The organism is Micromonospora chokoriensis (assembly GCF_000718555.1).
GTDB lineage: Bacteria > Actinomycetota > Actinomycetes > Mycobacteriales > Micromonosporaceae > Micromonospora > Micromonospora chokoriensis_B.
Genome location: NZ_JOAN01000002.1, coordinates 1 through 230,686 on the forward strand (window position 1 = coordinate 1; position 230,686 = coordinate 230,686).

Below are 230,686 nucleotides of genomic sequence, written 5' to 3' on the forward strand. Positions count from 1 at the left end.
CCGCACAACCGAAAGCTCGTCAGGGGTCACCGCAACATCGAACTACTCAGACCGCCCCGATGACCCCACGACACGCCGACCTAACAAAGCGCTACTAGGCCGTGTCTTAGAACCTTGCCAGCGTGCGGAACTCATTACGGGCGCATGTGAGGATGCCCAAATGGACCAGACACTGAGTCGGCGGGCGGCCTCGGACGCGATCAGCGACCAGGGATGGCGGTACCTGCTAGGCGCGTTGCGCACGTCGGTCCCCGTCGGCTCACTGGTCCAGGCAACCGAGGTGGCGGCGCGCGTGGTGGCGGTGTGCGGTAGCGACGCCGATGGGCACCTACGCGCTGATATCCGGCCGGACCGGGTTGTCTTGACCCTGCAGTCGTGGGAAAAGGCGGCGCTCACCGCTTGCGATATCGACCTTGCGCATCGGCTATCCGCCGCGATGCGGGACGTCGGGCTACGGACGGAGCCTGAGATTGGTACGGGAGCGCCGCGGTCGGTCCAGCTCGTGGAGATGGCTATCGACGCGCTCGACATCGCAGCGGTCCGGCCGTTCTGGAAGGCCGTGCTGGGCTACACAGACGAGGCGGGAGCCGACGGTCCCAAGGATCCGATCGTCGACCCGGTCGGGCAGGGTCCGGCGATGTGGTTTCAGCAAATGGATCAGCCACGCCCGGACCGGAATCGCATCCACCTCGACATCTGTGTCCCGCACGACGAGGCACCACGGCGGATCGAAGCCGCGCTGACGGCCGGTGGCCGACTTGTATCCGCGTCCCATGCTCCCGCCTTCTGGGTTCTCGCCGATATCGAGGGTAACGAGGCTTGCGTGACGACCTGGCAGGGCCGAGACGACTCGTCGTGATCACTTGATGAGGAGTAGTTGTCAGGGAGCCACCGGAGCTACTGAGCATCAAGTGATCGAGGCGAGTCCGCCCCCACCGTCTCATCGAGAGGTGGGGGCGGACTCAGGTGGTGGTTCAGCTGCTGTACGCCTCCAACTCCCAGAGTGAGTGGCCGTATCCGGTGCCCCGGGCGGTGCCATAGATCCGCAGGTAGCGGCCGTTGGCACCGAGCGCGGTGTGCTCGTCCACGCCACCGTCGGCACCGGTCACCGTCTTCACGGTGGTCCAGGTGGTGCCGTCGTTAGAGGTCTGGATCTGGTACGCGCTGCTGTACGCCGCTTCCCAGCTCAGCTTGACCCGGCCGATCGCGGTGGCGCTGCCGAGGTCGACCCGGATCCACTGCGGGTCGGCGAACGTGCTCGACCAGCGGGTGGTGAGGCTGCCGTCGACCGCCTGGGCGCCGGTCACGTCGGCCCCCTCGTTGCTGGAGGTCGACGTCGGCTTGTTGAGCAGCAGGTTGCCGCCGGTCGGGGTACCGGTGCCGCCATACACCTCGAACTCGAACAGCGAGTAGCCCCAGGCGGTCCCCCTCGTGGTGCCGAGAAGCCGGATGTAGCGACCGGACCCGCTGAGCCCGGTCAGGTCGTCCACCCCGCCGTCACCGCCGGTCACCGTACGGATCGTGGTGAAGTTGACGCCGTCCGGCGAGGTTTGGATCTGGTACCCGCTGCCGTACGCCGCCTCCCAGGTCAGCTTGACCCGGTTGATGGCGTACGTGGCGCCGAGGTCCACGTCGATCCACTGCGGGTCACTGAACGCGCTGCTCCAACGGGTGCCGAGCGCACCGTCGAACGCATTGGACGCGACAAATGCACCCTCGAGACTGGAAGCTCGGGCGGGCTTGCCCTGGGCCAGGTTCCCGGTGGGCGGGTCTGGATCGGGGCCGGGGCCGCCGGGGCTGGCGGAGAGGGTGAACTCGTCGATGTCGAACCACGGGCCAGCGCCCTTGAAGACCAGGAACAGCGTCCGGGTACCGGTCAGGGCGGTGACCCCGCCGGTGACCGTGGCGAAATTGGCGTACCCGCCGGTGGGCACCACGGTGGCCGAGCCGACCAGCGGCCCGGTGGGCGAGTCGACCCGCAACTCCACCGTGCCGCCGCCCCCGGCCGGTGCGCCGACCCGGGCGCTGAACGACTGGACGCCGGTCAGGTTGTAGGGGCGGAACGAGATCCAGTCGTTGTTGTCGATGTAACCTACCGCCGCGCCGCCGTGCCCCGCCGCCCCGGCGACGATCTGGACACCTGACGAGTCACCGAAGTGCTCGGCCTGGCGTACGCGTGGTTGCAGCACCGCCTGGGTGTGCGTGGTCAGCGCCGGCTGACCGCCCCCACCGAGGTCGGTGTACTCGGCGTCGATGATGCCGAAGATGTTCGCCGCCGTGTCGTGCTCGCCGTCGGCCGAGGTCTGGATGACCCCGGTGCAGCCCTGCACACTGCCGAGCTGGTGGCCGTGCGAGTCGTGGCCGAGGACGTAGTTCACCTTGACCCGGGCGCAGTTGATCGCGCCGTCCTGGGCATCGGTGACGGTGACGGAGAACGGAATCGCGTCCCCGAAGTTGAAGGTCTGCCCGTTCAACGGGGTGTTCACGGTGACCACCGGGGCACTGTTGCCGACCGTGACGACCACGCTCGCGGTGGACGTCTTGCCGGTGGTGTCCCGGACCGTCAGCGTCGGGCTGCGGGTTCCGTTTGTGGTGTACGTGAAGCTCGGGTTCGCGGCGGTCGAGTCGGTGCTGCCGTTGTTGTCGAAGTCCCAGGCGTAGGTGAACGGGTCGCCGTCCGGGTCGAGGGTCCCGGCCGAGGAGAAGGCCACGGTCAGCGGCGCGGTGCCACTGGTCGGGGTGGCGGAGACCTTCGCGACGGGTGCGCGGCCCTCACGGGCGTACTCGATGCGGTAGAGCGCCGAGTTGGCGTCGCCGTTGAACCAGCCGGTGCCGTAGTCGAGCACGTAGAGCGCGCCGTCCGGCCCGAACTCCATGTCCATGACCTGGGTGCCGGTCCACGGGAACGGGTTGATCTTCAGTGGTTGGCCGGCCGAGTCGAGCTTGATGTTCTTGATCCAGCGGCGACCGAACTCACCGGCGAAGTAGGTCCCGTCGTAGTACTGGGGGAACGCCACCGGCGAGGTGTTGTTCGGGTCGTACCGGTAGACCGGCCCGCCCATCGGCGACAGGCCACCGCCGGTGAACTCCGGCGGCGAGCCGGAGCCGCCGTACGGCAACCAGGCCGGAATGGCCGGCGGCAGCTGGGTGATGCCGGTGTTGTTGGGCGAGTTGTTCACCGGCCCACCGGCGCAGTTGAACTTCGCTCCGGACGGCCCGGACGGGAATGTGTAGTCGTTGTAGGCGTCGTTGCGGGCGGTGCAGTACGGCCAGCCGTAGAAGCCGGGCCGGTCGATCCGGGCGAACTCGACGTTGCCCGCCGGCCCCCGGTTCGGGTCGGCGGTGCCCGCGTCGGGGCCGTAGTCGCCGAGGTAGACCACGCCGGTGGCCTTGTCCACGCTCATCCGGAACGGGTTGCGGAAGCCCATCGCGTAGACCTCCGGGCGGGTCCGCGCGGTGCCCGGGGCGAACATGTTGCCGGCCGGGATGGTGTAGCCGCCGGCCGCGCTCGGCTTGATCCGGAGGACCTTGCCGCGCAGGTCGTTGCTGTTCGCCGAGGTGCGCTGCGCGTCGAAGGCGGGGTTGCGCCCGGCCCGCTCGTCGATCGGGGTGAAGCCGGCCGAGTCGAACGGGTTGGTGTCGTCACCGGTGGACAGGTAGAGGTTGCCGGCCGCGTCGAAGTCCATGTCACCGCCGACGTGGCAGCACATGCCCCGGCTGGTCGGCACGTTCAGGATCAGCGTCTCGCTGGCCAGGTTGATGGTGTTGTCCGCGTTCACGGTGAACCGGGCCAACCGGTTGACGCCGTCCCAGACAGCGAACTGGGCCGGGGTGCCCTCGGCGGGCGCACCACCGCCGGGAGTGCTCAGTGGTGGCGCGAAGTACGCGTACACCCAGCGGTTGGTGGCGAAGTTCGGGTCGGCCTTGATGCCCTGCAGGCCCTCCTCGTCACCGGTGTAGACCGGCAGGGTGGCGGCGATCTTGGTGTTGCCGGCGGCGTCGGTGTGCCGGATCACGCCGTTGCGGGAGGTGTGCAGCACGCCGCGGTCCGGCAGGACGGTGAGGCTCATCGGTTCGCCGGTCTCGGCCGCACCCTTGGCCAGCTCCACCTGCTGGAAGCTGCTGGTCACGGTCGGGCCGCAGTCGGCGGTGACCTCGCCGGCGGCGGTCCGGATGCCACCGAGCAGGTGCTGACGGAAGTTCGCCTCCGTGTACGACGCGTCGGTGTGCCCGAGGCCGGTGTACCAGGCTCGACCGCCGGAGTAGTTCTGGCACCAGGAGATCGGGTGGTCGGCGCCCATGCTCCCGCCGGTGTAGGTGCTCTCGTCCAGGGTGGCCAGCACGTGCACGTTGCCCCGAGGGTTGGTGCGGTAGTTGTACAACTCGTCGAACCGGCTCCACCGTTGCGGCAGCGTCGCGGTGGACGGGTGCACCTGGTCGGCGACCTTGACGGTGACGGTCTGCTCGGCCGGGTGCGAGGCGAAGTACGCCCCGACCAGTCCGCCGTACCAGGGCCAGTCGTACTCGGTGTCGGAGGCGGAGTGCACGCCCACGTACCCGCCGCCGCCGGTGATGTAGCGCTCGAACGCGGCCTGCTGGGCGGCGTTGAGCACGTCGCCGGTGGTGGACAGCCAGATCACCGCGGCGAACCGGTCCAGGTTGGCGTCGGTGAACTGGGCGGCGTCCTCGGTGGCCTCGACGGTGAAGCCATTGGCAGCGCCGAGCTGCTGGATGGCCGCGATGCCCGGGGTGATGGATCCGTGCCGGAATCCGGCGGTCTTGCTGAAGACCAGCACGGTGAACGGTGCGGCGCTGGCCGTGGGTGGCGCGGCGACGATGCCGCCGGCCACGAGGATCGCGCTCAGCGTGACGCCGAGCCACGATCTCAGGGATCTGCGCACTGTAGGTCCTTTCGAGTACGAGGACGGCGTGCGCCGATCACGCCTGGCGGTGGGGAACGGTGCGAGGAATGTAAATGCATCGTTGCGTTTGGATCACGGGCGCGTCAAGCCCTTCCCGGACATCCGTGAGAGCGTTATCTCCGCAGGTCAGGGGCGACCGTACGGAGCAAGATCGAATAACGGTTTTCGGGCCACCATCCACAGCCAGAAAGGCCCTGACGCACGACGAAGATCGACGCCGTCGTGGCGGTTAGGGAAGGCTGGCCTACCCAAAATATCCCGTAAAGGAGAGGCTGATAGGGAGTTGTCCCGTCGAGGCCGGGTATGAGAATCGCCCGGCACCACCGACGGAAGAGAGATCGTCATGACTGACATGCTGGAGATGCCGCGGGTGCACGAGTGCACGGTCACCGACTGCGGCTACAACCACGACGGATGCCACGCGTTCGCCATCACCATCGGGCAGCAGAACGCCAACTGCGCCACGTTCATCGACACCTCGGCGAAGGGCGGGCTGGACCGCGTCATCGCCCAGGTCGGGGCCTGCAAACGCGCCGACTGCCAGCACAACGCCGAGCTGGAGTGCCACGCACCGTCCATCCGGGTGGGTCCGGGTCAGGACATCGCCGACTGCCAGACGTACCAGCCGAGCTGAGCCCGACGCGAACGCGGGTGGGGGACGGCCGTGACGGCGTTCCCCACGGCCTGCGGGGTCGGCAACGCTCAGCGGCCGCCCGCGACCAGCTCGGCGATCATCCCCTCGCAACTGCGGACCACGACCTGAGCCCCGCGCCGCTGCGCCAGCGGGAGCAGCGGATCCTCCGCCCGGTCCCGCCACCGCCACTGCGCCTCGGCGGCGACCTCCCAGAGCCGCCGCACATCGGCCTCATGCTCGACACCGAGCCGGGCCGCAAGGCCCACCCCGTCGCCACCGACCAGCCGCTGCGCCTCGGCGGCCAGCTCCGCGTCGAACCCCAGCCGGGTGTTGCGCAGCGCCACCAGCAGGCGCAGCTCCCGGAACTCGTGTGCACCGGCGAGGATCTGCTCCACCGCGCCGACCAGCTCGGCGGACCCCCGGGTGGGCTCGGCCCGCAGCAGCGCCTCGACCGCGGCCAGCGCGGAGCGGGCCTTGAGCGCGTCGCGGCGATCGATGAAACAACGCGTCACCGACTCACGCAGCTCGGTGAGACCGCTGCGCCGAATCAGCTCGGCGGAGAGCTTCACCCGACTGTCGAACCCGCTGCGCACCAGCGTGGCCGCCAGCCGCACACCGAAGACCCCGAACCGACCCAGCAGCGCGGCGCGCACCCCGGTCTCCAGCCGGACCGGCAGCTCGTCACGGAGGAAGCGGTCGGCGGAGATGAGGTGGGCGTCCAGCTCCGCCCGGGGCACCTGGGCCAGGGTCGCGAGCGCGGCGAAGTCCGACTCACCGAGCATCCGACCGGCCAGGCCGATCATTCCACTGCACGCCACGACGTTCACGCTGAGCGCGTTCACCCTCGGGTCGCGGTAGTGCCGCCGCGCGAGCTGGCGGGCCGTGAGCAGGCCGTCGATCCGGCCCCCGCCGGTCTCGTCGGCCCGGGACAGCACCATGATCACGTTGACCGGGGCGGACTGCCCCACGGCGCTGTCCCTTCCGGACTCCAGCACCCGAAGATCGCTGTCGCGGCCATCGCGGGTCAGGTACAACACCGCGTCCGAGTCCCGCAGGACCCGCTCCAACACCGGCACCCGACCCGGCTCGACGCTCCCGCCGACCGCCGGGGTGTCGATCAACGTGATCTGCCGCAGCGCCCGCGTCGGCCACCGCACCACGATGTCCCGCACGTCCCCCGCACCCCAGCCCAGATCCACCCGCAGCCCGGTCGCCGACTTCACCACCGCCAACTCCTGCGGCGGCTGACCGACCGGGTAGGCGGTGGCGTGCGGCGCGGCCCCGTCCTCGTACCAGGTGAAGGCACCGTCGGCCCGCTCGACCGGCGCGACCTCCTCGCCCATCAACGCGTTGAGCACCGTCGACTTACCCGATCGCCACGGGCCGGCGATGGCGATCCGCAACGGCTGCTCCAACCGGGCCACCTGATGCCGCAGCTCTGCGACGGCCCGGGGATTGTCCTGGTACAGCTCGATGGCCTGGTGCAGCAACCCCCAGGCCGCCTCATCCAGGCGCAGCCCCACCGTCATGCCTGCGGCTCCAGCAGCAGCGGGGCGGCGCGGGCGCCGGTCAACTGTTGAGCCTGCTCGTAGACCGCAGCCAACCGGGTCATCTTCAGCCTGATCTCGCGCTGCCGCTGCTCACGCACTGAGGCATCGGTGTCGGCCTCCTGCTTCGCGCTGCGGAACGACTGCACGATGGCCTCCTGAAGCTCCTCGGTCAGCCCGGTGAAGTGGTCGCGCAGCATCCGCTGCACCTGCCGGGTGGCGTCGCGGCAGTCGCGGATGATCCGGACGAAGACGTCGTCGACGTGCCGCTGGATGGCCGTCTTGACGGTCGCCTGGCGGCGACGGAGCAACTGCTTGCTCTCGTCGCGGATGCTCTTGCCGCCGAAGAGCGCCCCGATGCCGACCGAGACCGGGTTGATCATCGGCATCCCGGCCAGGGTGGTCGCCAGACCGAACATCAGCATGCCGCCGTAGGAGCCCTTCATGCCGGTGAACAGCTTCTGGCCGGTGGTGAACGGGTCGATCGTCGGCCGTTGCAGCTCCGGCAACCGCTCGCCGATGTCGTCCGGCATCGTCATCGACCAAGGCGGCAGCACGTCGTAGCCGTACCTGTCGAAGTGGGCGGCCACCCTCCGCGCGATCCAGTCGCAGCGCTGGATCAGCCACTCGTGGTTCGCCTCCGCCGCCTCCACCAGGCTGCGCTCCAGCCAGTCCTGGAAGGTGTCCCAGGCGACCAACGGATCGGCGGTGTCGAACGCCTCGTCCACCGTGCGCAGGATCTGTCGGGTCCGGTCGCGAAGGTCGTACTCGATGTCGGAGAGCAGGTCGGCGATCTCGTCGGTAAGCGTGTTCTGCCACCGGGTGGAGCACCGGCGCAGCTCGTCGACCTCGCGCTGCGCCGCGTGCAGCCGCGAGATCGGCCCGGACTGCTCCTCGGCCTCCTGGGTCGCCAACTCGGCGCGCAGCGGCGCGGCCAACTGCTCCACCACCGTCCGGGCCACCGTCTGCACCGCAGCCCTGGCCAGGTGGTCGGCCTTGCCGGCCAGGTCGCGTTGCAGCCGGGCGATCAGCGCGGGGAAACCGGACTCGGCGTTGAGGCCACGGTCGTCGGCCGCGGCGGCGCGCAGCCGCAGCGTCGCCGAGACCGGGATCAGGGTCGCCGGCACGCCGGCCTCGGCCAGGTGCTGCCGGTTGCGCTCAGCGACGGCACGCCAGTCGGCAACCAGATCGGTCTTGCTCTGCACCACGACCACGTTCGGGTGTGACCGCATGACGTGCAGCAGCATGTTCAGCTCGGCGACCGAGAGTTCGCGGGTGGAGTCCGAGACCAGCAGCACGGTGTCCGCGCGGGCGGGCGAGGCGATCGCGGCGGCGGCGCCGATACCGGCGACCTCGTCGGTGCCGGGAGTGTCCACCAGCACCAGTCCGGCACCGAGCAGGGCGCGCGGCAGTCCGATCTCGACGTACGCCGCGCCGCCCCCCGGCCGACGCCCGACCAGGCCGGCCACGCCCGCCGCGACCTGGTTGAGCGCCACCGGAGTCCGCTCGACGGTCACCGTGGTGGCGGTGCCGGCGGGGTGGCCCGGGGCCTGAGCCACCGCCGCGGTGGGGGCCTCGGCGTGCTGCACCACGGTCGGTAGGACGGTGGTGCGGCCATCGCCGACCGGGCAGGCCGGAGCGTTGATGATCGCGTTGATCAGCTGACTCTTGCCCTGGTTTGGCTCACCGATGACCAGGACACGCAACGTCGGGTCCAACAGTTGCGCGCGCTTCTGCCGCACCGTCTGGAGAAGGTCACCTCGACCGTGTGCAGTGCACGTGCGCGCGATCTCGTCCAGCACGTCCAACCAGATCCCGGCCATCACCGCACCAAGTGTGCGGATTTCGGCTCAATTATCAAGAGGGACCGGAAGTGGAACCGGGAAGGGCCGGATCGCCCGAGACGATCCGGCCCTCCGCTCCGACCGGAGATCCGGATCAGAGCAGGCCGCCGGTGATGCCCAGCAGCCCGTGATCGGACGAGGCGTGTGAGTCGCCGCCGAGCACACCATCGGTGACCCCGCCGGTCACGTCGCCGACCGTGTCGGTGACACCGGGGAGGAGGCTGTCCACCTGGTGCGTCACGCCGCCCACCGCCGACGGCACGTCGAGCGGCGGGACCACGCCGCCGACGACGCCGTCGCCGTGCCCGAGGCCCAGCCCGCCGAGGGTGTCGTCGACACCGAGGGAGCTGACGACCCCGCCGAGCTGACCGTGGGTGCCGGAGAGGACACCACCGGTCAGGTCGCCGCCGATCAAATTCGAGTCGGTGACGCCGAGCAGACCACTCGGGTCGCCGACCGTGCCGGTGACGTCCCCGAGCACCGGGTCCGCGATTGCGTCCACCGGCTGCACCACGTCGGCGTCGAGGGTGTGCGCCACGTCGGCGACACCGGCCAGGTCGCTGTCGAGGCCGTACGGGCCGACGCCCAGACCGACGCCCGGCAGCACGGTGACCCCGGCGGCGGCGGCCGACGGGTCGACCGCGATGGCGCCGAGCACGCCGGCCTTGACGTCCACGCCACCCGACGAGCTGGTGACGCTGATCTGCTGCGCCACGCTCTGCAACTGACCCACCACGTCGGTGGTGTCGGTGAGCAGCGGGTCCAGCCCGAGCTGCCCGACCGGCGAGGCCAGCGGCGCGAGGCCCGCCCCCGGCGCGTAGTCGACGACCAGCGGTACGACGTCCTGCACGTCGGCCGCGGTGATGTCGGTGAGCCCTGCGCCCCGCAGCGCACCCTCGGGGTCGAGGTCGAAGGCCGACCGCGCGTCCGGGTTCGTCAGTAGGTCGAGCACGAAGTCGTGGAGCGTCTGGTGCGAGTCCATGTGCCGGTTCTCCTCGGATGTGGCATCGGCGGGTGTCGTAGGTCGACAGTGACGCTATTGCCGGGGCTCGCCCGGGGCATCGGGGCTGAGCCCGCATCCGGGCCGGTTGAACTAGGGGCTGCGCCACCTCGTACGTTAGGGGGACAGGGGGAAACCGTCCCGGCGAGATTAGGGTCCCGACCAGGGACTGATCTCTGGTACGAACGTAGGAGCCCGCGGGGTTCGCCGGGGGTGGGTCGTCGGGCAGCCGACGCCATCGCCACCGACCGGCCGACTCACGGGGAGAGACAGAGACGATGCCGTACGTCCTGGGGATAGACATCGGAAGCAGCAACACCGCCGCCGCCGTCGCACGGCGACGCGGCACGACCTGGACCCGTCCCGAGGCCGTCGGGCTGGGCGTCGGCTCACCGCTCGTGCCCTCGGTGCTGTGCCTCGCGGAGGACGGCTCGCTGCACGTCGGCGAGCCCGCCACCGACGACGGCAGCCGCACCACCCGGGACTTCGTCCACCGCATCGGCGACGACGTGCCGGTGCTGCTCGGCGGCGAGCCGTGCGCGCCGCAGACACTGACCGCCGAGCTGGCGGCGTGGGTGGTGGAGCGGGTCCACGCCCTGGAGGGCGGGGCGGCCGAGGCGATCGTGCTCAGCCACCCGGCGGGATGGCGTCCCTACCGGCGGGAGGTGCTGCACCGGGCGTTGTCAGACCTCGGCCTACGGCACGTGACGTTGCTGCCCCGCACGGTCACGGTGGCCGAGAGCCACGCCGCTCGCGGGTTCGCGGGCAGCACGGCCGTGGTCTACGCCCTGGGGGGCAACAGCTTCGAGGCGGCTCTGGTGCGTCGCACCCCGCGCGGCACGTACGAGACGTTCGGCACCCCGCAGGGTCTCGACTCGATCGGTGGCGCCGACTTCGACGAGGCACTGGCCGAGCATTCTCGTACGGTGCTGGCCCGGGAGTTGGCCGCGACCGCACGTCGCGGCGCCCAGGCCGCGCTGCGCGGACTGCGCGCGGAGTGTGACCGGGTCAAGCGGGTGCTGACCGTCGACCTCGCGGCCGACGTGGTGCTGACCCTGCCCAGCGGCCCGGCACGGATACCGGTGACCCGGGCGCAGTTCGAGGCGATGATCCGCCCGACGGTGCAGGCCACGGTGGACCTCCTGCTCCGGGTCGTACGCAGCGCCGACCTGTCTGGAGCGCAGCTCGACGGCGTCCTACTGGCCGGCGGCTCCACCCGCGTCCCGCTGGTGACCGAGCTGATCAGCGCGGCCCTTCCGGTGCCCGTCGAGGTGGAGCCGGACGCACAGTTGACCGCCGCCACCGGCGCGGCGATGGCCGCCTGTCAGGTGGTGTCGCCACGCCCTCGCCAGCCGGCGGCGGCGCGCGTTCCGGCCCCGGTCAGCGGCGCCGGGCGGGCCACCATCCCGGCGCCGCGCCGCCCACAGCAGCACACCACCGTCCCGGGCGATCCGCCACCGCGGCCGCCGGTCCGGATCCTCCCACTGGAACTGCCGAAGCCGTCCCGCCTGGCGCTGGCCCGCGCCCGGGGACGCGAAGGACGACCTTAATGATCATGAATGACCTCGCCGCACCGGGGCTGACCCTGGACAAGGGGTTGCAGGCCCTGCTGGACACGGTCGCGCAGAACCCGGCCGGCCCACTCGCCGTCGGCATCGCCGGCCCGGGCGGTCACGGAAAGACCGCACTACTCGCGGAGTTGGAGCGGGTCTACCAGCGGGCCGGGATCGTCGTACGCACGGCCGCCCCGGAGCCGGGTGAACTGGTCGACCCCGACACGGTGCTGCTGATCGACGACGCGCACCTGCTCGACGACGCGCGGGTCGGGGCGCTGCTGGCTCTGGTCGCCACCCGTCGACACCGGTTGGTGGTCGCCCACCGACCGTGGCCACGGTCCGCGTCGTGCAGCGAGTTGGTCGACGCCCTGCGCCGTGAGGGCCAGGCCGTGCTGCTCACGCCGTTCACCCGGGAGCAGACCGCCGCCTACACGCAGCACCTGGGTCGCCCTGCCGACCTGGTCGACTTCGTCCACACGCAGACCGCTGGCGTACCCCGGGATGTGGAGCGGCTGGCCCGCGGCCTGGCCGGCGCGCAGACCCGGTCCGGCGCGATCGTCGACCCGCCCCGATCGGTCATCCTCGAGTTCGGGCCGGACCTGGACGTTGCGCCCACCGCCGTACGACGACTGTTGCTCGCCGTCGCGGCGGGCGGGGCGCTGCCGGTGAGCATGCTCGGCGCGCTGCTGGGCCGGGACCCGGCCGGGGTCGACGAGCTGATCGCCACGACCCGGGCGGCCGGGCTGCTCGGCGCCGACGGTCGGCTCGCGCCGATCGTCCGGCGGGCCGTCGTGACGCTCAGCCCCACCACCGACCGGACGGCGGTCTGGCGGCGGCTCACCGAGTTGCAGCTCGCTCGGGGCGGCGCGGTGTTGCCGCTGGTCCGCTCCCTGCTCGCGGTCGGCGCGCTCGGCGACTGCCCGGCCGCGACCCTGGCCGCCGCGGCGGACGAGGCGCTGGCCGACGAGCCGGCGTTCGCCGCCGAGCTGTTCGCGGCGGCCACGGCGGCCGGACGGCCACCCAACGCCCAGCAGGCGCTCGCCGCCGCGCTCGCCGGTGACCTCGACGACGCCCTTCGGCTTGCGGACCGGCTGCTGGCCACGGCCGCTCCACCAGAGCGCTCCGAGGCGGCAGTGGTCGCAGCTACCGCCCTGGCCCACCGTGGTCACGGCGGTCGCAGCGTCGAGCTGTTCCGGTGGTCGGGCACCGCCTCGGCGGCGGCGTTCGCCACCGTCGGTGGGCTCGCCACCGGCGACCTGGCCGCCACCGCCGAGTCACCAGCGGGTGGCCCGGCGGGCGAACCGCCCACCCTGCACGCCAGCGCTGCCCGACTGATGGCCAATGGGGTACGCGAGAGCGTGACCGGCCCGCCGACCGGCGCGCTCTCCGCGCTCGTGCAGGCCGCCGCGCTGCTGGAGCCGGACGGCCGAGCGGCGCTCCTACCGGACAGCCCGGCGGCCCTCGCCGCGTTGACGGCGGTGCACTGCGGTGAGCTGGAGATCGCCGAGCGGGTGCTGCACCGCGCCCTGGGCGCCGGTGTCGGCGGCCCGCTGATGGCTCGCCGCCACCGACTGTTGCAGGCGTGGATCCTGATGGTCCGTGGCGAGGTCCACGACGCGGCCGAGCGCCTCGCCACGGTGACACTCGACGGGCGGCAGTTGGAGTCACGCGACCAGCTCTTCGCTGCCGCGATCCGGATGGGCATCGGCCGGCGCAACAGTGACCTCGGGGCGCTCAAGCGTGGTTGGGGGCAGGCGCTGGAGGCCGTGGTGCGGCATCCCGTCGACCTGTTCACCCTGTTGCCGCTGGGTGAGCTGGCCATCGCCGGCGCGCGGCTGGGTGACCTGGCCCGGCTGGAGCCGTACCTGCAGCAGGGGCGTTCGCTGCTCGACCGGCTCGGCAACCCGCCACTGTGGAGTGTGCCGCTGCACTGGAGTGGACTGCACGCCGCCATCCTGACCGGCGAGCCGGCGGTCGCCGACGAACACGTCGCGGCGCTGCTCGCCGCAGCGGGCCACAGCCGGTACGCGGCCGTGGTCGCCGCCGCCGCCGAGAGCTGGGTGGAGGTGCTCCGGGGGGTCGTCGATCCGGCCCGGGTGGAGGCCGCCGCCCGAGGGCTGCACGACACCGGGTTGTGCTGGGACGGCGCACGCCTCGCCGGGCAGGCCGCCATCCGCACCGCGGACCGGCGGGCGATGACCAGCCTGCTGGAGTGCGCCCGAGCGTTGCAGGGACGGCCGCCCGGCGGGCAGACACCAACGACCGGTGCGAGCACGACACGGGTCACCGGCCCCACCCAGCCGGGGCTCAGTGATCGCGAGTACGAGGTCGCCGAGCTGGTGCTGGCCGGGTTGACCTACCGGGAGATCGGTGATCGGCTGTTCATCTCGGCCAAGACCGTCGAACACCACGTGGCCCGGATGCGCAACCGGCTGAACTGCGCCAACCGTACCGAGTTGCTGGCGCTACTGCGCACCCTCGTCGCTGACCGGGCCAGCGACACCGCCGGGCAACCGTGGCCGCAGCGGGCACGCCGATGACGCGTGACGACGTTCGGCTGATCCGGACCAGGCTGGCCGTGCTGGCCGCCGTGCTGATCACGCTCTGGTCGTACGCGGCCTACGTGTCCAGCCAGGATGCCGTCGACCTGCTGCGCGTACGGGCACTGGCGGACACGCTGGGACAGCCCATCGACCGCCTGATCCTGGGCCTACAGACCGAACGCCGGATCACCGCAGAGACGATCGCCGGGGCGGGGCAGCCGACGTCCGCCCTGGTCGGGGCACGGGACAGCACGGACCGGGCCGCCGCCGAGATCCGCGAGTTCGCGAAGGGCCGCGACCTTCGGCTGCTCAGCGCCGGCACGGTTCGCGATCGGGCCGGCGAGTTGGTCCGACGGCTCGACGGCCTGGGCACGACCCGCTCCCAGGTGGACACCGGGCGGCTCGACCAGGCCGCGGCGATCGACGGGTACGACGAGGTCATCGACGTCGCCTTCGGGGTGTACGGCCCCGAGTGGGGAGCGTACGAGAGCGGGTTGGCCGCCGACACCCGCGCGGTCATCGCGCTGGCCCGGGCCCGGGAGCTGCTGGCCCGGGAGGACACCCTCGTCAGCGCGGCCCTGACCGGTGCACGGCTCGGCGTCGACGAGCGGCGCAAGCTGACCACGCTCGTCAGCAACCAGCGGTACGCGCGCACCGAGGCGGCGGCGGGGCTTCCGGTCGACGGCCAGCGTGAGTACCAACGACTCGCGGCCGGCCCCGAGTTCGCGGGTCTGCTCGCGCTGGAGGACCGGCTCTTGCTCCAGGCGGACACCGCCAACGCCCTGGCCGGTGTCACCGTCGAGGGCTGGCGGGCCGTCGCGGACGCCACCCTCGGCGCGTTGCAGACACTTGTGACGAGCACCGCCCGCAGCAGCGTCGAGCGGGCCACGCCGGGTGCCGCGGTGCTCGTCGCGCGCACCGGGGCCGTGGTGGGGCTCGGCCTGATCGTCGTGCTCGTGCTCCTGTTGAGCTGGGCGGGCACCATCCGACGCCTGACCGACGAGCTGACCAGGCCGAGAGCTGAACCCCTGGCACAGATGCAGGACCCCCCGAACCCGGCACACAACACCGAGCGGGAGCTGTTCCTGCGGCTGACCCGACGCAACCAGGTCCTGCTGCGCGATCAACTCAGCCTGTTGGACGGGATGCAACGCCGGGAGCGGTCCGCCGAGGAGACCAGCGAGCTGTTCCAGCTCGACCACCTCGCCACCCGGATCCGACGCAACGTGGAGAAACTGATCACCCTGGCCGGTGCGACACCGGCCCGCCGCTGGCGACGCCCGGTGCCACTGCTCGACGTGGCACGTGGTGCGGTCGCCGAGGTGCCGGATTATCACCGGGTCCTGATCGCGCCGCACTGGCCCTGGTCGCTCGCGGGGCCGGCCGTCACCGACGTCATCCACCTGCTGGCGGAGCTGATCGAGAACGCCCTGGCCTGCTCCGGGGCGGACACCACCGTCCGGGTCAGCGGCGAGCAGCGACCGCAGGGATGCGCCGTCCTGGTCGTCGACGACGGGCCCGGCCTGGACGCCGCCGCGCTGACCGAGGCGAACCACCTGCTCAGCAACCCGCCACCGGACGCCCCGCCCACGGATGAGGCAGGTTGGTGGGCCGCCGCCGTCCTGGCTGGCCGGTGTGGCGCCCACGTCTCGCTGCGTCCCAGCCAGCGCGGTGGGACGGCCGCCATCGTGCTCCTCCCGGCCCGGCTGGTCGCAGCCAGCGACACCGGCCGCGCGCCGGCCAGCGCACCACCCGACACCCCGTACCCACCGGCCCGCACCGACGCCGACCTGCCCGACCCGAACGGCGGCGGCGCGCTGCCGACTCGGGTTCGCCACTCCGGGCCGACCGGCCCGGAACACGGTAGGACCAGCCTCGACACGGTCGAGTTGCCAATCGCGAGAACAGCAAGGAGACATAAATGACGTCTGCAGTGGCCACCGAGGACGGCCTGACCGACGCCCTGAACAGCCTGGTGGACCGGGTGCACGGCGCGGAGTTCGCCGTGGTGCTCTCCCCGGACGGGTTGCCGCTGGGCGGCTCCCGGCGAGTGGGGGCCAAGCTGGCCGAGCAGATCTCCGGTGTGGTCGCCGGTCTGATCGCGTTGGGGCTGGCCGCCACCCGGACCTGCGACGGGGGTGGTCTGCGTCAGGTCGTGGTGCAGATGTCGCGAGCGTTCCTGTTCATCGCCACCATTCCGAACGGAACCATCCTCACCGTGCGGATCGCCGGTGACGACGTAGAGGTCGGCGACATGGCGTACGAGGTGGCGCTCTTCGTGGGGCAGGCCGAGCGGCACCTGCCGATCACTCTGGGACCGGCCTCCTCGGTGACGATCGGGGACACGGGTGTACTCCAGCGGCGCCGCTGACGAGGCGTGGTACGACGACGACGCGGGCCCGGTCGCCCGGCCGTACACGATGACCGGGGGGCGCACCGCGCCCGCACGCGGCCAGTTCGACCTGATCTCACTGGTCGTCGCCCGGCGGGGGGTCACGCCCCCGGCACCGCTCTTCCCTGAACAGGCGCGGATCGTCGAGCTGTGTCACGATCCAGTGTCGGTGGCTGAGGTCGGCGCCGAGTTGGACCTTCCGTTGGGGACGGTCCGGGTGCTGCTCGGCGACCTGCTCACAGCCGGTCTGATCGAGACGCACGAACCGCCGATGCTGTCGGAGCTGCCGACCGAGGACCTGCTTGAGGCGATCCTCGTCGGGCTTCGCGCTCTGTGACCGGGCAGGTGCCATCCGCGACCCGGACGGATCGCGGGCACGCGCCCGGCGACGACTTGAAGGAGAGACAGGCAGTGCCGGCAACACCACCCCAGCCACGCCGAACCGTGGCGATCATCCTGCTGGATCGGGTCGTGGCCCTCGTCACGACCGCCCGGCGGGTGCTCACCGGCCAGGAGGACGTCTCGCGGGCCACCTGGGTGGCCGTCATCGCGGCGCTCGGGGTGCTGGCCGCGACGGCCATCTCCGTCGTCGGGCTGCTGCGTACGCCGGAGAAGCTGACACCGGTGGCCCTCGACCCGCCGCCGCCGGTGCAGCAGGTGACTTCGCCGCCCGGCACGCCCCGGGCGCAGGCCCAACCGGCTCTCACCAGTCCGGCGGTGCCCGCTCCCCCGCCCGCCTCGGCCTCCTCGGTGCCACCGGCCGTCACGGCGTCGACCCGGCCCACGCCGACCGGTGCGACCGCCGTACCCACCCCGGCGGCCCTGACCGCCGACTTCGCCATCACGGACAACGCCCTGCTCAGCTACGGCGCGAGCGTGACGATCGGCAACCCGGGGCCGGTGCCGGTGCCGCGCTGGACGCTTGTCGTCACCCTGCCCCGGGAGTCGCTGGGGGTCAGCGGGGTCGAGGGCGCCCAGGCCAGTCGGGACGGTGCGGTGTGGACGTTCGTGCCGGACGGGGACGCCGGTCAGGTGGCCGGCAACGCCTCGGTCCGGGTGACGTTCCGAGTCAATGGTTCGTTGACGGGTTCCGCCCCGAAGGCGTGCACCATCGACGGGGTCGCCTGCGCCGGCCTAACGAACTGACCACCCAGCGTTCCGGCGGCAGCCATGCGTGCTTGATGATCAGTTCGGGTGTGCTTCGTACCGTTCCGAGCATGACTGTCCTACCCGCATCAGGCACCCTGCGTACTCGGGCCGCCGCCTCCGTCGCCGCCCTCGCCGTCACCGGCGCTGCCGTCGCGGTCGCCGTCGCGACCTCGTCGCCCGCCACCGCCGAGCCGGGCCACGTCGTCGTCTCGGAGAACTTCTCGGCCGGGTCGCTGCCCGCCGGCTGGAACGCGGTCGACGGTGCCTGGAAGGTCGAGAACGGCCGGCTGTACGGAACCTCCGCCAGCTCCAGCGAGAACAACAAGATCACTTTCGGTCGGCACCTGAACGATTTCCGCCTTGAGGCGACCATGCGCTTCGAGTCGGTCTCGGCGGCCACCCGCTGGGCCTCGCTCGGCATCGACGTCCCCGCCAACGGCGCCACCCCCTGGTGGATCGCCACCATGCGCAGCGGCACCACCGCCGCCAACGGTCTCGAGTTCGCCCAGCGGACCACCGCCAACGCCTGGGTCGTGACGAACACCGCCTCCGCCCCGTCCGCCGCCGGCACCGGTCGGGACGTCCGCGTCGCCGTCGAGGTGCACGGCAACCAGGCTCGCTGGATCTTCGACGGGCGGGAGGCGATGCGCACGAGCAGCCTCCAGCGCTCCGCCGATGGCGTCCAGGGCCTCTTCGTCAACGGCGCGACCGTCTCGTACGACGACGTCACCGTCACCGAGCTGGCGCCGAACGGCTACCTGCGCCCCGAGGGCAGCCCATTCACCGTGATCGCCCACCGGGGCGCGTCCGCCGCCGCGCCGGAGAACACCCTCGTCGCCCAGGAGATCGCCCGCAAGGGGGGCGCCGACTGGATCGAGAACGACGTCCAGCCGAGCAAGGACGGCATCCCGTTCATCCTGCACGACGGCACCGTCGACCGGACCACCGACGGCACCGGCAACATCCGGGACCTGACCGCCGCACAGATCAAGGCCCTCGACGCCGGCTCCTGGTTCGGCCCGCAGTACGTCGGCGAGCGGGTGCCCACCCTCGCCGAGCAGCTCGCCGACCTGCGGACCCGGGGCGGCAACCTGCTCGTGGAGATCAAGGGCAAGCACACCCGGGAGGAGGTCGCCACGATCATCCAGGTGATCCGGGACGAGCAGATGATGGGCCGGGTCTTCATCCAGAGCTTCGAGGTCGACGCTCTGAAGTACACCTACGAGATCGCCCCCGAGCTGCCGCTCGGCCTGCTGCGCAGCACCCTCGACGCCGACCCGGTGGCGATCGCGAAGGAGCTGCACCTGACCGCGTACAACCCGGATGGCAATGCGCTGCTGGCCAAGCCGGAGGTTGTCGCCCCACTGCACGCCGCCGGGGTCGCCGTGATGGCCTGGACGATGGACTCCGCCGGCCTGTGGCAGCGCCTGGAGCGGATCGGCACCGACGCGATCATCACCAACCGCGCGGCCGAGCTGGTCGGCTGGAACTCGGCGTTCGTCCAGCGGGCCTCCGCCGAGCCGACCGTGGAGATCACCTCGCCGGCCAACGGGGCTCGACTGGACCGGGCGCAGTCCCCGGTGATCGCCATCGCCGCGACCAACGCGGACACCGTCACCGTCACGCTGGACGGTAAGAAGTCGGCCGCCGGACGCAAGCTGGACCTGGCCAAGCTGGCCGCCGGCAAGCACACCATCGCCACCGAGGCGACCGGGCCCGAGGGCACCGCCACCGCGAGCAGCACCTTCACCGTGACGGTGAGCCAGGCCGGTCTCGGCTACCTGATCCTCACGTCCGCCGCCGACCCGGCCGCCGTCACCGCGATGACCACCAAGCTGGCCCACGCCCAGTACGCCGAGCTGGCCAGCTACGCCGACCGGCAGGCCGGCAAGCTGGTGCCGGCCGAGGTCGCCAGCGTCATCGCCGCCGACGCCCGTACCCTCGCCCTGAAGTAGACGTCGCGCGCCGGTCCCCGCCGTCGCCCTGGCGTCGGGGACCAGCGCAACTCAGTGGACGGTGACGGGCGGCTCGACCCGCTCACCCTGCTGCCGCAGGGCCGGCAGCGCCGGGGCGAGTGCCACAAGCATGCACAGGCCGCCGATCGGGAGCAGATCGAGGGTGACCACCGGCAAGACGATGCCGGCGAAGAGCAGCGGCACGCTCCACCAGGGCAGCCGCCGCTTGGCGGCGAGCATGCCGGCGAGGACGACCAGGCCGAGGAAGAAGAACTGGGGTACGACGTCGTAGAAGGCCACCTGCACGCCGGGGATGTCCTTGAAGTCCGCGCCGAGCCTGGACATCTCCGCCCGGTCCGCGGCCAGGAGCCCCTCCACGATGTCGGCGACGAACTGCACCATCGTCGCGGCGAGCCCGATCAACGTGAAGGCCACCGTGCCGGTGCGCCAACGACTGCGGGGCAGCAGGCGGGACAGCGCGAGGACTCCCGGAACGAAGAACACCATGCCGGCGAGGGCGACCAGGTGCGCGGCCTGCCAGTCGAGGCCGGGGCCGTACACCCCGTCAGATCTTGCCCAGAGACGGACGAGGCCGTAGGCCGTGATGCCGACCGGACCGGCCAGCACGTAGAGCGCAGCGCGTTTCATGCCCGCCATCATCTGGTCGCGGGCGCCCACCCGGCCTCCGGGAACTCCCCTCCCCCGGCCCCGGCTTCCGTCTCAGGTCTTCCACCGAGCGACCCTTAGTCGTCGGTGGTGAGGGCCGCCGGGGCGTCGAGGACCAGCCTCACGAGGCGCTCGGCGAGGTCCTCGTCGAGCGGCGTTCCGATCATCAGTCGGCGGTACACGACGGCGCCCGCCCACAGGTCCTGGACCAGGTCGGTGTCGAGGTTGGCGGGCAGGTCGCCGCGCTGGATGCCGCGCCGCAGCGCGACGGCGATGTTCTCCCGCTTGCGATGCAGGAAGGCCCCCCGGAAGCGTTCCATCAACTGGGGGTTGGGCAGGAGGCTGGCGGCGAGCGCGGGGAGCGCGGCGGCGAACTCCTCGTTGGCGTAGTTGTCGATCGTCATGTCGACGGCGCGGCGCAGCTCGGCGCGGGTGTCGCCGAGGTCGGGGATCTCGTCGCTGCGGAAGATGTCGGCGAGCGCGTCGGCGAGCAGCATCTCCTTGCTCGTCCACCAGCGGTAGATGGTCGACTTGCCCACCCCGGCCTCGGCGGCGACCGCCTCGATGGTGAGGGCCCCGTAGCCGAGTCGGGCCAGGACGTCCCGCGCCGCGCTGAGGATCTTGCCGGCCGAGCGCGGGGCCGCCGCCGGATCCGAACTGAAAGCCAATGCCATGAACGAGACGATACGTTTCGTTGCAGTGCTCGGTCAAGGCGTGCTAGCGTTCCCTCAGCGAAACGATACGTTGCGTATCGCTTGATGGAAGGAGCTTCGGCATGCAGGGATACACCTACCCCCTCTCCCCCCGTGGCGTGGCCAACCTGGCACCCGCCCCGCCCTGGCACTACGCCGGCACCGCCATCGGCGTCGAGTTCTTCACCGACCCCGCCGCAGCCCAGGCGACCCTCCCCGAAGGGCTCACCCTCGACCCGGAGAGCCCCGGACGCGGCCTCGCGATGTTCGTAGACTGGCAGTACACCGCCAGCGGGCAGGAATACCTCGACCCGGCCCGCAGCCAGTACCGCGAGTTCTTCGTCACCCTCGACGCCCGCTGGAACGACACCCCGGTCGCGTGGTGCCCCTACATCTACGTCGACAACGACGCCGCCCTGGCGCGTGGCTGGGTGCAGGGCTTCCCCAAGAAGCTCGGCACCGTCCACCAGACCCGCGCGTACCCCATCGGCGGACCCGCCACCCCGGTCGTCGGGCCGAGCGGCCAGTTCGGCGCCACCGCCTCGGCGGTCGGGCAGCGCATTGCGGAAGCCCAGGTCACCCTGCGGCAGCAGCTGAAGGACCCCACCGCGCTGCTCCGCCGTCCGGTGGTCAACCTGCGCCACTTTCCCCGGCTGGCCGCCGGAGAGCACAACCAGCCCGCCGTGCACGAACTGGTGATGGCGGTCCTCGACGACGTCCAGGTGGCCGACGTCTGGATCGGCACCGGCACGCTGGCATTCCCTCCGGCCCGTGGCGAGGAGTTGGCCGACCTGCCCGTCATCCGCACCGGCATGGGTTTCCGACTCTCACTCGGTTACACGGTCCGGGACCTGAAGACCCTCACCGACTACACCCGCTGAGCCGAAAAGGCGCAGCGCCGGCTGGCGCTGCGCCTTGACCGAGAACGGCCCCGGAGCGCGTTTCCGCAGCTCACAGGGCCGTTCTCGCGCCAGACGGCGGGAATTGGATCAGTGCTGGTGGCGGGGCTTCAGGCTCTTCGGCAGGTTCATGCCGCGCTGGGCCATCAGGTCGCGCACCTTGTTCGGGTAGTTGGTGATGATGCCGTCGACGCCCATGTCCATGAGCGCCGCCACGGTCGCCGGGTCGTCACAGGTCCACGGGATGACCTTCAGGCCGCGCTTGTGCGCCTCGGCGACCATCTTCTTGTCCGGGTAGAAGCGGAAGGCCGGGTCGCTGATCGTGCCGTTCTGCGGGAAACCGTAGTTCGGCGAGAGGGCCGTGACGCCCTTGATCGAGGCGGCCGCCTTGACGAAGTCACCGCCGAAGTCGTCCGCGTCGATGCCACCCAGCCACGGGGAAGCGCCGGGCATGCCGACCTGGAGGAAGTCGTAGTTCGTCAGGGCGACGAGCGGCCACTTCGGGGCGAGCTTGTGCATCTCCTTGAGCGCACCCCAGTCGAAGGACTGGATGGTGACCTGCTTCTCGATGCCGGAGCGGTGGATCTCCTCGTAGACCCGGCGGACGAACAGCTCGCGCGGCGCGGTCTGCTCCGGCGCGCCCGCCTCGACCTTGGTCTCGATGTTGAGCTTGAGGTCCTTGGCGTGGTAGCTCTTGACCAGGCCGAGGACGTCCTTCAGCTCGACCATCCGGAAGCCCTTGATCTGCTCCTGCTCCGGGAAGCCCGGAAGCTGCTGGAAGCCGCAGTTCATGGTCTTGATCTGGGCGAGCGTCAGATCCTTGATGTACTTGCCGACGTACGGGTACATCGGGTCACCGACGGTGACCGGCGCGGTGTCCGCGCACTTCTGCTTGCTGATCTGCCGGTCGTGGTTGACCACGACCTTCTGGTCCTTCGTGATCTGGGTGTCGAGCTCCAGAGTGGTGACCCCGAGGCGCATGGCCTTCGCGAAGCCCTCCAGCGACTCCTCGGTGGTCATACCGATGCCACCGCGGTGCGCTTGCAGGTCGAAGTGGGTCTTGTGGGGGCGCAGCGCGTCAGCACTGTCGGCGGGCGCGGCATGCGCGGCCACCGGTGCGGCCAGCGCGGGCACGACAGCGAGGCCCACCAGGAGGTGGCGCATCGACAGACGGAGGGACATTAGTGGGAAACCTTAGCTCTCGGGTGCATTTGCCCTGGTGAGGCTAGGCAGGCCGCGGTCCCGGGCGGTGTCCTCTCCACAAGCGGACGGTGAACGTTCGCCAAACCCGCGTAACCTCCCGTCCCAGCTCAGGGCCATTGGAGCGGGGATGCGCCGGCTGGGTGGCGAGCATGTCTCATGCTTGAGTGGTGATTCGATTCGTACTTAATGTGCTGTGGCTCGTCTTCGGCGGTGGCATCGTGCTGGCGATCGGCTACGGCATCGCCGCGCTGATCTGCTTCGTCCTGGTCATCACCATCCCGTTCGGCGTCGCGTCGCTGCGCCTCGCCGTCTACTCACTCTGGCCCTTCGGACGCACCCTGGTGCCCAAGCCGGGCGCCGGCGTCGGCTCCGGCCTGGCGAACATCCTCTGGGTGGTGCTGGCGGGTTGGTGGCTCGCGCTCTCCCACATCGTCGCGGGCATCGCCCTCTGCGTGACGATCATCGGAATCCCGTTCGGCATCGCCAACTTCAAGCTCGTACCGGCCGCGTTCTGGCCGCTCGGCCGTGAGGTCGTCGACGCGCCCTGACCCATCCCGACCCCTTGATCAGGTGCTGGCGCCATGGGAAGGGGGAACAACGCACCCCTTCCACTCCTAACATATAGCGCATTGGGGGGCTTGCGGCAAGACCCCGGTTATGCCGCAAAATCGTCGGCCGAGACCAGATTCGGCCGAAATGGAAGTCATGAATTGAATTCCTTGCCTACCTCCGTGTTCGAACTCCCCGATCACCTCTCGCCCAAGGCCGACCCGGCGCTCATCGCCTACGACGAGCGGCACTTCGCGGCCATGGCGGCGAGCCTCGCGCAGCTGACCGGCGAGCTGTCCGACCGCCTCGACACCGCGCGCCGGGCGCCCGGCGGCAAGGGTCGGCAGGCCGTCGACCGGGACGAGGAGGTCCGCCGACTGACCGCCCGGCTGCGCTCACTGAGCCGCTACGGGCTGGACCTGTGCCTCGGCCACGTGGTCGAGGCGGACAACCCCGAGCCCGTGTACATCGGGCGCCGCGGCCTCACCGACAGCGCGGGTCGGCGGCTCCTGCTCGACTGGCGCTCGCCGGCCGCCGAGCCGTTCTTCGGCGCGACCCACGCCAACCCGATGGGCCTGGCCAGCCGTCGCCGGTACCGCTGGACCCGAGGCCGGATCAGCGACTACTGGGACGAGGTGTTCACCCCGGACGGGTTCGTGGGGCACGCCGTCGCGCTCGACGACCAGTCCGCGTTCATCGCGAGCCTCGGCAGCGCCCGATCGAGCCGGATGCGCGACGTGCTCAGCACGATCCAGGCCGACCAGGACGCGATCATCCGGGCGGGCTCGGCCGGCGCCCTCGTCGTCGACGGCGGTCCCGGCACCGGAAAGACCGTCGTCGCCCTGCACCGCACCGCCTACCTGCTCTACTCGGACCCGCGCCTCGGTCAGCGCCGGGGTGGGGTGCTCTTCGTAGGGCCGCACCAGCCCTACCTGGCCTACGTCGCCGACGTCCTGCCCAGTCTCGGAGAGGAGGACGTGCAGACCTGCACCCTGCGCGACCTCGTCGGAGAGGGGGCCGCGGCATCAGTCGACACCGACCCGGAGGTGGCCCGGCTGAAATCCTCGGCCGGGTTGGTCCGGGCGATCGACGCGGCCGTCCGGTTCTACGAGGATCCGCCGGTCACGCCAATGACGATCGCGGTCGGCGACTCCGACGTCCGCCTGAGCGCCGACGACTGGGCCGACGCGTTCCAGGCGCCCGGGCCGGGCACCCCACACAACGAGGCGCGTGAGGATATCTGGGAGGAGCTGCTCACGATCCTCATCGACAGGTACGACGGGGACGAGCCGGACGACGTGCTCCGCGACTCGCTGCTGCGCAACCGGGAGCTGCGGGCATCGGTCAACCGCGCCTGGCCGTTGCTCGACGCGGCCGATGTCGTCGGTGACCTGTGGTCGGTGCCCGCGTACCTGCGCAAATGTGCTCCCTGGCTCAGCCCCGAGGAGGTCCGGGTGCTGCAGCGCGACGACGCGAAGGCGTGGACCGTGGACGACCTGCCGCTGCTGGACGCGGCACGGCAGCGGCTCGGCGACGCGGAGAGGTCGGGGCGTACCCGCCGACGTGACCCGGCCGCAGCGGTCGAACGTGAGCACATGGCCCGGGTCGTCGACGAACTACTCGCGGCCGACACCTACGACGACGGCGAGGGCCTGCTGGCGATGCTGCGCCAACCGGACCTGCGCGACGTCCTGGCCGAGGGATCCGCACCGCCGGACGCCGACCCGGACCTGCTGGCCGGCCCGTTCGCGCACATCGTCGTTGACGAGGCACAGGAGCTGACCGACGCCCAGTGGCAGATGCTGCTGACCCGCTGCCCGTCGCGCAGCTTCACCATCGTGGGCGACCGCGCCCAGGCCCGGCACGGGTTCACCGAGTCGTGGCAGGAACGCCTCGAGCGGGTCGGGCTCGACCGGGTGACGCTGGCCTCGCTGAGCATCAACTACCGCACGCCCGCCGAGGTCATGGCGGAGGCCGAGCCCGTCATCCGGGCCGCGCTCCCCGACGCCAACGTGCCGACCTCCATCCGCGGCAACGGGCTGCCCGTCGTCCACGGATCGGTCGCCGATTTGGGGTCGATCCTGGACACGTGGCTCGCGGCGCACGCCGACGGGACCGCCTGCGTGATCGGCGACCCGACGTTCCCGCCGACGTCCCGGGTCCGGTCACTGAGCCCGGAGCAGGCCAAGGGGCTGGAGTTCGACCTGGTCGTCCTCATCAACCCGGACGCCTTCGGCACCGGTATCGAAGGGGCTGTCGACCGTTACGTGGCGATGACCCGGGCCACCCAGCAACTTGTGCTCCTGACGAACTGCTGATCGGCGCTCAGCTTCGCCGGGCGCATTTTCGGTGCACACGCTTCTCCTCCTCAGGTCGTAGGCGCATTGCCGTCCTGCGCCAGATGGATCGGCGCGGTCGCTCGAACAGGCTTGTCCCAGGGCATCGGGTGACGCCGTACGGACCTACTCCGGACACCCGTTCGCCTGGGAAGGCACTGGCAGCCAATGCGCCCTCTATCTCTTCTTCCATCCCGCCCACCCCGGCCCGTCGTCCGACTCGGCGCGGTGCTGGCGAGCGCGGTCGTCATCGCCGTGAGCGCCGCCGGTTGCGGTGCGGCGCAGCGCACTCCCGCGCCGCACATCGACGCTCCGGCGGCACCCGCTGCCGCGGGCGGGGCAGGTTCCGCCCTGACCGACACCGACGTCAACGCCTGGCTCGACGGCCTGCTGCCGGCCGCGCTGCACCGCACCGGCATCGCGGGAGCCACGGTCGCCGTCGTGAACAAGGGCAAGATCATCACAACCCGGGGGTACGGGTACGCCGACACCGGCATCGGCGGCGACGGGGCCGTCCCGGTCGACCCGGATCGGCACCTCTTCCGAACGGGATCGGTGTCGAAGCTCGTCACCGCCACCGCGGCGCTGCAACTCGTGCAGAGCGGGAAACTCGACCTCGACGCCGACGTCGAGACGTACCTCGACTTCGATCTGCCGCGCCGCTACGAACGAGCCGTGACCCTGCGGCACCTGCTGACCCACACCGCCGGCTTCGAGGAGCGGATCGCCGGCCTCATCGGCACCGACGGCAGCGACGTCAACCTGCGCAAGGCCCTGGTGACCGACCCACCGGAGCAGATCTACGAGCCGGGCACCGTGCCCGCCTACTCCAACTACAGCAACGCTCTCGCGGGCTACCTCGTCGAACGCGTCAGCGGGACGCGCTTCGAGGAGTACGTCCAGCGCAACGTCCTGGACCGCGCGGGCATGTCGTCGTCGACCTTCGAGCAACCGCTGCCGGCGGCGCTGCGCGACCGGATGTCCAAGGGGTACGACAATTCGGCATCGCCCGCCGCGCCGTTCGAGATCGTCGGCACGCCCCCGGCAGGCGCGCTGAGCGCCCCGGCGACGGACATGGCGCGATTCATGCTCGCTCAGCTCGGCGAGCCGGCGGGCTTCGCGCCACTGCTGGATCAGCCGACCCGTGAGCTGATGCAGCGTCCGGCGCTCGACGCGACGTCGCTGGGCGCGCTGGCCGACGGGCCCCGGATGGCCCTCGGCTTCTTCGCGGAGGACCGCAACGGCCACCGGATCCTCGGCCACGGCGGCGACACCGAGTACTTCCACTCCCACCTGCAGATCTACCCGGACGACCGGGCCGGGATCTTCCTATCGCTCAACAGCAACGGCTCCGGCGCTCTGGCCAGCCACGAACTTCGTGAGTCGGTCGTGAACGGCTTCGCCGACCGCTACTTCCCCGCCCCCGACGACCAGCCGTCCGCCGGCGTGGACCCGGCGACCACCGCCAAGCACGCCGCGTTGGCCGCCGGCACCTATGAGTCCTCGCGGACGGTGCGAAGCAATTTCCTGACGCTGATCGGCCTGGTCGGTCAAACCACGGTCAGCGTCGCCGACGGCGGCCGGCTGCTGTTCGAGCCAGGCCCACTGTCGGACTCCCCCGCCCTCTACGAGGAGGTGGCGCCCTGGGTGTGGCGGGAGGTCGGCGGACAGCGCACGATCGCCATGCGGGCCACCGACGACCGGGTCGAGGCGATCGGTTTCGACTCCGCGTTCGCGTTGCTGCCCGTCGAGCCGGCCCGTACCTCCACAGTGGCCATTCCGGTGCTCGCCCTGTCGACCGTCGTGCTGCTGCTCACCGCCCTGTCCTGGCCGGTCGGCGCGATCGTCCGCCGCCGGCTCGGCCGCGCTCCCCGCGATCGGGCGGGACGCACCGCGCGGATCCTGAGCCGTCTCGCCGTCGCCGGTACGCTCCTCGCGCTCGCTGGTTGGGTGCTCAGCCTCAGCACCATCATGAGCCTGCAGGACGTTCCCGGTGCGATGCTGCGCAGCATTCAGGTGCTGCAACTGGTCGGGCTGCTCGGAGTGCTGCCCGCCGCCGTCCGGCTGGTCGACGACGTGCGTCGCCACGTCGGCTGGCGACGGGTCACCGGCAGCGCCGCGATCCTCGTCGCGCTCGCCAGTGCGGGCTGGTTCGCCGTGGAGTTCCACCTACTCGCGCCTAGCATCTCCTACTGACCCGCCCGACCCGGGACGATCCGGAGCAAGGATGCGCATCGCATGAGGGACCACACCGGCACCGAGCCCGACACACCGCGACTGACGAAGTGGCTCGACGGACGGCTCACCCGGCTCGGGGTGACGGGAGTGTTCGCACGAGACTGCCTACTGGCGGCGGTGCTGACCGTCCTGACGTTCGTGCTGCTGACTGTGCTGTTCTGGATCGTGGCACCGGAGGAAGGGGTGTCACTCGACCCGACGCGGGCCTGGCTGCTCGTCGTCATCTGCTGCGCGCAGGCGATGCTGCTGTGTCTGCGTCGGGTCCGGCCCTTGCTCTGCCTCGCGCTCGTCGTCGGCCTGCAACTGCCCATCATCGGCCTCTCCCTGCCCGAGGTGAGCGTCCGAGGCATCGCCGGGTTCGTCGTGGCGTACACCGTCGGGTCGTTGCTGCCGGTTCGGCGCGCGCTGCTGGCCGTCGGCGCGGTAGTGGTGGCGGAGTCGATCGGGGCGGCCGTCCTGGTGACCCCCGATCTGCTGACGGCCGTGGCGTACATCTCGTCGAGCGCCCTGACCTACGCCAGCGCGACAGTCGTCGGCGGCTACGTGGCCACCTACCGGCGCTACGTCGAGTTGGTCCGGGTGCGGGCGGACGAGGCGATCCGGGAGCAGCGGACGAAGGTCCAGGCGGCGATCGGCGCGGAGCGCTCCCGGATGGCCCGGGAGCTGCACGACGTGGCGGCCCACCACCTCTCCGGGATGGTCGTGCAGGCGGCGGCGGTCGAGCGGCTCATCGACCGCGACCCGGCCGCCGCGAAGGCCGGGGTGGCGTGGATCCGCAGCCAGGGCAAGGAGACCCTGGACAACCTGCGGCTGGTCGTCGGTGTGCTGCGCGGGAGGCCGGGGCACGAGGGCGGCGATGGTGCCGCCCCGGTGCCGGGGCTGGGCATGCTCGACGACCTCGTCCGCACCGCCGGCAACCTCGCCGGCCCGGTGGAGTTCGTCCGGGAGGGCGAGCACCGCGAGGTGTCGCCGATCGCCGACGTCGCGCTCTACCGGATCGCGCAGGAGTCGCTCAGCAACGCCCGCCAGCACGCGCCGGGCGCTCCGGCACGGGTGGTGCTCCGCTTCGAGCCCCGCTCGGTGTCGCTGGAGGTGGTGAACGAGCCCGCCGCGCCGCGAGGCGTACCGGCGGCACGGACCGGCGGTGTCGGCCTGGTGGGCATGCGCGAGCGCGCTCAGCTGATCGGGGCAACCTTCACCGCCGGCCCGACGGTGGCCGGTGGTTGGTCGGTCACCGCGACGCTACCGACGAACGGTCCCGCCGCGTCGCGGCCGAGGGAAGAGGCCCCAGCATGATCAGAGTGATGCTCGTCGACGACCAGGCGGTCGTCCGCGCCGGCTTCCGCGTCATCCTGGAACAGGCCGGCGAGATCGAGGTCGTGGCGGAGGCGTCGAGCGGGTCCGCCGCGATCGAGCTGGCCCGCCGGCTGCAACCGGACGTGATCTGCATGGACGTCCGGATGCCGCACGGCGACGGGCTCACCGCGACCCGGCAGATCGTCGCGGAGGCGACCGGGACGCCGCCGGCGGTGCTGGTCGTGACGACCTTCGACCTCGACGAGTACGTCTTCGGGGCGTTGGAATCCGGCGCCAGCGGGTTCATCCTCAAGGACTGTGAGCCCGAGGAGCTGATCGAGGCGATCCGTCGCCTCGCGAGCGGGTACGGGCTCGTCGACCAGGCCGTCACCCGTCGGGTGATCTCGGAGTTCGCCCGACGCACACCCGCTCCCCGCTCCGACGCGGCGGCGGCGCACCAGCTGACCGCGCGGGAGACCGAGATCGTGCAGCTGCTCGCGCAGGGCCTGTCGAATGTCGAGATCGCCGAGCAGCTCTTCATCGAGACCAGCACGGTCAAGTCGCACCTCGGGCGGGCCATGGCCAAGATCGGCGCACGGGATCGGCTACAGACCGTCGTCTGGGCCTACCAGAACGGGGTGGTCCAACGGTGACCGCGACCCCGAACATCCCTCGCGACGCGCACCGGCCGGGGCCTGGCTGGCCAGGCGGCAAGTCCTATTGATTCAATAGGACTTGCCAACAACGAGTCGCAGGGAGGATCGGGTGACTCTTTCCCTTCCGTCCCGCACGGACGCGACGATCGCCAAGCCGCTGCCCCCACGACTGCTCACCCCGCGCGACGGCAACGCCGAGATGCGGTGGGAGGCCATGGCGGGGCAGGGCTTCACGGTCCCCACCGACCGGTTCTTCGTCCGCAACCACACCCGTAGCCCGCTGCTGGACGTGGACACGTGGCGTCTGCGCCTGTTCGGCACCGGCCTGCGCGGCTCGCCGACCCGCGACGACGCAGTCGAGTTCGACTACGGCGACCTGCGGGCCATGCCCGCCGAGGAGATCGCGGCCCTGCTGGAGTGCGCGGGCAACGGTCGCCGCTTCTTCGCCTCCCAGCAGGCCCACCCGGCACCGGGGGTGTCGTGGGGCCTCGGCGCGGTGGGGGTGGCGCGCTGGCGGGGCGTACGGCTGTCGACCGTCCTGCGGCACGCCGGCCTGACCGACGAGGCGGTGGACGTGCAGCCCGAGGGCCTGGACCCGGACTTCGAGACCGGCGGGGCGAATCTCGGCCGGGTGCGCCGCCCGATACCGATCGCCAAGGCCCTCGACGACGTGCTGCTGGCGTACGAGATGAACGGGGAGACGCTGCCGGTCGACCACGGTTTCCCGGTGCGTGTGGTGGTGCCGGGCTGGATCGGCATCTCCTCGATCAAGTGGGTCGGCCCGATCGAGGTCTCCGCGACACCCCTCTCCTCCCCGTGGAACACCCAGTTCTACCGGATGTTCGGGCCCGGCCATCCGGTCGACGGCCGGCTCGTGACGACCCCGGTGGTCAAGAGCGCCTTCGAGCTGCCGTGGGACGTCCGCGTCCCGAGCGGCGAGCAACTGCTCATCTCCGGCCGATCCTGGTCCGGCAACGGCCCGATCCGCACTGTCGACATCAGCACCGACGACGGGGCGAGCTGGCAACCCGCCGACCTCGACCCCGCCGACGAGGGCGGCGTCTGGCAGCGCTGGACGATGCTCTGGCGTCCACCGCGTCCCGGCCGGTGGACCTTGCTGGCTCGGGCCACCGACGTCACCGGGGCCGGCCAACCGGACCAGGCCCGCCCCAACGCGCTCGGATATCTCTTCGACGGTGTGGTCCGGCACCCGGTGACGGTCGACTGACGACAGATCAGTTGCTCCACTCCTTGGCCAGCAGCTCGTAGGAGCTGACCCGGTCGGCGTGGGCGTGGGTGATCGTGGTGACGAGCAGCTCGTCGGCGGCGGTGACGTCCCGCAGAGTACGCAGCCGCTCGGCCACCGTCGCGGGCGATCCGACGAACTGGGTGTCCACCCGGTCGGCGACGAGTTCGCGGTCGTCGTCGGTCCAGGGCAGCGCGGCAGCCTGCTCCGGGCTCGGGAACGGGATCGCTCCGTCGCCACTGCGGATGCTGCGCACCCACGGCGCGTACGGTGCGGCCAGCCGGCGTGCGGCGTCGTCGGTCTCGCCGACGACCACGTCGGCGGAGACCACCACGTACGGCTCGGTGAGCCCGGTCGTGGGTCGGAACGCGGCCCGGTAGGCGGCCACCGCGTCGAGCACCGAGGAGGGGCTGACGTGGTAGTTGGCGGCGAAGGGCAGGCCGAGCGCGCCAGCTAGTTGGGCGCTCTCCCCGCCGCTGCTGCCCAACAACCACACCTGGAGATCGGCGCCCTCCCCCGGCACGGCGTGCGCGTCCAGACCGTCGGCGTCGGTGTAGTCGCCGCGAAGCAGGGCCAGCACGTCGGCCACCTGCTCGGCGAAGGGCGGCGGCTGAGCGCCCGGCTGGTGCAGCAGTGCGCTGCTCAGGGCGAAGCGCGGTGAGGCGAGCACCTGGGCGTAGGAGAACGGCGGAGGAATGAGCAGTCCGTCGACCACCCGGGCCTCGACCGGCGCCGGGGTGGGTGCGGTGATCTCCCGGGCGGCTTCGACGCGCCGCTGACCGGATCGGCCGAGCCCGAGGTCGATGCGGCCGGGGTACAGCGTGGCAAGGGTGCCGAACTCCTCGACGACCGGCAGGGCGGTGCGGTGACCGACCTGGACGGCGCCGGAGCCGACGCGGATCGCGCTGGTGGCCGCGGCGACCTGCCCGACGAGCACGGCCGGCGCGGAGCTGGCGACACCGGCGGCGAGGTGGTGCTCGGCGAGCCAGTAGCGGTGGTAGCCGGACTGTTCGGCCCGCCGGGCCAGGTCGACGGTGTTGCGTAGGGCGTCGGTGACGGTGCCACCGGCGGGCACCGGCGAGAGGTCGAGGATGGACAGGGGCGTGGAGGGCATGGTTGTCCCCGTTTCTAATCAGGCCGTGGCGACTGCGGTCACCGGTGGAAGGAAGGGACGGCTGGGAATCTCCCGGCGCAGCACCGGCGCCACCTCGGCTTGGAACAACTCCAGGCTCTCCCGGTGCTGCTTGTCGGTCAGCCCGTCGTGGTCGGCTTGGAGGTGGATGACCTCGTGGCCGAACTGTTCGTGGTAGCGCAGCACCTTGTCGACGAGCTGTTGTGGGCTGCCGACCAGGATCGAGCTGCGCTCCAGGGCGTCCTCGAGGGTGCCGAAGACCGGTGGCACGCCGAGCCGCCGGAACGCGGCCACCCGGGCCTCGAAGATCGGCCGGTACCGCTCGACCGCCTCCTGTGAGGTGCGGGCCACGTAGAAGCCGGCGGTGCCGGCACCGACGAGGGCGTCGGCCGGGTCGTGCCCGTAGTGCGCCCACCGTTCCCGGTAGTGGCGGATGAGTTCGGCGTACGGCTCGATGGGGTTGGTGACGTTGGCAGAGAAGATCGGGTCGCCGTACCGGGCAGCGAGATCGACGGACTCTCGGCTGGTGGCACTGCCGTGCCAGACCCGGATGGGCTGCTGCAGCGGGCGCGGCCAGGTCTCGGCCTCGGTCAGCGACGGCCGGTACGCCCCGGACCAGGTGACCTTCTCCTCCCGCCAGAGCCGGCGGAACAGCTCGTAGCCCTCCCGGTTGCGATCCCACTGGTCCTCGGCGGTGACGTGGAACAGTTGCGCCTGCGCGGCGCCGTTGCCCTTACCGATGATCAGTTCGAGTCGGCCGCCGGAGAGGTGGTCCAGGGTGGCGTAGTCCTCGTAGGCGCGGACGGGGTCGAGCAGGCTGAGCGTGGTGACCGCGGTGAACAGCCGGATGGTGGAGGTACGGGCCGCGATGTGGCTCAGCACCACCGGCGGCGACGAGGAGATGAACGGGCGCTCGTGCCGTTCACCGACCCCGTACCCGTCGAACCCCAGCTCCTCCGCCAGGACGGCCGTGTCGACGACCTCCCGGAACCGCTCGGTGGTGCTCCTGCGCTGGCCGGTGACCGGGTCGGGCAGGTGGGTGATGAGCGTTATCAGCAGAACCTTCACGCCGGGACCGTCACTTTCGGCTGGAGGTCAGGCGGACGCCGCCGGGTCGCAGCAGGGCTGAGACCCAGGTGGTCGCGCAGGGTGGTGCCGGCGTACTCGGTGCGGAAGACGCCACGCTCCTGAAGCAGTGGCACGACCCGGTCGACGAAGTCGTCGAGCCCACCCGGGGTCAGGTGCGGCACCAGGATGAAGCCGTCGGCGGCGTCCGACTGCACGAAGTGGTTCATCCGCTCGGCGACCTGCCGTGGGGTGCCGACGAAGGACTGCCGGCCGGTGACCTCGATGATCAGGTCGCGGATGCCGAGCCCCTTCTCCTCGGCCAGGGCCCGCCAGTGCCGGGCGGTGCGGACCGGGTCGGGATACATACCGGCCCGGCCTCGGCTGATCGCGTCGCCGGAGACGTCCGGGTCCTCGGCGGGCAGCGGGCCGTCCGGGTCGTACCCGGACAGGTCCCGGTTCCAGAGCTGTTCCAGCAACAGGATCGCGGTCTGCGGGCTGACCTGCTGCCGGCGGATGTGGTGGGCGCGCTCCTGCGCCTCGGCGTCGGTGTCGCCGAGCACGAACGTGACGCCGGGAATGACCTTGAGGTCGTCGGGCTGGCGGCCGTGCCGGGCGAGCCGGGACTTCACGTCCCGGTAGAACTCCTGGCCGTCCTCCAGGGTGCCGTGTCGGGAGAAGATCGCGTCGGCGCTGGACGCGGCGAACTCGCGGCCGTCGGGAGAGTCGCCGGCCTGCAGGATCACCGGGTGCACCTGGGGGCTGCGGGGCACCGTGAAGTGCCCGGCGATGTCGAACTGGTCGCCGTGATGGGCGAAGGCGCCGGGGGCGGCCTCGGTGAGGTACCGGCCGCCGTCCCGGTCGCCCGTGATCGCATCGGCCGGCCACGACTCCCACAACTGCCGCGCGGTACGCACGAACTCGGCGGCCCGGTCGTAGCGCAGCGCGCGGTCGAGGTAGCCGCCCCGACGGAAGTTCTCTCCGGTAAACGCGTCGGAGGTGGTGACCACGTTCCAGGCGGCCCGCCCACCGGAGAGGTGGTCGAGGCTGGCCAACTGCCGGGCCAGCTCGTACGGCTCCCGGAAGGTGGTGTTGAGGGTGCCGGCCAGACCCAGGTGGGTGGTGACCGCTGCGAGGGCGGCGAGCACCGTCAACGTGTCCGGGCGTCCGACGACGTCCAGGTCGTGGATGCGGCCCCGCTGCTCACGCAGCCGCAGCCCTTCGGCGAGGAAGAAGAAGTCGAACTTGCCCCGCTCGGCGGTGCGGGCCAGGTGGACGAAGGAGGAGAAGTCGACCTGGCTGCCGGAGGCGGGGTCGCTCCACACGGTGGTGTTGTTCACGCCGGGGAAGTGCGCGGCCAGGATGATCTGCTTGGGCATGACGGTCTCCAGTGCTCAGGCGGTCGCCGCGACGGCGTAGCGGCTGACCGGTCGGGGCAGGCCGAGCAGGTCGCGCAGCATCCCGCCGGGGTAGCCGGCTCGGAACAGACCCCGGTCTCGCAGCGCGGGCACCAGGGCCCGGGTGATCGCGGTCAAGTCGTCGGGGAGCACCGCGGGCCGCAGCCGGAAACCATCCACCCCGGCGCGGTGCCACTCGGCGAGCAGGTCGGCCAGCTCCCCCGGGGTGCCGGTGACGATCGACGCGTCGGAGGTGAACTGCGCGCCGTGCAGCTCGTCGAGGCGGGTCCGGCGGTCCCGGGCCAGCGTCGACGTCTCGTCGAGCAGCACGACCAGGTCGGCGAGGACGCGCAGCGGTGCGCCCACCCGGCCGACGGTCTCCTCGGCCGCCCGCACCTCGGCCACGATCGCGGCGGCGTGTCCAGCGTCGATCGGGGTGACGAAGACGATGTCGGCGTGCCGGGCGGCGAACGCGTACGGCACCGACGAGTGGGCCAGCGCCGCGACGATCGGTTGCCCCTGCGGCGGCCGGGGCACGATGGAGGGGCCTTTGACGGAGAACCACCGGCCGGCGAAGTCGATGTAGTGCAACCGCTCCCGGTCGACGAACCGGCCGGTCGGCACATCCCGGATCACGGCGTCGTCCTGCCAGCTGTCCCAGAGCCGGCGGACCACCTCCACCGCGTCACCGGCTTCGGCGAAGAGGTCGCCGACGAGCCGTACCGTCTCCGGTTCGTCGAGCCGAGCCAGGTCCAGGGGCGGGATGTCACGGCGACCGAAGTGCCCGGCCTCGGCCCTGCGCGCGGAGACCCGAGGCCGCCAACCGGCCCGCCCACCGCTGATGTGGTCGAGCGTGGCTATCGCCGTGGAGAGGTGGAACGGCTCGGTGTGGGTGGTGCTGGTGGTCGGGATCAGCCCGATGTGCCGGGTCAGCGGGGCGAGCCGGGAGGCGATCTGCACCGCGTCGAGGCGTCCCCGGAGCTCGTCGACGCGGTCGTCGGTGCCGTCCGGCCACGACGTCTGGAGGTCGAGGCTGTCCTCGATGGTGAGCAGGTCCAGTGCGGCGTGTTCGGCCTCGCCGGCGAGGGCGTTCCAGTAGCGGGCGGTCAGCGGCGCGGTCGCGTCGGCGCGCGAGAGCCGCCAGGCGGCGGGGTGCCAGCCGAGGCCGTCGAGGGCCACGGCCAGGTGCAGGCTCTTCTCGGTCATGGATGCTTCTCCTCCGGTCGGCCGGCGGTGACCAGCGTGGGCAGCGCGTTCAGCAGGGACCGTGTGTAGTCGTGTCGGGGGTAGGTGAAGATGTCGCCGACCGGGCCCTGCTCGACCACCGCGCCGTCGTGCATGACCAGCACCCGGTCGCTGAGGTGGTGCACCACGCCCAGGTCGTGGGAGATGAAGAGCAGGGCGGTGCCGTCGGCGGCGCGCAGCTCGGCCAGCAGGTCGAGGACCTGTGCCTGCACGGAGACGTCGAGGGCGGAGACCGGTTCGTCGCAGATGATCAGACTGGGGCGGGGTGCGATGGCGCGGGCGATGGCGACGCGTTGCCGCTGCCCGCCGGAGAGCTGCCGGGGATGCCGATCGACCAGGTCCGCGCCGAGCCCGACGCGACGCAGCAGGTCGACGACGTGATCGCGGCGGTCCGCGCGGCCGACGTCCGGGTCGAGGTTCTCCGCGACGACCCGCCCGACCGTGTAGCGCGGGTCGAAGGAGCTCAGCGGGTCCTGCGAGATGATCTGCAACCTGCGCCGCAGCGGGCGGCGGGCCCGCTCCGGCACGCCGGCCCACGGCGTCTCCTCGAAGGTGACGGTGCCCGCGTCGGCGTCGAGCAGACCAGCGACGATCCGGGCGACGGTGCTCTTACCGGAGCCGGACTCCCCCACCAGGCCGAGCGTCTCGCCCCGCGCGACGGTGAAGGACACGTCCCGCACGACGGTGTGCTCGCCGTACCTCTTGGTCAGGCCGCCCGCGTCGAGCACGGTGTCGTCGGCGCGGACCTCGGGGCGGGCGGGCAGCGTCGCCCGTGCGTCCCCGACCCGCGCCGCCCCGGCGAGCCGGCGGCCCCGCGAGGTCGCGGAGGGCACCGCGGCCAGCAACTGCCGGGTGTACGGATGTGTGGGTTCCCGCAGCAGCCGGTCGGTGGGGCCGTGCTCGACGATCCGACCGTCGCGCAGCACCAGGACCCGGTCGGCGACCTGGGCGACGACCGCCAGGTCATGGCTGATCAGCAGCAGACTCACCCCGGCGGCCCGCCGTTCGGCGAGCAGCCGCAGGATCTGCGCCTGCACGGTGACGTCCAGCGCGGTGGTCGGTTCGTCGGCGATCAGCAGGGCCGGCTCCCCGGCGATCGCCGAGGCGATCAGCGCCCGCTGCCGCAGCCCACCGGAGAGCTGGTGCGGGTACTGCCGGGCCCGGCGCTCCGGCTCCGGCAGGTGGACCTCGTCGAGTAGGTGGGTGACCCGTCCGGCCCGTTCCCGCCGGCTGACGATCTCGTGGGTGGCGAGCACCTCACCGATCTCGGCGCCCACGGTGCGCAGCGGGTCGAGGGAGACCAGCGCGTCCTGCGACACCAGCCCGGCGAGGCGGCCTCGGACCCGCCGCCAGTCCCGTGGCCGGTGTGCCCGCACGTCGGTGTCGGCCAGTTCGAGCCGGGCGGCGCGGACCCGGGCGCCCGGACCGGCGAGACCGACCAGGGTACGAGCGGTCACGCTCTTGCCGGAGCCGGACTCCCCGACGACGGCCACGCACTCGCCACGCTCGACGGTGAAGCTGACCCCACGCACCGCGGCCACCCGGCCGGTCGGGGTGTCGAAGTCGACGTGCAGATCCTCGACCGTGACCAGGGGAGCCATCAGCGCCGCCGCCCGTCGAAGCGTGCCTGCCAGTGCCGGCCGACGACGGTCAGCGACACCACGGTGGCGGTGACCGCCAGTCCAGGCAGGATGCTGATCCACCAGGCCACCTGGAGGTAGTTGCGCCCCTCGGAGAGCATCGCGCCCCACTCCGGCGACGGCGGCTGTGGGCCCATGCCGAGGAAGCTGAGCCCGGCGGCGGCCAGGATCGCCTCACCGAGCCCGATCACCGCGAGCACCGGCACCGGGCCGACCACGTTGGGGAGCACGTGCCGCAGTACCAGCCGGGGCCGGGACTGGCCGAAGGTGACGGCCTGTTCGACAAAGCCCGCGCGGCGGACGACGAGTGTCTGACCACGGACCACGCGGGCGTAGTGCGGCAGGGTGGCGATGCCGATGGCGACGATCAGGCTGGCGGTGCCGGGGCCGGCGACGGCGATGAACAGCAGGGCCAGCAGCAGCATGGGAAATGCCGACAGCGCGTCGAACGTGCGGCTCAGCGCCTCGTCGGCGACCCGGTGGGTGAGGCCGGCGAGCAGGCCGAGCAGCACGCCACCGGCCACCGCGAGCACGGTGGCGGCGACACCGATGGTGAGCGAGTGACCGGCGCCGTGCACCACCCGCGTCCAGACGTCGCGGCCGAGGTGGTCGGTGCCGAGCCAGTGCGCCGCGTCGGGTGGGTTGAGCACGGCGAGCGGGTCGGCCGCGAGCGGATCGCCGGGGGCCAGCACGGCCGGCCAGGCCGCGGCGACGACCAGCAGGATCAGGTACGCCCCGGCGGCGAGCAGACCGGGTCGCGGCCGGAGCCGTCGGCGTACCGTCGGTGCGGTCGGGTCGGCGAGGAGCCGCGTGGGGGCGTCGGTGAGCGGTGGGCCCAGGGTGACAGTCATCGGGGTCAGCTCCTTCGCAGACGCGGGTCGACCAGCAGGTACGCCAGATCGGCCACGGTGTTGACCGCGACGTAGACGGCAGCCGAGAGGGTGACCACGGCCAGCACCACCGGCATGTCCCGGGTGGTGACCGCGGTGAGGGTGACCTGGCCGAGGCCGGGCCGCCCGAAGACCTGCTCGACGATCACGGCGCCGCCGAGCAGGATGCCGAAGAGCCAACCGGCCAGGGTGACGGCCGGCAGGAGGGCGTGCCGCAACGCGTGCCGCACCAACACCGTTCGTTCCCGTACGCCACGGGCGCGGGCGGTGAGCACGAAGGGCTCGTCGAGAGCTTTGTCGATGCCGTCACGCAGCACCTGGGCCAGCAGCCCGGCGATCGGTAGCGCGAGGGTGACGGCGGGGAGCACCAACGCGGCGATCCCCTGATCGCCGGAGACCGGGAAGAGGCCGCACCGGAACGACAGCACACTGAGCAGCAGGAGCCCGATCAAGAACGGCGGGGTGGAGACCAGCAGCAACTCGGCGCCGGAGCTGACCCTGCGCAGCCACGGTCGCCGGTCCCCGGCGGTGGCCACCGCGATGAGCAGGGCGAGCAGCACCCCGAGCCCGGCGGCGGCGACCGCGAGGGTGAGGGTGGGGGCGATTTGCTCGCCGATCACCTCGGCGACGGGACGTTGCAGCAGGTACGAGCGACCCAGGTCGCCGCCGCCGAGCCGCCGGAGGTAGTCGAGGTACTGCAGGATGACTGGCCGTTCCAGGCCCCACTCGGCGATGATCTCGGCGCGGATCTGCGGGGTGTCGGCACCGTCGGCGACGATGTTGTCCACGGTGTCGCCAGGGGCGGCCAGCAGCGCCAGGTAGGCGGCGGTGGCCGCGACCCAGAGGACGACCAGGCCGGCACCGAGCCGGCGGGCCACGGCACGTACGGGTGGGCGGCTCATGTCACTTTCCGATCCACAGGTCGTACGCGCTGGCGGGAACCCCGGCGGTGGGCTCGAAACGCACCCCGCCGACGCCGGTGCTGGCGGCGATCTGGTCGGCCGGCGCGTACAGCGGTAGCAGCAGGGCCTGCTCGGCAACGACCTGTTGTTGCAGGTCGGCGTAGATGCCGACCCGCTTGGTCGGGTCGGCGGCGGCCTGACCGGCCTCCAGAAGCTGGTCGATCCGCGGGTCGTTGACCTGCGTGCGGTTGATGCCGCCCTTCGAGTGCAGCAGCAGGTTGAGCGCGGCGCCGGCGTCGGTGTCGGCGCGCGAGTTGTCGAAGACCTCGTACTCGTTGCGCTGGAACGCGTCGGTGGCGGTGCCCTGGTCGACAAGGGTCACCTTCAGGTCGATGCCGGCGCTCTGCTTGACGGCGGCCTGAACGGCCTGGGCCAGGATGTCGCGGCGGTCCCGGACGTAGGGTGCGGACTGTACGAGCCGTGCGGTGAGCCGCTTGCCGTCCTTCACCCGGTAGCCGGCGGCGTCTCGGGCAGCCCAGCCGGCCTGGTCGAGCAGGGTGTTCGCCTTGACGGGGTCGCCGCTGTAGCCGCCTTCGAGGCGCTTGTCGTACAGCGGGCTGGACGGGCTGATCACGCTCCAGGCGCGGGTGGCGGTGTCTCGGTAGACGGACTTCAGGATGGTGTCGACGTCGACGGCCTCCCGGAACGCCTGGCGGACGCGCAGGTCGTCGAAGGGCGCGTGGGAGGTGTTGAAGTAGTACGAGTAGGCCGAGCCGGAGTTGAGTTCACGGCTCAGGCGCAGCGTCCGGTTGCCGGTGATCAGCGGTTGGTCCGTGGCGGGCACCCCCTCGATGATCTGCACCTGGCTCGACGTGAGGGCGCCAACGCGGACCGCCGACTCCTTGAGGAACCGGTAGGTGATTCCGTCGAGGTGGGCGGGGCCGGTGTGCGTCGCGGTGGGTGGCGCCCAGTCGTAGCTGGCGTTGCGCCGGTAGTGCAGCTCCTGACCGGGGACGTAGCGGTCCAGCACGAACGGCCCGGTGCCGACCACGTCGATGCCACCGGCCTTGAGGTTCTTCGCCTGGCGCAGCGAGGTCGGAGAGATCTGCGCACCCTGCGGGGAGGCGAGGAAGTCGAGGATGAGGACGTCCGGGGCGCTGAGGACGAGGCGTACGGTGCGCGGGTCGACTGTCTCGACGGCCTTGAGGTTGCGCAGTTGGACGGCGGCGAGAGCCGGGTTGTACCCAGGTTCGCGCAGCTTGTCGAAGTTGGCCTTGACGGCGGCGGAGTCGAAGGGCGTGCCGTCGGAGAAGGTGACCCGGTCGCGCAACGTCAGGGTGTAGGCCAGCCCGTCCGGTGCGACCTTCCAGCCGGTCGCCAACCAGGGCACCAACGTGCCCTGCTGGTCGTAGGTGAGCAGCGACTCGAAGGTGTTCCAGACCAGCAGGCGGGCCTTGGCCTGGGCGTACTGGTGCGGGTTGAGGGTGATCGGCTCGGTCTCCACGGCCCAGGTGAGGGTGCCGCCGGAGCGGGGTTGGCCGGCCGCCTCGGCGGCCGGGGCAGCGCCGGTGGAGCATCCGGCTACGACGGCCAGCAGTGCGGCGAGCGGGACGGCGGCCAGGGTTCGCAGACGGTTCGCGGGCATGGTGAGATCTCCTGTCCAGGCAGGCGGAAGCGGGGATGCCGGCACCCGGCCGCTACGCGTGGGGCGTGGGCCGGTACGGGTGTCGGTGCGGTGGCGGCGCGGCGGTGCGCCCCACCCCGGCGGGCCGATGCGGCGAGCCGGGCTACGGGCGAGAGTGCCGGGTCAGGCCAGACAGGAACTCGACCACACTCGACCGAAGTCGATGTGGCCGCGGATCGTCAGCCGCAGCTCGCTGGACATGAGCCGAGTCCACCTCCGAAGCGTGGTGGTGTCAACGGATCCGTCGCCGGATGTCGGCTATCGCACGGGAGGACGTCGATTCGTTGACGCATACCCTACCAAGGCTATAGGGTTTGCAGGGATTGCGCCTGACCCACAGGTCAGCATGGAGCGATAAGCCTCGATCCCGATCGTCGTTCCCCCCACGCAGCCGCGGGCGGCCGCTCAGGCGGCCGGGCGGCGGGCCACCCCGGGCTGGTCGCCGGCCAGCCCGGCGTAGCGCCCCCGGTGGTAGAGCAGGGGCGAGCCGACGTCGGCGTGCCGAAGCACCTCCGGTTCGGCCAGCACCACGGCGTGATCGCCGACGGTCACCCGGTCGACGACCCGGCAGAGGAGCCAGGCCAGGGTGTCGTCAAGGATCGGCACCCCCTCCGGGCCGGGCCGCCAGCGGGTGGGCGTCGCGAACCGGTCGATGCCGCTCGTCGCGAAGGTGCGGGCCAGATCCTGCTGATGATGGGCGAGCAGGTGCACCGCCACGTGCCGGGCACGGGCCACCGCGGGCCAGCTCGACGACCCGAGGTTCAGACAGAACGAGACGATCGGCGGGGCCAGTGACACCGAGGTGAACGAGGTGGCGGTAAAGCCGACCGCCGGCGAGCCGGGAGCGGTGACCACCGTGACGGTGCTGGCCTGGTGGCGCAGCAACGTCCGCAGCGCGTCGCTGTCGGCGTCGATCGGGGCGTCGGTGGACTGGGTCATAGCGATCCTCCCGAGGGTTGGTCGGCGGGGCCTACGAACGGTCGGCGGGAGCATCCGCCAGCCGCTCATCCGGGGTCTTCTCGCCGGCCTCGACGGCGATCGGCAGTCGGTTCTCCGCCGGAGGAAGCGGGCAGGTCGCGAAGTCGGTGTACGCGCACGGCAGGTTGGTGGCCCGGTTGAAGTCGAGCGTGACCTGGCCCTGCTCATCCGGTACGCCGACCTTCAGGGACCGGTTGGCGGGATAGGTGGTGACCCCGGACGTGGCATCGGTGAACAGCACCGACAGGCTCCCGGGTTTCCCGCCGTCGAACGCGGTCAGGCTCAGCGGCACCCCGTCGACGGTGAACTCGATCCGACCGGGCGCCTCGTAGACGTGCTCGAGCCCTTCCACCGCCGCGCCGACGGTGGTCGGCCGAGGACTGTCGAACGGAACGTATCGCCCATCCACGACCCATCGCGGGTCGGGCGGATATGTTGACGTGCCCCGGTAGTCGAGGCGCAGCGAGTGGTCCGGGCGTCGGGGACGGAGGATGTCATGCCCACCCCGGCGGGCCACCTCCAGCACGCCACCGTCGATGCCCACGGTGACGCCGGCGCGCTCGGCGATCGGCCCGAACTCGTGGCGACCCCGAACCCGCTCGCCGTCGACGACGATCTCGTCGTCACCTCCGAGAGCGACCACCGGCCCGCCAGCACCGGTGTGCCACTCCCCCGGCAGGTCGGGAAACCGTTGCGGCACCGGGGTGAGCCAGTGCAGGCCGGTGACGGCGAGGAAGCCGTGCGGGTCGGCCCGCGCCTCCTCGTGCCCTCGGTGCCACTCCTGCCAGTCCGCTATGAAGGCGCGCTGCGGATCCGCGACGGTGGGTGCGGCGGCGTCGATACTCATGGCAGGTCCTCTCGACGAGGTGCGTCCTCGCGCTGGCGGGACGCGGGGGAAGCCGGCCGCGACCACGCGGCGGCGACGGGAAGCCAGGCAGGCGATGGCTGAGACAGCCCGTTCAGGCCGCGACGGGCTCACCGGGACAGAGCTGCGCGGCGACCCGCATCAGGTCGACGACCCGGCGGGAGGTGAACAACCGTACGGGCAGCATGCGAACGATTTTCCTACTAACAAGGTAGGATTTCAAGTCCTTCGGATGAAGCATCCTGGGCAGGCCTGGAGGCAGACGGTGACCAGAGCGGGCGCAATCGAACAACCGAGGCCGCTGCGGAAGCTCGGGCTCGGGTCTCCCAGGGGCTCGTCGTCATCCCCACCGACAGCGCCACCGCATCCCAGCGTGCCCGCTACGAGGCGTACGCCCGCCAGCGGACGCCTCGTACAGCCTCACCGCAGGGACCGGCCGGGATGATGTTCGCCCCCGACCTCGTCGGCCCGTCGGAGCTGATCGCCGAGCAGCTACTCAAGCATGCCGCGTTCCGCGAGGTCGACGAGGTCGCCTTCGCCCTGCCCTTCACCTTCACGGCGGCCGACTACGCACAGATCCTCACCGATACGGCGACCCGGCTCGGTCCGGCGCTGGGGTGGCACCCCGCCCGCTGACCGTGCCCGCCAGCGGGCGACGGCCTCCCCGGAGAATTCCCTACTAATCCGGTCTGTGTTGTAGGTCTCTACTGCTGGATTTCCCGACCACAGCTGCCGGAGCATGTGCGTGCGGCCGGCGGAACCTCGCGGTGCGCCGTCGGCCCGCCAAGCAGTCGACATCCATCGGAACGTGAGTCGGAAGGGGCCAGCGTGGGCGGGAAGTGTTGCCGGGAGCGCTGAGCCCCCGTCCCTCACTCGTCAGCCTCGTAAGGAACCAACGTGTCCACCGATACCCCTCTCGCGCCACCGGCCCCGGCCCGGCCGCCGAGGCCGGCCCGCAGGCGCGGTGTTCGTCAACTCTGGCAACGGTTGGCCGCTGATCGCTGGGCGGTGGCCGGCGCCGGGGGCGTGGCCTTCTTCCTCGTCGTCGCGGCTGCCGCACCGCTGTTCAGCGCGCTCGGCGGTCATGACCCCTACTCGTACGACCTGGACGCCCTGACGGACTCCGGCGCGCCGAAGGGCTTCGGTGGCGGCATCAGCGGCGCGCACTGGTTCGGCGTGGAGCCGATGACCGGACGTGACCTGTTCGCGATCGTGGTCCACGGCGCGCGCACCTCCATCCTGGTCGGTGCCGGGGCAACCGCGGCCTCGATGCTGATCGGAGTCGTCGTCGGCCTCACCGCCGGCTTCTACGGCGGCTGGTACGACCGCGTGGTCACCCGCGTCGTCGACGTCCTGCTCGGCTTCCCGTACCTGATCTTCGTCATCGGGCTCGGCGCAATCGTGCCGACCAGCCTCCCGAAGCCGCTGCTGCTCGTCGGCGTCCTCGCGGTCTTCGGTTGGCCCGGTGTCGCCCGGGTGGTCCGTAGCCAGACGCTGGCGTTGAAGCAACGCACCTTCGTGGTCGCCTCCACCGCGCTCGGCGCCGGCGGATGGCACCTGCTCGTCCGGCAACTGCTCCCCAACCTCACCGCCACGATCATCGTCTACGCCACGATCAAGATCCCGGCGATGATCGGCGCGGAGGCCGCGCTCTCCTTCCTCGGTGTCGGGGTGCCGCCACCGACCCCGGCCTGGGGTCGCTCGATCGGCGAGGCCATCGCCTGGGTGCAGACCGACCCGATGTTCCTCGTCTTCCCCGGCGCGGCGCTCTTCCTCGCCACGCTCGCGTTCAACCTGCTCGGCGATGGTCTGCGCGACGCGTTCGACCCGAAGACAGCAGGGCTGCGGCGATGAGACTCCTCCGTTTGATCTCCGGACGCCTGCTCAGCATGGTCGGCACGCTGCTCGTGATCAGCCTGATCACGTACCTCGTCTTCGTGCTGCTCCCCGGCGACCCGGCGCAGCTGTCCTGCGGGCGGCCCTGCACCCCGCAGCGGCTCGCCGAAGCCCGGGCCTTCATGGGGTACGACCAGCCCTGGTGGCAGCAGTACCTGGCCTTCCTCGGCGGGCTCTTCGCCGGCCGCACCTTCGGCTCCGGAGCCGCCGCGGTGCACTGCGCCGCCCCCTGCTTCGGCTACTCGTTCCAACTGAACGAATCAGTCACCCAGCTCATCGTGAACCGCATCCCGGTCACCTTCTCGATCGCCATCGGCGCGGCCGTGCTCTGGCTGATCCTCGGCGTCGGCGCCGGCGTCGTCTCCGCCGTCCGGCGCGGCAGCGCGATGGACCGGGCTGCGATGACCTTCTCGACCGTCGGCGTCTCCGCGCCGAGCTACCTGCTCGGGCTGCTCGGCATCCTGCTCTTCGGCTTCACCCTCAACATGGTGCCGGTCAACGGGTACGTGGCACTGACCGAGGATCCGGTGGGGTGGCTGTGGCACCTCGTCCTGCCCTGGTGCGTGCTCGCCCTGATCCACGCGGCCATCTACGCCCGGCTGACCCGAGGCCAGATGCTCGAGGTGCTGGGCGAGGACTACATCCGCACGGCCCGCGCCAAGGGCCTGCGGGAACGCAAGGTCGTCGGCCGACACGCCCTGCGCAACGTCCTGATCCCGGTGATCACCGTGTTCGGGATCGACCTCGGGTCGCTACTCGGTGGCGCGGTCATCACCGAACGAGTGTTCAGCATGCCCGGGCTGGGCGCCCTGTTGCTGGACGCAGTCGGCAACGTCGACCTTCCGCTGATCGTCGGGGTCACCCTCTTCTCCGCGTTCCTCATCATCCTCGCAAATTTCCTCGTGGACCTGATCTACAACGTCGTGGACCCGAGGGTGGCGCGCTGATGCGCCACACAACGAAAGGTATGGCACCGATGAAAAGACGCAGCGCACTCGCGCTCGCAGCCCTCCTGGCCCTGGCCGGATGCAACGCGAACCCGGACGTGAAGCCGGACGCCGGCGGATCGACCGGGGCCACCGAGAAGGGCGGCACGCTGACGATCCTCAGCGCGGCCAGCGACGTCAACTTCGACCCGGCCAAGAGCCAGAACCTGGCGATCACCACGCTCGGCCTGGTGCTGCGTCGGCTCACCACCTGGGACGTCCAGCCGGGCAAGCCGGCGCAGGTCGTTCCGGACCTGGCCACGGACACCGGAAAGACCACCGACGGCGGCAAGACCTGGACCTACACCCTGAAGGACGGGCTGAAGTACGCCGACGGCGCGCCGATCACCGCCGCCGACATCAAGTACGGCATCGAGCGCTCCTTCGCCCCGGAACTCTCCGGCGGCCTCGGCTATCACAAGAGCCTGCTCGTGGGCGGGGCCGAGTACAAGGGCCCGTACGCCGGGGCGAACCTGGCCTCGGTCGAGACGCCGGACGCGAAGACCATCACCTTCCACCTCAAGACCGCGTACGGCGACTGGCCCTGGATCGTCTCCATGCCGGCGTTCACCCCGGTGCCGAAGGCGAAGGACGACCCGAAGAAGTACAACCAGAACCCGGTCGCGTCCGGCCCCTACCAGGTGGAGTCGTACCAGCAGGGCGTCGCGGTGAAGCTGTCCCGCAACCCGAACTGGGACGCCGCCACCGACCAGGTCCGCACCGCCGGGCCGGACACTGTCGTCTTCCAGCTCGGCCAGGACACCACGGTCCAGGCGCAGCGCCTCATCACCGACTCGGGCGACGACAGGTCCGCCTTCGGCGCCGGCTTCGTGCCACCCGCACAGCTCGTGCAGATCGCGCAGAACGCCAGCGCGAAGCAGCGGCTGGTCACCTCGGACGCCGGGGCGCTCTCCTACCTGGCGATCAACACCCAGCGAGGGCCGCTGAAGGACCTCAAGGTCCGCCAGGCCCTCCAGTACGCCGTGGACAAGCGGGCCTACCAGATCGCGAACGGCGGCGCCATCGGTGGCGACCTGGCCAGCACGCTGATCACCCCCGGCATCGCTGGTCGGGTCGACTACAACCTCTACCCCGCCGACCCCTCGGGGGACGTGGCCAAGGCCAAGCAGCTCCTCGCCGAAGCGGGCCAGACGAGCCTGAAGCTCACGCTGCTGTCCGAGAACGACCAGCCGAGTCTCGCCAAGGCCCAGGCCATCCAGCAGGGGCTCCAGCGGGTCGGCATCACGGTGACCATCAAGCCGGTGGACGACGACGCCTGGACCGCCGAGGTCAGCGGCGACAAGGGTGACTACGACCTGACGGTGGCCTCGTGGCAGCCGGACTTCCCGAGCGCGAACGGCAACATCCAGCCGCTCTTCGCGTCCAGTGAGATCGGTGGGGGCGGTTACAACAGCGCCCGCTACTCCTCGCCTGAGGTCGACAAGCTGATCGAGCAGGCCACGGCCGAGACCGACCCGGCGAAGGCCCAGGCGCTGTGGGCCCAGGCGGACAAGCTCATCCTCCAGGACGCGCCGGTCGTGCCGCTGACCTACACGAAGAACTCGTTCCTGCACGGCTCGAAGGTGCAGAACTTCTTCGTGCCCGCCTTCCCGGCCTATCCGAACTACCTGAAGGTATCGCTGAAGCAGGGATGACGGTTTCCTCCACGGAGCCACACCTCACGAAGGCCACCCGGTCACCGCTGCTCGCGGTGGCCGGGCTGGCCGTCTCGTTCGAGGTCGATGGCGAGACGCACCAAGCGGTCCACGACGCGTCCTTCGAGCTGCACCGCGGCCAGGTGCTCGCCCTGGTCGGCGAGTCCGGCTCGGGCAAGAGTGTCACGGCGATGGCCACCCTCGGCCTACTGCCGGCCACGGCCCGGGTCAGCGGCAGCATCACCCTGGCCGGCACCGAATTGATCGGCGCGGAGCCCCGCCTGCTGCGCGAGGTACGCGGCGGCCGGATCGGCACGATCTTCCAGGAGCCGATGACCGCGCTGAACCCGGTCTTCACCATCGGCGACCAGATCGCCGAGGCGATCCGGGCGCACCGTCCGGTCCGTCGAGCCGCCGCAGCCGCCCAGGTCCTGGAGTTGCTCGGCACCGTCGGCCTGGACGACCCCTCTCGAGTGGCCCGGTCGTACCCGCACGAACTCTCCGGCGGGCAGCTCCAGCGGGCGATGATCTCGATGGCCATCAGCTGCGACCCGGTCCTGCTGATCGCGGACGAGCCGACCACCGCACTGGACGTGACCGTCCAGGCCGGGATCCTCGATCTCCTCCGCGACCTGCGCAAACGGCTCGACATGGCCGTTCTCCTCATCACCCACGACATGGGTGTGGTGGCCGACGTCGCCGACACGGTCGTGGTGCTGCGCGACGGTCAGATCGTCGAACAGGCCACCGCGGCGCAGCTCTTCAGCGCGCCCCGGCACGAGTACACCCGGACGTTGCTGCACGCCGTACCCCGACTGCCGGAGCTGCGGCTCGCCGAACCGGGCACGCCGCAGCCGCCCGAGCCGCAACCACTCGACCCGACGCTGCCGCCACCCGTCGTGCAGCTGCGCAACGTCGTCGTCGAGTACCCGGGGCGGCGACGCGGCCACCCGGTCCGGGCGGTCGACGACGTCTGCCTGCACATCGACCAGGGCGAGATGGTCGCCCTGGTCGGCGAATCGGGATCCGGGAAGTCGACCATCGGCCGGGCGCTGGCCGGGCTCCTCCCGACGACGTCCGGCACGGTGACCGTCGCTGGAGTCGAGGTCGGGCGCGCCACCCGGCGTGAACTGCGAAACTTCCGCTCTCAGCTCGGCATCGTCTTCCAGGACCCGGCGTCGTCCCTGAACCCTCGCCGGACGGTTGGAGCCAGCATCGCCGAACCCTTGTCGCTGCACACCGACCTGAGCCCCGACGCGCAACGCCGCCGCGTCGACGAGTTGTTGGAGGCGGTCGAGCTACCGTCGCGCCTGCACGACCGCCACCCTCATGAGATGTCCGGCGGGCAGCGGCAACGGGTGGCCATCGCGCGGGCCATCGCATTGAATCCGGCCTTGTTGATCGCCGACGAGCCCACCAGCGCTCTGGACGTCTCGGTGCAGGCACGGATCCTGGATCTGCTCCTGGCACTTCAGCGCCAGATCGGCTTCTCCTGCCTGTTCATCAGCCATGACCTGGCGGTGGTTGAGCAACTCGCCGACCGGGTGGCGGTGCTGCATCGGGGTCGGGTCGTGGAGGAGGGCCCAGTGCAGACGGTGCTGCGGGCGCCCCGACACCCGTACACCGCACGGCTCCTGGCGGCGGCGCCGGTTGCCGACCCGACCCGGCAGGCACTGCGGCGCGAGGCGTGGCGTCAACTCACCCTCGCCTCGCCCTGAGGACGACGAACCTGCGTCCGTACGCGCCGCTGTGCCCACCGCCAGTCCCCTGTGGACATCGCCGGAGTACGATCCCGGTCGTACCGCTGTGGTGACCTCCAGCTGACGACCCCTCGATAGGAGCCTGGCATGGCCGGCCCGGACCCCGAACTCACCGCGAAGCTTCAGCCCGACGTGCCGCACGCGGCCCGAATCTGGAACTACTGGATGGGCGGCAAGGACAACTTCCAGTCCGACCGGGCGGCCGGCGATGCCGTCGCCGAGGTCTACCCGGAGATCGTCCTCATGGCGCAGCAGTCGCGCGTGTTCCTGGTGCGGGCCGTGCGCTACCTCGCGGCGCAGGCGGGCATCCGGCAGTTCCTGGACATCGGCACCGGCCTGCCCACCATGCAGAACACGCACGCGGTCGCCCAGGGCATCGCGCCGGACTCACGGATCGTCTACGTGGACAACGACCCGATGGTGCTGGTGCACGCACGGGCACTGCTGGCCAGCACGACGTCGGAGGGGGTCACCACCTACGTCCCCGCCGACTACCACGACCCGGAGAAGATCCTCGCCGAGGCGGCGCAGACGCTCGACTTCGACCAGCCCATCGCCGTCATGTACATGGGCGTGATGGGCTACGAGCCCGACCTGGCCGTGGTGCGCTCGATCGTCGGGCGCACGATGGACGCGATGCCGTCCGGCTCTCACCTGGTGCTCTGGGACGGCACCAACACCAGCCCGGCGGTGGTCTCCGGTGCCGACCGGCTGGCGCAGAGCGGCGGAGTTCCGTACATCCTGCGCAGTCCCGAGGAGCTGGAAAGTTGCTTCGACGGGCTGATGATGGTGGAGCCGGGCCTGGTGCCGATCCCCCTGTGGCGAGCGGACGAGCCCGACGCCGTCGGCATCGACGCCTACGGCGCGGTGGCCCGCAAGCCCTGAGCGATACGACGTCCGCCCCGCTTTCGCCATCGCCGGAAGCGGGGCGGACGTCTTTCACCGCTCGCACGCCAGGGTCAGGCCGTCGGGCACCGCGCTGGTCGCCACGAGCAGACCGAACGTCGTCACCCCGTCCAGCGCCAGGGTGCCGTTGTAGGAGGCGTTGCGGACCGTGACGTCGGCACCGGCCGTCTCGGCAACCCCGCCCCAGACCGTCTGGACACGCTCGTCACCGGCCCGCCGCCAGGAGACGCGCCACTGGTCCAACGGCAGGGTGCCGCTGTTGCGGACCGTGACCGTCACGACGAAGCCGCTGCCCCAGCGGGCGTCGATAGTCGCGGTCGCGCGACACGAGGTCAGCGAGGCGGTCCGGGCCGAGGCGATCACGTACGGATCCCGCCGGCCCTCGACGTCAGTGAACCGGTACCAGTACTCCGTGCCGGGCGTCAGCCCGTCGATGGTCACCGAGCCGTTGCGCTCCGGCCCGGAGACGGCCACGGCCACCGGCGCCCGCCACTGTTGGGCGTCCTCGCGGCTGGCGAAGAGACTGACGGTCATCGGCGGGTCGTAGCCACAGGGCGGGCGGAAGAAGATGGAGTACGAGATGGTCAGGCTCGTGGTGGTGGCCCCGGTCACGTTCGCGGTGATCGGCAACGCCGGTGGGCAGGTGATCGTGGGCGACGGTGTAGGCGTGGCCGACTGCGTCGGTGTTGGCGTGGCCGCCGGTGTCGCCTCAGCGGCGTTGGTCGTCCCGGTCCAGGCGGCCAGCGCCATGGTCGTGACAGCGAGGAACATGCGAAGCATCGGTACCTCCGTGGTTGCCGGACACCGATGACCACAGTGGTGGCCGGTGCCGCGCTCGGGTTTCCGGCCGCCGACGTGGGCTGCCCGGCACGGGCGGCATGGCCACCTCGTGCGCCCCGTGGGCCGGAGGGAGTGTGGTGCGCGCTGGCTCCCCGAGCACGACCGAACCACAGCATGGCAGCCAAGGGGCATCGATACAAGCTGATCCCGTTCTCGTCGAACATCGTCCGTTTTTTCTTCGCCGCAGGGACACCCATCGGGCGTCCGCGGCGAGAATGATCCATTGCGGTCTATTCATTCGGACACGGGAGCACACCATGCTCGACGCAAGCAGCACGACCCGGCGACCCCGGGTGGTGAGGGCACTGATCGCGGCAGGCGCCGCAGCAGCGCTGGCGACTGGGGCACTGGCCGCGCCGGCCCCCGCCGACGCCGCCGTCAGCCGGGCCGAACTGGCGCTGCGCTGGGCGCCCATCCACTACCAGGACGTCGATGCCACCGGCAGCCACGCCTTGGGCGGTCAGTCCGACTACCTCACCCGGGTCGACTTCGACGGTGACCTGGACGGGCGCAACAACTGGGACCGGGCTGGCCAGGCAGGTGCCACGCTCGCCGCGCACGCGTACTACTCGGTCGTGGAGACCAGCACCCACTGGTACATCACGTACTTCTTCTTCCACCCTCGCGACTGGACCGACCACCCGTTCTTCGAGACCGAGCACGAGAACGACGGCGAGGGCGCGCTGTTCGCGATCGAGCGCGACGGCTCCACGTACGGCGTCCTACGCTCGGCCGTCACCGTCGCGCACAGCGACTTCTTCTCCTACACGCCGAGCGGCAGCACCTGGACCAGCGGCGGGGAGAGCGTGGACGGCACCCTGCGGTTCCAGGCGTCACCGCACGACACGTTCCAGCACCCGGTGACGGCACAGGAGGCGCAGGGTCACGGCCTGAAGGCGCACCCGCAGTACGACATCAACGGTGACGGCCTGGTCTACTACCCGTCGACCGTGGCCGAGACGCCGAGCAACGGCAACGACCGCGACGTGCGGTATCAGCTGATCGACATCTTCGCCGCTGGCGGCCTGTGGGCGCAGCGCGCCAACGCGAGCCTCTTCGCCAGCCTGGGCACCTTCGCCGGCGACACCTCCGGCGACTGCGGCGCCGGCACCTGGAGCTGTTCGACCAACTCGGCCAACGCGCCCTGGGGCTGGGACGACGGCAACGACGTCCCCGCGCGTGGGGAGATCGCCAGCGACCCGGCAAAACTGGCGGCCGCGTACTTCACGGTGCCGACCGGTCTGGCCCGCACCTACAGCTACAACCCGTACGCCGGCGCGGCGGCGGCGCTCGCCGAGGCGGCGCGGACGGCACCACCGACCGTCGACTGATGTCGTCGTCTCCCCGGTGTCGGACCCGCCAGGCCCGTCACCGGGGAGACGGATCGACCCGTACCCGGTCGCTCTCGTTGTCGGAGAGGAAGGACGCCAGCGCCTGCCCCTGCTCGGTCACGGCGGCCCGGTCCGCGCGGGAGAGCCCGCGCAGCGGACTGACGGTCACCGTGCCCGACTCGACGCGCCAGGTCGCCGCGACCCGGCCGTCGACGAGCACCACGCGCTCGCCGGCCACCGAGAGGCCACGGTGGGCGTCGTCGATGATCCGGCTGCGGTCGTCGTAGCCGAGGATCGCGTTGTCGAACGCCGGCAGGAAGCGCACCGGGGCGGGTGTCTCCGGGTCGGGGCGAGGCGCGTCGGCAAGGTCGATCAGTTTCCGGCCGCGCTCGTCGCGAAAGGTCACCAACTCGTCGCGCAGCGCGGTCACCGCGGCCGGCAGCCCGGCGAGACCGCACCAGGCGCGCAGGTCGGCCGTGGCCGCCGGGCCGAACGCGGCCAGATATCGGCGTACGAGCAGCTGGCCGACCGGATCGACGCCCTCCGCGCTCGGCGGGGCAACCTGCCGGCCCAGCCACGCGGAGAGCAGGACGTAGCGTGCGCCCGCCTTCGCCCGCCACACCCCGCGCGGCGGCACCTGTGTCATCGCAAGCAGCGCGACCCCGATCTCGCCCAGCACCCGCGGCCCCGGCGTCGGCCAGCGCTCGCCGAGCGCCCGCCCGATCTCGGGCATCGAGCGGGGCTCACCGTCGGCCACCACCGCCCGCGCGGCAACGGCGAGATCGTCGAGGTCCACCCCGTCGAGCTCGCTGCGGTAGACCCCGAGCACGCGTTGGCGCAGCATGGCGTCGTGACGGGCTCGCCAGGCCACGACGTCATCGGCGCCGAGCAGGTGCACGGTACGGCGCATGAGGTGGGTACGCACCACGTGCCGCTCGGTCAGCAGGGCGGAGAGCACCGCCGGGTCGAACGCGCGAAGGCGCGACCAGAGCCCGATGAACGGCTCCTGCGGCTCCTGGGCCTGGAGACCGCCGAGGTGGGCGACGGCGTCGAGCGCCGGCAGGTCGGCACGGTCGAGCAGCAACTGCCGGGCGAGCGTCGCGCGGTTGAGCGCCCGGGTGTCGAGAACGGTCATCGGGTCCCTTCGGTCGGTCCCATTGTCTGACCGGGGGCGACAGTCTCGGGTACGCGGCTCGCTCTGGTGGCCGGATCCGAATTCGCCCCGTCCGGCGGCACCGGGCGGGGCGAATTCGAGCGGGGTGCACCGATCAGTGCTTGCCCACGAAGATCCCGATGCCGTTGGCGACCATTCGCTCCGTACCGTCGGACGGGCTGTTGCGGGCGGTGGCCGCCGCCTGGCCGGGCTCGCGGACGGCGACCGTGCTCGAACCGCCGCCGTCCAGGTTCACGGCGGCGTCCGCGCCGAGCGAGCGCATCAGGTCGGCCAGCTCGGCGATCGTGAACCCGGCGCTGGCCGGCGCGCGACCGGCCAGCGCGACCAGGTACACGGTCCGGCCGTCGGGGCTGACACCGGCCGCGCTGCGTACCGCGGCGGTCTTGGTGTCCAGGCCGACCAGCGGCGCACCGTCGCGCAGGATCGGCGCGCCACCCACCGCGAAGATCAACTTCGGGTTGCCGGCGGAGGAGAGCTTCTCGCGCACCTGCACCCGGTCGCCGACGACGAGGTCGTCGAGCGCGTCCGCGCCGCCCTCACGGCCGACCAGCACCTGAGTGTCGGCCGCGATCGCGCCCGCGCCGGGCGCCTGACCGACAGCGGTCACCACGCCGTCGCGGACGGTCACCTCGTAGGTGTGGGTGCTGCACGGGTCACTGCGGCTGGTGTCGGTGCCGCAGGTGGCCCGGACCCGGGAGGCGGTGCCCCAGTCGGCGGTGAACAGGCCGACGCCGTCGACCGGGAGCGCGTACTGGTTGAGGCCGCCCAGCGCGATCGTGCCCTTCTTGCTGCGCACCTCGCCGTCCAGGCTCAGGGTGTCGACGCGCGCCTTGCCGTTCACGCCGACACCGAACACGTCCCGGGTCGAGGTGCCGGGGGCCAGGCCGGGGCCGAAGCGCTGCGCGGTCGGCACCGCGAACTTCAGCTCCTCGCCGTCGGCGATCTCCGGACCGGACGACGAGTAGGTCGGGGTGACGCCGGCGTGGGTCTCACTGTTGTTGAAGAAGTCGCCGTTGACCCCGGCGACGGCACCCTGCTCGTTCGTCATCGCCGAGATGACCTTGCGCTGCGCGACCGTGTCGGGGTGCAGCAGGTCCAGGGAGACCTTGTTCTTCTTGAGGTCGGCCGTGAGCAGGTAACCGACGGTGACGCCCCGGGGCGTGGTCACCTGGAACGAGCCGTAGGTGACGCCGGGGGCGAGCTGCTCGGTCGAGGTGAAGGTGATCGGGGTGTCCGTCGCGGGTACCGTGGCGGTCGCGGCGTGGGCGATGCCGGCCGGCGTCACGAGCGTGGTCAGCCCCGCCGCGAGCAGCAGCGCCAGTTGTGGGCGTACGAGGTGCAGTGACCTCATTGCCGCTCCTTTCTTGGTGCGTTCCTGGCCTGGGCCGGGAGGGTCGAACCGGGCTGGCGGTTGACCGGCCGGCGATGATCTTCCTGGCCAGCCGATCACCCAGGGGTGAACGCGGGAGGCTGTGGACGTGAACCGCCCACACCTTCTTGATCAACTACCGGAGCGGGTCGGGCAGGTCGACCCGGGCCGGCGGAGGTCGACGCAGCCCTCGGGGGTGCCAAAAAGTTTTGTGCACTTCCTACAACTGAGGGACTGTTGGTTCGGTGGTTGCGCCATAGCGCTGGCAGCCGCCACGCGGAAAGGTGATCACTGCAGGGAGCCGTCGTCTCGCGGCCTGCAGGTCGAGGTCTAGCTAAGGGGTCTTTCGGGTGTTCAACCGTGTCGCCATCGTCAACCGTGGTGAAGCCGCCATGCGGCTCATCCACGCGGTCCGCGAGCTGGCCGCGGAGACCGGCAGCCAGCTCGAAACCGTAGCCCTCTACACCGATGTCGACCGCAACGCCACATTCGTCCGCGAAGCCGACATCGCCCACGACCTGGGCCCGGCGTCCGCCCGCCCGTACCTCAACCTGGCGCTGCTGGAGCGCGCCCTGACCGAGACCGGGGCCGACGCCGCCTGGGTCGGCTGGGGCTTCGTCGCCGAGGATCCGGCGTTCGCGGAGCTGTGCGAGAAGATCGGCGTCACGTTCATCGGACCGAGCGCGGACGCCATGCGCCAACTCGGCGACAAGATCGGCTCGAAGCTGATCGCCGAGAAGGTCGGCGTGCCGGTCGCGCCGTGGAGCCGCGGCGCCGTCGAGACCCTCGCCGCCGCCCAGGCCTCGGCAGCCGAGGTCGGCTACCCGCTGATGCTGAAGGCGACCGCCGGCGGCGGCGGACGCGGCATCCGCGTGATCAGGAACGAGGCCGAGCTGGTCGACGCGTACGAGCGCACCAGCCAGGAGGCGGCGCGGGCGTTCGGCAGCGGCATCGTGTTCCTGGAGCGCCTGGTCACCGGGGCCCGGCACGTCGAGGTCCAGGTGATCGCCGACGGGCAGGGCACCGCGTGGGCGCTCGGCGTCCGCGACTGCTCGGTGCAGCGACGCAACCAGAAGGTGATCGAGGAGTCGGCGTCACCGGTGCTCGAGCCGGCGCAGGCCGCCGAGTTGAAGGCGTCGGCCGAGCGGCTGGCCGTGGCGGTCGGTTACCGGGGCGCGGCCACCGTCGAGTTCCTCTACCACCCCGGCGACCGGCTGTTCGCGTTCCTGGAGGTCAACACCCGCCTGCAGGTCGAGCACCCGATCACCGAGCTGACATGCGGTTTCGACCTGGTCAAGGCCCAGCTGCACGTCGCCGCCGGTGGGCGACTCGAAGGCACGCCGCCGGCCGAGCGCGGGCACGCCATCGAGGCGCGGCTCAACGCCGAGGACCCTGACCGCGACTTCGCGCCATCGCCGGGCCGCATCGCCCGGCTGGACCTGCCCAGCGGCCCCGGCATCCGGGTGGACACCGGCGTCAGCGAGGGCGACACCATCCCGGCCGACTTCGACTCGATGATCGCGAAGATCATCGCGTACGGCCGCGACCGCGACGAGGCGCTCGGCAGGCTGCGCCGCGCGATGGCGAACACCACGGTGATCATCGAAGGCGGGGCGACCAACAAGAGCTTCGTGCTCGACCTGCTCGACCAGCCCGAGGTGATCGACGCCAGCGCGGACACCGGCTGGATCGACCGCGTCCGCGGCGAGGGCCGGCTCGTCACCCACCGCCACTCTGCGGTCGCCCTGGCCGCCGCCGCCATCGAGGCGTACGAGGAGGAGGAGCGCGTCGAGCGGCAGCGGCTGCTGTCGACGGCGGCCGGCGGTCGCCCGCAGGTGCAGCACGCCAGCGGTCGACCGTTGGACCTCAAGCTGCGCGGCGTCGGTTACCGCACCCGCGTGGCCCGCGTCGGCGCGCACCGGTTCCGGGTCGGTATCGAGTCCGGGCCCGTCGTGCGCACCGCCGACGTCGAGCTCGACCGCTTCGACCGGCACACCGGCCAGATCGTCGTCAACGGCATCCGCTACCGCCTGCTCACCGGCACGTACGGGCCGACCCACCTGGTCGAGGTGGACGGCGTGACGCACCGGGTCAGCCGGGACGAGGGTGGCGTCCTGCGCTCGCCGATGCCCGCGCTTGTCGTCGCCACGCCGCTGGAGGTCGGCGCCGAGGTCGAGGCGGGTGCCCCGGTGCTGGTGCTGGAAGCGATGAAGATGGAGACGGTGCTGCGGGCGCCGTTCAAGGCGCGGCTGAAGGAGTGCGCCGTCTCGGTGGGCAGCCAGGTGGAGTCGGGTGCGCCGCTGCTGCGCCTGGAGCCGCTCGCGGATGACGCCGACGAGGCCGCCGACGACCCGATCGCCGAGACCGTCGAACTGGACCTGCCCACCGCCGCCGCCGACATGCCGGCGGACGAGCGCAGCAGGCGCGGTCAGGAGGACCTGCGGGGTCTGCTGCTCGGCTTCGACGTCGACCCGCACGACGACCGCCGGGTGCTCGACGGCTACCTCACCGCGCGGCAGGTGGCCGCCGAGGCCGGTAAGCGGCCCCTGGCCGCCGAACTCGACCTCATCGAGGTGTTCGCCGACCTCGCCGAGCTGAGCCGCAACCGGCCGACGGGTGAGGACGGCGGCGCCGCGCACGTGCACAGCGCCCGGGAGTACTTCCACACCTACCTGCAGAGCCTCGACGTCGAGCGGGCCGGTCTGCCGGCCTCCTTCCAGACCAGGCTCGGCAAGGCGCTCGGCCGGTACGGCGTCACCGACCTGGAACGCTCCCCCGCCCTCGAAGCGGCCGTCTTCCGGATCTTCCTGGCCCAGCAGCGCGCGTCCGTGGACGCCACGGTCGTGGCGACGCTGCTGCGCGCCTGGCTGCGGGAGACCCCGCCGGACGAGACGCTGCGCGAGCCGGCCGGCCTCGCGCTGGAGCGACTGATCGCCGCGACGCAGGTCCGCTTCCCCGTGGTCGCCGACCTCGCCCGTGGCGTGGTGTTCGCCTGGTTCGCCCAGCCGCTGCTGCGCCGCAACCGCGCCCGCGTCTACGCGCAGGTCCGTGGGCACCTGCGGCACCTGGACGCGCACCCGGACGCGGCGGACCGCGCCGAGCGCATCGCCGAGATGGTCCGCAGCACCGAGCCGTTGGTCCGGCTGCTCGGCCAGCGGCTCGTGCGCGACCACCTCGACAACGCGGTCATGTTGGAGGTGCTGACCCGGCGCTACTACGGCAACCGCGCGCTCACCAGCGTGCGTACCCACGAGGTCGCGGGCTGCACGTTCGTGGTCGCCGAACGGGCCGACTCGAGCGTGGTCTCCGCCGCGGTGAGCTTCGACGCGCTGGGTGGCGCCCTGCGTGGGCTGGCCGAGCTGGCCACCGGCGAGGACGCCGTGGACGCCGACATCTACCTCGGCTGGGAGAACCAGCCGGAGGACTTCGACGCCATGGCGGCCGCGCTGGCCGAGGTCATCGCCGCGCACCCGCTGCCGTCGCAGGTCCGTCGGCTGACCACCACCGTCGCGGGTCGCGGCGGGGCGGTCATGCACCACCACTTCACCTTCCGCCCGTCGAACGACGCGATGACCGAGGACCGGTTGATCCGGGGTCTGCACCCGTACATCGCGCAGCGGATGCAGTTGGAGCGGCTGCACAAGTTCGACCTGACCCGGCTGCCGTCGTCGGACGAGGAGGTCTACCTCTTCCAGTGCGTGGCGCGGGAGAACCGGTCCGACGAGCGGCTCGTCGCGTTCGCGCAGGTGCGGGATCTGACCGAGCTTCGCGAGCAGGACGGCCGCCTGGTCGCGCTGCCGACCACCGAGGACGCCATCGCCGCCTGCCTCGACTCGATCCGCCGCGCCCAGTCGCTGCGGCCGTCGAAGACGCGCTTCAACACAAACCGGATCGTGGTCTACGTGTGGCCGCCGAGCGAGCTGACCCGCGAGGAGATGGAGATGATCGCCGGGCGGGTCCGCCCGACGACCGCGGGTGCCGGCCTGGAGGAGATCCTCTTCATCGCGCGGCAACGCGACCGCCACACCGGCGAGCTGACCAAGATCGCCGTACGGATCTCGTTCGACGCCGCGGGCGGCGCCGAGCTGGCCGTCGGGGAGCCGCCGGTCGAGCCGATCGAGCCGCTCGACGAGTACCGGCTCAAGGTGCTGCGTGCTAGCAGCCGCAACACCGTGTACCCGTACGAGCTGACCGGCCGGCTCGGTGACTTCGTCGAGCACGACCTCGACGACGCGCACGAGTTGGTGCCGGTGAGCCGGCCGAAGGGGCGCAACAGCGCCGCCATCGTCGCCGGGGTGGTCACGACGCCGACCGAGCGCTACCCGCAGGGTGTGACCCGGGTGGTGCTGCTCGGTGACCCGACCAAGTCGCTGGGCGCCCTGTCCGAGCCGGAGTGCCGGCGGGTGATCGCCGCACTGGACCTGGCCGAGCGGATGCAGGTTCCGCTGGAGTGGTGGGCGCTCTCCGCCGGTGCCCGGATCTCGATGACCTCCGGCACGGAGAACATGGACTGGGTGGCGGCCGCGCTCAAGCGGATCGTCGAGTTCACCCAGGCCGGCGGTGAGATCAACATCGTCGTCGCGGGCATCAACGTCGGCGCGCAGCCGTACTGGAACGCCGAGGCGACGATGCTCATGCACACCAAGGGCATCCTGGTGATGACGCCCGACTCGGCGATGGTGCTCACCGGCAAGCAGTCGCTCGACTTCTCCGGTGGGGTGTCCGCCGAGGACAACTTCGGCATCGGTGGCTACGACCGGGTGATGGGGCCGAACGGGCAGGCGCAGTACTGGGCACCGAACCTGACGGCCGCACGGGACGTGGTGATGGCGCACTACGACCACACGTACGTCGCGCCCGGCGAGGACGCGCCGCGGCGGGCGGTCACCACCGACCCGGCCGACCGCGACATCTCCGGCTTCCCGCACGACGTGGCGGGCAGCGCCTTCGCCACCGTCGGGGAGATCTTCTCCGTCGAGGCCAACCCGGACCGCAAGAAGCCCTTCGACATCCGTACGGTGATGCGGGCCCTCTCCGACCAGGACCACCCGGTGCTGGAGCGCTGGGCCGGCATGGCGGACGCGGACACCGCGGTCGTACAGGACATCCACCTCGGTGGCATCCCGGTCTGCCTGCTCGGCATCGAGTCCCGGTCGGTGCCGCGGCAGGGCTTCCCGCCCACCGACGGTCCGGACACCTACACGGCGGGCACGCTCTTCCCCCGCTCGTCGAAGAAGGCCGCGCGGGCGATCAACTCGGCCAGCGGCAACCGGCCGCTCGTCGTGCTGGCGAACCTGTCCGGCTTCGACGGCTCACCGGAGTCGATGCGCAAGCTGCAGTTGGAGTACGGCGCCGAGATCGGCCGGGCGATCGTGAACTTCCAGGGTCCGATCGTCTTCTGCGTGATCTCGCGCTACCACGGCGGTGCGTTCGTGGTGTTCTCGAAGGCGCTCAACCCGAACATGACGGTGCTGGCGCTGGAGGGCTCGTTCGCCTCGGTGCTCGGTGGCGCACCCGCCGCCGCCGTGGTGTTCTCCGCCGACGTCAACGCCCGTACGGCGGCCGACCCGCGGGTGCGGGACCTGGAGGCCCGCGTGGCCGCCTCGGCCGGCACCGAACGCGCCGCGCTCACCGCTGAACTCGACGAGCTGCGCTCGTCGGTGCGCGCGGAGAAGCTCGGCGAGGTGGCCGCGGAGTTCGACCGGGTGCACAACATCCACCGCGCGGTCGAGGTCGGCTCGGTGGATGCCGTCATCCGCGCCGCCGAGCTGCGTCCGCGCATCATCGAGGCGATTGAGAGCCGTCTGAGCTAGCAGGAACCGGCAGAGACGTCGGCCCGCCCCTTTCCGGGGCGGGCCGACGTCTGCGTTCCTGGTCATCCTCATCGGAACCGCGCTGACATCGGTGGGTTATTCCTCACCGCCGTACGCGAACCTCACCGACGAGCATCGCGACCAACAGTTCGTCAGTGAGCGTTCCACACCGACACCTCGCAGCCTCCGCACAGCGGCTACCCGAGCTTCATGCTGCCGCAACCCGCCATCAACGCCTTATTCACCCCGGTTTAATCCGTTTCGCACCGCGAGCGTTACATCCTCTTAATGCCACCCACGATCAACAACGTCGACTCAACCGCTAGATTCGCAGGGCGAGGCCAACTTCAAGACAGTGGTTGCAGAGAAGGCGGGGCCAATCCAGTGGTGTAGCCCCACCGTCTTAGGAGCGTGGACGCGGTGCCTGATTTTCAGGATTCGGATGATCTGGCGGAGTTCTTCAAGCTGTTTTATGGCGAGGAGCTTCCGGGATTGTGGCCGGAGAAGTTCGCTGCCCTGGGGCAGGCTTTGCATGAGGTCGCGGCTTCTCTGGATGACGCAGGGCTCGATTATCTCGATGCGATTAACACGATCCGATCTGGAGTGATGGGTCGGGCCGAGGAAGCGCTTGTCGAGTCGGCGGATGGTGTAGCGGACTCGTTGGAGAAGGCCCCGGAGTTCGTGGATCTGCTGGCCCGGATGATGACGCAGTTCGCGGCGATGTTTCAGTACGTGATTATCACGGTGTTGGCGATCACCGCGTTGTTGTTGTTCGAATTGATTCTCGCGTTGAAGTTGTTGTGGATCAATCCTGCGGCGTTGACGGAGTGGCTGGCCAAGGCGCCGACGTACCGGGCCGGTTTCCGTGCGCTGTTCACGCAGTTGGTGAAGCATGCGGGCATGACGGCGGCGTTCAATATTCTGTATGAGTTGTTGGTTGATGTGACGGCGCAGTTGGTGAACCGGGGTAAGGGGTATCAGCGGGGGTGGGATCACAAGAACACCGGTGACTCGGTGAAGTCGGGTGGGTTGGAGAGCCTGATCGGGCTTGGCTTCACTGGCGGGAAACGGCTTGGGAGTAAGTTGGGCCTCGGACCCAAGGGTGGCGCAAAGGGTACGCCGTCGCCGAGCAAGTCGCCGAGTACGGGTGTCAAGGCGCTGACCGCTGGTGGAGGGCTCGCGGGTAACGCGGGTGAGGAGCTCACGACCGAGGTGCTCGTCGGTCTGGCGATGACCGGCAACGTGGATAACGCGATCCTCATGCCGACGGTGGTGTCGTCGGCGTTGCAGGGCACGACGTTCGGTGCGATCGGCGCCGGCAGGGACGCCCTCGGCGGCAGCGGTCGTGGTGCCGGGCGGGGCAGCGAGGAAGGCCCGAGAACCTCGAGCACAGGCGACGACCGGGCACCCGACACGATCGCGGACACCGACCCGGTCCCGGCGTACGAACCGCCACCGACGTCCGGGCTTCCGCCGGCGAATGAGATGCCGCCGGAGCACACCGAGCATGACCCCCACCTCGGCGCGGGCCCTGGCCCAGCTGCTACCAGCACCGGAAGTGCTGGCACCGCCCTGCACGGCGCCACCACCTCAGGCGGATCGTCGGACACCCCGCCCACCCGCAATGCTGCCACCCCACCAGTCGCCGCCGCGGCCCCGACGTCACTCACCCCACAAGCGGGTGTGCCGGCCGGTACGCCTCCGACGTCGCTCAGCCCACAAGCGGGCATGGCGGCTGGTACGCCTCCGACGTCACTCACCCCACAAGCGGGCATGGCGGCCGGCACGCCTCCGACGTCACTCACCCCACAAGCGGGCACGCCTCCGACGTCACTCACCCCACAACCCGGCCTGACAACCGGAACCGCCCCAACCTCACTCACCCCACAACCCGGCCTCACAACCGGAACCGCCCCGACCCCACTGACCCCACAACCCGGCCTCACAACCGGAACCGCCCCAACCTCACTCACCCCACAACCCGGTGCGGTGACTGGTGGCTGGTCGAGCGCAAGGAAGTCTTCCTCGTCGCCGGTGCCGGCAGCTGTGGGCATGCCGCGGCGGCCTAAAGCGTTGTTCGATGCGGTGTCGGAGGCGACGAGCAGTTCTGGTAGGTCGACGGTCGCGCGTCAGCTGGACGGGGACTGGCGCAGTGGCTCTCTGGGCTATCTGGAGCGGCTGCGTCCGGGATCGGTAACCGCCGTCCAGACGCAGAAGAATAGGCTCGCACCGGTCGAGGTGGTCCTCGTTGAACGTCTCGAAGATGGCCGCTTCGTACAGATCACCAGAGCCCGGCGAGGCAGACCAGCCCGCACAGAATTCACCCTGACCGGTTGGCCCGGGCCCGGCCCGGCACCCGCGGTTTTCTCCACGACCTTCGTCGTCTTCACTGACACCGACGAACTGGGCCAACTGCCCTTCGGCGCGACAGATCCCACGCCGCCCGTGGTGGTGCCAGCCCTTAGCGCTACGACGACGTCAGCGCTAACAGCCACACCAGTACCCGGCCACCCCACCCAGGGCACCCCGCAGCAGCAGCGGGTGATCCCCCACGCCGGCCACGACACCACCGGCCGAGGCAATGCGCCCGGCACCCCGCCCAGTGCGTCGACAGGTCAGATCGGCACCACAAACCAGCCTGATCACCATCCACAACACACCACCCCACAACAGACCGGTTCGCAGCAGACCGGTTCAGGACGGTCTGGTTCGTCGCGGCAGGCCGGTCCGCGGTGGGTCGACGCGACGACGCGGAGCGACTTTGGGCATTTGCCGCACGCGCGAGGTCCACACCCACTTGATAGACATTCGTCGCTTTCCGGTATGCGGATCGGTCACGCCAAGGGTAGCGCGATGTTCGCAGCGAAGATTCACCGAAATCCGACGGACGCCGAGGTCAGCCGTGAGTATCCATGGCTGAAGAAGGTGAATCCTCGGTGGTCGAAGTCAGATGGCAAGAATCCTTACAGCACGAATTGTGTTCTTGCCGCAATTGAGACGGATATGGCACTGGAGGAGAGTGGTAGAGGTGGTAGGTATGAGGCGGGTGGCACGGAAAATGCGTTAACCTATGGCACTCTGGCCAATTATCAGCGCGTGCGCCTGGGGCTGGCGGATGACGTCGACGGGGTCAGCTACCGAGTCCAGGGGAAAACCCCCATCGAGGCAATCAAAGAAGCGATTACGAAATCTGGCCGCCCAATCAAGCGGGAGGAGATCAAGGACGACAAGAAGCGAGAGCCGCGTGCGCGTGGTCTCGTGGTACTGAAGACTGACAAAGATGAGACCGCGCATGTGTTCAACGTGGTGCAGCGAGCCGACGGCAAGGTCTTTTTCCTGGACGGGCAGACAGGCCTAGCAGCTCGCGTGCCAAAGGGTAAGCACGAGATGTTCTTCCTGCCGATGACGCATGGCATTCCGCAGCCGCGAGGTTCGGTGCGTGTGCTGGAAAGGGAGCAGCGGAAGCGGTGGGTGGAGAATATTAAGGCGGACACCCAACGCAACATTCAATCGTGGAAGGCACAGACCAACAACCCGTTCGGGCAGCGGAGAATCATCGATCAAGCGCGCCCCGTCCTGGGCGCGGTCAACACTCTGGACGTAGAAGCGGACAACCCGCTCTGGTGGCTGCAACTCGACCACACACGCGAACAGTTGGAATCGTGGCGCAAAGAAATGAACAGCGCGGGCCAGAAGTCGCCGGCCAGCGAGGAGTTGGACAGACTCATCGCACGCGTTGATGAGGCCCTCGCCTCGGCAACGGGCTACAGAGGAAAGTTCAGCCACACGACCGACGACCGCCTCACCGACCTCACCGTCGCAGGCATACCAGGGACCACCGAATCCCGACCCGGGAGCACGCGACAGCAAGTCCAGTCGTCACCTCCGATGATGCCGCCACCGGCTCAGGGACTGCTTGATGCGTCGCTAGTGCAGCAGCGGAATGATAGGCCGCCGGCGCTGGATAGTCTGCAGCAAGCGGTCCGTCTCGTGGGGGCCTCGACGTCGCCGGTTCCATCGAAGACCCGGCTGGCAACGTGGATCTCGCAGGTCGACACGCCACCCATGGCCATGGACCGGGCGCTGCCAGGTGACTGTGTGCCCCGAGCCTGGGGCGCATTCACCGCCCTGCACGGCCGAATCGGCAACGACACAGTGGACGAGGGCGCACTGCGAGACCCCGACGTCAACGACCTTGTGGGCGCCCTCAAGGGCGAACTGACACCACTAGCAGACACTCCCCAGCCACCCGGGCACCTCCTCAACCTCATCCAAGGCTCGCCACCGCACACCATGGTGCTGATATCAGCACAGCCACCCAACCAGCCCCGCCACGTCTTCTGGCTCTACGCCGACAGCGACGACCACGGGCACGTGACACCCCGCTGGATCGACACCGAACAACCCGGGCAGTTCGGCAAGGCCGTCTCACCAACCGACCAGTGGTCGAAAATGCTCGCGCTACCCGACACCAAGATCTTGGCCCTCGACCACACCGGCCACCCCACCACGATCGACCAGCTACGCACCCCGGCGACCCCGACCCCACCCGAACCCCGCACAGACACCCCCCGCACCAACGAAGCGCTGCTCGACCCATCAACCACCACCCGATCCGGCATGCTGCGGCAGCCACCCACACGCCGCGGGCAAACTGCGGCTCCTTCGCTGCTACTACGCGTCGACGCCAACGAGGCGACCAGGAATGCCGCCGTCGACAAGTGGATGGCTGCCAACAACGCAGAGCGCCACCGAAGAGATCACATACGTGCCGCCGTGGATCTAATTACGAGGATTCAGGCAGGCATGAACGGCAAAACCCAGATCAATCTCGATACGTTTTCAGCCCTGTTCAATCAACCTGATCTCCTCTCTGCCATCCACGCCAATTCAACAATGATCGCGCTATGGATTACCGACCGGCAGTTGACGGAGGACCTCTTCCGAGACATGCCAAATCTCTTCAATGATTTAAAGAATAAGGGAATTCCTGCCGGCAAGGGTGACACATTCCCTAAGATCGCTAACGAGTACCGAACCCTAGAGCAGAAATTCGGGCTCCTCTCGAAGCTTGAGCACGATAACCAGTTGCGCCATACAATCCTCGAAAGGGCTGGAGGGTACCGGTCCCTAGTAAATTTGGGCGAACAGGGAAATCTACTGCTAGACGATTGGCGTCTTGGACGAAAAAGCACGCTCACGCTCCTCGCAAACACGACGCTCGGCAAGCACATCGCTGAGCACTCGGATCCAGCATCGGTCTACAAAGAAATAGATGGCGCAGGGGGCGTTGCTGACGAACTATTCCAGGCCCTTAGCGCCGGTGCGGACCAGGCGCAGGTCAAAAAGATCGTCGACAAACTAGTCGTTCTCGACACCTTGACCCGCAACCCGCGCGCCTCCCGGGCTGCCTTTCGGATACCCGGGATGCTTGAAGCGGTCAGCAAGAATGCTGAATTTGCAGAGATTCTCCATAGGCACGATTATTTCGCAGACGCTCTTATTGACAGCCCTCAGCTGGGAGCCCGGCTGGCCGGGTCGATTGAGCTACTTCGCGCTGCTGCAGGAAATCCAGCGGTAGCATCGCGACTCTCCCAAACACCAACCGCGTTCGACGCTATATCTGACCACGAGCTGCTGAACCACCTTCAGAGCATCGATGAGCCCAATGTTCAGGACACAGTGATGAAAACCGCCCTGATGGCGGACCTCCTCAGGCGCGGAGAGAGTCAAGGGCTGACGAGAAAGTGGGCTGCCAATACTGCTCTCCAAAACATCTTCAATAGGAATCCTGGCCTGCTACAGCATCCGCACGAGTTTCGGCGCCTTCTGCTCGACGACGAGCTTACGCATATCCTCATTGAGGACCACAGGCTGCAAAACACGCCAGGACTGCTCCGGGTGGTCCTGCGCAGGAAGAGTTTGGCCAGATATTTCGGGATGGGCGCCGGCGACATCGGAAGTACTGCCACAACTGAGTCTCCGCCAACTATCGGGTGGGCGTTGGCCGAAGCGCTCAGCCCCGAAAGGCACCCCAATTCCCACCGACTGGCGGCCACGGCATTACTCCACAGCAGCGATCTCCGCAGCATGCTTGACTTTACCCGCGTACCTCATCTGAAAACGATCCTTACGAGCCCGCCGCTCCTCGAGGCCATCCAGCAGAACGACCTACTGACGAGCTCGATACATGACGTCAATGTCGCGATCTACAGATGCCTGAACGACGACCCGCAGAGCGTAACTGACCTAGCCCAGACCATTGAATCTGCGCGAAGGCTGCTGTTCCAATCAGCGGGTTTCTTCGACGCACTTCATGAGGTTAAAAAACCGTCGACGCTGTCGGCGAACTTCGCAAAACACCCCAAGGTCTTTGCCGTTTTCGCGGAGGAACCCAACACTCTTCTTTCCACAAAGCATTGGATAGCCCTATTAGGCAACGCGGCTCTCTTCGACTATCTCGACACCGACAACGGCATGAGGCTGGCTCGCGCGCTCGCATCGGAGCCCGACTTGCTCCTCGAGTTCGCATGCCGGCCACTACCGCAGAGCCTAATTGAATTTCAGACACTGTTCGACGGGGAGTCCGACTCACCTGCCAGCCTCATTTCCGCGGACAACAAGCCAACCCCCGCCTTGCGCAAGGTGATCAATAATCTGGGGCTACAGGTACTATCACCAGAAGGGGCGCCAGTACAGCCAGGCCAGATGGAAAGTGCTGCTCGATTCAGCGCCGTCGCCAACGATGAGGACGCCCGATCTTCCGCCCCGACTGGCCAGGCAGACACGTGGGTTGCTCTGCATCACAAGGTGCAGAGCAACGCTAAGCTACGCGCGGCGGTCGAACGATTGCCGACCCTGGCAGCGGCCTTAATTCAGTCACCAAAACTGGCAGATATTCTCCTCAACCGACCGGCGCTGATTGACCTACTCAACAACCCCTCCGAATCTACTGTCGTCGTGTGCGCAATGCTGCAGGCACCGGAACTGTTCGAAGCCTTCTCCAATGATTACCGCCTTTACAATGTCTACGTATCGAATCACTTCGCGCGATTGAATTCCCTCGAAGATCATATTAGAGAAAATCCAAGGTTCATAATTCTGCCCATCGAGCACGCTGAGGCTGACGCCGCAATCGGGTCAAGTGAGGATACCCGGAACCTGGTGGCTAGGAGCCCGGCGTTGACTGACGCCTTGGTGCGCTACGAAAGCGCGGTTGGCCCGCTTACTCGGCCTGAGTTCGTTGCGGCCTTGGCGGGTCACGACGAGGCGGTGCGGGCGGCGGCGGTCAGTAGCCTGCCATTGCTGGAGTTCTTGTCTGAGAACCCTAATTTACTCTCCCGCCTTGAGTCGTCTGAGGAATTAAGAACCGCACTGCGGGAGCATCCGCATGAACTGACCGGTGACCAGTACCGGAGTCTGCTCGACGGTAAACTCTGGGAGCAGTTGCGGGAGCATACTGATCTGATCCCGTTGGTGTTTTCGTCCCCCAATGTGTTGGTGACGGCGGCAGCGGTGCCCGGTGTGGTGCAGGCGATCGCGGAGGGGGTGGGTGTCGCGGAGTTGCTGCAGGCGAACGATGGGGTTCGACGGTTGGTCACGGCTCAGCCTCAGGTTGCGGATCACCTCCGAGACAACGCAGGTAGCTTGGTTCCGATGTTGCGGGTGTCGCCTGATCTGGTGACGTTCATGTCGCAGAGCCAGGAGAACGCTGCCCTGATTGGCAAGAACCCCGAGTTGCTGTCGGCCTTCCGCCACAATCGGGGTTTGGTATCGGCTTTCCTCAAGGACGCGGACCTACGGGCGGCTTTGGTCGCGAATCCAGCGTTGGCTGAGGCGATAGGGAAGAATTCAGCATCCCGTGGGCTATACCGGCTACGCCGGCAGTCGAATCTCCTGCAACTGGTGCCCGCCACCCCCTCGGTGGTCGTGGATACGCAGACGTGGCAGGACCTGTTGAGCAATTTGTCCATGCTTCAGTTGTTGGACTCGCGTCCGGATGTCGCCAAGAGGTTCCTGACTGATTCAAAACTGATCGAATTGTACCGCCGTGACCCTGAACATTTCGTCGGTTCGGTTCGCCGAATGATCGAAGGGAAGGCGGGCTGGTCTGGGTCGTCGCTCAAGGCGGATGATTTCCCCGCGAAGCAACAACCGCTGACGGGACCGGGCGCCGCGCCAGCGCTCACACCGGCCCCCACGGTGTCCGCGCCGGTGGCCGTGGTGGCGCCCGCGGCGACGTCGGGACAGACACCGGCAGCGCCGCCTGCTGTCACACCGCTCGCAGCAGGGGTGAACGCCTCGGTCGAGGTGCGGCAGCTACTGCGCACTCCCGGCCGCGCAGAGGTGGTACAGGCGCTGGCCGAGCAGGCAGATCTACTGCCGTTGCTGCTGGCCCGTCCCGACATCGCTGCCGACGTGACCGACCACCCGGACCAACTCGACACCTACCTGTTCGCGACGTTCCTACGGGAACAGGAAACGGCCCGGCCGTGGCAGGAAGCCACCTTCGAGGCCGACTTCGGGGCTTTCGTCAACGCCCGCGACATCGCCTTGGTCGACCAGGCCTGGAGCGCCGAGGTGAAGAAGGGCGCCCGCACCACCTGGTCGCAGGAGCGTAGGGCGTTCGCCGATCAACAGAGAGCGGCGGAAGAACAGCGCCGGGATCGTTTCGCGCGACTCAAGCCGAACTCTTCGAGCACCTGGGTCATGAGCGGCCGCGTGCACTACGGCGGTCTGGTCACCGCTGATGACTTCACCTCGGCGGACGCAGAGGTCCTGAACCGCGTCGCCAAGGGGGAGGCGGTACGCGAGTCAACGTTCACACTGAACCATGCCCTGCACGCCCACCTGGACGGCGGCAACGGTGGCCTGTCGTTCGCCTACGTCGTCGCAGACGACGGCAAGGTCGACGTTCTCGCCTACGCCAAGAGCGACCACCGGCAGGGTAACGCCTACCGATGGACGAGCGCCGGCGGCGCCTACCAGAACGGACCCCTCGATGTCGGGGCCGTCTCCGCCAACCCCGCCGTCAGAACATCGCGTGACCTGGTCAACAATCGCGCCGATATCGCCGCCGACACCAGCACGCCAGCGACCCACGACACCACCGCGTGGCACGACACCGACCGCACTCTGCGCGCCGCGATACTGAACCACTACCAGGCCGAGGAGAACCTCACCGCCCTGACCACCGCACCCCCGGCGGCGACCACACCAGCGGCACCAACCGGCAGCGGCAAGAGGAAAAAGAAGAAGAAGAGTACGGCCACCGACCAGACCCCCACGCCCCACGCCACGCAGGACACCGACCTCGATCGGGCCATGCAGGACGTGACCCAGACGCGGCAGAGCCTCATACAGAAGGGAATCGTTCCCACCGGCCAACGGCTGAACGCTTCCACCACAATCGCCGACGACGACGCCGCGCACAACGCATTCGAGTGGCTGGCGGACGTGAACCCCGACGGATCCGCCAAGAACTGCGTCCTCACCGCGATAACCGCAGACCAGAACTACCTCGATCCGGGCTTCGGCGGCGCACCGCACGATGATGAACTGCCCATAGCCCATCTGCGGACATACCAAACAACACAACTAGAGCCAGCCAACGGCAGCACCCCACCCGTGTACCGCACCAACCACACCGCGATCAGCGACACCCTCGCCGCCGCCCCCATCGGCGCGCGAGGAATCGTGGTCGTCCGAGAACGGAATGACAACCAAGCCCCCGCCCACGCCTTCAACGTCATCCGCCACCACACCGGCGTCGTCTTCCTCGACGCACAACGCCCGGGACTCGCTCACATTCCCCCACAAAAAGACGATTGGCTATTCTTCCCCCTAGACAGCAGAATCTTCCCACCGGCAAACGCAGATCCCGTCCACGCCAACGAACTGACCGGCCTCGCCGGCGGCCTCGACGACCCACCCACGACCATCGCGGACCTGCCTGCCGATGCGGTGACCCGCGCCCCCACGCCGGCTCGGGACCAAACCGGGCAAGCGGTGCTCGACCCCAGCCCGACGAGCGGGCGGCCGAGTGCCACGCAGTCAGGTGCGGTTGCGTCAGCTACCGGCTCTACGCCCCGCCGTGGCCTTCCGGCCAATGCGCTCCCCGACGGGCAAGCGGCCGTGGGGCGTCCCATCCCGACAGCACGCCCCGATTCGACGGCGCCGGTGTCAGAGGACACCTCGCAAGCATCCCCTGCTCCTGTCTGGCACGAAGTCAAAGCGGCCGACCCAGAGGATGCGAGCGCCGTTCGCCAGGTGGTTATGGAGACGCCGGAGTTGCTGAACGTCCCGGCCACCCCGCTTGATCCGGAGGGTTGGTCTCGCCGCGCCGTCGACGCCACCATTGCTACCTTGCGCAATGGGGGCATACCGGTTAGCGAGACGGACCCGTTGCTTCAGGCGCTGGGGACCGAACCCGACACCTTCCTCAACATGCCTCGCCGGTTCGACATCCCGCTGCCGACTTCCTCGTCCGGCAGCACCCGTTTTCAAACTGTGGAAGTCAAGTTGGTGCCCAAGCCGACGTCGACGGATCAGGTGCTTGTCGACAACGGCGTCAGGGCACCTCGGTTCGCCCGGGAGCGACTGGCGAGCGAGAACACCCGTAGTTCCTCCTCGCGAGGGCTGTGGTTGGCAGCCGTGCCGCTCACCGCCGCCGGTGTTCCGGTCAGCGTCTCGGTGGGGGTGCCCGATAACCGTCCCACCAGTTCCGCCGCCAACTCGGCCGTAGTCGTCGACTACACACTGATGTGGGGCGATCCGCGGTCTTATGTGGTGGAGGCTGAGCTCGAACTGCACGTACGCCGGGTCGGCGAGCAACCGGCGGCGGGCACGGCGCAGCAGCTGGAAAGAGTTCCGCTCGGCACGCATGCGTTCCGGATCAACGAGCGGCACGCGCGTATGACGCTGGCGAAAGACGCCGAGCCACATAAGCTCGATGAGAGCGGACAGTGGATGTTGAAGGAGACCCGCTCCGTGTTGGACTTTCGGGATCCGGACGGAGCGATGGCCACTGCGGCGGAAGATCTGATGGGCGGTAAGCCGGGAAGTAAGGAACTTCAGGTCTTTCGCGGCCAGTGGTCGTCGAAGAATTCGATCCGGAGTTTGTTCACGGGCACCCGGGCACCATCGGTGCAGCACGGCGATGCCCGGATGGGCCAGCCCCGCGCGGTAAGTGGTCTGATGGTGCAGAAAGTGCGTCCGGTTGAGGTGCAGGAGGTGGGTAAGCCGAGCAGCGAGCACCCGCTTCGGAGCCGCCGGCAGTCTATCTCCGGTACCGAATCGAGTCAGAGCATCAGCAACACCACCGGCATCCGGGGGCAGGTGAGCGCGGGCGGCGGAGTGCCGTTCCTGAAACTCAGCGGCGGACCGAACGTCATGCATACCAGAACAGAGAGCACGACCCACTCACTCTCCGCCAACACCCGGGTGGCCCAGGATCTGCGGGACGTCCCGACCGTCGTGGTCTGGACAACGTATGAGCTGACCCTCGCCCGGGCCGCGTCCTACAGTCCGTCGCGGTTCATGGTGAAGAAGCATCCGGCGTCCCGACCCCAATCGAAGGTCGTGCGGGTGCAGGTGCTTGAGGAGATACCGGAAGGGTCCTACCGCGCCGCGATGGCCGAACTACCAGGCCCTTCGCAAGGCCGGCCCGATCAGGTCCTGGTGGATCGAGCACATATCCTGGCGCCCAAGGAGGAGACCCGGCACCTGCCGAGCTATATGTGGCAGGGTGACCGGTTACGGGTCGACACCGAGCCTATTGGCGCCGAAGCGCTCTCAGACAAGATCGCGACGGAGATTCTCCGAGTCCTCGACCTGCCGCAGAACGTCAAGCACCGCGAACTCCTGCCGGACTGGGGTGGAGCGGAGGCAAAGCGGGAGATCCAGCGGGCCACCATGGCGATGATCAACCAGGAAAGCCTGACCCTGGAGGCCGGACCCACCGCGCTCAGAGCCAACTTCCTGTCGCTCACCGCTGGCGAGTTGGCGTTCAACCTGGAGATGCCGGGCAGGGAGCGCCGTCGTGTGCTGACGGTGGTGATGCGGGCGCGTCGGGCAAATCCGACAACCGGACCGGAGCACCTCGGCACCCGCGACGAGAGCCGCCGCCCTGATCCGCTACCCACCAACCCGGCATCGAGGCAGCCGTCCGTCGCCAGCATCGAGGAGGTGCCGGAGGGGGAGTCGGAGCTGAACGAGGTGTCCAGTTCGTTGGCTCAGGAGGGCTCAGCGGCCTCCCTGCCAGCACATCGGCCCGAACCCGCGAAGTCGCGCCCGGCTACCGCGCGACGCCAACGGCGAGCCAGCACAAGTTCGTCGAGCATCACCAAGTCGGTCTCCACCACCGTCGGCGCGGATCTCAACCTACGCGGCGGGCGCGCGTTGACCGGGACTGTCCGAGGCCGCTTCCAGCGACAGCGCACCTACACCGTGACTGCCGGGGCAGAGGAGATCTGGCTGAGCTGGGACCACGGCGTCCAAGAGCTATTCCGAGACGAACACGTAGTCACGGTGGAACTCTTCGCCCTCGATCATGCGGCGGGCATCCGAAATATGACACGCCGGGCGAACAACAGCACCCCTGGCGCCGTGTCGCTCTCGGCGGGCGATGGGCGAATCGAATTCCCCCACAATTTCATCTTCGGCGTCGCCCGCGACCGGACATTCGCCGCCGGCCAGGAGGAACTGTCCCGCAAGGTCACGCTGGACGAGCCCACGGTCCTTCCGCACCAACTCGATCAGCAACAGTCCGGCACCATGCAGCTCGGCTTGATCCCCGAGGGGCAAGCGGTGACCAACTGGAGCTATGTCTCCTACGTCGAGGGAGGCGAGCAGGTAAGAGCGGCGATTGTCGAGGCGATCGCTGACGCCTGGGAGCAGACGGCCGCCGACCCCATGCCCATCACCAACAAACGTGGTACGCGGCTCGGCGTCCTCACTCCCGGCTCCGACTCGTATTTGGCACTCGCGCGGATCAGCAAGCCGAACTGGCTGGCGAGCATGCTGCCGGCCATGTCCGGCCAACCTCTCGTGCTGGCCAACCTCGGTGAGGTCATCGGAATCCCGGACATCTACGCAACCGTCTTCATCCAAGCAACTTCCGACCAAGGCGGCACCGGACCTCACGACGTTTTCAGCGATGGTGGTGAGAACAGCGTGACCAGCATCGCCTCAGTCAGTGACTCGCGGAGTTCCGGAACCCAGCTCACCATAGGGGCGGGTCTCGGTTGGAGCGACGACATCGTCGCCCACAAGGTCTCCATGAGCGGGGCGCTTCAGCACCGGCGAACGTACGGCCACAGCCGCACCAAGACGGTCTCGCTCACCGGGGCCGTCGAACTCAACGACACCTGGGACACGAACCGTGGCATGGCCGTGCCGGTGATGGCCCGGGTGCGGTTCGTGGTGCGGGCGGTCATGGTCAATCCGCAGGCGGTCGGTGCGAGCAAGCTCCACTCGGCCACTCGCATGGTGGACAGGGGCACGGCGATCGGCACGATCCACGCCGACGAGGCCCGGTTCAGTGGCGTGCTCGATGAGGCGCGGCCACCGACGCACATTGAAAGTGAACCAGCGCTCCAACCGCCGCAGATCTTCGATGCCACGGCGGTGACGCCCCTCGCCGCCCCCACACCGACCACGATCGGCCGAGCGGCAGACGGGACAGTCTCGCTGCCTGTTCCACCGCATTACGTCGGTGCCGGACAGATCCTCAACATGCCCGCGCTCGGCAGTCAGGTGCTCGGGTGGCTGCGAGATCTCCGCATGCCCTCCAAGATTCCGTTCAGCCAGGGCCGGCGACTGATCGCCGACGACGAGAACGGGTTGCGAAACACGGCCGTGGTGCTGACCCACACCAGCTCACCCCACCTCAGGTCAATGCTCGGTAAGGGCGTCGACTCGTTCCTGCTCAGCTACCCCGGTACGACCGGGGCCGATCATGTCCAGGTCATTCTGCAGGTCGTCGCAGTGGATGGCAGCGGCACAATCACCGAGCCGAAGGTTCACCGGGTCCATGCCGGCACGAAGAACCTTGAGATGGACATGCAAGGGGTGAGCGCGAAGACCGACGCCACCAAGCGCTCCCATACCACCTACTACATGGAGGACGTGGCACCTGCGGGCACCGGGCATGATGGCGCCGTTTCCACAGGTGGCGACCTGAGCCAGTTCCATGGCACGTCGCGCAGCACCGGCAAGTTCAGCACTGCCGCCGATTCCGACCTGAACATCATTGAGGAGTCCGGCTCGGAGGCCCAGGTACGTCAGCAAGTGGTGATCGTGGCCCAGGCGTTCCACAACGGAGACGAGGTCGGCGCGCCGCTAAGGATCGACCACGAACTCTGGTTGTCACTTCGCGCCAATCACCTGCCTACCCGGACACCTGATCGTCCGGCCAACCCGACGGTCAGGACCTTGCCGGTCGCGCCCACCCCTCGGCAGGCACATGAGTGGCAGGCTGGCAAGTGGGGTCAGCCGACCTCAGTTCAACGCATGCCGGACCACTATCAGGTAATCAACTACCGCGGCGCCGGGCCGGTCCAGTCTGCGACGGTCATGGCATTGCGCCAAGCCGGTGCCCCAGCCAAGGTCACCAGGTTGGGCAGCCGCACCGCACATCAGCTCACCACCACCGTTTCACCGTCGATGCTGTGGGGTCTCTCCCGGCAACGATTGTCCACCCGCTCGATCGAGATTCCGGTCGGAGACGCTGGGTCCGCGACGGTGACGTTGTACACCAGAGTGCGAGCCGTCCGCCTGGAGTCGGCGCTGCCGCAGATGTATCGCGACGGTCACCGCTACGTGACCCGCCTGAGTGGCGTCAGCGCTACGATGGGCCCGTCAAACTCCGGTGCGGTGTCCCTCCTCGCCGGCGGACCGATCACCACTCCGGGCGGGAGTGCATCCGAGCCTCAGCCCGTTAGCGAACCGCTGGGGAACCCGGCTCAGCGCCCCGATTTCTGGGGCGGAAACGACGGGCAGCGATCCGATACCTACGACCTCAGTGGCTCGCCCGCCCACTGGACCGGCTCACCGGCAGCAGACGGTGGCGGGGCGTGGCACGGCGGCTTCAATGCCCACGCGTTGTCGACGGTCGCCGAGCCTGCCGCATTGACCTGGGTCTCGGAGGAGATTCTCGTTGTGGCGCAGGTGCCGCAGACGGTCGGCGAGGCCAAGGTCGCGGCGGTCACGGTGGAGATCCCTGAGTCAATGAAGGTGTGGATGGCCCTGTCGGACGCAGCCCGAATCCTCGGACTAGACGACAACCCTGACGCGACTGCCGAGCTGAACAGGGTCAACTCTGCGGCCCTCGCTCTCGAGAAAGCGTTCGAGGAGTGGCAGGATGCCGGCCGCCACCTAGAGCGCGAACGGCTCGTTCCGGAGGTGCAGAGACGACGGAGAACCCCCGGTATCCCGGCTCCTGCCCCGGTTCCCGCCCCGAAATGGCCGACGCAGCAGGAGCTCGAGGAGAACCCGGAGGGCCATAAGAATGCAGCCCACTACCTCGCAGCCCAGCAGACTTGGTTCGAACGCAAGCGCGAGCTAGACACTCAGGTTGCCCGCTTGAACAGGATCGCCACCCCGGGTTCCACGTCGATTCCGGCGACTGAGACGAAACCGGACCTGGCTGCGGGCGCCGTGCTCGAATCCGAGCCGGCACTGCCACCTTTACTGAGCCAGGTTCCGGCCAGCGGGAGCCCCACCGACTCGACACCGATCGTCGAGCAATATCCCGACGCGCCGCCGGTCGACGTGGTCGACCCTCGCACCCAGGCACTCACTATGAGGGCGAGAAGCCACGAATGGTCGACGGAGATCGATCGGCTCGAGGCATGGATCAAGGCGGTCGAGCCACCCTCCCCGCCGCAGACGACGGCACCGAGCGCCTCGCGGACGCCCGACGGCCTGAACCGGGCCGCCAGTGCGTTCCTCGTTCTGCATGGCCCTGCAACGAACTCCTCGGAGGACAACTTCCTTGTCGTAACCGAACTGCCGCGCCTCGTCACAGCATTGGGCGGCACGTTGCAACCCGCCAACGAGGTATCGTCTCAGGACCTCCGGCTGGCTCTCGAGAAGAATCCGAACGCCATGGTTCTGGTGAGCGAACAGACCGATGCTGGGCCCCACGTCTACTGGTTGGTTTCCGACAGCCGGACTGGAACACCAGTCGTACGCACGGTCGACACCCAGGTGCGCGGCAGCTTCGATGAGCCGGTCCAACTCGGCAATCTGACTGAGACGTTGGCCAGGCCGGGCACCGAGCTGCTCGTGCTCGACAGTGGCGGGAAGTCGACCACGGTGACTGCCCTGCATGCTGCGGGGGGCGGTACCGACCCGGCCCCACAGCGACCGCCTGGCGACCGGCCGTCGATCACCCGTACGCCGGAGTTGTACGGCCTGCCTTCTGCATCCTCGTCGGGTCGCGCGTTGAACAGCACGCCGACCCGGCGACGGTCTGACGCATCGGTGCGTTCGTCGGCCCATGGGCATCAGCCACCCGCCGGCCACGGCGAGCTGGCGGAGAGGCCGCCGGTCTCCGCGACGGACGAGCCGAACCCGTCGCTCCTGCAAGAGGTAGAGAATCCACCCCTGCCGGCATCGGGGCGGGATCGGGGGGACCATTATCGGGATCCCTCGGCTCTGGCTCGCGAGCATCTGGGTCGCCTGCCGCACCCCCTTGCCTTGGGTCGGGCGGGGTCGCCGTCCGTCGGAAAGGTGGCCGAGGTCAACGTCGCAAGCTCGTTCGCTGGGGCCGCATCTGGCAACCCGGGATGAGCCGCTCGTCGCCGCGCGCCCGTGGCGAGGGCTTCGCTCAGCCGGTTCGTCGCTCGTGGCTCGCGTCGGTGGCGGCGCTCACCGCAAAGTCGACGAGCTGCGTCCGGGCATAATCGCGGCCCGGCTGGGTTAGCACGGCCGGTACGCCCACATCACGTCAGCGCCACCGGTCCTCCACGACCGGTGGCGCTGACCGTAACCAGGGGGTGGAGTGCTGCAGGGTCTAGCTGAACGCTGCGTTCAGCGCGACGGCGATGACGAGCCAGACGATGACCGCGCCGACACCGACGCCGAGCATGGCGAGCGCCTTGACGGCGGTCGCCATCCGGGTGCGGGCAACGGCGAGGTTCCCCGCGATGCCCAACGCCCCGACCAGCCCGCCGAGGATGCCGCCGACGGTCAACAGCAGGATCGGCAGCATCACCAGGATGCGCAGGAAGATCGGCATGGCGGGGCCGGTGCGGTGCCGCACACCGTTGACCTCGACGGTCGGATAGGGGTCGGCGAGCACGGTGCGCACGGTGGCCTGGACGACACCGCCGCCCACTGCGGGCAGCGCGTAGCGTTTGCCCGTTCTGGGGGCTGGTACTCCGCCGACGGTGACGTCAGGGTGGCCCCAGACTGCCTTGGTGGCGACGACGATCGGGCCAGCTACGCCGGCGACGTTGAGAGGTCCGGTGTTCACCAGCGTGATCTTAGGAAGCGCGGCGCGGCCCGTCCATGCCGTTGATCGATCGGGGGTGCCATCGCAGCCTTCGGGTCGCCCTCAGCCGGTGCGTCGCTCGTGGCCTGCCTCGGTGTCGGCCTGCCAGGCGGCGACGAGGTCCTCGCGTGCTCGGGCGACCCGGGAGCGGATCGTGCCGACCGGGCACTGGCAGACCTCCGCCGCCTCGGCGTAGGACAGGCCGAGCACCTGGGTGGCGACGAACGCCTCGCGGCGCTCCTGGGTCAGGCCGGCGATGAGCTGGTGCAGGGTCACGCCCTCGTCGGCGCCGGCCGTGATCGCACCGGCCGCCTCGGCCGCCGCCTGCCAGTCCGGCACCGCCGCCATCCTCGGCCGGGCCACCGCCGTCCGGACGTGGTCCACGGCGACGCGCCGGGCGATCGTGAACACCCAGGTGCGGGCCGACGAGCGGCCGGCGAAGCCGGACAGGTTGCGATATGCCCGCAGGAACGTCTCCTGGGTCAGGTCGTCGGCCTCCCCCGGCCCGGCCAGGTGGGACAGGAACCGCCAGACCTGGCCCTGTAGTGCTCGGATGAACGCCGTGGCGGCCTGCCGGTCACCCTGGCCTGCCTCCCGCGCCCACCGGGTCACCTGGTCGTCGTCAGCGACGCCGTTCCGCACAGACCACCGTCCTGTGTGCCACGGGGGCTCCTTCATGCCGAGATGCCGTCGTCGGTGCGCCGCCGGTCGGCCGCGCACTCTGGTTGTCGCCGGCCGGGCCGGAAAAGTTCCCGGGGTTCGCACGTTCGAGTGATCTCGCGGATGGTCGAGGTGGCGGGAACCGGGACCGCTCAGCTCGCGACCGGCTGGTCCGCGCTCTCGCGTTTTCGCGGGACCACGAGGTCGGGCACGCTCCACGAACGCCACAGCTGGCTGTACCCGCCGCCGGCGCTGAGCAGCTCGGCGTGCGTGCCGTGTTCGGCGACCCGCCCCTGGTCCAGGACGACGATGCGGTCCGCGGTGGCCGCCTGGCTGAGTCGGTGGGCGACGACCAGCGTGGCACGGCCCTCGGTGGCCGCCACGGCGGCACGGTCGAGGTCCCGCGCGCCCGCGCTGCCCGCCTCGGCGGTGGCCTCGTCGAGGACCGCGACGGCAGGATCGGCGAGGACGAGGCGGGCCAGCGCGAGTTGCTGGGCCTGGGCCGAGGTGAGCTGTCGCCCACCCTCCCCGACGGCCGTGGCGAGACCGTCCGGCAGGGTCCGCACCCATTCGGTCGCGCCGACGAGGTCGAGGGCGGCGCCGATCTCGGCGTCGGTGGCGTCCGGGTTGGCCAAGCGCAGGTCGTCGGCGAGTGGCCCGGCGAAGACGTGCACCTCCTGGCTGATCAGGGCGATCTCACGACGGAGGCGGTGCTCGTCGAGCTGGGCCAGCGGCACGCCGCGCAGGGTCACCGCACCGTGGGTAGGCGCGATGATGCCGGCGATGATGCCGGCGAGCGTGCTCTTGCCCGCGCCGCTCGCGCCGACGAGGGCGACGCGCTCCCCGGGTGCGAGGCGCAGGGTGATGTCGCGCAGCACGATCGGCCCGTCGTCATAGCGGTGCTGCGCGACGGTCACCTCCAGGGCCGCCGGGACCCGATCGGGGCGGGCGGGCTCGGCGCCGGCCGGGGTCGTGGTGTCCGGCAGCGTGGTGACCCCGACGAGTCGGGCGAGGCTGGCCCCGGCCTGCAACACCGAGTCCGACTCGAACAGCAGCAGACCGATGGGGTTGAAGAGGCGGTGGAAGTAGAGCGCGGCCGTGGTGGCGGCACCGACGCTGGCCAGGTCGCCACGGACCAGCAGGAAGCCGGCGAGCAGCACGGCGGCGAGCCCCACGAACTCCGAGCGGTTGATGCGCAGCCCGAACCGCGTGTAGAGACCGAAGATCTCCAACGACAGGTCACGGGCGACGCCGGAGCGATCCGCGATCCGCGCGACGTGGGCGTCCTCCATCCGGTACGCGCGCACGGTCGCCGCACCCCGCAGCGCCTCGGCCGTCGCCTGCGCGCGCTCACCCGTCGCCACCCGCTCCCGGGCGTAGTACGGCACCGACCGCTTGAGGTACCAACGCAGCGCCACCGCGTACGCCGGGGCGGCGGCCAGCCCGGCGATGCCGAGCCGCCAGTCGAGGGCGAAGAGCCCCGCCGCGGTCAGCACGATGGAGAGCAGCGCGCCCAGGAAGGCCGGGCCGCTGGTGGCGATCACGTTCGTCACGACTGCCACGTCGTCGCCGGCGCGGGCCACCAGGTCCCCGGTCCCGGCCCGCTCCAGGGTGGCCGACGGCAGGTGCAGGGCGCGGTCGAGGACCCGTTCCCGCAGGCGGGCCAGCACGGTTTCGCCGAGGCGCGCGGCGATCGCCGCTCCGGCCGCGGTGAGGAGTCCGGCGAGCACGGCAGCGCCCGCGATCACGCCGGCCCAGGTCACGACCTGCGGCGTGTCGGTCCCGGCGATGACGTCGTCGACGAGGCGACCGAGCACCCAGGGGGCGACGAGCCCGGTCGCGGCGGCGGCGATCAGCAACGTGCCGGCGACGGCGCTGAGGCCCGGCAGGTGGGCCAGCTCAGTACGGAGGGCGGCCCAGGTCTGTCGGCCGGTGGCGGTCGGCAGCAGCTGCCGAGTGCTCGGCTCGGACGTCATCGCAGGGTCTCCTCCCGGTAGCGGGTGTCGCTGGCGAGCAACCGCTCGTGCGGGCCCTCGGCGACGACCCGCCCTCGGTCGATCACCACGACCCGGTGCGTGACCCGCAGCAGGGCCGGGCTGGTGGTGATCACAACGGTGCCGCGGGTTCCCGCCCCGCGAGTCGCGGCCAGCCCCGCAGCGAGCAACCCCTCGGTCACCGCGTCGACCGCCGTGGTGGGGTTGTGCAGCACCAGCACCGGCGGGTCGGCGACGAGCGCCCGCGCCAAGCCGATCCGCTGCCGCTGCCCACCGGACAGGTTCGCCCCGCGCTCGGTGAGCATCCGGTCGAACCCGTGTGGGTGCGCGGCGAGCACGTCGTCGGCGGCGGCAGCGCGCACGGCGGCACGCAGGACGTCGTCGTCGACGGAGGCGCCGGCGCTGAGATTGGCGCGTAGCGTCCCCTCGAACAGCGCCACGTCATGCTGCTCGACCAGGACCACGGCGCGCGCGGCGTCGATGTGCAGTTCGTCGGCGGGCACGCCGTCGACGGCCAGCGTCCCCCGGTAGTCCGCGCGGGAGACCCGGCCGGCCAGCAACGCGACGAGCGCCTCGGCCTCGCTCGGGTCGTAGGCGAGCACGCCCAGCAGTTCACCGGCGCCCACGCGCAGACTGACGTCGTCGAGGCCCGCGTAGGAGACTCCGTCGAGGGCGAGCCGGGACGGGCTCGGGGCGGGCATCCCGGCATCACCCGGCTGGACGGCCGGCGCGGCACCGAGGACCCGGGCGACCCGCCCCGCGGAGGCTCGGGCCATGGCGAACATCTGGACGCAGTACCCGAGCGTCTGCACCGGCTCGGCGATGAACTGGGCCAGCCCGACCACGGCGACGAGTTCGCCGATGGTGAGCCGGCCCTGCAGCGCGAGCCAGCCGGCGACTCCGGCGACGGTCGCGAGGAAGAGTCCGTTGACCGTGGTGGTGAGCCCGAGGTGCAGGCCCTTGGTGGTGGCGGCGCGCAGGGTGACGTCGAGCGCGTGGCGGCTGGCCCCTGCGTACCTGCGGGCGGCGTGGTCCTGTGCGCCAATGCCACGCAACACGCGCAGGCCGGTGACGAGGTCGACGGCGAGGGCGGTCGTGGTCGCGAGGGCCTCCTGCTGCGACGTGCTGCGCCGGGTGAGCAGCGGCGCCATCCGCTGCAGGGCGACGACCAGCAGAGGTACGCCGATGAGCACCCCGAGGCCGAGCGGGACGTCGACGACGAGCAGCGCGACGGCCGCGACCACGATGGCGGTGAACGCTGCGGCGGTGAGTCCGGCGACCCGTACGACGAGCGCGGACAGCTCGGCGTCGGAGGCCGTCACGGAGAGCAGTTCGCCGTCGCGCATGCCCGAGCGGCGTCCACGCGGGTCGAGGGCGCTGCGAACGATCTCGACCCGCGTGGCGTGCGCCTCGTGTTCGACGGCGGCGAACGCCAGTCGGGCACCGGCCCGGTAGGCGAAGGCGAGAACGGTGAACAGGGCGGCCAGGCCAGCCAACGAGAGCAGCAGGGCGCGGATGTCCCCAGTGGCCACCGCACGGTCGATGACCACGCCGATGGCGACCGGGACGAGGGCTTCGGCGGCCTGGTGGGTGCAGAGCAGCGCGATGCCTGCCGCCACGCGGGCACGCTGTCGACGCAGCGCGCGACGGAGCACCACACCACCGGTGATCTCGGCGACTGTCATGCTCGGATCGATGAGGGCATGGCGTCGACTCCACTGATTAGGGCAGGCTAACCTAACACATGCCGCTCACCAGTCGTGCACGGTGCCGTCCTTGAGCCGATTGAAGGGCAGGTACGCCGGCTCGTACGGGAACCGGGCCGCCGCCTCCTCGTCGAGCTCCACCCCGAGTCCTGGTTGGTCACCCGGGTGCAGGTAGCCGTCGGTGAAGGTGAACGACTGCCGGAACACCTCGTTGGCCAGCGGGGTGTGCTTCATGTACTCCTGGATCCCGAAGTTGTGGATGGCCAGGTCCAGGTGCAGGGCCGCGGCCATACCCACCGGGGAGATGTCGGTGGGGCCGTGGATACCGGACTTGATCTGGTACTGCGCGGCGAAGTCGAGCAGCTTGCGCATGGCGGTGATGCCACCGGTGTGGGTGACTGCGGACCGCACGTAGTCGATCAACTGCTCCCGGATCAGAGTCTGGTAGTCCCAGACCGTGTTGAAGACCTCGCCGATGGCCAGCGGGGTGGTGGTGTGCTGGCGGACCAGCCGCAACGCCTCCTGATTCTCGGCCGGCGTGCAGTCCTCCAGCCAGAACAGGTCGTACGGTTCGAGGGCCTTGCCGAGCTTGGCGGCCTGGATCGGGGTCATCCGGTGGTGACCGTCGTGCAACAGCGGCAACTCCGGGCCGAACTCGCTGCGCACCGCCTCGAAGACCGACGGCAGGTGGCGCAGGTACGCACGGGTGTCCCAGTCCTCCTCGGCGGGCAGCGGAGTGCGCTGCGCGGGTTCGTAGTCGTAGCGCTGCCCGGTGGCGCTGGGCTGCGCGGCCACGCCGTACACGGCGTTGATCCCCGGCACCGAGGTCTGTACCCGGATCGACCGGAAGCCCTCGTCGAGGTGGCGACGGATCGAGTCGAACAGCTCGGGGATGTCCCGCCCGGACGCGTGCCCGTACGCCATGATGCCGGTGCGGGACGCGCCGCCCAGCAGTTGGTACAGCGGCATGCCGGCGGCCTTGGCCTTGATGTCCCAAAGCGCGACGTCCACCGCGGCGATGGCCGCCATGGTGACCGGGCCCCGCCGCCAGTACGCCGAGCGGTACAGGAACTGCCAGGTGTCCTCGATCCGGTGCGCGTCCCGCCCCAGCAGCAGCGGAGCGACGTGGTCGCGCAGGTACGAGGCGACGGAGAGCTCACGGCCGTTGAGCGTGGCGTCGCCCAGACCGGTGATGCCCTCATCGGTGGTGATCTTCAGGGTGACGAAGTTCCGGTCGGGGCTGGACACGATGATGTCCGCTGCGACGATCTTCACGGGGTGCCTTTCGTTCCTACCGTCGGGGGATCTAAACCTGATCACATCAATACGTGAATGGAAATGATCAGGCCCCGGTGCGCGCGGCAGTCGGTCAGGCGAATGTGAAGATGTTCGGCCTACTGCGCGGCGCCGCCCGGCCGCCCCGCACCGGACGGCCGGTGCGCGATGCGGGGTGCCCGCACCGCCGAGGCGTTGCCGGACCCCGGGCGGAAGTCCCTGGCCGCGCTGGCGACCATCTCGTCGGCGTCGCGCGTCAGCGTCTGCCGGATGTGCGCCGGAACGACCTCGGAGGTCGCCATCGCCAGCCGGACCTGCACGGCGCGGTCGTCGGCCAGGCGCACCAGATCGGTCTCGTCCAGCTCGACGGCACGGACCAGCGCGGCGCGGACGTCGACCACCGGGTCCGCGGCGAGCGCGCTGCGCTGCTCGGCGGTGGTCCGCGGGTTGCGGGCAACCCCCTTGCGGACGCGTGCGGTGCGATCGGCCAGCAGGGCGGTGATCACGTCGGGGTCGTGGGTGTGGGTGCCGAGTCGTTCGCGTACCTCGGGTGAGACGTCGTTGATCAGCTTGGCGGCCAGCTCCGGCTCCAGCTCCCGACTCTCCGCGAGCAGACCGCGAAGCTCCTTGTCCGAGGCGTCCGCCATCACTCGACGGATCGGCTCGTCACAGGCCGGGTTGCTGGCGACCGCCCAGCGAACCCACCGGTCGGCGTCCTTGACCAGACGCATGAGGTTGGCGGCCGAGGTCGACGGGTTCCGGGCCACGGCCTCCCGGACCTGACGATCGTGGTCCCTGGTGAGCGGTCGTAGCGCCTGCGCGGGTGCGTCGGACCGAGTGGCCACCGCCTTGCGGACCACTGGCGACGGGTCGGAAGCCAGGTCGATAAGCGTCATTTGTGGCGTTGTGGGGTCCTGTGCGAGGTCGAGCCGCGCGTCAGCGCTGCCACCAATCGGACGGTGGGCGGTGGTGCTGGACTCGCTGTGTCGGTCGGCCGCGCCGACGTCCTGCTGTTTCCCCATGGCGCAATCATGTCACGCAGCCGATCTGGCGCTGGAAAGCCGCAGGCCAGACGTGCCATACCAGCGCCCGTCGGCCGCGACGAACCGGCGTTCGTCACGCGCTCCTGAGCCAGGGCCCTCCATGATCCACTCGGCTTCCGTGAAGTCGCGGTGTTGCACCGTCCCGGACACCCCGATTTCCGTGAAGCCGAGTGGATCACCCCCGGCCCGCGCCGATCTTGCAGTTTCGGTCGCCGAAATGCGCCGAATGCCCCGTATGTCGCGACAGAAAAAGCAAGATCGCGAAAAGGACGCAGCCCGACCTCGCCGATCATGGAGTTGTGGTGCCTGCTTTGGTATCAGGCAGGCACTTTGTCACCCACCACAACTCCATGATCGACGCGGCAGCGCGGGTTAACGAACAGCCACTCCGCCTAACGCGACGGTGTCGAGGTCCACGAGCAACCTGGATCATGATGCAGCCCTTACGCCGTGCCGCCTACCGGTTCTACGCCCACCGCCTTCGCGCCCAACTCACTGGCAAGTCGCTGCCACGGCACGTAGCGATGGTGATGGACGGGAACCGCCGGTGGGCGAGGCAGGCCGGCTTCGACGACCCCCGGGTGGGCCACCGATACGGCGCGGAGCACATCCATGAGGTGCTCGGCTGGTGCGCCGAGATGGACATCCATCACGTCACCCTCTTCGTCGCCTCCGTCGACAACATGCGCAAGCGGGCATCCGAAGAGGTAGCGAACCTGATGGAGATGATCGAGGAGGTGGTCGCGGAGCCGCTCCTGCGGCCGACCAACCCGTGGCAGCTTCACCTGGCCGGCCGCGCGGACGTCCTACCCGACTCGACACGCCACGCCCTGAAACTCGCGACGGACGCCCCGCACGAACGCGGCGCTGACTTCCACCTCACCATCGCCATCGGCTACGACGGCCACGAAGAGATCGTCAGCGCAGTTCGTTCCCTCTTGGAGCAGGAGGCGCACGCGGGCGCCACCCTCGACGACATCGCGCAGCGACTGACCGCCGACGATCTTGCGGCGCACCTGTACACCGACGGTCAGCCCGACCCTGATCTGGTCATCCGCACGAGCGGAGAACACCGCATGTCCGGGTTCCTACTCTGGCAGGCCGCCCTACTCCGAGTTGCATTTCTGCGACGTGTACTGGCCCGGCTTCCGGAAGGTCGACTTCCTTCGCGCGCTGCGCTCCTACTCGGCCCGAGGCCGACGATTCGGAGCCTGACAACCACGTACCGCGCTGGGTTTGGCCTGTTTACGCCCTGGCGGCAGGGGGTGCTCTCCGTCACCGTTAAATCACTTTCCGCCATCGAATCCATCGGGCACTGTGGATGCATGAAGCTACGTTTGCTCCTGATCGCGGCCTTCGCGGCCCTCATCGCCACGCTCGCAGTGCCGTCTGCCGCCACTGCGGGCCCGGCCGATCAACCGGTGGCTGGCGTCACGGCGCAGTCGGCCAACCCGACCAACGCGATTGCGGCCGACAATCCGAACGCCGGCATCGTCGGCGTCTCGTCCCAGGCTGTCGGCCCCTGCCCGTACACCGCGGTCTGCGTCTACACCGACACCTTCTTCGGCGGACGCATGTTCGTGCTGTACCAGTGTCGGTGGTACACGCTTACCAACTGGAACGGCTGGGGTTCCATCTACAACAACCAGACCTGGGGTGCCTGGGCCGACATCATGGACCAGAACCGCAACCCGATCCGCGGCTTCAGCTCTGGCGTTGCCTGGGAGGCCGTGGACTTCTCGCCGGTCTGGTACATCCGGATGTGCTGACCCACTTGCCCCGGGCGGGAGTCGGGGTTACCCGCTCCCGCCCGCTGGGTGCTCGGGCCGGCAGGGGTTCCTGGACCTCGCCGATCGGGCTCCACTGCCCGGGCGTCCACACCGGAACTACTCGGCGCCGTTCGCCGGCAGGCGCTCCGGCAGCCCGAGCCGCGGGAACTGGTCGTCGTGGAACGTGACTATCTCGGTGATCGCTCCGCCAGTGATGCGCAGGACGTCGATCGTCAACGGCAGGTACGCGTCCTCCTGCTCCCGCCAGAGGTAGAAGGCAACGGCCGGCTGCCGGTTCACCGAGGTGGGTACGGCCCGCAGGCGCCCCAGGTCCGCGAAGCCATCCTCGACCCAGCCGCTCACCACCACGTCGCGGCCGACGTGCAGGCCGGGGGTGGGCGGCATCGAGCAGCGGACGTCGTCCCGCAGCAGAGCGGCCAGCCGGTCGACGTCCTTGGCCACGCTCGCCTCGGTGAAGCGGCGTACCAACTCGCGCGTCCCGGCGTCCTCCGCACCGCCGGTCCAGTCCTGCCGCTCGGCGGGCAGGTGTTCCCGCATGCCGGCGCGGGCCCGCTGCAGCGCGCTGTTCACCGAGTTGACGGAGTCCCCGAGAAGCTCCGCGACGTCCTTCGCCGGCCAGTCGAGCACGTCGCGCAGGATCAGCGCCGCCCGCGGACGTGGCGCGAGGTGCTGAACTGCGATCAGGTACGCCAGCTCGATCGTCTCCCGCGCGACGGCGACGGCCTCCGGCTCGTCCGCACCGCCGGCGGGCAGCTCGTCGAGCAGCCGGTCCGGGTAGGGCTGCAGCCACCGCACCTCACCGCCGGTCGCGGGCTCCGGGCGGCGCTTGGCGAGCAGGTCCAGGCAGGCGTTGGTGGCGATCCGGTACAGCCAGGCCCGGAACGTCGAGCGTCCCTCGAAGGTCTCCCGCCGCCGCCAGGCACGCAGGAACGTCTCCTGCACGGTGTCCTCGGCGTCCTCAAACGACCCGAGCATCCGGTAGCAGTGCACGTGCAGCTCCCGCCGGTGCCGCTGCGCCAACCCCGAGAACGCCGGCTCGTCGACCTCGCCCAGACCGCTCACGCCCAGCTCCTTCAGCCGCGTGTCCGCACTCATCACGTCATCCTTCTCTCTCGTCGAACCCCATCCGTAGGTATGACGGGTGCCGGCCCGAGAACTCATCACTCGGGCGAGCGCTCGGGAGATCAGGTCTGCGACGTGGTGCACTCACGACCCCGATGCTCGGAGACGGCATGGTGACAGGCAGTGCGCGTCTCACCCGTCAGTCACTCATCAGCCAGCGATAGTCGGATCGAGCCAGGCGGGAAGGTTATGGCACAGGTCGGCGAGAGTGCGCACCTGCTCCTGGTGGCGGTTGTCCGGCACCGGCCGGTCCCCATCAGACGCTGCCAGGTAACGAATCATCAGGAGGGACTCCGTCAACAGGTGCGCGACGGCCGCCTCGGCCGCCTCCTGGTCCTTGGCCCGCGTACGCATTGTGTCGTCCTCCTTTCCCGGGAAGCGCTCCCCGGCACGCGTACGGGCGCTCACCGACCGGGGACTGGAAAATCCTCGCCGCTGATCACGATGCACCCGAACAGTCTGCCGAGGACTGCTCGTTGATGGTCCGTGAGCGGGTTTACGAACACCGCAACACCGACATCTGCCGCTCGGCACGCCTGCGCGATCTCGCCCGCCTTGCCAGGGCTGAGCAGTGTCCGCCGCGAGAAAGACACCGCCATTCTGGCCGCACCGCCGTGCGAGACACCCCGCCGCTGGACATGCCGGCTCACTACCCGCCCGCCGTGGCTTTCCACGGCGTCCGCCAGGACGTCGAGCTTTGCGAGAAATTCCCTGTCCTTCGCCGAGAACAGACCGACGAGCGCCACGTCGGCGCCCGCCAGCACAGACGTCGGTAGCTCGGCCTGATATCGCCGCACGGGGCAATGGTGTCAGACGCCACCCGGTCATCATTGAGCGGTGACGACCCCTGCCGCGCTGCCAGCCCACCCTTGGCGTTCGTCTTGTGGCGGGCCGGCGTGCAGGTGCACCTGGCACTGAGAACACCATCGGCAGGCGGACGAGCTGCTCAGCGCCCGCATCCCGCGCGCTTTCCCGCGCTGATCGACGCGCCGGAGCCGTGGGCGTCAGGCACAATCCCTGGGGTGGCGTTCGACTTCGGGATCACTGGGTATCAGCCACGTTGGCTCAACGGAGTCAATGAGGTCGCCAACCGTCACGGCCACCGGCTGCGTGGGCTCGTCGGCCGCCGGCTGACCGGTACGTGGGTCGTGTGGCATACCGAGGACGACTCGTGGTTTGCTGACTGTCCAATGGTGCTCGATTTCGGCGGGGAGCGCCTGGAGATCAACCACCAGAAGTTCGATGATCTGTCGATCACGTGGAATTCGATAGACGTGACCAGGGCGCCGTCGTGGCCAACATCAAACGACTTCGAGCTGGTCTGGCGCGACGACGTTCCCGCCGTGTTGGCGGCCCGATGCGGGCAGCGACTCGCGGCGGTGGAGCTACTCGAATGGGCGGCCGGCGGCGACCTGGCGGACGGTAGTGTCGCCCTTGGCCTACGGTTCGCGGACGACTGGCTGACTCTCTACAACGCCTTGGACGAGAACGGGATCGAGTTCGGCCAACTCGCCCCACAGTACCGCCGACACCGTCAGGCATGAGCGCACCCGACCCACCGCAGTCTCGGACGCAGCCGCAGGGCTCGTTTCGGCTGCCGCTGGCGTGAGCGCGCGGAAATTTCAGTGGAGCAGCCGGGCCCCGGCAGCGCACCTACCTATCGAACGTGTCTATCCGCTGCCGATCCAGATCGCCGCAAGCCTGAACACCAGCCCGGACGACGATCAAGCCGGACGCATAGCCCCACGTCCTGAGACTGGTCCGGCACCGGCGTCCTGACCTCCGGCCACTGCAAGTGAGCGCCTATCGTCCTCATGGTGGAGGGAATCTTCTGGGCAGTCCCCCTGTCGCTCTGCGGTCTGCTGGGTTGCCTAGCTCCGTGCGCGGTCTTGGCGGCGCTGGCCACCTGGCCCAAGAAGGGCGACCGTGGGTGATGGACAGCCGCATACCTCCCCACCTCATGTCACCGGAGTACGGGTATCGCCGCAGTTGATGATCTCCATGCGCAGGTCGTCGAACTCCTTGGAGTGCTCGGGCAGAGCCTTGCCCAACGTCCGGTAGCGGTCGACCCACAAGACCCGCTGACCACCGGAGACGGTGCGGCGGATGCCGACCACCAGGGCCTGTGCCTGTTCCGGGTGCCCGGCGACCACCAGGTCCGCTGCCCGCAACAGCACCGCGTGGTAATCACGCTCCGCCCCAGCCGCGGCTGACGCCTCGACGAGTCGCGTCACGGGCGGCAGCAGGCTCGGCCGCTCCTTCAGCACTCGGAACAATCCCGGGAGCCCGTTGGGACGCCCGGTCAGATAGTCGTACCCGATCGCGCCCCCACCGGCGAATTCCGGGTCGATCAGGGCGGCGAGGATGTCGGCTCGACGGTTGTCCGGCTCGTCTGCCCGGATGTGGTCGAGCATTGCCGTCGCCTCCGGTGTGTGCAGCTCGGCGTGATGGTCGGCAAAGTAGGCAGCCGACCGGTGCCAGTCGGCGATTGCCAGCCACTCCCGCAGCACCGGCTCAACAGCGGGTCGAGGGGGTGTCGGTGGTTCCACGGCGACCGCCAACTCCTCCGGCCCGACGGCGGGCAGCGTCTCGGCGTGGGGCAGGAGGTCGCGTACGTCCGGCAGGATCTCCGGCCGCAGCGGCACCGCGACGAGGTCCGTCAGTCGATCGCCCCCCGGCGGCATCACCTCGGTCACTTCATGGGCCGCGCCACGTCGTGCTCGCGGGAGACGCGCACCACCTCCACCGAGCACCTGTGCTGCTGCCGGACCCGATCGGACTGCGGAATCCTCGATGGTCACCACCTCGCTGACCGTCCCGAACTGAACCGGGGGCGAAGTCATCACTGGTTCACCCGTCTCGATTCTTGGATCGGACCCCGAGACGGTGGTGGAGACGGCGGCAGGTGAGGTCGGGCTGGACACCGCTGGAGGCGACGATGCCGCCGAGGTCGGGTTGGTTGCGGGCGAAGCTTCCGCCACCACCGGGCCGAGTCGACTGTCCAAGACGTCGCCTGACACCGCGTACGCGCCGGGCGTGCCGGAGAGCGGCGCCGGGCCGGCCCCCAAACCCGGCGTCGGCATCAGCGACGACGGCGTCCCAGTCAACCCGTGACTCACCTGCGGGCTCGATTGTGGATCGGCCGGGGACAGCGTCGGGCCCGTGACCGATCCGGACCCCAGCCCCCACGTGCCAGAAACCGTGGGCGGACCACCGACGGTGGACAGGGCGCCGGTGCCTGCTGCTGGGCCGTCCGGCCACAGGCTCAGGCCGCTTGGCGAGACGACACCCGGGCTGCCCGGGAGCCCATCACCACCGGGTAGGACCGCCGTGGTGGCACCCGACCCGACAGAAGGCACCCCCGGACCGGCCAGCGAAGACTGCGGCACCTGCCGTGGACCGCCCTCCGCGTGCCCCGATGGCGAATCAGCAAGAGCCACGGACGTCACCGGCGGAGGGGCCACCCCGTCAACGGGCCGCGTCGTGGCACCCGCCGCGGATTGCCCCGGCACCGGATCTGTGTCCGCGATCGGATCCGGGTGGTCGACCGGCGGCGCTGTCGTGTCGTCCTTCTTCCCACCACTGGTGACGGCGTCCTTCCCGCCACCGCTGAGGGCGTCTCTGGCGGCGCCGATCCCGCCGAACGTCATGCCCTGCAACGCCGATGACACCACCGTCGGCGCCAGGATCCCAGTGTCGACGGTGCCGGTCATGGCCAGACCGACGATCACCTCGGTCGCGAGCTCCTCACCCGCGTTACCCGCGAGCCCCGCGCCGGCTATCGCCGCCTTGCCACCCTGACTGGGCGGCGGCGCACCCTTCGCGCCGCTCTTGGGCCCGATGCCCGCCTGACGAACAAGCCCCTTCCCTCCACTGAAGCCCATGCCGACCAGGCTCTCCAGCCCGCCCGACTTCACCGCGTCACCGGTGCTCTTGTGGTCCCACCCCCGCTGATACCCCTTACCCCGGTTCACCAACTGCGCCGTCACATCAACCAACAACTCATACAGGATGTTGAACGCCGCCGTCAGGCCCGCATGCTTCACGAGCTGCACGAACAGCTGGAAAAAACCCGCCCGGATCGCTGGCGCCTTCGCCAACCACTCCATCAAGAGCGCAGGATTGATCCACAACAACTTCAACGCGAGAATCAACTCGAACAACAACAACGCCGTGATCGCTACCACCGTGATAATCACGTACTGAAACGTCGCCGCGAACTGCGTCATCATCCGCGCCATCAGCCGCACGAACTCCGGGGCCTTCTCCAGCGAGTCCGCCACACCCTCAGCCGACTCGACGAACGCCTCCTCGGCCCGACCCATCATCCCAGCACGGATCATCTTCGCACCAGCAAGAAAGTCGATGCCCGCGTCGTTCAGAGAATCCGCGACCTGATGCAAAGCCTGCCCCAGAGCAGCAAACTTCTCCGGCCACAAGCCCGGAAGCTCCTCACCATAAAACCACTCGAAGAACTCCGCCAGCTCATCCGAATTCTGAAACGCAGGCACCGCCTCAACACCCCCACAACAGTGGGGCTTCGCCATCCGGGTGTGGCATGGCCCCATTCACTGCAAGATTCGTCACCTGCACCCAGGCGGCTACAGGCGGCAGTCGGCGAGCACCGCGCGTAGATCATTGATTTGATCGGCATGGTCGGTGCCGACCTCTTCTTCAATCGACGCAAGTCGGTCGATCCACGCCAGCTTGGCTCTCTCGTCGGCCAGGCCGTGGACCGTCCGAAGGAGCCGCTCGGCGTCCTCCGAGTTGCCGCTCAAGGTCATGCCCAGCGCCTTGAGCACGATGTCATCCGCCGGACCGTCGATCGGACCACCAACCGAGACACCCGTGCCGGGTGCGTCGGGGATTGACCGCCACCGCGCTAGCCATTCGTCCGCGTCAGCGACGTCGTGCTCCGGGTCGAACTCCGCACGTCGGCTGGAGGCCAGCGCCCGATCGATCGCTTCTCCCGTATCGTCGGCCTCTTCCTCGACTTCGACGATTGTGGACAACTGGTCGACCGGTCCGCTCGGCGGAGTCTCGGGTCCGGGTGGACGCGACGGCTCATCGACGCGCCGGGCCGCAGGGGTGCGGTACCTGGCGGTCATGGCGGTCGCCGAGGCGCGCAGCTCGCGGTACCTCGCGGCAGCCGCCTCCGCCGCGCTACGTGCCTCGTTCAGGGCCACGGTGGCGGCGGTGGCCACCCGTACCGCTTCGTCCTCGGCGTTCTGGGCAGCGGTGAGCGCCGCGATCCGCTGCACGTCCTGGGGGTCCTCGGAGAGCTTGGCCTCCGCCTCGGCAACGGATCTGCGCGCCGCCGAGAGGGAAGCCTCGGCGGCACTCACGTCGTCACGCCGAGCGCGGAATGTCTGATCACTGCGGGTCCACGGGGCACGGGCATCGGCCACGGCATCCCACTCCTTCGCCACCGCAGCGGGGAAGGTGTCGTCCGTGATCAAGCCGGCCGCGCGGGCCTGGTCCTCGGTGAGCCGGATCCAGACTCCCTTCTCCACACGAAGTTCGGTCATGTTCTCCGGCAACGGCCCCTTCCCGGCGAGCCCGGCAGCCAGGCCGCTCATCGTCGCGCGCGTGCCGGTCGTGGTGAACTCCCAGTCCACCGGAAACCGGAAGACGAAGGTACGTCGATACAGCGGCTTCACCAGCGTGCGTTGTGGCTGGTCGATGGTGGTGGTCTGCCCGTCGACCTGGTTCTCCGCCCACATCCGGTCGGTGCCGAGCGCACCGGAGGTGAAGTCCGGCGCACCGGGATCCCCGGCGGTCAGGGCTGGCCCGACACCCAACCCCGAGGTGTGCGTGTCGTTCAGGCTGCCACCCAGCGCAACGGTGCGTCCGACGCGTTGGCCGACGTCGTACCGGTGGTCGTTGCTGACGGACACGAGCACGGCGCCGCCGACATCGATCTGCGCCCGCACGGTGGTCCGGGCGGTGGCGCCACCGGTCACGAAGTTCTCCGTCAGTTGCGGCAATGGCAGCCCGGTAGGCCCGGTGATCTGGGCGAAGAACGAGCGCAGCATCGGCCCGCTGAGCGCGTTGGTCTGCACCTCCGCGGCGACGTTGCCGGTCCGGGTCAGGGGCGTTCGCCCTGCTCGGTGCGGTTCGCCTTCCAGGGCTGCCACCGACCTGGTGCCGGCGTGCCGGATCGCGGCCACACCACCCACGTCGACGATCGTCGCGTTGGGCGGCAGGGTCAGCGGCTTGTCCAGCTCTGGCGCGTCCGGGCGTAGTTCCCGCAGTGACTCTCCGATCGCGCCGTCGGCACGCCGCGACGGCACGGTGAGACTCCACGGCACACTGGCCACCACGGTTCCACCCGGTGCGGAGACCGAGTGCACGACCTTGCCGTCCTCCTCCACCGAGAGGATGACCTTGGTGGGGAAGGCGAGACTCGCGGTCGGCCGGTTGACGTTGGTTGCCGTGTTGCGGTAGTCGACTGTCCGTTTCGCCTCGACCCGGGAGCTCGTCGTGGTGGCGGCACCCGCGTCCGTGAACGTCGCCGACAGGTTCGCCGACGAATCGTCGAAGGAGGTGCCTTCGTTGACCGTCAGTCCCCCGCCCCGGGTACGACTGAGCGTTTGGGTCTTCTGCGCACCGACGTGACTGTTGGGATATTCGTCGATCTCGTGACTGTGCCGTGCCTCGAGGAACTCCGGCTCGCCCAACTCCACCCGAATCCACAGCCGGGCCTTGTTGGTCCACGGTAGGTGGCCGGTGCCCTCCAGCAGGCGGATCGGCACACCGTCAGCCACCATCTGGCTCAGCAGGCCAGACATTCCCAGCGTGGAGGTCGCCGACTGGAGGTGGCGTAGGTTGTTGTTCAGGTCCTCCAACTCCTCGGCCGGAAGCAGCCCGGCGTAGCGCCCCTCGGGCTGCTCGGCGAACCACCGGCGCATCAGGCTCGCGGCCTCGCGCGCGTCCGGGACGTTCTCCGGCGACCACCCGAGCGGATGCGACAGGAACTCCCGGGGCACGGTGACGCTGCCATAGTCCGGCTTGGGGCCCGGCCCGGCGGGGATGAGGCCCATGGCCACGGCATCGTCCTCGCGCACGATCATCCACACGCCGTCCGGAACGGACACCGTGGTCTCCGGCCGCCGGACCGTCGCCCCCTTCTTGCGGACCAGTCGGCCGGTGCGCCGGCCCTGCGCCTGCACGGTGTAGGTGACGTCGCCAGTCACCAGCACGAAACGCCCGTTGTACACCGGATCGATCTCATGCACGCCGGTCAGCCAGGACGTCTGCTCCTGACCCCGCAGCCGTTCGTAGAGGGTCACCGCCGCGCCGTAGCTACCCGGCACCGGCGTACCGTCGATTGTCGGCTTCGGGCCGACGCTTGCGGACATGACGGCGCTGTGGCCGGTCGCCGTACCGATCACCTGGCTGGATCGGATTTCGCCCTGGCGGTCGATGTCCAGCTCCATCTCATCGCTGAACAGGCCACTGACGGCGTGCAGGTTGCTGACACTGGATTCGATCCGCACGGCGCCGACCCGGTCCTTGACCGGGCGTTTCGCCACCAGCGGTCCCAGGGTCCATCCGCCGGTCGCCATCCGAAGGAAGTTGGCGTTGAGCGCGTCCGAGGTCACGCTGTCCTGGACGACCTCGTGCGCCGTCGCCCCGGGCTGGGTGTAGAGCCAGGAATCCTCCTGCGCCTCGGCGATCTGCTGGTTGACCGCCTCGTTGAGCCGGTCCGCGCCGGCCACACCGACGACCACGTGTACGCGTCCCCGCCAGTCGCGGCTGTCCGTGCCCTCTCCGGTGCCCGCGTCCGGCCGCGTCGGGGGTGCAACCGGCTTGTCCAGGGCCTTGGTCAGCGCGTCCGGCACCCGGACGACCAACGTCCCCGTAGCCGGACGGTCCGCAGCCGGGAGGACCGGTTGCCAGTCACCGCTCTGGTGGACGAAGTTCTCGGTGGCGAGCAGGTCCAGCGTGGCCACCCGCCAGGCGTTGCGAGGGCGGGTAAAGCTCGCCTCCTCAAGGTGGTACTGAACGTCGTAGGCGAAGGAGTGCGAGCCGAGCGGGGCGATCACCAGGTCTTCCCCAGAAACAGCCTGGCCGAAGCCGCTCGTCCTGGTGCGCTGCTCGACGCGACGCCACGTCGCTGCGACCGTGCCGCCCACCACCCCGGTGCGGTCCTGCACCCGGATGTTCGCGGTCACCCCCACGGTGCCCGTGCGCACCTCGCGCCGGGTCGAGTCGATGCGGTCACCCAGGCTGCTGAAGACCCGCATACCGACGCCGTCTTCGGAGCCCACGTACGTGCGATTGCTCAGCTCGGCCCGGAGCCGGATGGTGACGTACTCCTTGGTGAACACGTTGTAGAGGTTCAGCCGGAGCCGCTGGCCAGTGCTGATCAACGTGTCCGTCGCGGCGGTGACCGCGTTCTCGGAGAGGAAGCGGCTGAGTTGGATGGTGTTGCGCAGCGCCACGGCGTGCCGGTGCGGATGACCGCGCCAGCGCGGGTGTGAGGGGTCCAGCTCGCTCCACGGCGCGACGAGATCCGGGTGCCGCGCGGCCAGGGCGTCGATCGTGCGCTCCCGCAGGTCCGGAATCCCGGTCAGGGATCGGACGCTGTGCAGCCCGAGCGTCGCGGGCTGATCGATGGCCAGGTACGGCGGCGGCGTGGGCCCGGCCGGTGGCACGACGGAGACCGGTGGGTTCCCCAGCCGGATCGCCTCCTCCTCCGGCAGTCGGATCAGGACGTGGCCAGCTACCGTCACCTCCTGACCGCCGGTGCGCTGGAGCGTGTATTCGACGGCGACCCGGTACGTGGCGTTGCGCCCCCAGGACACCGCGAGCCGCTTGCGGGCGGCGGTCCCCCCTGACATCGCCGCTTCCCGCCAACTCCAGGACGCCGAAGCGGTCACACCCGCCTGGACCCGGAGGCGCACCGGGCCGGTCGGTACGGAGACCGATCCACCGGCCAACCCCGAGACCTGCAGGCCACTCGTCGTGGCCATGGTGGTCTCCGAGCGGGCACCGGCCGCCCGACCGACCCGCATCTCCTGCCCGTCCGTGGTGAGCAGCAGCTCGGCGGTGCCCAGCCGGGTACGGACACGGATCGCGCCGGCCGGTGCGCCATCCTCGGAACCCGGAATTTCCTGAAGTACGCCCCAGCCGTCGACCGTCTCGGCCAGGCTTCCGGTGAGCGCGCGCCCACTGATCATGTGCCGCAACACCTGGTACCCCGGCGAGCCGATCCGCAGCTCCGGGAACTGGTCCAGCGCTGCGGAGAACACCGGAGCGACCGGGCCCAGCTGCTCGATCTGGTAGGTGTCTGGGACGCGGCCGGCGATGTCGAGCTGTTTCGGCACGTCCACCGTCGCCGGCAGGGTGATCAGGTCCGGAACTCGCACCTGGAGCCCGCCGCCGACGGTGAAGTGTCCCTCCCCCGCCAGCTCGCGGGCTTCCCTGCCGGGTCGGTAGACGCGCACCGAGAAGTCGAGGTCGTCGACGTGTACGTGCGACACGCCGCGTCCCGCCACGGAGGCCGGGAACGAGATGCGGGTCTCCCGCTGATCCAACCCCGACGTCCCGTGGGCGTACGCGTAGCTGTGCTCGTTGCCGACGACGTCGACGGAGACCTGGCCGAATCCGGTGTGCGGGCCGGGGCCAGGCCCCAACGGCACGGCCACCGCGACCCGGCGCGAGTCGCCGAACGACCGGTCCACCTTGAGGTCGGCGGTGCGCAGGGTCTGGTTCTCCACCCGGTACGCCGCACCGTCCGCGTCGCGGAAGCGGTCCCAGTTTCCGCGCGGTCGGGCCTGGATGACGACCTCGAACGGCGCCCGACCGGGCTGGGAGACCGTGAAGGGCCGGCCATCGCCGAGGAACGAGTGTGGCTCCTCGGTCAGCGCGGTCTTGATCTCACCCCAGGTGGCCTCCGGCAGGTCCAGTCGCGGCCGGGTCTGCTCGGCCTGCTGGTCGCTGCGGGCTGCGGCAGCGCGTCCACCCCGGTCCACCGCCGCGAGATGTTGGAGCCCGTCCAGCACCTCGGCATGTCCCCGCAACACGACCTCGCCGTGACCCAGGCCGAGGTCGCGGTCGAAGAAGTAGGACGGCAGCCGCGCGCCGTCCGTCCACACCGCGTCCGGATCGGGTGCTGTCTGAGTGACCGGGCCAAGGGTGGTGGGACGGCGGATGTCGAGCTCGGGAAGCAGGTACACCGGCCGTCGCTGCTCATCCTCCGCCGAATCGTCGGGCGGCGTCGAACCCGGCGGCGTCTCAGCCGGCGGGGTCGAGACGGGCGGCGTCAGGACGGGCGGCGTCAGGACCGGCAGGGTTGGGGTGGCGACGTCCAGCGAGACCGGAGAAGGTTCCGCATCGAGCGGAAGCGGAGCCAGCGGCGCAAGCACGGCCGGCGCAGCGTCGGACGGTCCGTCGACGCCGGTGGTGACGGCCGGTGCCGGTGGCCGGTCGCCGCGGGCCCACGACCCAGGAACCTGGGCGTACGTCGTCGGCACGGCGGGGACAGGCAGCTCGCGAGCGGGCGTCGGTACGGACTTCGGGCTGGTCGGCTCAGGTTCGACAACCGGTGCCCGATCGAGCGAGGTCAGCGCTTCCTGGCGCAGCAGCCGTTCGTACGCCTGCTGCAACCCCGTGGTGATGCTCGTCTGCGCCTGCTCAAGCTCCGCCGGGGACGGCTCCCATCCCCCCTGGCGGGCAATCCGCAGCAGATCCGCGGCGACCGGGAAGCAGTGCTGCGGACCGGCCGTCGAGGCCGCGGGGCTAACCACGCTGATCGCCCTTGATGGCCGCACGCATGCCCGGTTCCTCCCCTGCTCGACCCACGCGTAGGTGCCGCTACGCGTGATCAACCGGACCACGGCCCATGATCCGAAGCAAAGGAGACTGACGAGTTCGATACGCCGACCCGAAGAATTCTTACGCTTTCAATACGCTCGCCCAATGGGCTGCCGACCAGCGAGAACGCGGTGGTCGGTCGGCTCAGGAGCCGCGAGACGACCGACCACACCCAGGGCGTACGGGTCAGCGGGCCTACGAGGTAGCGAACCTGAGCCGGACGATGGTGTTGTCCAGCACGCTCGGCGTACCGCCGTTCTTGTCGTTGTTCGTGGAGGTCAGCCAGAGCCCGCCGTCGGGGGTCTTCACGACGGTTCGCAGCCGTCCCCAGGTGCCGTTGAAGAAGGCACGCGGCGTGTCGGTGGTGCTACCCGTGATCTTCATGACCCAGAGCCGACCGCCGCGCACCGCCGCCATGTAGACCCAGTCGTTCACGATCTCCAGGCCGCTGGGGGACGCCGACGCGGTGTCCCACTGGCGGACCGGGTTGGTCATGCCGGAGACGCTGCAGGAGCCCTCGCAGGTGGGCCAGCCGTAGTTCTGGCCTGACTGAATGAGGTTCAGCTCGTCCCAGACGTTGTTGCCGAACTCCGACGACCAGAGCCGGCCCTGCGAGTCCCACGCCAGGCCCTGCGGGTTGCGGTGGCCATAGCTGTAGACGCGCGTGCCGAAGGGGTTGCCGGGTGCGGCGGCGCCAGTTGCCGTGACCCGGAGGATCTTGCCGTTGAGGGAGCTGAGGTTCTGCGCCCGATTCGCGTCCTGCCCATCGCCGGTGGCGATGTAGAGGTAGCCGTCGGGCCCGAACTTGATCCGGCCGCCGTTGTGGAACGTGTTCTTGGCGATTCCCGTGACGATCGGTTCACGGGCGCCGATCGTGCCGTTCTGGAAGGTGAACCGCACCACGCGGTTGTCGGACGCCGCGGTGTGCATGGCGTACACGTAGCGGTCGGTCGCGAAGTTCGGCGAGACGGCCAATCCCATCAGGCCGCCCTCACCGTTTGTGGTGACGGCCTCGGTGATCCGTCCGACCACGGTCTTCTGCCCGCTCAGCGTCACCTGCACGATCTCGAAGCGGTCCCGCTCGGCCACCAGGGCCGTGCTGTCCGGCAGGAACGTGATCCCCCAGGGGAGGTCGAGCTGGGTGTTGACGTTCCGGTCGAAGATCGGATCGCCACCGGTCGCCGCGGTGGCGGTGCGCACCGACAGGCTCGCGCTCCGTGCCGAGGTGTTGTTGTTGGCGTCGAAGGCTTCGACGCTGAAGAGGTAGGTCGTGTTGGGGGTCAGGGCGTCGGCGGTGGCGGTCAGGTCCGGCACCGTGGCGAACTTGACGCCGTCGCGGTACACGTTGTAACCGGTCACGCCGATGTTGTCGGTGCTGGCGTTCCAGGCCAGGCTCACGCTCGTGCCGCCGACGTTCGTGGTGCGCAGGTTGGCCGGTGTGCTCGGAGCCTGGGTGTCGCTGCTGGGCGGGGTGGTGACGGTGAGGTTGTTGCTGCCCTGGGACGGGTTGCCGCTGGCGTCGTAGGCGAGAACGCTCAGCACGTAGCTGGTGTTGGGCTGCAGGTCGACGGTGACCGCCGTGATGTTGCCGCCGGCGGTCTTGATCACGTTGCCACCGTTGTAGACCTTGTACTGCGCGACGCCGACGTTATCCGTCGACGCGTTCCAGGCCAGATCCGCGCCGTACGGGCGGACCGCGCCGACCACGCGCAGGTTGCTCGGCGGGGTGGGCGGCTGGACGTCGCTCGGCGGGGTCACGCGCAGTCGGTCGAGGTTCGGCCCGCCGTTCGCGGTCGTCGCCGTCGCCGTCGCCCGGATGGTGTTGGCCCCGGCGGTGAGGCTGAGCGTGACGCTCACGTCGGCCCAGGTGTCCCAGGTGGAGGTCGGTGGGAAGGCGAGCCCTGGTGCCGCGACCGCGCCGTTGACGGAGATGTCCATCGGGCGGTTGACACCCGACCCGTGGGAGTGCCGGAAGGTCACGGTGTGCAGGCCGGCGGTGCTGGCCTGCACGGTGAACTGCACGTAGGAGCCCACCACGTTGTCACCGTTCACGAAGCCCGTGCCGGTGTAACCGGCCCAGTTCGACTCGACCACGCCCTGCGAGATGACCGCGCTCTCCGCCTGGTAGTCGGTGAAGGCCTGCGGTGACTCGACGTCGACGTAGTCCAGGTTGGGGCCGCCCCCGCTGGTGGTGCTTGTCACCCGGATCGTGTTGCTGCCGGCCCGTACCGTCGCGGTCACGTTCTTGGTGGCCCAGGTGGCCCATGCTCCGGTGCTCTGAAAGACGAGCGCCGGAGCGACGACGGAACCGTTCACCGCGACATCCGCAGGACGATCGGCGCTCAGCCCGTTCGCGAAGCGGATGCTGAACGTGGCAGTGCCGGCGGTCGTGGAGTTCACGGTCCACTCGACGTAGGAACCCACCACGTTGTCACCGTTGACGAAGCCGGTGCCGGAGAAGTTGGCGTGGTTGGACTCCACCACGCCCTGCCCGATCGTCGCGTTCTCGGCCTCGTAGCGCACCGGCGCGGCGGCCGCTGGCCCGATAAAGGTGACAGTCGCGACGAGCAGCCCCGCCGCGACTGTCGCGAGGAATCTTCTGCCTGTACGGTGCGCGAACATGCCACCTCCAACAGATAGTAAAGTTTACTAACTTCAATATCTGGATACCACCGCACTTCAGCCGTGGTGTCAATGGAGGTGTCGCAGTGGATCAGCGCGGGGCAGGCAATCGCAGGCCGGACATGCCACCGTCCACCGGCAGCGACGAACCGGTCACCGACCCGGTCGCGGGCGACGCGAGATAGACGACGGCGGCGGCCACCTCGTCGGCGGTCACCAGACGCCCGGTCGGCTGGCGGGAAGCGAGCTGCCGCTTCTCCGCCGTCGGGTCGGCAGCGCTCGCGAGCAGGCGGGCCACCCAGGGCGTGTCCACGGTGCCGGGGGCGACACAGTTGACCCGAACACCCTCCGGCACCAGGTCGGCGGCCATCGCGAGGGTGAGGGCGTGCACGGCGCCCTTGGTCGCCGAGTAGAGGGCACGTCGGGGCAGGCCGACGGTCGCCGCGATCGAGGAGATGTTGACGATCGCCGCCGACGACGACCGGCGCAGATACGGCAGGGCGACCGCGCTGGTGCGAGCCACGCCGGAGACGTTGACGTCGAGCACCCGGCTCCACTGCTCGTCGTCGTTCTCCTCCACGGTCCCGACGGCCGAGATGGCGGCGTTGTTCACCAGGATGTCGATGCCGCCGAACGCCGCGGCGACCGAGTCGACGGCCGCGCTGAGGGAGGCCCGGTCGGCCACGTCCGCCCGGACGCCGTGCACGCCGGGGTCATCCGGCAGGCCGGACAGGTCCAGGTCCAGCACACCCACCCGGGCGCCGGCGGCGAGGAACGCCCGCACGCAGGCGAGCCCGATCCCCGACCCACCTCCGGTCACCACCGCCACGAGACCGTCACACCGCATGCTGCTCTCCCCTTTGTCGTGAGTGGCGCACCGCCGTCGACACGGCCGTGCGTTCGTGCGTGTCGTTCGTCAGGCCCATGCCGGTCCGTCGGGGTACGCGTACGTGGCGAGGCTCTCCGGCCGCATCTCGGCGGAGAACCCGGGGGCGGTGGGCGTCACGTAGTGCCCGTCCCGGATCACCACCGGATCGACGAAGTGCTCGTGCAGGTGGTCCACGTACTCGATGACCCGGTTGCGCATCGAGCCGGACACCGCCACGAAGTCGAACATGGACAGGTGCTGCACCAGCTCACAGAGGCCGACTCCCCCGGCGTGTGGGCAGACCGGCACCCCGTACTTCATGGCCAGCAGCAGGATGGCGACGTTCTCGTTGACGCCGCCCACCCGACACGCGTCGATCTGCACGACGTCCACAGCGCCGGCCTGCAGCAGCTGCTTGAACACCACCCGGTTCGCCACATGCTCGCCGGTGGCGACCCGGATCGGCCCGCCGTCGGGCGCGCTGGTGGCCAGGGCAGCGCGGATCGCCGCGTGCGCGAGCACATCGTCCGGGCTGGTCGGCTCCTCGATCCACCACGGGTCGTACGGCGCCAACTCGCGCATCCGCTCGACCGCCTCGGCGACGTCCCAGCGCTGGTTGGCGTCGACAGCGATCCGGATGTGCGGGCCGACCGCCTCGCGGGCGACCTTCAGGCGGCGCACGTCGTCGGCGGCGTCTGCCCCCACCTTCAGCTTGATCTGGGTGAACCCGTCGGCCACGGCCTGCTTGGACAGCTGGATCACCTTGTCGTCGGGGTAGCCGAGCCAGCCGGGTGACGTGGTGTAGCCGGGGTAGCCCCACTCGGTCAGCCGGGCGATCCGGTCGGCCCGCCCCGGCTCGGCGGCGCGCAGCATCTCCAGCGCCTCGTCGGGGGTGAGGGCGTCACTGAGGTAGCGCCAGTCGACCAGGTCGACGATCTGCTCGGGGCTCAGGTCGGCCAGGTAGCGCCAGACCGGCTTACCCGCCCGCTTGGCGACCAGGTCCCACATCGCGTTGATCACTGCTGCGGTGGCCAGGTGCATCACGCCCTTCTCCGGGCCGAGCCAGCGCAGCTGCGAGTCGTGGGTGAGCGAACGGGCGAACGCGCCGAGGTCCACGGTGTCCGGGTCGAGGCCGACCAGGTACGGCACAAGCGCGTCGATCGCCGCCTGGCAGACGTCGTTTCCCCGCCCGATGGTGAAGGTGAAGCCGTGCCCGTCCGGCCCGTCGTCGGTCTTCAACACCAGGTACGCGGCCGAGTAGTCGGGGTCCGGGTTCATCGCGTCGGAACCGTCGAGGTCCCGCGAGGTCGGGAACCGGACGTCGTACGTCTCGACCGAGGTGATCACCGCCATCAGGCGTCCCGGAGCGTGCTGCGCTGCCGGCCGAGGCCGTCGATCTCGACCTCCATCACGTCGCCGTCGGCCAGGTACGGGAACCGGCCGGAGAGCGCCACCCCCTGCGGGGTGCCGGTGTTGATGACGTCGCCCGGGTCCAGGACGGTGTACTGGGACAGGTGCCACACCAGGTACGCCACGTCGAAGATCATGTCCTTGGTGCTGGAGTCCTGTCGGGGATCGCCGTTGACCCAGGAGCGCAGCCGCAGCGCCTGCGGGTCGCCGATCTCGTCGGCGGTGGTCAGCCACGGCCCGAGCGGTTGGAACGTCTCGCAGGACTTGCCCTTGGACCACTGGCCGCCGGAGACGGCGAGCTGGAAGTCCCGCTCGGAGACGTCGTTGGAGAGCACGTACCCGGCGATGTGCCCGAGGGCGTCGGCCGGCGAGGCGAGGTAGCGGGCCTGTCGGCCGATCACCACCGCCAACTCCACCTCCCAGTCGGTCTTCGTCGAGCCGCGCGGGATCAGGACCTCGTCGTACGGGCCGACGACGGTGTTGGGCGCCTTGTAGAAGATGATCGGGTCGGTCGGCGGCTCGGCCCCCGACTCGGCGGCGTGTGCGGCGTAGTTCTGCCCCACGCAGAGCACCACCCCGGGCCGGGCGATCGGCGCGCCGACCCGCTGGCCGGTGACGTCGATCTCGGGCAGGTCGGTGGCCTCGCGGACCCGCTGGACACCATCGCCGGCGAGGAAGTCCCCGTCGATGTCGGCGGTGAGCGACGACAGGTCGAAGTGCCGCCCGTCGACGTACAGCACGGGACGCTCCTGCCCCACGGGCCCGACGCGCATGAATCTCACGAACCAACCTCCAGTGCATAGGTACGAATTGCGGTGCCGGCCAGCACGTCCGCTCGCTCGGTGGACGACAGCTCACCCAGGCATGCCTCGATCGCCGCCCACGCCTGCGCGTACGAGGCGACGAGGTCGCAGACGGGCCAGTCCGAGCCGGCCATCAGCCGTTGCGGGCCGAACAACTCCAGCGCGGTGTCGACGTACGGCCGGATGTCGGCCACCTGCCACCCCGGGCCGGCCTCGGTGAGCAGGCCGGAGAGCTTCGCGACGACGTTGTCGCAGCCCGCCAGGTCGCGTACCGCCGCGCGCCACTCGGCGAGGCCGGCGGCGGCGATCCTCGGCTTGCCGAGGTGGTCGAGGACGAAGGTGGTGCCCGGCGTGGCCCGCGCCGCGTCGGCGCAGCTGGTCAACTGTCCCAGGTGGACGACCAGGTCGAAGGTGAGGCCGGCGGCCCCGATCGCCGCGAGGGCGGCGCGCACGTCGGCGCGGGCCAGGTGCCCGGGGTCGACGACCCCCTGCACCTGGTCACGGAGCCCGACCAGCTTCGCCGCGCCGGGCAGGTCGCGGTAGCCGGCGAGGGTGGCGGAGATGGCCGGGTCGGTGAGCGACGCCCAGCCGACCACCCCGGCGATCCGGGGCGTGCTGGCGGCGTGGGCCAGGAACTCGGCGGTCTCCGCGGCGTCGCAGCGGCCCGCCTCGACCAGCACGGTCGCCGTCACCCCGGCCTCGTCCAGTTGGGGTACGAGATCGGCGATCGTGTAGTCGCGCCGGATCGACTCCAGGCCCGGCTCGGCGAGCCAGGGGTAGTCGGCGGTCCACAGGTGGTGGTGCGCGTCGATGATCACGGTGTCGGTACCTCCCTCGGTAGCAGGCCCTCGGCCTTGAGGTCCGCCCACAGCGCGGCGGGCACGTCCCACTCGAACATCGCCACGTTGTCGGCGATCTGCTGCGGGTCGCGGGCGCCGACCACCACGCTGGCGACCGCCGGGTGCCCGAGCGGAAACTGGATCGCCGCGGCTCGCAGCGGCACGCCGTGCCGCTCGCACACCGACCGGATCGCGGTGGCCCGGTCGAGCAGCTTCCGGTCGGCCGGTGCGTAGTCGTAGTGGGCGCCCGGCTTCGGGTCGGCCAGCAGGCCCGAGTTGTAGACCCCGGCGGCGAGGATCGCGATCCCCTTCGCCTGACACAGCGGCAGCAGCTCGTCGAGGCCGGACTGGTCGAGCAGCGTGTATCGGCCGGCGAGCATGAAGCAGTCGAAGTCACCGGCGTGGGCCAGCTCGACCAGCGCCGGGGCCTGGTTCATGCCGGCGCTGACCGCGCCGATCTCGCCGGCCTCCCGCAGCTGCGCCAACGCCGGGTACGCCCCGGCGACCGCCTCGGCGAGGTGGTCGTCCGGGTCGTGGAGGTGCGCGATGTCGATCCGGTCCAACCCCAGCCGGGCCAGGCTCTCCGCGTGGGAACGGCGCACCCCGGCGGCGCTGAAGTCGAACTGCGGGGTGAGGTCGGTCGGCTCGGCCCAGAACTCCTGCGCGTCACCGCCGCCGGGGACGAGCAGCCGACCCACCTTCGTGGAGAGGGTGAACTCGCTGCGCGGCTTGCCGGCGAGGACCTCCCCGGCGCGCCGCTCGGAGAGGCCGCAGCCGTAGAGCGGGGCGGTGTCGAAGTAGCGCAGCCCGAGGTCCCAGGCCGCCTCGACGGTGGCGTGGGCGACCTCGTCACCGACGGGGTCGAAGAGCCCGCCGATCGGGGCGAGCCCGAGCCCGAGCCGGGTCACCACCACGTCGGTACGCCCCAGGGTCACCGGGTCGGTGGCCTTCACGCGACCACCCGACCTCACGCCACCCTCCGGTCCTCGATGGCGTCGCGGTCCCAGTCGATGCCGAGGCCCGGCACGTCGGGGGCGAGCGCGTGCCCGTCGACGATCGCGATCTCGGTCCGGGTGATCGCGCGAAGCTGCGGGATGTGCTCGACGTAGCGGCTGTTCGGCACGGCCGCGCAGAGGCTCACGTGCAGCTCCATGAGGAAGTGCGGGCAGACCACCACGTTGCAGGCCTCAGCCAGGTGCGCCACCTTGAGCCACGGGGTGATGCCACCGATGCGCGCGACGTCGACCTGGACGACGCCGGCCGCCTGGCGGCGCAGGTACTCGGCGAACTGGCCGATCGAGTACATCGACTCCCCCACCGCGACCGGAATGGTGGTCGCGCGGGCCAACAGCTCGTGCCCGGCGACGTCGTCGGCCGGCAGCGGCTCCTCGAACCAGGCGAGCTGGTGCGGTTCGAGCAGCCGGGCCCGGCGGATCGCCTCGGCGGCGGTCAGCGACTGGTTGGCGTCGACCATCACGTCGAAGTCGTCGCCGAGGGCCGCCCGGACCGCGCCGATGCGGGCGGCGTCCTCGGCCGGGTTCGGCTTGCCGACCTTCAGCTTGACGCCGGGCCAGCCGGCCGCCTGGGACGCCTTCGCGCCGGCGACCAACTCGTCCTCGGTGAGGTGCAGCCAGCCACCTTCGGTGTCGTACAGCGGGATCCGTTCCTTGGCGCCCCCGGCGAGCACCCACAGCGGCAGGCCGGCGGCGCGGGCGCGCAGGTCCCACAGCGCGGTGTCGATCGCGGCGAGCGCCAACGAGGTGATGGCGCCGACCGCGGTGGCGCGGGTGGCGGCGTGCAGGTCACGCCAGATCGCTTCCACCCGGGCGGCGTCGCGGCCGACGAGGTGGGGCAGCAGGTAGTCGCGCAGCAGCGCGAGGACCGCCGTGCCGCCGGTCCCGATCGTGTACGAGTAGCCCGTGCCGTGCCCGCCGTCGGCGGTCTGCACCTCGACGAAGATCGTCTCCTGCTTGAGGAAGGCCTGGACCGCGTCGGTGCGGACGGTCTCGACGGCAATGTCGACGAGGTAGGCCTCGGCCTTCGTGATCGTCGCCATCAGCTGCACCCGAGCAGGTCGGTGCGGGCGGTGCGGCCCGAGCCGATCCGGGACAGGTTTCTGCGCGGCATGTTCGTCTCCTCGGAGGTGGTGGTGGCGAGACGGAAACGATGGAACCTATTTCCTATAGGATGTTGCTTTGCTAGTGTGTACTCGCTCACACGGGCGCAGTCAAGGGGTGCTGAGGAGACGAGATGGCCCAGCAGGCAGGTCGCGAGGGTCGACTCCGTCCCGCCCGTCGACTCACCCTCGCCGACGACGTCTACGAGTCGATAAAGACGCTGGTCATGGACCACATCCTTCCTCCCGGCGAGCGGGTCAACATCGACGCGCTCGCCCGGGAGCTGGATGTCTCCCCCACTCCGGTGCGCGAGGCCCTCGCCCGGTTGGAAGCCGACGGCCTGGTCCGCAAACGCCCGCTCTCCGGCTACACCACCACGCCCCTGCTGAGCCGTGCCGAGTTCGACGACCTGTTCGAGGTCCGTCAACTGCTGGAGGGTGCCACCGCCGGGCGGGCCGCCACATACGCCTCCGCCGAGGCGCGCCAGCGGATCAGCGTCGAGGCGGCGGCGCGCATCGACGTCGAGTCCGGCGACGGATATCGCCGACACGCCGCCTTCACCGCGCTGGACGCGAAGTTCCACGACCTGATCGCCGAGGTCGCCGGCAGCCCCCTGCTGCGCGACACCATCACCCGGCTGCACTCGCATCTGCACCTGCACCGGCTCTACTTCCCGATCGCCGGCGCGCCGGCCACCAACAGCGAGCACCAGCGCATCGCCGCCGCCATCGTCGCCGGCGACGCGACAGCCGCCACCGAGGCGATGCGCGCCCACCTCAGCGCCGCCCGGGAGCGCCACCTGCCCGCCTTCGACCAGCTCCCCACTCCCGGAACACCGCGCGACTCGGCGTGACCCACCCCCGACACATTCGAGGAGCCGCCATGCGGATCGCCCTCTTCATCACCTGCGTCAACGACCTCGCGTACCCGGGCACCGGCATCGCGGTCACCCGTATCCTGCGGCGGCTCGGCCACACCGTCGAGTTCCCCACCGCGCAGACCTGCTGCGGGCAGATGCACGCCAACACGGGCTACCGGGCCGAGGCGATGCCGATGGTGCGCAACTACGTGGACGTCTTCGACTCCTACGACGCCATCGTCGCGCCGTCCGGGTCGTGCACCGCGATGATCCGCGACCAGTACCCCCACCTGCACGCGCCCGCCGCCTCGGTGGCCGCCCGCACCTACGAGCTGTCCGAACTGCTCGTCGACGTGCTCGGCGTCACCGACGTGGGCGCCGAGTTCCCGGAGACGGTCACCTACCACCCCACCTGCCACGGCCTGCGCATGCTGCGCCTCGGTGACCGGCCGCTGACCCTGCTGCGCAACGTTCGTGGGATCCAACTGGTCGAGCTGGGCGACGCCGAGGAGTGCTGCGGTTTCGGCGGCACGTTCGCCCTGAAGAACCCGGACGTCTCGACCGCGATGCTCACCGACAAGTGCGCCCGGGTTCGCGACACCGGCGCGCGGGTGCTCGCCGCCGCCGACAACTCCTGCCTGGCGCACATCGGCGGCGGCCTCGACCGCAATCGCTCGGGCGTACGGGCCATGCACTACGCCGAGATTCTCGCCGAGACGGGGGCCACCTCATGAATCCTCCGGCCACACCCGCCACCGGGAGCGGACGGATCCGCACTCCGCTGCCCTTCCCCACCGCCGCCAAACCGGCAGTCGCCGACACGCAACTCCGGGCCAACCTGCACCGGGCCACCCGCACCATCCGCGCCAAACGGGCCCGGGTCGTCGACGAGGTACCCGACTGGGAGGCGCTGCGCGACGCCGGCTCCGCGATCAAGGCGGACGTCCAACGTCGACTGCCGGAGCTGCTGGAGCAGTTCGAGGCGTCCGCCACCGCTGCCGGCGCCACCGTGCACTGGGCCCGCGACGCGGCCGAGGCGTGCCGGATCGTGGTCGCGCTGACCCAGGCCGCCGGGGCCGACGAGGTCGTGAAGGTCAAGTCGATGGCCACCCAGGAGATCGAGCTCAACGAGGCCCTGGAGGCGGCCGGGATCGCCGCCTACGAGACCGACCTCGCGGAGCTGATCGTGCAGCTCGGCGAGGACACCCCCTCGCACATCCTGGTGCCGGCGATCCACTACAACCGGGGACAGATCCGGGAGATCTTCCAGCGCCGGATGGCCGACGCGCCGACCGACCTGAGCGACGAGCCGGCCGCGCTGGCCGAGGCGGCCCGCGCCCACCTGCGCCGACGTTTCCTCTCGGCCCGGGTCGCCGTCTCCGGCGCCAACTTCGCCGTCGCCGACAGCGGCACCCTCGTGGTCGTGGAGTCCGAGGGCAACGGGCGGATGTGCCTCACCCTCCCGGAGACGCTGATCAGCGTCGTCGGCGTCGAGAAGCTGCTGCCGACCTTCACCGACCTGGAAGTCTTCCTGCAACTGCTGCCGCGTTCCTCGACCGGCGAGCGGATGAACCCGTACACCTCGATGTGGACCGGCGTCACCCCCGACGACGGCCCCCAGACCGTACACATCGTGCTTGTCGACAATGGCCGGTCCGCGGTGCTCGCCGACCCGGTCGGGCGGCCGGCGCTGTCCTGCATCCGCTGCTCCGCGTGCCTCAACGTCTGCCCGGTGTACGAGCGGGCCGGCGGGCACGCGTACGGCTCGGTGTACCCGGGCCCGATCGGCGCGATCCTGTCGCCGCAGCTGACCGGGGTGGCCGACAACGCCTCGCTGCCGTACGCGTCGACTCTCTGCGGCGCCTGCTACGACGTGTGCCCCGTGAAGATCAACATCCCGGAGATCCTGGTCCACCTCCGGCAGCAGGCACCGCACCCGGCCGCCGAACGGGCCACCATGCGGGTGCTGTCCTGGGTCATGCGCAGCCCTCGACGGTGGGCCGCCGCCCTGCGCCTGGCCCGGGCCGGCGCGGGACCCCTCGGGGCGTACCGTCAGCGGCGCACCGGCGCACGCACGCTGCGGCGACTGCCCTGGCCCGCCTCGGCGTGGACCCGGTCGCGAGACCTGCCGTTGCCCGCGCCGCAGACCTTCCGTGATTGGTGGGGAAAGCAGTGACCGCACGTGACGAGATCCTGGCGCGGCTCCGGACGGCCCTGGCCGACAACCCGCCGCCGGTGCAGGTGCCCCGCCGGTACCGCCGGGTCGACGACCGCGCCGACCTGATCGGGACGCTGGTCGACCGCCTGGAGGACTACCGGGCGGTCGTCCACCATGGCATCGACGCGCTACCCCGGCTGCTGAGCGAGGTCGACCGGCTCGCCGTCCCCACCGACGTTCCCGCCGAGTGGCTCGCCGGCTACGCCGGGCAGCTGCACCGCGACGCGCCGCCGCTGTCACCGGCCGCGCTCGACGCCCTGGACGCGGTCCTGACCGGCTGCGCGGTCGCGGTCGCCGACACCGGCACCATCATCCTCGACGCCGGCCCGGCGCAGGGACGGCGGGCGCTCACCCTGGTGCCCGACCGGCACATCTGCGTCGTCCGCACCGACCAGGTCGTCGGTCTGCTGCCCGAGGCGCTGACCCGGCTGGACCCGCGCGCGCCGCAGACCTGGATCTCCGGCCCATCCGCGACCAGCGACATCGAGCTCAACCGGGTCGAGGGAGTGCACGGCCCACGCCGGCTGGAGGTCGTCCTGATCGGCTTAGGAACCTGACGACACCTGTTCGCCGCTGCGGGTCTCACCCGCCGTCGCCTGCAACGGTATGCCGCGCACGTTGAGCAGCATGACGATGCCGACGCCGACCACCAGCGCGATGTCCGCGACGTTGCCGACGAAGAACCCGGCGTAGTCGATGAAGTCCACCACGTGCCCGCGCGCGAAACCCGGCTCGCGGAAGAGGCGGTCCAGCAGGTGCGTCGCCGCACCGCCGAGCACCAACCCCAACGCCACCGCCCAGGCCCGCGACGTGACCCGCCGCGCCACGACCGTCACCGCGACCACCGCCGCCGCCGCGAACACCGCAAAGATCCAGGTGTACGCGGAGCCGATCGAGAAGGCGGCACCCGGGTTGTAGACGAGCCGCAGTTGCAGCAGGTCACCGAGGAGGGAAATGCTCTGCCCGCCGCCCAGCGCGGACTCTGCCCAATATTTCGTGAGCTGGTCTGAGGCGAGCACCACAGCAGCGATCAACACGACGACGCGGAACACCCCGGAACCCTAGCCGGTCAGGAGTGACCGGCACCACCGGCGGTCGCGGTCAGACCACGGCCCGTCGTCGTCGCAGTCGCCGCGACACCAGCAGCACCCCGGCAGCGACCAGCAGTGCGCCGCCGGCGCGGGCGGCGATGGGAACGGCGGCACCACGGCCAAGTTTGACACTGTGGGCGGGCTCGGTGCTGCGGACGGCCACCGGAACGCCGGTGAGGGCCCAGTCGTGGGAGTCAGCACCCGAGGCGTACACCGCGCGTTGTCCGTCGGGGCCGGTGGCCACCGCCCGGTACGCGGGATTGAGGTCGGTGAGCATCCGCACCGCGACGGTGGCCGTGTCGACCGGCCCGGGGCAGGTGTAGTCGACGGTCGCGCCGGCCCTCGCCAGGGCTTTCGACTCGGCGACCGTGCCGAGGCAGCGACGCGTGCCGTCGGACACCGTGATCTGCTTGAGCAGGTACGCGGAGAACCGCTCAGACGATGCGAGCACCGCGGGATCGGTCGTCCGGTAGTCGACCGCACCGTCGAGCAGGACGCGGTCGGGCGGCAGCAGGCCGAGCGAGACTCCCAACAGGGTCAGGTCGTCGGGGCCACCGACGCGCCACCGCACCCGTACGACCTCTGGCCGCTTGTCGTCGCGCGCGATGGACACCGTCTGCGGATCACCGGACGGATGCGCGGTCGCCGGAACCGGCAGGGCCGTGATGGACGCGGCAACGGCGAGCACCGCCAGCGGGAGGACTTTCACCGCGCTTCGCCGACGACGTCTGGGCAGGGGCACGAAACGCTCCGGGATAGCGGCGGCAGGAGTCGCGCCCACCATGCCGAACGCGCGGGAACGTGCAGGTCCGGATGGGTGTGCAGCACCGGACCGCAGCGTGAACAGTGCGTTGATCAACTTCATGCCGCGTCGGGAGGAACGTGGGAACTTTTCTGCTGGTGTGGCCGACCACCCGAGTGCCACACCTGTCATCGAAGGGACCGTTCATGCTCAGCACCAGCCTTGCTGGACGACTCGGTGTCGCGACGGTCGCCGCCCTGCTGACGCTGCTCGTTCCCGCCAGCCCGGCGCGGGCGCACAACACGCTCCGGTCCTCGTCGCCGGCTCGGGACGCGGCCCTGCCCGTCGCGCCGACCGAGGTCTCGCTCGAATTCTCGGCACGGCTCGATCCGGCGTTCGCGACGGTCGTGCTCACCGACGCCAACAAGCGCAGGATCCCCACGAGCGACCCGGTCGTGGTCGGCGCGACGAGCACGATCACGCTGACCGGCACACTGCCGAACGGGACGTACACCGTCGCGTACCGGGTGGTCTCCACCGACGGGCATCCGCTGCGTGGGTCGTACCCCTTCTCGGTGGCCGACCCGACGGCGAGCGCCGCGCCGATCAGCGCCGCCGGCGCCTCGGCGGACGCCGGCGGCAGGAGGACCGACGGCGACTTGCGCGTGGTCTTCCTCGTCTCGGGTGCCGTGCTGGCCGCTCTCGTGGCGGTCGCCGTCGGCCTGCTCAGATCACGACCTGTTTGGTGTTGGGCAAGGCGTCGACGATCGACCTCTGCACGTTGATCGTGTCGGCGATGATCTCGTGCGGCGTGTTGGCCATCCACTGCATCACCGAGATGTCCTCGAATCGGGGATGGCGGAACATCTCCAGGAACACCAGTGGCTCGTCACCGGTGTTCTCGATGTAGTGGCCGTACGCGAAGGGGACGTAACCCACGTCGCCGGCCTGGAAGTCGAAGGTCCGAGCGGCGGCCGAAGACGCGAAGACGCCCATCCGTCCGGTGCCGGAGATGTAGTACTGCCACTCGTCCGTGGTGGGATGCCAGTGCAGCTCGCGCATCCCGCCCGGCTCGACCTCCACCAGCGCTGCCGAGGTGGTCACGGACGCGGCGAAGTTCGTCGAGTCGGTGATCCGCACCGTCCCACCGCGGAAGCGCTGCGGGGTCTGCGCGAGCATCCGGTGCTTGAAGCTGCGCGGGATGTCACCGGTGGGGCTGACCACCCGATCCTGTTGCAGCGGCGGCGGCACGTCGCCCTGGAAGATGTACTTCTCCCGCTCGGGCAGGTTCTCCATCTGTTCCAACGTCCAGCCGAAGTTCTTCGCCAGGACGTGCCGAGGCGTGTGCGCGAAGAAGTCGCTGAGCAGGAAGGTGTTGTTCTCCGAGAAGGCGCCGTCGTCGAAGACCAGCAGGAACTGCGCACCGTTTTCGAGCGCCTGGATGTTGTGCGGCACACCCTGCGGGAAGAACCACAGATCACCCGCCTTCACGTCCTCGATGAAGTTGCGTCCCTCGTGGTCGACGGCGCTGATCCGGCAACTGCCGCTGAGCATGTACGCCCACTCGGACTGCTGATGCCAGTGGATCTCCCGGTACGCGCCCGGTTCGAGACCGAACTGGACGCCGGACAGCTGGCTGGCGATCGGCAGGTCACGGCTGGTGACCTCCCGGGTCCAGCCGCCCTTCTCCACTCGGGTGTGCGCCTGCGAGAACGAGAACTTGAGGTTGGGCACGAGCCGGCTGTCGGTCGTCGGCGGCACCAGGAGGTCCGGGTTCTGCCGCTCAAGTTCGACGTTACGGCCCGCGAAGGGCGCGGCACCCTGGTCGCCGCGTCGCGGCTCGGGATCGCTGTTCGCCATGATCGCTGTCTCCTCACTCAGGTTGGATCGGACGGCTTGCGGGAACGGTTCCGCCCCGCAGCCGTAGCCGGGACGACAGCCCCAGCAGGGCACGCACCCCGGGCCAGCCGTGCTGGACCACGATCGCGGCTGGGATCGCCGCTGCGGTCGCCACCAGCACCAGGCGGGTCCACGCCGGAGCGTGGCCAGCCGCCCCGGTGCTGGCGAAGAGGACGAACATCAGCAGTACGACCCGGAGCCGACGCAGACCGGGAAGTTCGGTGAGCTGGGCCATGATTCGATGATCGACGCCGAGCACCGACCGTCGCATCACGTGATCGCGCCATTACCGCGCACCAGATCTCGGACGGCGGGGCCCATTGCGCGCATCCCCGCCGGTTCGTCGATCTGGTCGCCCGCACCTGCCGTCATGGCTAGGCTCGGTCGCAGGACGGCCTTTCGACGCGCCTGGTAACAACCGGGGAGAACGCCCTTGTCCGAATCACCCTTCACCACCGGCACGCTCCCGGCCGACGACGTCGCCGCCGACGCCGAGCAACGGCGGCACCGCCTCTTCGCCACGGCTGATCAGCTCCGGCTCGCCGGGCGCGGCATGGAGGCGCTGCACGTCCTGGCCGCGGAGATCGCCACGAACCGCTTCGGCGAGCGCCACCGCGCCCACCTGCTCGGTCGCCTGGCACAGATCGTGGCCCTGGAACAGCCGACCATCGCCCTCGCCGGTCTGCGGGAGGCGCTGAACCTACGTTTGGACGCCCGCAGCCGCAGCACCCTGCTCGCCCTGGTCGCCACGATCGCGGCCCGCACGGGGCATCCGGACACCGATGCCCTGCTCCGCGAGGCGGGCACCGCGCACGCCACGGCGGGTGACCAGTCGTCCGCGCGTCATCTCGCTCTCGGCCGGGCCGCCCGCTCGCTGGCCCACGGGGATCTGCCGGGCGCCCAGGCCGTGCTGGCGGCCCTGGACCCGGGCTCCTGGGCGGCACGACCCGACGCCCCGATCATCCGGGCCGAGCGGGTCCTCGTGCAGCTCGGCCTGGGGCGACACCAGGACGCGCGGACCGCGACCCGCCAAGCGCCCGACGAGGCCGACGTCTCGCTTCCCGGGCTGACCGCGCTGAACTGCCTGCGCATGGTGGCCGTGGGAGAGCTGCCCGAGGCGGCCGCGCTGGCCGTCACGACGCTCAGCTCCGGCGCGGCGGGGATCAGCCGGGAGGTGCGTGCCCTGCTGGTCGCGGTGATCGGCGAGGTCCGCTACCGCCGTGGCGAACACGACGACGCGCGCGCCATCCTCCGCGCGTGTCTCGCAGAAGATGGCTGGCCCGACCGGACGATGTGGACTCCCGCGTTCTGCGTCGCGGTTCGCGACCCCGCCCTCAGCGCGTCGGCGGGCCTGCTCACCAGGGTCGTTGCCGACCTGCACCGCTCAGTCCGGTCGCTTCTGCCCGTGCCGCACTTCGGCCCCCGACTGGTACGCGCGGCGGTGGCCGCCGGCGACATTCAGGCCGCCGGCCGGGTCACCGAACTGGTCGAACTGGTGGCCACCCGCACCCCGGTACCGCTGTGGCAAGCGCTGGCCGACCAGAGCAGGGGGTTGCGCGACCGCGACCCGGCTGCGCTCCGGTCGGCGGTCGACGGGTTGCGCACCACCGCCGCCTGGCCGGCTCTGGCCGACGCGTTGCTCGACCTCGCGAACAACCCCCGGGTGCGGTCCGTGCAGGCGCACGATGCCGCGCACGAGGCGGCTGCCCTCTACGCGCGGATCGGCGCCCCGGGGGACCAGGCCAGCGCTGACCGCCGCTGCGCCGAACTCGCTGACACTACCGGCCACCGGCGGTCGATCGACGAGCCGCCGGCCCGGGGCCTGGACGCGCTCACCCCCGCCGAGGAGCGGGTGGCCGAGATGCTCGCCGCCGGCGTCACGAAGAAGGAGGCGGCCAAGAGCCTCTTCGTCTCCTTCCACACCGTGGACACCCAACTCCGATCCATCTACCACAAGCTGGGCATCCACAACCGGACGCAGTTGGTGCGGGCCTGGGAACAGACCAGGCGATGATCAGCCGATGACCCCGCCAGGCGACCCGACCTCGGTGCCACGCCAGGCATCGACCGGGCCCTGCGGGCGGTCGCCGCGCAGGGTGATCCGGTGCACGACCCTCCGCGCGCCGCCGTAGTCGCGGTTGGCGTAGTGCGCGGTGCCGCGGTTGTCCCCCATCGCCCACCGACAGCCTTATTCGGGGAAAACAGTGATGCCGGTGAGTCATCACGATGACTCACCGGCATCACGTCGATCAGTACGACGCGTCGTCGAGGCTCACTCGGGCGGCTTGGTCCCCGCCTGCTCGCTCACCAGGTACGCCGCGTACCAGTCGGGCCAGTTGTCGTCCCGCTCACCCGTACGCTTCTCGTGCTCGCCGTGGGCGTCGGCTGCGCGCCGCAGCGCGCTCGCCAGGTCGCTCGCGGAGCCGAACGACGTCAGGCCGCCCTCGACGCGCCCGGGGAGCCTGGTGGTGATCTCCTGCATCAGCCAGGTGTTGCCGTCCGGGTCGCGCAGCGTGGCCCGCGAGAAGTAGCTACGCCGTTGCGGGTCCGGCCCGTCGACCGGGCCGTCCGGGCTGATGTGGAAAATGTCGCCGACCTCGACACCGGCGGCGACGAGGGCGCCGCGGGCCGTCTCGATGTCGGACACGATCAGGTACGCCATGGCCGAGCCGGGAGCCGCCGGGGTGAGCCCGGGGCCGAACTGCACGGAGCACCCGGAGCCGTGCGGCGTCAGCTGGACAATGCCCGGCGGAGTCTGGTCGAGCCGCCACCCGAGCCGCTCGTAGAACGCCTTTGACCGGTCGACGTCCGAGACCGGGATGACGATCACCTCAAGCTTGACGTCGAGGCTCTCGATGCGCGACGCCGCACTCGCGTCACCCTGGGCAACCTTCGGGCTCATCGCCGCTCCCTCCCTGATCACCACGCTACTGATTGCGTCCCCGCTCGGTGTCGGCTTCCCGGCATCAGCCCGGCGTCATCCTGGTGGCTCTGCGCACCCCCAACAGGGCAACCAGGGCGAGGAGGATGACGGCGACGGAGTACTCGTCGGCGGTGCGGGGCAGGCCGCCGGCGTAGACCACGAGGAAGCCGGCGATCACCGTGGGGAGACCGAAACCGACATAACAGACGACGTAGAGCACGGAGAGCACGCTGCCGCGTTCGTGCGCCCCGACCAACGGCATGACCGTCTTGAGGCTGCCCTGGAATCCGTTGCCGAAGCCGATCCCGCCGAGCGCGAGACCGACGAAGAAGCCCGGGACGGACTCCGCCATGACCGACACCAACGTGACGATCATGCCCAGGATGAGCGCGACGATCCCGGTCAGGATCACGGTCCGCGCGGCGGTGTTGCGCAGCAGCAGGACGGCGACCGACCCGAAGACGGCGAAGACGAAGAGGACCAGACCGCCGACCACGATCGACGTCTCCATGAGACTGCGGACGAGCGCCGGGCCGAGCGCGCCGAAGAACCCGGCGAGCGCCCAGACCGCGAACAGCACTGGGACGACGACCAGCACCGGTTGGCGCACCGAGCGGGGCAGCGTGAGGTCTGGCCGTAGGCTGCGTCGCGCTCCCGCCATCGGCGTGACCGTCTCCGGCATCAGCGCCACCCCGATGGCCTGGATCAGCAGGATCACGAGCAGGACGACGTACACCAACCGCGTCGGCGCGGGCAGAAACTGGATGAGCAGCGCCGAGAGCAGGGCACCGCTTCCGGTGCCGATACCGGGGGCGATCGAGTTCGCGAGCGTGCCCCGGCTGCGGTCGATGTCGAGCATGGCCGCGCCCACCGCGCCGGTGGCGGCACCGGCCGCGAGGCCCTGCACGAGGCGGGCGGCCAACAGCGCGGGTACGCCGTTGGCGAAGACGAAGATGACCAGCGAGAGCATCTGCACCACGATCGCGACGGCCAGGACCGGCCGCCGGCCGACGTGATCGGACAATCTGCCGAACGTGAGCAACGAGGCCAGCACCGCAAGCGCGTAGACGGCGAACACCACAGTGGTCGTGACCGGTGAGAAGTGCCAGCGTTCCTGGTAGACGCCGTAGAGCGGGGTCGGGGCCGCCGACGCCGCCAGGAACGACACGAGGATCGACGCCAGCAGCACCAGGGAGACCGTCGGTGAGAGTCTGGCCCGCCCTGCGATAGGCATGTCGGTGCTCCTCGGCTGCGCGGCAAGCGGTCCAGCCTGGGTGTGCTGGCGACGCCCAGGGCCACGGCCGCGTACCCGTCTGACGCCAGCACATGCCAGCCCAGCCTCGGTGTCCCCTACAGCTCCGGGTGGCCGAAGAGGCCCGGCAGCCCGCCGCTGTGCAGAAAGACGACCCGGTCGCCGCGCGGGAAGCTGCCGGCCAGCAGCGCCGCCATCGCCCGGCCGGTGTACGTCGGGTCCAGGAAGACACCCTCCGTACGCGCGGTCACCTCCAGCGCCGCCCGGACGTCGTCGGTCAGCGTGCGGTACCCCGCACCCACCTGGGTGCCGTCGATCCGCAACGTGTCCGGCTCGACCTCGCCGACGAGCAACCCGGCGACGGTCGCACGCGGGTCCGGCACGGCACCGACATCCACGCCGATCACCCGTTCCGCGCCCAGTTCCCGCACCAGGCCGGCCATCGTCCCGCCGGAGCCGAGCGCCGCCACGACCTCGACCCCGTCGATGTTCGGCAGCTGGGCCCGCAACTCGCGACCGCAGTCCACATAACCCTGGGTCGATTCGGGTGAGGTGCCACCGAACGGGAGGACGTACGCCGAACGTCTCTCCGCCTCGGTGGCCACCACCTCGGCCAGCGGACGGTCCTCGGCCCAGACGACCTCCGCGCCGGCAAACTCGTCGAGCAGCAGGTTGCCCCGCCTGGTCTCCGGAGGTGGGCCGGCGAGCACCAGCACGCAGGCAAGGCCGAGCCGCGCGGCCGCCGCCGCGGTGAGCCGGGCATGGTTGCTCTGCGGCGCCCCCGAGGTGATGAGCGTGGTGGCACCGGCGGCGATCGCCTGCCCGCAGGTGTACTGGAGCTTGCGGATCTTGTTGCCACCCCCACCGAGGCCGTTGAGATCGTCGCGCTTGAACCAGAGCTCGGTCAGCCCGAGCCGGGCGGCGAGCCGAGGCGCGGCCTCCAGCGGTGTCGGCCACGTACCGAGCGAAACAGGAGTGATCATCCGTTCAGCTAATCACCAAATCCGGCGCATGAGACGGAGCAACTGTTCGCAAGCCCCGCACAGCCCCGTCGATCATGGAGTTGTGGTGGGTGACAAAAGCCTTAATTACACCAAACCAGGCACCACAACTCCATGATCGGCGCGGGTGAGGGCACCCGCGAGGGAGCGACGCCCCCTGTCGACGGGGCCCGCCCGCCGCGGGACGCCGGAAGGATCGACTGCATGGCGACATCGACATCGGTCGCCCTTTGACCCGTTGGAGCTCGCCAGCCGGCTCGACTGTGTCACCGGGACCGGGCCCTCGACTGACTACCACCTTCGCACTCGCGGCGCGTGCGGTGCCTGTGGCCGGTGACGCTTCCGATCAAGACGCATTGACAGGAATCATTGGACGAATTAGCCTCCTGAGAATCGAGCACTTGGGAGCGCTCCCAGAATCCACCCTTCGTCCGACCCGTCCCTGAACTCCATCGGAGACGAGCCCTCCCGAGCGTGGACGCCACCACCACCTTCAGGAGGAGTTCCGTGAGACGAAGAAGAGTGACCAACGCCGCCTTGGTGTCGGTCGGCGCTGTCTTGTTGGCGTCGACGGCAGTCGCGGTGGCGGTGCCAGCGGCCGCAGCCGTCGGTTGTTCGGTGACGTACGCCGTGTCGTCGCAGTGGCAGGGGGGCTTCGGCGCCAACGTCACCATCACCAACCTCGATGCGGCGGTGACGAGTTGGACGCTGACCTGGAACTACAACGCCGGGCAGACCGTCACGCAGGCGTGGAACACGACGCTGACCCAGAGCGGCACCGCGGTCACCGCCAAGAATGTCAGCTACAACGGGAGCATCCCGACCAACGGGACGGTCTCGTTCGGCTTCAACGGCTCGTGGACCGGCAGCAACCCAGATCCGACCATCTTCGCCTTGAACGGGGTGGGCTGCACCGGTGGCACGACGCCGACCCCGCCGCCCACCACCACCCCGCCGCCGCCGACGGACCCGCCGCCCACCACCCCACCCCCGAACGGGCCGGCCGACATCACGGTGAACAGCGCGACCAAGTACCAGACCGTCGACGGCTTCGGTGCTGCGCAGTCGATCTGGGGTAGCGCGTGGTCGACGACGGACACGCAGACGCTGGTCGGGATGGGCGCCAACCAGTTGGGTCTGTCGATCGTGCGGACCGGGTTGTCGCCGGTGTCCAGTGAGTGGGCGACGCACGTGAACTCGTTGAAGACGGCCGAGTCGTACGGGTCGAACGTGAAGATCCTCGCCTCGCCGTGGACGGCGCCAGCGGCGTGGAAGACCAACAACAGTCGGGTCAACGGCGGCAAGCTGAAGACCGACTACTACGACGACTACGCCAACCACCTGAACAGCTACGTCCAGTACATGCGTGGCCAGGGTGTCAACGTCGACGTCACCTCGGTGCAGAACGAGCCGGACTGGCACCCGGACTACGACTCAATGGACTGGAGCGGCACCGAGCTACGCAACTTCGTCCGTGACCAGGGCACGAAGGTGCAGAACACCAAGCTGATGGTCGCCGAGGCGGTCAACCTGAACTACGGCTACAGCGACCCGACCCTGAACGACACCACTGCCCGTAACAACATCGGCTACATCGGCGGGCACCTCTACGGCACCGAGGAGTCGGGCCGGCTGCGGCCGTACTCCCTGGCCGAGCAGCACAACAAGCCGGTCTGGATGACCGAGTGGAACCTGCACGCCGCAGACGGTGGCGGCTCCAACATCTGGGGCAACCCCGCCAACACGGCGGTGTGGAACGAGACCCTCGACGACATCATGCGCACCGTACACAAGTCGATGGAGGCCAACTGGAACGCCTACATCTGGTGGTACGGCAAGCGCTACTACTCCTTCATCGGTGACGGCGAGTCGGCGTTCGGCACCGTCGCCGGCGCACCGCTCAAGCGCGGGTACGCCTTCTCGCAGTACGCCAAGTACGTGCGCCCCGGCTACCAGCGCGTGGCCTTGACCAAGAGCTCCAAGGCCTCGCCGCTGGAGGTCACCGCCTACCAGGGCGACGGGAAGATCACCCTGGTGATCCTCAACCGCTCCAACAGCGCGGTCAACAACGCCGTGATCCAGGCCCCACAGAACGTCACCAAGGCCGAGCACTTCCTCACCTCGCAGAACGCCAACGCGGCCAGCCAACCGACCACCGTGAACGGCGGTCAAGCCACCATCAACGTCGGCGCACGCAGCATCTCCACCCTCGTCTTCACCCTCTGAACACCTCGTCCGACCTGAGCACGGTCGACGTCGCGGGAGCCCCGGCAGCGCGCCGGGGCTCCCGCCCGATCGCGGAGTTCGTGGCCGCTCAGGGGCCGGTCCGGGCCGGCGGCGCGGTGCTCTCCCGCACCACGAGCTTGGGGACGACCAGCGGCAGGCGCTGCGGCACGGTGTCGTCGATGGCCTGGGTGACGGCCGTGATGGCTCGTCGACCGACCGCGGCGAAATCCTGCTGGACCGTCGTCAACGGCGGGATGAGGTAGGGCGCCTCGGGGACGTCGTCGAATCCGACGACGGAGACGTCCTCCGGCACCCGCCGCCCCCGCTCGTGCAGCGCGCGCAGCACACCGATGGCCATCTGGTCGTTGGCGGCGAACACCGCCGTGGTTTCGGCCATCGCACCGATCCGCAGCCCGGCGGCGTAGCCGCTGGGGGCTCGCCAGTCGCCCTCGACCGGGTCGGGCGGGCGTAGGCCCGCGGCACCCATCGCCTGCCGCCAGCCTTCGAGGCGTGCGCGGGCCTCCGCCCAGTTGAGCGGGCCGCTCACATGCACGATCTCGCGATGGCCGAGGTCGAGGAGGTGCTCGGTGGCCATCCGGGCGCCCAGCACCTGGTCGACGCCGACGGTCACACTGGCCCTGGAGAGGTCGCCCTCGACGACGACGAAGGGGACACTCGATCGCGTCATCCGCACCACCTCCAGCGCCTCGTCGTTGCCGGCGATCATCACGACGCCCTCCACGCCGACGCGCATGAGGTGTTCGGTGGCGTCGCTGAGCGCCCGTACCGTCACCTCCGACAGGCTCACCGAGGTGGCGAAGTAGCCGGCAGCGCGGGCGGCATCCTCGACGCTGCGGTGGATGCTCGTCGGCCCGAACAGTGTCCTGGCCGTGCCGATGATGCCGATCATTCCGGAGCGCCCGCGGACCAGCGCACGGGCAGCGGTGTTGGGGCGGTAGTCGAGTCGTCGGATGGCCTCGAGGACCCGCTCCCTCGTCTCACGCCTGATGCTGGGCGCCCCGTTGATGACCCGGGACACCGTCTGGTGCGACACGCCCGCCAGGCGAGCGACGTCGGCCATGACCGGTGGCCGGTCGGCCGCCGTCACAGCGGCCTTTGCGTGAACTCGCACTGGCGGGCCGTCCGTTCTTCCATGGGATCAGATCCTCGTGAGCCTCGTCCGTGCCACGGCCGTCAGTGCGAGTGCCGGGGCACCGCGCTGCCACTGCCACCCACCAGGAAGTCGAGGTCCGCGCCGCTGTCGGCTTGCAATACGTGCTCGCTGTACAGGCGTACCCAACCCCGGTCGGCCACCGGCTTCGGCGGCTGCCAGGCCTCGCGGCGTACGGCCAACTCCGCCTCGTCGACCAGGAGGTCCAGGCGGCGCGTCGAGACATCGACGTGAACCAGGTCGCCGGTGCGGACCAGGGCGAGCGGGCCGCCCACGGACGCCTCCGGTGCCACGTGCAGGACGCAGGTGCCATAACCGGTGCCGCTCATCCGGGCGTCGGAGATCCGCACCATGTCAGTGATGCCGTCGGCGAGCAACCGGCGCGGCATCGGCACGTTGCCCACCTCCGGGAAGCCGGGGTAGCCGCGCGGTCCGGCGTTTCGTACGACGATCACCGTGTCGGCTGTGACATCGAGGTCCGGGTCGTCGGCGGCGACGACGTACTCCTCGATCCGGTCGAAGACGAGCGCCGGGCCGGTGTGCGTGAGCAGGTGCGCGGAGGCGGCGGAGACCTTCAGCACCGCCCCGGACGGCGCGAGCGACCCGCGCAGCACCACGGTCCCCGAGCCGGCAGGCTGGAACGGCTCCTCCATCGTGCCGATGACGTCCCGGTTCCAGCACTGGGCGCCGTCGACGTTCTCGGCGACACTCGTGCCGCTGACGGTGATGTGGTCCATGTGCAGCAGCGGGGCGAGCTCCTTCATCACCGCCGGGAGGCCGCCGGCGTAGGCGAAGTCCTCCATCAGGTACGCCCCGGACGGCATGAGGTTGACGAGCATGGGCACGTCGGCGGTGAGAGTGTCGAAGTCCTCCAGCGACAGGGGGACGCCGAGGCGTCCGGCGATCGCGAGCAGGTGTACGACGGCGTTTGTGGAACCGCCGATCGCGGCGTTGACCCGCACGGCGTTCTCGAACGCCTGCCTGGTGAGCACCGAGGACAACCGCTGGTCCTGCTCGACCATGGCAACGATGCGACGTCCGGCGGCGTGCGCGAGCGCGTACCGCCGGGAGTCGACGGCCGGCACGGCGGCGGCCCCCGGCAGTTGCACACCGAGCGCCTCGGTCACGCAGGCCATCGTCGAGGCCGTACCCATGGTCATGCAGTGACCCCGGCTGCGGGACATGCCGACCTCCGCCTCGGAGCAGTCGGCAGCGGTCATCCGACCGGCCCGCATCTCCTCGGTGAAGCGCCACACGACGGTGCCCGAGCCGATGTCCTGGCCACGGAACTTGCCGTTGAGCATCGGGCCGCCGGTCATCATGAGGGTCGGCAGGTCGACGCTCGCCGCTCCCATCAGCAGACCGGGCGTGGTCTTGTCACAGCCGGAGAGCAGGACCACCCCGTCGAGGGGGTTGGCGCGGACCGACTCCTCCAACTCCATCGCCAGCAGGTTGCGGTAGAGCATGGTCGTGGGTCGCATGAGCGGCTCACCCAGGCTCATCGCCGGAAACTCCAGCGGCAGGCCCCCGCTCTCCCACACGCCCCGCTTCACCGACTCGGCCAGGTCGCGTAGGTGGGCGTTGCAGGGTGTCAGCTCCGACCAGGTGGTCGCGATGCCGATCACCGGGCGACCGTCGAAGACGTCGTCCGCGAACCCCTGGTTGCGCATCCAGGACCGATGGATGAACCCGTTGCGGCCTTCCGCACCGAACCACTCGCCGCTGCGCAGCGGTCGATTCGTCGTCGACATCAGCAGACCTTCCTGTCATTCGTCTGGCCGCGTCCTGCGCGGCGATCAATGCGCGTGTGGTGGATTGGCTGGTGGCGCGGAGCGCGGCCTACCGCAGACCGCCGACGGACAGTCCGCCGCGCCAGTGCCGTTGCAGGCTGAAGAACGCGATGATCAGTGGGAGCACGGACACCAGCGAGCCCAGGATGATGAGGCTCCACAGCGAGGTGCCTCCCGAGTTGTTCGCGGACGCGATCCCCTGCCAGAGGCCGAGGCCGACGGTGACGGGGAAGAGCCGGTTGTCGGAGAGCATCGCCAGGGGCAGGAAGTAGTTGTTCCAGGACGCCACCGCCGACAGCAGCAGCACGGTGACCACCGCGGGGCGCATCAGCGGAAGGGCGATCTGGAGGAACGTCCGCACCTCCCCCGCGCCGTCGACCCGTGCCGCGTCCAGGAGTTCGTCGGGCACCGCGTCGCGCGCGTACACGTGCATGAGGTAGACGCCGAACGGGTTGAGCAGCGACGGGAGGATCACCGCCCAGACCGTGTTCGTCAGGCCGAGCCGGGAGAACATGATGAAGGTCGGGATGACCAGGGCGGTGGCGGGCACCATCAGCGCGCCGAGCACGACGGCGAAGCTGAAGCGTCGGGCGGCGAACCGGTACTTGGCGAACCCGTAGCCGGCCATCACCGCCAGGACGGTGGCGCCGACGCCGCCGGCGATCGCGTACAGCGTGGAGTTGAGGATCCACCGCAGGTAGATGCCACCGTCGTAGGTGAAGAGCTGCTTGAGGTTCCCGATGTAGTCGATCTGGTCGGTGAACCAGAGGGTGTTGCCGCCGCCGAAGAGGCCCGGTGCGTCCTTGGAGCTGTTGACGATGACCCACCAGAACGGCACGAGGAAGTAGATCACCAGGAAGCCGAGGAGGATCTGCATGGGGAGATAGCGCTGCGGCCGGCGGGTGCCGGCGCGGACGCTTGTGTGGTCGGTCATCTACAGGAAGCTCCTCCGCTTGCGGGTGAAGAACAGGAAGGCGTACACGCAGATGAACACGATGCCGCCGAGGGCGAAGGAGATCGCCGATCCGTAGTTGAAGTTGGCCAGCGAGAACGCCTGTTGGTAGGCGTACATGTTGGGGGTGAAGTCCGTCCCGATGGTGCCCGCGGCGAGGTATCGCAGGATCTGCGGTTCGTTGAAGAACTGCAGGGTGCCGATGAGCGAGAAGACCAGGATCAGGATCAGCGCCGGCGCGATCAGCGGAATCTTGATCCGCGTCGCGATCTGCCATCGCCCGGCACCGTCCATCCGGGCCGCCTCGTAGAGCGTCGGGTCGACGCCCTGCAACGCCGCGTACAAGATGATCATGTAGTAGCCGGCCCACTGCCAGGTGACGACGTTGAGCAGCCCGTAGAAGATCAGGTCGCTGCTCAGGAAGTCGGGTGCGGTGGCGCCGAACAGCCCGAAGATGTCGGTGAGCGGGCCGAAGCCCTTGCTGTAGAGGAACCCCCACATGACCGCCCCGATGACGGTGGGGATCGCGTACGGAAGAAAGATCATGAGGCGGGAGAAACGGGCGAACAGGGTGGTCACCGCGTCCAGAATGAGGGCCAGCGCCAGCGCGATGAGGATCTGCAGCGGGATCGAGACGAGCGAGAAGCGGAGGACGAACCACACCCCAGACAGGAAGCTCGGGTCGGTGAACGCCTTCACGTAGTTGTCGAAGAGGACGAAGCTGGTGCCCCCGATCAGCTTCTTCTGAAAGAGACTGAGGTAGAGCGCGTACCCCAGCGGCGCGATGAGGAACGCCAGGAAGACGACCCCGAATGGCCCGACGAAGAGCCACCCCATCAGGTGCTCGCGCAGGTGCACCTTGCCACGGATCTTGCGCTTCTCATGCTGAGTACGCGGTGCGCGCTTCTCGGTCAGGAGTGTCATCTTGGTCTCCGGGACGTGGACGCTGAGGGTGCAGGGTGGGCCGGCCCTGGCCGGCCCACCCGTCCGGTCACTGAACGGTGAAGCCTTGTTCCTTGGCGTACTTCGCCACGTCCTCCTGGAGCCGGTCGGCAGCCTGCGAGCCGGTGATGGAGCCCTTGATGACCTCACTGACCTGCTTCGTCATGGCGTCGAGGTAGTACTGACCGAAGGGGGCGTAGGCGACGCCCTTGTAGGCGTCGGCGGCGGGGAGGTAGACCTCCTTGTTCGCCTGCTGGCCGTCGAAGAACGCCACCTTCAGGTCGACGAACGCGGGGTCCTTGAGCGCCGTGAGGTTCAGCGGGAAGATGATCTGGTTGGTCCAGCCGTCGGTGAGTGACTCCTTGTCGGCGTAGAGCCCGTAGGCGACCTTCGCCGCCAACTCCGGCTTCTTGGCCTGCTTGGTCACCGAGAAGGCCGACCCACCCCAGTTGACCTGCACCGGGTTGGCCGGATCCCACTGAGGCAGCGGCGCGACCGCAAACTTGCCGGTGTCCTGGCCCTTGCCGACGCCCGCGCCGGTGAGGTAGCCGGGTGCCCACGCCGCCGAGATGTACGTCGCGTAGTTGCCGTTGATCACGCCGGAGATGTACTCCGGGGTGAACTGGTCCTGCGTGCCGACCAGGCCCTTCTTGGCGAGGCCGCCCCAGTAGTCCAGCACGTCCTTGGACGCCTGGTCGTTGAGCTTCACGCCGATGGACTTCGGCTGCGCCGGGTCGTAGGTGAAGGGCGAGGCGCCCTTCTGGATCTGCAGCGCCATCAGGACCGCCGGGACGTTCGCGCCGAGGTCCCCGAAGAGCGGGCCGCCGGCGTCCTTCACCTTCTGCGCGGCCTGCTCGTACTCGGCCCAGGTCTTCGGCGGAGTGATCTTGTACTTGTCGAAGATGTCCTTCCGATAGATCATGCCCATCGGTCCACCGTCGACCGGGACGCCGTAGACCTTGTCGCCGACCGACACGTCCTTCCAAGCGCCCTCGCCGTAGTTGGCCTTGACCGCGTCGTAGCCGTACTGCTTGATGTCGACCAGCGCACCCTGGATCTGGAAGGTCGGGATCCGGTCCGCCTCGACCATGATCACATCAGGCGCGCCGGTGCCCGCCGAGATAGCGGTCTGGAACTTGTCGTACTCGTCGCCGCCCTGGCCGACGTTGGTCCAGCAGACCTGCACGTCGTCGTGCTGCTTGTTGAAGTTGTCGACGACGAGCTGGGTGTTGGGGTACCAGCCCCACATCGTCACGACCGGCACGTTCTGCTTGGTGATGGTGTTCGTGCAGTTGCTCGCGTCGCTGCCGCCCCCGTCCGAGGAGCAGGCGACGAGGCCGCTCCCGGCCGCGAGCATGGCTACCGTGGCGAGTATTCGTCTTCTCTTCATTGAGATGGTTCCCTTCGGGATCGCGATGCGCGGGCATCCATGCGCCGGCGGGCGCCACCGGGGCAGGTGGCCCGGCCCCGGTGGCGTCGCCTGGAAAGGCTCCTAGCGCTTGAACAGACGGGGCGCCAGGTCGATGAGGTTCTTCTGCCACACGTCCCAGCCGTGCGGCCCGGGGGTGACCCCGTCGAACTCGTAGCGGATACCGAGGTTGTTCAACGTGGTCAGCGATGCCATGAAGCTCGGGTACACGAAGTCGGTCTGGTCACCGACGTACAGGCGCAGCATCTTGGTGCCGTTGTTGATCGCCTCGACGTCTACGCCGGTGCCGCTGCCGAACCCGGCCGAGAAGGCCGCGACGTAGGCGAACTCGCCCGGGTACGCCCGCAGCACCCCGAACGACTGCCCGCCGCCCATCGACAGGCCGGCGAGGGCCTGCTGCGACGGATCGCTGGAGATGTGGTAGCGGGCACGGGCCGTCGGAACGATGTTCTCCCGCAGTTCCCTGTTGAAGTTCGACGAGTTGCCGTTACCCATCACGACGACCATCGGCGTGAGGTCGCCGTCGAGGAACTGGTGGTCGAGGATCTGCTTGGCGCGTCCCATCTCGACCCAGTCGGTGTAGTTCTGGCCACCGCCGTGCTGAAGGTAGAGGACGGGGTACGGCTGCGTCCGACTCGGGTCGTACCCGGGTGGGGTCCACACCAGCGCGGTGCGGTCCTGGCCGGCGACCGTACTGGGATAGGTCATGCTCTCGACCTTCCCACCGCGACCGGCGGGCACGTCCGACAGCAGTCGGGCACCAGGGCCCGGGATGAAGAAGGTGCTCCACATCGGTTCGGTGGTCACCTTCGTCGGGTTGGAGGTGTCCTTGACCGCGACCCGGTCCACGATCAGCCGGTAGTAGTAGAACCAGGGCTTCAGCGGGCCCACGGTCGCCCACCACCGGTCGCCGTCGCGGGTCAGCGGCAGGCGCAGCCAGCTGCCGCCCGGCGCCACGTTCGCCCAGACCGTGACGTGCTGAGCGTCCTTGAAGTCCGTGGTGGTCTCGAAGGTGACGAACCCGTCCTCGGTGACGAAGGGCGTCGGGGTGGTGCCGGCCGGCGGCGGGGTGAACTCCCCCTTCAGCTGCTTGTGGCCCGGGCTCGGCCCGTGGTCCGACGCGTGACCGAACAGCCGCGGCAGGAAGTCGACGAGGTTCTCCTGCCAGGTGTCCCAGTTCGCGCCGCCGTCCGGGTTGACCCCGTCGGATTCGAACCGGACATCGGCTCGGCCCAACGCCTTGGTCAGCCGGTAGGTGGCGTTGTGCGCCGGATCGGTCACGTTGCCGGTGTAGAGGCGCAGCACCTTGATGGTGCGGTTGATCTCCTTGGCGTGCCTCCGGTCGATCTCCGGGGCCGACGTGCCCGAGAACCAGCCGACGTAGCCGAACTGAGCCGGCTTGGCCAGCGCGGCCTTCACCGCCAACGTGGCGCCGTCGGACACGCCCGCGATCGCCTGGTTCGCCGGATCGCGCAGGACCCGGTAGCGGTCGGCGACCGCCTTCCGGAGGTCCTTCAGGTCCTTGTCGTCCGAGCCGTCGCTGATCACCACGACCATCGGCTTGGTGGCGCGTGCGGCCGAGAGGTTGTCGAGGATCTGCTTGGCTCGGCCGAGATCGAGCCAGTCGGTGGCCGCGGCACTCGCACCCGACTGCAGGTAGAGCGTCGGGTAACCCTTGGGACCCTTGGCGGCGTAACCCGGTGGCGTCCAGACCAGGGCGGAGCGCTGAGCGTTCTTGGTCCGGTAGGCCAGCGTCTCGATCTTTCCGCTGGTGCCGGCTGGCGCGTCGACAAGCCACCGGGCCGAGTCACCAGCGACGAGGAACGTGCTCAGGAGCGGGTTGGACGCGACACTTGTGCTGTTCGTCGGGTCCTTGATGGTCAAGGTGTCGTCGGCGGTGAGCTGGTAGCGGTATAGCCCCGGCTCTAGCGCGCCGAGAACACCCGACCACACGTCACCCCGTCGGGTCAGGCCAAACTCCGCCCAGCTGGCGGACGGACCGAAGTTGCCCTCGACGACGACCTGCGAGACGGTGCCCAGGTGTTCCTGGACGTACGCGGCCGGGACGGCGAACGAGGCGTAACGGTCTGCGGAGACGTCCAGCCACGGCGTGTCCGCCGCCGCCGGTTGCGGCGCGAGCAGGGCCGCCGCCATTGCGATGACTCCAGCGGTGAACGCCGCCGAGAGTCGGCGTACGCCAAGACGGCGTAAGCGCCCGTGATACTGTTCCGTTCTCACGCTCCACTCCTTTCCTGTGCCGGCAGCGGATGCGACCCGACTGACCGGCTCAACTCATCGGTGGATCTCGCCGTGCGTGGTGGGTGCACCTCCTCCAGGCTCTTGTCATGGTCGTGGCGCGCTCGTCGGTGGTGCGGTCGAGCCGCGGACCACGAGGCTGGTCGGGAGCACGATCTGGTTCGGCTCGTCCCACTCGCCGGTCACCAGTGACTTCAGCATCCGCGCGGCTTCGTACCCGAGCTGATACATCGACTGGTCCACGGTGGTCAGACCCGGCTCGGTCAACGCCGACTCCGGGATGTTGTCGAACCCGACGACGGAGAGGTCCCCCGGCACGGAGAACCCCAACTCCCTGGCGACCTCCAGGACCTTGAGGGCCATCCCGTCGCTCGCCGCGAAGATCGCTGATGGCGGGTCTGGTCGTTGCAGCAGAACGCGTGCCAGTGGAGCGGCCGACTCGGGGTTGAAATCACCTCTGCCGATCAGCGTCGGGTCGACCGGGACGCCGGCGTCGGTAAGCGCGGCCCGGTATCCCTCCTCCCGGGACCAGGCCGAGGCCAGGCTGTCGCGGCCCGCGATGAACCCGATGCGCCGATGACCCAGGCCGAGCAGGTGCTCGACCGCGGTGGTGGCGCCCGTGAGGTTGTCGGCCATCACCGAAGGTGCCGTCGAGCCCCGCACCGGGTCGATGGCCACGACCGGCGTCCGGCTCCGGACCTCACCCCACGGCGTGACGACGATGCACCCGTCGGTGAGGGTGCCCGACAGGCGGGTCAGGTGCCGCTGCTCCCAACCCTCCGAATACGACCCGTAGAGGTCGCTGTTGGCGTAGATGATCAGGTCGAAGCCCGAGCGGCTCAGCGCCTTCATCACGCCCTTGAGCACCTCTGCCGTGTACGACTGGAAGCTGTGCGCCACGAGGCCCAGAACATTGGTGCGGCTGCGCCGAAGACTTGACGCCACCAGGCTCGACTCGTAGCCGAGCTGCTCGATGGCGGTACGCACCTGAGCGATCGTGCGGGCGCTGACGCCGTAATGCCCGTTGACCACGCGCGAGACGGTGGCGGTGGAAACGCCGGCGACTCGGGCGACATCACTCATTGTTACCGGCGCATTGACTTCAATCATGGCGCTCTCTCTGGACTGCAATCGTTATCGGTTACGTTTCCAGGATGTTGCCAACGTAACTTACGACGATTACGAGCACAAGACCTCTTCGCCCTTGCCCGACAGCCGTTAAGAAGGTCCCAACTGGATGTTGGTAAGGGCGCGACGAACCCTCAGTTGCCGTCGCGGTGAACGCGATCGGCGAACCATTCCACCCGCAGGTGAACGATCACAGCTGCCGAAACTTCGGCGCTTCCGGCAAGGACCCAGGGCGCCCTGGCCGCGCGCCGTGGACGACGGGCCGGGACACGGTGGGCGGCCGTCCCAGCCATCCACATTGATCCAGGTGCCGTGTTCCCTTACGCAAACGTAATCGGTAACGTTTACATAGATCGACAACGTAATCCAAGACGATCACGTTGTCCAGAGCTCGCACCGCCCCCACCCCCCTGGAGTCCCGGCGCTGGGTAGAGATCTCGGCGTCGGACCCTGCCCGAAGGAGCCAGCCCTGATGCACACGGCCCGCCTGACCCTTGACCCCCGCCGACGCGTCGCGCCGGTGCCGCGCCGGCTCTTCGGCTCGTTCGTCGAGCACCTGGGTCGCTGCGTCTACACCGGAATCTACGAGCCGGGGCACCCGAGCGCCGACGCGGACGGCTTCCGGGCCGACGTCCTCGCGCTCGTGCGCGAGCTGGGCGTCACCACGGTCCGCTACCCGGGCGGCAACTTCGTCTCCTCCTACCGCTGGGAGGACGGCGTCGGCCCGGTCGACAAACGACCGGCCAGGCTCGATCTGGCCTGGCACAGCCTGGAGACCAACGCGTTCGGGCTCGACGAGTTCATGCGCTGGGTCGGCAAGGCGGGCGTGGACCCGATCATGGCGGTCAACCTCGGCACCCGTGGCACCGCCGAGGCCGTCGACCTGCTCGAATACGCCAATCACCGCGGTGGGAGTCACCTCGCCGACCAGCGCCGCGCCAACGGCGCGGGCGACCCGTACGGGATCAAGCTGTGGTGCCTGGGCAACGAGATGGACGGCCCGTGGCAGGTGGGCCAGCGCAGCGCTACCGAGTACGGGCGTCTCGCCGCGCAGACCGCGAAGGCCATGCGCCGCTTCGACCCTGACCTCGAACTCGTCGCCTGCGGCTCGTCGCACCTCGGTATGCCGACCTTCGGCAGCTGGGAACGCGACGTGCTGACCGAGGCGTACGACGACGTCGACCTGATCTCGCTGCACGCCTACTACCAGCCGGTCGACGACGACCTGCCCAGCTTCCTCGCCTCGGCCGAGGACATGGACCGCTACATCGACGCCGTCACCGCCATCGCCGACTCGGTCGGAGCGATCCGCCGGTCCACCAAGAAGATCATGATCGCGTTCGACGAGTGGAACGTCTGGTACCAGTCCGCCGCCCCGTCGACGCCGCCGAGCGGCGAGGACTGGCCGGTCGCACCGCCGCTGCTGGAGGATCACTACAGCGTGGCCGACGCGGTCGTCGTCGGCGGTCTACTCATCAGCCTGCTACGGCACAGCGACCGGGTGACCGCGGCCTGCCAGGCACAACTGGTAAACGTCATCGCCCCGATCATGACCGAGCCGGGCGGCCCGGCCTGGCGTCAGACCATCTTCCACCCCTTCGCCCGCACGGCCCGGCACGCCCAGGGCACCGTGCTGGACGTGCTGCGCCACGGCAGCACGACGACCACCGACCGCTACGGCGAGATCGACGCCGTCGACGCGGTCTCCACCTGGGACGAGAGCACCGGCGAGATGACGGTCTTCCTCGTCAACCGGGTCGTCGACACCCCGGCCGAGGTGACCGTCGACGTCAGCGGCGCCCGGCTGGCCGGCGTCATCGAGTGCGTCACCGTCGGCGGCACCGACCTGCACGCCAAGAACACCGCCGACGGGCCGGACCAGGCCGAGCCACGCCCCAACGGCACGGCACAGGCCGCGGACGCCAGCGTCCAACTGACGCTTCCGCCCGCGTCCTGGACCATGCTGCGGCTTCGGGCCACCGACGTGACCCCGTAAGCGCCCCGGCCGCGCAACCCTGGCTTCACCGGGGGTGCGCGGCCGGGACTTCCCCACCACAGGGAGTACGGGGCCAGTAACGAGCGATGCAGCGATGCGAGCGCTCACATCGAAGCCCTACCGAAGGCAAAACGATGAATTGCATTGACGGTCAGCATGGAGCTCGGAAGTCGAACCCACGGAATCGCGCATAAACCAATTCGGGCATGCTGCGGTAGCCCTGACGACTGGCGCGTGGAATCTCCGTCGGGTCAATTTCGTCAAGCAATTCAACCGCCAGTCGCCAACATCCCGTCGACTCGCCGGGGAATGGTGACGTACTCGTCGCGCAACTCCTCGGGGAGGATCCAGGCCGGAGCATCCTGCCATGCCAGCGGGCGGAGGAACCGTCGGATCGACGTGGCGCCCACCGATGTGTGCACGGCGTTCGTCGACGGCCAGGGTCCGCCGTGGTGCTGGGCCCACGACACGCGGACACCGGTGGGGTACCCGTCGAAGACGATGCGACCCGCGCGGGCGGCGAGCCCGTCGACCAGGCGACGCACCACGTCGGCGTCGTCCCCCGGTCCGGAATGAAGCGAGCCGGTCAGCGACGGCGGAACAGTGGCCAGCGCGACGTCGAGTTCGGCGGCGTCGCCATAGCGGACCACGACCAGGAGCGGGCCGAAGCACTCGTCGGCGATCTCAGCGGTCAGGCCGGACAGGCCGACCTCCAGGAGGGTTGGGGCGACGGTGAAGCCCACGCCAGGGTCGACCTCAGGCCGCGCCGTGACCCGAGCGCCGGCCCGCTCGAACTCCGTGGCCCGGTCCTCGTACGCGTCGCGGATGCGCTCGTTGAGCAGGACCGCGCCGCCCGCCGAGGCGACTCGTGCCCGCAGCGCGTCGACCAGGTGGTCACCGCCCGGGTCCGCCGGGATGAACGCCAGGCCGGGCTTGGTGCACAGCTGACCGCCCGAGTTGGTGAAGGAGCCGAACAGTCCCTCGGCGATCTGGTCACCCCGGTCGGCAGCCGCGTCGGGCAGGACGACGATCGGGTTCACGCTGCTCAGCTCGGCGTACAGGGGGATGGGATCGGGCCGTTCGTCGATGGCCGCCTGGATGGCGCGGGCGGCGCCGACCGAGCCGGTCAGGGCGGCCGCGCGGATCGCCGGGTGGCGCACCAGCGCCCGGCCGGCCTGCTCCCCGTACACGATCGCGATGACCCCCTCGGGCCCGCCGCGCTCGCGGATGGCCGACTCGATCGCGGCGGCCGAGGCGTGCGAGGTCAGCGGGTGCGACGGGTGGGCCTTCAGAATCGTCGGGCAGCCGGCGGCGAGCGCGGCGGCGGTGTCACCGCCGGCGACCGAGAAGGCGAACGGGAAGTTGCTGGCTCCGAAGACGGCGACCGGCCCGAGGGGTACGAGCATCCGCCGCAGGTCCGGGCCGCGTCCGAGCGGGGTGTCGGCGGCATGGTCGATGGCCGCTTCGAGGTACGCCCCGTCGCGCAGCACCTCGCCGAACATCCGGAACTGGACCGCGGCCCGGGTCAGTTCCTGGTCGAGCCGTGCGTGGCTCAGCCCGGTCTCCGCCTCGGCGGCGGCGATCAGGTCGACCCGGCGCGACTCCAGTGACGCGGCGATCGCGTCCAGCAGTTCTGCCCGGCCGAGCCGCCCGAGGGCGGCCAACCACTGCGCCGCCCGGGACGCCTGAGCGGCGATCACCTCCAGCCGAGACTCGTCGGTCTCGGTGAGATCCGTCGCGCGACGCTGACCGTCGCGCGGATCGACAGTGATGACCACGTTCACAGCAGTCCTCTCCTCACCAGATTGCCCATGAGATCGCGGACGCCGAAGTGCCAGGGCTCGCACTCCTCCGCGTGCCGCACCCGGTTGACCAGGGTGCCGAGCGCCGGGCAGCTGATCCGTACCACGTCGTCGACCTTGTGGGTGAAACCCTCACCGGGGCGGTCCCGGTCCTGGATCGGCGCGAACATGGTGCCGAGCATCAGGGCGGCGCCGTCGGGGTAGCGGTGGTGCGGGCCGATCATCTGCCGCACCAGCTCCTCCGGGTCGCGCGACATCTGCGTCATCTCCGAGACCGCCTCCAAGTGGAAGCCGTCCACGCCACGGACCTCCAGGCGCACCTCGAGTTCGCGGACCTGATCCATCCCGAACCGATCGTCGAAGAGCCGGATCAGCGGGCCGAGCGCGCAGGAGGCGTTGTTGTCCTTCGCCAGGGGGAGCAGGAGCGCCGAGCGGCCCTCGATGTCGCGCAGGTTCACGTCGTTGCCGAGGGTGGCGCCGACGATCCGGCCGCTGGACGCGACGATGAGCGTGACCTCGGGCTCCGGGTTGTTCCAGGTCGACGCGGCGAGCACGCCGACCGGAACGGCCGTGCCGACGGCGGAGAGGATCTGCCCCTTGGTGAAGATCTCGGCGTCCGGGCCGATCCCCACCTCCAGGTACTGACTCCACATGCCCTCGGCGACCAGCAACGACTTGAGCCGCTCTGCCTCCGCCGAGCCGGCCTCCAGGCTGTGCAGGTCGACACCGATGTCGGCGAGCATGCGGCGACGAATGTCGGCGGCCAGCGCCAGGTCTCCCCGTGCCCGCTCCTCGATCACGCGTTCGATCATCGAGATGGGGAAGGTCACGCCGGCTGCCTTGAGCGCCTGAAGGTCGACCGGGGCGAGCAACCAGGGCCGGGTGCGGTCCCGGGTCGCGGCCCCCGTGTTGGCAAGTATCTCCCCGAAGTCGCCCACCCGTGTGCCGTCGAGCCCGGCCACCGTCGCGGCGGGATCGGGCAGCTCGCAGATGTCCCGGACGGTCGGGAACCGGTGGCTGATGTCGATGACCTCGCCGTCGCGAACGGTCACTGGCGAGGGGCCGTCGCCGGACGGATCCCAGATCCGGCCGATGAGGACACTGTGCTCGACATCGTCCGGCAACGCCTCGGCGGCAGTCCCGGCCCACTGCGCGCCCGCGGCCCGTCCCCGGGGCCGAGGCACCGTCATGAGCCGCTCGCCGGGTCGAAGTGAGAGCGGTCATTACCCATCGGTACTCCACTGTTGCGAGTCAGGGTCACGCGGAGGAAATTGCAACGAGCGTAGCGCTATGTGCAACGGTGTCAAGCGGTGATTGCGCATCGCGTCAGCTACATTGCACAATATGCAATGACAGCGACGGCGCTGCCCGTCGCGCGAGGGGAGCCAGCCTTGGCGCAATCGATTCGCCGCGCGATCGACCTCATCCGTCGATCCGCGGAGCACCCGCTGTCCCTTACGGAGGCTGCGGACGTGCTCGGCGTCCACAAGTCCACAGCCCTGCGAATCCTGCAGACACTAGAGTCCGCGCGCTTCGTCCGCCGGACCGGCGCGGGCACCTACGTGCTCGGCAGCGGGCTGATCGAGTTGTCCGAGCTCGCGCTCGGCTCGATGGACCTGCGCCAACCCGCTGCCGCACACCTGCGGGCACTGCAACGCGAGACCGGCCACACCGTGCACCTGGCGCAGTTGACCGGCGACGAGATCATCTACATCGACAAGGTGGACAGCCCGGCGTTCGACGCCGTCAAGCTGCCGTCACGGGTGGGACGCGCGGTGTCGGTCTACGCGAGCGCCGTCGGCAAGACGATCCTGGCCTACCTTCCCCGGGAGGAACGCGACCGTCTCCTCTCCCCCGTCGTCTTCGAGAGATTCACCGACACCACCTTCACCGACCACGACGCCCTCGAAGCCGAACTCACCCGCATCCACGAGCGCGGCTGGGCCACCGACAACGGCGAGCACGACGCGTACGTGAAGTGCGTGGCCGCGCCGGTCAGGGATTCGCGGGGGCGGGTCATCGCCGCCGCCTCGATCACGGCGATCGAGGTCATCGCAAACCTCGACCAGCTAAAGAGCAACCTCCCGCTCCTCCTGGAGACCGCCAACCAGATCTCGTACGAGCTCGGCTACGCGCCGCCGTCCTCGACGAACCCGGACGGTGACGGCCACCCCGCGACCTGACCGCGCGCGTCCCGGGCGATCAATGCGCTGCCCGGCACGGGGCACGGCGGCGACACGATCAGGGGACCCGCTCGCTGCCCAACGCACCGATTGCCCGGTTTAACCCTAATCTCGACACGTTCATGTTCGCCTCAGCACGGCAACCACGGAGCGTGACGATGAGCGCGATGCCCCGACGTCAGTTCGTCAGACTCTCCGGGACCGCCGGCGCCACCGGGCTCCTGGGCCTGGTCGGCGCAGACCGGGCGTTGGCCGACGCAGGCCCGACCCCCGAGCCGTCCCCCACGACACCTGGCAGCCCCGGTGCCGCGGCCTGCCCCACGCCCTCGGCCCTGTGCGGCTTCCCCACCGACACCGGCGGCAGGTACGACCTGTGGGACCGGGTCCAGGTGTGTGAGGGCACCAAGACCGGTCCACCGTTTCCGCAGTGCCTGCGGACGACCCCCACGTACGTCATCCTCAATGGAGGATCGGGGTCGAACCACGACTTCCTGCTTGTCCCCAGTTGCCGGATCAGTGGCATCGAGTGTCCGTTCATCACCACCGCCAACGCGCCGAACTACTGGCTGGAGGCGTGGAACAACGCGCAACCGGGGCAGCCGGGGCACGTCGTCTACCCGCACATCGGGCTGGGCATCAACTCAGCCGACCCGATGATCCGCCAGCAGGACCAACTCCACATCCACCTCGCCGGCATCCACTCGGGCATCCAGACGCAACTGAACAACCACGACAGCGTGATCAGCAACAACCCGGCACGGTGGCGCAACCAGATCGTGCCGATCTGGGGTCTGACGAGCACCGGCCAGCCAGCCCCCCGCTCGTACCGTGTGCTCCATGTCGGGAACCTGAACGGAAACCTCTTCCGACTCCTGCTGGACAGTGTGGTGCAACCGACCGGAGCGACCATGGCAGCGCAGATACTCGCCGTGACACCTCGCCTGATCGGCAGCGGCGGGTTCTACGTCCTCAACAGCGAACCCGGCCTGCCCGTCCCGGCCGGTCAACCGGGCGGCACCGGCACCGTCGACTTCCTGCTCGCGTACGCCTGAGGGCTCACCGTCATCGCAGCAGCGCCAGCCGGTCGATGATGGAGTTTCGCAGGTCCGCTGGCCAGGGGAACAGTGGTGTCGCTTCGGCATCTTCGCCGCTCTTTTCACCCTGCTCGCGGTCAGGCCGCGGCAAACGGCCGGCGTCTGGGAGATCGTGCTCGTCGGCAAGGCCGCTCTCGTCGTGTTCGGCGCGACGATCGGAGACGTCCCCGAGGCCCGCCTGTCGGCCGGCGTGGCGTCCCGCGATCACCAACCCGACCCGCTGACGGAGACGACAGTGCCCTCAGCGGTCCCGCTCCGGGGACGTCGGATCGCCCGTCGCCGTCATCCGACGGTGGCGGGCGATCCGACTGCTCAGTATCGAGGGAACGAGCCCCATTGCTTGACGGCGTACGACTCGCCCCGCCCAGCAGGCGGCGTGACGGGTCAGCGCAGTGGCAGGGTGGCCAGCGCCAGGTTGGGGTCGACGCCGGTGGTGTACGCGGCGCTGAGCACGTAGACGGTGCGGCCGCGCACAGCCACCGAGGTCGGGTTCTGGAGCCCGTCGGCGGCGGTCATCAGCGTTCGGGAACGGCCGGCAGCGTCGATGCTCACAAGCGTGTTCGGCCCGTTCAGCGCGGCGATGACCTGTTGGTCACCAACGAAGGCGAAGTCGTCGATGCCAACCAGGCCGGTCGCCACCACCCGGACGGGTCCGGGCCGGCCCTGCCGTACCGGAATGCGCAGCAGCGTGCCGTGGTCGAGGTTGGTCGCCCAGACCGCGCCGGCGCGTACCTTGATGCCGTTGGCGCCGAGGAAACCCGCCGCGGCCAGCTCGGGTGCCGACGACCAGACCTCGGCTTGGCCGCCTTCCAGGGGAACCGTCGAGATCGTGCCAAGCACGGAGTCCGTGAGGTAGAACCTCTTCGCCTGCGCGTCGAACGCCAGGCCGTTGGGGAGCCCGTCGGCCGGCAGGGCGGCGATGCGGTGCGGGGCCCGACCGGGGCGGAGCCGGTACAGGCCGGTGGTCGCGGCATCGCCGCTCGCGTAGAGGAAATAGAGGGTGCCGTCGGTCATTCGGACGATGCCCGTGGTCAGCGCGAAGCTGAGGACCGGCGTGTTGACGCCGCCGTCGGCTGGTGCCGGCAGGGTCGCCAGGATCCGCGTCCCGCCGGACGGGGTGACCGCGGCGACCTGTCGGGCGGCCGCGAAGGTGACGTAGGTGGTGCCGTCCGGGCCGACCGCGATGTTCTCCGGCATCTGCCCCTTCGTCAGATCGAAGTGGACCGCGATCCGCGACGGCACCGACGCGGCCGACGCTCGGGCCGGCCCGACGGTGAGGGCCGGTGCGGTCGCGGCCGGTGCGGCGCTCGACGGTACGACCGTCACGACGCCGATCCCCGCTGCTGCGAGTGCCACTGCGAGGGTCATTGTTCTCTTACGCATTTCTGTCCTTACTCACGGTGTTGTTGATGGGCGTGAAGCGGGCACGACGGGTCCGGCGCTCCTGGCGGAGCACCTCGTGTCGAGCCGATGGGGAAGGCGCTATTCGCGCCTGACGAGCGGCTGCGGAACACCGGCACGGGTGGTGACGGCGCCATGCACGAGCAACGTCATCGCAGCGTGAGATGCCGAGCCGAGTTCGGTGGTGGCGACGACGACGCTCTGGCCGTCCTCGGTACGCAGGGTCTGCTGTGTCACGTCCATGGCACCGACCAGCGGGTGACGCATCTGGTAGATGGTGTCGCCGCCGGCCTTGACCCGGTGGTCGGCCCACATGGCGGCGAACTCCGGGCTCCGCACTGTCAACTCACCGACCAGCGCAGCCATCAGCGGATCGTCCGGGTGCTGCCCGGACGCCATCCGCAGCGTCGCCACCACCGCGCGGGCCTTGGTGGGCCAGTCCGCGTACAGGTCACGGGTGTGCGCGTCCAGGAACACCAGCCGGGCCATGTTCGGGTGCCGGTTCGGCCGCTGCGGGATCTCCGGGTCCAGGTGGCCGGCGAACAGGGCATGACCGGCGGTGTTCCAGGCCAGCACGTCGGCACGGCGACCGAGCACCACCACGGGTACGTCACCGAGCGCCGCGACGAGCTGGCGTACCGCCGGGCTCACCCGCTCCGGTGCCGGGCGACGTACGGCGGGCCGACGGCGGGTTGCGGCCGCGAGCTCGCTCAGGTGACGGCGTTCCGCGTCGTCGAGCCGCAGTGCCCGGGCGAGCGCGTCGAGCACCTCGGGTGAGGCGTTCACGGCCTGCCCCTGCTCCAACCGTGAGTAGTACGAGACGCTCACTCCGGCCAGCAGGGCCAACTCCTCCCGGCGCAGCCCTCGAACCCGGCGCCGCTCACCGTACGTCGCCACGCCGGTGTCCTCTGGCCTCAGCTGGGAGCGCCGGGCCTGGAGGAAATCACCGAGCTGTCCTCTCGCGTTCATGACTCGAAGTATTGCGAGCCCTGCCCGCTCCAACCACTCCCTGCCAGGGGTAGGCACCGCATGCCGAGGCAGCCCGTACGCGTCGACGCGACCCGGGGTGTCAGCGGTCGGTGGCGCTGCCGGTGACAGCGCCAGCCCGCAGCCCATGATCGATGAAATTGATCAACCAGGTGAAGCTCTCGTCGACGGACGTGTCGATCTGGAAACCGTCGGCCGCCTCCAGGGTCGCGAACCCGTGCAGGACGCTGCGCAGCATCCGCATGGCGTGGATCTGCTGGCCAGGGTCCAGTCGGTATCCACTCAGCATGGCCGCCCAGGAAGCGAGCACCCGCTCAGTGGCCGGGATGAGCGGGTCGTCGGGCCCGGTCGGGCGGGCGGTGTTGCCCGCCGCGTACCGGCCGGGGTGTTTCCGCACGTGGGTCCGCATCGCCTGCGCGCCCGCGACGAGCGCATCGCTGCCGGATCGGCCCTGGGTGGCGTCGCGGATGGCATCACCCATTTCTGTCATGGCCAGGATGGCGATGCGGTGGGCCAGGTCGGCCTGGCTGGTGACGTGCTTGTAGAGCGAGGGGGTCTTGATCCCGAGCCGTTCGGCGAGCAGGCCCATGCTGAGATTTTCGTAGCCGACCTCGTCGGCCAGCGCGGCTCCGGCCTCGGTGACCGACGCCGGGGTGAGACGGGCCTTAGGCATCGGTCAGCGTCCTGGCGAGGAAGGGCAGGGCCAGTGCGAGAACCTCGTCGGGCGTCTGAACGTGCGGGTAGTGGCCGGCGCCCTCGATGACGGCCAACTCGCCGAGCCCTTGCGGTAGGTCGGCGATGATGCGCTCACCCTCGGCGCGCGGGTCGGCCCAGTCGGGGTCGGCGCTGCCCTGGATAACCAGGACCGGGCAGGTGACGTTGGGCAGCTGTCGACCGGCGTCGGCCGGGCTGCTCTTGGACATCGCCTGAAGCACCGACATCCGGCCGGGCTCACTCATCTTGGCCTCGATGCGCGCAAGCTCGCTGTGCCAGTCGGCGGGTTTGGTTGGGATTGCCACGTCCAGGTACTTCTTCCAGTTCGCGAGGCTTCCGCGCATGATGACCTGCGCCAGTTGAAGGTAGCCGGCCCGGAAGCGCTTCACCCGCACCAACCCGCCAAGGTCGAAGGACTGGGCGCGGGTGAACGGGGCCAGCTCGATGACACCGGCGATCACCTCGGGCGCAGTGGCGGCTGCGATCGTCGCGGCACCGCCGCTGATCGACTGACCAATGATCACGGCCGGGCCGCCGAGGTGGCGCACAACGGCGACGAGGTCGCCCGCGATGTCGGTGCGGCTGTAACCGTCCCAGCCGAGGCTGGAGTCGCCGGAGCCGCGGATGTCGACGTTGGCGACCCGGTATCCGGCCGCGGCCAGAGCCGGAGCGATGAAGCGGTAGGAGTGTCGACTGTCGCCCATGCCGTGCGCCAGGACGACGAGTGGGCCCTCCCCGGTCACCTCGTAGGCGATGGTGTTGCCGGCGATGCGCAGGTTTTCAGTCATGATGTTCTCCAGGATCAGCTAATGCGGTTAGCTAAAGGCTAATGACATTAGCTTGAGGAGTCAAGCGCGCGGAGCCGTATAGTGCCGCGATGGAAACGGACAAGGTGCAGCAGGCTTACACGTCCGTCGCGGAGCTCTACATCGAGCTGTTCGGCACAATCCAGCAGGTGGACGCCGACGACCTCGCCTTCATCAGGCGACACCTGGCGAGCCGGCCGGGCACGGTGCTCGATCTGGGGTGCGGCCCAGGCCACCTCACCGGCTACCTTCATGCGCTGGGCGTCGAGGCGACGGGGATCGACCTGGTTCCCGAGTTCATCGCGCACGCGCGGGCGACCCACCCGGACGTCGAGTTCGAGCTGGGTTCGATGGAACGCCTCGACGTGGCCGGCGGCTCCGTCGACGGCATCCTGTCCTGGTACTCGTCGATCCATCTACCGCCGCAGGAGCTCGACGGCCTACTCAAGGAGTTCCGGCGGGCGCTGACCCCTGCCGGGCGGTTGGTCCTGGGCGTCTTCGACGCCGAGGAGGTCGGCGCTTTCGACCACAAGGTTGTGACCGCCTATCGCTGGCCGGTCGACGAGATCGCCGAGCGACTCGCCCGGGCCGGTTTCCGGGAGGTCGAACGCCTCCGGCGGCCCGGCAACGACAAGCATCGGCCGCTCGCCGCCATCGCGGCGGTCGCGGTGTGAGGGCCGCCGAGGGCCGGCCTCCCAGCGCGGGAGACCGGCCCTTCGCCAACAGCGCACCCGGATTGAAGCGGGGGCTTCCGGTACGGCGGCAGCGCGCTCAGGCGCTGAGCTTCCCGGCGATCTTGACGACCCGCGCGGCCATGTGGTCGAGGGCAGCGAACTGGGCGTCGCCCAGCGGGGCGTCGTTGTTTCCGCCGGTGACGTGCGAGACGCCGTACGGGTTCCCGTCAGCGAACTTGAGCGGGTCGGTGTAGCCCGGGGCGACGACCAGACCGCCGAAGTGGTGGACGGTGTTGTAGAGCGCGAGAAGCGTCGACTCCTGACCCCCGTGCGAGGTCATTGATGCGGTGAAACCGGCGTACACCTTGTCGGCGAGCAGCCCCTGCGCCCACTGCGGCCCGAGGGTGTCGATGAACTGCTTGAGCTGGCTGGCGACGTTGCCGTAGCGGGTGGGAGTGCCGAACAGCACCGCGTCCGCCCAGACGACGTCGTCGGCGGTCGCCTTCGGCTCGTTCTTCGTGGCGTCGAAGTGCTGGCTCCAGGCGGCGTTGGAGGCGATGGCCTCTGCCGGGGCAAGCTCCGGAACCTGACGCAGCCGCACCTCGGCGCCGGCCTTCTCGCCAGCCTCGGCAAGGCGCTTGGCCATGGCGTGGAGGGTGCCGGTGGACGAGTAGTAGATGACGGAGAGCTTGGTCATCGGAGCATCCTTCCTCAAAGTAGTTGCTGCCGATAAATTTGCTGCAGCAACAATCTCGACTGTAGCAGCCCCCTCGCAGTACCCCAACGGCCCGACCAATCCCACGGTCGTGACGGCGCACACCAGCCGTCCCCGGACGCGGTGACCACTTCGGGTCAGGAGCCGTCCGGAGGGTTGGCGGGCTGCTGCCCCGGCCAGAACGGCCACTCCTCGAACGACCGACACCGTCCGTCGTCGGCGAACCGCATGACCCACAGGTCGCGGTACTCCTGGTCGACCGGGTCGCCGTAGCGGACCTCCTGGCGCGACACGGCGGTATCCCCCTCGACCGCGACGATCTCCGTGGTCAGCTGGAACACCTCGTCGGGGCCCTTGCGCTGCTTCTCCCACATCCGGGCGATGGCCGGCAGGCCGACGACCGGCGTCCAGTACGGCCCCTGCTGGTAGCTCGCGTCCTCGGTGAAGATCGTGACCAGCGCATCGGTGCCCGGAGTCCGCCAGAGCCGTTCGTAGGCGGCGAGCCAATCCTCGACGTGCTTCCTGTCCATGGACATCACCCTGCCAGCCGAGCGGCCCTCAGCGGGGCAAACCCACGTGGGCCGGCGACCCCTCGTCGTCGGCCCACCGCCAGCCACCCGTTCCGTCCGGGCCAGTCAGCTCACTCCCCGAACCGCCTCGATGATCGTCTCGGCGACCTCGCTCGGCCGGGCCACCGCCATCGCGTGCGACCCGCCGACGATCTCGCGCTGCCCTCGGGGGTTGGCTCGCTCGGCCATGAAGCGGTGCACGTCGGCGGGAATGTTCTTGTCAGCGTCCCCGAAGACGAACCAGCTGGGCAGCGATCGCCAGGCGGGGTCGCCGTTGAGCTTGTCGCCCAGGGCCTGTTCGGTGATCGGCCGCTGGGTCCGAGCCATCAGCGCGGCCATGTTCTCCGACGCGTCCGCGCAGAACTGCGCGTGGTACTGCTCCTGGCCAATGGCCACCTCGTTCCCGCCGGCCGACAGCGGGTACTTCACCAGCGTGTCGGCGAGCGTGCTGCCGGGGAACTTCGCGGACAGCGCCAGCGCCGACTCACCCGTGTCCGGAGCGAAGGCGTTGACGTACACGAGGGCCCGCACCGAGGTGTCATCGGCGGCGGCCTGCGTGATCACCATGCCGCCGTAGGAGTGGCCGACGAGGACGACCGGGCCGCCGATCCCGCGGACGACATCCCGCACGTACGCGGCGTCTCCCGCGACGCCGCGCAGCGGGTTCGCGGCGGCCACCGAGTCGTACGCGGCACCCAGCCGCTCGAGCACGCCATTCCAGCTTGCCGAGTCGGCGAACGCGCCGTGCACGAGAACGATGGTGGGCTGTGGATCAGGCATGATAGGCGCTCCCTCACTCCGTGAAGCTGTTCACCGCCGGGTCGCACTGGTACGCCTGGATACCCGTTACGCGAGTGTGAAACGTCCGGTCCCGACGGCTTCCACCCGTCGGTGTTTCCGCCGAGCCCGCCTCACCCGAGGCACGCCACCCCTTTGCTCTGCACCCGCCCGCGCACCACGCACGGTCCGTAACTGGCGCGTGGGCGGGTGCAGAGCAAAGGGGGGATCCGGCGCGGCACGACCCCGCCCCACAGCCGGCGGCCTGCCGCGCCGGACCCGCGGTGAGGTGCATCAACCCGATGGGCAGGAGGCTGCGGTGGTGGCAGCGACGCTGGCCGAGGTGCTGGCCGAGCTGGTCGAGCTGGAGGACCCGAAGGTACGCGAGATGAAGGACGCGCCGGATCGCCTGCAGTGGGCGATGAACCACTGCCTGGCGCAGATCGGGATCGCACACGCAGAGCACCGTGCCCGGGCGATCGACATCGGCGAACGCCTGTAGGTGCTCAAGGACTATCCAACCTCCCCCGGCTGCACGTCTCCGTTCGCGCCCAGCTGGATCAGCGCAATGGTGCGCCGAGCGGGATAGGCGGCGGGCCCTCGGGCGAGCCCGCATCGGCGGGTCGACGCCTCTTCCCGCCCACACCTATAGTGAGTTCCATTATGGGACTTACAACGTTCTGGCGCTGGTGGGTGGCCGGCACGACCAGCCACCTCGGCTCGGCGGTCGGCGGGGTGGCCCTGCCGCTGACCGCGCTGACCGTGCTGGACGCGTCCGCCTTCGAGATGGGTCTGATCACGGCGGCCGGTTATCTGGCGTACCTCCTGATCAGCCTGCCGGCCGGGGTGATCGTGCAGCGCGTAGCGCTGCGCGGCATGCAGGTCTGCCTGGATCTGATCCGGGCCGTTGCCATCGCCTCCGTCCCCCTCGCCTGGTGGTTCGAGACGCTGACGGTGGCTCAGCTGATCGCGGTCGCCCTGGTCGTGAGCTTCGCCAACGTGCTGTTCGACGTGGCGAACCAGACGTTCCTGCCGGAGATCGTGCCGGCCGCGCAGCTACAGGCCCGCAACAGCCTCACTTCCGGCACGCATGCCGCCACCGCGCTGGGCGGGCCCTCCCTGGGCGGTCTCGCGGTGCAGCTGCTGGGTGCGGTGCCGACGCTGTTCGTGGACGCCGTCAGCTACCTGCTCTCCGCCGTGCTGCTGCGAACCCTCCCGGCCCGGCGGGTGCAGCGACCGACTGAACGGCCACCGATGGTCACGATGATCCGCGAGGGCTGGCACTACGTGCTCCGGCATCCGATCATCGGACCGGCCATGTGGGACGCCACCGCGACGAACTTCGTCAACGGCGCGATGCTGGCCCTCTTCCCGTTCTACCTGGTGCGCGAGCTGCACGCATCGCCGTTCATGGTCGGGCTGCTGCTCGCCGCCGACGGCCTCGGCACCCTCATCGGCGCCGCGCTGACCACCCGCTTCACCGACCGGGTAGGCACCGCCCGCGGCCTGATCATCGCTGCCGTCGTCGGCGTGGCCGGCGCGCTGATCATCCCGCTGGGCACCGGCACCGCCGCACTCCTCGCCTTCGCCGTGGGCAACATCGTCTTCGCCGGGTCCTCAGTGGTGCTCAGCGTGACCACCCGCACGTACCGGATGCTCGCCAGCCCGCCGGAACTGCTGTCCCGGGTGATCGCCACGGTCAAGTTCGTCTCCTGGGGCGCCATCCCGCTCGGCGGCCTGCTCGCCGGCATCCTGGCCGGGCCGCTCGGCGCCCGCACCACTCTGCTGATCTTCGGAGCGCTCACCGTGCTGTCTCCGATCATCTACCTCTCGACGCCGATCCGCCGGCTGCGCGACCTACCCCTCGACGCGCCGCCGACACCCACCGAGGCTCGGGTGTGACCGCCCAGTCGCGCTGATCTTGCACCTTCGGATGTCAACATGGCGCGAATGTCCACTGTGTCGGAATAGAAAGTGCAAGCTCGCGGAGCAGGGGCGTTGAGGTGTAGCCCGCGGTTTCGCGGGGCAAGAAACCGCGCATGGAGGGAACAGCAAGGGGCGAGGGACATCTGCTCGGCCGGCGGCACCGCACCGATGAATCGGGCCGGACGGGGCTGGCGACGCCGCTTGCGGCAGCCCTCGTCTGATGCGGCTGAGGCACAGCCTTCCCCCGGTGGCGCTCGGCGCGGTGGCGCTCGGCGCGATTCTCGGCGCAAACCCCGCCCACGCCGACACGCCGTTACCAATACCGCTACCGACCAGCCTGCACCCGGTGGAGGTCGCCACCTCGCCGGAGGTCATCAAGGTTTCGGTGGCCGACGTGGTCGACGTGGTCGACGTGGTCGACGTGGTCGACGTGGTCGACGTGGTCGACGTGGTCGACTTGGTCGACGTACGGCTGGACGTCCCACCGCCCCTGCCGTCGGCCATTCCGGTGCCTACGCCGTCGGTTCAGCCCTCGACAGTCCTACCAGGTCGGCCGGCCGGCACGCCGTCCTCGCCACAGGCCACACCTGCCCCGTCCACCTCGGCGTCATCGGCCGCACCCCGTGCCTCGCGACCGTCGCCCGCACCGTCGGCGTCCGCACCGGCGACGGTGTCCCTGGGCAGCGCCCACGGCACGGCCGATGACCGGGTGCCGGATCAGGCGCGGGCCGCGACGGCCGCTGTCACCGGAGAGCGACCCGGTCCGCCCGCCCGGCCCGCGTCGGGGCCACCGGCGCTGGTGCTGGCGCTCGCGTCCGCAGCCGGCGGCGTCGGCACCAACGGTGTCGATCCACCGACCTCGACAGCCGAAGCTTCGCCGCACACCTCGCCCCTGCACCCGGGGCTTACCGTCACCGCCGTCGACATGCGCGCTGCCGGCCGACCGGTGGAACGTGGTCCCCCGCCGCCTCAACAACTCCTGATCACCCACTCGCGTCCACGACGTTGATCAGGAGAGGTTCATGGAAATCGCCGTTATCTGGATCCCCGCCGACATCGAGCCGTCGGAGCCCGCCGTCGCGAGGTGCCTCAGCCACCTTCGCCGAAACTCCTACCGATTCGCAGGAATCATGCGGGCCTCGTGGGAGACCGTCGAGCAGACGATGATCGACGGGGAGGTGGATGTCGTCGTCATCGCCGACTTCGCTCACCTCCCGCCGGACCGGTCCCCCCGGATCGAGCTGGCCAGCGCGACCGGTGTCGACACGGACGGGGACCATGCGGTTGCCAACACACAGCTCAACTGACACCAGAAAGCGCCCCGTCCGTCGTGGACGGGGCGCTTCGTCGATCGGGCGGGCGGGGCGAGTCGTGTCCGGGATCGCCCGGACGAGACAGGGAATCGCCCCGCCCCGGTGGTTCAGGACGCGACGGCCGCCCGTACATCATCGTCGGCGTCGCGCAGCCGTGCCGCAGCCTCCTCGGCGGTGCAGTTCGCCAGCAGCAGCACGATGGCCGTCTTGGCGTGCCCGTGCGCCGCCGCGAGCGCCCGCGCGGCAGTGTCGAGGTCGGTGTCGGCGGCCTGGGCGACGATCCGACGCGCACGATCGACGAGCTTCTCGTTGGTGGCGTTCATGTCCACCATCAAATTGCCGTAGACCTTGCCGAGCCGAGCCATCGTGGCGGTGGAGATCATGTTGCAGACGAGCTTCTCGGCGGTGCCGGCCTTGAGCCGGGTGGAGCCGGTGAGCACCTCGGGGCCGGTGGGCACCTCGATGGCGACGTCGGCGTGCCGGCTGGCCACGGCGTTCCGGTTGCAGGCCACCGAGATGGTCGCCGCTCCGCGCGCACGAGCGTGATCCAACCCACCGACCACGTACGGCGTACGGCCGCTGGCGGCGAGCCCGACCACCGCGTCACGGGCGGTCAGGCCAAGGGCGTCGAGGTCGGCGATGGCGCGGTTCGGGTCGTCCTCCGCGCCCTCGACGGCGACGCCGAAGGCTCGCGCCCCACCGGCGAGCAGGCCGACGACCCGCTCGGGTGGCGTACCGAAGGTGGGTGGGATCTCGACGGCGTCGAGCATGCCGATCCGGCCGCTGGTGCCGGCGCCGAGGTAGATCAACCGCCCGCCCTGGCGTAGCGACGCCACGATGACGTCGACGGCGGCCGCGATGTCCGGCACGGCCCGGCGGACGGTCTCGGCGACGGTCTGGTCCTCGTCGTTCATCGCGAGAAGCAACTCGGTGGGAGACATCCGGTCGAGGTCGGTGGTCTTGTCGTTGCGGGTCTCGGTACCGAGGGTGCTGAGGTCCACGGGGTGCTCGTTCCTCTCGCTGGTGTTCAGTCGCCGGCTGGCGGGGCGTGGTTCTCAGGTCGCCCGCCGGCCGCCGACGGCCCGCTGGTGTGGTTGACGACGAGCGCGTCTCGCAACCCGTTGGCGCGGCCGGGCCGAGGCGCAGCCGCGCGATTCGTCCTGTATCAGCAGGCTGGGACCACAGCGTAACCAGCCCGGAGGGGCGGTGGCAAAAAGTTTCGCGGTAGGCTCGTCCAGCGTCACTTTCTGACAATTGCTGGTTGGGAGCGAGCCGTGCGTCAACTCGACCTCGTCGTAATCGTGCTGTACCTCGTAGTAATCGCCTTCGTTGGGCTGCGTCTGTCCGGCAAACAGAAGTCCGCCAAGGACTACTTCGTGGGCGAGGGTCGGCTGCCGTGGTGGACCGTCTCGTTCTCGGTGGTCGCCACCGAGACCAGCGTCCTGACGGTGATCAGCGTGCCCGGCGGCGCCTACAGCGGTCAGGGGTTCGGCAACGTCGAGCTGGCCCTGGGATACGTCATCGGCCGCGTCATCGTGGCCGCGGTGCTCATCCCGCTCTACAAGCGGGGCGGCTTCGTCAGCGCCTACCAGTACCTCGGTGAGCGGTTTGGCCTGAAACTTCAGGGTCTGGCGTCGGTCACGTTCGTGTTCACCCGTCTGCTCGCTGAGGGCGTACGGCTGTTCGCCTCGGCCATCCCCATCAAGCTGCTCCTCGACGTGCTCGGTCTGCACGTCGGCTACCAGGCAATTATCGTCGTCCTGACGCTGATCACGGTGATCTACACCTACCTCGGTGGCATCAAAGCGGTCATCTGGACCGATGCCATCCAGATGGGGCTCTACCTGGGCGGGGCGATCCTGGCCATCGCGGTGCTGAGCCACGCCGTCGGCGGCGACGGATACGCGCAGGCGCTGGACGCCGGCAAGTTCCAGCTCTTCGACACCAACTTCAACCTCGCGCACGTGCTCACCAGCCCGTTCGCCCTGCCGACCGCGATCATCGGCGGTGCGATCTTCGCGATGGCCAGCCACGGATCGGACCAGCTGATCGTTCAGCGCATCCTGTCCACCCGGACGCTGCGCGAGGGCCAGAAGGCGATGATCTCCTCGGGCATCTTCGTGGTCATCCAGTTCGCGGCGTTCTCCCTGGTCGGTGCGCTGCTGTGGTCGTACAACAAGGGTCAGACCTTCAAGGAACTCGGCCTGAACAGCAGCGACAACCTCTACCCGAACTTCATCCTGCACGCCCTGCCGGTGGGCATCTCGGGTCTGCTGGTGGCCGGCATCCTCGGCGCCGCGATGGGTTCGCTGTCGTCGGCGCTGAACTCGATGTCGAACTCCACCGTCGCCGACTTCATCCACAGCTTCTTCCGCAAGGTCCCGTCGGACGACGTGATGCTCCGACTCGCCCGGGTGATGACCCTGGTCTGGGCGGTGCTGATGGCGATCTTCGCCTGCGCGTTCAGCTCCAGCACCGGAAACGTCTACCTGACCGGCCTGACCATCGCCGGCTACACCTACGGAGCGCTGCTCGGGGCCTTCCTGCTCGGCCGTCTCGTCAAGCGGGCCAACCAGGTCGATGCGGTGATCGCCTTCCTCGTCACCGTGGCGGTGATGACCTACATCGTCCGCTACGTCAAAATCGATGTGACGACGGCCGGGGCCACCAAGGCCACCGCCATCGCGGCGCAGTGGCTGGTGCCGATCGGCGTGCTGATCACCCTGCTCGTCGGCGCGGTGGCGAGCCGGTTCCACGCGGCCCCGGAGATCCCGTACGACCATGGACGCACCGACGAGGTCGACGACGACGCGGCGACGGCGCCCGTCGGCCGGGCGTGAAGGAGGACGTCATGCGCGTGATCGGTCTGATGTCCGGCACCTCCTATGACGGCATCGAAGCCGCCGCGGCCGAGTTCGAGCTGAGCGGCGACACCCTGCGGATGCGTCCGCTGGGCCGACTCAGCCACCCGTACCCCGACGAGCTGCGCGGCGGCATCGCCGCCGCGCTGCCGCCGGCGCCGACCAGCACCGAGGCGATCTGCGTCCTGGACACCGGCATCGGCCAGGCCTTCGCCGAGGCCGGCGTGCGGGCGCTCGCCGAGCTGTGCGACGGCCACGCCGACCTGGTCGTCTCACACGGGCAGACCATGCACCACTGGGTCGAGGGGGGTGCGGTCCGGGGCACGCTCCAGCTGGGTCAGCCGGCCTGGATCGCGGAGGCCACCGGCCTTCCGGTCGTGGCCGACCTGCGCAGCCGTGACGTCGCCGCCGGCGGCCAGGGCGCTCCGCTGGTCGCCCTCTTCGACGGGCTGCTGCTCAGTGGCCTGCCCGGCGTCCCGGCCGCACTGAACCTGGGCGGCATCGCCAACATCACCGTCGTCGCGCCGGACGCGGACCCGCTCGCGTTCGACACCGGGCCGGCCAACGCGCTCCTCGACGCCGCCGCGCGCCACTTCAGCGGGGGCGCTGAGGAGTTCGACCGGGACGGACGCGGCGCGGCTGCCGGGCAGGTGAACCCGGTCCTGCTGCGGCGACTGCTCGACGAGCCGTACTACCAGCTGCCCGGCCCGAAGAGCACCGGCAAGGAGCTGTTCCACCTTCCCTACCTGCTCGCCGCCCTCGCCGACGCGCCGACGCCGGATCCACAAGACGTGCTGGCCACGCTCACCCGCCTGACGGCGGTCACGGTGGCCGACGCGTGCCGCGACCACGGCGTCACCCGGCTCGTCGTCTCCGGCGGCGGCGCGCACAACCCGACGCTGATGCGCATGATCGCCGATGAGCTGCCCGAGGTGCACCTGTCGTCAAGCGACGACCTGGGCGTCGCGTCGGACGCCAAGGAGGCGCTCGCCTTCGCGCTGCTGGGCTACCTGAGCGTGCACGGGCTGCCGGGCACTCTGCCGTCGGGTACCGGGGCGCGCCACGCCTCCGTGCTCGGCAGCATCACCCCCGGCCGCCAGCCGCTGCGGCTGCCGGCGCCGGTCAGCACCGCTCCCCGCCGGCTGCTGATCGCCGGCCGTCCCGCCGAGCCCTCGGTGGCCGGCTGACCCCGTCCCGGGAGGACCCGCCGATGAGACCCGTCGTAGGAGTACCCGCGCCGACCGCGGCCGACGTTCGCGCCCGCGAGGTCGCCGAGCTGCTGCGCTCGCGCCTCGACGATCCGACCCGGGCCAGCACCGAGCTGCCCCGCAGGCTCGCGGCGGCGCACGACGCCTCGCCGTACCTCTTCGAGCCGCAGGCCGTGGTGCGCGCCGCCTCGGCCGCCGAGGTGGGGGCGCTGATGGCCGGTGCCCGGGAGGCCGGCGTGCCGCTGACCCTGCGCGGCGGCGGCACCAGCCTCGCCGGGCAGGCCGGCGGCGCGGGCGTGCTTGTCGACGTCCGCACCGACTGGCGGCACGCCGAGGTGCTCGACGACGGCCGCCGCATCCGGCTCCAGCCGGGCTTGACGATCCGGCAGGCCAACGCTCGGCTGGCCCGCTACCGGCGTCGGCTCGGCCCGGACCCGGCGAGCGAAGCCGCCTGCACGGTCGGTGGGATGGTGGCCAACAACTCCAGCGGGATGACCTGCGGCACCACCGACAACGCGTACCGCACCATGGAGTCGTTGCGCTTCGTCCTCCCGTCCGGCACCGTCGTCGACTCCGGTGCGCGCGACGCCGACGACCGGCTGCGGGCCGACGAGCCCGAGCTGCACGCCGGGCTGCTGCGCCTGCGCGATCAGGTGCGCTCTGCACCGCAGTCGCGCGCCACAATCGAGCGGCTGTTCGCGATGAAGAACACCATGGGGTACGGGCTGAACTCCCTGCTCGACCACAGCAGCCCGGTCGAGATGCTCGCCCACCTGATGATCGGCAGCGAGGGCACGCTCGGCTTCGTGGCCGAGGCCGTCTTCCGTACCGTCGAAATCCACGACCACGCCGCCACCGGCCTGCTGATCCTGCCCGGCCTCACCGAGGCCACCGACGCGCTGCCCGCCCTGCTCGCCGCCGGCGCCCGTACCGCCGAACTGCTCGACGCGGCCGCGCTGCGGGTCAGCCAACGCGACCCGGGTGCGAGCCCGACCCTGCGCGGGCTCACCGTCACCGGGCACGCCGCGCTGCTTGTCGAGTTCACCGAGGCCAGCGCGGAGCGGCTGGCCGCGACGCTGGCCGACGCCCAACCCGTGCTCGACCGGCTGCCCGCCGTCACCGGCACCGAGCTGACCCGCGACCCGCGCGAACGGGCCAAGCTCTGGCACCTGCGCAAGGGCCTCTACACCGCCGTCGCCGGCGCCCGCCCGCCCGGCACCACAGCCCTGCTGGAGGACGTCGCGGTGCCGATGCCGCGGCTGACCGGCACCTGCGACGGGCTGATCGGCCTGTTCGACAGGCACGGCTACCCGGATGCGGTGATCTTCGGACACGCCCGCGACGGCAACCTGCACTTCATGCTGACCCAGTCCTTCGACACACCGGCGGAGATCGACCGCTACGCCCGGTTCACCGACGACATGGTCGACCTCGTGCTTGCCGAGGGGGGCACCCTCAAGGCCGAGCACGGCACCGGCCGGGCCATGGCACCCTTCGTCCGCCGGCAGTACGGCGACGAGCTGTACGACGTGATGCGCGAGGTCAAGCGGTTGTGCGACCCGAGCGGCCTGCTCAACCCCGGTGTGCTGCTCAACGACGACCCGAGCGTGCACCTGCGGCACCTCAAGGCCGTCCCCACGGTCGACCCCGAGCTGGACGCCTGTGTGGAGTGTGGCTACTGCGAGCCGGTCTGCCCCACCGCCGACGTCACCACCACCCCCCGGCAGCGCATCGTCCTGCAACGGCAGATCGCCCTCGCCACCGCCGCCGGTGACGAGGAGCGCCGCCGGGAGCTGACCGCCGACTACGCGTACGCGGCGGTGGACAGCTGCGCCGCGGACAGCCTCTGCGTCACCGCCTGCCCGGTCGGCATCGACACCGGGGCGGCGATGAAGCGACTGCGCGCCGAGCGGCACAGCCCCCGCGCCCAGCGCACCGCCCGCACCGCCGCGCGGCACTGGCAGGCCGCCGTGGCGGGCGTCCGGGTGGGCCTGACCGCCGCGCACGCCGTACCGACACCGGTGACGCGTGCCGCCACCGGAATGATCCGTGGGCTCGGTGCCACCGAGCTCATGCCAGCGTGGAGCGACGACATGCCCCGCGCCGGTGCTCCCCGCCCCGGACCCCGCAGCGCCCCGGACGCGCAGGCGGTGTTCTTCGCGGCCTGCGTCGGCAGCCTCTTCGCACCGGAGGAAGGCCCGGCCGGCGGCTCGGCGGCAGCGTTCCTGCGCCTGTGCGAACTGGCGGGAGTGCCACTGGTCGTACCGGCCGGCACGGCGGGCCTGTGCTGCGGAACGCCGTGGCAGTCCAAGGGCTACCCCGCCGGCCACCGCGAGATGGCCGAGCGGACCCTGGCCGCCCTCTGGACGGCCAGCGACGAGGGTCGGCTGCCCATCGTGTGCGACGCGTCATCCTGCACGCACGGGCTGAGCCAGCTAACCGCCGCGCTGGCCGAGGAGGACCAGGCACGGTACGGCGCTCTGCGCTTCGTCGACAGCGTGACCTTCACCGCCGAGCACCTCCTGCCGGCGCTGCCGCAGCCCCGCCGGCTGGGCTCGCTGGCCCTGCACCCCACCTGCTCCACGGTGCACCTGGGCGGCATCGACGACCTGCGCACGGTGGCCCAGGCGGTCGCCGACACCGTGACCGTGCCGGACAGCTGGGGGTGCTGCGCCTTCGCCGGTGACCGAGGGCTGCTGCATCCCGAGGTCACGGCCGGCGCCACCGCGGCGCAGGCGGCCGAGATCAATCAGCGCGAATACGACGCGTACGCCTCCTGCAACCGCACCTGCGAGATGGGCATGAGCCGGGCAACCGGTCAGTCGTACCAGCATGTGCTCCAGGTCCTCGTCGAGGCGATCGAGCCGCGGGCGTAGCCGGTCGCCCGTACCCACGAACGCGCCGCCCGCCGCGAATCTGCGGCGGGCGGCGCGGTGGGTGCGGGAGACCTCAGGAGAGCGCGATGTCGCTGTAGTAGTAGCGCAGGATCGCCTGATAGTTCTTGCCCTCGTTGGCGAGATCACGAGAGCCGTACTGCGACAGCCAGTCCCCGTCCACCCAGCCACCGCACGCGGTCGTGGTCGCGCAGTAGTGCGCCCGCAGGATGTTGCCGCTGCGGGTCATCCGGGCCGACCAGGTCCGGTCCACTGCGGCGGACGTCGACGACTGCGCCGACGACGGCCGGTAGACCTGGTCGTTGGTGTTGTCACTGACGTCGTAGCACTGGCCGCCGGGCGTCTTGCGGGTCGAGTGCAGCGCCCAGTACCAGCCATAGCTCTTGACCGCCATGGCACCGGCGTCCAGCGAGGCCGCCGGCCAGCTCGTCACCCACTCGTTCGGGAGGACGTTCTTGACGTACGTCTTGAAGTCGACCCGATCGACTCGCCCGAGACTGACCCGGTAGACGAGGATGGTGCTCGGTAGCTTGCTGTTGGTGCCGTCGGTGCTACAGCCCGTCGGCCCGCTCAGCAGTTCGTGCGAGGCGTTGTTGTTCTTCAGCGTGGCGTTGAGGTTGCCCTTCGCTCCGGCCGCGAAGTCCTGGTTCGCACCGGCGAAGTTGCTGTTGAAGTAGACCCGCACGGTCTTGCCGGTGCGGTTCCACACCGACGCGGCGTTGTTCTTCACGCACAGGCCCTTGCCGTTGCCCGCGCCCTTGAAGTCGTAGCAGGTCGGTTGGGTCGTACCGTAGTCGTCCAGCGAGTCGGTGAAGTCGGAGATCGAGCCGGCCTGGTCGCTGTTGTAGTAATAGCAGAACTCGCCGCTGTCGCAGGTTCCGTCCCGTTCGGCCGCCGCTGCCGGCGAGGCGACACTCAGGATCGAGCTGGACATGGCGAGGACGGCGCCGACGATGGCGAGGCCCTTGCGAATGTTCACGGCGCCCTACCTCTCGTTGTAGCCCTGCGAGTTCCAGAACGCGGTCGGATCGGCGTTGTCCAGGGTGGGGTCGCCGACGCTGACGGCCGCGTGGGTCTGCCGGCCGGACCGGACCTCGACGTGGGTGTGCGCGCCCGAACTGGAGGACACCCCGTGCCACGACTCATCGGCGATGATCTCGCCCTTGCTGATGGCGTCGCCCACGCTCACCCCGGACTTCGGCGCGGTGTGCAAGTAGATCACCGACTTGTTGAGCGAGGAGTTGTAGACGGAGATCGTGGACAATCCGCCGCTGCCGGTGTTGCCCCGCGCGACGTAGATGACAGTGCCGGAGACCAGGGCGCGCACGTCCGAGCCGACGCTGCGGGCGATGTCGATGCCCTCGTGCCGGCCGGGCGTGGTGGTGTAACCGTCGAAGCCGCACGTGACAGTGCCGCCGCTGGCCTGGTACAGCGCGTACGACATGTTCGTGCGCGTCGACGGCGAGAACTGGTGCGAGGCGTTGTTGTTCTTCAGCGTGGCGTTGAGGTTGCCCTTCGCGCCGGCCGCGAAGTCCTGGTAAGAACCGGCGTAGCCGCTGTTGTAGTAGACACGTACGGTCTGGGTGCTACGGTTCCAGACCGAGGCGGCCTCGTTCTTGATGCACAGGCCCTTGCCAGCGCCAGCGCCCTTGAAGTCGTAGCACGAGGGCTGCTCGGTGCCGTAGTCGTCGAGCGAACCGGTGAAGTCCGAGATCGATCCCGCGTTGTCGCTGTTGTAGTAATAGCAGAATTCGCCGCTGTCGCAGACCCCGTCTCGGGCCGCCGCCGACGCGGGCGATGCGACGCTGAGGATCGAGGTGGTCGCGGCCAGCGCGATGCCGGCGGCGGCGAGGCTCTTACGGATGTTCATGGTGTCCTTTCAGGAACGGTGGAAGGGTGCGGGTCACTGCCCGCGCTGGTATTGCTCCCAGGTCTTGATCGGGACCTGGGGGCCGTCGTCCGGGCCCTGGTTGGCCAGGCCGTTCATGCCGAGGTAGTAGTCGCCGACCTGGTGCTGCGCCTGGCTGGACAGGTCCGTGTCGTTGATCGCCGTGGCGTGGATGTGCCACGGCCAGTCACCCTGGCTCGGGCTGCGGACCCAGGCGGCGAAGCCGACCTGGCGCAGAGCTCGGGCGACGGCGGTGCGCTTGGCGGCGGTCATGCCGGTGACCGAGATGTCCACCACGCCCCCGCCGTCGTGCGTACCGGCCGAGGTGGGGTCGCCCCCGGGGTTGTATGAGCCCTGGTCGAGCACTAGGGAGTACCCGAGCAGACGCTGCGCCTCGGCCAGCATCGCCTGGGTACGGGCGTTGACCACGTACCCGTCGCGCTGGACCTTCGCGCCCGGGCCGATCTTGTTGCCGACGGTGTAGCGGTTCAGCCCGAGCTTCGTCAGCGACGTCGTGCCGGGCAGCCCGTTGGCGGCCAGGCCGATGTAGCCGAGTGAGCGCTGGTACGCCGCGTACGCCGAGATGGTCAGCGTGCCGAAGTAGCCATCGACCCACTGCGCGTCCAGCAGGTTCTGCGCCTGCAACGCCTGTTCGACGGCGAGCACGGAGCTCTTCGCGCCCGGGGTCAGTGTGTTGTCGGCGCGACGTGGGTCGATCTGGGCGGCCAGGACGGTGGCTTCCATGTCCACGACTGGCAGCGCGGCCGTGGCGACGGTTCGCTGTGCTGTGGCGTTGGTTGTCGCGGCCCATGCGTGGGCCGGGGCACCGACGGCCACGCAGAGCGCGGCGAGCCCGATGGATAACCAGGAACGGCGCAAGGTCGATCCTCCTCGCTTGTGGTGTGTCGTTCGGAACGGACATCACCATGCGAGAAAGGCTCTGCTGTTCGGTACCCCCGCCGTCGTGTCAGATGCGTCAGCCCGTCACTGACCTCGATGAATGCGGTGTTGTCAGCTTTGGCGGCACCCGGGACTGACGCGCTCTGACACCCTCAGGGGCGACCCGAGACCGCGCTCAGGCGGTGACGGTGACCATGAAGTACACCGGCCGGCGGGTGGGGAAGTACTCCTGCCCGTTCTCGTCGACCATCTTCCAGCTGACCCAGCACTTGCCGGGGCGGCTCGGCGCGGTGACCGGGACGCTGATCATCACCTGCTCGTCGGGCGGGGTGTCACCGATCGCCACCCGATCCGGCACCTGGCATCCGTCGGCGTCGGCGGTGGGGTTCGTCCGTGCCAGGAAACGGTTGTGCCAGGCGACCTTCCCCACGTTCTTGAGCGCCCACACCTTGACGAACTGGGAGTTCGCCCGCACCTGCGTGCCGTCGGGGATCGTGACGTCGGCGATGAATTTGCTGGAGTCCCCGGGGATCAGCGAGTCCGAGAACGGGGTGGCCGACGGCGAGGATGACGGCATCGCCGCCGCCGCGGTGCCGGAGTCGTCCCGAGATGCCCGGCCTCGGACGAGGACGGCCAGGGCGGCGACCATCGCCACCACAAGCACCACCGCCGCCGCAGCGAGCCACGGCATCCGCTGCCGCCGCACCTTTGCGGCGTCCTCGTCGGCCGGCGGGTACTCCTCGTCCTGCGGCGTACCCCGGGCCTCCGACGGGGTCACCGCGACGCCGGTCACGACGGGCCCGTGCGTCTTCAGGGCATCGGACGTCCCGGTGGCGGGTTTCTCCGCGCCGACAGCGATCGGGGAGTCGGTGCTGACCGGTACGACATCGTCGTCCGCGAGGGCGTGGACCGTCCCCGGGCGCTGCGCGTCCTCCCAGCGACGCCGCCACTGGACCTCGTCGGCCTCGCAGGCTCGGACGAACTCCCGCGTGGTCTCCCAGGAGGGGAACCTGGTCCCTGCAGCGGCCTCGTGCAACGTCGTGTGCGAGATGCGGCCCGACCGCCCCGCCATCTTACGAAACGACGGATCACCGACGCTGGTCCGCAGTTCCCGTAGCTGTTCAGCGAAGCTCTCGGCAGCCTGTCTGTTCTGAGTCGACTCCGCGTCGGCACGCTGGTCCTTCATCTCTCCCCCATGTCAGACGACGTCGTCAGGCGTTGTCAGAACGTGTCAGAGGGTACCGAACAGACCGAGGTGACCATCAATGTGGTGCATCAACGACATTGGGCAACATGGTCCCGGTGCGCTTGAGGAGGTCACCGATGAAGAACCTTTCCCGACGCGGCATCCGCATCCTCGCGGCGGTCGGACTGGCCGTGCCCGCGACGCTGGCATTCGCCGGTCCCGCCCACGCCGAGACCAACCCGCGCTGCGCCGACTCGGTGCAGATCGGCGCGACCGCGTACGTCACCGTTGGCGGTCAGACCGCAGCGTCGGTGAAGCAGTACAAAGGTTGCGGCAAGAACTACGCCTACACGTACGTGTGGCAACAGTATCGGGCCAGCCACGGCTCGTACCAGGTCTGCACCTCCATCGTCACCGGGAGCACGCTGCGCGACCTGCAGTGCTCCAGCGGCCCCGATGTGTGGTCCTCGGGCGCCAACACGCTGTCGGTGTGCACCCGAGCACTCGGCGGCATCTCCGACGTGGCGCAGAAGGAGACCGAAGTGCGCTGCTGACCCGGCACGCGCGACGAAGCGGGGCGCTGGCCGTGGCCAGCGCCCCACTTCGTCGCGCGTCCCGCCTGAGGGGCAGGGTGCTCCCGCGCAAACGTCGATGACCCTGCCGGTTCCACTCCGGCGAATCGATCCGGTCGCAGGACGGCTATACAGCCCATTCGGGGGCCGCTGACGCGAAGAACTTCGCCGACCCGCCGTCAGGCAGTGATCACCGGCCAGGCGTAGGCGAGCAGGGCGCAGGCGGCACCCAGAAGCGCGAGTGAGACGCCCCGAGTGGGCAGCGGCAGGGCAGCGAGCACGATCAGGATGACGGCGACGACGTAGAGAAATGCCTGGACCGACATGGTGCTCTCCTCGATAAGGATTGACTGACTAGTGGATCTCGCCGCCGAGATGCCCCCGGAGGTCATTGCGCAAACGTCCTGCCGGTCACAGTGGTGCGTACGACCCGTCGAGGGTGTGACCAACCACCGGGCCACACCCTCGACGCCGATCTGAGCGTCAGCAGCCGATCCGGCTGGACCCGAGTGCGACGTCGTCGTACCAGAGGGTGTCGGCCCCGCCGCCGTAGCTCTCCCAGCCCAGCTTGAGGTCGGTGAGCTGCGGCCGCCAGGTGCGGTTGTACCACTGGCCGTCGATGTCGTGCGTCGGTGCGCCGTCCGCGGTCAGCCCGGTGATGGCAGCGCCATCCAACCAGGTACGGAGCTGACCGGCCGCACCGTCCACCATGAACTCCACGCAGGTCCACCGGTTCGTCGGCAGCGGCACGCTCTGCGCGACCCCGGCCGGACTCTGCTCGGGCAGGGTCGCGTCGTCCGAGGCGCGGTTCCACTGCAGGGCGCCGTTCTGGCCGCCCAACCGCAGGTCCTTGTTCCCGTCGGCGGCGTCGACCATCGCCATCATCGTGGTGTGCTCGGTGGGCTGGGCGGTGGTGTGCCGTACCCAGATCCGGCCGTACCGGACGCTGCCCACGTTGCCGAGGTTCTTCGTGGACCTGATGAAGACGTGGTTGCAGTACCCGGCAGCACCGTTGATCCGGACCGACCGGCTGCCGCTGTGCGTGGTGGCCGTGTCGATGGAGGCTGTGCCGGCCCCGGAACAGTCCGGGCTCACCACGGCCCAGTCGCCGGACGGCGTCGAGCCGGTCTGCGTCTCGAAGCCGTCGCAGAGCACCGCGCCGGCACACCCGACCGGTGGCTCGGTGGTGGGTGGCGGTGTCGTCGGCGGTGGGGTGGTTGGCGGAGGCGTGGTCGGCGGAGGTGTCGTGGGCGGTGGCGTGGTCGGGCCGGCGCCGTTGCACGGTACGCCGTTGAGGCTGAACCCGGTCGGCGCGCCGCCGCTGGAGCCGAACGTGCCCTGCACGCCAAACTCGGTGGAGCCGCTGGCCGGGATGTTGCCGTTGTACGACATGTTGCGGGCGGTCACCGTCGATCCGGACTGGCTGACCGTGGCGTTCCAGCCGTTCGTCACACGCTCGTCCCCTGCGTAAGACCAGGTGACGGTCCAACTGGAGACGGCCGTGTCCCCCGGGGAGACCTTGATGTTGGCGGTGAAGCCGCCGGGCCACTGGTTGGGCGTGTAATCGACCCGGCAGCCCTGAGCGGCCGCAGCCGGGCTGGTGAGCAGGGCCGCTCCGGTGGTGGTCACGGCGGCGGCCAGCGCGGCGACGACCACCAGGGTCGAGACGCGGCGGGCACGGAGAATCGTCATGAAGGGTCCTTCTGCCATCAAGCTGGGTGGAGGCGGCGCGGCGGCGCGCCACAGCGACCGGTCGTGCGTACGACCGAAGTGCCCGGCTCGGGGTGGACCTGTCAGTCGCCGACGGCCCGGTCGCCCGGACCCCGGCGGCGCCCACTCCCAATCTATTGACGGTTGCCTATTTAATCAAGCGTCACCCCGACCAGGCCATGACCGGAAAAGAAAAGCGCCGAGCCGTGTCGATCCGTGGGCCGCTCGTTCGACGTAGGGATGCTAGGGCCGGGAGACGGCCCCATCGGACGAGGAGAACGCGATGTCGAAGTACCTGCTGATCATGCGGGGCACCGATGAGACGAACGCGGCCATGATGGCCAATCTCGACGAGATGATGGCCGCGACCCACCGGTTCATCGAGGACATGATGAAGGCCGACGTTCTCGTCGCGGCCGAAGGACTGGACGATCCACACCAGGGCGTCGTGGTCGACTTCGACGGCGAGGCACCGGTGGTCACCGACGGGCCGTACGGCGAGACCAGGGAACTGTTCGGGGGCTACTTCCTGCTCGATGTCGCCACGAAGCAGGAGGCGGTCGAGTGGGCCAAGCAGGTCCCGGCGGTCCGCGGGTCCAAGATCGAGGTCCGGCGAGTGGCCGGGGCCGACGAGGTCCCGCAGGGCGGCGAGAGCAACGGCCAGATCTGATGGGTACGGCCGACGTCGAGGCCGTCTGGCGGATCGAGTCGGCGCGGATCGTCGCCGCGCTGACCCGATTCACCGGCGATTTCGGGCTCGCCGAGGACGCCGCCCAGGAGGCGGTGGCCGAGGCGCTCGTGTCCTGGCCGCGCGCCTCTCCGGCCAATCCGGCCGGGTGGCTGATGGCCACGGCCCGGCGGCGGGCGATCGACGCGATCCGCCGCCGGGCCGCTCTTCAGGACCGATACGCCCTGTTGGCGGCCGCTCCAACGCTCGATGAGGAGATCGACCTTGACCGGATCGACGACGACGTCCTGGCGCTGATGTTCGTCAGCTGCCACCCGGTGCTCCCCCGCAAGGCACGGGTGGCACTGACCCTACGCGTGGTCGGCGGCCTGTCCAGCGAGGAGATCGCCCGCGCGTTCCTGGTCCCCGTGCCGACCGTGCAGGCCCGCATCACCCGGGGCAAGAAGACGATCGCGGCGGCCGGGGTGCCGTTCGAGCTGCCGCCAGCCGGCGAGCGCCGGGACCGGCTGGGCGGTGTGCTCAGCGTCCTCTACGTGATCTTCACCGAGGGGTCGACGGCCACGTCAGGCGACCAGTTGCTGCGACCCGACGTCGCGTACGAGGCGATCCGGCTGGTCCGCACACTGGCCGCGCTACAGCCAGACGAGCCGGAGGTGCACGGCCTGCTCGCCCTGTGCGAGCTGACGGCCGCGCGCTTCCCGGCCCGGACCAACCCGGACGGCACGCCGATCCTCCTCGAGGACCAGGACCGCCGGTTGTGGGACTTCGCGGCGATCCGCCGTGGGCTGGCCGCGCTGTTCAGGGCATCGCACCACGGCCTCGGCCCCTATGGCCTGCAGGCCGCGATCGCAGCCGCGCACGCGTCGGCGCCCTCGGTCGAGGAGACCAACTGGGCCGGGATCGTCAGGCTCTACGAGCTGCTCGGCCGGGTCGCACCCTCGCCGGTGGTCGAGCTCAACCGTGCCGTCGCCGTCGCCATGGCCTGCGGCCCGGCGCCAGCGCTGACGATCGTGGACGAGCTGATCGCCTCGAACCGGCTCGCCGGATCACACCTCGTGCCGACCGTACGCGGTGAGCTGCTGACCCGCCTCGGCCGGCTTCCGGAGGCCCGCGCCGAGCTGGAACTGGCGGCCCGACTGTGCGCGAACCAGCGCGAACGCTCGGTGCTGCTCCGCAAGACGGCCAGTCTGCCAGCACAGTCGACCGGGACCTGAGCGCATGCCTGCCGGAGGCGACGCCGAGCATGATCGAGCGAGCCTGCCGCGAACACCAGATCAGGAAGCCGGATGATCATCGAGAGTTCGTCGCGCTGTACGGCTACGACGACACCCACGCACACCTGATCGACGCGGCAGCCGGAGAGACCGGCGACCCGGACCAACTCAGCCGCGCCTCGGCGATCCTCAGCGAGTTGGCCGACCGGGAACGCCACGCCATGCAGATCCTCTCCGGCATCCGGACCGACTGACCACCTCGCCAGCGGGCACCTCAGGACCTGCGCACCTCGGCGCTAGCAGCGTCACACCCCGTTAGGCATCCTAGGATCCTGGGTGAGCGGGGTCGGCGGCTAGCGGCTCGGGTGCCCGCATCGGGCCTAGTGGTCGTTCAACAAGAAGAAGAGCGTCTGGTGCTCGACATCGAGGAACCCGACCCGCCACCGTGGCGACGGATCCGCCTCGTCGTACGACCTGCTGTACAGCCACCGCGGCGCGGCCGGCAGGAAAGGCATGAGGGCCGGCCACGCGTCCGCGGGACTACTGGAGTGAGGCAGTTCATCCAGGTTGACGGAGGCGTACGGCTGGAATTCGTACTGCTGCGCCAACGCCCTCGCGTCTTCCGGACGCAGCTTGACCACACCCTGGTACGCCCAGTCCGTCGGACCCGGTACTAACGAGCACGGGTTGCCCAGAGCACGCGACTGCCAGTGGATTTCGGGGTAGTCGCCAAGACCCGGCAACTCTTCCGGCGGATCCCAGCGGTCAGTGCGGAGCTTCGCCTCGGCGGCCTGCACCGACTTCTGGCACGAACGCACGTCGGCAGGGCTGTCCTGAAGAAGCAGGATCCCGGCCGCGACGCACCCGCCCGCCGCCAACAACGCCGTGGTCGCCGCGGCGAGTACGACGACCAGCACCAGCTTGCGCGTCTTCATGGTCAGCAGACTAGGAGTGCGCGACCATTCGTCGCTTCGTCGGCGGGGACGGAACTGGCCGGCGTCGGACTTGGACCCCGTACCTTGATGCCGTGGCTCCCTTTGCGAGAACGCCGAGCACGGCCCGAACGGTGCGGCTGGTCATGCCGGTGGCCGCGCTGCTGTTCCTGGGCCTCGCCCTACTGGTCCGGGTCGTCGACGACGGGGCGCTGCGGCAGTACTCCGGCACCGCGTTGTACGCGTCGATGGTCTGGGCCGCGACGCTGTTCCTGTGGCCACGGCTGGCACCGGTGCCGGCCGGGATCCTCGCCACCGCCTTCTGCTGGGTAGTCGAACTCGCACAGCTGACCGGAGTGCCAGCCGAGTTGTCGGCGCGGAGCCTGGCCGCGAGGCTGGCGCTGGGTGTGCAGTTCGACCCCGTCGACCTGGCCTGGTACCCGGCCGGTGTGGTGCCCCTGATGGTGCTGCACCATCTCGTACGCGCCAGACACCGCCGCAACCACCGCGCGACCTCGTCGTCTCAACGGCCCGCAGAGTTGACCCGCGCCCACAGCGGACCGCACAGCTGACGACCGGCGTTCGGCGACCGTCATTGTTCCGAGGCGATTCGTCGGGATCATCGGCGAGGCGTCTCTCTTCGCGGTCTGTCCGAGCGGTATGGGTGCATCGCTATTTGAGCTGCTGTGACCGGGGCGGGGTGCGTCGCCGCAACCCGCCCCGGATCAGATCAGAGTTCCCGGTGGTAGACGGCGACCGGCAGCGGCGTGCAGCCCAGTGCGTCGTACAGGGCTCGGGCGGGCGCATGGAATCCGTCCCCGCCCGTGCCGATCGTGACGACCTCGGCGCCGAGTTCCCGCATCGCGGCGAACGCATGCTCACACAGCACGGTGCCCGCGCCGAGCCGGCGGTGCTCCGCGGACACGGCGAGGATCGTGACGCTGGCATTGCGTCGTTCGGGTTCTACCACCCAGGCCACGTAGCCGGCGATGGCGCTGTCGATCTCGGCGACCGCGACGTACCGGTGCTCGGCGGGGTCGTGGAGCTCGGCAACCTGCTTGACGTAGTCGTCGCGCCACTCGCCATGCTGGTTGGCGAAGACGACCTCGCCCACGAGAGGGCGGAAGGATTCTTCGTAGAACGGTCCGAACGTCTCGATGGTCAGTTCGGTGAGCCGGGTCAGGTCCTGTGGAAGAAACGGGCGGATACGCATGAGTGTGCCTCTCGAGCTGAGATCCTGAAAGCCAACAAACCGGGCATCAGATGGCCAGCCAGCTGCCGGAACGGCGGCAAGCCGACCCTCAGTGGCGGGTACGCCAAGCGGCGAAGCAACTCATGATCCGAATCCTACGGGACGCTGCAACCGCATTCGTGGCACAGAGCGTCCACCAAGGCCGCTGGGACGAGATCTCAGACTCGCGAGCGACCGATCCATCAGCGGGGAGATGGCACGGTTCGAATCTCACCAGCGCCGGCCGAGGGCAATGCTGGGTACCCTCATGCTCATGAAAGCGTGCCGGCTTGTGGTCGCTGCGTTCCTGGTCTCGCTGGTCACATCGGGTTGTGGCTTAGGGCAATCCACGACCGCGGACGGCACCTCAACGACGTACACGTGTTGCGATGCCACGGACGTCGATACTGTCTACCAGCCCGGTCAGAAGCTCATTCTTCATTGGATCGTCACGCCGGGGACTGCGCCCGCCTCGAAGTCACCCCAGGTCGAGCTGACTGCGCGTCTGACCGGCCCCTATGCGGATCCCAGCGAATTGAAGAGCGCCACGACCGGCAAGGCCGCCCCCGCTGCGGGACAGGCGACATTCCAGGCCCCGCCGGTGCGGCCTTCCGGCGCGGCGGACGAACGGCCCTCCAGCGTCATCCCCATAGCCGAGGACGCGCTCCCCGGTTACTACCACCTGACCTTCGCCATCCGGGAGGGAGGCGGAAGCGTGGGCGGAGCGAGCATCGTCCTGGTGGCCCCTCAAGCCTGAGCCTAACGAAACCTCCAGGCCGGGCACTGCTCCTGTTGACCCCTGCTGCCCGACAGTGCTCTTCGCCGGGCAGGACGGCTTCCTGCGTGAGGGCTCGGTATGGAATATCGCCTTCTGGGACGGCGACCGGGTCATCTGGCCTGAAGCCCCGATGCTGGCCGGCATCACCATGCAGGTGCTCCGGCTGGGCATGCGGAGGCTAGGCATTCCCGACGAGACGCGGCGCTTGACGCGCGAATCACTGAACGGCATGAGAGCCACTGCCGCGACCAACTCGCACTGCTCAGCGCAGCCGATCGCTGCCGTGGACGAGACAGCGTTCCCCGGTGGCGAAGCACTTACCAGCCTGCTGCAGCGCGCCTGGCGGGAGGCTCCCTGGGAGCCGGTCCGCATAGCTCGGTAGAAGCCGTTGCCCCAGGTGGAGATGCGCTGTCATCGGCCAGGAGCGGATCCTCGCCGGAGCAGCGGCGTAGCCCGCACAGGAGGGCACAGGTTGGACCGTCTCTGCCTACGAAGCAGGTTCCAGAACGACGACTGGGATCTGGCGGGTGGTCTTCTGCTCGTAGTCGGCGAAGCCCGGGTACGCGGCCTTCTGCGCGCTCCAGATCCGTTCCCGCTCGTTGCCGGCGGCAACCCTGGCGACCAACTCGACCTTGTCCGTGCCGATCTCCGCCTGGGCCCGCGGGTTTGCGAGCAGGTTGTGGTACCAGTCGGGATTGGTGGGCGCACCGGCCTTGGACGCGAACACGGCGTAGCCGCCGTCCACCTTCTGATACATCATCGGGTTCACGCGAGGTTGGCCGCTCTTGGCGCCGACCGTGTGCAACAGCAGCAGCGGCGCGCCAGCGAACTGACCGCCGACCTGCCCACCGTTGGCGCGAAACTCAGCGATGATCTTGTCGTTCCAGTCACTCATGCCTTCTCCTGGTCCTCGGGTCGTGCAAATTCCCGCGTCAATGTGGCACGACGGTGGCTAGCGTAGGCAGATGAGCACTATCCCGATGGCCGGACTGCGGCTGCGGTTCCTCACCGAGCCGGGAGAATTCCTGGCCGCTGCGGGTGATTACCTGGGCGCCGACCCCGTCGTCAGCACGGTGGTGACCACCGTCGCGCACCGGATGTTGTCGCAGCGGGCCGAGGAGCTCTCGCAGCCCGACCGTACCTGGTGGCTGGTGGTCAGCGACGACTCCGGGACCGTGGTCGGCGCAGGAATGCGCACGGCGCCGTTCGCCCCCGACCCACCATTCCTGCTGCCCATGCCCGACGAGGCGGCTGTTGCGCTGGCCCACGCGTTACACGACCGCGAGGAGGAGGTGCTCGCGGTCAACGGAGCCTTGCCTGCCGTCGAACTGTGCGCCGCCGAGCTGACCCGGCTCGGCGGGGGCCGAGTCCAGGTCACCCAGCACACGCGGCTGCACGAGCTCGGCGAGCTGGCGTGGCCGCCACCGGTAGGCGGCGGCCTGGTGGTCGCGACCGAAGAGGACATGGGACTGGTCACGGAGTGGTTCGCCGCGTTCATGGGCGACGCCGACGAACAGGCCGGTCGCCCGCGCGGCACCAGGGCGCACGAGATGCCCGACCACGCGGAGATGCTGCGCCGGCTCCAAGCCGGACGGCTGTGGTTCTGGGTCGACGAGACAGGGAAGCCGGTGCACCTCACCGGTGCCAACCCACCGTCGTTCGGGGTGGCCCGCGTGGGCCCGGTGTACACGCCGCCGGCCCAACGCGGTCGCGGTTGGGCCAGCAACGCGGTCGCCGAGGTTTCCCGGCGGATCCAGGCCGAGGGTACGCGCGTCTGCCTGTTCACCGACCAAGCCAACCCAACGTCGAACAAGATCTACGCCGCCCTCGGCTACCGGCCGGTCGTCGACATGGCCGACCTGGTCATCGTCCACTGACGCCGACTGCACCGCGGCGAAGGAGTGCGGGCTGGTCGTTGCGGGGCACTGTGTCATAGGTTGCCGATGTAGATGACTACTGCGTCCGGCGGCGGTGACGGCCGCTGCGCCGACACCGGCTCGACGTCGTCGTACAGCCACATGCGGTGCGCCGTCCAGTTCAGGATCCCGCCGGTCTCGCGGGATCCGCGAAAGCCGCGAGCTTCGGGCTGGAGGGGCCAACCACAGCTGCGGAGGTGTGCGACGAGCCGGGCCACGGTAGTTGCCCTGTCGGCACCATCGGCGGCCATCACCGCGAACTCGGCTGTGCAGTTGCCGCTGCTACCACCGTCGGCGCAGGCGTCGGCCGACACGAGGCGCAGCGACGTCGGCAGTGGGAGGGCCTCGTCGTCGCGGGCGGGGAACCGTAGCCTGCCATCACCGTCGGACCCAACGACGCCGAGCCCGCAGCCGCCCAGCAATAGCACGGTTGCCAACGTCGCGGTCGAGGCAGCCCAGTGAACTTTGCCCGCCGTCAGGTTCCCTCCGGCCAGGTGAGGGGACGAGACGGGGTGGACGCTCCGATCGATGACCAACGCGGCCAGGCACACGATGCCGACGAGCATCCACACCATGAGCCAGTCAAGCCATGGTGCGGCTATCAGGCTGCGGGGCCACTGCGAGATGGCGAACGCGGCGGCCTGCCCGGCGATGAGGACGACGCCGACAGCCACGCCGACGGCACGACCGCTACGGGTTCCCCAAGCCCAGGCTCCCACCACGACCAGGCCAAAGGTCGCCGCCACGACAGCGGTCATGGGCGCACCCTGCCCGAGCGGCAGCAGCGTGAGCGCGATGCCGCCGGCACTCAGCCACCAACGCCAACTGTTGCTCATCACCATCATCACGGTGCACCCTAAGATCCTCGTCGAGGCGGTTGGCAACCACCCTCGGAGCCGACGGATTGCGGCAGCACCAACACCTGAGCGGCGATGACGCGTTCGCCGTTGAAGGTCAGCGCCGGCGACCCGTGCAGTTGATAGCCCTGGTCGAGAAGGACGCTCACGCGGATGCAGAACTCAGCATCGTCGGGTCCGGTGATGAGTCGGTAGCCGAGCGGCTCAGTGAAATCTGCCATCGCCGCATTGTGCCTGCCCGAATGCCTATGCCCAGTCCCGGCTGCATCCCGTCTTGCTTGGTTGCGAGACCAGCGGCGGAAGCGCGACTGTGTCGGCAGATCAGGATCGCTGAGGGCAAGCCGCTGCGGGATGATGTGTGGGTGGACCCGAGCGGTGAGGCGCAGTTGAGTGAGGTGAGTTGGTTCTCTGTGCGGTGTGTCTTCCGCATCGGGTCCGATCCGAGAGAGCAGTTGTACGAGGAAAGGCTGACGCTGTGGCGAGCGGAGAGTTTCGACCAGGCGATCGTGCTGGCGGAGGCCGAGGCACTCGAGTACGCGGCTGATCAGACAGACACGGTTTTCGCGGGACTCGCTCAGGCGTACCGAATGTTCGACGCCCCGGAACATGGCGCGGAGATCTTCTCACTGATGAGGGACAGCGAGTTGGACCCGCAGGCATACCTGACGGCATATTTCGATACCGGCCAGGAGAGACAAGGTGACGTTTGCGCGGTATCCGACGAGGGGTGCCACCCCTGAGCAGGCTCGCTGTCCGTTCCGCCCGCCCGGCCTGCGGCAGACGCGCACACCGCAGGCATGGCTTCAGGACGGACTAAAGGCTCGGAAGCGCTTCACGTGGCTGACGAGGTCTTCGGTTATCCAGCCAGAACCCGTAGTCACGAAGATCAGCTTCCAGCCCGTCGTCGAGGTACCGGCCGAACTCGACCAGGCCCGCCGCGTTGTCACGCTCGTCGGCCCGATCGCTGGCTGACCACTGGTGTTGTACCTGATCGATCCATGCGGCCAGCCACTCCCGCTCGGTCCACCATTGCCGCACGAGGTCGAGCGTCCAGTGCTCGTCGCCGTCTGCGGCGTAGGCGCAGAAAGGGTCGCTCCAGGCGGCCGTCAGCAGAAGTTGGACTTCGCTGGAGTTGGTCGGCTGCCGGTAGACGATCTCGCCGCCGAACTCGGCCTCGTAGACCACGTGCAGCGGAGCGATCTCGCGACCCGTCCAGCACGAATCGGTCCGCGCACCGTAGAAGGCACCCGGCACGTTCCGCCAATCCCTGTCTGTCCACCGCCCCCGCAGGTACTGCTCCGGCGGCCCGAGGCGCCGTCCGCCCGCGAGAAGACTCGCCACCTCCACGTCGGCGGACGCTTCAACCGCCGGCGCCGGGTCCCAATACACGACCTGAACGTTAGCGCTCGTGTGACTCCTGAGGGTCTTCAGCCGCTCATCGGCCCGAAGCGCACGATCGGCGGATGCGGCAGTAATCAAGATTGACAGGCTCAAGTCAGCTGCGGCAACCTTACGGTCGACCACGTGATCGACGTGGCCACTCTGCATGAGGGGATGACGCCTGTGATCCGGGTAGGACGAGCGGCCGCCTGAGTGTTGACCACGCGACGGATGACCGTCGTGCTGCTCTCGCGTGGCAAGTGGCCCAATGCTTCTTCGCCCACCGCAGCGTCTCCCATGCATCGAGGTTTACGTTGACCATGGATGCCCGCATCCAGCAGTCCGTCGTCGCCAACCTGTCCAACCGACCCACGCCCATAGGGGTGGGGCCGTTCGTGATCGGAATGGATCCGACAACGACCAGTCCCCACATCAACTACGCGAGTCCGTATCCCGGTGCTGCCATCACCGCCGCTGACATCACCGCGCTGGTCGCGGCCTTCCGCGCGGCTGAACGCACGCCGCGCCTGGAGTACGTCACCAGTTGCGCCCCGGGCCTGGAGGCGCAACTGGTCGCTGCCGGCTTCGTCGTGGAAGCCCGGCACACCTATCTGCTCTGTGTGCCAGGCGCATTGACGACACCACCTACGCTCGACTACCTCAATCTGCACGAACCCGGCACCGATGCTCAGCGCGCCGCGGTCATAAGCACTCAGAACGAAGCCTTCGGCGGCGATCCGGTGGCCTCCAAGGCTGACGTAGCTCGGCTCCGGCGTCAGCAGGAGGCCGGCGGCGTGGTCGTCATGGCCGTCACTGACGACGGCGTCTGCGCGGGAGGTGGTGGAGCAGCCCCGCCCACCGGCGCGGTAAGTGAGGTCGCCGGCATCGCCGTTCGTACGGCCTACCGTCGTCGAGGGCTTGCGGGTGCGATCACTGCCGACATAACCCGGCGGCTGTTCACCACCGGCACGGAGATCGCGTGGCTGGAGGCCTCCGGCGAGGATTCGTGGCGGGTCTACGAGCGCGTCGGCTACCGGCCTGCCGGTGAACGGCTCTACATCGGTTTGAGCTGAGGCTCGGACCTGCTCGGCGTGGCCGAGCCGCCTGCGGACGGCTCGGCCACGCTCTGGTTCGTCAGGGGGTCAGCCGGGTTGCCGGGCTGTCACCCGGCAGGCCCGACATGTCGACCTCGACCTGCGGCAACGGGGTGGTCCCGAGGAGACGGCCGTCCCTGGCGTACGCGGTGAAGGTGGCCGACTGGTCCGGCGCTATCCGGGTGATGCCGGCGTTCGACGCGTCGAGGGTGACCATCGCTGGAGCTGCGCCACCGATCGTGACCGTGACGCGGGCCGCGTCGGGCGGGGCGATCACGCGCACCTGATCGGTTGGCGTGCCGGTGCCGGTGTCGGCCCGGAGACGCCAGCCGATTGGTCGCTGGTCGGCGCCGCCGGCCGGCAGCAGCAGTCGCAGGTCGGTCCACCATCCGGTCCGTTCGTCGCCGTGCCTGGCGTACGCGATCACGCCGCCGCCGGCCGGCTGCACGGTGAGCAGCGTGGCCGCGTGGCCGCGCTCGCTGCCCGACCACCGCACCCGTACCGTCGTCCCGGCGGCTGGCAGGCGGCTGTCGAGCAGTGCCGATTGGACGAAGTCGCGCAGGTTGGCGTCGTTCAGCGGCGTACCTCGGACGCCCTGTCGGGCGGCGGTGAGCAGGAAGTCCATCTCCGGGCCGGTCGGGTCGATCGCGTCGTACGGGCCGCCGCCCAACCCTTCCTGAAAGAGCACGTGATCGCCTCGGCTGACCCGGACGACGGGTTCGTTGCGAAGCGGCGTGTCAGGCAGAACGGCGATCCCCACGCCACTTCCGTCGGTCCTCGCGAGGTTCTGGTACTCCAGCGTTCCCCTCGACGTGTACCGAGGGTCGCCAGTGATGAGCACGGTGGACTCGGTCGGCCCGACCACAACCGCGTATCCGCCCCGGTCGGTGCCGGGCTGCATCAGGGTCATCACCGGGTTGTCGACGTCCTCGCTGTGGCCGGCATAGCGCATCTCTCGGGCGCTGGCCCCGGCCGGACCGACGTACCAGAACAGTGCCTGCTTGGTCAGTAGGCCGAACCGTAGCGGCACCGCGACCAGCGCGACCCGGTGGCCCGGCTGGTCACTGCCGTAGAGCAGACGAATCTGGTCACGATCGCCCACCTTCCAGCCTCCCAACGAGGCGTCGATTCGCGCCGGCAGATCCGTGCTGATCCGCGCCTGGAGGGTTTTCAGCCAGGCTTGATCTCCGGTCAGCGCCCCCCGTGGTGGCGCGTCGAGCAGCGCCGCCGGGGCGGCGGCGACCGCGATGCCAGGTGCCCATCCGGGCAGGGGCACCACGTTGGTCTGGACCCCGACGAGCGCGACCCCGACTACGGCGGCCGCAGCCGCCCGGATCAGCCGCGTCCGCCGGTGCCGTCGCTCGCGCCGGGCAAACCCCGGCCACGGGTCCTCAGGTACGCCGACGCCGTGCGCGGCCTGCCGCAGCGCGGGACTGAGCGTCGAGTGAGCAAAGCTCTCGGTCATGCCAGTTCCTCCTCGAGCCGAACCGGAGTCTGAAAGTCGGGTAGGGCGAATTCGCCCCGCAGCCGGGCCAGACCGCGCGACGCCTGGCTCTTCACCGAGCCGACGGAGCAGCCAAGAACCTTGGCGGTGTCCACCTCGCTGAGGTCCTCGAAGTAGCGCAGCACCAGAACCGCCTGGGTCCTGGGCGGCAACCGCCGCAGCGCGGTGAGAAGCCATTGCCGCTCCTCCACCTGCGCGTAGGCGTCACCCGTCGGCGCGCTGTCGGAGGTCAGCAGCGGCACCTCCAACGGCCGCCGTCGACGCCGCCAGGAAATCGCCGTGTTGACCATCGCCCGACGTACGTAGACCTCAGGCGCGTCTCTGCGCAGCACCCGCCCCCAGCGCCGATGGGTCTTCTCCAGCGCCGACTGCACCAGGTCCTCGGCTGTCCCCCGATCGCCAGTCAGCAGGTAGGCGGTTCGGAGCAACGGCCCCCATTGTCGTTGTACGAACAGCCGGAACTGTTCGTCGTCCTCGCGCCGACTCACGCCACCTCCAGGTCGTGTCCGCCTCGCATCCGCGAGCGGATGCAGGGTGAGACGCGATCGGCGGCGTCCGAGGTTGAGTGGGAGGGCCTTGTCTCGCCAGTTTGCACCCTGCATCGCCGTAGCCGTTGGCGCCGGGTGATCGTCCACGCTGGTTGCCCCTATCGTCGAGGCATGCCCCGCGAGACCATTGAATTTGTCGCTCGATCCCGCGTCATCACCGCAACGGCGGTTCTGCAGCAGCTGATCGATCTGCGCGCATACCCGCACCGGCACCTTGCCGTGGCCGCCTATGCCGCTGGTGGCAGCAGCATCAGCCAGGCACTCGCCGCCGCCGACTTCCTCAGCCGAACGGGATGGGAACTCATTAATGTGACGCAGGTCGGGAGTGGCAACACAATGCACGCGATCATGCGACGCCGATGAGTCAGCAACTGTCGGGTAGCGGCAACGCGACATTGTGCCCCTGCCCGCCGGCCGCGCTGTCGTCGTACGCGGCAAACTGCGCCGCCCGCGTCGTCTCCCTCGCCGCCGCGCGTTGACCGCCCGGCAACGCAGCCCGCCCACCGGATGGCAACATGGTCTTGGTGAACGCTGTTCCGGACTGGCACGCCTGGCACCTGCCCTACGACGACGACACATCGCCGCTGTCGCAAAGGCTTCGGCTCGTTCGGCAGCACATCAACGATTGGCTCGACCAACGGCCGGAGGCCTCACTCCGGGTCGTCAGCGTCTGCGCGGGACAAGGGCATGACCTCATCGGCGCCCTCGCGCCGAGATCAGACGCTCATCGGGTACGCGCAGAGCTGATCGAGTACGACCCTCGCAACGTGGCCGCAGCCCGGATGGGTATCGCCGCAGCCAGGCTCGACGGGATCACCGCCACCGAGGCCGATGCGGGCGACTTCGCCGCCTACCACACGGCAGCCCCTGCCGATCTGGTCGTTCTCGCTGGAGTGCTGGGCAACATCAGTGATGAGGACGTACGGGCAACGATCAACGCCCTGCCTCGGCTGTGCGCCTCCGAGGCAACCGTGATCTGGACCAGAACCCGCCGCGATCCTGATCTCACCCCGGCGATACGCGGCTGGTTCACCGACGCCGGCTTCGCTGAGGAGGCGTTTCACGCCCCAGCTGGCGTGCTGTTCTCTGTTGGCGTTCATCGCTTTCACGGTCGACCTCAGCCGACCCCACCGAGCGGCAGAATCTTCACATTTGTTGCGTGAGTCGCCGACCGTCGATGGCGTACTTGTTGCCCGACACCGTGGTACGGCGATGGCCGCATGCCCCCGCTGCACCAGGGGCGGCCTCCGCGCAGTGGCGAGGCCTGCCCGCATCGGTCTCGGGTCAGCTCAGCGTGAAGCGGTAGCTGCCCAGTCGTGCCATCAGAACGGGGTCGTTCGCGGATGAACTGCTCGGCCAGCTGGCGATGGTGTTCATGTCGCAGCTGCGGTAGTGATCGCAGGCCCGGAAGGAGTAGGCGGCGACGATGGGCTCGGTGATTGTTGCATGGGTGACCGATTCGTCGCCGGAGAGCCGTTGGTAGTAGAGGATCTTGTGCCCGGGATTGCTCATGGCTGTCGCGCTGGTCTCCGAGACGACGACGTCCGCGTAGGACCCGATCAGGGTCCAGTCTGTGCCGGTACCGTCGGCCTGGGGGTTGTTCGCCGACCAGGTGCGATAGAAGGCCGAGTTGGCGGCCATCTGGCTGCACTGGTGGGTGAAGGCCCCGCAGCCCAGCGCCAGCACGTCGGAGATGCCGGCGAACGGCGAGGCGAGCGTGGAGACGTCCTCCACGTAGATGTAGGGGGCCCAGCCGACGAGATTTCGTTGGGTCCCCGAGATTGCCGCCATGGTGACGAGGCCACCCATCGAGTGGGCCACCACGTCGACGGCGACCCCGAAGCGCGCGTAGCGGTGGTAGATCTCCCAACTGAGTAGCCGGCCCAACTCCTCGATCGGGGTGTCGTGCGTGCCCTCTACGAGCCGGACATCGCAGTTGGTGTCCCCCTGGTAGAAGCCGACGGTTCTGGTGATCTCGGCGTAGGCGGGGTCCCCGTCCAGGCGGAAGTCGGCGACGGCGTTGGCCCAGTAGGAGTGGTTGCAGTCCGTCCCGGAGCCCCAGACGTATCCGTGGACGAAGTAGACCGGCTTGGTCAGGCCGTCGGTGCGGCCAGGAGTGCCAGGAATGGTGGACGCTGGCAGGGAGAGGTCGCCGACCGTCCCGAAACCCACCCGAACGACGGCGGTGCCGCCGCCAGCGTAGGCCACCGACCAGCTCCCATCCCTTGGACGGAAGATGGTCAGGTCCGAGGAGCCGTCGCCGTCGAAGTCGCCCGGCACCGGCATGTCGTCGTAACCACCCCACGACGAGCGCAGCACCGTGGTGCCGCCCCCGCCCCCGCCCTGGCTGAGCAGCCACTGCCCGGCTGCCGGACGGTAGAGGAGCATGTCGCTGCGGCGATCACCGTCGTAGTCGCCGGGGACGGGAATGTCGCTGCGACTGCCGCCGACCGTCCTGATTGTCGTGGTGCCACCGCCGGCGTAGGCAGCGAGCCAGCTTCCGTCGGGGCGGAACACCACCATGTCGAAGCGGCCGTCGCCGTTGTAGTCGCCCGGCACCGGGATGTCTCCGGGCCCGCCTCAGTTGTTCTTGAGTACCGCCGTGCCACCACTGCTGTAGGCGACCGACCAACTGCCGTCCGAGGCGCGGAACACCATCATGTCGTCACGGCCGTCGCCGTTGTAGTCGCCGGGGACCGGGAGGTCACCCTGGATGCCCCAATTGGTCTTGAGTACCGCCGTACCGCCGCCGGTGTAGGCGACGGACCAGCTGCCGTCCCAGGGACGGAAGACGGCGATGTCGGTCAACGCATCGCCGTTGTAGTCGCCCGGAACCACCTCGTCGCGCAACTCACCCCAGCCGGTACGAAGCGTCACCTGCGTGCCGCCGGTGTAGCCCACCCGCCAGGTGCCACCGTTGGGGCCGGGGCGGTAGTAGGCGGGATCGGTCCTACCGTCACCGTCATAGTCACCGACCCGTGCGGGCGCCGTGGCGTGAGCGGCCGTCGCGGGTAGGACCACCAGCGATGCCAGCGCGGCCAGCAGGGCGATGAGCGCGATGCTGGTTGCTCGGACGGAACTGCTACGGCGGTCTGATCCCACGGCTGGCCTCCGTTGTGCCTCGACACACGATCAGGCCCGGTGACCGCCACGAGTGGCGATCGCCGGGCCTACCCCCGTTCAGGTCATCGGCTCGCCCCCCAGGTGCTTCGGGCCGCAACCTCTGGTCAAAGGATTCCGGCCGTCACTAAGCGCTCTCCTAACTGCCGACTATGTCGCCGACATACTCGAGACCGACCCGACGTCACTACATCGCGGCTCAGCCACGGCTATGTGGATCACACGGTCCGGCGTCTCTCAGCACGCACCGCGCTTTCACTGGTCAGTTGGGACGATCGACGCTCACCTCTGGACCCGGCACCGGCGGACCGGCAGAATCGACGACGGCGTTTCGGTTGCCGGTTGACGGGGAGAACGCGTCTCATCGACGCAGGATTGATGTGGATATGGACGCATCCGCGTCTGAGGTACGCGTCGGTGAGCTCGTTGCGCGCCACCGCCGAAGGATCGGGTTCACTCAGGACGCGCTCGCCGAACGCAGCGGCGTCAGCGTTCGGACCCTCCGCGACATCGAGAAGGATCGGGTACGGCATCCGCACGTTGATTCGCTGGAGCGTCTGGCCGCCGCACTTGAGTTGTCGGCGGACGACCGGAGCGAGCTGCTCTCGGCCGCGAGGGTCGACAGCCGGCTCGGCGGCGACCAGGTCCGCATCGACGTGCTCGGGCCGCTGGTGGTTCGCCGCGGTGGCAGATCCGTCACCATCGCGACGTCGGCCCAGCGAGGGTTACTCGGACTGCTGGCGCTGCGGCTCAACCGGCCGGTCGGCCGCGACGAGATCGTGGAGATGCTCTGGGGCAGCACGCCGCCCAAGACCGCCGTCACCCAGATCCACATGGCGATCGGCCAACTCCGCTCGATGCTGGAGCCTCTTCGCCCGCAGCGCTCACCCGGAGGGATGATCCAGCTCAACCACGCCGGCTACCTGCTGCACCTGGCCGATGAACACCTCGATCTCACCCGATTCACCGCCATGCTCGGGCGGGCCCGGTCCCTGCGGAAGGAGCGGCCGACCGAGGCGTTGGACCTGCTCGACCAGGCGTTGCGCTGCTGGCGTGGCCCGGTGTTGGCCGATGCCAACCCGAGGCTGCGCGACCATCCGGTCGCTCGTGCGGCGGGCCAGCTGCGCCTGGACGCGGCCCTACTCCTGGCCGACGTCGCCATCGAGATACGCCGCTACGACCGGGCCGTGGCACCGCTGCGCCACCTCGCGCAGGACGAGCCCTATCACGAGGGGGTGCACGCCCGGCTCATGCTGGCGCTCACCGGAGGCGGTGAGCGGGCCACAGCGCTACGGCTCTTCGCCGAGGTGCGCGAGCGCCTGATTGAGGAGCTCGGGGTGGAACCGGCTCAGGAGTTGCAGAGCGCGCACCTCCGGGTCCTGCGCGACGAGGTGCCCGAGCAGGACGACGACCACGATGATGACGAGTCTCCAGGGCTGGTCCGCAGGCTACGACTCGCCCGGTCGGTGGCGGTGCCCTCGATGCTGCCACCGGACATCGCCGACTTCACCGGCCGCGACAGGGCTGTCGACGAGTTGTTGACGCTGCTGACCGCTGGCTCGTCGACCCTGGTGATCGCGGCGATCACCGGCATGGGTGGGATCGGCAAGACGGCGCTTGCCGTGCACGTGGCGCACCTGGCCGCGGAGACCTACCCGGATGGTCGGCTGTACGTGAACCTGCGCGGTTCGGAGCTGCGCCCGATGGAGCCGGGTGAGGTCCTGGCGAGGTTCCTGCGCGCACTTGGCGTCGACAACCGGGCGGTGCCCGACGACGTGGTGGAACGCGCGGCCCTGTACCGCAGCCGTCTCGCCGACCGTCGAGTGCTTGTCGTCCTGGACAACGCGGCTTCCGAGGAGCAGGTCCGGCCGCTGCTGCCCGGCGCGGCCACCTGCGCGGTGCTCATCACCGGCCGAACCCGGCTCACCGGCGTCGAGGGTGCGCGCCTGATCGACCTCGACGTGTTCGATCCGGACAACGCGCTGCGCCTGTTGGGCCGGATCGCCGGCTCGCAACGGGTCGGAGCGGAGCAGGTCGACGCGGCCGAAGTCGTGCGGCTGTGTGGAGGACTGCCGCTGGCCGTACGGGTCGCCGGTGCTCGCCTCACCGCCCGGCCCGGGTGGCGACTGGCGCACCTCGCGGAGCTGCTCGCCGACGAGAGGCGCAGACTCGACCGGCTTGCCGCAGGTGACTTGGAGGTCCGCGCGTCACTGGCGTTGAGCTATCAGGGCCTGCCCGAGGCCGCCGGACGGCTGTTTCGGATGCTCGGGTTGTTCACCATGCAGGATTTTCCGGCCTGGTTGCCGGCCTGCCTGCTGGGCACCTCCCTCGACGATGCCACCGAACACGTCGACGCGTTGGTCGACGCCCAGCTGCTGGCGATGGTGGGGTCCGATCAGATCGGGCAGATCCGCTACCGCTTCCACGACCTCGTACGCCTCTATGCACGGGAACGCGCCGAGGCTGAGGACGGCGCGGACCGCTGCGCGGCGGTGCTGGCGCGCGGGCTCGGGGCCTGGCTGGCGTTCGCCGAGCGAATGGCGACCGACGTGCCCGGTCCCTGCTACGCGGCGATCCACGGGTCGGCACCCCGTACCCCGATCGGGTTCGTGACTGACGGGTCGATGCCCCGGTTCGAGGCGTTGGACTGGTTCGACGCCGAACGCTCGGCGCTGCGGGCCGCGATCCGGCAGGCCTGCGATCTTGGCCTGGACGAGCTGGCGTTCGGGCTGGCCGGGTGCATGGAGAAATACTTCGACATCCGCGGGATGTACCTCGAGTGGGCTGCCACCAACGAGTTGGTGCTGCAAACCTGCCAGCGAAACGACAACGTCCTCGGCGCGGCCGTCATGCTGCGCGGTCTCGTGGACGTGCGCACCTGGAGTTCGGGTCAACAGGCTGGCGAGGCGATGGCGGCCCTACGGGCGGACGGGGCCCGGCTGCTGGAGATGTTCACCAGTCTGGGAGAGCGGCGGGGCATGGCGGACGCCGCCGTCATCTGTTCCTGGGGCCTGAGCGCACAGGGCGCGGTAGAGGAGGCGGTGGCGATGGGAGAACGCTCGCTCCGCCTTGCCGAGGAGACCGGCCATCTCGGCGGGCAGGCCCGCGCCCACGTCGCGCTCGCGGTCGCCCATGGCGAGCAGACCCGGCTGGACCAGGCCTTAGCCCACCTCAACGCCGCACTGGCGCTGGCCCGCGCACTCGGTACTCCGCGCTACGAGTCGACCGTGCTGCAGTTCCTCGGTATGGCCCATCGGGAGGCCGGCGACCTCGACCTGAGCCGCCAAGCCCTGGCCGAGTCGTTGGCTATCTCCGGGCGCTACCGCGACCACTACGCCGAGGTGTTGACGATGCTGGCGTTGGCCCGCGTCCACCTGAGCAGCGGTGACCCGGACATGGCCCGGGACGCCGCGGCGTCCTCCCTCGTACTGGCTCGCGAGTACACGATGACCCACCACATCGCGGACGCGCTCCAGGTGCTCGGTGAGATCGAGCTGGCTGAGGGGCGTCCGGACGAGGCCGTTGAGCACCTGGAGGAGTCGGTGCGGCTGTGGCGGACACGCGGCTGGCCCTCGTTCCTGGCCGCGGCGCTGACGATCATCGGCACGGCATACCGGGAGAACGACCCTCCCGCCGCGCGCCGCGCCTGGACGGAGGCGCTCGGCATCTACGCCGGCCTCGGCGATGGCACTCGCGCCGAGGCGGTGGCCGTCCTGCGCGCGGGGCTGGAGTAGGTCGCTCACTCGGCAGGGGGCGAGAGATCGCTCTGGTGACGGAGGCGGTGCTCCCGGTGTCGATGCGATGGTCAGGCCACCACCGGGGCGGCACCGACATCAGCGGGGAGAGGTCATGAGCAAGCATGCTGTGCGGGCGGCACGGATGTTCGACGGCGAGCGGCTCGTCGACGGCGGGGTGCTGGTCCTGCTCGACGGCGGGCGCATCGCTGGCGTACACCAGGGTTGGGCCGAGGCGCCGGAAGGCTGGCCGCTGCGCGAGGAGCCGGACGGCACGCTGCTGCCCGGCTTGGTCGACGCGCACGTACACCTGTGCGCCGATGCTGGGCCTGATGCGCTAGGCCGGCTCGCGCAGCGTCCCGAGACAGACCACGATGCGGTCGTCGAAGCATCGCTGCGTGCGCACCTGGCGGCCGGCGTCACGACGGTCCGGGACCTGGGCGACCAGCGCGACGCGGTGCTCCGATGGCGGGAACGGGGGGTGCGTGACGACCTGCCAACGGTGGTGGGGTCGGGGGCGCCGGTCACCAGCGTCGGCGGGCACTGCTGGTCGATGGGGGGCGAGGCGAGCGGTGTCGACGGGGTCCGCGAGGCCGTTCGGCTGCGGGCGGCGGCCGGCGCGGACCTGGTGAAGGTCATGGCCAGCGGTGGGGTGTTCACCCCCGGCACCGACACCACCCGGCCGCAGTTCACCGACCAGGAGCTGGCCGCCGCACTGACCCAGGCGCATGATCTGGGCCTGCCGGTGACCGCGCACGCGCACGCGCTCAGCGCGGTGGAGCAGGCGTTGCGCATCGGTGTCGACGGCATCGAGCACTGCACGTGCGTGACCGCGACCGGCGCCCACGTCCCCGCCGAGCTGGCGGACCGGCTGGCCGCGTCCGGGGTGGCGGCCTGTCCCACACTCGGCACCGACCCGGCCGTGGTCACGCCACCGGAGGTGGTCGAGATGGCGGCGCGGGCCGGGCTCAGCGAGGCCGCGCTGCGCGAGGGCGCTGCCACCCTGCACCGGGCCGGGGTCCGTCTGGTGGCCGGTTCGGACGCGGGCCTCGGCCCCGCGAAGCCGCACGGGATCCTGCCGGAGACGCTCGTCGAGTACGTGGCCTGCGGAATTTCCGCCGCCGCTGCCCTCACCGCGGCCACCTCGGTCGGTGCCGAGGTGTGTGGTCTCGGGCAGCGCAAGGGCCGCGTCCGCCCCGGATTCGAGGCCGACCTGCTGGTCGTGCAGGGCGACCCGACGAGCGACATCACGGTGCTGCGCCGCCCGCTCGCCGTGTACCGCGCCGGCGATCCGGTGGCCTGACGACGTCACCGGGTCGAGGTGATTCGGCCAGGCGAGCGGCCAACACGCCTTGACAGTCGTCGATGTTAACGCCAACATGAAGTCCGCCACCTGGCCGCAACGCCGCCGTCACATTCCCAGCCCTTCGCTGGTCAGTGGCCGCCCCAATCTCGCGGAGGACAGATGCCGCTGCCACTTGATCGCACCGACCCGGTCATCCGCCGAGCCGGCCGCCATGGCCCTCGACGTCTGCGGTCGGTGCTGGCCGCGATGCTGGTGGTGCTCGCCGTGTCGGCCGGCCTGCCCGTGGCCGGGCCGGCGCACGCCGCACCGGCCGTCAACTACACCAACCCGCTGGTGAACCAGCGGGCCGATCCGCACATCTTCCGGCACACCGACGGCTACTACTACCTGACCGCGACGGTGCCGCAGTACGACCGGATCGTGCTGCGACGCGCGACCACCCTGCAGGGGTTGGCGACGGCGGCGGAGACGACGATCTGGAACCGGCACACCAGCGGAGAGATGGGCGCCCACATCTGGGCGCCAGAGATCCACTTCATCAACAACCGGTGGTACGTCTACTTCGCCGCCGGCCGGACCGATGACGTGTGGCGAATCCGGATGTACGTGCTGGAGAACGCCAACGCGAATCCGCTGACCGGTTCGTGGACCGAGCGCGGCCGGATCACCACCCCCTGGGACACCTTCAGCCTGGACGCCTCGACCTTCGTCGCCAACGGGGTGCGCTATCTGACCTGGGCACAGCAGGAGCCGAGCACGCCCAACAACTCCAACGTCTACCTCGCCCGAATGGGTGCCAACCCGTGGCAGATCACGGGCACCGTGACCCGGCTCGTCGTGCCCACGTACGACTGGGAGACCCGCGGCTACCGGGTCGCCGAGGGGCCGGCGGTGGTCCAACGCAACGGCCGTCTCTTCCTGACCTACTCGGCCAGCGCCACGGACGCCAACTACTGCCTGGGCATGCTGAGCGCCTCGGCCACCGCGAACCTGCTCGACGCCGCCTCCTGGAGCAAGAGCCCCAGCCCGGTGTTCGCCAGCAACGCGGCCACCGGCCAGTACGGCCCCGGCCACAACTCGTTCACCGTCTCCGAGGATGGGCAGAGCGACATCCTCGTCTACCACGACCGGAACTACCGCGACATCAGCGGCGATCCGCTCAACGATCCGAACCGACGTACCAGGCTGCAGAAGGTCTACTGGAACGCCGATGGCACCCCGAACTTCGGCATCCCGGTGCCGGACGGGGCCACGCCGGTTCGGCTGCGCTCACATGACCAGACCAGCAGCTACATCCGGCACTACGACTATCGGGCCCGGATCGAGCCGAACGTGACCAACCTGGCCGACTCCCAGTTCCGCATCGTCAACGGCCTGGCTGGCAGCGGATCGGTGTCGCTGGAGTCGACAAACTTCCCCGGTTACTACCTACGCCACCGGGGCTACGCCCTGTACGTCGAGAAGAACGACGGCTCGGCGCTGTTCGGCGGCGATGCGAGCTTCCGCCGCCAGGCCGGCCTCGTCGACAGCGCCGGGATCTCGCTGGAGTCGCAGAACTTCCCGGGCCGATACGTGCGCCACCGCGACGGACTGCTCTATATCGAGGCGGTCAGTTCGAGCGCCGACCGCGGCTCGGCCACCTTCCACCTGGAGTAACTCACGGCGGCCGCTGACGGGGGTGCTGGAAGCTGCGCCGGCCCGGGCGGGTCGCCGGGTTTCGCCGCCTGTCGCCTTCGGGTAGCGGATGGCTCATGAACCGCAATCTCGTCAAGGCGTTGCAGGTGGCGTGGGAGCTGCCGGAGTTCCGCACCGGGGTACGACACGTCGTCGACCTCGATGAGGTCGCGGTGCTGCTGGCCACGCTCTCCGTCCCCGACCATGACCACGAGGTAGAGCGCAGCCTGCTGAGCCTGCTGCGCTCCGCCCTGGACACGGTCGAGATTCGGGAAGCGGTGTTGCTCCTGCTGGAGCAGGACGAGGTACGCCGACCGCTCGTCGCGGCGGCGGTGCAGCCGCTCGCGGACCGGCCGGGCCAGGCTGCCGCCATCGCTTCGGCGGCCGAGGATCCCGCGGTGCGGCGGGAGGTGCGGGCGGTGCTGGCCAGCGCCAAGGTGCGCGAGCTGATCTGGCAGGCGATCGAGAATCAGCTCAGCGACGACCGGTTCGGTCTGATCCGCCGGGCGGCGGTGCTGTTCGTGCGGCACCCGAGCGTCCGGCGCCTCGCCTGGGCCCTGCGCCGGCACGGGGTGTTACGCGAACTACGCCGCAAGCGGTGAGCCACGCCAGCCAATGCCATTGGCACGCTCGCTTGACCCCGGACACCAGATCACCGACGACGGCGGGCCATCCACTGCCAGATGTGGGTGCCGTCGACGCTCGGGTCGTTGCGGGCCACGTAGATCCAGGACCAGTGGCCGGGGAACTGGTAGCCATTCCAGACGACGTGGTCGTACAGGCTGATCAATGAGCCTGGGATGAGGTCGTGGGCGTGGATCGTGTTGGTCTCGGGTGGCACGGTGTCGTCGTCGCGCGAGGTGACCAGCCAGGTCGGGGTTCGAATCTTCGCCAGCTCGGCGTCGGTGATCAGCGGCGGACCCTCCCCGCTGAGCGGCTCGACGACGCCGCAGATCGGCACCGACGCGGCGAACAGGTCGGGATAGGTCGTCGTCATCTCCAGGGACATGTATCCGCCGTTGCTGCAACCGACCACGTAGATCCGGTCCGGGTCGACGCGCTTGCGGCGTACGAGGTCTTGAATGATCTCGCGGATCAGCGGGGCGAACCGGGGGCCGTCCTCCATCCAGTAGGACGTGCTCTGCGGAGCGACGACGTACGCGCCGGCGAAGATCCGCTGAGCCTGCGCGGTGGCGAAGCCGAGCGCACCCCGGTTGGCGCGCAGTGTGGTCTCGTTGTCGTAGTAGTCGTCGGGCAGCGAGGCACCCTCGCCGCCACCGTGCAGCCAGACGATCAGCGGCCGCCGACCGCGCTGGCGCGAGTGGTCGGGGGAATACAGCCGGTACTTCAGGCCCGAGCCCGAGACGTGGTGACTGAAGGCGTCCACCTCGGGGTTCGACAGCCCTGCCTGCACGAAGCGGGTGATGGTGATCGGTGAGCCGTGACGCCTGGCGATCGGGGTGTTCTGCGTGATGGTGTAGACGAGGTTCAGCCGGACGTTGCGGCCCCTGCTCAGGATGTAGCCGAGGGTGCCACCCCCGAGTTGACCTTCGGCGTGACTCAGCTCCAGCACGATGTTCCCGTGCCGGTCGAGCCGGGCGGCGACCACCGGACGGTCCACGTCGTACTCGCTGAAGATCTGATCGCCGGGAGCGATCGGGATCGGGCTGGTGGCCTTCGCGTGCACAGTGAACGTGCCGGGGGTCAGCCCGGCCGGGTCGATCGGCCCGAGCCGGCCGGTGTCGAGGGTGACCGAGGTGACCTGCTCACCGCCGTCGAGCGTTCTCGCGTCGAGGGTGAAGCTCACGCTGCTGGAATGGTGGCCGCCGGCGTGGGCGGCGTGGCCGGGCAGGGCCAGGCCGATGGCGGCCCCGGCCCCACCGGCCAGGACGCTGCGACGAGTGACGGACGTGGACATGCGGGCCCCCGTACTTGCGACGTCGACGATCATCGATTAAACCTCACCGTAACGCTGCGGAGATCCGCTGGCAACCGGTGCCGCAACGAGCGATCAGGGCGCCCACGACGCCCTGATCAATCACGGGAGGAGGGCCGTCGCCCGCACGGTCAACTCAGGCGCTGGAACACGGAGAACGGGTAGACCCAGGCGGGGTTGAAGATGAGGCCCAGCCGGTGCAGATACCGCTGGCAGGTGCTCGGCTGCGCCGGGTCGGGGCAGAAGGTCACCCACAGCTCGGAGTAGCCGTCCTTCTCGGTCGGGCTGTAGGTGACGATCTGGTCCCGGACGACGAACTGCATCGAGGTCAGTCGGGGGTCCTGCACGTCGTTGGGGAAGGACAGCGAGGTATCCAGGCCGTACAGCACGATCTCGTTGGAGAACAGGCAGACGCTCGCCTGGAAGTACAGCTCGTAGATGGTGGTGTAGGTGGCTGTCTCGTAGACCTCCTCGGAGACCTCCTCGCGGTAGCAGGGGGTGCCCGGCGGGAACGCGGGTGGCGTGGGCACCGGGATCGCGTTGGTCGTGACGTCACCGGTGGTGCGGGTCGAACTGCCCGATGACGTCACGCGCAGGCTGCCGTCGGCGCAGGCCGCCTTCGCCTTGCAGATGGCCGCGTCGGGCGCCGCCGACGCGGCCGCCGCCGGGACGGTGAGCGTCGCCGCGAGCACGGTCAGGGCCAGGACCAGAGGCTTGAGATGTACGGACACATGACCTCCATTGGTTCGATCAGTGCGCTCTGCACCCGAGCAGGATCGCCGATCGGGTATGACCTCTGGCCGGGATTCCGTACACCGCCGTACACTGACGGACGTCGATTGTCGACTGTGGGGGGCCGGGCGCTGGATGCTGTGACGGCGCGAACGTCCGACGACCTTGCCGCGTTGTTGCGGGCGTTGCGACGCAGGCACGCTCGCCAACAGGGTGACGGTGAGCTGACCTATCGAGAGCTGGCCGCCCGCACCGGCTGGTCGCACACGGCGATCGCGGAATACCTCACCGGGAAGACGCTGCCGCCCACCGACCGGCTCGACGCGCTGGTTCGGCTCCTCGGTGCCACGCCGGCCGAGCAGGGCGCACTAGCCACCGCCCGGGACCGGATCGAGGAGAGCCGCCGCCGCGCGGCACGCGTACCGGACCGGATGGTCCCCCGGCAACTCCCGGCCGACGTGGCCAGTTTCGCCGGGCGTGACGACGAGCTGGCCCGCCTCGACAAGCTCGTCGCCGCGCCCACCGCCGTCGTGGTCGCCGCGATCTCGGGCACCGCCGGGGTGGGCAAGACCGCCCTGGCCGTGCACTGGGCCCATCGCGTCGCCGACCGGTTCGACGACGGTCAGCTCTACGTGAACCTGCGCGGCTTCGATCCGCGCGGGCCGGCGCTGAGCGCGGCGACGGCGTTGCGCGGTTTCCTGGACGCGCTCGGGGTTCCGGCCGCGCGGGTGCCCACCGACCTCGACGCCCAAGCCGCCCTGTACCGCAGCGCGCTGGCCGACAAGCGGATCCTCATCGTGCTGGACAACGCACGGGACGCCGAACAGGTCCGTCCGCTGCTGCCCGGCACACCCACCACCATGGTACTGGTGACCAGCCGCGACCAGCTCACCTCACTGGTCAGCCTCGACGGGGCGCAGCCGCTCCCGCTCAATCTGCTCACCCGTGACGCCGCCAGCCACCTGCTCACCAACCGGCTCGGTGTCGAGCGGGTCACCGCCGAACCGGAAGCCGTCGAGGCGATCATCGCGGCCTGCGCACGCCTACCGCTGGCGTTGAGCATCGCCGCCGCCAGAGCCCAGCAGTCCGGCTTCCCGCTGGGCACCCTCGCGAGTGAGTTGGGGACAGCCGGTCAGCGGTTCGGCGTACTGAATGCCGGTGACGCGGTCGGTGAGGTACGCGCGGTGTTCTCCTGGTCGTACAGAGCGCTCACCCCGCCGGCGGCCGGGCTGTTCCGGCTGCTGGGCCTGCACCCCGGGCCGGACATCACGGTGCCCGCGGCGGCCAGCCTTGCCGGTCTTGCGGCGGATGGAACCCGCCGGTCACTGACCGAGCTGACCCGCGCGAACCTGCTCGCCGAGTACCGGCCCGGCCGGTTCACCGCACACGACCTGCTGCGGGCGTACGCCGCCGAACTCAGCGACGGCACCGATCCGGCGCCAGATCGTGTGGCAGCCACGGTTCGGCTCCTCGACCACTACACCCACACCGCGTACGTCGCCGACGAGCTGCTGCGCCCACAGAGCGACCCGGTCGACCACCTGATGAGGCCACCCGCGGCCGGCGTGGACCCCGAGCGGCCCACCACCCACGCGGAGGCGCTGGCCTGGCTGAGCGCCGAACACCCGGTCCTGCTCGCCGCGCTCCGCCAGTCCGCCGACGCTGGCTTCGACGCACACACCTGGCGGCTGGGGCGGGCCCTCGACACATTCCTGGATCGGCAGGGGCACTGGCACGACCGTGTCGAGACCTGCCAGGCGGCCCTGCTCGCCGCCGAGCGTCTCGGTGACCCGGCCGCGCAGGCGGTCGCGCACCGCTTCCTCGCCGGCGCGCACACCGTGGTCAACAGGTACGCCGACGCATTGGGCCACCTCGAACGGGCCCTCGACCTGTACGTCCGCGCTGGAGACGTGGAGGGCGAGGCGCGTACGCACCAGAACCTCGCCTCGCTGTGGGACCGGCAGGGCGAGCCGCGCAAGGCCCTCGAACACTCGAAGCGGACGCTCGTCCTGGCCCAGGCCGCCGGCCACCGCAGGGCCCAGGCCGATGCGCTCAACGCGGTTGGCTGGTGCCTTGCCCAGCTCGGCGATCACCTTGCGGCGTTGACCTATTGCGAGCAGGCGCTCGACCTCCTGCGACAGCTCGGCGACCAGGCTGGTGAGGCCGCCACCTGGGACAGCCTCGGCTACGCACACCACCACCTTGGCCAGTACGACCGGGCCGTGGAGTGCTACGAGCGCACGCTCGAGCTGGCCCGCGATCTCGGCGACCGCTGGGGCGAGGCGGACACCCTCAGCCGACTCGGCGACACCCGCGACGCCCTCGGCGACCCCACTTCCGCCCGGGCCGATTGGCAGCGGGCATTGGACATCTTCACGGCCCTGCAGCACCCGGACGCCGACGCCGTGCGCGCAAGACTCCACCTCGCGTGATCGACGCCCTCGACCAGCGACCACACCTGTGGCGTCCGGACGCAGCTGTCAGTGCGGCGGGCCTGCGTTGAGACGAGCACGAGGAACGGGTGCGACGGCGTCTGCGGCCGGTGTCCGGCTCTGGCCGCCCCGGAGGTCCTCCTCGATCCGCTTCGCCGCGGCCAGCAGCGGCGGGAGCAGCTCCCGACGAATCATCTCGAAGGACCCTCGGGTGGCGTGCGCCGACACGTTCACCGCCGCGATCACCGAACCGTTCTCGCCGTGGATCGGCGCGGCCACCGACCGCAGCCCCTCCTCCAACTCCTGGTCCACGATGGCGTACCCCTGGGCGGCGATCTTCCTCAGGGCGGTACGCAGCTTCGCCGGGTCGGTGACGGTGCGCCGCGTCAGCGGCCGCAGCTGCGCCGTGGCGAGGTAGTCGTCCAACCAGTCCCCCGGTTGCGCGGCGAGCAGCACCCGGCCCATCGACGTGGCGTACGCGGGGAACCGGGTGCCGACGCTGATCCCGACCGTCATGATCCGCTTGGTGGGGACGCGGGCGACGTAGACCACCTCGTCGCCGTCGAGCACCGACACCGAGCAGGACTCGTGCACCCGCGCGACAAGCGCCTCCATGTGCCGCTGCGCCACCTCGGGCAGACTCAGGCTGGACAGGTACGCGTAGCCGAGTTCGAGGATCCGTGCCCGCAGCGAGAAGAGCCGGCCATCGGTGTGCACGTAGCCCAGCTCGACCAGGGTAAGCAGGAACCTACGCGCCGCGGCCCGGGTCAGCCCGGTCCTCCTGGCCACCTCGCTGAGCGTGAGCTGCGGATGTTCGCCGTCGAACGCCCGGATCACCGCGAGGCCGCGCTCCAGCGACTGGACGAACTCCGGCGACCTCGCCGCCTCCTCGCTCACGCTCACCCAGCCTCCTGCCGCAGGTTCTCCCGGGCCACCTTGAACGCCCGGTTCGCCGCCGGTACGCCAGCGTAGACGCCGACCTGGAGCAGAACCTCCGCCACCTCCGCCGGGGTGAGGCCGTTACGCAGCGCGGCGCGGACATGCATCGCCAACTCCTCGTCATGGTGCAGGCTGGCGAGCACGGCGAGGGTGATGCAGCTACGGGTACGCCGGTCGAGGCCCGGTCGGTTCCACACCTCCCCCCAGGCGTAGCGGGTGATGAAGTCCTGGAAGTCGGCGGTGAACTCGTCCGTGCCAGCGATCGCACGGTCCACGTGCGCGTCACCGAGCACCTGTCGACGTACCGTCATGCCCGCCTCGTGCCGCTCACGGTCGTTCATCTGTCCCCACGTTCCTCGTCGAAGTGTTCCAGCAGGAGTCGGCGCACCTGCTCGGGTCGCTCGACGTTGGCCAGGTGTGCCGCCGCGTCGAGCACGACCAGCCGGGCCCCCGGGATGCGTTCGACGATCCGGTGGGCGTGCGCCACCGGAGTGGCCGGGTCATCGGACCCGGCGATGACAAGCGTCGGCGCGGCGATCCGGCCGAGGTCGGGTCGGAGGTCCATCGCGGCGATCGCCGCGCAGCAGGCGGCGTATCCGGCCGACGACGTCGCGGTCAGCATGGCGCGGTAGGTGGCGACCACCTCCGGCCGGGCCGCGGCGAAGGCCGGAGTGAACCAGCGGGCCACCACCGCGTCGGCGATCGCCGGCAGACCGTCGGCGAGCACCGTCGCCGCGCGCTCGCGCCACTGCTCGGGTGGGCCGAGCGACGCCGACGTGCAGAGCAACGCCAGCCGCCGCACCCGATCGGGGGCGTGTGCGGCGAGCCACATGCCCACCATGCCCCCGAGGGACAACCCCGCGTAGTGGACCCACGGCACGTCGAGATCGTCAAGTGTCCGCAGCAGCTCCCGGCCCAGCAGATCCAATGTGTACGGCCCGGGCGGCACCGCCGAGCGGCCGTGGCCCAGGTGGTCGTACCGGATGACCCGGAACCGTTCGGCGAGCGCCGGGACCTGGGGTTCCCACATCGCGGCGGCGGTGCCGAGGGAGCTGCCGAGCAGCAGCACCGGCGCGGTGGCTGGGCCGTCGACGACGAGATGCAACCGGGTTGTCATCGGCCGGCTCTCCGGGCGGCGACCAGGGCCCGGTCGACGAACCGACCGGCCGAGCCGAGCCAGCGGTACGGGTCGAGCGCCTCGGCTATCTCACCCTCGGACAGGTAGGCGCGGATCTCGGGGTCGGCGAGCAGCGCGGCGCGGAACGAGGGTGCGGCGGCGGCGCGGGTCACCAGGTCGTGGGCGACGCCGCGACCGACGGCGGGCGCCAGTCGCGCGGCGACCGCCTCGGCGAGCAGGAGACCACCTGTGGCATCGAAGTTCGCCCGCATTCGTTGCGCGCTGACCTGAAGCCCGACCAGCATCCGGGCGCACCGGGCGGCGGCACCGCCGGCCACGTGCAGCAGGTCGAGCAGGGGCTCCCATTCGGCGTGCCAGGCGCCGGCAGCCCGTTCATGTTCCTGCACCGCGGCGGCGAACAGGGTGGCGACGAGACCCGGACCGCGTCGCGCCGCGGCGGTGACGAGGATCGAGTCCACCGGGTTGCGCTTGTGCGGCATGGCCGAGGAGCCGCCGCGTCCGGTGCCGCCCTCGGCGACCTCGGCTATCTCGTTCTGGGCGAGCAACCCGACGTCGAGCGCCACCTTGCCGGCGGCGACGAGGAGCCCACCGAGGGCGGCGGCCAGATCGAGCCAGGGCTGGCGGCGGGTGTGCCACGGCAGCGGGCTCGACGGGAGGCTCAGGTGGGCCGCGAACCGCTCGGCGACCTCGGCACCGGCCGGGCCGAACGCGGCCAGGGTGCCGACCGCGCCGCCGAGTTGCGCTGGCTGGTCGGCGCTGGCTTGGAGCAGTCGGTCCCGGGCCTCGACCAGACCGGTCAGCCAGCCGGCGGCCTTGAGCCCGAACGTGGTGGGCGCCGCCTGCTGTCCGAGGGTCCGGGCGACCATCACGGTGTCCCGGTGGGTGTCGGCCAGGTGGGCGGCGGCGTCCACGGCGGCGTCGAGGTGCCGCAGCAGCGGCCCGAGCGCCCGCACGGCCACCAGGACCAGCGCGGTGTCCAGGACATCCTGGCTGGTCGCGCCGAGATGCACCCAGGCTCGGGCGTGCTCCGGCACGGCGGTGGTCAGCTCAGCCACGAGCGGGACAACCGGGTTACCCGTGGCGTCGGCTGCCCGGCCGAGCACGCCCGGGTCGTACCGGTCGGCCCGGCACTGCTCGACGATCGCCTGGGCGGCCGGTACGGGCAGGATGCCGGCGTCCGCCGTGGCCCGGGCGAGCGCCGCCTCCACGTCGAGCATCGCCTGGAGCAGGGACGGGTCGCTGAGTTCCGCGTCGACGTCCGGGGCACCGGAGACGCCGCCGAGCAGACTGTCAGACGGCGAAGAAGACGGTCTCATGGTCTCCCTGTAGGTGGATGTCGAACCGGAACCCGTCCGCCGTGGGGTTCGCCAGCAGGGTGTCCCGGCGGTGGGCCTCGACGCTGCGCAGCACGGGGTCGGCGGAGTTCGCCGCCGGCTCGTCGGCGAAGTAGAGCCGGGTGACGAGGCGGTGCAGCAGCCCTCGCCCGAAGACCGACAGGGTCAGGTGGGGGGCTTCGGTGCCGCCGTCCGGCTCGGGCAGCGAGCCCGGCTTGACGGTCCACAGCCGGTAGCACCCCTGCCCGTCGGTCTCGCTGCGCCCGAAGCCGCGAAAGCCGGCGAGCGTAGGCGGTCGGGCGCCACGCGGGTCGTCCGGGTGGTCGAACCGGCCGTCCGGGTCGGCCTGCCAGCTCTCCACCATCGCGTCGACCACCGGCTCCCCGGTGCCGTCGACGATCCGACCCCTGATCCAGAACGCGCCCGGCGTCGTCTCGGGCACGACGTACGGGCCGTCCGGCCAGCGCAGACCGATGTGCAGGTACGGCCCGACGGTCTGCGCGGGCATGACGCCGAGTCGCTCACTCATCGTCGTCCTCGTCCTCGAAGGGGGTGCTCTCCCGGCCGCGCAGCACGATGTCGAACTCGTACGCCAGCGCCCACTCCGGTGCCGTGGTGGCGTGGTCGTAGCGGGCGATCATCCGTTCCCGGGCGAACGGATCGCGGACCGAGTTGAAGATCGGGTCCTGGAAGAAGAGCGGGTCGCCCGGGAAGTACATCTGCGTGACCAGCCGCTGAGTGAACGCGCGGCCGAAGAGGGAGAAGTGGATGTGCGCCGGCCGCCAGGCGTTGTCGTGGTTACGCCAGGGGTAGGCGCCGGGCTGCACGGTGACGAACCGGTACCGGCCCTGGTCGTCGGTGAGCGCCCGGCCCACCCCTTCGAAGTGCGGGTCGAGCGGCGCCGGCCAGGTGTCGCGAGCGTCGCGATAGCGGCCGGCGGCGTTGGCCTGCCAGATCTCGACGAGGGTGCGGGGAACCGGTCGACCGTCACCGTCGCGGACCCGCCCGTGCACGATGATCCGCTGTCCCTGCGGCTCACCGTCGTGCTGGCGGGTCAGGTCGTGGTCGAGCGCACCGAGCCGCCCCTCCCCCAGCAACGGCCCGGTGACCTCGGTCAGCCGCTGCGGCAGGTGGATCAGCGGGTGCTTCGGCGCCCGCGCCACCGTCGACTTGTAGCCAGGGCTGAGCAGGGGTGGGTGGGCGTCGACGTCGTCGCGCCGATACTGCGGTAGCACCAGGCCGCTGTTGGCCTGGTGAACGGTGTCCTGGGTGGTCATGGTCGTCTCCCGTCAGACTTCGTCGCCTCCAGCGCCCGCAGCACCGCGAGTTCCCGCGCTGTCGGCGGTTCACCCGTGGTCAGCCCCTCGGCGACGGCGAGGTCCCAGCCGGTGGCCGCCCGCGCCTGCTCCCGCGTCACGCCGGGGTGCAGGCGGGTCAGGGTGAGTTCACAGGTGACCGGGTCGGGTTCGAGGACGCCGAGGTCGGTGATCACCACTCGGGGACCTCCGCCGCGCAGGCCGAGCCGCTCCCGGTCACCCGGACCCGACCCGTACCCGACCGAGGTGACGAAGTCGACCCGTTCGGTGAACGTCCGGAGGTCCTGCCGGACGATCACCACGACCTCGCCGCAGGAGGCGGCGATCTCCGGGGCGCCACCAGCGCCGGGCAGGCGGACCTTCGGGGCGTCGTAGTCGCCGCCGACGACCGTGGTGTTGATGTTGCCGTACCGGTCGAGCTGCGCGGCGCCGAGGAAACCCACGTCGATCCGGCCGGGCTGGAGCCAGTAGTTGAAGACCTCCGGCACCGAGACGACCGCGTCAGCCGTGTCGGCGAGGACTCCGTCCCCGATGGAGAGCGGAAGCCGGTCCGGCTTCGCGCCGAGGCAGCCGGATTCGTAGATGAGCACCAGGTTCGGGGCATGGGTGGCCCGGGCGAGATTCGCCGCGGTGCTGGGCAACCCGATCCCGACGAAGCAGGCAATTCCGTCGCGCAGTTGCCGCGCGGCGGCGACGGTCATCATCTCGTCCGCGGTCCAGCCCGCCATCGCGTCCCCTCGCTCGCTGCGCCGACTCATGCCGCCGCCCCGGCCTGGTGCACGTGCTGGTCCAGCCAGGCGCGGAAGGTGTCGCGGTGCCGGCTGACGGCGTCCCAGGACCGGTAGAAGTCGTTGTCCCGCACCGAGTAGCCGTGGGCGTAGGAAGGGTGCGCGCCACCGGGCACCTCGGCCACGGCGGTGATCGCCCAGCCAGGCAGGATGACCTGCCCTGGTACGGGCTCCAGCTCGTCCACGATCTCCTCGACGGTGACCAGTGACCGGTGGGCGGCGAGCACCGCCTCCTTCTGCACTCCGGTGATGCCCCACATCTGCACGTTGCCGTCGCGGTCGGCGCGCTGGGCGTGCACCACTGTCACGTCGGGACGCAGGGCGGGGACGGCGGTGAGCGTCTCGCCGGTGAAGGGGCAGGTGATGGGCCGGATGTTGGCGGTGTGCCGAGGCAGGTCGGTGCCGGTGTAGCCGCGCAGGACGGCGAACGGCAGCCCGGACGCCCCGGCGACGTACCGGTTCGCCATGCCGGCGTGACTGTGCTCCTCCAGCTCGAGCGGACGCGGCCAGGAGTGCTGCACGGCGTCCCGGAAGCGGTGCAGCGACCCCACGCCGGGGTTGCCGCCCCAGGAGAAGACCAGGCGACGGGCGCACCCCGCGCCGATGAGCTGGTCGTAGATGACGTCGGGGGTCATCCGCACCAGGGTCAGATCCTGCCGCCCCTGGCGGATGATCTCGTGGCCGGCGGCGAACGGGATGAGGTGGGTGAACCCCTCCAGGGCGACCACGTCACCGTCGCGGACCAGGTGCGCCACGCCGTCGGCAAGCGAGACGAGCTTCGCCATGAGCCTCCCGCCTCCTGCGAAAACCGTGGCGCCGCCAGCCGTTCGCTATGCGGACTGCCGTACTCATATCGAACGTACGACGGAGGACGGCGTCCGTCAACGGCAGGTTGGCCCGTCCCGGAGCGGCAGGTCCACAGTGTTCGGTAGTCACGTCGGCCGATGCGTTGACGCGAGCCGAGCCACGTGCCAACGTTCATGCAGAGAACGGTCGTTCGGTCAGCGAACACTCCCGGCCCTCGCGAGCGCACGCCCGCCCCGCCCGATGACCCCGGACCACCCCACCGGCCCCACGCCCCCAGGAGGACCGCCATGACACTGCTGGACGCCACGACCTGGCAGGGCATGCTGCACAGCGATGGCTGGGTGGAGCCGGCCGGCGGCACGGCGCCCGTACGGTCCCCCGCCACCGGGGAGGAGATCGGCCAGGTCGGCGTGGCGAACGCCGACGATGTGACGCGCGCCTGCGCCCGAGCCGCCACCGCCCAGCGCGACTGGGCCGCCACCGGCTACGCCGAGCGGGCCGCGGTGCTGCGCCGGGCCGGGCAGCTGTACGAGCGGCACGCCCCCGAGATCGGCGACTGGATCGTGCGGGAGGCCGGGTCCATCCCACCCAAGGCCGGTGTGGAGACCGATACCGCGGCGCAGGAGTGCTACGAGGCGGCGGCGCTGGCTTCGCACCCGCTCGGCGAGATCATCCCGAGCGCGCAACCGAGGCTCAGCCTGGCTCGCCGGCTGCCCGTCGGCGTTGTCGGGGTCATCGCGCCGTTCAACTTCCCGCTCATCCTGGCCACCCGTTCCGTCGCCCCGGCCCTGGCACTGGGCAACGCCGTGGTGCTCAAGCCCGATCCGCGCACCGCGGTCTGCGGTGGTGTCTCGATCGCCCGGGTCTTCGAGGAGGCCGGCCTGCCCGGCGGGTTACTGCACGTCCTTTCCGGCGGCGTCGAGGTCGGCGAGGCGCTGGTGGCCGACCCGAACGCCCGGGTGATCAGCTTCACCGGGTCGACCGCGGCCGGCCGTAAGGTCGGCGAGGCGGCGGCACGCCACCTCAAGCGGGCGCACCTCGAACTCGGCGGCAACTCGGCGCTGATCGTGCTCGACGACGCCGACCTGGACCTCGCGGTCTCCGCCGGCGCCTGGGGGTCGTTCCTGCACCAGGGCCAGATCTGCATGACCACCGGGCGGCACCTGGTGCACGAGAGTCTGTCCGAGCGGTATGTCGAGCGGTTGGCGGAGAAGGCCAACCATCTGCCGGTCGGCGACCCGGCGAAGGAGCAGGTGGCGCTCGGTCCGATCATCGACGAGCGCCAGCGCGACAAGATCCATTCTCTGGTCACGGCCAGCGTCGAGGCGGGTGCCCGGCTGGCGGCCGGGGGCACCTACGACGGGCTGTTCTACCGGCCGACGGTGCTCACCGACGTCACCCCCGCGACCCCGGCGTACGCACAGGAGGTCTTCGGCCCGGTCGCGCCGGTGATCACCTTCGCCGACTCCGACGAGGCCGTGAAGTTGGCCCGGCACACCGAGTACGGCCTGTCGCTGGGCATCCTGGGCCGGGACGTGATGAGGGCGATGGCCCTCGCCGACCGGATCCCCAGCGGGATCGTGCACATCAACGACCAGACGGTGAGCGACGAGGCGGTGGCGCCGTTCGGCGGGGTGGGCGCCTCCGGCACCGGCTCCCGGTTCGGCGGGCCAGCGGCGAACGTCGAGGCGTTCACCGAGACCCAGTGGCTGACCGTGCAGGGCACCATCACGCGGTACCCGTTCTGACACCGCAGGAGAGGAGGATGCCAGAGATGCGTACCCAGGTCGGCATCGTCGGCGCCGGGCCGGCGGGGCTCATGCTGTCGCACCTGCTGCACCTGCGGGGAATCGAGTCCGTGGTGCTGGAGAGCCGCAGCCGCGACTACGTCGAACACCGGCTGCGGGCGGGAGTCCTCGAACAGGGCTCGGTCGACCTGCTCTGCCGCAGCGGCGTCGGCGAGCGGCTGCAACGGGAGGGGCTGCGGCACGAGGGCATCGAGCTGCGCTTCGCCGGGGAGTCGCACCGGGTGCCGATGGCAGATCTGACCGGGCGGGCGATCACCGTCTACGGGCAGCAGGAGGTGGTCAAGGACCTGATCGCCGCCCGGCTCGCGGCCGGTGGGTCGATCCTCTTCGAGGCCGACGCCGTACGCCTGGACGGTCTCGACTCGGATTCGCCGGTCGTCCACTTTCGACGCGACGGGCGGGACGAGGAGCTGCACTGCGACTTCGTGGCCGGCTGCGACGGGTTCCACGGGGTGAGCCGCGGCGCGGTGCCCGACGGGGTACTGACCACCTACGAGCGGGCGTACCCCGTTGCCTGGTTGGGGGTCCTCGCCGCCGCCCCGCCAGCGGTGCAGGAGCTCATCTACGCCCACCACGAACGGGGCTTCGCCCTCTACAGCATGCGCTCCCCCGAGATCTCCCGGCTGTATCTGCAGGTCGCGCCAGACGAGGACATCGCCGCGTGGCCGGACGAGCGAATCTGGGCGGAGCTGCGGACGCGGTTGGAGACGGTGCCGGGGTGGTCGCTCAACGAGGGGCCGATCCTGGAGAAGTCCATCACCGGAATGCGCAGCTTCGTGGTCGAGCCGATGCAGTGGGAGCGGCTGTTCCTGGCCGGCGACGCCGTGCACATCGTCCCACCCACCGGAGCGAAGGGCATGAACCTGGCCCTCGCCGACGTCGCGCTGCTCGGCGATGCCTTCGCCGCGTGGTACGACAGAGGGCACACCGATCTGCTGGAGACCTACTCGGCCACGGCGCTACGCCGGGTCTGGCGGGCCCAGCACTTCTCCTGGTGGATGACCTCCATGCTGCACCGGCTGGAGCGCGACGACCCGTACGAGACGAAGCTGCAGACCGCCACGCTGCGCTACGTCGCCACCTCCGACGCCTACGCCACCAGCCTGTCCGAGAACTACGTGGGCCTGCCCGAGGTCTGAGCACGCGCGTGCGCCACGCCGCCACCGCGCACCGTTGTTCAACTTATCCATGACGGGCGTCAGAAATTATTGACTTTCGATGCTGGGGTGACTGACCATGGCCAACACAGCGGCGTGCGCCCCCACGCAGCGGTAGTTCACCTGCAGATCCGAGGCATCCGCCGACTTCCGACGCACCCACCACCCCCGCCCAGGAAGGGCCTCGTCAATGAAGAAGGTCTTGGCTCTCGGGCTGATCGCCGCTACCGCGATCGCCCTCACCGGATGTACCGACTCCGACGCGTCCAACCCGTCCGAACAGACCTCAGGCGAGTCCCGCAAGGTCCGGGTCGCGGCCCTGCCGATCACCGAGACCGCCGCGCTCTGGGGCGGCATCAAGGCGGGCCTCTTCGCCGAGCGCGGGCTCCAGGTCGAGGTGCTGCCCGCCCAGGGTGGCGCGCAGGCCATTCCGGCGCTGATGAACGGCGACATCGACTTCGCGATCGGCCAGCCCTTCGGCCCGTTCCGGGCCGACCTGCGCGACCTCGGCGTCGTCATCATCGGCAACTACGCCTCCTCGTACGCCGACGGCGACGACATCAACGCCGTGGTGGCCTCGGCGAAGTCCGGCATCAAACGGCCTGCCGACCTCGCGGGCAAGCGGGTCTCGGTCAACAGCCTGGGCGCCGCCGGCGACGTGACGATCATGGCGGCGGTCGAGAAGGACGGCGGCGACCCGTCCAAAATCAAGTTCGTCGAGGTCGCCTTCCCGGACGCCCCGGCCCAGCTCGAAGCAGGCAACATCGACGCGGCCTGGGTGCCGGAGCCCTTTGTCACGCAGCTCAAGGCCCGTGGCGACACCTTCATCGTCGCCCCCTACCAGGCGGTGGTGCCCGGCCTGACCACCCTCACCACGATCACCACCAAGGAACGTACGGACAAGGACGCCAAGCTGGTCGAGGACTTCACGGCGGCGATGAAGAAGACGCTGGAATGGGCCAAGGACCCCGCCAACGAGCCGGCCCTGCGGCAGGCCATCAAGGACAACCTGGAGCTGCCCCCACCGGTGGCCGAGTCGGTGCGGCTGCCGGCCTTCGGTTGGCAGGTCGACCGGTCGAGCCTGCAGACCCTTGCCGAGCTGGCGCAGAAGTACAAGGTGCTCGACAAGCAACCCAACTTCGACCGTCTCATCCAGCAGCAGTAGCCGGCGCGACCCCGCCCTCCCTGGCCCCCGGGACCGGGGAGGGCACCGCCGCCCGCCTGACGACGGGAGTGACATGCGCGTGTTCTCCACCAGACGCCTGCGCGCGTTACGCAAGGCCCTGCTGGGCGTCGTCGGCCTCACCGGGTTCCTCGTCGTCTGGCAGCTGATCCCGACGCTGGGCCTGGTCAACCCGCTGTATCTGCCGTACGTGACGGACGTGCTGGCGCGGCTGTTCGAGCAGCTCGTCGACCTCGCGTTCTGGCGGCGGCTGGGCAGCACCATGACGTCCTGGGCGATCGGCCTGACGGTGGCGACGATCGCCGCCGTCGCGCTCGGCACGGTCGTCGGGCTGGTGCCGTTCCTGCGGCGCTCAACCCACACGGTCGTCGAGTTCCTGCGGCCGATCCCATCGGTCGCCCTCATCCCGCTCGCCGTGCTGATGTTCGGCATCCAGATGCAGGCCGCCCTCGTCATCATCGTCTACGCGTCGTTCTGGCAGGTGTTCGTGCAGGTGATCTACGGCGTCGCCGACGTCGACGTGGTGGCTCGCGACACCGCCCGCAGTTTCGGTCTGACCCGGCGGGAGCAGTTGACGCACCTCGTCCTACCGACCACTCTGCCGTACCTCATGACGGGTTTGCGGCTCGCGGCGGCGGTCGCGCTCATCCTCGCCATCACCGCGGAGATGGTGATCGGTAACCCCGGCCTCGGGCGCATGATCGAGCTGTCCCGGTCCGCCGGCGACGCCGCCGGCCTGTACGCGTTGGTCGTGGTCACCGGCCTGCTCGGGCTCGCGGTGAACATCGTCTTCCGGTTCATCGAGCGTCGGGTGCTGTCGTGGCACCAGTCGATCCGAGGAGAGGAGGCGCGGTGAGCGCGTACACCAGCCGGATCGCCACCACGACGCGTGGCCGGCGGGTCGGCCCCCGGATCGCGGCGAGCCTGCTCTACCCGCTCGGGCTGCCGATGCTGCTTCTGGTCAGCTGGGGCCTGGTGTCGACGAGGGGGACGAGCCGGTTCTTCCCCGGCCCGTTGACGATCGCCGACGCCTTCCTGCAGACCTGGGTCGGCCCGGCATTCGTCGAGGACGTGCTGCCGAGCCTCGCCCGCCTCGGCCTCGGTGTCGCCGCGTCGATCGTGCTCGGCATCGCCGCCGGCACCGTCATCGGTCTGGTCGTCTGGTTGCGGGAACTCCTCGAACCGCTGCTGGAGTTCCTCCGGGCGATCCCGCCGCCGGTACTGATCCCGGTGGTCATGCTCCTGCTCGGGATCACGGACACCATGAAGGTGGTCGTGATCGTCTCCGGCGCGGTCTGGCCGATCCTGCTGAACACGATCGAGGGTGTCCGGGCGACGGACAGTGTCATGAAGGAGACCGCGGAGTCGTTCCAGGTCTCCTGGTGGGAACGGCTCTGGTTCCTCGTGCTCCCGGCCGCCAGCCCGCGGATCATGGCCGGGGTCCGGCAGGCCCTCTCGGTCGCGCTGATCCTGATGGTCATCTCCGAGATGTTCGCCTCGTCCTCCGGCCTCGGCTACCGGATCGCCTACTTCCAGCGCAACTACCTGATCGCCGAGATGTGGAGCGGCATCCTCCTCCTCGGTCTCGTCGGCGTCTTCCTCGCCGTAGCTTTCGGTCTCGTCGAACGGCGCGTGCTGCGCTGGTACCACGGAATCAGGGAGGTCAACCGTGCCTGATCGACGCACCCTGCTGCGGGTGGAGCACCTGCGGAAGGTCTACGAGTCCGCCACGGGGAACGTCGAGGCGATCGGGGACATCAGCTTCACGATGGACGCCGGCGAGCTGGTCTGCATCGTCGGGCCGTCCGGATGCGGCAAGACCACTCTCCTGAAGTGCCTCGCCGGCCTGCTGCGACCCACCAGCGGCGTGGTCGAGATGGACGGCTCGCCGGTGACCGGGCCCAGCCCCGCCATGGCCGTGGTGTTCCAGGAGTACGGTCGCAGCCTCTACCCCTGGCTGACGGTGCGCGGAAACGTCGAGCTTCCGTTGCGGCACAAGAAGCTGTCCCGCGCGGCCCGGGCCAAGCTGGTCGTCGACGCTCTTGAGGCGGTGGGCCTAGCGCACGCCGCACGCAGCCACCCGTGGCAGCTCTCCGGGGGGATGCAACAGCGCGTGGCGATCGCGCGAGCGATCGCCTACCAGCCCGACGTTCTGATCATGGACGAGCCGTTCGCCGCGGTGGACGCACAGACCCGGGCCGACCTGGAGGACCTGGTCCGCGAGCTGCACGCCAGCCGCACCATCTCTGTTCTCTTCGTCACCCACGACATCGACGAGTCGGTCTACCTGGGTCAGCGGGTTCTAGTATTGTCCACGTCGCCGACCTGGGTCCAGGAGGACCTCGCGATCGACCTGCCGCCGGAGCGCGATCAGATCACGACCCGCGCCCTGCCCCGTTTCACCCAGTTGCGGACGCACGTCTACGACCAGATCCAGCGGGCCAAGCGCGGGCAGACTGTGGCCCCGCGGTCCGCGCGGTGATCGGCGACCAGGGGCACCGTTTTCGCCGAAGGGGAGCACTGTGGGTAGTCGTCAGCCGAAGCAGTTGTTGCTCGCCTTCTTCGGCGAACACGTCGTCGATGGCGCAACCGGCCCGATCCGGGCGAGTGCCCTGATCAACGTGTTGGAGGGTGCCGACGTCGCCGCGCCGGCCACCCGCGCGACCCTCGACCGTCTCGTGCACAGCGGCATCCTCGCCCGCAGCAGGAGTGGCCGGGAGACCCTCTTCTCGCTGACCGAGCACGGGGTCGCGGTGCTACGCGAGGCGACGTACCGGGTTCGCGGGCCGCGGCCGTTCGACCCGCAGGGCAGCGGGTGGACCCTGGTCACCTTCTCGATCCCGGAGCATCAGCGGACGCTGCGGCACCGACTGCGCTCGACCCTCACCTGGGAGGGCTTCGCGCCGCTGCGCGACGGGCTCTGGCTCGCGCCCGGCGAGGTCGACCTCGCCGGTTCGCTGGAGCCCCTGCGGCAGGACCTCGCGCCGAACACCGTGGTCGCCTTCCACGCCCGCGAACTCGCCGGGTTCCCGATCGGCGAGAGCGTACGCGCGGCGTGGGACATCGAGGCGATCCGGCGCGCGCACCTCGCCTTCATCGACGTGTGGGACGACCCGTCGGCGTTGGCGATGGCGCCGAGCGCCCTGACCGTGCGGACGATGCTCGTGGCGGACTGGCTCGCGCTGCTGCGCGCCGACCCGAGGCTGCCGGCCGAGTTCATGGACGCGCAGTGGCCCGCCACCAGGTCGGCCGAGACCTACCGCCGGGCGCACGAGAAGCTGGCCGAGGCGTCCGCGGCGGAGTTCGCCGAACTCGTCGCGACCCGGCCCGCGACTAGCCGCCGAAGCGGGTCCGCAGATCAGCCTTCCGCACCTTCCCCGACGCGGTCCGTGGCAACTCGTCCACGATGACGACGTTCTTCGGCAACTTGTAGCGCGCGATCCTGCCGTCGAGGCACGCCCGGACGGTGGCGGTGTCCACCGACGCCCCCTCCCGGACGGTCACGATCGCCCACGGCACCTCCCCCCACCGCTCGTCCGGCACGCCGATGACCGCCGCCGAGGTCACCCCGTCGACCTCGGTGAGCAGCTGCTCCAGTTCGAGCGGGTAGATGTTCTCGCCCCCCGAGATGATCATGTCCTTGAGTCGGCCAGAGATGTAGAGGTAGCCGTCGGCGTCCAGGTGGCCAAGGTCGCCGGAACGGAACCACCCGTCGGCCGTGAACGCCTCGGCGGTCGCCTCCGGGAGGCCGTGGTAACCGGGGAAGACGTTGGGCCCGGCCACCTCGATCTCACCGACGTCGCCGACCGGCACCACGGCACCTGTCACGTCGGTGATCCGCACGTCGGTGAAGAAGTGCGGCAGACCGACACTGCCCTGCTTGACCCGGGTCATCGCCGCCGGCAGCGCGGTCGCGCCCGGCGCGGCCTCGGTCATGCCGTAACCCTGCGAGAACGACAGACCCCGCGCCTCGTACGCGGTGAGGATGCGGGTCGGCACCGCCGAACCTCCGCAGGTGAGCTTCGTCAGCGTCGACAGGTCCGTCGACGCCCAGGCGGGATGGTCGGCCATCAACTGGTAGGTGGTCGGCACGCCGCTGAGCATGGTGACCCCGTGCCGCTCGATCTGCGCGAGCGCGCGGCCCGGCTCGAAGCCTCTCTCGATGACCATCGTGGCGCCCTTGAGGATGACCGGCAGGGCGCCCATCCCGAGCGAGGCGACGTGGAACAGTGGCGAGATCATCAGGGCGACGTCGGTGGAGACGACGTCGTAGTCGACCACACAGTTGAGTGCAACCCAGGTGAGGTTGCCGTGGGTCAGCACGGCGCCCTTGGCCCGACCGGTCGTGCCCGAGGTGTAGATGATCGCCGCCGGATCCCGGTGGACGGTGTCGGCGTGGTCGGTGAACCCGGCGACGACGGCCCGCGCCAGGGGGGCCAGCCCCGGACGGTCCGCGGTGCCCTCGCCGGTGACGATCACGTACGGGGTCCGGGCGGCCGCTGCGGCGGAGGCCACCGGCACCGCGAAGTCCGGGTCGTGGATCAGCACCCGCGCGCCGCAGTCCGCGAGGACGTAGGCGATCTCGGGCCCGGCGAGCCGGGTGTTGACCGGCACGAAGACCGCCCCGACCTGCGCCGCCCCGAACATCACCGCAAGGAGGTCGGGACTGTTCTCACCCAGGTAGGCGACGGAGTCACCCTTGCCGACTCCGCACTCGCGCAGCACCGCCGAGATCCGGTCCGCGGCGACGGCGAACTGGCCGTACGTCATTGTCGACCGGTCACCGTGGACGATGGCGACCTTGTCCGGGGACTTGAGCCGGCGCTTGGCGACCCAGGCGCCGATTCCGTGCTGCTGCATCATCATTCTCCCGGGGGTGGAGGTGGTGTGCTCGCCCGGCTCGACGGATGCCCCGGGCTCAGGCGTAGAAGCGGTACAGCCCTCGTGCGACGACCGCCGGCTTGGCCCCGCCCTCGATCTCGATCGTCTGGTCGACAGCGATCTGGTAACCACCGCGGACCTCGACGACCTCGACGACGGTGGCGCGCATGCGCACCCGTGCCCCCACCACGACCGGCGCGGGGAAGCGCACCTTGTCGAGGCCGTAGTTCACCTTCGTGGACACGCCCTTGACCTCAAGCAGCTCGGTCCAGAAGGGCACCGCCAGGGAGAGGGTGAGGAAACCGTGCGCGATCGGCGCCCCGAAGGGGCCGGTCTTCGCCCGTTCGGGGTCGACGTGGATCCACTGGTGGTCGTCGGTGGCGTCCGCGAACAGGTCCACCTGGTCCTGGCTGACCGTGCGGTACCCGGTGTAACCGAGATCGGTGCCGGCGAGGTCGCCGAGCCGGTCGTAGGTGATGGTCGTCGTCATGGCATTTCCTCTCGTCGTCACCGGGCAAGGCCCAACAGCCGGGCCGCGTTGTCCTTCAAGATGCCCGGGAGCACATCCGGCTTGAGGTCGGTCGCCTGCACGTCGCGCAGCCACCGATCGGGGGTGAGCATCGGGTAGTCGGTGCCGAAGAGCACCCGCCGCTTCAGCACTGAGTTGGCGTAGCGCACCAACTCGGCCGGGAAGTACTTCGGGCTCCAGCCGGACAGGTCGATCCAGGTGTTGTGCTTGTGTGTGGCCACCGACAGCGCCTCGTCCTGCCAGGGCACCGACGGGTGGGCCATGATGATCTGCAGGTCGGGGAAGTCGGCCGCGATCGGGTCGAGCAGGATCGGGTTCGACAGGCCGAGCCGCAGGCCGTAGCCGCCCGGCGTGCCCGCGCCGATGCCGGTCTGCCCGGTGTGGAAGAGCGCCGGGACGCCGGCCCGCTCCAGGAGGCCCCACAGCGGCGCGTACTCGTCGTGGCTGGGGTCGAAGCCCTGCACGGTGGGGTGGAACTTGAAGCCGCGTACGCCCTCCTGCTCGATCAGGCAGGCGGCCAGTTCGAGGGCCGCCTCCCCGGTGCGCGGGTCCACCGACCCGAAGGGGATGAGCACGTCGGCGTGCTCGGCCGCCGCGCGGGCGATGTCGACGCTCGACAGTGGCGGGTGCATCAGCTGCGTACCCGCGTCCACGGTGAAGACGACGGCCGCCATGCTCCGCTCGCGGTAGTACTGTGCCACCGCGCCGACCGCGGGTCGGGGCCCGTCCGTCTTGAAGTACGCCGACGCCGCCGCCACGAGCGGCTCGGGCAGGGAGGCGTGACCGTGGTCGTCGACCTCGATGTGCACGTGCATGTCGATCGCCGTGACGCCGTCGAGGTCGATGGCGGGCTGGTACATGGTGGGCCAACCTTCCTCGGGCGGGTCAGTGGGTCGCGGGCTCGAACTCCTCGGGGAGTTTCGGGAAGCGTTCACCGACGCTCTGCACGGCCTCGGCGAAGGTCGTCGGCCAGGCCGCCACCAGCGCGTCGTAGGTCCAGCCGCCGTCGCGGTGCGCGGTCAGCGCCGCCTCCGGATGGGTCCAGATCTGCAGGCGATCACCGCCGACACCGATCACCTGCCCGGTCACCGATGCCGCCGCGTCGGAGCCGAGGAACGCGACGAGCCCGGCCACGTCGTCCGCCGTGCCGAAGCCCAGATCGTGGCGGAAGAACGCGGGCATCGGCTCGCCATTCGCCTCGGCCCGCACCGCTGCGGCGAAGTAGGGGACGGTGGCGGTCATCGCGGTCGCGGCGACCGGGACCACGGTGTTGGCGGTGATGCCGGCCCGCTTCAACTCCAGCGCCCAGGTCCGGACCATGCCGACGATGCCCGCCTTGGCGGCGGCGTAGTTGGTCTGGCCGAAGGTGCCCCGCTGCCCGGTGGGTGACCCGACGCAGATGATCCGCCCACCCTCGCCGGCCTGCCGCATGTGCTGCACCGCCTCGCGCACGGTGGTGAACGTGCCGCGCAGGTGCACGTTGATGACGGTGTCGAAGTCGTCGTCGCTCATCTTCCACAGCACGCTGTCGCGCAGGATCCCGGCGTTGGTGACGAGGATGTCCAGCCGCCCGAAGTGCTCGACCGCCGTGCTGACGAGTTCCTTCGCGGTCTCGGTCGGGCCGACCGGTGCGACCACCGCGATGGCCCGGCCGCCAGACGCCTGGATCGACCCCACCGCGTCGGCGGTGGCATCGGCGTCGACGTCGTTGACCACGACCGAGGCGCCCCGCCGCGCCAACTCCTGCGCGTAGGCGAGGCCGAGACCCCGCCCGGACCCGGTGACTATGGCGACCTTGCCGTCCAGTGACATGAGTGCTCCCTTTCGTCGATGCCGGACCTCCGGGTAACACGCGCACGGGCAACGTAATGCAGAATTTGATCGGGCGTCAACGATTTGCAGTCTGTGCCAGCGCGCGGGAAACCACCCGGCCCGCGGCCTGGACCAGCGGGGCCAACGCCACCGGATCCGCCCGCTCGTGGGCGACCACCAGCGAGATCGCCGCCACCACACCCTCCGGTACGCGGATCGGTGCGGCCACCGAGAGGGCGTCCATGGTGACCTGGCGGTCGCTGACCGCGTACCCGACCCGGCGTACCTCGGCGAGGCAGCGACGCAGCCGCCCCGGGTCGGTGATGGTCAGCGCGGTGTACCGCTCCAGCGGCGCGGCCAGCACCTGCGTCTGGACCTCGGCCGGCGCGTGAGCGAGCAGCACCAGCCCGACGCCGGTGGCGTGCAACGCGAAGCGGCCGCCTACCCGGGTGAGCACGGGCACCGCGTGCCGCCCGGCGATCCGTTCGATGAAGACGAGTTCGAGGCCCTGCCGGACGGCGAGCTGGACGTTCTCGTGGGTCACCTCGTACAGGTCCTCCATGACCGGCAGGGCCAACTCCCGCAGCCCGAGACCTCGCGGAGCGAGTGAGCCCACCTCCCACAGCCGCAGGCCGATCCGGTACCGCCCGTCGTCGCCGCGCTCCAACGCCCCCCACTCGACCAGCTCCGCCGCCCGCCGGTACACGGTGGACAGTGGCAGCCCGGCGCGACGGGCCAGCTCGCTCAGGGTCAACGCCGGTGTGGCCGGGCTGAACGCGTCGAGCAGTGCCAGCACCTTGCTCGTCACCGACCGCCCCGGTTCTGCGCGCACCCCGCCATCATCCCCGCGCGCACCGCCCGCTCACAGCTCCAGGACGAGTCGGGGCGTACGGGCCCGGGACACACAGATCATCATCGTGTCGCCGACGGCCCGCTCCTGCTCGGTCAGCAGGCTGTCACGATGCTCCGGCACGCCGGCGAGCACCGGGGTCTCGCAGGTGCCGCAGGTGCCCTCCCGGCAGGACGAGAGGACCTGCACACCGGCCTCCTCGACCGCCTGCAGGATCGGCATACCCGGCGGCACGGTCACCGTCCGGCCGGAGAGCGCGAGTTCGACCTCGATCGTTGTCTCCGGAGCACCGGTGTCGCCCAGCGCGGTGAAGCGCTCGACGTGCAGGCGGCCGGGTGGCCAGCCGCGACAGTGCTCCTGCACCGCGGCGATCAGTGGCTCCGGGCCGCAGCAGTAGACGAGCCCGGCGCCGGGCCGGCCCAGCAACCCGGCCACGTCGAGCAACCCGGTCTCGTCCTGCGGGTACAGGCTCACCCGGTCGCCGTACTTCTCCCGCAGGGTGGTGGCGAAGGCCATGGTGGCGCGGCTGCGGCCCCCGTACACCAGTCGCCAGTCGGCGCCCGCGGCGTCGGCGGCGGCCACCATCGGTGCGATCGGGGTGATGCCGATGCCACCGGCGACGAAGAGGTAATGCCGCGCCGCGACCAGCGGGAAGGCGTTGCGGGGCCCGCTCACCCGGACGGTCGCGCCGACGGTGAGCCGCTCGTGCACCAGCCTTGAGCCGCCGCGTCCGTTCGGTTCGCGCTGCACGGCGATCCGCAGGGCCGAGCGGTCCGCCGGGTCGCCGCAGAGGGAGTACTGACGCGCCAGCCCGACGCCCAACTCCAGGTCGATGTGCGCGCCCGGCGACCACTCGGGCAGGTCGCCGCCGTCCGCGCGGCACAGGCGGATCGCCACGACCTCGGCCGCCACCTGCTCCCGGCTCGCCACCACCAGCTCCACACCGGCCAGTACGTCCACCGTCACGCGCGCATCACCAACCGCCTCGGCGGGTCGGGTGGCGGCACGGCCACGTCCTGATGGCCCTGCGGGTGGGCGAGCAGCCACTCCCACAACTCGACGGGGTCCTCGGCGAGCCGCTCGGCGCCGCAGTGGCAGGTCCCGCGCAGGGTGTCGGTGCCCGGCATCCAGTGGATCCGGTAGACCCGGTCCCCGGTCAGCATGCCGGCGGGCGAACTCACCGCGCCGCTCCCACCGTCCCCGACCCGACCATCCGGGCCAGCAGCCGCCGGGCGGCCAGGCCGCCGGTGTCGATGTTGATGCTCAACTCCTGGTACCGGTCCGGCTCGGTCGCGATCACCTGCTCCAGGATGTTCAGCGCCGTCACGTCCTGCATGACCACTGTGTGGTTGCTGTGGTGCAGGTACTCGCTGACCGACTCGTCGTCGATCGCGAAGTCGCGCGCCACGGCCCAGAAGTCGTAGGTGGTGTGCTCGGTCGACGGGGTGATGGCGTACACGATCTCCGCGTGGAACGCCTCGCGGTCCTCGCCCTCGGCGGGCGGATAGACGCCCTGCGGTGCGATCCGGCTGTGCAGGAGGTAGAGGCAGGGCGGGTGGTACTCGATGTCCTGCCACCGGGTGATCCGGCCCTGGATCCCGGTCGAGCGCGCGTAGAACGGCGGGCACTGGGCGTCGTCCATGTGCCGACTGACGTAGACGATGCCCCGGTCCTCGTCCACCTCGGTGGTGATCGGAGTGTTCGCCACTTCCGGCGTGCCGATGTAACCACCGTGCAGATAGGTCTCGTGGGACAGGTCCAAAAGGTTGTCGACCAGCAGGCCGTACCGCGCGTTCAGCGGCGCCATGCCCCGCACCACCGCGTACCTCGGGTCGACCAACCACGGCGCGCGAGGAATCGCGGCCGGGTCGGCCCGGTCCCGGTCACCGATCCAGACCCAGATGAACGAGTCCTGTTCCACCACCGGGAACGAGGTGACCCGCGCGGTGCGCGGAATGCGCTGTTGACCGGGTACGAAGACACACGCGCCGGTCTGGTCGTAGGTGAAGCCGTGGTAGCCGCAGACGATGGTGTCGCCGTCGAGCCGGCTCTCCGACAGTGGGAAACGCCGATGCACGCACCGGTCGGCGAGCGCCACCGCCTCCCCGGCGCCGGTGCGGTACAGCACCAGCGGCTCACCGAGCACCGTACGGGCGAGCAGGTCCCGCCCGACCTCGCTGCCATAGGCCGCCACATACCACTGGTTGCGTGCGAATGCCATGCGACCGGACCTCCATGCAGACAAACGTCGATGGAAGCCGAATCATCCCGCGCGACGGCCACGGTGGGGACCGACGCTTTCACTGGGTGAAAGCCGAGGGTCGAGGACAGCACCGGCAAGAACGGCCACCACCTCGGGCCGTCGGGCTACTAGTTGCGGTAGGGCTGACGTCCACGCGCCGAGGGCGAGCGCTTCAGCGATCAACCGCACGGCTCTCTCCTCGTCCGCGGATTCGGCGATGTTGAGGAGGGCTACTGCCAGATTGTCCGGCTCGGCAATCCGGCGCGCCAGGCGCTCGGCGCGGTCGTGGTCGCCGCACTCCGCCCGAGCCTGAACCACCCTGGAGATTGCGGTGGCCGACCAGCCAGGGCGCAGGATCGTCGAGGCGAGTTCCTCGGCGCGATCGACGTCGCCCAGCAGAACGAGGGCGTGCACGACATTGGCGAGGGAACCCGCTCGGGTTCCGTGATCGGTGATCATCCGGAGATGTAGTTCTGCCTCGGCAATGAGCCCGCTGGCCCTGGACGCGTCGCCGGCCCGGGCCGCTGACTGTGCCGCCACCGCGAGGCACCAGGTCCGGTCGCCGGGCGCCTCGACCTCGCGAGCCAAATCCGCGGCCCGTTCCGGGGGCCCTACGGCCAAGGCCGCCAGGACCACGTTGTTCATCGCCCGGGGAAGGTTGCTCGATCGGACGTTCTGGGCCCGGCTCAGCGACTCGTCGAGCCACTCTTCCGCGCGATCGGCCTTGCTCATGGCTGCCCAGGCTTGACTCAACACGGCGCAAGAAATCGTTGCCAGGTACGGATCGGTCATCCGGCGCACTGGCGCTTCGGCGATCACGAGGAGGTCGTGCGCCCACGCTGTCCCCATGAGTGATGCACCCGCCGTCGCGAGGTGTGTTGCCTTGTCTGCCGCTGTCTCTCCGTCGGTTAGTCGCTGGACGACCTCTGCCATCTCGAGGAACAGGCAACGGGCCGTGTCGGAATCACCCGTCTCGGCGATTGCTTCGGCGAGACTCGCCCGCTCGTAGATTCGTTCGGACGGGTCGTTCCTCTGGCGGGCAAATTTCTCGACTTCGAGGGCCAACTTCCGGGCGTGGAGGTCATCACCGGCTTCGGCGACAGCGGCAGCGACCTGGGTGAGCGCGCGCGATCGTGCTCTCTGCCCCGGCACGGCCCGGGCAGCATGCTCCGCGGCCTCGACGAGACGCGTGGCCCAGGCGAGATTCCCTTCCCGCGCGGCGGCTGTGGCCGCACCGGCAAGGGCCGACGTCCGGTCGGCGGGGGCACCGATTGCCGAGGCGGTGCGCTCCGCACCGCCGAAGTCGGTCGAACCGGCCACGAAGTACGTCAGACATTCCCGGAAGTGGTCCGTGAGCTGCTGAGCGTCTTCAGACTCCACGATGTGCTCGGCCCATGCCACGTCGCCGAGCTGGACCGCCGCCGCGATGACGCGCTCGAATCCGTGGTGTCGTAGTCGAAGGTCGGTGGTCCCGGTGATCGCGAGCTCCGCCTCCGCGATCAGGCGGCGGCTCTGGTCGCTGTCACCCATAGCGCAGAGTGCAATGGCTATGTCGGCAAGGGCAAGACACCGCAGGTAGTCATCCAGGTTCCGGGCCAGGGACGTCGCTTCGCGAGCCAGGGCTTCGGCGCCTCGGTGGTCTCCGTGCGCGGAGAGGAGCCTCGCGACGGCGATCAGCGTCGACTGGCCGCTCTCCGGATCCGCGCTGTTTCGTGCCAACGCCACGGCCTCCTGGCCCAGCGCGAGGGATCGATCCCGACCTGGAGCCACGGCCGCGATCTCCGCAAGACCGTGGGCGCGCACCGCCGGGTCGGAAATCGCCCGGATGAGGCGCTCTGCACGGTCGAACAGCCCGAGCTCGGCGATGCTGACGGCTATCGGGGGAATGCGGTCGGGCCAAGCCAGCTCTGCCGCGAGCGCGGCCTCCTCGGCGTACTCGACCGCCGTATCCGGTGACTCCGCACGTCGGGCCACTGCCCGGCCGACGCCAGCGAGTGCGTCCGCGCGGAAGTCCGGGTAGTCGATGCTACGGGCCAGGTGACCGGCCCTAGCCGCTTGGCCGATCGTGGCCCAGACCGCCGGGAGCGCCGACGGGATGAAGCGGTTGCGCTGCTGCAACTCGTTACGGCGCACCGACAGCACGGCAAGCGCCCCCAGATCCAGATCCTCCGCCGCCAACAGCAGGTTCTGGACGGTGGTCAGCTCGGTGATCCCGGCCGCGTCCCCGCCCGTCAGGTCCAGCATCAGCTCGTGCCGGGCCGGCTCACTGGCCAACGCCGCCAGCCGGGCGAGATCCCCCGTCATCTCCAGCAACCGCGGATACCCACGCAGCAGGTACTCCGGCGTCTGCGGCGGCCAGTCCCGATAGCCATCGGCCCACGCGTGCAGCCGATCCTGGCACTCCAGAAGCTTCGCCTCCCCCAGGTAACGACAGGCCGCGTTGTGAATTTCCTCGTGCCCGAGCAGGTAGACCTCGTCTGCCCTCCACTCACCGGCACGGCGGGTGAAGGTCCGCCCCGCGACGGAGTGCAGCACGTCCTCGATCTCGGCCAAGTCCCCGCCGGTAAGTTCGCGGAGGTCCACCGCCGACAACCCACCCCGAGCAGCCGTGAGCAGACCGAGCAGATCCCGCTCCACCGGCGTCCCGGCATGTAGCCGCCGTATCTCCGACCGACCGAGCCGTTCGACGTCACGGGCATACGGTGACTGCCCGAGCAGGCGGATGATCCCCGGGTCCCGCAGCGGATGCCAGTCCGGCACATCATCGGGGACCGGCGGGTTGGGGCGTCCCGCCACGATGATGCGCATCCCCTCCGGCGGATTCCCCGGCAGCAGCGCGGCAATGCTGTGCGCGTCCGGCCCGACGGTGGTGCCGCGATCCTCGTCGAGCCCGTCGACCACGAGGATCAGGCGGCTCCCCTCCGACCGGCAGGCTGCTGCGGCTTGGCTCAGCAGGTCGAGCAGGCAGGCTTCCCGGGTGACCTCACCTGCCGCGATCGGCAGATCCTGCCCGGTGAGCTGGCACAACTGCTCCAAGAGCACGGTGGTGAACGCCTCACGGGTGTCCTGTGCGGCGAGCCGGGCGGTGATGAAGAACGACACGATCCGGACCCGACCGGTCAGGATTGCCGGAGGACGCAGCACGAACGTCGACATCAGGGCCGACTTCCCGCTCCAGGCGGGCGCACGCCACCAGACGTACGGACCTCGGTGCTCGTCGAGGCAGAAGGCGGCCACGTCGGCAAGTTCCGAGTCGCGGCCGATCAGCTTCGGTGGCGCGATGCGGCGCACCTGCTCCAGGTAGGCGCTGCGGACGGCGACGCGGGACGCACCCTGCACGATCGTCACCTGACCGGCGGAACCGATGCCGACCCCGCCCGTGTTGCCGTTCCCCGTGCTGTGCAGGGGCCCGCCGGGTGCGGTCAGGGGAGAGACCGGCCCGGCTGCGGAGGGTCCGCCGGGCTCAGGTGGACGTCACCGCCCACCTGACCGATAGCGATTCCGGACGACTGGGCGTCGGCGTGGGCGTCGCCGGTGAAGACCCGTACCCCGTCTCCGGTGGCCCTTCGCTGCGCGAGCGCGGCGGTCACCGCGGCGGCGAACGCGTCGTCCTTGCGGGCCGCCGCGGTGATCGCGAGCTCGATCTGTTGGCGGGTAAGCTCGGACACCGTGCCGCCGCCGGCCTCATCCTCGGCGTCCAGCAGCGCCGGGTGGTCGCCCAGCTTCCCCGTCACCAGCCGATGGATCTCGCCCCGACCGTTGTCGGCTGGGGGCAACGGCCCGCTGCGGCCAACCTTGGCCATCACCCAATCGACCACGTGGCCGGCGATCACGTTCGCCTCGATCACCATGGGCATCATTGTCCCGCCTCGGGTCGTGACGCCGCACCGGTGTCGCCGATCCGTCTCCCCGATGTCTGCTCCTGACCGAAATGGACGTCTCCGCCGACCTGCCCGATCGCGATCCCGTGATTGGTGGCCCGCGCCTGCGCGCCGCCGGTGAAGGTGGCCGGATCTTCGACGGTCCGCTTCCCCGAACGCCGGGAGAGCACCAGCCCGTACACCGTGATCGGCATACCCAGCACCGCGACCAGCGCGGCGACCACGCTTCCCCACTTGTCGGCGTCATCGAGCCGCACCAGCGCGAACCGCACCCCGAGCCCGACGAGCGCGCCTCCGACGACCAGCAGTGACGTCCATGCCAGGACCCGTCTCATGACCACGCAACGTACCAATCCCGCGCACACAGAGTCGGCCCGGTCTCGCCCGGTGCGGCCACGACGTCGCCATGGCCGCTCAGGCGACGGCGGTGGCCATCCGGTGGACCGCCTCGGTGATCAGCTCGGGTGCGGTAGCCAGATTGAGCCGGACGTGGCCGACGCCGCCGGTGCCGAACGTCGAACCCGCATTGAGCGCCACCCGGCCACGGTCAAGGAACACGGTCGCCGGGTCATCGCCGAGGCCCAAGGCGCGGCAGTCGAGCCAGGCGAGATAGGTGGCCTGACCGGGTTGGTAGCGGATGGCCGGCAGGTGCTCGGCGAGCAGCGCGGCGAGGAGCCGACGGTTGTCGTCCAGGCCGGTCAACAGGGCGTCGAGCCACTCGCCGCCGTCGCGGAACGCCGCGGTGTGCGCGATCACGCCGAGGTGGCTGGTGCTGACGCTGACCCCGAACGGGACGCGGGCGAGGTCCCCGGCCGCGGCCGCGCCAGCGACGAGGAGCCCGCCGCGCAGGCCAGCGAGGTTCCACCCCTTGGAGGCAGACATCAGTGACAGGCCGTTCTCCGCGCCGGGCACCGAGAGGTACGGCACGAACCGCGCTCCCCCGAGCACCACCGGAGCGTGGATCTCGTCGGCGACCACCCGCACCCCGTGCCGCTCAGCCAGACCGGCGACGGCGGCCAACTCGGCCGCGGTGTGCACGACGCCGGTCGGGTTGTGCGGGCTGCACAGCAGGTACGCCGCTGCTCGCCCGCCGGCTCGAGCCTGCCGGAACGCATCCTCCAGCGTGCCGAGATCGAGCCGCAGATCCGCACCGAGCGGCGCCTCCACGATCCGACGGCCGGCGTGCGCCACGAACTCGTAGAACGGCGGGTAGACCGGGCAGTTGACGACCACCGCGTCGCCCGGCTCGGTGACCAGCCCCAACGCCTCGACGACGCCGTGCATCACGTCGGGCACCAGCGCGGTGCGCTCCACGGCCAGCCCGTCCCAACCCCACCGCCGCCGGGCGAACTCGGCCAGCGCCTGCGGATACGCCGTCCCGGCGGCGTAACCGGTGTCGCCACGCGCGACGGCATCGGTGATCGCCCGCGCGACCGGCTCGGGCAGCGGCACGTCCATCTCCGCCACCCAGAGCGGCAGCACGTCGGCGGGGTACTCCCGCCACTTGAGGCTCGTCCGTTGCCGGAGCTGGTCGATCGTGAGCTGGCGAAGAGGATTCACCGCGGTTCAAGCACCTTCCAGGCCTCGACCGGGGTGAGCGCAACCGGTGCCGGCCGCTGCACCACAGTCGTCAGCTCGATCCGCCGGCCTTCCGCTGCCGACTGAAGCAGGCTGGTCATCGTCTCGAGTACGTGCAGCGCCACGTCGCCGCTGGCGCGCGGTGGACGCTCACCGTCGGCCCGGACCAGGTCGATCAGACCGATGCCTCGGGATGCCTCGGCGTAACCCGCCCGCGGTTCGAGAGCGCGCCATTCGGTGCCACCGAGCGCGAAGAGGCGGACCACACCGTCGAAGTAGTTCGGATCGGGCACGGCGAGCGTGCCGGTCTCCCCCTGCACCTCGATCGGCGCGGCTGTCGTCGCGACACCGTCGAAGCTCGTGGTGATTGTGGAAAGAGCACCGCTGACATGCTCAAGCACGCCGGTCACGTGGGTGTCCACCCCCACCGGGATCCGCTCGCCGACGCGCGGGCCTGAGCCGATGACGCGCTCGGCGCGCAGACGACTGGCGGCTCCGCTGACCGCGCGAACCGGCCCGAGCAGGTGGATGAGCGCCGAGATGTAGTACGGGCCCATGTCCAGCAACGGGCCGCCACCCGGGGCGTAGTAGAAGTCCGGATGGGGGTGCCAGCGCTCGTGCCCCGCAGTCACCATGACCGCCGACGCGGACAACGGGCGTCCGATGAGCCCGCCGTCGATCGCCGCCCGCGCGGTCTGCGTACCCGTGCCCAGGACGGTGTCCGGCGCGCACCCGACACGGACGCCAGCCGCAGCGGCCCGCTCGATGATCGAACGGCCGTCCGGGAACGTCACGGCGAGCGGCTTCTCGACATACACACTCTTGCCCGCGTCGATCGCGGCGAGCGAAAGGTCGGCGTGCGCTGCGGGGATCGTCAGGTTGAGCACCGTCTGCACATCTGGGTGGGCGAGCAGGCGCTCGACGCTCACCGCCTCGGCACCGGGAATCATGGCCGCGGCCGCAGCCGCCCGGGAGGCGTCGAGGTCGGCCAGTGCGGCGATGCGCACCGCAGGGTGGTTCGCGAGGGTGTCGAGGTATGCGCGGGAGATGACGCCGAGACCTACGATGCCGACGCCGTGCGGGTCGCCCACACCATCCCCCTCTCGATGACGGTACGCACGCTTTCGTGCTCCAGCACGTCGAGGCTGTGGCCCGGGGTCGTCACGACGATGCGCCCTGCGCCCCAGCGCCGAGTCCAGATCGCCGGCGAGGTGACCGGCCGGTGCCACGGGTGCCACGCCTGCGTCGGGTGGGTGGTGACGGCCAGTACGTCGATCAGGTCGTCGTGCAGCACCCAGTACTGCTCGGTGACCAGGTCGAAGTCGTCGATTCCCGCGGTGATCGGATGCTCCCGGCCGAGGTCGGTGACGCGCACCGTATGCGGCAGGAAGTTGTCCTCCGCGCCACCGTGCCGCTCGCACGGCTCCTTACCCGGGTGGGTGGCGAACTGGCCGCCCACCAGATGCAGATATTCGGAGGACGCGCGGAACGAATCCACGATGCCGCCGTGCCAACCGGTGAAGCCTGTGCCGGCGATGACCGCCGCGCTGAGGCCCGCCACCTGGTCCGCGGTGATCTGCGACATCGTCATGCACTGCACGACGAGGTCGGTGTCGGCCATCTCGGCGGCATCGGCGTAGATCTCGGGCGACTCCTCAACTCGAACGGCGTAGCCGCTGCGTTCGAGGAAGGGGATGAACAACTCCGTCGCCTTGACCGGCTGGTGCCCCTCCCAGCCGCCCCGAACCACCAATGCCCTCTGCTGCGCCACCCTCGCTCCCTCCCACGGTCTGTCGCCACCGGGCTGGCCGCTCCCGCCCCGGCGATGTACCGCCGATGCCTGTGCACGCCGAGCACCGACACCGTACCCGTGGTTGCCGACAAAGCCGGCGTACGCCGGCCTCCGGATCTGGCTCTACTCAGGATGGACGACGATCGACACCGAGGCTGGACCGGCGCGGAGGTTCTGGGCCGACGGGTTGAATCGTGAACGCCGCGGCGAGACGCCACGGCGCTCACGAGCCGGCATAGCGGCGATCAGCTGAAGTAGGCCCAGCTGGAGCAGCCCTTGATGGGGTAGCCGTCGATGTAGTAGTTCGTGCAGGCCCGGAATGCCTTGATCTTGCCGCCCGGGTCCTTCGACGCGCTCTTGCCGTGGCCGACCGCCAACGTGCCGGAGCCGCCGTTCGTCAGTTGGTACTCGACCTGGCCGCCGGTCGCATTCGCCTCGTTGCCGGAGTACACCCAGACCCAGGCGGTCCCCTGGCCCGGGTTGTTGTCTGCCTGCGCCTGCGTCTGGTGGTGCGAGATCGAGGACGCGGCGAAGGCGGGCTGCGCCATCGTGACCGTGAGGGCGGCCGCGACCGCCGTGGCAACACTGACCCTCTTGAGCAGGGAGCTCTTGCTCATTCTCTCGACCTTTCCTGGTGGCGCGGTAGCGCCCGTTGTCATGCAATCGATCAAGGCGGCCGACAAACCGATCATGGCGTTCGGCCGTGTCGATCATGACACTCGCATCCACCGTGGATGGTGAATAGGACCAGGCCAGGAAGTGAACGCAGGTTACGACCGGAGTCACGCCTGAACCGCATCGTGCGGCCCCTGATCCCTGAGCACTTCACGCACCTGCATGAGCGCGAATCCGAGCAGGTTGAGGCCTCGCCAGGAGCCGGGGTCGCTGGCAGCCGGATCGTCGCGGTTCAGGCCGATACCCCAGATCCGATCGACTGGGCTGGCCTCCACCAGAACTCGCTGCCTCGTAGCCAGCAGAAATGCCCGCAGCGCGGGATGCTGGTCGAATTTCGCAAGGTTGCCGGCCACCACGATCGCAGAGCGGTGTTCGTTCCAGGTCTGCTGATCGAAGCCTGCGACGCGTCCTCCCAGCGCCTTGGCCGCGTGGGGATGCGGCGCGGCAAGGATCTTTTCGGCCACGGCGCGGTCGCCGAACAGGGTTGCCTTACGCCACATCATGTAGTGCTCTGCGGTGGCGAACCGCAATTCGTCGATGGTGAACGCCGCCGGCCACCACTGGCTCAAGCAGCCTGCGCCGACACCCCCGTCCGGCTCGGGCTGGTGTCCCCAGAAGAACAGGAACCTGACCCGATGACCCTGCGCCTGCGCAGCGGTCAGATCCGCGACGCTCCGAACCGATGCCAGCATGATCGCGAGTGTGCGCTACCAGCGTCCCGCATGATGCCCCGGGGCCACGGACCGATCCAGTTGGTGGAGTCCGGAGTTTACCGGCACCCACCAGTAGCGCCGCAGCGGCATGTCGCGGCCGCATCGATCCACGCCAATCTTGCAGTTTCGGTCGCCGGGATGCGTGGAATGCCCCCTACGTCGGGACAGTAAGTGCAAGATCGGCGCGGTGTTGCGGGGTGACGAGAGACGCGGGCGCCGCACCTCTTGGCCACGCACGGTCATCGCGATTTCTTCGGCGGCGCGCTCTCGCCGTACGCGGTGAAATTCGATCTCGTCTGGGTGCGCTCACGGGCACAATGAACGCCGTGCTCGCCACCACCCGCGATCTGCTGACCTCTCTCGATCCGCTGCCGTACCGCAAGCGGCTGAACCTCCTCGCCGACTGGGCGCACACCGCGGCCGACCGGGCCCAGGTCTGCACCGACCTGCGCGAGCAGGGCCCCTACGAGCGGCACCTCGCCCTGGTCGCCGCGATGGTGGCCCGGGACACCGACGGCATCGCCGCCGCGACCCGCGACCAACAGCCGTCGATCAGGAACGCCGCGCTCACCGCGGCGCTACGCGCCGGCCTTCCGATCGGCGACATCACCGACCGGCCGGCGCTCGAACGACGGCGTATCTATCGGACCCTGCGTCGCCGGTACACACCCGGCATCGCCGACGCGCTGATAGGCGAGGTCCGGGCCGAGTTCGGCGACGACGAGGCCGCAGCGCTGCTGCCAGCCTGCGGTCCTGACACGCTACGGGCGTTGCTGCCCGAACTGGAGCACGCACTCGACCTCGAGCGGCTGGTCCGGTGGCATCCCGGCCCGCTGCTGGAGCGAATCCACGAGCGGCTGGCCGGGGCACCACCTGAGTTGCGGCGGCACATCTGGAACGGCGCCGCCAAGGCGGTGCTGCGGTGCGACCCGGGGCAGGCGCTCAACCTGCTCGAAAAGCACGCGCCGGAGGAGTCGCTGCCCGGCCCGCTCGACGCGTACGGAATGCTCGCGGCACACGACGCGAGTCGCGTCGCCCGCCTGCTCACCAGGCCGGGTCGCGCGGCCTGGCTACAGCGGACCACGCTGCCGCCGGCCCTGCTGCGCCGCCTCGCGGTGCTCCCCACCGACGAGTTGGTGCCGCTCGCCAGCCTGTTGCGTGAGCACAGCGGTGCGCTGGCGGCGCTGCTCGACGCCGTCGCGCCGAGCCGGCGCGGGGAGTTGTACGACCGGGCCATGGCCGAGGTCGACGCGGCAGTGCTGATTCCGCCGGCCGAGATCATGGAAGTGTTGCCGGCCGCGGTTCGGATCCGCGAGGCAACGCGGGTGCTGGGCCTGGCGAAGACCCGCGAGCGTGAGGCCGAGGTGCTTACCTGGAGTGCGTACCTGGCATGGCCGGACGCGTCAGCGGCACCGGTTGTCGCGCTGCGCTCGGGGAACGCCGACGAGCGGGCGCACGGCTACGTGCTGTTGGTGGAGGCCGCTCGCCGCTCCCGTGATCCGCAGGCGGTGGCCGCGGTGATCGGCCGGCTCAGTCGGCTGCGCAACGAGCAGGATCCGGTACGCGCGGCCGCACTCACCGCGCTGGCGAAGGTGACACCACTGCTCACGGCGGGCACGGCGGCCGGGCTCACTCAGTTGACCACTGACGCGGTCGACGCGCGCGACGGCTCCGCCGCCACCACGAACGCGCTGAGCCGGCTCGCCGCCGACGTCCTGCAGCACCACATCGCCGTACCGCCGCTTCGTGAGTGGGCGCTGCTCACGATCGACCTGACGAGCACCGGCGCGAGCACGCCGGTGCTGCGCCGCTTCGACACGGTGCTGCGCCGCGGGCAGGAGACCATGGTCTTCGAGCAGTTACGCGGCTGGGTCGAAGCCGGCATCTCCCGCGGCCGATACGGTCCACTCTTCGCGCTCACCCACGCGCTCGGCAAGCGGGCCTGGCAGCTGCCCCAGCTGCAGGATCTGCTGCATCGGGCAGCCGGCCCGCACACACTGCCCTCGGTGGCCCGGACGGCGATTGGGTTGTGGCTCGACAACCCGCGTACGCGCTCGGACCGCGTCGCCGAAGTACTCGAGACCGACTCCACCGCGATCACGATCCATCAGGTGTGGGCAACGATCTGTACATCTCGCACCGATCTGCTCGACCGGGCGCTGGAGCACCGCCCGCGCGGCCGGTTCGTGGAGGCAGGGACGCGATGGGTGCCCACCTGGGCGCCACACGCCGAACGCTGGTTGCCCCGCCAGCAGGCCCGTTTCGTGGAGCTGCAGAACCTGTTGATCGCCGACCCGGGGCAGGGGGTGTGGCAGCGTGCGGCGGCGATCCGGGCCGCCGCCAGCCTCGGCGGCCCGGGCCGCCAACTGGTGCTGCGCCACCTTGACGCCCCCGAGGTGGCGATCGCCGAGGCGGCGCTGGGCGCGCTGGTCTGGACCGACCGGCCGGACGAGGCACTGCCGATCCTGCTCCGCTATGCCGACGGGGACCGGGCGCGGGTCGCGCTGTACGCGGCCGGCCGGGCCGCCCGGCACGTCCCGCCGTCCCAGCTGGCCGACAATCTCGCCGAGGTGGTGACCGGACCCACGAAGATCACAAGTCAGAAGGAAGCAGCTCGGCTGCTGGCCCGCCACGGACCGCCGCGGGTGATGGCGACGCTCCTGCACGAGTACGCGAACCCGGACGCGCACCGGGACGTCCGCGCGGCGATCGTCTCCGCCGCTCGGCAGCGCCTGCAGACCGAGGCAAGCTGGACCATCCTGCGGGCCGCGGTCGACGGCAGCCGGGAGGAGCGGCGCGCGGTCTTGAACGCGTACCCGTTCACGATTCCGGAACGGAACCGCCCGCGCTACGGCGCGATCATCGTCGAGGCGTGCCGCGCCACCGACCGGGAGACCCGGCGTACCGCGTTCGGCCAGCTCGGGCAGTGGTCGCCGTGGCTGTCCGGAGTCACCGAGCTGGTGGTGGACCGGCTCACCGACTGCGCCGAGACGATCGTCTCCATCGGGGTCGCCAACCTGCTGAAGGCCGGCGGCGACGCCGTCCTCGGTACCGCGCTGGCCCGGCTGGTGGATCGCGATGCGGACGATGCTCATCCGGGCGATCCCGCCGCGGACCGCCCGGCCCGACGCCGCGTCGAAATCCTCGTGCGCGGCGCGGGCGTCTGGTCCGACAGCCGATCGGCAAGTGCCGACCGGAGCGCCCTCGTCGATGCCGCCCGGTGGCTCGCCGGTCATCCCGCCTTCGCCGGCATGGCCATGGAGCTGCTGATCAACCTCGGCCGGCTGGACAACCTGGATGAGATCACCGCGCTGTGTGCGAGCCGTCCCGTCCTCGCGATCCGCGCTGCCGAACGCGTCGGCACCCGCCTGCGCGGCCTGCGCGCGTGGCCCGAACCGGAGTTCCTCACGAGGACCATCACCCGACTGGCCGGACGCGGCGACCTCGCCGGCGGGCTGATCGCGGTGGCGCTGGTGCGGCACGGAGCCGGCTACGGCTGGAAAGCGCCCTGGCGGGACCTGCTGATCGGACTACGCCAGCACCCGGACGCCGACGTACGCGAGCAGGCGTACGCCATCGACATGAGCTGACAAAGCACCCACCAACGGGTCAGCCGCTTCGGCGGTTACCGTACTGGCGCGGGCTCTGGACCGAGCCTCGGCCGCCGAGCTGCTGACCCTTTCCGAACGGTTGAGGCGAGGCGACCTTGCCCTTCGCGCGTCGGGCGGCCCGATTCGCGGGAGGGGCAGGCTGGTCAGTCTCGGCCTCGGCCGTGGTGGAGGTGTCGGCATCCACCGCGTTGGCATCCTGAACGGGCTCAGGCTCCGGCATCGATATCTCCTTGAATTCGTGGGGTCCTGCGGATCATCGACGGCCGACGGACGCGGACTGATCGACGTCGGAGTGTGCGCCTTGACGGTAGCGCAACGCCGGGACCAGCTGAGTTCCCCCCGGCCAGATCGTCGCAGACGGCGGCAGCGGACCGTCAGCTGTTGAACGACTGCGCGCCCAGCTCCCAGCGGCGCAGGTCGACCGGAGACTGCTTGGCCTGCATCGCCGCGATGTCATGGGGACGTACTCGTCAAGTGCCGGGGTGTCACGCCGGTGTCAAACCGACGCGACCCCTTGCGCTCCGCTTCCCTGCCACACCAATCCGGTACGACCCTACGCCGGTCGGCCCGGCTTCTGCGCCACGACGAGTTCCCAGCCTCCGGGCAGGATCTGGATGTCGGTGAATCCGATCTCCGCCAGCAGGGCGGTGTAGAAGTCGACCTCGCGCAGCCGGCTGACGGAGCTGTCGACGCCGATGAGGAAGTAGGACCAGAAGAACTGCACGGCGAGGCGGTCCAGAGTACGGAACTCCTCACAGATCAGCAGCAGCCCGCCCGGCGGCAGGGCGTCGTACGCCTTCTCGACGAGTCGGCGGGCGTCCGGTGTGGGCCAGTCGTGCAACACCCGGACGAACGCGAGCGCGTCGTACCCGGTCGGTAGTGGCTCGGCGAAGAAGTCGCCACCGACGAACCCGAGTCGGTCCGGGTGGGCGGACTGCTTGCGGGTCTCCTCGACCAGCGGGGCGACGGCCGGCAGGTTGTAGACGTCGGCCCGCAGATCCGGAGCGTCGCCGAGGACGTGCGCCGCGAGCGTGCCGGCCCCGCCGCCGACGTCGAGGAAACGGCGTCGCCCCGGCCACAGACGGTCCGCGTGCTGGGCGAAGGTCTCGATGACCGGTCCGAGGCCGACGGACATGCTCCGCTCGAACGACTCCATCTGCTCGTCGGTCTTCGGCGGCCAGCAGAAGTCGTCGTCGGCCATGCTCACCTCGCCGCGCAGACTCTCCGCCAACCGGCCGTGCAACCGCTGCCACGGGTACGTGTCGCGGTCGCGCTCGATCGCGGCCGGCCCGACGGCGGCCGCCGCTGCGGCACACAGCCCGGGAACGGCGCGGTACGTCGTCTGGTTGATGTCGTCGCTTGGTTCGTCGCGGTCGAGGAACCCGAGACTCTCAAGACAATCCAGAAACTTGTAGAGCCGCAGCGGTTGCATCTCGAAGCGGTCGGCGAGTTCGCGAAGGCTCACCGGCCCGGGTTCCAGCGCGTCGAGCAACCCGACGCTGAGTGCTGTCGTCACCACGTCGACGGCTTTGGAGCCGTTGAAGAGCAGGCTCATGAGCGCACGCGGTGAGAACGCTGTGGTGGTCGTCATCGTCTGCCCCCTCGTGACACGGTCTCGAGTGCGTCCATGAACTCGTCGATCTCGTCCAGCGTGTTGTAGATGTGGGGGCCGATCCGCAGGTAGTTACGCCAACTGCAGATCATGTTGCGCTCGGCCAGCCGGTGCTTGACCGCCTCGCCGTCGGGAATGTCCAGGCACACCACGCCGCCGCGCCGGTGCGGCGGCACCGGGCTGACCACCGGGATGCCGGCCGTCTCGGCCCGCCGGACGATCCGGTCCGTGCAGACCAGTGAGTACGCGCGGATCGCCTCGATGCCGATGCCGCTGAGCAGGTCCAGGCCGACCTGGGAGATGAGCGACGTGAGCGGGAACGGTGTCCCGCCGGTGAACCGTCGCGCGTCGGCGGCCCAGCCCGTCGACGGCTGGAACGTCAACGCCCGGTCGCCCGCCTGCCAACCGGTTGCCGCGGGTTCCAGGCCGGGCAACAGATCAGGGCGAACGTAGAGGAAGGCGTTGCCGACGCCGCACATCCACTTGTGCGCGCCGCCGAGCACGAAGTCGACGTTGAGCGTGGTGACGTCGAGCGGCATGATGCCGACGCTCTGGAACGCGTCGACGATGACCATGGCCCCGACGCTGTGTGCGTGTTTCACCAGGCGGTTCAGGTCGATGGTGGCCCCGGACGAGTAGCTGGCATGTGGCACACACACGAGCAGCGTCCGCTCGTCGATGCGCCGCAGCAGTTCATCCTCGTCGACCTGTGGCCCGCCGGTGCCGACCACGTCGAGCTCGGCACCGTAGCGTCGGAACGCGTTCCAGATGAACGGGATGGTCGGGAACTCAAGGTCGGTCGTGACCACCCGGTTGCGGGGTGCCCGGTAGTCGAAACATGAGGCGACCCGCGCGAGCAGGGTGCTCAGGTTGGCGTCAATGGCCACACTGCCCGGCTGGGCCTTGATGAAGTCCGCCAATCCGTCGGTGTATTTCTGGAGGCCGTCGTGCCAGCTCTCCCAGACACCGTCACGCCAGGTACGCAGCGTGTCCCAATAATGGGCCAGGACCTGTTCGGCCCCCTTCGGCACCGCACCGGTCGAGTTGTTGTTGAGGTAGACGCAGGTGTTCAACAACGGAAACTGCTCACGAATTGCCGCTTGTGCGTCGCTGAAAGGCTCAGAGAGAGCGCTCATGTCGGGAGCCTCGCGTTGTCTGCCGTGGTGAAGACCGGGATAGATCGGGCTGCCGCCAGGTATGGGGTGCCCTCGGTGTATCCAGTGCCGGTACGGGTGCCAAGCATTCGGGTGGCAATTCGGTAATGGGTTTGGCGCCACTGGGTAAGTGCGTAGGCGAACTCGCCGATCCGTTTGTCGAGCAGGGCCCGGCCCGGTTCGCGCAGGCGGCCGAGTCGATTCGCGGTGTGGTAGGCGTGCTCGACCGACACCTGGCCGGCAAGCACACGGTCGCGGACCTCGGGCACCGACAGGTAGGCCGCGGAGGACAGGCGCGGCTCGTCGGGCGAACGGCACAGTGACTCGACGAGTTTGTAGGACCGGGACTGGATGGCGCTGGCGCCCTCGGTGTAGACGCGAAACGTGCGGAACGACTCCGGCTGCATGGTGGCCAGCAGCGAGAAGAGTGGCGCGGCGGCGGTGAGCAACTCCCGGCCGTACGCGAGTCGATCGGCCGCCACTGCGGCATGCCCGTCGGTCAAGGCGTCGACCGTCGCCCGCACCTCGGCGGCGAGCATGGTGAAGGTGGTTTCGTATGCCTGAAGCACCCGGATGAACAGGTACTCGTCGTGCACCAGGTAGACCGGCAACATGCCGATCAGCAGGTTACGCCGCTCTGCGGGGCTCTGGTCGGCGACCACCATGGCGTGCAATGCGGCCACCGCGGCCGCAGGTTCGGTCGGATCGAGCACAGCCGGTCGGCCCTGCCGGGCCAGCGCCGCCGACATCGCCCGAAGCCCGAGCCGATAGCGTTTGGCTACCCGGGCCGGCTCCGGACGTTGCAGCGGGAGCAGTTGGGTGGCGCCGGATTCGGCCGCCAACTCGAACGCGAGGGCATCGGCGATGAGGTGCACGAACAGGCGGTCGTGTAGTCGCCGCAGGTCCACCCGGTCGTCGTCGGTGGGCTCGTCGTGCAGTCGAAGCAGGCTCAACCCCAGGTAGCTCTGGTAGTCGAATCGACCGTCGCGCTTGTCGAGCACGACGTGGAGAAAGTCCCGCAGGAGCCGGGTCTCCTCGGCCTGCGGCGTGACCGCTCGAACCTGGTCGAGGAGGACGAGGAGATCGTCGGCGATGAAGTGCTTACCCGTCCGGTGGAGTTCAGCCACGACCGTCTCGTAGGGGAAGGCGTCGGGGTCGGCGCCAACCGACAGCCAACTCAGCAGCTCACGCAAGGCAGCTCTCGCCCACCGGGCGGCCCATGGCAAGGCTCGCGCGCACCTGCCAGAGCTCGGGGAAGAAGCGGTAGTCGATCAGCTTGGCGAGCATGCCCGATGGGCTGCCCGCGGTGCCGATGACGCCGTGGCTGCCAACTCGGATGGCGAGCTTGTAGTGCCGCACCCGCCATGACGAGACCCGATCGTCGAACTCCACCATGGCCTCGGCAAGGCGGTAGGCAGGCTCGGACGGCTCTCCGGAGTAGAGCGTCACCAGGTCGACCCCTCGGTCGGCAAGGAAGGTGGCGAACGCGTCGCTGAGCTTGCGGCCCGCGGTTTGCGTGCGCCGCCAGCCCGGCGACTCGGCACCCGATCCGTTGCCGAGAGCTGGCTGCATCGCCTGGAAATCCGCCGGACGCAGGTGGGCCAACATGTCCAGTTGGTCGGTGATGAGCCGTACGGCGAGTGTTGCCCTAGCGAGCAGGAGTTCGGCCGGCGACGGCTCACCTGCGTTTATCCGGGCTACCGCCTCAGTCAGTTCGGCCGCGGCCAATTTGAGCCACAGTTCAGCGGATTGGTGCGCCACCTGGAAAAGCAGTTCGTCACGGTGAATGACCTCTTCAGGCCGCCTTTGCAGGTCGAGCAGCACATCTGTACGCATGTAGCGCGCATAGTCGGTGTCACCCTCGCCAACCAGTTCGGGTCCATCGTTCCTTCGTTTCACGAGCGCACCCCTCCCGATCGCCCGGGACAGTTCCGGCCGATCCGCAGGAGATCATCGCGCGCACTGCATTCGGTTGACAATAGGTAACTTAAAGTTATCGGACTTTGAGGCTCTCCTTTTAGCACCGACATCTGTTAGTGCCAATAGCATATGCGAGTTCAATCAATGTGAGGATTATCTCCCTCGCCCCACCACTGCGGCTCCGAGTCAATGTCTCTTTACCTCGTGATTTGCCTGGTCACGGCAGGACGCGGAGCAGCGCGAAATACGACATGGGATGAGTCACCCGATGAGGCGGCATTAGACCAATATCTGTACGGGTTGTGGCCAACAGGCAGCTTGGATGGTTCGCCAGATTTGGCGGGTATACAGCGTTTGTGAAGGCGCGGCCGTGCCGGGAAGGTTTCAGGCCGAGTGCTCGGCGTAGTGGAGCACCGCCGCGACGAGTTGCCGCGCGGCCTCCCCGCGCAACGTGTAGGTGACCTGTCGGCCGCGACGCTTGCGCCGGATCAACCGGGCGTCCTTGAGGTAGCGCAGATGACGGGCAATGGTCGTCGGATCGGTGGACATGGCCTCCGCCAGGGATGCCGGCGTCTGTTCGCCGCCCTGCAGCAGCACGAGGATGCGCATCCGGTGCTCGTACGCCATGGCGCGCAGCACGACGACCGCGCGGTCCAGTACGGATCTCGCCTCGTCGAGGTGTGCCGCGCTCATGCCGCCAGCAGCAGCTCGGCGGTGGACCGGTGCGCCGCGCCCGCCGACCAGCTCATGGGGGCGATCTCCTTGCGTCGGAGGCGACCTGCCCGTGGTTGCGCCCCGCAGGCAGCGCGCCCAGGGCGGATATACGGAACGGTAATCGTTCTCGCTAAACATCGTCTAATAGCGAGATGACCATGCGTTCACCCGCGGTGACACACCAAATTCACTCCGAGACCGGACGGTCGACCCTCAGGCCATCGCCGCCAGTGCGGCGTGCCTGCCACAACGCCAGAGGATCCCGACCTCGCCGAATCCGGCTTCACGAGCGGCGGTGGCATGCCAGGGTGCCGCAGCGGTGAACTCGGCCGGCAGGCGTTTGTCGAAGATGGCCGCGCGGTGCGCGAGCAGCGGCCGCAGGTCCCCCACCGCTGCGATGTCGTTCCACCACTGCGCCCAGGCCAACTCCGCGGCGGCCTCGTCCGGGGCGGGATCCAGGGCGCCCATCAGCGACGGGAGCCCCTCGTCTGGCATCAGGTCCGCGACAATGAGCAGCCCGCCGGGCGCAAGGCATCGACGAGCATCGTCGTAGAACGCCCGCACCGCAGCCGGTGGTAGGTAGTGCAGGGTCATGACCACAGTGATCAGGTCATGATCGCCACCAGCACGGGACACCCAGTCGGGCGTCGACAGGTCACCCTCCACCGTGTGCACCTCGCCGGCCAGCGCACCGCGCGCCAGCGCGAGCAACACCGGATCGATGTCCATGAGAGTGATCGCGGCGGCGGGCCACCGCCGAGCCATCCGCTCGGCGAGCAGCCCGGGGCCGCCACCGAGGTCGAGCACCCGACCAGGGGGCCGGCCGTGCACCGCCTCGGCAACACGGCACAGCGTCTCCTCAAGGCTGGCGAGGTGCGGCACGAATCCCCCCATGACCTCAGACCAGGTCTCGCGCCAGCGAACGATCTGCGCAGGGTCGAGCACGACGCCGGGCACGCCGGTGGTCGCTGCCATGGATGCACTCCGGGATGATGCGCGAACAGGAAGGCCACTCGAAAACGGAAGCCATTTCCAACAGGATAGGCGATCCGATTCGGCACATCCGCGCATCGTGGCGCGTGTCGGTCAATCGTGGTCGAGCTCGCCCAGGACCGACAGGAGCCGGTCCACTTCCGCAACGGTGTTGTAGACGTGCATGCTCACCCGTACCGATGCGGTCTTCTCGCCCTGGTCGCCCTGGCAGTGACCGTCCGCGCGGACCAGAAGGCCGTGCGCGGCCAGGATGAACCCGAGGTCGTTCGAGCCGATGTCGCGGTGACGGAAGGCCACAATCCCCTGGCGCTGCTGCGTCGGGGCATCGGCGGCCAGGCTGCTCTGACAGCCCAGCACCTCAATGTTGGAGAGCATGCGTAGCCCGTCGGTGAGCCGTGCGCCGAGCGCGGTGTTCCACCGGGCGACGCGATCCAGGCCGGCGGCGTCGAGCCAGTCCAGCGCGGCGACCAGGCTGATGATGCCGCTGGTGTTGGGTGAGCCGTTCCAGCCGGTCGTCGCGTACGCCGGACCGCGCTGATTGCGCGCCCAGATCGCGCCAGTGCCTGGCAGCGCCATCGCTTTGTGCCCAGAGAACACCACGAAGTCGACGTCGGTCGTCGCGGTGGACAGCGGCAGGTGCCCCACGCCCTGCGCGGCATCCAGGCAGATCGGGACGGTCGGGCCGGCTGCCACGCGCAGCCTGTGCACGTTCATGTCGTTGCCATAGACGTGGTGCACGTGGGTCGCGGCGATCAGACGCGTGCGGTCGTTGATCATCGCCGCGAGTCGGCCAACGTCGTAGTCGTGCGCGGCGTCGTAGGGCATCGCTCGCACGCCGATCGAAGCGCCCTGGCGACGCAGCAGCTCCGCGACTTCCAGCCAGGGCGCGTTGTTGGCGGCGTGATCGGCGAACGGCACGATGACCTCGTCGCCGTCGCGCAACTGCGGCGCGAGCCAATCGCGGGCGACGGCGCGCAGACCCTCCGTGGTGCCACTGACGAAGTGCACGCCGGAACGCTGCGGCGCCGGGTCGTCGAGGAATCGGCGCAGCCGGTCGCGGGCCTGCTCGATGCGGGTGGTGGTCCGGTTCGCCCAGGGGTACGTGCCCCGGGCGGCGTTGGCGTTGCCCGTCGTCAGATAGGCCAGGACAGCGTCGAGGACCGCTTGCGGTTTCTGCGAGGTGGCGGCGCTGTCCAGGTACGCCACGTCGGGGTTTGCGGTAATCAGCGGGAACTGACCGCGCAACGTCTCCTGCCACGGGCGCAACTCGTCGAGGACATCCATGTCAGTCGCGCACCAGCTCGGCGCCGGCGTCGCGCCAGGCGATGATGCCGCCGTCGAGCGAGCGCACGTCTGGATGGCCCATCCGGGTCAGCAGAGCGGCGTAGCGGGCGGACTTCTCCCCCACCGGGCAGACCAGCAGCACCGGCTGGCGGCGACCGAACGGTAGCCCGCCGTGCAGCAGCTCGGCGAAGAGCTCGTCGACGATGTTGATCGAGCCGTCGATGTGCAGCGCCTGGTACGCGAACGGGCTGCGTAGGTCGACAACAAGCCCTCGACGCTCGGTGATCCACCGCTGCGCCTCCGCGACATCCACGGTGGCCGCCTGCCCTACCTCCGCGTCGGTCACCGTGCGCAGCGAGTTGCGCCGCGGCGCCCGGCCGAACAGCTCGGGACGCCGCTCCCGCAGATAGCTCAGGTAGCTCTCGACGCGATCACAGACGATGAAGACCGCGCTACGGCGCTCGGCGAGCTGCGCGTCGACGGCGCGCAGATGGCGTACGGCGCCCTGGTAGGCACCGCCGCCGGTCGGCCCGGCGAGCGTGCCGCATCGGCGTACCAGGGTCAGCAAACCATCGATGGCGTCGTCGGCGGTGATCGTCTCCACCGTGTCGTAGACGTCGGGGTCGAAGAGGCCGACCTCGTGCACCTCGTCGATGGTGCGGATGCCCGGGATGAAGTCGGACTTGTGCGCCACCAGCCCGACGACGCGTACGTCGGGGTTGTGCTGGCGCAACGCGGCCGCCACGCCGGTGGAGGAGCCGGCCGTTCCGATGCAGGCGATGAAGTAGTCAGGGGCTCGTCCGTCGAGGTCCTTAACGATCTCCGGGCCGGTGCCGTTCAGGTGCGCGTCGACGTTGAGCTCGTTGAAGTACTGGTCGGTGTGCAGATAGCCGCCGCCCGATCCGGCGAGCCGGTGGTACATCCTGGTCAGCGGGTCGTCGGTGTCGGTAGGGTCGAGGCACTCCGCCTGCCCGGGCAGCTCGTCGATCTCCGCGCCCAGCAGTAGCAGCAGGTCCTTGATCTCGGCGACCTTCATGCGGTTGGTGACGCTCTTGAATGTGAGCCCGTGCATGCCGGCGATGACGGCGAGGGCCTTGGCGGTGTTGCCGCTGGACAACTCGACGACGGTGTCACCGCGCTCGACGGCCTGGGTGAGCAGAGGTCGGGCCATGTTCCAGGCGGCGCGGTCCTTCAGCGAGCCAAACGGGTTGAGCAGCTCCATCTTGGCGTACAGGTCGATGTTGCGCAGACCGTGCACGGCGGGGTCGATGCGTACCAGCGGGGTGTTGCCGATGGCCTCGGTCATCGTCTCAAATCTCATGGTGCCTCCACGGGATGGTGAACGGGCCAGTACTGCTCGTCGAGGCACCACCGCCATGCGCCGTCGTCGCGGTACAGCGCGACCTTGCGGCCGATCGGCTGGCGC

186 protein-coding genes and 1 pseudogene (1 of these 187 cut by a window edge) are annotated in these 230,686 nt (G+C 69.9%); 71 read left to right on the plus strand and 116 right to left on the minus strand.

Annotated elements, in window-relative coordinates; translation table 11 throughout:
• The first annotated feature begins 160 nt into the window (after positions 1-160).
• The gene (locus IF46_RS0103585; RefSeq protein ID WP_030486814.1) at positions 161-859 is read left to right on the plus strand and encodes a VOC family protein; all 699 of its coding nucleotides are present in this window, start codon (positions 161-163) and stop codon (positions 857-859) included.
• 115 nt (positions 860-974) lie between these two features.
• On the opposite strand, the gene IF46_RS0103590 is transcribed toward IF46_RS0103585, so the two are convergent.
• Positions 975-4,901 carry a ThuA domain-containing protein gene (locus IF46_RS0103590; protein ID WP_030486815.1) on the minus strand — a complete coding sequence of 1,309 codons (3,927 nt, stop codon included), beginning with the start codon at positions 4,899-4,901 and terminating at the stop codon, positions 975-977.
• A 364-nt stretch (positions 4,902-5,265) separates the two neighbouring features.
• On the opposite strand from IF46_RS0103590, the gene IF46_RS0103595 reads away from it, so the two are divergent.
• Positions 5,266-5,556 carry a DUF1540 domain-containing protein gene (locus tag IF46_RS0103595; protein WP_030486816.1) on the plus strand — a complete coding sequence of 97 codons (291 nt, stop codon included), beginning with the start codon at positions 5,266-5,268 and terminating at the stop codon, positions 5,554-5,556.
• Positions 5,557-5,624: 68 nt separating this feature from the next.
• Here the strand turns inward: IF46_RS0103595 and IF46_RS0103600 are convergent, their stop codons facing one another.
• The 3 genes from IF46_RS0103600 to IF46_RS33040 all read right to left on the minus strand — a co-directional run bounded on the left by IF46_RS0103600 (position 5,625) and on the right by IF46_RS33040 (position 9,929).
• Positions 5,625-7,085 (minus strand): hypothetical protein, encoded by a 1,461-nt coding sequence (locus IF46_RS0103600; protein ID WP_157562548.1) that lies wholly within the window; start codon positions 7,083-7,085, stop codon positions 5,625-5,627.
• Positions 7,082-8,926, minus strand: a complete 1,845-nt coding sequence (locus IF46_RS0103605; RefSeq protein WP_030486818.1) for a dynamin family protein — start codon at positions 8,924-8,926, stop codon at positions 7,082-7,084. The genes IF46_RS0103600 and IF46_RS0103605 overlap by 4 nt, the downstream gene beginning before the upstream one ends.
• 115 nt (positions 8,927-9,041) lie before the next feature.
• Positions 9,042-9,929, minus strand: coding sequence for an IniB N-terminal domain-containing protein (locus tag IF46_RS33040; RefSeq protein WP_051723609.1), 888 nt, complete (start codon positions 9,927-9,929; stop codon positions 9,042-9,044).
• A 296-nt stretch (positions 9,930-10,225) separates the two neighbouring features.
• Between IF46_RS33040 and IF46_RS0103615 the strand changes: the two genes are divergently transcribed.
• The 7 genes from IF46_RS0103615 (at position 10,226) to IF46_RS0103645 (ending at position 19,542) form a co-directional block, all read left to right on the plus strand.
• A complete protein-coding gene (locus tag IF46_RS0103615) occupies positions 10,226-11,497 on the plus strand; it encodes an Hsp70 family protein (protein WP_051723610.1) in 1,272 nt (423 codons plus the stop codon).
• Complete coding sequence (locus IF46_RS0103620; protein ID WP_084597739.1) at positions 11,497-14,043, plus strand: helix-turn-helix transcriptional regulator; 2,547 nt, start codon at positions 11,497-11,499, stop codon at positions 14,041-14,043. The genes IF46_RS0103615 and IF46_RS0103620 overlap by 1 nt, the downstream gene beginning before the upstream one ends.
• A complete protein-coding gene (locus tag IF46_RS0103625) occupies positions 14,040-15,971 on the plus strand; it encodes a nitrate- and nitrite sensing domain-containing protein (RefSeq protein ID WP_157562549.1) in 1,932 nt (643 codons plus the stop codon). Before IF46_RS0103620 ends, IF46_RS0103625 begins: the two co-directional genes overlap by 4 nt.
• Complete coding sequence (locus tag IF46_RS32150; RefSeq protein WP_030486823.1) at positions 15,968-16,417, plus strand: roadblock/LC7 domain-containing protein; 450 nt, start codon at positions 15,968-15,970, stop codon at positions 16,415-16,417. The genes IF46_RS0103625 and IF46_RS32150 overlap by 4 nt, the downstream gene beginning before the upstream one ends.
• Positions 16,395-16,775, plus strand: coding sequence for a DUF742 domain-containing protein (locus IF46_RS0103635; RefSeq protein WP_030486824.1), 381 nt, complete (start codon positions 16,395-16,397; stop codon positions 16,773-16,775). The genes IF46_RS32150 and IF46_RS0103635 overlap by 23 nt, the downstream gene beginning before the upstream one ends.
• 74 nt (positions 16,776-16,849) lie before the next feature.
• Positions 16,850-17,584, plus strand: a complete 735-nt coding sequence (locus IF46_RS0103640; protein WP_198041341.1) for a cellulose binding domain-containing protein — start codon at positions 16,850-16,852, stop codon at positions 17,582-17,584.
• Positions 17,585-17,655: 71 nt separating this feature from the next.
• A complete protein-coding gene (locus IF46_RS0103645) occupies positions 17,656-19,542 on the plus strand; it encodes a glycerophosphodiester phosphodiesterase (RefSeq protein WP_030486826.1) in 1,887 nt (628 codons plus the stop codon).
• Positions 19,543-19,593: 51 nt separating this feature from the next.
• Here the strand turns inward: IF46_RS0103645 and IF46_RS0103650 are convergent, their stop codons facing one another.
• Together IF46_RS0103650 and IF46_RS0103655 are read right to left on the minus strand one after the other, a co-directional pair.
• Positions 19,594-20,190, minus strand: a complete 597-nt coding sequence (locus IF46_RS0103650) for a hypothetical protein (protein ID WP_157562551.1) — start codon at positions 20,188-20,190, stop codon at positions 19,594-19,596.
• Positions 20,191-20,285: 95 nt separating this feature from the next.
• Positions 20,286-20,882 (minus strand): TetR/AcrR family transcriptional regulator, encoded by a 597-nt coding sequence (locus IF46_RS0103655; RefSeq protein WP_030486828.1) that lies wholly within the window; start codon positions 20,880-20,882, stop codon positions 20,286-20,288.
• Between the two features lie 101 nt (positions 20,883-20,983).
• Between IF46_RS0103655 and IF46_RS0103660 the strand changes: the two genes are divergently transcribed.
• Complete coding sequence (locus IF46_RS0103660; RefSeq protein ID WP_030486829.1) at positions 20,984-21,781, plus strand: acetoacetate decarboxylase family protein; 798 nt, start codon at positions 20,984-20,986, stop codon at positions 21,779-21,781.
• A 108-nt stretch (positions 21,782-21,889) separates the two neighbouring features.
• On the opposite strand, the gene IF46_RS0103665 is transcribed toward IF46_RS0103660, so the two are convergent.
• Positions 21,890-22,981, minus strand: coding sequence for a glycerophosphodiester phosphodiesterase family protein (locus tag IF46_RS0103665; protein ID WP_232233921.1), 1,092 nt, complete (start codon positions 22,979-22,981; stop codon positions 21,890-21,892).
• Between the two features lie 188 nt (positions 22,982-23,169).
• On the opposite strand from IF46_RS0103665, the gene IF46_RS0103670 reads away from it, so the two are divergent.
• The 6 genes from IF46_RS0103670 (at position 23,170) to IF46_RS0103695 (ending at position 31,305) form a co-directional block, all read left to right on the plus strand.
• Complete coding sequence (locus IF46_RS0103670) at positions 23,170-23,550, plus strand: YccF domain-containing protein (RefSeq protein WP_030486831.1); 381 nt, start codon at positions 23,170-23,172, stop codon at positions 23,548-23,550.
• A 183-nt stretch (positions 23,551-23,733) separates the two neighbouring features.
• On the plus strand, positions 23,734-25,869 hold the full coding sequence (gene helR / locus IF46_RS0103675) for an RNA polymerase recycling motor ATPase HelR (RefSeq protein ID WP_232233922.1): 2,136 nt from the start codon (positions 23,734-23,736) through the stop codon (positions 25,867-25,869).
• Between the two features lie 246 nt (positions 25,870-26,115).
• The gene (locus IF46_RS0103680; protein ID WP_198041343.1) at positions 26,116-28,083 is read left to right on the plus strand and encodes a serine hydrolase domain-containing protein; all 1,968 of its coding nucleotides are present in this window, start codon (positions 26,116-26,118) and stop codon (positions 28,081-28,083) included.
• Positions 28,084-28,125: 42 nt separating this feature from the next.
• On the plus strand, positions 28,126-29,421 hold the full coding sequence (locus IF46_RS0103685) for a sensor histidine kinase (protein WP_051723611.1): 1,296 nt from the start codon (positions 28,126-28,128) through the stop codon (positions 29,419-29,421).
• Positions 29,418-30,074, plus strand: a complete 657-nt coding sequence (locus IF46_RS0103690) for a response regulator (RefSeq protein ID WP_030486835.1) — start codon at positions 29,418-29,420, stop codon at positions 30,072-30,074. The genes IF46_RS0103685 and IF46_RS0103690 overlap by 4 nt, the downstream gene beginning before the upstream one ends.
• A 112-nt stretch (positions 30,075-30,186) precedes the next feature.
• Positions 30,187-31,305, plus strand: coding sequence for a sulfite oxidase (locus tag IF46_RS0103695; RefSeq protein WP_232233923.1), 1,119 nt, complete (start codon positions 30,187-30,189; stop codon positions 31,303-31,305).
• Positions 31,306-31,312: 7 nt separating this feature from the next.
• Here the strand turns inward: IF46_RS0103695 and IF46_RS0103700 are convergent, their stop codons facing one another.
• From IF46_RS0103700 to IF46_RS0103745, 10 genes are all read right to left on the minus strand, one after another.
• Positions 31,313-32,437, minus strand: coding sequence for an LLM class flavin-dependent oxidoreductase (locus IF46_RS0103700; protein WP_030486837.1), 1,125 nt, complete (start codon positions 32,435-32,437; stop codon positions 31,313-31,315).
• A gap of 18 nt (positions 32,438-32,455) precedes the next feature.
• Complete coding sequence (locus tag IF46_RS0103705) at positions 32,456-33,523, minus strand: LLM class flavin-dependent oxidoreductase (protein WP_030486838.1); 1,068 nt, start codon at positions 33,521-33,523, stop codon at positions 32,456-32,458.
• Positions 33,520-34,899, minus strand: coding sequence for an NtaA/DmoA family FMN-dependent monooxygenase (locus IF46_RS0103710; RefSeq protein ID WP_051723612.1), 1,380 nt, complete (start codon positions 34,897-34,899; stop codon positions 33,520-33,522). The genes IF46_RS0103705 and IF46_RS0103710 overlap by 4 nt, the downstream gene beginning before the upstream one ends.
• Positions 34,900-34,914: 15 nt before the next feature.
• A complete protein-coding gene (locus IF46_RS0103715) occupies positions 34,915-36,123 on the minus strand; it encodes an LLM class flavin-dependent oxidoreductase (RefSeq protein WP_030486840.1) in 1,209 nt (402 codons plus the stop codon).
• Complete coding sequence (locus IF46_RS0103720) at positions 36,120-37,763, minus strand: dipeptide ABC transporter ATP-binding protein (protein ID WP_030486841.1); 1,644 nt, start codon at positions 37,761-37,763, stop codon at positions 36,120-36,122. Before IF46_RS0103720 ends, IF46_RS0103715 begins: the two co-directional genes overlap by 4 nt.
• Positions 37,763-38,653 carry an ABC transporter permease gene (locus IF46_RS0103725; protein WP_030486842.1) on the minus strand — a complete coding sequence of 297 codons (891 nt, stop codon included), beginning with the start codon at positions 38,651-38,653 and terminating at the stop codon, positions 37,763-37,765. The genes IF46_RS0103720 and IF46_RS0103725 overlap by 1 nt, the downstream gene beginning before the upstream one ends.
• Before the next feature lie 5 nt (positions 38,654-38,658).
• Entirely contained in the window at positions 38,659-39,594 is a 936-nt protein-coding gene (locus IF46_RS0103730; RefSeq protein ID WP_030486843.1) for an ABC transporter permease, read from the minus strand.
• Position 39,595: 1 nt separating this feature from the next.
• Positions 39,596-41,239, minus strand: a complete 1,644-nt coding sequence (locus tag IF46_RS0103735) for an ABC transporter substrate-binding protein (protein WP_030486844.1) — start codon at positions 41,237-41,239, stop codon at positions 39,596-39,598.
• Positions 41,240-41,683: 444 nt separating this feature from the next.
• Complete coding sequence (locus IF46_RS0103740; protein WP_030486845.1) at positions 41,684-42,217, minus strand: flavin reductase family protein; 534 nt, start codon at positions 42,215-42,217, stop codon at positions 41,684-41,686.
• Positions 42,218-42,248: 31 nt separating this feature from the next.
• Positions 42,249-43,103 (minus strand): DUF1684 domain-containing protein, encoded by an 855-nt coding sequence (locus IF46_RS0103745; protein ID WP_030486846.1) that lies wholly within the window; start codon positions 43,101-43,103, stop codon positions 42,249-42,251.
• A 459-nt stretch (positions 43,104-43,562) separates the two neighbouring features.
• Between IF46_RS0103745 and IF46_RS35025 the strand changes: the two genes are divergently transcribed.
• The 6 genes from IF46_RS35025 (at position 43,563) to IF46_RS0103780 (ending at position 50,303) form a co-directional block, all read left to right on the plus strand.
• Complete coding sequence (locus IF46_RS35025) at positions 43,563-43,757, plus strand: hypothetical protein (RefSeq protein ID WP_030486847.1); 195 nt, start codon at positions 43,563-43,565, stop codon at positions 43,755-43,757.
• Positions 43,758-44,018: 261 nt separating this feature from the next.
• Entirely contained in the window at positions 44,019-44,975 is a 957-nt protein-coding gene (locus IF46_RS0103760) for an ABC transporter permease (RefSeq protein ID WP_051723613.1), read from the plus strand.
• The gene (locus IF46_RS0103765; RefSeq protein WP_030486849.1) at positions 44,972-45,964 is read left to right on the plus strand and encodes an ABC transporter permease; all 993 of its coding nucleotides are present in this window, start codon (positions 44,972-44,974) and stop codon (positions 45,962-45,964) included. The genes IF46_RS0103760 and IF46_RS0103765 overlap by 4 nt, the downstream gene beginning before the upstream one ends.
• Before the next feature lie 29 nt (positions 45,965-45,993).
• Positions 45,994-47,658 carry an ABC transporter substrate-binding protein gene (locus IF46_RS0103770; protein ID WP_036390993.1) on the plus strand — a complete coding sequence of 555 codons (1,665 nt, stop codon included), beginning with the start codon at positions 45,994-45,996 and terminating at the stop codon, positions 47,656-47,658.
• Positions 47,655-49,376, plus strand: coding sequence for a dipeptide ABC transporter ATP-binding protein (locus tag IF46_RS0103775; RefSeq protein WP_051723614.1), 1,722 nt, complete (start codon positions 47,655-47,657; stop codon positions 49,374-49,376). The genes IF46_RS0103770 and IF46_RS0103775 overlap by 4 nt, the downstream gene beginning before the upstream one ends.
• 129 nt (positions 49,377-49,505) lie before the next feature.
• A complete protein-coding gene (locus tag IF46_RS0103780; protein WP_030486852.1) occupies positions 49,506-50,303 on the plus strand; it encodes an SAM-dependent methyltransferase in 798 nt (265 codons plus the stop codon).
• A gap of 54 nt (positions 50,304-50,357) precedes the next feature.
• On the opposite strand, the gene IF46_RS0103785 is transcribed toward IF46_RS0103780, so the two are convergent.
• Positions 50,358-51,104, minus strand: coding sequence for a cellulose binding domain-containing protein (locus IF46_RS0103785; RefSeq protein WP_030486853.1), 747 nt, complete (start codon positions 51,102-51,104; stop codon positions 50,358-50,360).
• 317 nt (positions 51,105-51,421) lie between these two features.
• Here IF46_RS0103785 and IF46_RS0103790 point away from each other — a divergent pair, with 317 nt between their 5' ends.
• Entirely contained in the window at positions 51,422-52,495 is a 1,074-nt protein-coding gene (locus IF46_RS0103790; protein WP_030486854.1) for a hypothetical protein, read from the plus strand.
• 37 nt (positions 52,496-52,532) lie between these two features.
• On the opposite strand, the gene IF46_RS0103795 is transcribed toward IF46_RS0103790, so the two are convergent.
• Both IF46_RS0103795 and IF46_RS0103800 read right to left on the minus strand, forming a co-directional pair.
• Positions 52,533-53,630 carry a winged helix DNA-binding domain-containing protein gene (locus IF46_RS0103795; protein WP_030486855.1) on the minus strand — a complete coding sequence of 366 codons (1,098 nt, stop codon included), beginning with the start codon at positions 53,628-53,630 and terminating at the stop codon, positions 52,533-52,535.
• A 133-nt stretch (positions 53,631-53,763) separates the two neighbouring features.
• Positions 53,764-55,020: a phosphodiester glycosidase family protein gene (locus IF46_RS0103800; RefSeq protein WP_030486856.1), complete on the minus strand. Its 1,257-nt coding sequence runs from the start codon at positions 55,018-55,020 to the stop codon at positions 53,764-53,766.
• 368 nt (positions 55,021-55,388) lie between these two features.
• On the opposite strand from IF46_RS0103800, the gene IF46_RS0103805 reads away from it, so the two are divergent.
• Together IF46_RS0103805 and IF46_RS34195 are read left to right on the plus strand one after the other, a co-directional pair.
• Entirely contained in the window at positions 55,389-60,851 is a 5,463-nt protein-coding gene (locus IF46_RS0103805; RefSeq protein WP_030486857.1) for a carboxyl transferase domain-containing protein, read from the plus strand.
• A 420-nt stretch (positions 60,852-61,271) separates the two neighbouring features.
• Positions 61,272-77,645: a toxin glutamine deamidase domain-containing protein gene (locus IF46_RS34195; protein ID WP_157562553.1), complete on the plus strand. Its 16,374-nt coding sequence runs from the start codon at positions 61,272-61,274 to the stop codon at positions 77,643-77,645.
• A 223-nt stretch (positions 77,646-77,868) separates the two neighbouring features.
• On the opposite strand, the gene IF46_RS0103830 is transcribed toward IF46_RS34195, so the two are convergent.
• The 6 genes from IF46_RS0103830 to IF46_RS0103855 all read right to left on the minus strand — a co-directional run bounded on the left by IF46_RS0103830 (position 77,869) and on the right by IF46_RS0103855 (position 85,005).
• Positions 77,869-78,330, minus strand: coding sequence for a hypothetical protein (locus tag IF46_RS0103830; RefSeq protein ID WP_030486860.1), 462 nt, complete (start codon positions 78,328-78,330; stop codon positions 77,869-77,871).
• 81 nt (positions 78,331-78,411) lie between these two features.
• Positions 78,412-78,990 (minus strand): sigma-70 family RNA polymerase sigma factor, encoded by a 579-nt coding sequence (locus IF46_RS0103835; RefSeq protein WP_030486861.1) that lies wholly within the window; start codon positions 78,988-78,990, stop codon positions 78,412-78,414.
• A 170-nt stretch (positions 78,991-79,160) separates the two neighbouring features.
• Positions 79,161-80,984, minus strand: a complete 1,824-nt coding sequence (locus IF46_RS0103840) for an ABC transporter ATP-binding protein (protein WP_051723616.1) — start codon at positions 80,982-80,984, stop codon at positions 79,161-79,163.
• The gene (locus IF46_RS0103845; RefSeq protein WP_030486863.1) at positions 80,981-82,687 is read right to left on the minus strand and encodes an ABC transporter transmembrane domain-containing protein; all 1,707 of its coding nucleotides are present in this window, start codon (positions 82,685-82,687) and stop codon (positions 80,981-80,983) included. The genes IF46_RS0103840 and IF46_RS0103845 overlap by 4 nt, the downstream gene beginning before the upstream one ends.
• Positions 82,688-82,753: 66 nt before the next feature.
• Positions 82,754-83,983, minus strand: coding sequence for a D-mannonate dehydratase ManD (gene manD / locus IF46_RS0103850; protein ID WP_030486864.1), 1,230 nt, complete (start codon positions 83,981-83,983; stop codon positions 82,754-82,756).
• Between the two features lie 119 nt (positions 83,984-84,102).
• The gene (locus IF46_RS0103855; protein ID WP_030486865.1) at positions 84,103-85,005 is read right to left on the minus strand and encodes a hypothetical protein; all 903 of its coding nucleotides are present in this window, start codon (positions 85,003-85,005) and stop codon (positions 84,103-84,105) included.
• Between the two features lie 455 nt (positions 85,006-85,460).
• Between IF46_RS0103855 and uppS the strand changes: the two are divergent.
• Together uppS and IF46_RS0103865 are read left to right on the plus strand one after the other, a co-directional pair.
• A pseudogene (uppS, locus tag IF46_RS32160) lies at positions 85,461-86,241 on the plus strand (polyprenyl diphosphate synthase).
• A gap of 110 nt (positions 86,242-86,351) precedes the next feature.
• Positions 86,352-86,795, plus strand: a complete 444-nt coding sequence (locus IF46_RS0103865) for a hypothetical protein (RefSeq protein WP_030486866.1) — start codon at positions 86,352-86,354, stop codon at positions 86,793-86,795.
• Positions 86,796-86,912: 117 nt separating this feature from the next.
• Here IF46_RS0103865 and IF46_RS0103870 read toward each other — a convergent pair whose 3' ends face one another.
• The 3 genes from IF46_RS0103870 to IF46_RS0103880 all read right to left on the minus strand — a co-directional run bounded on the left by IF46_RS0103870 (position 86,913) and on the right by IF46_RS0103880 (position 88,735).
• Positions 86,913-87,911, minus strand: a complete 999-nt coding sequence (locus IF46_RS0103870; protein WP_030486867.1) for an RNA polymerase subunit sigma-70 — start codon at positions 87,909-87,911, stop codon at positions 86,913-86,915.
• A gap of 177 nt (positions 87,912-88,088) precedes the next feature.
• On the minus strand, positions 88,089-88,346 hold the full coding sequence (locus IF46_RS0103875; protein ID WP_030486868.1) for a hypothetical protein: 258 nt from the start codon (positions 88,344-88,346) through the stop codon (positions 88,089-88,091).
• Positions 88,343-88,735, minus strand: coding sequence for a hypothetical protein (locus tag IF46_RS0103880; RefSeq protein ID WP_198041344.1), 393 nt, complete (start codon positions 88,733-88,735; stop codon positions 88,343-88,345). The genes IF46_RS0103875 and IF46_RS0103880 overlap by 4 nt, the downstream gene beginning before the upstream one ends.
• A gap of 225 nt (positions 88,736-88,960) precedes the next feature.
• Between IF46_RS0103880 and IF46_RS0103885 the strand changes: the two genes are divergently transcribed.
• Entirely contained in the window at positions 88,961-89,482 is a 522-nt protein-coding gene (locus IF46_RS0103885) for a hypothetical protein (RefSeq protein WP_030486870.1), read from the plus strand.
• Between the two features lie 414 nt (positions 89,483-89,896).
• Here IF46_RS0103885 and IF46_RS0103890 read toward each other — a convergent pair whose 3' ends face one another.
• The 9 genes from IF46_RS0103890 to IF46_RS0103930 form a co-directional block, all read right to left on the minus strand.
• Positions 89,897-92,281: a ferritin-like domain-containing protein gene (locus IF46_RS0103890; RefSeq protein ID WP_157562556.1), complete on the minus strand. Its 2,385-nt coding sequence runs from the start codon at positions 92,279-92,281 to the stop codon at positions 89,897-89,899.
• Between the two features lie 258 nt (positions 92,282-92,539).
• Positions 92,540-98,692 carry a hypothetical protein gene (locus tag IF46_RS0103895; RefSeq protein WP_030486872.1) on the minus strand — a complete coding sequence of 2,051 codons (6,153 nt, stop codon included), beginning with the start codon at positions 98,690-98,692 and terminating at the stop codon, positions 92,540-92,542.
• Between the two features lie 262 nt (positions 98,693-98,954).
• Positions 98,955-101,381: a PQQ-dependent sugar dehydrogenase gene (locus tag IF46_RS32165; RefSeq protein WP_051723617.1), complete on the minus strand. Its 2,427-nt coding sequence runs from the start codon at positions 101,379-101,381 to the stop codon at positions 98,955-98,957.
• Between the two features lie 91 nt (positions 101,382-101,472).
• On the minus strand, positions 101,473-102,228 hold the full coding sequence (locus tag IF46_RS0103905) for an SDR family NAD(P)-dependent oxidoreductase (protein WP_030486874.1): 756 nt from the start codon (positions 102,226-102,228) through the stop codon (positions 101,473-101,475).
• 69 nt (positions 102,229-102,297) lie between these two features.
• Complete coding sequence (locus IF46_RS0103910; RefSeq protein WP_030486875.1) at positions 102,298-103,602, minus strand: enolase C-terminal domain-like protein; 1,305 nt, start codon at positions 103,600-103,602, stop codon at positions 102,298-102,300.
• Entirely contained in the window at positions 103,602-104,441 is an 840-nt protein-coding gene (locus IF46_RS0103915; RefSeq protein WP_030486876.1) for a fumarylacetoacetate hydrolase family protein, read from the minus strand. Before IF46_RS0103915 ends, IF46_RS0103910 begins: the two co-directional genes overlap by 1 nt.
• Entirely contained in the window at positions 104,438-105,280 is an 843-nt protein-coding gene (locus IF46_RS0103920; RefSeq protein WP_030486877.1) for an amidohydrolase family protein, read from the minus strand. Before IF46_RS0103920 ends, IF46_RS0103915 begins: the two co-directional genes overlap by 4 nt.
• Positions 105,277-106,254, minus strand: coding sequence for an aldo/keto reductase (locus tag IF46_RS0103925; protein WP_030486878.1), 978 nt, complete (start codon positions 106,252-106,254; stop codon positions 105,277-105,279). Before IF46_RS0103925 ends, IF46_RS0103920 begins: the two co-directional genes overlap by 4 nt.
• A gap of 14 nt (positions 106,255-106,268) precedes the next feature.
• Positions 106,269-107,357: a mandelate racemase/muconate lactonizing enzyme family protein gene (locus IF46_RS0103930; RefSeq protein WP_030486879.1), complete on the minus strand. Its 1,089-nt coding sequence runs from the start codon at positions 107,355-107,357 to the stop codon at positions 106,269-106,271.
• 194 nt (positions 107,358-107,551) lie between these two features.
• Between IF46_RS0103930 and IF46_RS0103935 the strand changes: the two genes are divergently transcribed.
• The 4 genes from IF46_RS0103935 to IF46_RS0103950 are packed head-to-tail and all read left to right on the plus strand — an operon-like array spanning position 107,552 to position 111,052.
• A complete protein-coding gene (locus IF46_RS0103935; protein WP_051723618.1) occupies positions 107,552-108,271 on the plus strand; it encodes a GntR family transcriptional regulator in 720 nt (239 codons plus the stop codon).
• 29 nt (positions 108,272-108,300) lie between these two features.
• Positions 108,301-109,011: a (Fe-S)-binding protein gene (locus IF46_RS0103940; protein ID WP_030486881.1), complete on the plus strand. Its 711-nt coding sequence runs from the start codon at positions 108,301-108,303 to the stop codon at positions 109,009-109,011.
• Positions 109,008-110,453 carry a LutB/LldF family L-lactate oxidation iron-sulfur protein gene (locus tag IF46_RS0103945; protein ID WP_030486882.1) on the plus strand — a complete coding sequence of 482 codons (1,446 nt, stop codon included), beginning with the start codon at positions 109,008-109,010 and terminating at the stop codon, positions 110,451-110,453. Before IF46_RS0103940 ends, IF46_RS0103945 begins: the two co-directional genes overlap by 4 nt.
• Positions 110,450-111,052, plus strand: coding sequence for a LutC/YkgG family protein (locus IF46_RS0103950; RefSeq protein WP_198041345.1), 603 nt, complete (start codon positions 110,450-110,452; stop codon positions 111,050-111,052). The genes IF46_RS0103945 and IF46_RS0103950 overlap by 4 nt, the downstream gene beginning before the upstream one ends.
• Here IF46_RS0103950 and IF46_RS0103955 read toward each other — a convergent pair.
• The gene (locus IF46_RS0103955; protein ID WP_030486884.1) at positions 111,041-111,547 is read right to left on the minus strand and encodes a signal peptidase II; all 507 of its coding nucleotides are present in this window, start codon (positions 111,545-111,547) and stop codon (positions 111,041-111,043) included. The two genes, IF46_RS0103950 and IF46_RS0103955, sit on opposite strands and share 12 nt — an antisense overlap.
• Positions 111,548-111,596: 49 nt before the next feature.
• The gene (locus IF46_RS0103960) at positions 111,597-112,295 is read right to left on the minus strand and encodes a hypothetical protein (RefSeq protein WP_030486885.1); all 699 of its coding nucleotides are present in this window, start codon (positions 112,293-112,295) and stop codon (positions 111,597-111,599) included.
• Between the two features lie 239 nt (positions 112,296-112,534).
• On the opposite strand from IF46_RS0103960, the gene IF46_RS0103965 reads away from it, so the two are divergent.
• Positions 112,535-113,113, plus strand: a complete 579-nt coding sequence (locus IF46_RS0103965) for a copper resistance CopC family protein (RefSeq protein ID WP_051723619.1) — start codon at positions 112,535-112,537, stop codon at positions 113,111-113,113.
• Here IF46_RS0103965 and IF46_RS0103970 read toward each other — a convergent pair.
• Positions 113,055-114,188 (minus strand): cupin domain-containing protein, encoded by a 1,134-nt coding sequence (locus IF46_RS0103970; RefSeq protein WP_051723620.1) that lies wholly within the window; start codon positions 114,186-114,188, stop codon positions 113,055-113,057. The genes IF46_RS0103965 and IF46_RS0103970 overlap by 59 nt on opposite strands.
• Positions 114,189-114,201: 13 nt before the next feature.
• Positions 114,202-114,462 carry a hypothetical protein gene (locus IF46_RS0103975; protein WP_157562558.1) on the minus strand — a complete coding sequence of 87 codons (261 nt, stop codon included), beginning with the start codon at positions 114,460-114,462 and terminating at the stop codon, positions 114,202-114,204.
• 198 nt (positions 114,463-114,660) lie between these two features.
• On the opposite strand from IF46_RS0103975, the gene IF46_RS35475 reads away from it, so the two are divergent.
• Positions 114,661-116,241 (plus strand): helix-turn-helix transcriptional regulator, encoded by a 1,581-nt coding sequence (locus tag IF46_RS35475; RefSeq protein ID WP_051723622.1) that lies wholly within the window; start codon positions 114,661-114,663, stop codon positions 116,239-116,241.
• Here IF46_RS35475 and IF46_RS34200 read toward each other — a convergent pair whose 3' ends face one another.
• From IF46_RS34200 to IF46_RS0104000, 4 genes are all read right to left on the minus strand, one after another.
• On the minus strand, positions 116,242-116,400 hold the full coding sequence (locus IF46_RS34200) for a hypothetical protein (protein ID WP_157562559.1): 159 nt from the start codon (positions 116,398-116,400) through the stop codon (positions 116,242-116,244). It lies immediately after the preceding gene.
• Positions 116,401-116,499: 99 nt separating this feature from the next.
• A complete protein-coding gene (locus IF46_RS0103990; RefSeq protein ID WP_030486890.1) occupies positions 116,500-117,129 on the minus strand; it encodes a VOC family protein in 630 nt (209 codons plus the stop codon).
• A 64-nt stretch (positions 117,130-117,193) separates the two neighbouring features.
• Positions 117,194-118,384, minus strand: coding sequence for an MFS transporter (locus IF46_RS0103995; RefSeq protein WP_051723623.1), 1,191 nt, complete (start codon positions 118,382-118,384; stop codon positions 117,194-117,196).
• Positions 118,385-118,500: 116 nt separating this feature from the next.
• Positions 118,501-119,385 carry a pyridoxal-phosphate dependent enzyme gene (locus IF46_RS0104000; protein ID WP_030486892.1) on the minus strand — a complete coding sequence of 295 codons (885 nt, stop codon included), beginning with the start codon at positions 119,383-119,385 and terminating at the stop codon, positions 118,501-118,503.
• Positions 119,386-119,910: 525 nt separating this feature from the next.
• On the opposite strand from IF46_RS0104000, the gene IF46_RS0104005 reads away from it, so the two are divergent.
• Positions 119,911-121,629, plus strand: a complete 1,719-nt coding sequence (locus tag IF46_RS0104005; protein ID WP_030486893.1) for a cellulose binding domain-containing protein — start codon at positions 119,911-119,913, stop codon at positions 121,627-121,629.
• Between the two features lie 88 nt (positions 121,630-121,717).
• Here the strand turns inward: IF46_RS0104005 and IF46_RS0104010 are convergent, their stop codons facing one another.
• From IF46_RS0104010 to IF46_RS0104040, 7 genes are all read right to left on the minus strand, one after another.
• Positions 121,718-122,710 (minus strand): LacI family DNA-binding transcriptional regulator, encoded by a 993-nt coding sequence (locus tag IF46_RS0104010; RefSeq protein ID WP_030486894.1) that lies wholly within the window; start codon positions 122,708-122,710, stop codon positions 121,718-121,720.
• Positions 122,711-122,823: 113 nt separating this feature from the next.
• Positions 122,824-124,551 carry an IlvD/Edd family dehydratase gene (locus IF46_RS0104015; protein WP_030486895.1) on the minus strand — a complete coding sequence of 576 codons (1,728 nt, stop codon included), beginning with the start codon at positions 124,549-124,551 and terminating at the stop codon, positions 122,824-122,826.
• 88 nt (positions 124,552-124,639) lie between these two features.
• Positions 124,640-125,524 (minus strand): carbohydrate ABC transporter permease, encoded by an 885-nt coding sequence (locus IF46_RS0104020; protein ID WP_030486896.1) that lies wholly within the window; start codon positions 125,522-125,524, stop codon positions 124,640-124,642.
• A complete protein-coding gene (locus IF46_RS0104025; protein ID WP_030486897.1) occupies positions 125,525-126,466 on the minus strand; it encodes a carbohydrate ABC transporter permease in 942 nt (313 codons plus the stop codon). It lies immediately after the preceding gene.
• 67 nt (positions 126,467-126,533) lie between these two features.
• Entirely contained in the window at positions 126,534-127,874 is a 1,341-nt protein-coding gene (locus IF46_RS0104030; RefSeq protein ID WP_030486898.1) for an ABC transporter substrate-binding protein, read from the minus strand.
• A 102-nt stretch (positions 127,875-127,976) separates the two neighbouring features.
• Positions 127,977-130,151 carry an alpha/beta hydrolase gene (locus tag IF46_RS0104035; protein WP_030486899.1) on the minus strand — a complete coding sequence of 725 codons (2,175 nt, stop codon included), beginning with the start codon at positions 130,149-130,151 and terminating at the stop codon, positions 127,977-127,979.
• A 105-nt stretch (positions 130,152-130,256) separates the two neighbouring features.
• Positions 130,257-131,279, minus strand: coding sequence for a LacI family DNA-binding transcriptional regulator (locus IF46_RS0104040; RefSeq protein ID WP_030486900.1), 1,023 nt, complete (start codon positions 131,277-131,279; stop codon positions 130,257-130,259).
• Between the two features lie 490 nt (positions 131,280-131,769).
• Between IF46_RS0104040 and IF46_RS0104045 the strand changes: the two genes are divergently transcribed.
• On the plus strand, positions 131,770-133,293 hold the full coding sequence (locus IF46_RS0104045; RefSeq protein ID WP_030486901.1) for an alpha-N-arabinofuranosidase: 1,524 nt from the start codon (positions 131,770-131,772) through the stop codon (positions 133,291-133,293).
• A 269-nt stretch (positions 133,294-133,562) separates the two neighbouring features.
• On the opposite strand, the gene IF46_RS0104050 is transcribed toward IF46_RS0104045, so the two are convergent.
• Positions 133,563-135,077, minus strand: coding sequence for an aldehyde dehydrogenase (NADP(+)) (locus IF46_RS0104050; RefSeq protein WP_030486902.1), 1,515 nt, complete (start codon positions 135,075-135,077; stop codon positions 133,563-133,565).
• Complete coding sequence (locus IF46_RS0104055; protein WP_157562561.1) at positions 135,074-136,285, minus strand: fumarylacetoacetate hydrolase family protein; 1,212 nt, start codon at positions 136,283-136,285, stop codon at positions 135,074-135,076. The genes IF46_RS0104050 and IF46_RS0104055 overlap by 4 nt, the downstream gene beginning before the upstream one ends.
• 201 nt (positions 136,286-136,486) lie before the next feature.
• Between IF46_RS0104055 and IF46_RS0104060 the strand changes: the two genes are divergently transcribed.
• A complete protein-coding gene (locus IF46_RS0104060) occupies positions 136,487-137,278 on the plus strand; it encodes an IclR family transcriptional regulator (RefSeq protein ID WP_051723624.1) in 792 nt (263 codons plus the stop codon).
• A 167-nt stretch (positions 137,279-137,445) separates the two neighbouring features.
• Positions 137,446-138,330 (plus strand): CDP-diacylglycerol diphosphatase, encoded by an 885-nt coding sequence (locus IF46_RS0104065; RefSeq protein ID WP_232233925.1) that lies wholly within the window; start codon positions 137,446-137,448, stop codon positions 138,328-138,330.
• A gap of 10 nt (positions 138,331-138,340) precedes the next feature.
• Here IF46_RS0104065 and IF46_RS34205 read toward each other — a convergent pair whose 3' ends face one another.
• From IF46_RS34205 to IF46_RS0104090, 5 genes are all read right to left on the minus strand, one after another.
• Complete coding sequence (locus tag IF46_RS34205) at positions 138,341-138,580, minus strand: hypothetical protein (RefSeq protein ID WP_030486906.1); 240 nt, start codon at positions 138,578-138,580, stop codon at positions 138,341-138,343.
• A gap of 176 nt (positions 138,581-138,756) precedes the next feature.
• On the minus strand, positions 138,757-139,755 hold the full coding sequence (locus IF46_RS0104075) for a hypothetical protein (RefSeq protein WP_030486907.1): 999 nt from the start codon (positions 139,753-139,755) through the stop codon (positions 138,757-138,759).
• A gap of 99 nt (positions 139,756-139,854) precedes the next feature.
• Positions 139,855-140,742, minus strand: a complete 888-nt coding sequence (locus IF46_RS0104080) for a helix-turn-helix transcriptional regulator (protein ID WP_030486908.1) — start codon at positions 140,740-140,742, stop codon at positions 139,855-139,857.
• Between the two features lie 100 nt (positions 140,743-140,842).
• On the minus strand, positions 140,843-141,433 hold the full coding sequence (locus tag IF46_RS0104085; protein ID WP_030486909.1) for a TetR/AcrR family transcriptional regulator: 591 nt from the start codon (positions 141,431-141,433) through the stop codon (positions 140,843-140,845).
• On the minus strand, positions 141,426-142,262 hold the full coding sequence (locus IF46_RS0104090; protein WP_030486910.1) for an alpha/beta fold hydrolase: 837 nt from the start codon (positions 142,260-142,262) through the stop codon (positions 141,426-141,428). The genes IF46_RS0104085 and IF46_RS0104090 overlap by 8 nt, the downstream gene beginning before the upstream one ends.
• A gap of 89 nt (positions 142,263-142,351) precedes the next feature.
• On the opposite strand from IF46_RS0104090, the gene IF46_RS0104095 reads away from it, so the two are divergent.
• Positions 142,352-142,954 (plus strand): class I SAM-dependent methyltransferase, encoded by a 603-nt coding sequence (locus IF46_RS0104095; RefSeq protein WP_030486911.1) that lies wholly within the window; start codon positions 142,352-142,354, stop codon positions 142,952-142,954.
• Between the two features lie 97 nt (positions 142,955-143,051).
• On the opposite strand, the gene wrbA is transcribed toward IF46_RS0104095, so the two are convergent.
• The 3 genes from wrbA to IF46_RS0104110 all read right to left on the minus strand — a co-directional run bounded on the left by wrbA (position 143,052) and on the right by IF46_RS0104110 (position 145,018).
• On the minus strand, positions 143,052-143,651 hold the full coding sequence (wrbA, locus tag IF46_RS0104100) for an NAD(P)H:quinone oxidoreductase (RefSeq protein WP_030486912.1): 600 nt from the start codon (positions 143,649-143,651) through the stop codon (positions 143,052-143,054).
• 155 nt (positions 143,652-143,806) lie between these two features.
• Positions 143,807-144,199, minus strand: coding sequence for a YybH family protein (locus IF46_RS0104105; RefSeq protein ID WP_030486913.1), 393 nt, complete (start codon positions 144,197-144,199; stop codon positions 143,807-143,809).
• Positions 144,200-144,304: 105 nt separating this feature from the next.
• Positions 144,305-145,018, minus strand: a complete 714-nt coding sequence (locus tag IF46_RS0104110; RefSeq protein ID WP_030486914.1) for an alpha/beta fold hydrolase — start codon at positions 145,016-145,018, stop codon at positions 144,305-144,307.
• 316 nt (positions 145,019-145,334) lie between these two features.
• Here IF46_RS0104110 and IF46_RS35035 point away from each other — a divergent pair, with 316 nt between their 5' ends.
• The 4 genes from IF46_RS35035 to IF46_RS0104130 all read left to right on the plus strand — a co-directional run bounded on the left by IF46_RS35035 (position 145,335) and on the right by IF46_RS0104130 (position 148,248).
• Positions 145,335-145,517 (plus strand): hypothetical protein, encoded by a 183-nt coding sequence (locus tag IF46_RS35035; RefSeq protein ID WP_030486915.1) that lies wholly within the window; start codon positions 145,335-145,337, stop codon positions 145,515-145,517.
• Between the two features lie 161 nt (positions 145,518-145,678).
• On the plus strand, positions 145,679-146,917 hold the full coding sequence (locus IF46_RS0104120) for an MFS transporter (protein WP_030486916.1): 1,239 nt from the start codon (positions 145,679-145,681) through the stop codon (positions 146,915-146,917).
• Between the two features lie 244 nt (positions 146,918-147,161).
• Positions 147,162-147,950 (plus strand): hypothetical protein, encoded by a 789-nt coding sequence (locus IF46_RS34210; RefSeq protein WP_157562564.1) that lies wholly within the window; start codon positions 147,162-147,164, stop codon positions 147,948-147,950.
• 13 nt (positions 147,951-147,963) lie between these two features.
• Positions 147,964-148,248: a hypothetical protein gene (locus tag IF46_RS0104130; RefSeq protein WP_030486918.1), complete on the plus strand. Its 285-nt coding sequence runs from the start codon at positions 147,964-147,966 to the stop codon at positions 148,246-148,248.
• Between the two features lie 113 nt (positions 148,249-148,361).
• On the opposite strand, the gene murQ is transcribed toward IF46_RS0104130, so the two are convergent.
• Positions 148,362-149,255, minus strand: coding sequence for an N-acetylmuramic acid 6-phosphate etherase (gene murQ / locus IF46_RS0104135; RefSeq protein ID WP_030486919.1), 894 nt, complete (start codon positions 149,253-149,255; stop codon positions 148,362-148,364).
• A gap of 273 nt (positions 149,256-149,528) precedes the next feature.
• Here murQ and IF46_RS0104140 point away from each other — a divergent pair, with 273 nt between their 5' ends.
• The 3 genes from IF46_RS0104140 to IF46_RS0104150 are packed head-to-tail and all read left to right on the plus strand — an operon-like array spanning position 149,529 to position 155,199.
• Positions 149,529-151,094: a sodium:solute symporter gene (locus IF46_RS0104140; protein WP_030486920.1), complete on the plus strand. Its 1,566-nt coding sequence runs from the start codon at positions 149,529-149,531 to the stop codon at positions 151,092-151,094.
• A gap of 11 nt (positions 151,095-151,105) precedes the next feature.
• Entirely contained in the window at positions 151,106-152,302 is a 1,197-nt protein-coding gene (locus IF46_RS0104145; RefSeq protein ID WP_030486921.1) for an anhydro-N-acetylmuramic acid kinase, read from the plus strand.
• 23 nt (positions 152,303-152,325) lie between these two features.
• A complete protein-coding gene (locus tag IF46_RS0104150) occupies positions 152,326-155,199 on the plus strand; it encodes an FAD-binding and (Fe-S)-binding domain-containing protein (protein WP_030486922.1) in 2,874 nt (957 codons plus the stop codon).
• A 73-nt stretch (positions 155,200-155,272) separates the two neighbouring features.
• Here IF46_RS0104150 and IF46_RS33600 read toward each other — a convergent pair whose 3' ends face one another.
• From IF46_RS33600 to IF46_RS33045, 4 genes are all read right to left on the minus strand, one after another.
• Positions 155,273-156,196, minus strand: coding sequence for a peptidase inhibitor family I36 protein (locus IF46_RS33600; protein ID WP_157562566.1), 924 nt, complete (start codon positions 156,194-156,196; stop codon positions 155,273-155,275).
• A 6-nt stretch (positions 156,197-156,202) separates the two neighbouring features.
• On the minus strand, positions 156,203-157,087 hold the full coding sequence (locus tag IF46_RS0104165; protein WP_030486924.1) for a peptidase inhibitor family I36 protein: 885 nt from the start codon (positions 157,085-157,087) through the stop codon (positions 156,203-156,205).
• Between the two features lie 33 nt (positions 157,088-157,120).
• Positions 157,121-157,984: a peptidoglycan-binding domain-containing protein gene (locus IF46_RS0104170; protein ID WP_030486925.1), complete on the minus strand. Its 864-nt coding sequence runs from the start codon at positions 157,982-157,984 to the stop codon at positions 157,121-157,123.
• A gap of 196 nt (positions 157,985-158,180) precedes the next feature.
• Complete coding sequence (locus IF46_RS33045) at positions 158,181-159,191, minus strand: NBR1-Ig-like domain-containing protein (RefSeq protein WP_051723625.1); 1,011 nt, start codon at positions 159,189-159,191, stop codon at positions 158,181-158,183.
• Between the two features lie 137 nt (positions 159,192-159,328).
• Between IF46_RS33045 and IF46_RS33050 the strand changes: the two genes are divergently transcribed.
• Entirely contained in the window at positions 159,329-159,745 is a 417-nt protein-coding gene (locus IF46_RS33050; protein WP_051723626.1) for a hypothetical protein, read from the plus strand.
• 197 nt (positions 159,746-159,942) lie between these two features.
• On the opposite strand, the gene IF46_RS34675 is transcribed toward IF46_RS33050, so the two are convergent.
• On the minus strand, positions 159,943-160,089 hold the full coding sequence (locus IF46_RS34675; protein WP_167493109.1) for a hypothetical protein: 147 nt from the start codon (positions 160,087-160,089) through the stop codon (positions 159,943-159,945).
• A 157-nt stretch (positions 160,090-160,246) separates the two neighbouring features.
• On the minus strand, positions 160,247-161,455 hold the full coding sequence (locus IF46_RS0104190; RefSeq protein ID WP_030486928.1) for a cellulose-binding domain-containing protein: 1,209 nt from the start codon (positions 161,453-161,455) through the stop codon (positions 160,247-160,249).
• A 301-nt stretch (positions 161,456-161,756) separates the two neighbouring features.
• On the opposite strand from IF46_RS0104190, the gene IF46_RS0104195 reads away from it, so the two are divergent.
• The 3 genes from IF46_RS0104195 to IF46_RS0104205 are packed head-to-tail and all read left to right on the plus strand — an operon-like array spanning position 161,757 to position 163,629.
• Positions 161,757-162,143 (plus strand): YciI family protein, encoded by a 387-nt coding sequence (locus IF46_RS0104195; RefSeq protein ID WP_030486929.1) that lies wholly within the window; start codon positions 161,757-161,759, stop codon positions 162,141-162,143.
• Positions 162,143-163,375, plus strand: a complete 1,233-nt coding sequence (locus IF46_RS0104200; protein ID WP_030486930.1) for an RNA polymerase sigma factor — start codon at positions 162,143-162,145, stop codon at positions 163,373-163,375. Before IF46_RS0104195 ends, IF46_RS0104200 begins: the two co-directional genes overlap by 1 nt.
• A gap of 29 nt (positions 163,376-163,404) precedes the next feature.
• Positions 163,405-163,629, plus strand: a complete 225-nt coding sequence (locus IF46_RS0104205) for a hypothetical protein (RefSeq protein WP_030486931.1) — start codon at positions 163,405-163,407, stop codon at positions 163,627-163,629.
• Positions 163,630-163,755: 126 nt separating this feature from the next.
• Here the strand turns inward: IF46_RS0104205 and IF46_RS0104210 are convergent, their stop codons facing one another.
• The gene (locus IF46_RS0104210) at positions 163,756-164,310 is read right to left on the minus strand and encodes a hypothetical protein (protein ID WP_030486932.1); all 555 of its coding nucleotides are present in this window, start codon (positions 164,308-164,310) and stop codon (positions 163,756-163,758) included.
• A gap of 92 nt (positions 164,311-164,402) precedes the next feature.
• On the opposite strand from IF46_RS0104210, the gene IF46_RS32185 reads away from it, so the two are divergent.
• The gene (locus IF46_RS32185) at positions 164,403-164,879 is read left to right on the plus strand and encodes a DUF2809 domain-containing protein (protein WP_198041346.1); all 477 of its coding nucleotides are present in this window, start codon (positions 164,403-164,405) and stop codon (positions 164,877-164,879) included.
• A gap of 158 nt (positions 164,880-165,037) precedes the next feature.
• Here the strand turns inward: IF46_RS32185 and IF46_RS0104220 are convergent, their stop codons facing one another.
• Positions 165,038-165,520: a GNAT family N-acetyltransferase gene (locus tag IF46_RS0104220; RefSeq protein WP_030486934.1), complete on the minus strand. Its 483-nt coding sequence runs from the start codon at positions 165,518-165,520 to the stop codon at positions 165,038-165,040.
• Positions 165,521-165,806: 286 nt separating this feature from the next.
• Between IF46_RS0104220 and IF46_RS0104225 the strand changes: the two genes are divergently transcribed.
• Both IF46_RS0104225 and IF46_RS32190 read left to right on the plus strand, forming a co-directional pair.
• Positions 165,807-166,295, plus strand: a complete 489-nt coding sequence (locus tag IF46_RS0104225) for a hypothetical protein (protein ID WP_232233926.1) — start codon at positions 165,807-165,809, stop codon at positions 166,293-166,295.
• A gap of 55 nt (positions 166,296-166,350) precedes the next feature.
• Positions 166,351-166,698: an aminotransferase class IV gene (locus tag IF46_RS32190; RefSeq protein WP_030486936.1), complete on the plus strand. Its 348-nt coding sequence runs from the start codon at positions 166,351-166,353 to the stop codon at positions 166,696-166,698.
• Between the two features lie 105 nt (positions 166,699-166,803).
• Here the strand turns inward: IF46_RS32190 and IF46_RS0104235 are convergent, their stop codons facing one another.
• Positions 166,804-167,211 carry a nitroreductase family deazaflavin-dependent oxidoreductase gene (locus tag IF46_RS0104235; protein ID WP_030486937.1) on the minus strand — a complete coding sequence of 136 codons (408 nt, stop codon included), beginning with the start codon at positions 167,209-167,211 and terminating at the stop codon, positions 166,804-166,806.
• Positions 167,212-167,281: 70 nt separating this feature from the next.
• On the opposite strand from IF46_RS0104235, the gene IF46_RS0104240 reads away from it, so the two are divergent.
• A complete protein-coding gene (locus tag IF46_RS0104240) occupies positions 167,282-168,193 on the plus strand; it encodes a GNAT family N-acetyltransferase (RefSeq protein WP_232233927.1) in 912 nt (303 codons plus the stop codon).
• Between the two features lie 53 nt (positions 168,194-168,246).
• On the opposite strand, the gene IF46_RS0104245 is transcribed toward IF46_RS0104240, so the two are convergent.
• On the minus strand, positions 168,247-169,080 hold the full coding sequence (locus tag IF46_RS0104245; protein WP_198041347.1) for a hypothetical protein: 834 nt from the start codon (positions 169,078-169,080) through the stop codon (positions 168,247-168,249).
• A gap of 8 nt (positions 169,081-169,088) precedes the next feature.
• A complete protein-coding gene (locus tag IF46_RS34680; protein ID WP_051723628.1) occupies positions 169,089-169,310 on the minus strand; it encodes a DUF1737 domain-containing protein in 222 nt (73 codons plus the stop codon).
• Positions 169,311-169,451: 141 nt separating this feature from the next.
• On the opposite strand from IF46_RS34680, the gene IF46_RS0104255 reads away from it, so the two are divergent.
• Positions 169,452-169,829, plus strand: coding sequence for a DUF4288 domain-containing protein (locus IF46_RS0104255; RefSeq protein ID WP_198041348.1), 378 nt, complete (start codon positions 169,452-169,454; stop codon positions 169,827-169,829).
• Between the two features lie 73 nt (positions 169,830-169,902).
• Here the strand turns inward: IF46_RS0104255 and IF46_RS0104260 are convergent, their stop codons facing one another.
• Positions 169,903-170,637 (minus strand): hypothetical protein, encoded by a 735-nt coding sequence (locus IF46_RS0104260; protein WP_198041349.1) that lies wholly within the window; start codon positions 170,635-170,637, stop codon positions 169,903-169,905.
• Between the two features lie 152 nt (positions 170,638-170,789).
• Between IF46_RS0104260 and IF46_RS0104265 the strand changes: the two genes are divergently transcribed.
• Complete coding sequence (locus tag IF46_RS0104265; protein WP_030486942.1) at positions 170,790-171,542, plus strand: GNAT family N-acetyltransferase; 753 nt, start codon at positions 170,790-170,792, stop codon at positions 171,540-171,542.
• A gap of 61 nt (positions 171,543-171,603) precedes the next feature.
• On the opposite strand, the gene IF46_RS0104270 is transcribed toward IF46_RS0104265, so the two are convergent.
• The gene (locus tag IF46_RS0104270; protein WP_030486943.1) at positions 171,604-173,028 is read right to left on the minus strand and encodes a hypothetical protein; all 1,425 of its coding nucleotides are present in this window, start codon (positions 173,026-173,028) and stop codon (positions 171,604-171,606) included.
• The gene (locus IF46_RS0104275) at positions 173,025-173,555 is read right to left on the minus strand and encodes a SigE family RNA polymerase sigma factor (protein ID WP_030486944.1); all 531 of its coding nucleotides are present in this window, start codon (positions 173,553-173,555) and stop codon (positions 173,025-173,027) included. The genes IF46_RS0104270 and IF46_RS0104275 overlap by 4 nt, the downstream gene beginning before the upstream one ends.
• A gap of 171 nt (positions 173,556-173,726) precedes the next feature.
• On the opposite strand from IF46_RS0104275, the gene IF46_RS0104280 reads away from it, so the two are divergent.
• Both IF46_RS0104280 and IF46_RS0104285 read left to right on the plus strand, forming a co-directional pair.
• On the plus strand, positions 173,727-173,978 hold the full coding sequence (locus IF46_RS0104280) for a hypothetical protein (RefSeq protein WP_030486945.1): 252 nt from the start codon (positions 173,727-173,729) through the stop codon (positions 173,976-173,978).
• Between the two features lie 152 nt (positions 173,979-174,130).
• Complete coding sequence (locus tag IF46_RS0104285) at positions 174,131-174,778, plus strand: class I SAM-dependent methyltransferase family protein (RefSeq protein WP_030486946.1); 648 nt, start codon at positions 174,131-174,133, stop codon at positions 174,776-174,778.
• A 121-nt stretch (positions 174,779-174,899) separates the two neighbouring features.
• Here the strand turns inward: IF46_RS0104285 and IF46_RS33055 are convergent, their stop codons facing one another.
• Together IF46_RS33055 and IF46_RS32200 are read right to left on the minus strand one after the other, a co-directional pair.
• Positions 174,900-176,174, minus strand: a complete 1,275-nt coding sequence (locus IF46_RS33055; protein WP_051723629.1) for an FG-GAP-like repeat-containing protein — start codon at positions 176,172-176,174, stop codon at positions 174,900-174,902.
• A 21-nt stretch (positions 176,175-176,195) separates the two neighbouring features.
• A complete protein-coding gene (locus tag IF46_RS32200) occupies positions 176,196-176,717 on the minus strand; it encodes an FG-GAP repeat domain-containing protein (RefSeq protein ID WP_051723630.1) in 522 nt (173 codons plus the stop codon).
• A gap of 404 nt (positions 176,718-177,121) precedes the next feature.
• Between IF46_RS32200 and IF46_RS0104295 the strand changes: the two genes are divergently transcribed.
• From IF46_RS0104295 to IF46_RS0104310, 4 genes are all read left to right on the plus strand, one after another.
• Positions 177,122-180,469: a BTAD domain-containing putative transcriptional regulator gene (locus IF46_RS0104295; protein WP_051723631.1), complete on the plus strand. Its 3,348-nt coding sequence runs from the start codon at positions 177,122-177,124 to the stop codon at positions 180,467-180,469.
• Between the two features lie 115 nt (positions 180,470-180,584).
• Positions 180,585-181,772 (plus strand): amidohydrolase family protein, encoded by a 1,188-nt coding sequence (locus IF46_RS0104300; RefSeq protein WP_030486948.1) that lies wholly within the window; start codon positions 180,585-180,587, stop codon positions 181,770-181,772.
• Between the two features lie 162 nt (positions 181,773-181,934).
• The gene (locus tag IF46_RS0104305; RefSeq protein WP_051723632.1) at positions 181,935-183,431 is read left to right on the plus strand and encodes a family 43 glycosylhydrolase; all 1,497 of its coding nucleotides are present in this window, start codon (positions 181,935-181,937) and stop codon (positions 183,429-183,431) included.
• Positions 183,432-183,526: 95 nt separating this feature from the next.
• Positions 183,527-184,051: a hypothetical protein gene (locus IF46_RS0104310; protein WP_030486950.1), complete on the plus strand. Its 525-nt coding sequence runs from the start codon at positions 183,527-183,529 to the stop codon at positions 184,049-184,051.
• 50 nt (positions 184,052-184,101) lie between these two features.
• Here IF46_RS0104310 and IF46_RS0104315 read toward each other — a convergent pair whose 3' ends face one another.
• Both IF46_RS0104315 and IF46_RS0104320 read right to left on the minus strand, forming a co-directional pair.
• Positions 184,102-185,367, minus strand: coding sequence for a prolyl oligopeptidase family serine peptidase (locus tag IF46_RS0104315; protein ID WP_030486951.1), 1,266 nt, complete (start codon positions 185,365-185,367; stop codon positions 184,102-184,104).
• A gap of 149 nt (positions 185,368-185,516) precedes the next feature.
• Positions 185,517-186,116 carry a hypothetical protein gene (locus IF46_RS0104320; RefSeq protein WP_030486952.1) on the minus strand — a complete coding sequence of 200 codons (600 nt, stop codon included), beginning with the start codon at positions 186,114-186,116 and terminating at the stop codon, positions 185,517-185,519.
• Between the two features lie 141 nt (positions 186,117-186,257).
• On the opposite strand from IF46_RS0104320, the gene IF46_RS0104325 reads away from it, so the two are divergent.
• Positions 186,258-188,549, plus strand: coding sequence for an ATP-binding protein (locus tag IF46_RS0104325; RefSeq protein ID WP_051723633.1), 2,292 nt, complete (start codon positions 186,258-186,260; stop codon positions 188,547-188,549).
• Between the two features lie 48 nt (positions 188,550-188,597).
• Here IF46_RS0104325 and IF46_RS0104330 read toward each other — a convergent pair whose 3' ends face one another.
• Genes IF46_RS0104330 through IF46_RS0104365 form a run of 8 tightly spaced genes read right to left on the minus strand, consistent with a single transcriptional unit; the run spans position 188,598 to position 194,849 of the window.
• On the minus strand, positions 188,598-189,452 hold the full coding sequence (locus IF46_RS0104330; protein WP_232233928.1) for an IclR family transcriptional regulator: 855 nt from the start codon (positions 189,450-189,452) through the stop codon (positions 188,598-188,600).
• A complete protein-coding gene (pcaC, locus tag IF46_RS0104335) occupies positions 189,449-189,829 on the minus strand; it encodes a 4-carboxymuconolactone decarboxylase (RefSeq protein ID WP_030486955.1) in 381 nt (126 codons plus the stop codon). The genes IF46_RS0104330 and pcaC overlap by 4 nt, the downstream gene beginning before the upstream one ends.
• Positions 189,826-190,605: a 3-oxoadipate enol-lactonase gene (gene pcaD, locus IF46_RS0104340; RefSeq protein ID WP_030486956.1), complete on the minus strand. Its 780-nt coding sequence runs from the start codon at positions 190,603-190,605 to the stop codon at positions 189,826-189,828. Before pcaD ends, pcaC begins: the two co-directional genes overlap by 4 nt.
• The gene (pcaB, locus tag IF46_RS0104345) at positions 190,602-191,942 is read right to left on the minus strand and encodes a 3-carboxy-cis,cis-muconate cycloisomerase (protein ID WP_036391003.1); all 1,341 of its coding nucleotides are present in this window, start codon (positions 191,940-191,942) and stop codon (positions 190,602-190,604) included. The genes pcaD and pcaB overlap by 4 nt, the downstream gene beginning before the upstream one ends.
• Positions 191,917-192,489: a protocatechuate 3,4-dioxygenase subunit alpha gene (pcaG, locus tag IF46_RS0104350; RefSeq protein WP_030486958.1), complete on the minus strand. Its 573-nt coding sequence runs from the start codon at positions 192,487-192,489 to the stop codon at positions 191,917-191,919. Before pcaG ends, pcaB begins: the two co-directional genes overlap by 26 nt.
• Positions 192,482-193,237: a protocatechuate 3,4-dioxygenase subunit beta gene (pcaH, locus tag IF46_RS0104355; protein ID WP_030486959.1), complete on the minus strand. Its 756-nt coding sequence runs from the start codon at positions 193,235-193,237 to the stop codon at positions 192,482-192,484. The genes pcaG and pcaH overlap by 8 nt, the downstream gene beginning before the upstream one ends.
• Positions 193,234-194,004, minus strand: coding sequence for a 3-oxoadipate--succinyl-CoA transferase (locus tag IF46_RS0104360; RefSeq protein WP_036391005.1), 771 nt, complete (start codon positions 194,002-194,004; stop codon positions 193,234-193,236). The genes pcaH and IF46_RS0104360 overlap by 4 nt, the downstream gene beginning before the upstream one ends.
• Positions 194,005-194,030: 26 nt before the next feature.
• Entirely contained in the window at positions 194,031-194,849 is an 819-nt protein-coding gene (locus IF46_RS0104365; protein WP_030486961.1) for a CoA transferase subunit A, read from the minus strand.
• 309 nt (positions 194,850-195,158) lie between these two features.
• Here IF46_RS0104365 and IF46_RS0104370 point away from each other — a divergent pair, with 309 nt between their 5' ends.
• The 7 genes from IF46_RS0104370 to IF46_RS0104400 all read left to right on the plus strand — a co-directional run bounded on the left by IF46_RS0104370 (position 195,159) and on the right by IF46_RS0104400 (position 202,429).
• Positions 195,159-196,619 carry a benzaldehyde dehydrogenase gene (locus IF46_RS0104370; protein ID WP_030486962.1) on the plus strand — a complete coding sequence of 487 codons (1,461 nt, stop codon included), beginning with the start codon at positions 195,159-195,161 and terminating at the stop codon, positions 196,617-196,619.
• A gap of 17 nt (positions 196,620-196,636) precedes the next feature.
• Positions 196,637-197,818: a 4-hydroxybenzoate 3-monooxygenase gene (locus IF46_RS0104375; protein WP_232233929.1), complete on the plus strand. Its 1,182-nt coding sequence runs from the start codon at positions 196,637-196,639 to the stop codon at positions 197,816-197,818.
• Positions 197,819-198,026: 208 nt separating this feature from the next.
• On the plus strand, positions 198,027-199,001 hold the full coding sequence (locus IF46_RS0104380; RefSeq protein WP_030486964.1) for an ABC transporter substrate-binding protein: 975 nt from the start codon (positions 198,027-198,029) through the stop codon (positions 198,999-199,001).
• A 73-nt stretch (positions 199,002-199,074) separates the two neighbouring features.
• On the plus strand, positions 199,075-199,875 hold the full coding sequence (locus IF46_RS0104385) for an ABC transporter permease (protein ID WP_030486965.1): 801 nt from the start codon (positions 199,075-199,077) through the stop codon (positions 199,873-199,875).
• Positions 199,872-200,696 (plus strand): ABC transporter permease, encoded by an 825-nt coding sequence (locus IF46_RS0104390; protein ID WP_030486966.1) that lies wholly within the window; start codon positions 199,872-199,874, stop codon positions 200,694-200,696. Before IF46_RS0104385 ends, IF46_RS0104390 begins: the two co-directional genes overlap by 4 nt.
• Positions 200,689-201,501, plus strand: a complete 813-nt coding sequence (locus IF46_RS0104395) for an ABC transporter ATP-binding protein (RefSeq protein WP_030486967.1) — start codon at positions 200,689-200,691, stop codon at positions 201,499-201,501. Before IF46_RS0104390 ends, IF46_RS0104395 begins: the two co-directional genes overlap by 8 nt.
• Positions 201,502-201,541: 40 nt before the next feature.
• On the plus strand, positions 201,542-202,429 hold the full coding sequence (locus IF46_RS0104400; RefSeq protein WP_036391008.1) for a PaaX family transcriptional regulator C-terminal domain-containing protein: 888 nt from the start codon (positions 201,542-201,544) through the stop codon (positions 202,427-202,429).
• Here the strand turns inward: IF46_RS0104400 and IF46_RS0104405 are convergent.
• The 16 genes from IF46_RS0104405 to IF46_RS0104485 form a co-directional block, all read right to left on the minus strand.
• On the minus strand, positions 202,353-203,879 hold the full coding sequence (locus IF46_RS0104405; RefSeq protein ID WP_030486969.1) for an acyl-CoA synthetase: 1,527 nt from the start codon (positions 203,877-203,879) through the stop codon (positions 202,353-202,355). The two genes, IF46_RS0104400 and IF46_RS0104405, sit on opposite strands and share 77 nt — an antisense overlap.
• 58 nt (positions 203,880-203,937) lie before the next feature.
• Positions 203,938-204,390, minus strand: a complete 453-nt coding sequence (locus tag IF46_RS0104410; protein ID WP_030486970.1) for a MaoC family dehydratase — start codon at positions 204,388-204,390, stop codon at positions 203,938-203,940.
• A 17-nt stretch (positions 204,391-204,407) separates the two neighbouring features.
• Positions 204,408-205,289 (minus strand): amidohydrolase family protein, encoded by an 882-nt coding sequence (locus tag IF46_RS0104415; protein WP_030486971.1) that lies wholly within the window; start codon positions 205,287-205,289, stop codon positions 204,408-204,410.
• A 25-nt stretch (positions 205,290-205,314) separates the two neighbouring features.
• Complete coding sequence (locus IF46_RS0104420) at positions 205,315-206,241, minus strand: SDR family oxidoreductase (protein ID WP_030486972.1); 927 nt, start codon at positions 206,239-206,241, stop codon at positions 205,315-205,317.
• A 76-nt stretch (positions 206,242-206,317) separates the two neighbouring features.
• Entirely contained in the window at positions 206,318-207,073 is a 756-nt protein-coding gene (locus IF46_RS0104425; RefSeq protein ID WP_030486973.1) for an IclR family transcriptional regulator, read from the minus strand.
• A 30-nt stretch (positions 207,074-207,103) separates the two neighbouring features.
• Entirely contained in the window at positions 207,104-208,057 is a 954-nt protein-coding gene (locus tag IF46_RS0104430) for a PDR/VanB family oxidoreductase (protein ID WP_036391010.1), read from the minus strand.
• The gene (locus IF46_RS0104435; RefSeq protein ID WP_030486975.1) at positions 208,054-208,272 is read right to left on the minus strand and encodes a hypothetical protein; all 219 of its coding nucleotides are present in this window, start codon (positions 208,270-208,272) and stop codon (positions 208,054-208,056) included. The genes IF46_RS0104430 and IF46_RS0104435 overlap by 4 nt, the downstream gene beginning before the upstream one ends.
• Positions 208,269-209,312, minus strand: coding sequence for an aromatic ring-hydroxylating dioxygenase subunit alpha (locus IF46_RS0104440; RefSeq protein ID WP_030486976.1), 1,044 nt, complete (start codon positions 209,310-209,312; stop codon positions 208,269-208,271). Before IF46_RS0104440 ends, IF46_RS0104435 begins: the two co-directional genes overlap by 4 nt.
• Positions 209,313-209,354: 42 nt before the next feature.
• Positions 209,355-212,624 carry a hypothetical protein gene (locus tag IF46_RS0104445; protein WP_157562570.1) on the minus strand — a complete coding sequence of 1,090 codons (3,270 nt, stop codon included), beginning with the start codon at positions 212,622-212,624 and terminating at the stop codon, positions 209,355-209,357.
• Positions 212,625-212,755: 131 nt separating this feature from the next.
• A complete protein-coding gene (locus tag IF46_RS0104450) occupies positions 212,756-213,184 on the minus strand; it encodes a hypothetical protein (protein ID WP_030486978.1) in 429 nt (142 codons plus the stop codon).
• A gap of 5 nt (positions 213,185-213,189) precedes the next feature.
• The gene (locus IF46_RS0104455; protein WP_030486979.1) at positions 213,190-213,549 is read right to left on the minus strand and encodes a hypothetical protein; all 360 of its coding nucleotides are present in this window, start codon (positions 213,547-213,549) and stop codon (positions 213,190-213,192) included.
• Positions 213,550-213,628: 79 nt separating this feature from the next.
• Positions 213,629-214,774: a MalY/PatB family protein gene (locus IF46_RS0104460; RefSeq protein WP_030486980.1), complete on the minus strand. Its 1,146-nt coding sequence runs from the start codon at positions 214,772-214,774 to the stop codon at positions 213,629-213,631.
• Positions 214,771-215,883, minus strand: a complete 1,113-nt coding sequence (locus tag IF46_RS0104465; protein WP_030486981.1) for a Gfo/Idh/MocA family protein — start codon at positions 215,881-215,883, stop codon at positions 214,771-214,773. Before IF46_RS0104465 ends, IF46_RS0104460 begins: the two co-directional genes overlap by 4 nt.
• A complete protein-coding gene (locus IF46_RS0104470) occupies positions 215,853-216,563 on the minus strand; it encodes a ThuA domain-containing protein (protein WP_030486982.1) in 711 nt (236 codons plus the stop codon). The genes IF46_RS0104465 and IF46_RS0104470 overlap by 31 nt, the downstream gene beginning before the upstream one ends.
• A 266-nt stretch (positions 216,564-216,829) precedes the next feature.
• Positions 216,830-217,201, minus strand: coding sequence for a hypothetical protein (locus IF46_RS0104475; RefSeq protein WP_030486983.1), 372 nt, complete (start codon positions 217,199-217,201; stop codon positions 216,830-216,832).
• A 165-nt stretch (positions 217,202-217,366) separates the two neighbouring features.
• Positions 217,367-217,951: an NADAR family protein gene (locus IF46_RS0104485; protein ID WP_030486984.1), complete on the minus strand. Its 585-nt coding sequence runs from the start codon at positions 217,949-217,951 to the stop codon at positions 217,367-217,369.
• A 338-nt stretch (positions 217,952-218,289) separates the two neighbouring features.
• On the opposite strand from IF46_RS0104485, the gene IF46_RS0104490 reads away from it, so the two are divergent.
• On the plus strand, positions 218,290-221,562 hold the full coding sequence (locus IF46_RS0104490; protein ID WP_030486985.1) for a hypothetical protein: 3,273 nt from the start codon (positions 218,290-218,292) through the stop codon (positions 221,560-221,562).
• Between the two features lie 19 nt (positions 221,563-221,581).
• Here the strand turns inward: IF46_RS0104490 and IF46_RS0104495 are convergent, their stop codons facing one another.
• From IF46_RS0104495 to IF46_RS0104540, 10 genes are all read right to left on the minus strand, one after another.
• Positions 221,582-221,803, minus strand: a complete 222-nt coding sequence (locus IF46_RS0104495) for a hypothetical protein (protein WP_157562572.1) — start codon at positions 221,801-221,803, stop codon at positions 221,582-221,584.
• A 333-nt stretch (positions 221,804-222,136) separates the two neighbouring features.
• On the minus strand, positions 222,137-223,174 hold the full coding sequence (locus IF46_RS0104500) for a methyltransferase (protein WP_030486987.1): 1,038 nt from the start codon (positions 223,172-223,174) through the stop codon (positions 222,137-222,139).
• Positions 223,171-224,331 (minus strand): aminotransferase class V-fold PLP-dependent enzyme, encoded by a 1,161-nt coding sequence (locus IF46_RS0104505; RefSeq protein ID WP_030486988.1) that lies wholly within the window; start codon positions 224,329-224,331, stop codon positions 223,171-223,173. Before IF46_RS0104505 ends, IF46_RS0104500 begins: the two co-directional genes overlap by 4 nt.
• Positions 224,328-225,542 carry a tryptophan 2,3-dioxygenase family protein gene (locus tag IF46_RS0104510; protein WP_030486989.1) on the minus strand — a complete coding sequence of 405 codons (1,215 nt, stop codon included), beginning with the start codon at positions 225,540-225,542 and terminating at the stop codon, positions 224,328-224,330. The genes IF46_RS0104505 and IF46_RS0104510 overlap by 4 nt, the downstream gene beginning before the upstream one ends.
• Positions 225,535-226,248 (minus strand): tryptophan 2,3-dioxygenase family protein, encoded by a 714-nt coding sequence (locus IF46_RS0104515; protein ID WP_030486990.1) that lies wholly within the window; start codon positions 226,246-226,248, stop codon positions 225,535-225,537. The genes IF46_RS0104510 and IF46_RS0104515 overlap by 8 nt, the downstream gene beginning before the upstream one ends.
• Positions 226,249-226,653: 405 nt before the next feature.
• Positions 226,654-226,962 (minus strand): ArsR/SmtB family transcription factor, encoded by a 309-nt coding sequence (locus IF46_RS0104520; protein WP_030486991.1) that lies wholly within the window; start codon positions 226,960-226,962, stop codon positions 226,654-226,656.
• 234 nt (positions 226,963-227,196) lie between these two features.
• On the minus strand, positions 227,197-227,958 hold the full coding sequence (locus tag IF46_RS0104525; RefSeq protein ID WP_036391013.1) for a class I SAM-dependent methyltransferase: 762 nt from the start codon (positions 227,956-227,958) through the stop codon (positions 227,197-227,199).
• A 111-nt stretch (positions 227,959-228,069) separates the two neighbouring features.
• A complete protein-coding gene (locus tag IF46_RS0104530) occupies positions 228,070-229,182 on the minus strand; it encodes an aminotransferase class V-fold PLP-dependent enzyme (protein WP_232233930.1) in 1,113 nt (370 codons plus the stop codon).
• Positions 229,183-229,261: 79 nt separating this feature from the next.
• Positions 229,262-230,581: a pyridoxal-phosphate dependent enzyme gene (locus IF46_RS0104535; RefSeq protein ID WP_030486994.1), complete on the minus strand. Its 1,320-nt coding sequence runs from the start codon at positions 230,579-230,581 to the stop codon at positions 229,262-229,264.
• Positions 230,578-230,686, minus strand: partial view of an alanine racemase gene (locus IF46_RS0104540; RefSeq protein ID WP_030486995.1) — the end only. The gene runs 1,340 nt beyond the window's last position; only the last 109 of its 1,449 coding nucleotides appear in the window; its start codon lies beyond the right edge, outside the window — the gene reads right to left on this strand; the stop codon is at positions 230,578-230,580. The genes IF46_RS0104535 and IF46_RS0104540 overlap by 4 nt, the downstream gene beginning before the upstream one ends.

Bases quoted from the DNA above. Each gene is read 5' to 3' on its own strand.
- IF46_RS0104260 (WP_198041349.1), bottom strand. From the start codon at position 170,637: ATGCAGAGTGGCCACGTCGATCACGTGGTCGACCGTAAGGTTGCCGCA.
- IF46_RS0104365 (WP_030486961.1), bottom strand. From the start codon at position 194,849: ATGGCGAAGCTCGTCTCGCTTGCCGACGGCGTGGCGCACCTGGTCCGC.
- IF46_RS0103685 (WP_051723611.1), top strand. From the start codon at position 28,126: ATGAGGGACCACACCGGCACCGAGCCCGACACACCGCGACTGACGAAG.
- IF46_RS0104535 (WP_030486994.1), bottom strand. From the start codon at position 230,581: ATGAGATTTGAGACGATGACCGAGGCCATCGGCAACACCCCGCTGGTA.
- IF46_RS0104305 (WP_051723632.1), top strand. From the start codon at position 181,935: ATGCCGCTGCCACTTGATCGCACCGACCCGGTCATCCGCCGAGCCGGC.
- IF46_RS0103890 (WP_157562556.1), bottom strand. From the start codon at position 92,281: ATGATCCGTGCTGGGATGATGGGTCGGGCCGAGGAGGCGTTCGTCGAG.
- IF46_RS0103720 (WP_030486841.1), bottom strand. From the start codon at position 37,763: ATGGCTCCCCTGGTCACGGTCGAGGATCTGCACGTCGACTTCGACACC.
- IF46_RS0104055 (WP_157562561.1), bottom strand. From the start codon at position 136,285: ATGACGGTGCCTCGGCCCCGGGGACGGGCCGCGGGCGCGCAGTGGGCC.
- IF46_RS0103940 (WP_030486881.1), top strand. From the start codon at position 108,301: ATGCGGATCGCCCTCTTCATCACCTGCGTCAACGACCTCGCGTACCCG.
- IF46_RS0104475 (WP_030486983.1), bottom strand. From the start codon at position 217,201: ATGAGCAAGAGCTCCCTGCTCAAGAGGGTCAGTGTTGCCACGGCGGTC.
- IF46_RS0103725 (WP_030486842.1), bottom strand. From the start codon at position 38,653: ATGACTGTCACCCTGGGCCCACCGCTCACCGACGCCCCCACGCGGCTC.
- IF46_RS0103595 (WP_030486816.1), top strand. From the start codon at position 5,266: ATGACTGACATGCTGGAGATGCCGCGGGTGCACGAGTGCACGGTCACC.
- IF46_RS0104440 (WP_030486976.1), bottom strand. From the start codon at position 209,312: ATGGCATTCGCACGCAACCAGTGGTATGTGGCGGCCTATGGCAGCGAG.
- IF46_RS0103795 (WP_030486855.1), bottom strand. From the start codon at position 53,630: ATGACCGTTCTCGACACCCGGGCGCTCAACCGCGCGACGCTCGCCCGG.
- IF46_RS33040 (WP_051723609.1), bottom strand. From the start codon at position 9,929: ATGGACTCGCACCAGACGCTCCACGACTTCGTGCTCGACCTACTGACG.
- pcaG (WP_030486958.1), bottom strand. From the start codon at position 192,489: ATGAGTGAGCGACTCGGCGTCATGCCCGCGCAGACCGTCGGGCCGTAC.
- IF46_RS0104030 (WP_030486898.1), bottom strand. From the start codon at position 127,874: ATGAAGAGAAGACGAATACTCGCCACGGTAGCCATGCTCGCGGCCGGG.
- IF46_RS0103910 (WP_030486875.1), bottom strand. From the start codon at position 103,602: ATGGCGGTGATCACCTCGGTCGAGACGTACGACGTCCGGTTCCCGACC.
- IF46_RS0103740 (WP_030486845.1), bottom strand. From the start codon at position 42,217: ATGACCCAGTCCACCGACGCCCCGATCGACGCCGACAGCGACGCGCTG.
- IF46_RS0103715 (WP_030486840.1), bottom strand. From the start codon at position 36,123: ATGACCGAGAAGAGCCTGCACCTGGCCGTGGCCCTCGACGGCCTCGGC.
- IF46_RS0103905 (WP_030486874.1), bottom strand. From the start codon at position 102,228: ATGCGGTGTGACGGTCTCGTGGCGGTGGTGACCGGAGGTGGGTCGGGG.
- IF46_RS0104300 (WP_030486948.1), top strand. From the start codon at position 180,585: ATGAGCAAGCATGCTGTGCGGGCGGCACGGATGTTCGACGGCGAGCGG.
- IF46_RS0104415 (WP_030486971.1), bottom strand. From the start codon at position 205,289: ATGTACCAGCCCGCCATCGACCTCGACGGCGTCACGGCGATCGACATG.
- IF46_RS0104370 (WP_030486962.1), top strand. From the start codon at position 195,159: ATGACACTGCTGGACGCCACGACCTGGCAGGGCATGCTGCACAGCGAT.
- IF46_RS0103730 (WP_030486843.1), bottom strand. From the start codon at position 39,594: ATGAGCCGCCCACCCGTACGTGCCGTGGCCCGCCGGCTCGGTGCCGGC.
- IF46_RS0103990 (WP_030486890.1), bottom strand. From the start codon at position 117,129: ATGAGCCCGAAGGTTGCCCAGGGTGACGCGAGTGCGGCGTCGCGCATC.
- pcaD (WP_030486956.1), bottom strand. From the start codon at position 190,605: ATGACAACCCGGTTGCATCTCGTCGTCGACGGCCCAGCCACCGCGCCG.
- IF46_RS0103600 (WP_157562548.1), bottom strand. From the start codon at position 7,085: ATGACGGTGGGGCTGCGCCTGGATGAGGCGGCCTGGGGGTTGCTGCAC.
- IF46_RS0103660 (WP_030486829.1), top strand. From the start codon at position 20,984: ATGCAGGGATACACCTACCCCCTCTCCCCCCGTGGCGTGGCCAACCTG.
- IF46_RS0104485 (WP_030486984.1), bottom strand. From the start codon at position 217,951: ATGCTGGCATCGGTTCGGAGCGTCGCGGATCTGACCGCTGCGCAGGCG.
- IF46_RS0103930 (WP_030486879.1), bottom strand. From the start codon at position 107,357: ATGGCGACGATCACGAAGGCCGAGGCCTACCTCGTCGACATTGCCGTC.
- IF46_RS0104205 (WP_030486931.1), top strand. From the start codon at position 163,405: ATGATCGAGCGAGCCTGCCGCGAACACCAGATCAGGAAGCCGGATGAT.
- IF46_RS0104075 (WP_030486907.1), bottom strand. From the start codon at position 139,755: ATGCGTAAGAGAACAATGACCCTCGCAGTGGCACTCGCAGCAGCGGGG.
- IF46_RS0104405 (WP_030486969.1), bottom strand. From the start codon at position 203,879: ATGCAGCAGCACGGAATCGGCGCCTGGGTCGCCAAGCGCCGGCTCAAG.
- IF46_RS0103855 (WP_030486865.1), bottom strand. From the start codon at position 85,005: ATGGGGAAACAGCAGGACGTCGGCGCGGCCGACCGACACAGCGAGTCC.
- IF46_RS0103970 (WP_051723620.1), bottom strand. From the start codon at position 114,188: ATGGCGAACAGCGATCCCGAGCCGCGACGCGGCGACCAGGGTGCCGCG.
- IF46_RS0103665 (WP_232233921.1), bottom strand. From the start codon at position 22,981: ATGTCCCTCCGTCTGTCGATGCGCCACCTCCTGGTGGGCCTCGCTGTC.
- IF46_RS0104195 (WP_030486929.1), top strand. From the start codon at position 161,757: ATGTCGAAGTACCTGCTGATCATGCGGGGCACCGATGAGACGAACGCG.
- IF46_RS0104150 (WP_030486922.1), top strand. From the start codon at position 152,326: ATGAGACCCGTCGTAGGAGTACCCGCGCCGACCGCGGCCGACGTTCGC.
- IF46_RS0104310 (WP_030486950.1), top strand. From the start codon at position 183,527: ATGAACCGCAATCTCGTCAAGGCGTTGCAGGTGGCGTGGGAGCTGCCG.
- IF46_RS34200 (WP_157562559.1), bottom strand. From the start codon at position 116,400: ATGGGGGACAACCGCGGCACCGCGCACTACGCCAACCGCGACTACGGC.
- IF46_RS0103625 (WP_157562549.1), top strand. From the start codon at position 14,040: ATGACGCGTGACGACGTTCGGCTGATCCGGACCAGGCTGGCCGTGCTG.
- IF46_RS0104360 (WP_036391005.1), bottom strand. From the start codon at position 194,004: ATGGCGGGCTGGACCGCGGACGAGATGATGACCGTCGCCGCCGCGCGG.
- IF46_RS33045 (WP_051723625.1), bottom strand. From the start codon at position 159,191: ATGAAGGACCAGCGTGCCGACGCGGAGTCGACTCAGAACAGACAGGCT.
- IF46_RS32165 (WP_051723617.1), bottom strand. From the start codon at position 101,381: ATGTTCGCGCACCGTACAGGCAGAAGATTCCTCGCGACAGTCGCGGCG.
- IF46_RS0103800 (WP_030486856.1), bottom strand. From the start codon at position 55,020: ATGAGGTCACTGCACCTCGTACGCCCACAACTGGCGCTGCTGCTCGCG.
- IF46_RS0104020 (WP_030486896.1), bottom strand. From the start codon at position 125,524: ATGACCGACCACACAAGCGTCCGCGCCGGCACCCGCCGGCCGCAGCGC.
- IF46_RS0103700 (WP_030486837.1), bottom strand. From the start codon at position 32,437: ATGCCCTCCACGCCCCTGTCCATCCTCGACCTCTCGCCGGTGCCCGCC.
- IF46_RS0104220 (WP_030486934.1), bottom strand. From the start codon at position 165,520: ATGCGTATCCGCCCGTTTCTTCCACAGGACCTGACCCGGCTCACCGAA.
- IF46_RS0103645 (WP_030486826.1), top strand. From the start codon at position 17,656: ATGACTGTCCTACCCGCATCAGGCACCCTGCGTACTCGGGCCGCCGCC.
- IF46_RS0104295 (WP_051723631.1), top strand. From the start codon at position 177,122: ATGGACGCATCCGCGTCTGAGGTACGCGTCGGTGAGCTCGTTGCGCGC.
- IF46_RS34210 (WP_157562564.1), top strand. From the start codon at position 147,162: ATGCGGCTGAGGCACAGCCTTCCCCCGGTGGCGCTCGGCGCGGTGGCG.
- wrbA (WP_030486912.1), bottom strand. From the start codon at position 143,651: ATGACCAAGCTCTCCGTCATCTACTACTCGTCCACCGGCACCCTCCAC.
- IF46_RS0104085 (WP_030486909.1), bottom strand. From the start codon at position 141,433: ATGCCTAAGGCCCGTCTCACCCCGGCGTCGGTCACCGAGGCCGGAGCC.
- IF46_RS0104145 (WP_030486921.1), top strand. From the start codon at position 151,106: ATGCGCGTGATCGGTCTGATGTCCGGCACCTCCTATGACGGCATCGAA.
- IF46_RS0104500 (WP_030486987.1), bottom strand. From the start codon at position 223,174: ATGACGACCACCACAGCGTTCTCACCGCGTGCGCTCATGAGCCTGCTC.
- IF46_RS0103745 (WP_030486846.1), bottom strand. From the start codon at position 43,103: ATGAGTATCGACGCCGCCGCACCCACCGTCGCGGATCCGCAGCGCGCC.
- IF46_RS0104380 (WP_030486964.1), top strand. From the start codon at position 198,027: ATGAAGAAGGTCTTGGCTCTCGGGCTGATCGCCGCTACCGCGATCGCC.
- IF46_RS0103765 (WP_030486849.1), top strand. From the start codon at position 44,972: ATGAGACTCCTCCGTTTGATCTCCGGACGCCTGCTCAGCATGGTCGGC.
- IF46_RS0104130 (WP_030486918.1), top strand. From the start codon at position 147,964: ATGGAAATCGCCGTTATCTGGATCCCCGCCGACATCGAGCCGTCGGAG.
- IF46_RS0104045 (WP_030486901.1), top strand. From the start codon at position 131,770: ATGCACACGGCCCGCCTGACCCTTGACCCCCGCCGACGCGTCGCGCCG.
- IF46_RS0104110 (WP_030486914.1), bottom strand. From the start codon at position 145,018: ATGCCTGATCCACAGCCCACCATCGTTCTCGTGCACGGCGCGTTCGCC.
- IF46_RS0104285 (WP_030486946.1), top strand. From the start codon at position 174,131: ATGGTCTTGGTGAACGCTGTTCCGGACTGGCACGCCTGGCACCTGCCC.
- IF46_RS32150 (WP_030486823.1), top strand. From the start codon at position 15,968: ATGACGTCTGCAGTGGCCACCGAGGACGGCCTGACCGACGCCCTGAAC.
- IF46_RS0103620 (WP_084597739.1), top strand. From the start codon at position 11,497: ATGATCATGAATGACCTCGCCGCACCGGGGCTGACCCTGGACAAGGGG.
- IF46_RS0104210 (WP_030486932.1), bottom strand. From the start codon at position 164,310: ATGAAGACGCGCAAGCTGGTGCTGGTCGTCGTACTCGCCGCGGCGACC.
- pcaB (WP_036391003.1), bottom strand. From the start codon at position 191,942: ATGAGACCGTCTTCTTCGCCGTCTGACAGTCTGCTCGGCGGCGTCTCC.
- IF46_RS0103935 (WP_051723618.1), top strand. From the start codon at position 107,552: ATGGCCCAGCAGGCAGGTCGCGAGGGTCGACTCCGTCCCGCCCGTCGA.
- IF46_RS0103790 (WP_030486854.1), top strand. From the start codon at position 51,422: ATGCTCGACGCAAGCAGCACGACCCGGCGACCCCGGGTGGTGAGGGCA.
- IF46_RS0104505 (WP_030486988.1), bottom strand. From the start codon at position 224,331: ATGAGCGCTCTCTCTGAGCCTTTCAGCGACGCACAAGCGGCAATTCGT.
- IF46_RS0104190 (WP_030486928.1), bottom strand. From the start codon at position 161,455: ATGACGATTCTCCGTGCCCGCCGCGTCTCGACCCTGGTGGTCGTCGCC.
- IF46_RS0104315 (WP_030486951.1), bottom strand. From the start codon at position 185,367: ATGTCCACGTCCGTCACTCGTCGCAGCGTCCTGGCCGGTGGGGCCGGG.
- IF46_RS0103655 (WP_030486828.1), bottom strand. From the start codon at position 20,882: ATGGCATTGGCTTTCAGTTCGGATCCGGCGGCGGCCCCGCGCTCGGCC.
- IF46_RS0104010 (WP_030486894.1), bottom strand. From the start codon at position 122,710: ATGGCCGACGTCGCTCGCCTGGCGGGCGTGTCGCACCAGACGGTGTCC.
- IF46_RS0104235 (WP_030486937.1), bottom strand. From the start codon at position 167,211: ATGAGTGACTGGAACGACAAGATCATCGCTGAGTTTCGCGCCAACGGT.
- IF46_RS0104265 (WP_030486942.1), top strand. From the start codon at position 170,790: ATGGATGCCCGCATCCAGCAGTCCGTCGTCGCCAACCTGTCCAACCGA.
- IF46_RS0103650 (WP_157562551.1), bottom strand. From the start codon at position 20,190: ATGAAACGCGCTGCGCTCTACGTGCTGGCCGGTCCGGTCGGCATCACG.
- IF46_RS0104385 (WP_030486965.1), top strand. From the start codon at position 199,075: ATGCGCGTGTTCTCCACCAGACGCCTGCGCGCGTTACGCAAGGCCCTG.
- IF46_RS0103615 (WP_051723610.1), top strand. From the start codon at position 10,226: ATGCCGTACGTCCTGGGGATAGACATCGGAAGCAGCAACACCGCCGCC.
- IF46_RS0104065 (WP_232233925.1), top strand. From the start codon at position 137,446: ATGCCCCGACGTCAGTTCGTCAGACTCTCCGGGACCGCCGGCGCCACC.
- IF46_RS34675 (WP_167493109.1), bottom strand. From the start codon at position 160,089: ATGTCGGTCCAGGCATTTCTCTACGTCGTCGCCGTCATCCTGATCGTG.
- IF46_RS0103780 (WP_030486852.1), top strand. From the start codon at position 49,506: ATGGCCGGCCCGGACCCCGAACTCACCGCGAAGCTTCAGCCCGACGTG.
- IF46_RS0104165 (WP_030486924.1), bottom strand. From the start codon at position 157,087: ATGAACATCCGTAAGAGCCTCGCCGCCGCCGGCATCGCGCTGGCCGCG.
- IF46_RS0104280 (WP_030486945.1), top strand. From the start codon at position 173,727: ATGCCCCGCGAGACCATTGAATTTGTCGCTCGATCCCGCGTCATCACC.
- IF46_RS0103605 (WP_030486818.1), bottom strand. From the start codon at position 8,926: ATGGCCGGGATCTGGTTGGACGTGCTGGACGAGATCGCGCGCACGTGC.
- IF46_RS0104375 (WP_232233929.1), top strand. From the start codon at position 196,637: ATGCCAGAGATGCGTACCCAGGTCGGCATCGTCGGCGCCGGGCCGGCG.
- IF46_RS0103785 (WP_030486853.1), bottom strand. From the start codon at position 51,104: ATGCTTCGCATGTTCCTCGCTGTCACGACCATGGCGCTGGCCGCCTGG.
- IF46_RS0104525 (WP_036391013.1), bottom strand. From the start codon at position 227,958: ATGGCAGCGACCACCGGCGTGCCCGGCGTCGTGCTCGACCCTGCGCAG.
- IF46_RS0104105 (WP_030486913.1), bottom strand. From the start codon at position 144,199: ATGGACAGGAAGCACGTCGAGGATTGGCTCGCCGCCTACGAACGGCTC.
- IF46_RS0104240 (WP_232233927.1), top strand. From the start codon at position 167,282: ATGAGCACTATCCCGATGGCCGGACTGCGGCTGCGGTTCCTCACCGAG.
- IF46_RS0104090 (WP_030486910.1), bottom strand. From the start codon at position 142,262: ATGACTGAAAACCTGCGCATCGCCGGCAACACCATCGCCTACGAGGTG.
- IF46_RS0103735 (WP_030486844.1), bottom strand. From the start codon at position 41,239: ATGCCCGCGAACCGTCTGCGAACCCTGGCCGCCGTCCCGCTCGCCGCA.
- IF46_RS0104420 (WP_030486972.1), bottom strand. From the start codon at position 206,241: ATGTCACTGGACGGCAAGGTCGCCATAGTCACCGGGTCCGGGCGGGGT.
- IF46_RS0104450 (WP_030486978.1), bottom strand. From the start codon at position 213,184: ATGGTGATCGAGGCGAACGTGATCGCCGGCCACGTGGTCGATTGGGTG.
- IF46_RS0103585 (WP_030486814.1), top strand. From the start codon at position 161: ATGGACCAGACACTGAGTCGGCGGGCGGCCTCGGACGCGATCAGCGAC.
- IF46_RS0104455 (WP_030486979.1), bottom strand. From the start codon at position 213,549: ATGAGACGGGTCCTGGCATGGACGTCACTGCTGGTCGTCGGAGGCGCG.
- IF46_RS0103995 (WP_051723623.1), bottom strand. From the start codon at position 118,384: ATGCCTATCGCAGGGCGGGCCAGACTCTCACCGACGGTCTCCCTGGTG.
- IF46_RS0103945 (WP_030486882.1), top strand. From the start codon at position 109,008: ATGAATCCTCCGGCCACACCCGCCACCGGGAGCGGACGGATCCGCACT.
- IF46_RS0104410 (WP_030486970.1), bottom strand. From the start codon at position 204,390: ATGACGACGACCATCACCTACGACCGGCTCGGCGACCTCGCCGGCACC.
- IF46_RS0104520 (WP_030486991.1), bottom strand. From the start codon at position 226,962: ATGAGCGCGGCACACCTCGACGAGGCGAGATCCGTACTGGACCGCGCG.
- IF46_RS33050 (WP_051723626.1), top strand. From the start codon at position 159,329: ATGAAGAACCTTTCCCGACGCGGCATCCGCATCCTCGCGGCGGTCGGA.
- IF46_RS0103975 (WP_157562558.1), bottom strand. From the start codon at position 114,462: ATGGCCCAGCTCACCGAACTTCCCGGTCTGCGTCGGCTCCGGGTCGTA.
- IF46_RS0103710 (WP_051723612.1), bottom strand. From the start codon at position 34,899: ATGCCCAAGCAGATCATCCTGGCCGCGCACTTCCCCGGCGTGAACAAC.
- IF46_RS0104015 (WP_030486895.1), bottom strand. From the start codon at position 124,551: ATGTCGACGACGAATCGACCGCTGCGCAGCGGCGAGTGGTTCGGTGCG.
- IF46_RS0104200 (WP_030486930.1), top strand. From the start codon at position 162,143: ATGGGTACGGCCGACGTCGAGGCCGTCTGGCGGATCGAGTCGGCGCGG.
- IF46_RS0103840 (WP_051723616.1), bottom strand. From the start codon at position 80,984: ATGACGTCCGAGCCGAGCACTCGGCAGCTGCTGCCGACCGCCACCGGC.
- IF46_RS0104000 (WP_030486892.1), bottom strand. From the start codon at position 119,385: ATGATCACTCCTGTTTCGCTCGGTACGTGGCCGACACCGCTGGAGGCC.
- pcaH (WP_030486959.1), bottom strand. From the start codon at position 193,237: ATGACCACCCAGGACACCGTTCACCAGGCCAACAGCGGCCTGGTGCTA.
- IF46_RS0104095 (WP_030486911.1), top strand. From the start codon at position 142,352: ATGGAAACGGACAAGGTGCAGCAGGCTTACACGTCCGTCGCGGAGCTC.
- IF46_RS0104120 (WP_030486916.1), top strand. From the start codon at position 145,679: ATGGGACTTACAACGTTCTGGCGCTGGTGGGTGGCCGGCACGACCAGC.
- IF46_RS0103775 (WP_051723614.1), top strand. From the start codon at position 47,655: ATGACGGTTTCCTCCACGGAGCCACACCTCACGAAGGCCACCCGGTCA.
- IF46_RS0103965 (WP_051723619.1), top strand. From the start codon at position 112,535: ATGCTCAGCACCAGCCTTGCTGGACGACTCGGTGTCGCGACGGTCGCC.
- IF46_RS0104495 (WP_157562572.1), bottom strand. From the start codon at position 221,803: ATGCCGGAGCCTGAGCCCGTTCAGGATGCCAACGCGGTGGATGCCGAC.
- IF46_RS0103845 (WP_030486863.1), bottom strand. From the start codon at position 82,687: ATGACAGTCGCCGAGATCACCGGTGGTGTGGTGCTCCGTCGCGCGCTG.
- IF46_RS0104270 (WP_030486943.1), bottom strand. From the start codon at position 173,028: ATGACCGAGAGCTTTGCTCACTCGACGCTCAGTCCCGCGCTGCGGCAG.
- IF46_RS0104080 (WP_030486908.1), bottom strand. From the start codon at position 140,742: ATGAACGCGAGAGGACAGCTCGGTGATTTCCTCCAGGCCCGGCGCTCC.
- IF46_RS0104490 (WP_030486985.1), top strand. From the start codon at position 218,290: ATGAACGCCGTGCTCGCCACCACCCGCGATCTGCTGACCTCTCTCGAT.
- IF46_RS0103690 (WP_030486835.1), top strand. From the start codon at position 29,418: ATGATCAGAGTGATGCTCGTCGACGACCAGGCGGTCGTCCGCGCCGGC.
- IF46_RS0103870 (WP_030486867.1), bottom strand. From the start codon at position 87,911: ATGAGTGCGGACACGCGGCTGAAGGAGCTGGGCGTGAGCGGTCTGGGC.
- IF46_RS0103865 (WP_030486866.1), top strand. From the start codon at position 86,352: ATGAAGCTACGTTTGCTCCTGATCGCGGCCTTCGCGGCCCTCATCGCC.
- IF46_RS0104040 (WP_030486900.1), bottom strand. From the start codon at position 131,279: ATGATTGAAGTCAATGCGCCGGTAACAATGAGTGATGTCGCCCGAGTC.
- IF46_RS0104025 (WP_030486897.1), bottom strand. From the start codon at position 126,466: ATGACACTCCTGACCGAGAAGCGCGCACCGCGTACTCAGCATGAGAAG.
- pcaC (WP_030486955.1), bottom strand. From the start codon at position 189,829: ATGAACGACCGTGAGCGGCACGAGGCGGGCATGACGGTACGTCGACAG.
- IF46_RS35025 (WP_030486847.1), top strand. From the start codon at position 43,563: ATGATGTTCGCCCCCGACCTCGTCGGCCCGTCGGAGCTGATCGCCGAG.
- IF46_RS0103770 (WP_036390993.1), top strand. From the start codon at position 45,994: ATGAAAAGACGCAGCGCACTCGCGCTCGCAGCCCTCCTGGCCCTGGCC.
- IF46_RS34680 (WP_051723628.1), bottom strand. From the start codon at position 169,310: ATGGCAGATTTCACTGAGCCGCTCGGCTACCGACTCATCACCGGACCC.
- IF46_RS0104225 (WP_232233926.1), top strand. From the start codon at position 165,807: ATGCTCATGAAAGCGTGCCGGCTTGTGGTCGCTGCGTTCCTGGTCTCG.